The organism is Pseudomonas sp. PONIH3 (genome assembly GCF_002934345.1).
Taxonomy (GTDB): domain Bacteria; phylum Pseudomonadota; class Gammaproteobacteria; order Pseudomonadales; family Pseudomonadaceae; genus Aquipseudomonas; species Aquipseudomonas soli.
On record NZ_CP026386.1, the window covers coordinates 569,326 to 800,011 of the forward strand.

The 230,686-nt window shown below is 65.1% G+C and carries 176 protein-coding genes and 5 pseudogenes (2 of these 181 running past the window's edge); 98 read left to right on the forward strand and 83 right to left on the reverse strand.

Annotated features, from left to right (window positions below; translation table 11 throughout):
- Nucleotides 1-180 carry the 5' portion of a ribbon-helix-helix domain-containing protein gene (locus C3F42_RS02605; RefSeq protein ID WP_003089107.1) on the reverse strand. Its footprint begins 60 nt before the window's first position, so 180 of the gene's 240 nt are visible here — the first part of the coding sequence; its start codon is at nucleotides 178-180; the stop codon falls past the left edge of the window.
- 97 nt (nucleotides 181-277) lie between these two features.
- On the opposite strand from C3F42_RS02605, the gene C3F42_RS02610 reads away from it, so the two are divergent.
- The gene (locus C3F42_RS02610) at nucleotides 278-892 is read left to right on the forward strand and encodes a recombinase family protein (protein ID WP_000904941.1); all 615 of its coding nucleotides are present in this window, start codon (nucleotides 278-280) and stop codon (nucleotides 890-892) included.
- Nucleotides 893-944: 52 nt separating this feature from the next.
- Here the strand turns inward: C3F42_RS02610 and merE are convergent, their stop codons facing one another.
- The 6 genes from merE to merT are packed head-to-tail and all read right to left on the reverse strand — an operon-like array spanning nucleotide 945 to nucleotide 4,092.
- A complete protein-coding gene (gene merE, locus C3F42_RS02615) occupies nucleotides 945-1,181 on the reverse strand; it encodes a broad-spectrum mercury transporter MerE (RefSeq protein WP_001087809.1) in 237 nt (78 codons plus the stop codon).
- A complete protein-coding gene (gene merD, locus C3F42_RS02620) occupies nucleotides 1,178-1,543 on the reverse strand; it encodes a mercury resistance co-regulator MerD (protein WP_003465059.1) in 366 nt (121 codons plus the stop codon). Before merD ends, merE begins: the two co-directional genes overlap by 4 nt.
- A 16-nt stretch (nucleotides 1,544-1,559) precedes the next feature.
- Nucleotides 1,560-3,206 (reverse strand): mercury(II) reductase, encoded by a 1,647-nt coding sequence (gene merA, locus C3F42_RS02625; RefSeq protein WP_000136268.1) that lies wholly within the window; start codon nucleotides 3,204-3,206, stop codon nucleotides 1,560-1,562.
- Nucleotides 3,203-3,448, reverse strand: a complete 246-nt coding sequence (gene merF / locus C3F42_RS02630) for a mercury resistance system transport protein MerF (RefSeq protein ID WP_000654684.1) — start codon at nucleotides 3,446-3,448, stop codon at nucleotides 3,203-3,205. Before merF ends, merA begins: the two co-directional genes overlap by 4 nt.
- 2 nt (nucleotides 3,449-3,450) lie before the next feature.
- Entirely contained in the window at nucleotides 3,451-3,726 is a 276-nt protein-coding gene (merP, locus tag C3F42_RS02635; RefSeq protein WP_000735441.1) for a mercury resistance system periplasmic binding protein MerP, read from the reverse strand.
- 15 nt (nucleotides 3,727-3,741) lie between these two features.
- Complete coding sequence (merT, locus tag C3F42_RS02640) at nucleotides 3,742-4,092, reverse strand: mercuric ion transporter MerT (RefSeq protein ID WP_001294667.1); 351 nt, start codon at nucleotides 4,090-4,092, stop codon at nucleotides 3,742-3,744.
- Nucleotides 4,093-4,163: 71 nt separating this feature from the next.
- On the opposite strand from merT, the gene merR reads away from it, so the two are divergent.
- Together merR and C3F42_RS02650 are read left to right on the forward strand one after the other, a co-directional pair.
- The gene (gene merR / locus C3F42_RS02645) at nucleotides 4,164-4,598 is read left to right on the forward strand and encodes an Hg(II)-responsive transcriptional regulator (RefSeq protein WP_000429838.1); all 435 of its coding nucleotides are present in this window, start codon (nucleotides 4,164-4,166) and stop codon (nucleotides 4,596-4,598) included.
- Between the two features lie 274 nt (nucleotides 4,599-4,872).
- Nucleotides 4,873-5,391 carry a YkgB family protein gene (locus tag C3F42_RS02650; protein WP_003464991.1) on the forward strand — a complete coding sequence of 173 codons (519 nt, stop codon included), beginning with the start codon at nucleotides 4,873-4,875 and terminating at the stop codon, nucleotides 5,389-5,391.
- 29 nt (nucleotides 5,392-5,420) lie between these two features.
- Here C3F42_RS02650 and C3F42_RS02655 read toward each other — a convergent pair whose 3' ends face one another.
- From C3F42_RS02655 to C3F42_RS02665, 3 genes are all read right to left on the reverse strand, one after another.
- Entirely contained in the window at nucleotides 5,421-6,266 is an 846-nt protein-coding gene (locus C3F42_RS02655) for an AraC family transcriptional regulator (protein WP_003464995.1), read from the reverse strand.
- A 236-nt stretch (nucleotides 6,267-6,502) separates the two neighbouring features.
- On the reverse strand, nucleotides 6,503-9,532 hold the full coding sequence (locus C3F42_RS02660; protein WP_024015041.1) for a Tn3 family transposase: 3,030 nt from the start codon (nucleotides 9,530-9,532) through the stop codon (nucleotides 6,503-6,505).
- Nucleotides 9,516-10,118, reverse strand: coding sequence for a recombinase family protein (locus tag C3F42_RS02665; RefSeq protein ID WP_010465829.1), 603 nt, complete (start codon nucleotides 10,116-10,118; stop codon nucleotides 9,516-9,518). The genes C3F42_RS02660 and C3F42_RS02665 overlap by 17 nt, the downstream gene beginning before the upstream one ends.
- A gap of 191 nt (nucleotides 10,119-10,309) precedes the next feature.
- Between C3F42_RS02665 and C3F42_RS02670 the strand changes: the two genes are divergently transcribed.
- From C3F42_RS02670 to C3F42_RS02700, 7 genes and pseudogenes are all read left to right on the forward strand, one after another.
- The gene (locus C3F42_RS02670; RefSeq protein WP_003151133.1) at nucleotides 10,310-10,687 is read left to right on the forward strand and encodes a type II toxin-antitoxin system RelE/ParE family toxin; all 378 of its coding nucleotides are present in this window, start codon (nucleotides 10,310-10,312) and stop codon (nucleotides 10,685-10,687) included.
- Nucleotides 10,668-11,003 (forward strand): helix-turn-helix domain-containing protein, encoded by a 336-nt coding sequence (locus C3F42_RS02675; RefSeq protein WP_001172026.1) that lies wholly within the window; start codon nucleotides 10,668-10,670, stop codon nucleotides 11,001-11,003. The genes C3F42_RS02670 and C3F42_RS02675 overlap by 20 nt, the downstream gene beginning before the upstream one ends.
- A 14-nt stretch (nucleotides 11,004-11,017) precedes the next feature.
- Nucleotides 11,018-11,352, forward strand: a pseudogene (locus C3F42_RS02680) (transposase).
- 23 nt (nucleotides 11,353-11,375) lie between these two features.
- Nucleotides 11,376-11,702 (forward strand): hypothetical protein, encoded by a 327-nt coding sequence (locus tag C3F42_RS02685; RefSeq protein WP_000091614.1) that lies wholly within the window; start codon nucleotides 11,376-11,378, stop codon nucleotides 11,700-11,702.
- Complete coding sequence (locus tag C3F42_RS02690) at nucleotides 11,699-12,079, forward strand: hypothetical protein (protein ID WP_001054412.1); 381 nt, start codon at nucleotides 11,699-11,701, stop codon at nucleotides 12,077-12,079. Before C3F42_RS02685 ends, C3F42_RS02690 begins: the two co-directional genes overlap by 4 nt.
- Before the next feature lie 156 nt (nucleotides 12,080-12,235).
- Nucleotides 12,236-12,529: a DUF3391 domain-containing protein gene (locus C3F42_RS29760; protein WP_256586325.1), complete on the forward strand. Its 294-nt coding sequence runs from the start codon at nucleotides 12,236-12,238 to the stop codon at nucleotides 12,527-12,529.
- Nucleotides 12,530-12,612: 83 nt separating this feature from the next.
- On the forward strand, nucleotides 12,613-13,482 hold the full coding sequence (locus C3F42_RS02700; RefSeq protein ID WP_223198360.1) for an HD-GYP domain-containing protein: 870 nt from the start codon (nucleotides 12,613-12,615) through the stop codon (nucleotides 13,480-13,482).
- A 169-nt stretch (nucleotides 13,483-13,651) separates the two neighbouring features.
- Here C3F42_RS02700 and C3F42_RS02705 read toward each other — a convergent pair.
- Nucleotides 13,652-15,022 (reverse strand): annotated as a pseudogene (locus C3F42_RS02705) (MHYT domain-containing protein); the annotation flags it as partial.
- 309 nt (nucleotides 15,023-15,331) lie between these two features.
- On the opposite strand from C3F42_RS02705, the gene C3F42_RS02710 reads away from it, so the two are divergent.
- Nucleotides 15,332-15,613 carry a hypothetical protein gene (locus tag C3F42_RS02710; protein ID WP_094012136.1) on the forward strand — a complete coding sequence of 94 codons (282 nt, stop codon included), beginning with the start codon at nucleotides 15,332-15,334 and terminating at the stop codon, nucleotides 15,611-15,613.
- 30 nt (nucleotides 15,614-15,643) lie between these two features.
- Here C3F42_RS02710 and C3F42_RS02715 read toward each other — a convergent pair whose 3' ends face one another.
- The 8 genes from C3F42_RS02715 to C3F42_RS02750 form a co-directional block, all read right to left on the reverse strand.
- Nucleotides 15,644-16,453, reverse strand: coding sequence for an ABC transporter substrate-binding protein (locus C3F42_RS02715; protein WP_094012135.1), 810 nt, complete (start codon nucleotides 16,451-16,453; stop codon nucleotides 15,644-15,646).
- A gap of 136 nt (nucleotides 16,454-16,589) precedes the next feature.
- Complete coding sequence (locus C3F42_RS02720) at nucleotides 16,590-18,074, reverse strand: efflux transporter outer membrane subunit (protein WP_094012134.1); 1,485 nt, start codon at nucleotides 18,072-18,074, stop codon at nucleotides 16,590-16,592.
- Complete coding sequence (locus C3F42_RS02725; protein ID WP_094012133.1) at nucleotides 18,071-21,181, reverse strand: efflux RND transporter permease subunit; 3,111 nt, start codon at nucleotides 21,179-21,181, stop codon at nucleotides 18,071-18,073. The genes C3F42_RS02720 and C3F42_RS02725 overlap by 4 nt, the downstream gene beginning before the upstream one ends.
- Nucleotides 21,178-24,276 (reverse strand): MdtB/MuxB family multidrug efflux RND transporter permease subunit, encoded by a 3,099-nt coding sequence (locus C3F42_RS02730; RefSeq protein WP_094012132.1) that lies wholly within the window; start codon nucleotides 24,274-24,276, stop codon nucleotides 21,178-21,180. The genes C3F42_RS02725 and C3F42_RS02730 overlap by 4 nt, the downstream gene beginning before the upstream one ends.
- Nucleotides 24,273-25,553 carry an MdtA/MuxA family multidrug efflux RND transporter periplasmic adaptor subunit gene (locus C3F42_RS02735; protein WP_094012131.1) on the reverse strand — a complete coding sequence of 427 codons (1,281 nt, stop codon included), beginning with the start codon at nucleotides 25,551-25,553 and terminating at the stop codon, nucleotides 24,273-24,275. Before C3F42_RS02735 ends, C3F42_RS02730 begins: the two co-directional genes overlap by 4 nt.
- Nucleotides 25,554-25,844: 291 nt before the next feature.
- Nucleotides 25,845-26,345: a thiol peroxidase gene (gene tpx, locus C3F42_RS02740; protein WP_094012130.1), complete on the reverse strand. Its 501-nt coding sequence runs from the start codon at nucleotides 26,343-26,345 to the stop codon at nucleotides 25,845-25,847.
- 165 nt (nucleotides 26,346-26,510) lie between these two features.
- A complete protein-coding gene (locus tag C3F42_RS02745; protein WP_094012129.1) occupies nucleotides 26,511-27,791 on the reverse strand; it encodes a serine/threonine transporter in 1,281 nt (426 codons plus the stop codon).
- A gap of 256 nt (nucleotides 27,792-28,047) precedes the next feature.
- Nucleotides 28,048-29,247 carry an amino acid aminotransferase gene (locus C3F42_RS02750; RefSeq protein WP_094012128.1) on the reverse strand — a complete coding sequence of 400 codons (1,200 nt, stop codon included), beginning with the start codon at nucleotides 29,245-29,247 and terminating at the stop codon, nucleotides 28,048-28,050.
- 248 nt (nucleotides 29,248-29,495) lie between these two features.
- Between C3F42_RS02750 and C3F42_RS02755 the strand changes: the two genes are divergently transcribed.
- A complete protein-coding gene (locus tag C3F42_RS02755; RefSeq protein WP_094012127.1) occupies nucleotides 29,496-30,551 on the forward strand; it encodes a HEAT repeat domain-containing protein in 1,056 nt (351 codons plus the stop codon).
- Nucleotides 30,552-30,560: 9 nt separating this feature from the next.
- On the opposite strand, the gene C3F42_RS02760 is transcribed toward C3F42_RS02755, so the two are convergent.
- Together C3F42_RS02760 and C3F42_RS02765 are read right to left on the reverse strand one after the other, a co-directional pair.
- Complete coding sequence (locus tag C3F42_RS02760) at nucleotides 30,561-32,624, reverse strand: ATP-binding protein (RefSeq protein WP_177182938.1); 2,064 nt, start codon at nucleotides 32,622-32,624, stop codon at nucleotides 30,561-30,563.
- The gene (locus tag C3F42_RS02765) at nucleotides 32,614-33,063 is read right to left on the reverse strand and encodes a nucleoside deaminase (RefSeq protein WP_094012126.1); all 450 of its coding nucleotides are present in this window, start codon (nucleotides 33,061-33,063) and stop codon (nucleotides 32,614-32,616) included. Before C3F42_RS02765 ends, C3F42_RS02760 begins: the two co-directional genes overlap by 11 nt.
- A gap of 145 nt (nucleotides 33,064-33,208) precedes the next feature.
- On the opposite strand from C3F42_RS02765, the gene C3F42_RS02770 reads away from it, so the two are divergent.
- Nucleotides 33,209-33,898 (forward strand): type 1 glutamine amidotransferase domain-containing protein, encoded by a 690-nt coding sequence (locus C3F42_RS02770; protein ID WP_094012125.1) that lies wholly within the window; start codon nucleotides 33,209-33,211, stop codon nucleotides 33,896-33,898.
- A gap of 90 nt (nucleotides 33,899-33,988) precedes the next feature.
- Here C3F42_RS02770 and hppD read toward each other — a convergent pair whose 3' ends face one another.
- Nucleotides 33,989-35,065 carry a 4-hydroxyphenylpyruvate dioxygenase gene (hppD, locus tag C3F42_RS02775; protein ID WP_094012124.1) on the reverse strand — a complete coding sequence of 359 codons (1,077 nt, stop codon included), beginning with the start codon at nucleotides 35,063-35,065 and terminating at the stop codon, nucleotides 33,989-33,991.
- A gap of 314 nt (nucleotides 35,066-35,379) precedes the next feature.
- Between hppD and C3F42_RS02780 the strand changes: the two are divergent.
- Nucleotides 35,380-36,961 (forward strand): annotated as a pseudogene (locus C3F42_RS02780) (EAL domain-containing protein).
- 34 nt (nucleotides 36,962-36,995) lie between these two features.
- Nucleotides 36,996-37,883: an EamA family transporter RarD gene (gene rarD / locus C3F42_RS02785; protein ID WP_104443926.1), complete on the forward strand. Its 888-nt coding sequence runs from the start codon at nucleotides 36,996-36,998 to the stop codon at nucleotides 37,881-37,883.
- Here the strand turns inward: rarD and C3F42_RS02790 are convergent.
- Nucleotides 37,846-39,417: a TerC family protein gene (locus C3F42_RS02790; RefSeq protein WP_038706062.1), complete on the reverse strand. Its 1,572-nt coding sequence runs from the start codon at nucleotides 39,415-39,417 to the stop codon at nucleotides 37,846-37,848. The two genes, rarD and C3F42_RS02790, sit on opposite strands and share 38 nt — an antisense overlap.
- Before the next feature lie 184 nt (nucleotides 39,418-39,601).
- Complete coding sequence (locus C3F42_RS02795; protein WP_094012121.1) at nucleotides 39,602-40,510, reverse strand: hypothetical protein; 909 nt, start codon at nucleotides 40,508-40,510, stop codon at nucleotides 39,602-39,604.
- 235 nt (nucleotides 40,511-40,745) lie between these two features.
- Here C3F42_RS02795 and C3F42_RS02800 point away from each other — a divergent pair, with 235 nt between their 5' ends.
- Nucleotides 40,746-41,582 carry a bifunctional allantoicase/(S)-ureidoglycine aminohydrolase gene (locus tag C3F42_RS02800; protein ID WP_023630973.1) on the forward strand — a complete coding sequence of 279 codons (837 nt, stop codon included), beginning with the start codon at nucleotides 40,746-40,748 and terminating at the stop codon, nucleotides 41,580-41,582.
- A gap of 80 nt (nucleotides 41,583-41,662) precedes the next feature.
- The gene (locus tag C3F42_RS02805) at nucleotides 41,663-42,268 is read left to right on the forward strand and encodes an START domain-containing protein (RefSeq protein WP_094012120.1); all 606 of its coding nucleotides are present in this window, start codon (nucleotides 41,663-41,665) and stop codon (nucleotides 42,266-42,268) included.
- Between the two features lie 3 nt (nucleotides 42,269-42,271).
- On the opposite strand, the gene C3F42_RS02810 is transcribed toward C3F42_RS02805, so the two are convergent.
- From C3F42_RS02810 to C3F42_RS02825, 4 genes are all read right to left on the reverse strand, one after another.
- Entirely contained in the window at nucleotides 42,272-43,780 is a 1,509-nt protein-coding gene (locus C3F42_RS02810) for an MDR family MFS transporter (protein ID WP_094012119.1), read from the reverse strand.
- Nucleotides 43,770-44,906, reverse strand: a complete 1,137-nt coding sequence (locus C3F42_RS02815) for an HlyD family secretion protein (protein ID WP_094012118.1) — start codon at nucleotides 44,904-44,906, stop codon at nucleotides 43,770-43,772. The genes C3F42_RS02810 and C3F42_RS02815 overlap by 11 nt, the downstream gene beginning before the upstream one ends.
- Nucleotides 44,907-45,027: 121 nt before the next feature.
- On the reverse strand, nucleotides 45,028-45,900 hold the full coding sequence (locus C3F42_RS02820; RefSeq protein ID WP_104443927.1) for an alpha/beta fold hydrolase: 873 nt from the start codon (nucleotides 45,898-45,900) through the stop codon (nucleotides 45,028-45,030).
- Between the two features lie 18 nt (nucleotides 45,901-45,918).
- Nucleotides 45,919-46,539, reverse strand: coding sequence for a LysE family translocator (locus C3F42_RS02825; RefSeq protein WP_104443928.1), 621 nt, complete (start codon nucleotides 46,537-46,539; stop codon nucleotides 45,919-45,921).
- 243 nt (nucleotides 46,540-46,782) lie between these two features.
- Between C3F42_RS02825 and C3F42_RS02830 the strand changes: the two genes are divergently transcribed.
- Nucleotides 46,783-47,262 carry a GNAT family N-acetyltransferase gene (locus C3F42_RS02830; protein ID WP_023631011.1) on the forward strand — a complete coding sequence of 160 codons (480 nt, stop codon included), beginning with the start codon at nucleotides 46,783-46,785 and terminating at the stop codon, nucleotides 47,260-47,262.
- Here the strand turns inward: C3F42_RS02830 and C3F42_RS02835 are convergent.
- The gene (locus tag C3F42_RS02835; protein WP_052062196.1) at nucleotides 47,244-47,684 is read right to left on the reverse strand and encodes a general secretion pathway protein GspC; all 441 of its coding nucleotides are present in this window, start codon (nucleotides 47,682-47,684) and stop codon (nucleotides 47,244-47,246) included. The genes C3F42_RS02830 and C3F42_RS02835 overlap by 19 nt on opposite strands.
- Nucleotides 47,685-47,800: 116 nt before the next feature.
- On the opposite strand from C3F42_RS02835, the gene C3F42_RS02840 reads away from it, so the two are divergent.
- Nucleotides 47,801-48,235 carry a GspH/FimT family pseudopilin gene (locus C3F42_RS02840; RefSeq protein WP_094012116.1) on the forward strand — a complete coding sequence of 145 codons (435 nt, stop codon included), beginning with the start codon at nucleotides 47,801-47,803 and terminating at the stop codon, nucleotides 48,233-48,235.
- A complete protein-coding gene (locus C3F42_RS02845) occupies nucleotides 48,232-48,825 on the forward strand; it encodes a type II secretion system protein GspJ (RefSeq protein WP_104443929.1) in 594 nt (197 codons plus the stop codon). Before C3F42_RS02840 ends, C3F42_RS02845 begins: the two co-directional genes overlap by 4 nt.
- Here C3F42_RS02845 and C3F42_RS02850 read toward each other — a convergent pair.
- Genes C3F42_RS02850 through C3F42_RS02860 form a run of 3 tightly spaced genes read right to left on the reverse strand, consistent with a single transcriptional unit; the run spans nucleotide 48,818 to nucleotide 50,939 of the window.
- Nucleotides 48,818-49,726, reverse strand: a complete 909-nt coding sequence (locus tag C3F42_RS02850; protein WP_094012114.1) for a DUF4880 domain-containing protein — start codon at nucleotides 49,724-49,726, stop codon at nucleotides 48,818-48,820. The genes C3F42_RS02845 and C3F42_RS02850 overlap by 8 nt on opposite strands.
- Before the next feature lie 29 nt (nucleotides 49,727-49,755).
- Nucleotides 49,756-50,298 carry an RNA polymerase sigma factor gene (locus C3F42_RS02855; protein WP_094012113.1) on the reverse strand — a complete coding sequence of 181 codons (543 nt, stop codon included), beginning with the start codon at nucleotides 50,296-50,298 and terminating at the stop codon, nucleotides 49,756-49,758.
- A 17-nt stretch (nucleotides 50,299-50,315) separates the two neighbouring features.
- Nucleotides 50,316-50,939, reverse strand: coding sequence for a secretin and TonB N-terminal domain-containing protein (locus C3F42_RS02860; RefSeq protein ID WP_232888228.1), 624 nt, complete (start codon nucleotides 50,937-50,939; stop codon nucleotides 50,316-50,318).
- A gap of 160 nt (nucleotides 50,940-51,099) precedes the next feature.
- Between C3F42_RS02860 and C3F42_RS02865 the strand changes: the two genes are divergently transcribed.
- Nucleotides 51,100-51,405, forward strand: a complete 306-nt coding sequence (locus C3F42_RS02865; RefSeq protein WP_094012112.1) for a hypothetical protein — start codon at nucleotides 51,100-51,102, stop codon at nucleotides 51,403-51,405.
- Between the two features lie 36 nt (nucleotides 51,406-51,441).
- On the opposite strand, the gene cobF is transcribed toward C3F42_RS02865, so the two are convergent.
- Together cobF and C3F42_RS02875 are read right to left on the reverse strand one after the other, a co-directional pair.
- The gene (cobF, locus tag C3F42_RS02870; RefSeq protein ID WP_031314949.1) at nucleotides 51,442-52,191 is read right to left on the reverse strand and encodes a precorrin-6A synthase (deacetylating); all 750 of its coding nucleotides are present in this window, start codon (nucleotides 52,189-52,191) and stop codon (nucleotides 51,442-51,444) included.
- Nucleotides 52,192-52,255: 64 nt separating this feature from the next.
- A complete protein-coding gene (locus C3F42_RS02875) occupies nucleotides 52,256-53,545 on the reverse strand; it encodes an OprD family porin (RefSeq protein ID WP_094012111.1) in 1,290 nt (429 codons plus the stop codon).
- Nucleotides 53,546-53,889: 344 nt separating this feature from the next.
- On the opposite strand from C3F42_RS02875, the gene C3F42_RS02880 reads away from it, so the two are divergent.
- The 3 genes from C3F42_RS02880 (at nucleotide 53,890) to C3F42_RS02890 (ending at nucleotide 55,321) form a co-directional block, all read left to right on the forward strand.
- Nucleotides 53,890-54,246 carry a histone-like nucleoid-structuring protein, MvaT/MvaU family gene (locus C3F42_RS02880; protein WP_031314950.1) on the forward strand — a complete coding sequence of 119 codons (357 nt, stop codon included), beginning with the start codon at nucleotides 53,890-53,892 and terminating at the stop codon, nucleotides 54,244-54,246.
- A 206-nt stretch (nucleotides 54,247-54,452) separates the two neighbouring features.
- Nucleotides 54,453-54,980, forward strand: a complete 528-nt coding sequence (gene gloA, locus C3F42_RS02885; RefSeq protein WP_023630254.1) for a lactoylglutathione lyase — start codon at nucleotides 54,453-54,455, stop codon at nucleotides 54,978-54,980.
- A 95-nt stretch (nucleotides 54,981-55,075) separates the two neighbouring features.
- On the forward strand, nucleotides 55,076-55,321 hold the full coding sequence (locus tag C3F42_RS02890; RefSeq protein ID WP_023630255.1) for a hypothetical protein: 246 nt from the start codon (nucleotides 55,076-55,078) through the stop codon (nucleotides 55,319-55,321).
- 115 nt (nucleotides 55,322-55,436) lie between these two features.
- On the opposite strand, the gene C3F42_RS02895 is transcribed toward C3F42_RS02890, so the two are convergent.
- Nucleotides 55,437-56,258, reverse strand: coding sequence for a shikimate 5-dehydrogenase (locus C3F42_RS02895; protein ID WP_104443930.1), 822 nt, complete (start codon nucleotides 56,256-56,258; stop codon nucleotides 55,437-55,439).
- Between the two features lie 161 nt (nucleotides 56,259-56,419).
- Here C3F42_RS02895 and C3F42_RS02900 point away from each other — a divergent pair, with 161 nt between their 5' ends.
- Complete coding sequence (locus C3F42_RS02900; RefSeq protein WP_094012109.1) at nucleotides 56,420-56,731, forward strand: hypothetical protein; 312 nt, start codon at nucleotides 56,420-56,422, stop codon at nucleotides 56,729-56,731.
- 101 nt (nucleotides 56,732-56,832) lie between these two features.
- Nucleotides 56,833-57,015: a hypothetical protein gene (locus C3F42_RS02905; RefSeq protein ID WP_104443931.1), complete on the forward strand. Its 183-nt coding sequence runs from the start codon at nucleotides 56,833-56,835 to the stop codon at nucleotides 57,013-57,015.
- Between the two features lie 80 nt (nucleotides 57,016-57,095).
- Here C3F42_RS02905 and C3F42_RS02910 read toward each other — a convergent pair whose 3' ends face one another.
- Both C3F42_RS02910 and hisN read right to left on the reverse strand, forming a co-directional pair.
- The gene (locus C3F42_RS02910; protein ID WP_104443932.1) at nucleotides 57,096-58,142 is read right to left on the reverse strand and encodes a metal-dependent hydrolase; all 1,047 of its coding nucleotides are present in this window, start codon (nucleotides 58,140-58,142) and stop codon (nucleotides 57,096-57,098) included.
- 24 nt (nucleotides 58,143-58,166) lie between these two features.
- Nucleotides 58,167-58,958, reverse strand: a complete 792-nt coding sequence (hisN, locus tag C3F42_RS02915; RefSeq protein ID WP_104443933.1) for a histidinol-phosphatase — start codon at nucleotides 58,956-58,958, stop codon at nucleotides 58,167-58,169.
- A 223-nt stretch (nucleotides 58,959-59,181) separates the two neighbouring features.
- Here hisN and C3F42_RS02920 point away from each other — a divergent pair, with 223 nt between their 5' ends.
- Nucleotides 59,182-59,829 (forward strand): helix-turn-helix transcriptional regulator, encoded by a 648-nt coding sequence (locus tag C3F42_RS02920; RefSeq protein ID WP_023632066.1) that lies wholly within the window; start codon nucleotides 59,182-59,184, stop codon nucleotides 59,827-59,829.
- Nucleotides 59,830-59,884: 55 nt separating this feature from the next.
- Here the strand turns inward: C3F42_RS02920 and C3F42_RS02925 are convergent, their stop codons facing one another.
- The 5 genes from C3F42_RS02925 to C3F42_RS02945 form a co-directional block, all read right to left on the reverse strand.
- Nucleotides 59,885-61,888, reverse strand: coding sequence for a MacB family efflux pump subunit (locus C3F42_RS02925; protein ID WP_052062195.1), 2,004 nt, complete (start codon nucleotides 61,886-61,888; stop codon nucleotides 59,885-59,887).
- A 2-nt stretch (nucleotides 61,889-61,890) separates the two neighbouring features.
- Nucleotides 61,891-63,045 (reverse strand): macrolide transporter subunit MacA, encoded by a 1,155-nt coding sequence (gene macA / locus C3F42_RS02930; RefSeq protein WP_094012107.1) that lies wholly within the window; start codon nucleotides 63,043-63,045, stop codon nucleotides 61,891-61,893.
- A gap of 109 nt (nucleotides 63,046-63,154) precedes the next feature.
- The gene (locus C3F42_RS02935; protein WP_104443934.1) at nucleotides 63,155-77,689 is read right to left on the reverse strand and encodes a non-ribosomal peptide synthetase; all 14,535 of its coding nucleotides are present in this window, start codon (nucleotides 77,687-77,689) and stop codon (nucleotides 63,155-63,157) included.
- Nucleotides 77,686-103,131, reverse strand: a complete 25,446-nt coding sequence (locus C3F42_RS02940) for a non-ribosomal peptide synthetase (RefSeq protein WP_104443935.1) — start codon at nucleotides 103,129-103,131, stop codon at nucleotides 77,686-77,688. Before C3F42_RS02940 ends, C3F42_RS02935 begins: the two co-directional genes overlap by 4 nt.
- Nucleotides 103,132-103,344: 213 nt before the next feature.
- Nucleotides 103,345-104,370 carry an Ldh family oxidoreductase gene (locus C3F42_RS02945; protein ID WP_104443936.1) on the reverse strand — a complete coding sequence of 342 codons (1,026 nt, stop codon included), beginning with the start codon at nucleotides 104,368-104,370 and terminating at the stop codon, nucleotides 103,345-103,347.
- A gap of 143 nt (nucleotides 104,371-104,513) precedes the next feature.
- Here C3F42_RS02945 and C3F42_RS02950 point away from each other — a divergent pair, with 143 nt between their 5' ends.
- The 6 genes from C3F42_RS02950 (at nucleotide 104,514) to C3F42_RS02975 (ending at nucleotide 109,763) form a co-directional block, all read left to right on the forward strand.
- Nucleotides 104,514-105,386, forward strand: a complete 873-nt coding sequence (locus C3F42_RS02950) for a MurR/RpiR family transcriptional regulator (protein WP_104443937.1) — start codon at nucleotides 104,514-104,516, stop codon at nucleotides 105,384-105,386.
- A 26-nt stretch (nucleotides 105,387-105,412) separates the two neighbouring features.
- Nucleotides 105,413-106,165, forward strand: a complete 753-nt coding sequence (locus C3F42_RS02955; RefSeq protein ID WP_023632571.1) for a transporter substrate-binding domain-containing protein — start codon at nucleotides 105,413-105,415, stop codon at nucleotides 106,163-106,165.
- A gap of 104 nt (nucleotides 106,166-106,269) precedes the next feature.
- Nucleotides 106,270-106,989, forward strand: a complete 720-nt coding sequence (locus C3F42_RS02960) for an ABC transporter permease (RefSeq protein ID WP_023632572.1) — start codon at nucleotides 106,270-106,272, stop codon at nucleotides 106,987-106,989.
- Nucleotides 106,986-107,696, forward strand: a complete 711-nt coding sequence (locus C3F42_RS02965; RefSeq protein ID WP_104443938.1) for an ABC transporter permease — start codon at nucleotides 106,986-106,988, stop codon at nucleotides 107,694-107,696. The genes C3F42_RS02960 and C3F42_RS02965 overlap by 4 nt, the downstream gene beginning before the upstream one ends.
- A 16-nt stretch (nucleotides 107,697-107,712) precedes the next feature.
- The gene (locus C3F42_RS02970; RefSeq protein WP_038706047.1) at nucleotides 107,713-108,957 is read left to right on the forward strand and encodes an FAD-binding oxidoreductase; all 1,245 of its coding nucleotides are present in this window, start codon (nucleotides 107,713-107,715) and stop codon (nucleotides 108,955-108,957) included.
- A 23-nt stretch (nucleotides 108,958-108,980) separates the two neighbouring features.
- Nucleotides 108,981-109,763, forward strand: coding sequence for an amino acid ABC transporter ATP-binding protein (locus tag C3F42_RS02975; RefSeq protein ID WP_023632410.1), 783 nt, complete (start codon nucleotides 108,981-108,983; stop codon nucleotides 109,761-109,763).
- Nucleotides 109,764-110,142: 379 nt separating this feature from the next.
- Here C3F42_RS02975 and C3F42_RS02985 read toward each other — a convergent pair whose 3' ends face one another.
- A complete protein-coding gene (locus C3F42_RS02985; protein ID WP_104443889.1) occupies nucleotides 110,143-111,321 on the reverse strand; it encodes an integrase core domain-containing protein in 1,179 nt (392 codons plus the stop codon).
- A 686-nt stretch (nucleotides 111,322-112,007) separates the two neighbouring features.
- Nucleotides 112,008-112,760 (reverse strand): methyltransferase domain-containing protein, encoded by a 753-nt coding sequence (locus C3F42_RS02990; RefSeq protein ID WP_104443939.1) that lies wholly within the window; start codon nucleotides 112,758-112,760, stop codon nucleotides 112,008-112,010.
- A 96-nt stretch (nucleotides 112,761-112,856) separates the two neighbouring features.
- Between C3F42_RS02990 and C3F42_RS02995 the strand changes: the two genes are divergently transcribed.
- The 3 genes from C3F42_RS02995 to C3F42_RS03005 all read left to right on the forward strand — a co-directional run bounded on the left by C3F42_RS02995 (nucleotide 112,857) and on the right by C3F42_RS03005 (nucleotide 115,525).
- On the forward strand, nucleotides 112,857-113,522 hold the full coding sequence (locus C3F42_RS02995; protein WP_104443940.1) for a bifunctional 2-polyprenyl-6-hydroxyphenol methylase/3-demethylubiquinol 3-O-methyltransferase UbiG: 666 nt from the start codon (nucleotides 112,857-112,859) through the stop codon (nucleotides 113,520-113,522).
- A 297-nt stretch (nucleotides 113,523-113,819) separates the two neighbouring features.
- Entirely contained in the window at nucleotides 113,820-115,124 is a 1,305-nt protein-coding gene (locus tag C3F42_RS03000) for an MFS transporter (RefSeq protein WP_094011241.1), read from the forward strand.
- Nucleotides 115,125-115,216: 92 nt separating this feature from the next.
- Entirely contained in the window at nucleotides 115,217-115,525 is a 309-nt protein-coding gene (locus tag C3F42_RS03005; protein WP_023631738.1) for a hypothetical protein, read from the forward strand.
- 19 nt (nucleotides 115,526-115,544) lie between these two features.
- Here C3F42_RS03005 and C3F42_RS03010 read toward each other — a convergent pair whose 3' ends face one another.
- Complete coding sequence (locus C3F42_RS03010) at nucleotides 115,545-116,477, reverse strand: LysR family transcriptional regulator (protein ID WP_104443941.1); 933 nt, start codon at nucleotides 116,475-116,477, stop codon at nucleotides 115,545-115,547.
- 115 nt (nucleotides 116,478-116,592) lie between these two features.
- Between C3F42_RS03010 and C3F42_RS03015 the strand changes: the two genes are divergently transcribed.
- Both C3F42_RS03015 and C3F42_RS03020 read left to right on the forward strand, forming a co-directional pair.
- Nucleotides 116,593-116,838 (forward strand): DUF2790 domain-containing protein, encoded by a 246-nt coding sequence (locus tag C3F42_RS03015; protein WP_104443942.1) that lies wholly within the window; start codon nucleotides 116,593-116,595, stop codon nucleotides 116,836-116,838.
- Between the two features lie 100 nt (nucleotides 116,839-116,938).
- On the forward strand, nucleotides 116,939-118,243 hold the full coding sequence (locus C3F42_RS03020) for an MFS transporter (protein WP_104443943.1): 1,305 nt from the start codon (nucleotides 116,939-116,941) through the stop codon (nucleotides 118,241-118,243).
- 6 nt (nucleotides 118,244-118,249) lie between these two features.
- On the opposite strand, the gene C3F42_RS03025 is transcribed toward C3F42_RS03020, so the two are convergent.
- Complete coding sequence (locus C3F42_RS03025) at nucleotides 118,250-118,945, reverse strand: tRNA (adenine(22)-N(1))-methyltransferase TrmK (RefSeq protein WP_289678355.1); 696 nt, start codon at nucleotides 118,943-118,945, stop codon at nucleotides 118,250-118,252.
- A 168-nt stretch (nucleotides 118,946-119,113) separates the two neighbouring features.
- On the opposite strand from C3F42_RS03025, the gene C3F42_RS03030 reads away from it, so the two are divergent.
- Complete coding sequence (locus C3F42_RS03030) at nucleotides 119,114-119,494, forward strand: RidA family protein (protein WP_046855763.1); 381 nt, start codon at nucleotides 119,114-119,116, stop codon at nucleotides 119,492-119,494.
- Nucleotides 119,495-119,598: 104 nt separating this feature from the next.
- On the opposite strand, the gene C3F42_RS03035 is transcribed toward C3F42_RS03030, so the two are convergent.
- On the reverse strand, nucleotides 119,599-120,441 hold the full coding sequence (locus tag C3F42_RS03035) for an RHS repeat-associated core domain-containing protein (protein ID WP_104443945.1): 843 nt from the start codon (nucleotides 120,439-120,441) through the stop codon (nucleotides 119,599-119,601).
- 199 nt (nucleotides 120,442-120,640) lie between these two features.
- Here C3F42_RS03035 and C3F42_RS03040 point away from each other — a divergent pair, with 199 nt between their 5' ends.
- Nucleotides 120,641-122,641, forward strand: coding sequence for a U32 family peptidase (locus tag C3F42_RS03040; protein WP_104443946.1), 2,001 nt, complete (start codon nucleotides 120,641-120,643; stop codon nucleotides 122,639-122,641).
- 83 nt (nucleotides 122,642-122,724) lie between these two features.
- Entirely contained in the window at nucleotides 122,725-123,615 is an 891-nt protein-coding gene (locus C3F42_RS03045) for a universal stress protein (protein WP_094011236.1), read from the forward strand.
- 73 nt (nucleotides 123,616-123,688) lie between these two features.
- On the opposite strand, the gene C3F42_RS03050 is transcribed toward C3F42_RS03045, so the two are convergent.
- The 3 genes from C3F42_RS03050 to C3F42_RS03060 form a co-directional block, all read right to left on the reverse strand.
- Nucleotides 123,689-124,210, reverse strand: a complete 522-nt coding sequence (locus C3F42_RS03050) for an acyloxyacyl hydrolase (protein ID WP_031314880.1) — start codon at nucleotides 124,208-124,210, stop codon at nucleotides 123,689-123,691.
- 291 nt (nucleotides 124,211-124,501) lie between these two features.
- Nucleotides 124,502-124,945 carry a hypothetical protein gene (locus tag C3F42_RS03055; RefSeq protein ID WP_104443947.1) on the reverse strand — a complete coding sequence of 148 codons (444 nt, stop codon included), beginning with the start codon at nucleotides 124,943-124,945 and terminating at the stop codon, nucleotides 124,502-124,504.
- A gap of 101 nt (nucleotides 124,946-125,046) precedes the next feature.
- Complete coding sequence (locus C3F42_RS03060; RefSeq protein WP_094011262.1) at nucleotides 125,047-125,922, reverse strand: LysR family transcriptional regulator; 876 nt, start codon at nucleotides 125,920-125,922, stop codon at nucleotides 125,047-125,049.
- A 105-nt stretch (nucleotides 125,923-126,027) separates the two neighbouring features.
- Here C3F42_RS03060 and C3F42_RS03065 point away from each other — a divergent pair, with 105 nt between their 5' ends.
- A complete protein-coding gene (locus tag C3F42_RS03065) occupies nucleotides 126,028-127,413 on the forward strand; it encodes an aldehyde dehydrogenase family protein (protein ID WP_104443948.1) in 1,386 nt (461 codons plus the stop codon).
- 87 nt (nucleotides 127,414-127,500) lie between these two features.
- Here the strand turns inward: C3F42_RS03065 and C3F42_RS03070 are convergent, their stop codons facing one another.
- Nucleotides 127,501-128,397, reverse strand: coding sequence for a helix-turn-helix domain-containing protein (locus C3F42_RS03070; RefSeq protein WP_023631636.1), 897 nt, complete (start codon nucleotides 128,395-128,397; stop codon nucleotides 127,501-127,503).
- Between the two features lie 163 nt (nucleotides 128,398-128,560).
- Here C3F42_RS03070 and C3F42_RS03075 point away from each other — a divergent pair, with 163 nt between their 5' ends.
- The 7 genes from C3F42_RS03075 (at nucleotide 128,561) to C3F42_RS03100 (ending at nucleotide 134,526) form a co-directional block, all read left to right on the forward strand.
- Nucleotides 128,561-129,919, forward strand: a complete 1,359-nt coding sequence (locus tag C3F42_RS03075; RefSeq protein WP_104443949.1) for a glutamine synthetase family protein — start codon at nucleotides 128,561-128,563, stop codon at nucleotides 129,917-129,919.
- Nucleotides 129,920-129,988: 69 nt separating this feature from the next.
- Nucleotides 129,989-131,077, forward strand: a complete 1,089-nt coding sequence (locus tag C3F42_RS03080; protein WP_023631637.1) for a polyamine ABC transporter substrate-binding protein — start codon at nucleotides 129,989-129,991, stop codon at nucleotides 131,075-131,077.
- A gap of 13 nt (nucleotides 131,078-131,090) precedes the next feature.
- Nucleotides 131,091-132,386, forward strand: coding sequence for an FAD-binding oxidoreductase (locus tag C3F42_RS03085; protein ID WP_104443950.1), 1,296 nt, complete (start codon nucleotides 131,091-131,093; stop codon nucleotides 132,384-132,386).
- 130 nt (nucleotides 132,387-132,516) lie between these two features.
- Nucleotides 132,517-133,194, forward strand: coding sequence for a DUF3313 domain-containing protein (locus C3F42_RS03090; protein WP_094011261.1), 678 nt, complete (start codon nucleotides 132,517-132,519; stop codon nucleotides 133,192-133,194).
- A gap of 262 nt (nucleotides 133,195-133,456) precedes the next feature.
- The gene (locus C3F42_RS29770; protein WP_256586259.1) at nucleotides 133,457-133,657 is read left to right on the forward strand and encodes a DUF1842 domain-containing protein; all 201 of its coding nucleotides are present in this window, start codon (nucleotides 133,457-133,459) and stop codon (nucleotides 133,655-133,657) included.
- A complete protein-coding gene (locus tag C3F42_RS03095) occupies nucleotides 133,638-134,051 on the forward strand; it encodes a DUF1842 domain-containing protein (protein WP_256586260.1) in 414 nt (137 codons plus the stop codon). Before C3F42_RS29770 ends, C3F42_RS03095 begins: the two co-directional genes overlap by 20 nt.
- Nucleotides 134,052-134,070: 19 nt before the next feature.
- Complete coding sequence (locus tag C3F42_RS03100; protein WP_023631249.1) at nucleotides 134,071-134,526, forward strand: DUF1842 domain-containing protein; 456 nt, start codon at nucleotides 134,071-134,073, stop codon at nucleotides 134,524-134,526.
- Nucleotides 134,527-134,598: 72 nt separating this feature from the next.
- Here the strand turns inward: C3F42_RS03100 and C3F42_RS03105 are convergent, their stop codons facing one another.
- Nucleotides 134,599-135,906, reverse strand: coding sequence for a serine/threonine transporter (locus C3F42_RS03105; protein WP_104443951.1), 1,308 nt, complete (start codon nucleotides 135,904-135,906; stop codon nucleotides 134,599-134,601).
- A 114-nt stretch (nucleotides 135,907-136,020) separates the two neighbouring features.
- Nucleotides 136,021-137,397, reverse strand: coding sequence for an L-serine ammonia-lyase (locus tag C3F42_RS03110; protein ID WP_094011231.1), 1,377 nt, complete (start codon nucleotides 137,395-137,397; stop codon nucleotides 136,021-136,023).
- A 146-nt stretch (nucleotides 137,398-137,543) separates the two neighbouring features.
- Here C3F42_RS03110 and C3F42_RS03115 point away from each other — a divergent pair, with 146 nt between their 5' ends.
- Complete coding sequence (locus C3F42_RS03115; protein ID WP_046855778.1) at nucleotides 137,544-138,491, forward strand: LysR substrate-binding domain-containing protein; 948 nt, start codon at nucleotides 137,544-137,546, stop codon at nucleotides 138,489-138,491.
- Nucleotides 138,492-138,598: 107 nt separating this feature from the next.
- On the forward strand, nucleotides 138,599-140,833 hold the full coding sequence (locus C3F42_RS03120) for a TonB-dependent siderophore receptor (RefSeq protein WP_256586261.1): 2,235 nt from the start codon (nucleotides 138,599-138,601) through the stop codon (nucleotides 140,831-140,833).
- A gap of 2 nt (nucleotides 140,834-140,835) precedes the next feature.
- On the opposite strand, the gene C3F42_RS03125 is transcribed toward C3F42_RS03120, so the two are convergent.
- Nucleotides 140,836-142,545 (reverse strand): sulfatase-like hydrolase/transferase, encoded by a 1,710-nt coding sequence (locus tag C3F42_RS03125; RefSeq protein ID WP_038706032.1) that lies wholly within the window; start codon nucleotides 142,543-142,545, stop codon nucleotides 140,836-140,838.
- Between the two features lie 384 nt (nucleotides 142,546-142,929).
- On the opposite strand from C3F42_RS03125, the gene C3F42_RS03130 reads away from it, so the two are divergent.
- The 16 genes from C3F42_RS03130 to C3F42_RS03205 are packed head-to-tail and all read left to right on the forward strand — an operon-like array spanning nucleotide 142,930 to nucleotide 160,804.
- On the forward strand, nucleotides 142,930-144,279 hold the full coding sequence (locus C3F42_RS03130; protein ID WP_023630082.1) for a UDP-glucose/GDP-mannose dehydrogenase family protein: 1,350 nt from the start codon (nucleotides 142,930-142,932) through the stop codon (nucleotides 144,277-144,279).
- Nucleotides 144,276-145,340 (forward strand): NAD-dependent epimerase, encoded by a 1,065-nt coding sequence (locus C3F42_RS03135; RefSeq protein ID WP_038706031.1) that lies wholly within the window; start codon nucleotides 144,276-144,278, stop codon nucleotides 145,338-145,340. Before C3F42_RS03130 ends, C3F42_RS03135 begins: the two co-directional genes overlap by 4 nt.
- Nucleotides 145,337-146,083: a sugar transferase gene (locus C3F42_RS03140; RefSeq protein ID WP_023630802.1), complete on the forward strand. Its 747-nt coding sequence runs from the start codon at nucleotides 145,337-145,339 to the stop codon at nucleotides 146,081-146,083. The genes C3F42_RS03135 and C3F42_RS03140 overlap by 4 nt, the downstream gene beginning before the upstream one ends.
- A 1-nt stretch (nucleotide 146,084) precedes the next feature.
- Nucleotides 146,085-146,732 (forward strand): CpsD/CapB family tyrosine-protein kinase, encoded by a 648-nt coding sequence (locus tag C3F42_RS03145; RefSeq protein WP_023630803.1) that lies wholly within the window; start codon nucleotides 146,085-146,087, stop codon nucleotides 146,730-146,732.
- Nucleotides 146,733-146,754: 22 nt separating this feature from the next.
- Nucleotides 146,755-147,774 (forward strand): polysaccharide biosynthesis/export family protein, encoded by a 1,020-nt coding sequence (locus C3F42_RS03150; RefSeq protein WP_038706030.1) that lies wholly within the window; start codon nucleotides 146,755-146,757, stop codon nucleotides 147,772-147,774.
- A 14-nt stretch (nucleotides 147,775-147,788) separates the two neighbouring features.
- Nucleotides 147,789-149,363 (forward strand): Wzz/FepE/Etk N-terminal domain-containing protein, encoded by a 1,575-nt coding sequence (locus C3F42_RS03155; RefSeq protein ID WP_023630804.1) that lies wholly within the window; start codon nucleotides 147,789-147,791, stop codon nucleotides 149,361-149,363.
- Nucleotides 149,360-150,466 (forward strand): glycosyltransferase family 4 protein, encoded by a 1,107-nt coding sequence (locus C3F42_RS03160; RefSeq protein ID WP_244891317.1) that lies wholly within the window; start codon nucleotides 149,360-149,362, stop codon nucleotides 150,464-150,466. Before C3F42_RS03155 ends, C3F42_RS03160 begins: the two co-directional genes overlap by 4 nt.
- Complete coding sequence (locus C3F42_RS03165) at nucleotides 150,463-151,833, forward strand: O-antigen ligase (RefSeq protein WP_104443952.1); 1,371 nt, start codon at nucleotides 150,463-150,465, stop codon at nucleotides 151,831-151,833. Before C3F42_RS03160 ends, C3F42_RS03165 begins: the two co-directional genes overlap by 4 nt.
- Nucleotides 151,830-152,795 carry a glycosyltransferase family 2 protein gene (locus tag C3F42_RS03170; protein ID WP_104443953.1) on the forward strand — a complete coding sequence of 322 codons (966 nt, stop codon included), beginning with the start codon at nucleotides 151,830-151,832 and terminating at the stop codon, nucleotides 152,793-152,795. The genes C3F42_RS03165 and C3F42_RS03170 overlap by 4 nt, the downstream gene beginning before the upstream one ends.
- Nucleotides 152,788-153,924, forward strand: a complete 1,137-nt coding sequence (locus tag C3F42_RS03175) for a glycosyltransferase family 2 protein (protein WP_038706027.1) — start codon at nucleotides 152,788-152,790, stop codon at nucleotides 153,922-153,924. The genes C3F42_RS03170 and C3F42_RS03175 overlap by 8 nt, the downstream gene beginning before the upstream one ends.
- A 9-nt stretch (nucleotides 153,925-153,933) precedes the next feature.
- Entirely contained in the window at nucleotides 153,934-154,944 is a 1,011-nt protein-coding gene (locus C3F42_RS03180; RefSeq protein ID WP_094011227.1) for a polysaccharide deacetylase family protein, read from the forward strand.
- A complete protein-coding gene (locus C3F42_RS03185) occupies nucleotides 154,941-156,245 on the forward strand; it encodes an oligosaccharide flippase family protein (RefSeq protein ID WP_094011226.1) in 1,305 nt (434 codons plus the stop codon). Before C3F42_RS03180 ends, C3F42_RS03185 begins: the two co-directional genes overlap by 4 nt.
- Nucleotides 156,242-158,152, forward strand: coding sequence for a hypothetical protein (locus tag C3F42_RS03190; protein ID WP_038706024.1), 1,911 nt, complete (start codon nucleotides 156,242-156,244; stop codon nucleotides 158,150-158,152). Before C3F42_RS03185 ends, C3F42_RS03190 begins: the two co-directional genes overlap by 4 nt.
- A 34-nt stretch (nucleotides 158,153-158,186) precedes the next feature.
- Entirely contained in the window at nucleotides 158,187-158,876 is a 690-nt protein-coding gene (locus tag C3F42_RS03195; RefSeq protein WP_023632340.1) for a GNAT family N-acetyltransferase, read from the forward strand.
- A 4-nt stretch (nucleotides 158,877-158,880) separates the two neighbouring features.
- The gene (locus C3F42_RS03200) at nucleotides 158,881-160,053 is read left to right on the forward strand and encodes a GNAT family N-acetyltransferase (protein WP_094011224.1); all 1,173 of its coding nucleotides are present in this window, start codon (nucleotides 158,881-158,883) and stop codon (nucleotides 160,051-160,053) included.
- The gene (locus tag C3F42_RS03205) at nucleotides 160,025-160,804 is read left to right on the forward strand and encodes a ChbG/HpnK family deacetylase (protein WP_038706022.1); all 780 of its coding nucleotides are present in this window, start codon (nucleotides 160,025-160,027) and stop codon (nucleotides 160,802-160,804) included. The genes C3F42_RS03200 and C3F42_RS03205 overlap by 29 nt, the downstream gene beginning before the upstream one ends.
- A 79-nt stretch (nucleotides 160,805-160,883) precedes the next feature.
- Here C3F42_RS03205 and C3F42_RS03210 read toward each other — a convergent pair whose 3' ends face one another.
- Nucleotides 160,884-163,127, reverse strand: a complete 2,244-nt coding sequence (locus tag C3F42_RS03210) for a putative bifunctional diguanylate cyclase/phosphodiesterase (RefSeq protein ID WP_371041459.1) — start codon at nucleotides 163,125-163,127, stop codon at nucleotides 160,884-160,886.
- 148 nt (nucleotides 163,128-163,275) lie between these two features.
- Between C3F42_RS03210 and C3F42_RS03215 the strand changes: the two genes are divergently transcribed.
- From C3F42_RS03215 to C3F42_RS03230, 4 genes are all read left to right on the forward strand, one after another.
- Nucleotides 163,276-166,824, forward strand: coding sequence for a dermonecrotic toxin domain-containing protein (locus C3F42_RS03215; protein ID WP_094011223.1), 3,549 nt, complete (start codon nucleotides 163,276-163,278; stop codon nucleotides 166,822-166,824).
- 97 nt (nucleotides 166,825-166,921) lie between these two features.
- On the forward strand, nucleotides 166,922-168,541 hold the full coding sequence (locus tag C3F42_RS03220; RefSeq protein WP_104443954.1) for an NADP-dependent glyceraldehyde-3-phosphate dehydrogenase: 1,620 nt from the start codon (nucleotides 166,922-166,924) through the stop codon (nucleotides 168,539-168,541).
- A gap of 143 nt (nucleotides 168,542-168,684) precedes the next feature.
- Nucleotides 168,685-169,152: a VOC family protein gene (locus tag C3F42_RS03225; protein WP_038706019.1), complete on the forward strand. Its 468-nt coding sequence runs from the start codon at nucleotides 168,685-168,687 to the stop codon at nucleotides 169,150-169,152.
- An 87-nt stretch (nucleotides 169,153-169,239) separates the two neighbouring features.
- Nucleotides 169,240-170,433 carry a hypothetical protein gene (locus C3F42_RS03230; RefSeq protein WP_094011221.1) on the forward strand — a complete coding sequence of 398 codons (1,194 nt, stop codon included), beginning with the start codon at nucleotides 169,240-169,242 and terminating at the stop codon, nucleotides 170,431-170,433.
- Nucleotides 170,434-170,660: 227 nt separating this feature from the next.
- Here the strand turns inward: C3F42_RS03230 and yiaY are convergent, their stop codons facing one another.
- A complete protein-coding gene (yiaY, locus tag C3F42_RS03235; RefSeq protein WP_104443955.1) occupies nucleotides 170,661-171,809 on the reverse strand; it encodes an L-threonine dehydrogenase in 1,149 nt (382 codons plus the stop codon).
- A gap of 82 nt (nucleotides 171,810-171,891) precedes the next feature.
- The gene (ilvA, locus tag C3F42_RS03240) at nucleotides 171,892-173,454 is read right to left on the reverse strand and encodes a threonine ammonia-lyase, biosynthetic (RefSeq protein ID WP_094011219.1); all 1,563 of its coding nucleotides are present in this window, start codon (nucleotides 173,452-173,454) and stop codon (nucleotides 171,892-171,894) included.
- Between the two features lie 353 nt (nucleotides 173,455-173,807).
- Between ilvA and C3F42_RS03245 the strand changes: the two genes are divergently transcribed.
- Nucleotides 173,808-174,809 carry a FecR family protein gene (locus C3F42_RS03245; RefSeq protein ID WP_094011218.1) on the forward strand — a complete coding sequence of 334 codons (1,002 nt, stop codon included), beginning with the start codon at nucleotides 173,808-173,810 and terminating at the stop codon, nucleotides 174,807-174,809.
- A gap of 108 nt (nucleotides 174,810-174,917) precedes the next feature.
- Here the strand turns inward: C3F42_RS03245 and C3F42_RS03250 are convergent, their stop codons facing one another.
- Nucleotides 174,918-176,237: a Na+/H+ antiporter family protein gene (locus C3F42_RS03250; RefSeq protein WP_104443956.1), complete on the reverse strand. Its 1,320-nt coding sequence runs from the start codon at nucleotides 176,235-176,237 to the stop codon at nucleotides 174,918-174,920.
- A gap of 586 nt (nucleotides 176,238-176,823) precedes the next feature.
- Between C3F42_RS03250 and C3F42_RS30145 the strand changes: the two are divergent.
- From C3F42_RS30145 to C3F42_RS03280, 7 genes and pseudogenes are all read left to right on the forward strand, one after another.
- Nucleotides 176,824-177,741, forward strand: a pseudogene (locus C3F42_RS30145) (chemotaxis protein); the annotation flags it as partial.
- A 393-nt stretch (nucleotides 177,742-178,134) separates the two neighbouring features.
- Nucleotides 178,135-178,647, forward strand: a pseudogene (locus tag C3F42_RS30150) (methyl-accepting chemotaxis protein); the annotation flags it as partial.
- A gap of 167 nt (nucleotides 178,648-178,814) precedes the next feature.
- Nucleotides 178,815-179,825, forward strand: coding sequence for an ABC transporter substrate-binding protein (locus tag C3F42_RS03260; RefSeq protein ID WP_094011216.1), 1,011 nt, complete (start codon nucleotides 178,815-178,817; stop codon nucleotides 179,823-179,825).
- Nucleotides 179,822-180,670 (forward strand): proline/glycine betaine ABC transporter permease, encoded by an 849-nt coding sequence (locus C3F42_RS03265; protein ID WP_046855806.1) that lies wholly within the window; start codon nucleotides 179,822-179,824, stop codon nucleotides 180,668-180,670. The genes C3F42_RS03260 and C3F42_RS03265 overlap by 4 nt, the downstream gene beginning before the upstream one ends.
- 68 nt (nucleotides 180,671-180,738) lie before the next feature.
- Nucleotides 180,739-181,596, forward strand: coding sequence for a LysR family transcriptional regulator (locus tag C3F42_RS03270; RefSeq protein WP_104443958.1), 858 nt, complete (start codon nucleotides 180,739-180,741; stop codon nucleotides 181,594-181,596).
- Between the two features lie 138 nt (nucleotides 181,597-181,734).
- Nucleotides 181,735-182,652 carry an AEC family transporter gene (locus C3F42_RS03275; protein ID WP_104443959.1) on the forward strand — a complete coding sequence of 306 codons (918 nt, stop codon included), beginning with the start codon at nucleotides 181,735-181,737 and terminating at the stop codon, nucleotides 182,650-182,652.
- Between the two features lie 46 nt (nucleotides 182,653-182,698).
- Nucleotides 182,699-183,310, forward strand: a complete 612-nt coding sequence (locus tag C3F42_RS03280) for a cell wall hydrolase (protein WP_023632291.1) — start codon at nucleotides 182,699-182,701, stop codon at nucleotides 183,308-183,310.
- 3 nt (nucleotides 183,311-183,313) lie between these two features.
- Here C3F42_RS03280 and C3F42_RS03285 read toward each other — a convergent pair whose 3' ends face one another.
- From C3F42_RS03285 to C3F42_RS03340, 12 genes are all read right to left on the reverse strand, one after another.
- Nucleotides 183,314-185,698: a TonB-dependent receptor gene (locus tag C3F42_RS03285; protein ID WP_104443960.1), complete on the reverse strand. Its 2,385-nt coding sequence runs from the start codon at nucleotides 185,696-185,698 to the stop codon at nucleotides 183,314-183,316.
- Nucleotides 185,699-185,763: 65 nt separating this feature from the next.
- Nucleotides 185,764-186,711, reverse strand: a complete 948-nt coding sequence (locus C3F42_RS03290) for a FecR domain-containing protein (RefSeq protein ID WP_104443961.1) — start codon at nucleotides 186,709-186,711, stop codon at nucleotides 185,764-185,766.
- Nucleotides 186,708-187,223 carry a sigma-70 family RNA polymerase sigma factor gene (locus C3F42_RS03295; RefSeq protein ID WP_104443962.1) on the reverse strand — a complete coding sequence of 172 codons (516 nt, stop codon included), beginning with the start codon at nucleotides 187,221-187,223 and terminating at the stop codon, nucleotides 186,708-186,710. The genes C3F42_RS03290 and C3F42_RS03295 overlap by 4 nt, the downstream gene beginning before the upstream one ends.
- 141 nt (nucleotides 187,224-187,364) lie before the next feature.
- Entirely contained in the window at nucleotides 187,365-187,601 is a 237-nt protein-coding gene (locus tag C3F42_RS03300; protein WP_023632539.1) for a hypothetical protein, read from the reverse strand.
- A 232-nt stretch (nucleotides 187,602-187,833) separates the two neighbouring features.
- On the reverse strand, nucleotides 187,834-188,457 hold the full coding sequence (ureG, locus tag C3F42_RS03305) for an urease accessory protein UreG (RefSeq protein WP_023632538.1): 624 nt from the start codon (nucleotides 188,455-188,457) through the stop codon (nucleotides 187,834-187,836).
- Nucleotides 188,458-188,468: 11 nt separating this feature from the next.
- A complete protein-coding gene (locus C3F42_RS03310; protein WP_094011209.1) occupies nucleotides 188,469-189,143 on the reverse strand; it encodes an urease accessory protein UreF in 675 nt (224 codons plus the stop codon).
- Nucleotides 189,143-189,688 carry a HupE/UreJ family protein gene (locus C3F42_RS03315; RefSeq protein ID WP_104443963.1) on the reverse strand — a complete coding sequence of 182 codons (546 nt, stop codon included), beginning with the start codon at nucleotides 189,686-189,688 and terminating at the stop codon, nucleotides 189,143-189,145. The genes C3F42_RS03310 and C3F42_RS03315 overlap by 1 nt, the downstream gene beginning before the upstream one ends.
- A 19-nt stretch (nucleotides 189,689-189,707) precedes the next feature.
- Nucleotides 189,708-190,193, reverse strand: coding sequence for an urease accessory protein UreE (gene ureE / locus C3F42_RS03320; RefSeq protein WP_038706007.1), 486 nt, complete (start codon nucleotides 190,191-190,193; stop codon nucleotides 189,708-189,710).
- Nucleotides 190,194-190,203: 10 nt separating this feature from the next.
- Nucleotides 190,204-191,907: an urease subunit alpha gene (gene ureC / locus C3F42_RS03325; protein WP_038706006.1), complete on the reverse strand. Its 1,704-nt coding sequence runs from the start codon at nucleotides 191,905-191,907 to the stop codon at nucleotides 190,204-190,206.
- Nucleotides 191,904-192,221, reverse strand: coding sequence for an urease subunit beta (locus C3F42_RS03330; protein WP_023632872.1), 318 nt, complete (start codon nucleotides 192,219-192,221; stop codon nucleotides 191,904-191,906). The genes ureC and C3F42_RS03330 overlap by 4 nt, the downstream gene beginning before the upstream one ends.
- 10 nt (nucleotides 192,222-192,231) lie before the next feature.
- The gene (locus C3F42_RS03335) at nucleotides 192,232-192,534 is read right to left on the reverse strand and encodes an urease subunit gamma (RefSeq protein WP_038706005.1); all 303 of its coding nucleotides are present in this window, start codon (nucleotides 192,532-192,534) and stop codon (nucleotides 192,232-192,234) included.
- Between the two features lie 10 nt (nucleotides 192,535-192,544).
- A complete protein-coding gene (locus C3F42_RS03340) occupies nucleotides 192,545-193,378 on the reverse strand; it encodes an urease accessory protein UreD (protein ID WP_104443964.1) in 834 nt (277 codons plus the stop codon).
- Nucleotides 193,379-193,661: 283 nt separating this feature from the next.
- Here C3F42_RS03340 and C3F42_RS03345 point away from each other — a divergent pair, with 283 nt between their 5' ends.
- From C3F42_RS03345 to C3F42_RS03365, 5 genes are all read left to right on the forward strand, one after another.
- Nucleotides 193,662-194,030: a glyoxalase superfamily protein gene (locus tag C3F42_RS03345; protein ID WP_038706003.1), complete on the forward strand. Its 369-nt coding sequence runs from the start codon at nucleotides 193,662-193,664 to the stop codon at nucleotides 194,028-194,030.
- Nucleotides 194,027-194,380, forward strand: a complete 354-nt coding sequence (locus C3F42_RS03350; RefSeq protein ID WP_038707520.1) for a hypothetical protein — start codon at nucleotides 194,027-194,029, stop codon at nucleotides 194,378-194,380. The genes C3F42_RS03345 and C3F42_RS03350 overlap by 4 nt, the downstream gene beginning before the upstream one ends.
- Before the next feature lie 120 nt (nucleotides 194,381-194,500).
- Entirely contained in the window at nucleotides 194,501-195,520 is a 1,020-nt protein-coding gene (locus C3F42_RS03355; RefSeq protein ID WP_038706002.1) for a branched-chain amino acid aminotransferase, read from the forward strand.
- Between the two features lie 171 nt (nucleotides 195,521-195,691).
- Nucleotides 195,692-196,372: a response regulator transcription factor gene (locus C3F42_RS03360; RefSeq protein WP_038706001.1), complete on the forward strand. Its 681-nt coding sequence runs from the start codon at nucleotides 195,692-195,694 to the stop codon at nucleotides 196,370-196,372.
- Entirely contained in the window at nucleotides 196,350-197,741 is a 1,392-nt protein-coding gene (locus tag C3F42_RS03365) for a HAMP domain-containing sensor histidine kinase (RefSeq protein ID WP_038706000.1), read from the forward strand. Before C3F42_RS03360 ends, C3F42_RS03365 begins: the two co-directional genes overlap by 23 nt.
- Before the next feature lie 118 nt (nucleotides 197,742-197,859).
- Here C3F42_RS03365 and cysS read toward each other — a convergent pair whose 3' ends face one another.
- Both cysS and C3F42_RS03375 read right to left on the reverse strand, forming a co-directional pair.
- Nucleotides 197,860-199,242 carry a cysteine--tRNA ligase gene (cysS, locus tag C3F42_RS03370; RefSeq protein WP_038705999.1) on the reverse strand — a complete coding sequence of 461 codons (1,383 nt, stop codon included), beginning with the start codon at nucleotides 199,240-199,242 and terminating at the stop codon, nucleotides 197,860-197,862.
- 9 nt (nucleotides 199,243-199,251) lie between these two features.
- Entirely contained in the window at nucleotides 199,252-200,955 is a 1,704-nt protein-coding gene (locus tag C3F42_RS03375) for a glutamine--tRNA ligase/YqeY domain fusion protein (protein WP_104443965.1), read from the reverse strand.
- 247 nt (nucleotides 200,956-201,202) lie between these two features.
- Between C3F42_RS03375 and C3F42_RS03380 the strand changes: the two genes are divergently transcribed.
- Together C3F42_RS03380 and C3F42_RS03385 are read left to right on the forward strand one after the other, a co-directional pair.
- Nucleotides 201,203-201,703 carry a peptidylprolyl isomerase gene (locus tag C3F42_RS03380; protein WP_023630093.1) on the forward strand — a complete coding sequence of 167 codons (501 nt, stop codon included), beginning with the start codon at nucleotides 201,203-201,205 and terminating at the stop codon, nucleotides 201,701-201,703.
- Complete coding sequence (locus C3F42_RS03385; protein WP_094011206.1) at nucleotides 201,700-202,422, forward strand: UDP-2,3-diacylglucosamine diphosphatase; 723 nt, start codon at nucleotides 201,700-201,702, stop codon at nucleotides 202,420-202,422. The genes C3F42_RS03380 and C3F42_RS03385 overlap by 4 nt, the downstream gene beginning before the upstream one ends.
- A gap of 71 nt (nucleotides 202,423-202,493) precedes the next feature.
- Here the strand turns inward: C3F42_RS03385 and C3F42_RS03390 are convergent, their stop codons facing one another.
- Nucleotides 202,494-204,800 (reverse strand): acylase, encoded by a 2,307-nt coding sequence (locus tag C3F42_RS03390; protein ID WP_371920582.1) that lies wholly within the window; start codon nucleotides 204,798-204,800, stop codon nucleotides 202,494-202,496.
- 200 nt (nucleotides 204,801-205,000) lie between these two features.
- On the opposite strand from C3F42_RS03390, the gene C3F42_RS03395 reads away from it, so the two are divergent.
- Entirely contained in the window at nucleotides 205,001-205,363 is a 363-nt protein-coding gene (locus tag C3F42_RS03395; RefSeq protein WP_038705997.1) for a fe2+ zn2+ uptake regulation protein, read from the forward strand.
- A 36-nt stretch (nucleotides 205,364-205,399) separates the two neighbouring features.
- Here C3F42_RS03395 and C3F42_RS03400 read toward each other — a convergent pair whose 3' ends face one another.
- Nucleotides 205,400-205,588 carry a hypothetical protein gene (locus tag C3F42_RS03400; protein WP_023632313.1) on the reverse strand — a complete coding sequence of 63 codons (189 nt, stop codon included), beginning with the start codon at nucleotides 205,586-205,588 and terminating at the stop codon, nucleotides 205,400-205,402.
- 443 nt (nucleotides 205,589-206,031) lie between these two features.
- On the opposite strand from C3F42_RS03400, the gene C3F42_RS03405 reads away from it, so the two are divergent.
- Entirely contained in the window at nucleotides 206,032-206,400 is a 369-nt protein-coding gene (locus tag C3F42_RS03405; protein WP_038705996.1) for a Mor transcription activator family protein, read from the forward strand.
- A 138-nt stretch (nucleotides 206,401-206,538) separates the two neighbouring features.
- On the opposite strand, the gene C3F42_RS03410 is transcribed toward C3F42_RS03405, so the two are convergent.
- The gene (locus C3F42_RS03410) at nucleotides 206,539-207,792 is read right to left on the reverse strand and encodes a CdaR family transcriptional regulator (RefSeq protein ID WP_094011204.1); all 1,254 of its coding nucleotides are present in this window, start codon (nucleotides 207,790-207,792) and stop codon (nucleotides 206,539-206,541) included.
- 198 nt (nucleotides 207,793-207,990) lie between these two features.
- Here C3F42_RS03410 and C3F42_RS03415 point away from each other — a divergent pair, with 198 nt between their 5' ends.
- Nucleotides 207,991-208,860 carry a phytanoyl-CoA dioxygenase family protein gene (locus C3F42_RS03415; protein WP_031314477.1) on the forward strand — a complete coding sequence of 290 codons (870 nt, stop codon included), beginning with the start codon at nucleotides 207,991-207,993 and terminating at the stop codon, nucleotides 208,858-208,860.
- A 172-nt stretch (nucleotides 208,861-209,032) separates the two neighbouring features.
- Here C3F42_RS03415 and C3F42_RS03420 read toward each other — a convergent pair whose 3' ends face one another.
- The 7 genes from C3F42_RS03420 to C3F42_RS03450 all read right to left on the reverse strand — a co-directional run bounded on the left by C3F42_RS03420 (nucleotide 209,033) and on the right by C3F42_RS03450 (nucleotide 217,936).
- Complete coding sequence (locus C3F42_RS03420) at nucleotides 209,033-209,995, reverse strand: YCF48-related protein (protein ID WP_094011203.1); 963 nt, start codon at nucleotides 209,993-209,995, stop codon at nucleotides 209,033-209,035.
- A gap of 10 nt (nucleotides 209,996-210,005) precedes the next feature.
- The gene (locus C3F42_RS03425; RefSeq protein WP_094011202.1) at nucleotides 210,006-212,420 is read right to left on the reverse strand and encodes an RND family transporter; all 2,415 of its coding nucleotides are present in this window, start codon (nucleotides 212,418-212,420) and stop codon (nucleotides 210,006-210,008) included.
- Nucleotides 212,421-212,428: 8 nt separating this feature from the next.
- The gene (locus C3F42_RS03430; protein WP_094011201.1) at nucleotides 212,429-214,015 is read right to left on the reverse strand and encodes a DUF1302 domain-containing protein; all 1,587 of its coding nucleotides are present in this window, start codon (nucleotides 214,013-214,015) and stop codon (nucleotides 212,429-212,431) included.
- Nucleotides 214,016-214,101: 86 nt separating this feature from the next.
- Nucleotides 214,102-215,523, reverse strand: coding sequence for a DUF1329 domain-containing protein (locus C3F42_RS03435; protein ID WP_104443966.1), 1,422 nt, complete (start codon nucleotides 215,521-215,523; stop codon nucleotides 214,102-214,104).
- Between the two features lie 422 nt (nucleotides 215,524-215,945).
- Complete coding sequence (locus tag C3F42_RS03440; RefSeq protein WP_094011255.1) at nucleotides 215,946-216,596, reverse strand: hypothetical protein; 651 nt, start codon at nucleotides 216,594-216,596, stop codon at nucleotides 215,946-215,948.
- A gap of 165 nt (nucleotides 216,597-216,761) precedes the next feature.
- Entirely contained in the window at nucleotides 216,762-216,977 is a 216-nt protein-coding gene (locus tag C3F42_RS03445; RefSeq protein ID WP_023628923.1) for a hypothetical protein, read from the reverse strand.
- Between the two features lie 71 nt (nucleotides 216,978-217,048).
- Nucleotides 217,049-217,936: a phytanoyl-CoA dioxygenase family protein gene (locus C3F42_RS03450; protein WP_023628924.1), complete on the reverse strand. Its 888-nt coding sequence runs from the start codon at nucleotides 217,934-217,936 to the stop codon at nucleotides 217,049-217,051.
- Nucleotides 217,937-218,327: 391 nt separating this feature from the next.
- Between C3F42_RS03450 and C3F42_RS03455 the strand changes: the two genes are divergently transcribed.
- The 9 genes from C3F42_RS03455 (at nucleotide 218,328) to C3F42_RS03495 (ending at nucleotide 229,574) form a co-directional block, all read left to right on the forward strand.
- On the forward strand, nucleotides 218,328-218,906 hold the full coding sequence (locus tag C3F42_RS03455; RefSeq protein WP_023628925.1) for a TetR/AcrR family transcriptional regulator: 579 nt from the start codon (nucleotides 218,328-218,330) through the stop codon (nucleotides 218,904-218,906).
- A 288-nt stretch (nucleotides 218,907-219,194) separates the two neighbouring features.
- On the forward strand, nucleotides 219,195-220,721 hold the full coding sequence (locus C3F42_RS03460; RefSeq protein WP_023628926.1) for an NAD(P)/FAD-dependent oxidoreductase: 1,527 nt from the start codon (nucleotides 219,195-219,197) through the stop codon (nucleotides 220,719-220,721).
- Complete coding sequence (locus C3F42_RS03465; RefSeq protein ID WP_023628927.1) at nucleotides 220,718-221,593, forward strand: alpha/beta fold hydrolase; 876 nt, start codon at nucleotides 220,718-220,720, stop codon at nucleotides 221,591-221,593. Before C3F42_RS03460 ends, C3F42_RS03465 begins: the two co-directional genes overlap by 4 nt.
- 218 nt (nucleotides 221,594-221,811) lie before the next feature.
- Nucleotides 221,812-222,969 (forward strand): iron-containing alcohol dehydrogenase, encoded by a 1,158-nt coding sequence (locus C3F42_RS03470; RefSeq protein WP_094011199.1) that lies wholly within the window; start codon nucleotides 221,812-221,814, stop codon nucleotides 222,967-222,969.
- A gap of 12 nt (nucleotides 222,970-222,981) precedes the next feature.
- Nucleotides 222,982-224,313, forward strand: coding sequence for an APC family permease (locus C3F42_RS03475; protein WP_023631752.1), 1,332 nt, complete (start codon nucleotides 222,982-222,984; stop codon nucleotides 224,311-224,313).
- Between the two features lie 79 nt (nucleotides 224,314-224,392).
- Nucleotides 224,393-225,817 carry a gamma-aminobutyraldehyde dehydrogenase gene (locus tag C3F42_RS03480; RefSeq protein WP_104443967.1) on the forward strand — a complete coding sequence of 475 codons (1,425 nt, stop codon included), beginning with the start codon at nucleotides 224,393-224,395 and terminating at the stop codon, nucleotides 225,815-225,817.
- A gap of 43 nt (nucleotides 225,818-225,860) precedes the next feature.
- Nucleotides 225,861-227,114, forward strand: coding sequence for an aspartate aminotransferase family protein (locus tag C3F42_RS03485; protein ID WP_104443968.1), 1,254 nt, complete (start codon nucleotides 225,861-225,863; stop codon nucleotides 227,112-227,114).
- A 96-nt stretch (nucleotides 227,115-227,210) separates the two neighbouring features.
- Nucleotides 227,211-228,590, forward strand: coding sequence for an aspartate aminotransferase family protein (locus C3F42_RS03490; protein WP_104443969.1), 1,380 nt, complete (start codon nucleotides 227,211-227,213; stop codon nucleotides 228,588-228,590).
- Between the two features lie 117 nt (nucleotides 228,591-228,707).
- Nucleotides 228,708-229,574 (forward strand): NAD(P)-binding domain-containing protein, encoded by an 867-nt coding sequence (locus C3F42_RS03495; protein WP_201755011.1) that lies wholly within the window; start codon nucleotides 228,708-228,710, stop codon nucleotides 229,572-229,574.
- Nucleotides 229,575-229,829: 255 nt separating this feature from the next.
- On the opposite strand, the gene C3F42_RS03505 is transcribed toward C3F42_RS03495, so the two are convergent.
- A protein-coding gene (locus C3F42_RS03505; RefSeq protein ID WP_104445274.1) for an AraC family transcriptional regulator crosses the window boundary here: on the reverse strand, nucleotides 229,830-230,686 show its 3' portion. The gene runs 193 nt beyond the window's last position; only the last 857 of its 1,050 coding nucleotides appear in the window; its start codon lies beyond the right edge, outside the window — the gene reads right to left on this strand; it ends in the stop codon at nucleotides 229,830-229,832.

The following is a 230,686-nucleotide window of genomic DNA, read 5'->3' on the forward strand; positions in this document are numbered from 1 at the left end:
CAGATGGGCGTTAGCGGCCTTGGCCTGCTCAGCGCTCAGCTCCAGGATGTGTGCCCGTACCGCTTCTTCGATGAAGCGCGACAGGTCGCCCTTACGGCCGCCGCCCTGGCTGGCCAGAAACATCCGAAGCGACTGGTCGGTGTCGGCCGAGACGGCGACATTCCAGCGAATGGTATTCATAGCGTTCTCCGCTAATAGGTGTTTGTGTGTTTATACGCCAATCACAAAGGGCGATGCAATGGTTCGACAAAACGAACGTATATGTGACAGGTACGACATGCTGATAGGCTACATGCGGGTATCGAAGGCGGACGGCTCCCAGGCTACCGATTTGCAGCGCGACGCGCTGATTGCCGCCGGGGTCGATCCAGTACATCTTTACGAGGACCAGGCATCCGGCATGCGCGAGGATCGGCCCGGCTTGACGAGCTGCCTGAAGGCGTTGCGAACTGGCGACACACTGGTCGTGTGGAAACTGGATCGGCTCGGACGCGACCTGCGACATCTCATCAACACCGTGCACGACCTGACTGGGCGCGGCATCGGCTTGAAGGTATTAACCGGGCACGGCGCGGCCATCGACACCACGACCGCCGCCGGCAAGCTGGTCTTTGGCATCTTCGCCGCCCTGGCCGAGTTCGAGCGCGAGTTGATCGCGGAGCGCACGATTGCCGGCCTAGCCTCGGCCCGCGCGCGCGGGCGGAAAGGCGGCCGGCCGTTCAAGATGACCGCCGCCAAGCTGCGGCTGGCGATGGCGGCAATGGGTCAGCCAGAGACCAAGGTCGGCGACCTGTGCCAGGAACTTGGCGTCACGCGGCAGACCCTGTATCGGCATGTTTCACCCAAGGGTGAGCTACGTCCAGATGGCGAGAAGCTACTCAGCCGAATTTGATGCCGGCATGAGGCAACGTAGCGACAGCGTGGTTTGTCTCAATGGGAAGCGCTCATGATCGATCTTTGAAGGCCCGCAGCAGTCGTGTCACAGACAGGACGAACAAACCGGTCAGCGTGAGGGCTGCGATACCCCAGTACTCTCCGATGAACGCGCCGGCCGTCGTGCCGGCCAGCACAATGGCGAGAATCGGCAAATGGCAGGGACAGGTGAGCACGGCCAGCGCGCCCCACAGGTAGCCGGTGATCGGTTTGTGCGTCTCGGACGGCAAGCGCTCGGGGCTGTTCATGGCAGACTCTCCGCGTGCTGTGCCGGCTCGGTCGGCATGGTGGCCAACTGCACCTCCAGATCGGCCAACGCTTCGCGCCGACGCTCGACGAACTGGCGCAGAACGGCAAGCTGCGCGGCCGCTTCATCGCCGTCCGCAGCATCCAGCGCCCGGCACAGCCGCGCCAGCGCGTCCAGGCCGATGCCCGCCTCGAAGGCCGCCCGCACGAAGCACAGCCGTTGCAAGGCGGCATCATCGAACAGGCCATAGCCGCCCGGGGTGCACGCCACCGGACGCAGCAATCCGCGCAGCAGGTAGTCGCGCACGATATGCACGCTCACCCCGGCATCAAGGGCCAGCCGGGACACGGTGTAGGCGCTCATTGAAAACCTCCTTTTTTTATCCAGCGCAGCAGGAAAGCTGCTTCACGTCCTTGTTGAAGGTCTGCGCCGCAAGCTTCAACCCCTCGACCATTGTCAGGTAGGGGAACAACTGGTCGGCCAGTTCCTGCACCGTCATGCGGTTGCGGATGGCGAGCACCGCCGTCTGGATCAGTTCGCCCGCTTCCGGGGCCACCGCCTGCACGCCGATGAGCCGTCCGCTACCTTCCTCGATGACCAGCTTGATGAAGCCGCGTGTGTCGAAGTTGGCAAGCGCTCGCGGAACGTTGTCGAGTGTCAGCGTGCGACTGTCGGTCTCGATGCCATCGTGGTGCGCTTCCGCCTCGCTGTAGCCCACGGTGGCGACTTGCGGGTCGGTGAACACCACTGCCGGCATCGCGGTCAGATTGAGGGCTGCGTCGCCGCCGGTCATGTTGATCGCGGCACGGGTGCCGGCGGCCGCTGCCACGTAGACGAACTGCGGCTGGTCGGTGCAGTCGCCGGCCGCGTAGATGTTCGGGTTGCTCGTGCGCATGCCTTGGTCGATAACGATGGCCCCTTGCGCATTGACAGTGACCCCCGCCGCGTCCAGCGCGAGGCTGCGCGTATTCGGTGCCCGACCGGTGGCAACCAGCAACTTGTCAGCGCGCAATTCACCGTGTCCGGTGGTCAGCACGAATTCGCCGTTCACATGGGCGACCTGGCTGGCTTGCGTGTGCTCCAGCACCTCGATGCCCTCGGCGCGGAAAGCGGCTGTCACGGCCTCGCCGATGGCCGGGTCTTCCCGGAAGAACAAGGTGCTGCGTGCCAGGATCGTGACCTGGCTGCCGAGCCGGGCAAAGGCTTGCGCCAGTTCCAACGCCACCACCGACGAACCGATCACGGCCAGGCGTGCGGGAATGGTGTCGCTGACAAGCGCTTCGGTGGAAGTCCAGTAGGGTGACTCTTTCAGGCCCGGAATCGGCGGCACGGCCGGACTGGCACCGGTGGCGACCAGGCAGCGGTCGAACGTTACCTCGCGCTCGCCACCCTCGTTCAAACGGACGACCAGGCTCTGGTCGTCCTTGAAACGCGCTTCACCGTGCAAAACGGTGATGGCTGGATTGCCGTCCAGGATGCCTTCGTATTTGGCGTGCCGCAGTTCATCGACACGGGCCTGCTGCTGGGCCAGCAGTTTGCTGCGGTCAATCGCAGGCACAGTTGCCGCAATACCGCCGTCGAACGGACTTTCCCGGCGCAGATGGGCAATATGGGCAGCGCGGATCATGATCTTGGACGGCACACAGCCGATATTGACGCAGGTGCCGCCGATGGTGCCGCGTTCGATCAGCGTGACCGTCGCGCCTTGCTCGACGGCCTTCAGCGCCGCCGCCATCGCGGCCCCGCCGCTGCCAATGATGGCGATATGCAAACCGGCGCCCTCAAGTGCATCACGGATTTTTGGTTCATCTTTGAAATCACCAACCCGGATCGAGCCTTGATAACCCAATGCGGCGATGGCGGCCAGCAGTTGGTTGTGGCTCACGGCGGTGTCTGCCATGACTTGCGCGCGGCTTTCTGGATAGGACACCACAGCGGCATTCACGCCGGGAATCTTTTCCAAAGCATCTTTGACATGGGTGGCGCAGGATGTGCAGGTCATGCCATTCACGGTGATTTCGGTCATTTTTTTACTCCATTGAATTTCGGGGTGCAGCAGGCATCGGCTTGGCGTTTTCGTTGGATGGCGTAGATGGTCAAGCCGATGAAAATCGCCAGCGCAGGCAGCAGCACATAGTCCAGATAGCCGGTCAGCGCGGACAAGCCGACCACACCGAGCAAAATGACCAGAACAGGGGTGAAGCAACACAGCGCCACGAGGGTTGTGCCAATGATGCTGACCCGCAGCAGTGTCTTCGGGTCTTTCATGATCAGTTCTTGACTGATGATGGGTAGCCCGCATCCTCGGTAGCCTTGGTCAGTTTCTGCACGCTGGTCTTGGCATCATCGAAGGTGACCACCGCTTCGCGCGTCTCGAAGGTCACGTCAACTTTACTGACGCCATCGACCTTGGAAATCGCCTTCTTGACAGTGATCGGACAGGCCGAGCAGGTCATGCCCGGTACGGACAGCGTAACGGTCTGGGTGGCGGCCCACACGGGGGCAACAACGGCAGCGAGGGCAAGGGCGGAAAGCAGCTTTTTCATGGTGAACTCCTGTGATCAATAGAAAAATGGCACGACGTAGGGAAATCCGAGCGCGACCAAAACCAGCACGGCCACGCCCCAGAAAATGAGCTTGTAAGTAGCTCGCACTTGGGGAATCGCGCAAACCTCACCCGGTTTGCAGGCGGCTGACGGCCGGTAGATGCGCCGCCAGGCGAAGAACAACGCCACCAGCGCCACGCCGATAAAGATGGGGCGATAGGGTTCCAACACCGTCAAGTTGCCGATCCAAGCGCCGCTGAACCCCAAGGCGATCAGAACCAGCGGCCCGAGGCAGCAAGCCGAGGCGAGGATGGCGGCCAGCCCGCCAGTGAAGAGCGCGCCGCGCCCGTTTTGAGGTTCAGACATACGTTTGTCCTTTCGAATCTGAATTGGATAGCTTAAGCTTACTTCCGTAGTTATGTACGGAGTCAAGCGATATGGAAAACAATTTGGAGAACCTGACCATTGGCGTTTTCGCCAGGACGGCCGGGGTCAATGTGGAGACCATCCGGTTCTATCAGCGCAAGGGCTTGCTCCCGGAACCGGACAAGCCTTACGGCAGCATTCGCCGCTATGGCGAGACGGATGTAACGCGGGTGCGCTTCGTGAAATCAGCCCAGCGGTTGGGCTTCAGCCTGGATGAGATCGCCGAGCTGCTGCGGCTGGAGGATGGCACCCATTGCGAGGAAGCCAGCAGCCTGGCCGAGCACAAGCTCAAGGACGTGCGCGAGAGGATGGCTGACCTGGCGCGCATGGAGGCCGTGCTGTCTGATTTGGTGTGCGCCTGCCATGCGCGGAAGGGGAACGTTTCCTGCCCGCTGATTGCGTCACTGCAAGGGAAGAAAGAACCGCGCAGTGCGGACGCGGTGTAGCCCGAGGGAACTACGCCTTAGCGTGCTTTATTTTCCGTTTTCTGAGGCGACTCCTTCATCGACCTATGTAAAACGACTCCTTTATCGAAATAGTGCACTCATCGCTCTCCACGGCGATCCCTTCATCGCGAATTGCACCGCCCAAGACGATCTGCACTGAAATCAATACTTTCTGATGCCTCTTGATTAGAGATGCCAGCCATAATCATCTCATCGCCAACGCATACGGCGTTCGGCAGCCAACACACTCTCACTCACTACTGGAAGCTCAGACATGAAAACCATAGGCATTGAAAACTCGAAGTCCAGCGTACAGGCCCACTTAACGCTTGGAACCAAAACTATGGGGCTAGGTATCTATGGCGCGTACTTGGCTCTCGCTATTATTTACTTCTGGTTCGGCGGCATGAAATTTACCCACTACGAGGCCGAGGGCCTGGTTCCACTGGTGAGCAACAGCCCGCTTTTGGGATGGGTGTATAGCATTTTTTCGGTCGACATGTTCTCCAGCCTGCTCGGCATACTAGAGATTTCGATCGGCACTCTGATCGCAGGCCGCATGCTGTCGCCCAAACTATCCGTGGTAGGAGGCGCTCTGTCTGCAGGCCTGTTCTTCACAACCCTTAGCTTTATGTTTTCCACTCCGGGCGTCATTGAGCCTAGTTTAGGGTTTCCGGCGATTTCCGTTGCGCCAGGTCAGTTTCTGCTTAAAGACTTAGGGTTGCTTGCTGTTTCGATATTTGTGGCAGGCCATTCGCTGGTTGAACTGGAAAAACGTAAAATTAATGCATAATTTTTTCAATGGCTTAAGGCAGTAATGCCTTAGGCCTTTTTGCCATCATTTTCCCCCGCCAGATCTTTCAACCAGTCACGAGGGCTCAACCCCGTCTTGCGTCTAAATGCGCGAGACAGCGCCGAAGGACTTTCGTAGCCGACTTGAGCTGCAATCAGCGTAATCGAGCGCCCTTCTCGCATCAGCTTCTGAGCCAGGCTAACTCGCCAACTCAACAAATAATCAGCAGGCGTCTGTCCGATGACACTCTTGAAATGCACGGCATACGCAGCGCGTGACATATTTGACTCACTGGCCAGCTCTGCTATTGACCAGGCATGTTCCGGGGAGTTGTGCATCTGTAAAAGCGATCGGGCAAGCCGCATGTCGGCCAGTCCAGCCATCATTCCGGTGCGCAACTGGTGATGATCGAGCAGGTAACGGAGCAACAGAATGATTAGGAGCTCAAATAAGCGCTCAAGCGCGGCTTCCCTTCCACAATGCACATTTGCCGCCTCGGCAAACATCCACTCCAACGTGTCTGCCAGCATGGGCAGATCATCGAGTGCGAGCACCAAACAGTCCGGTAATGAAGCCGACAAAGGATTATCAATTCCGCCCTCAAACTCCATGGAAGCACACAACAACTTTGCGCCATCGGACTCACCCGCAAACAATTGATGCTTGGCGGGGCGTGGCATAAAAATCAAGCTAGGGCGAGTGAGCTGCAAATCCTTGCGATCGGGACCAAGCAACGTCACGCTGCCGGCCTGAAGCAGATGGATATAACCTCGCCGCTCGGCGCCATCGTAAGATGCAGAGCCGCATAGGTCGCCGTCATAGAACAGATTGGCCCGCACGCCGAACCGCGAGAGCAAATTAGACAAACGATCCATTGGCCGATCCTTGACGAGTCAGAACGCACAGACCATACCATCTGCGTTGTCGTTCAGTGCCTGTAGCGAACATGCCGGCGTAAATCAGCCAACGGATAAAGTGATCACTGAGCAGCTCAGCCTCCCTTTCCAGTTCGGCTGTTAAAAAAACAACACCGTTGTTTGAAAGCACCAGCAAATCAAGTGCTCACTCTTCTATTTTACGGGGTTGTACGCCGGAATCCCAGAAATTTCCGTCAGCCCAGCTCCAGTCCCGCCACGAGCGCATCCAGGTCGATGAACTTGCCGTCAGTCTGGAAGGTGTAATGCCCGTTCAGCAGGATGTGCCGCCAGGCCGCTGGCGACATCTGCGTGATCAACGCCAGCGCCTTGGCATTGCCAGCTGCCTCGTACTTCGTCAGCAGCAGGGACAGGATCGCCGAGTTGTAGAAGATGATCGCGTTGCCGATCAGCCTGGCGCACTGGTTGCTGATCTCGATTTCGATGTCGGTGCGGCCGGTCAATTCCTTCTTCCCACCGACTTGGGCGATGGTCGAGCGTAGCTGGTGATAGGACTCAATGCGGTTCTGCGAGCGGTGAACATTACGCTCCAGTTGCGGGTCGCGCAGGTAGCGCAGTGTGTAGATACTGCGGATGAGCTTGTCGAACTCGAAGATTGCGCGCCGCGTCGGGTTCGGCGCCGTATAGGTGCACAGCTTGCGGATCAGCGTGCCCTGCGTCATTTCCTTCAGGCCCAGTGTGGCGACGATTCGGTCGATGTTCGCCTTCTCACCGACGATGAGTTGCCGGTCGATCTGGCCAGCCGGCCGGATCAGGCATTTCTCGTACAATGCCAGATCATCGGCGCAATACAGCTCCTGCAACTGGTCGTCGAGGTCGGTGAAGCGCGGCTCGAAACGAAGTCCGAACCAGTGCAGGATGGCGAAGTTGGCCTTGTTGATGCTGTGCATGTCGCCGGTGATCGCGCTCGGCACGATGTCCGACGTGTTGCGGTACCAGATGTCGAACACGTGGTGAGCCTCGTACTCGTGTGCGCCTATCAGGTAGCCGTTCAACGGCACGTGATTGCACAGCAGCGTGTAGGCGACGACGCCCTTGCCGCGGCCGAAATATTTGCGCGAGTAGCGCGCCTTCACAGTTGGTCGCTCGACGCCGAATTTCTGCCCATCAACGGCACCGTACAACGAATCGAGGTCGAACGAGTAATGCGGGAAGATCGGCAGTGCGGCGATGGCGTTGCTGATGCAATCGTTGGCCACATGTAGCGTCGCCTGGCGCAGGTACTGCTGGTAGGTACTCTCCAGGACGTGGTACGGGATGTCGCTGGTACGTGCCATAACCTGGTTGCCGTGGTTCATGGCTTGGGCAATGATCACCGCCATCAGACTGTCGGCGTCGGCTACCTTCTTCGCATAGCGTGGCTGCAATGGTGTCAGCGCCGACAGGAACTGGCACTGGCCGTTGACGAAGCGAAACACGTCGGCGACATCGCAGTATGGCAGTTGCTCGTAGAGAGCTTGCTCGCGCGCCTTCTGGTTCTCCCCCTTGGGCTTGCGCCAGGTCAGTCTCTGCGTGTCCTTGTCGTATTCCAGGTGCGTCAGCTTGCCCTGTTTCAGCTCGCGATTGAACGCCACCCATTGCGCACGCAACTCGGTCGCCAGTGCATCGAGCTGGGCACTGACCGGCTGCCGCAGGAAGGGGATGTCCATCTGCGCGAGCACGGCGGCTTTCTCGTCCATCGAAACCAACTCGTCGGACAAATGCCGGTGCTGCAAGCTATCGTCAATGTAGAGCTCGCCCGCCTGGAAGCGTTTCCTGACCTGACGGTAAAGCCAGAATTCGTAACGATCGGCATGCAGGCCTGTCGGCGTGCCTTCGGCATCGAACATCAGCAGGTACGGACGCAAGCGTTTCGGCAGCGTTGCCGCCGGACATTCGTCGAGTGGCCGTTGTGATAGGCGCTGCTGCTTGGCGAACACGCTCTTGGCCCAAGTCAGCGCCGCGAGCCATGGGTTATCGGGGGCCGTGCCGGCGAAGTCGAGCGCGACGTACAGCGGCCGTAGATGGCGTCGAATGCGTTCGGCCAGGCCGTCCACCGCCTGCCAGTGCAGCGCCAGTTTGTTCAGTGGCTTGACGCTCATGCGCTGCGCCGTGTTTTGCAGCAATTCCCTGGACATGATTTTGTAGGCGCGTTGGCGCACCTCGCCGAACGGCGTCGGATCGGCCACGCTGTCGTCCACGTACAGCGACAGCAGGCGGCCAACCTGCGGCGTTTCCTGATGGCGTCGCAGCTGTTCGGCGACAAAGGACTGTTTCGCACCCGTGCGGCTCTCGTCCTCAAGTTTTTTCATGTGGAAGGCCATCGCGTCGACCAGGTTGTCGGTGAGCTGCCGGTAACGTACCCAGGCATAGCACAGCAGGTAGAGCCGGGTCTGCTCCGCCTTCAGGTGGCGCAGGTCATGGACGGTATAGAAGTTCGCCAGGCTCGCGTAGTACAGCAGGTTCTGCTGCGAGATGCCGAGCTTGGGCAGCAGCGCCTTGGCGATCCCGTGCAAGGACTTCAGCGTGGCGCGCTTCTCGCGCTCCCCTGCCATCTGACGCCAGCCGAAATCTTTAGCGTCCTGCTTGAGCGCTGCCAGTTGAGACAGGGTGTCGTCACGCACCAGGAGCTGGCCCAGCGCAGCTTTGGCCGATTCGTCCAACACTTCTGCCAGCAAGCCGCCCAAGCGCCTGCGTTCGGTGGACAGGGCTTCACTGACCAGCTCTTGTAAGGTGGTGTGGCCGGGCCGGATGATTTTGTGCTCGCTGAGCCAAACGATCAGTTCGGCGGCCACGAATCCTGGCATTACGTCGCGCCGCACGATCTGTTCAGCCTGCTGTGCCAGTTGCGGCAGGAAGCTAGCCGCCCACGACCGGTAGCCGAACAGTTCGGCGATCTGACCCCTCTGGCTGTAGTGCTCATGCTTGGTGATCGCCTTGCGTTCGAACGCTTCGCCGTGGAAATAGCGACTCAGCACGAAGGCGCAATCGTCCTCGACCTCATGCCAATCGAAGCGGAAGAAAGCATGCTTGGCCTTGAAGTAGCCGATCTGCAAGACGCAATAGACTTGGGCCTGCAGGCTAGGCCGGCTGCTGGCGAACGCCAGTTCAGATTCGGCCAACGCCAGGTATTCCAGCCGCTGAGCATCGTCGAAGTCCGGTAGGCCGTACAAGGCTTCCTGCTCTGCGTCAGAAAAGACGGTGAGTAGCTTATTCTTGTTGCTCATCGACCGTCCTTCCCGCACCACGCCAACCTGCTCGCGTCAATGTTTCGATCAACGTAGTGCGCTTGACATTGAAGTTGCGGCACACCGCCGCCTTAGACATGCCGCCATCGAGCGCGGCGACGATGGCGTCCAGCTTCTCACCAGTGATCGCCTGCGGCCGGCCGCCGATCCGGCCGCGTTTGCGTGCGGCGGCCAAGCCCGCGACGACGCGCTCCTGAATCAAGGCGCGCTCGTACTGCGCGAGCGCACCGAACACCTGGAACAGGAATTCGCCCGAGGGCGTCGTAGTGTCCAGGTTCTCTGTCAGCGAGCGGAACGCCACCCGCTTGTCCTTGAGCGAAGTCACAATGGCGAGCAGGTGCGACAGCGAGCGACCGAGCCGGTCGAGTTTCCACACCACCAGCACATCGCCGGCTCGAACGAACTCAAGCGCCCGCGCCAAGCCGGCACGGTCATCCTTCGCGCCAGAGGCACGATCCTCAAACAGGTGACGCGGATCGACGCCGGCGGCGAGCAGCGCGTCGCGCTGCAAGTCCGTGCTCTGGCGGTCGGAGTCCGACGACACGCGCATGTAGCCAACCAACATAGGCGGATAACCATCAAAAACAGGTTTCCGCATAATAGTGAATAGCGATAGAGTTTTCCGTACATTTTTGAGGGGGTGTTGCACAGGTAGCACAGCGGCGGCTGACAGCCTGTCGCAAAACAAATGTTTTACGACACCTCCTTGAGGTTGCCGCGTTTACATCATTACCTGAACAGGTATAAAATTCCGTCATGACAAACAAAGAAAAACCGCTCGAATGGATCGCGAGCAGCCACAAGGATTTGATGGCGTTGCCGTCCGACGTGCGTCGCCGTTTCGGTTACGCGCTCTCGTTGGCGCAGATAGGCGATCAGGATGACGCAGCAAAGGTGCTCAAGGGGTTCGGTGGTGCCGGCGTGCTGGAGGTCGTCGAAGACGATGCCGGCGGCACCTATCGAGCGGTATACACGGTCAAGTTTGCGGAAGCGGTGTTCGTCCTGCACTGCTTCCAGAAGAAGAGCAAGAGCGGAATCGCCACGCCAAAGGCCGACATGGACATCATCCGCGCTCGGCTGAAGGTGGCCGAGGTATTGGCACAGGAGCTACGAAATGCAAAAACGAATCATTGAAGGCGTCGAGGTTCAGCGCAGCTCGGGCAACGTCTTTGCCGACCTTGGACTGCCTGACGCTGAAAAGCTCAAGATCAAGACCGGCCTGGTGGTCGAGATCAGGAGGGCCATGCGCGCCCTTGGGCTGACTCAACAAGCGGCGGCCAAACGCATGGGCATCCCGCAACCGAAGGTGTCGGGCATGATGCGCGGCGACTTCACCAATCTATCCGAACGCAAGCTGATGGATTGTCTGAATCGCCTCGGCTACGACATCGAAATCAAGGTACGGCCAGCAGCCGAGCCGATCGGGCATCTAACGCTCGCAACCGCTTAATCGGAGCTCTCCTGATGGCAGCCCGCATCACCGACGACGAATGGGACGAACTGACTCCCGAGAATTTCGATACCACGGCACTGCTGCGTGCAGTCGATGCCGTGGACGTGCTGCGCGGCGATTTGAATGACAGCGCAGACGGCGCACCTCCGCAACTGCGCACCGACCTGTTGAAGCTGCATCAACTGGCAATGGCCGCGTTCAACGAGGGATCACGCAGCCGAGTGGCTGAGCTATTTGATCTCGCCGTGGATCTTCAGGATCAGGTTGATCATCTGATGACCTCGCTGGAACAAGTGCAAGAAACCCTGTCCCGGTGACGGCGCTCTACCCAGAAAGCCTGTCCTGAATGTTCTTGGAGACAACCACATCATGAGCCGCAGCCGCCGCAAAACGCCCATCGTTGGGCACACGACCTGCCGTAGCGAGCGCGAGGACAAGAAACTCTGGCATCAGCGCTGGCGAACCCACGAGCGCACCGCGCTGGCCAGCGCGTCGCCGGAAGCTCTATGCGCCCATCTGCCTCTACTGGAAAACCAGGTCAGCAACGTCTGGTCGATGGGTAAGGATGGCCGCTCCTACTGGCCCATCAAGCGCCAGGCCGCCACGGCGGATCGCATTGCCAACCACAAGGGACGCAATCCGCAAGAGCGCGCCTCCCTGAAAAAGCGTCTGCTGCGCAAGTGGATGAGCAAATGAACCTGTCCACCATCGAGGCGCTGGCTATCGCTTGGGCGCGAATCGCTGAAGAAGCAGAACTCCCAGCCGGCTACGAGGGCACGGCGACGCCAGAGGCGCATCGGGCCTGCGAGGTGATCCAGGAGCGGATTCGAGAGCACGTCGTCGCCACCAATGACATGCGGCTGTTCGGCCTGCTGCACCTGCTTGGGCAGGCGTCGCTGCGCATGGAGCAAGCGCTGTGGCCGGAAGAATATGCGCGGATGACCCGCGAGGTCGAGGAAGCTCTCCGAGAGGCCGACGACCCCAACGCCAAGTCGTACACCCACGAAGAAGTCATGCAGGCGATGCAGGAACGCATCGACCGAGCGCGAGACAAAGCCATGTTGATCGGCTGACGGAAATTTCGGCGGTTCCGGCTGATCCAAGAATCTTGGCGTGACCTTACCTCCGCTCTACCGCTGGGTGCCAGCCTCGGCGCACGCCTAACCACCCAACTCAGAAAGGAAAATAAGTTGGTAAAACGCATTCCCGTATCCGAGCTTCGTCTCGGCATGTACATCCACAAGCTCGCCTGCTCTTGGGTTCGACACCCATTCTGGCGCGGCAGCTTCCTGCTGACCGAGCCTCAGGATCTCTCTGCCATTCGAGAATGTGGCGTCGGGGAGGTCTGGGTCGACTTGGCCAAAAGCCAAGTCGACCCAGAGAGCCCAGAGAGCCCAGAGCCCAGAGCCCAGAGCCCAGAGCCCAGAGCCCAGAGCCCAGAGCCCAGAGCCCAGAGCCCAGAGCCCAGAGCCCAGAGCCCAGAGAATTGTCGGAGGAGCAATCTCTGCCGTCTAGTCCACTAAGCAAGAAAAGTGACGGCGCAACCTCAATGGAGAGCGAAATGTGTTATGCACGGAAACTCTGTCTTGCGGCCAAGTCCCAAGTCATGGACATGTTCCAGGAAGCCCGGCTTGGCAAGGCCGTCGACCCAAGCACGACGTTGCCGCTGGTCGGAGAAATCGCTGCCTCGGTGCTGCGCCAACCTCATGCCCTCATCAGCGTCGCACGCATCAAAACGCACGACGATTACACCTACCTGCACTCGGTTGCCGTCTGCGCCCTGATGCTATCGCTGGCCCGGCATCTCGATCTAGACGAGGAGCAAACGCGCCTGGCTGGCATCGGCGGACTGATGCACGACCTAGGCAAGGCCGCGATGCCGCTGGAAGTGCTTAACAAACCAGGCAAGCTCACCGATGCCGAGTTCGCCATCATGAAGCGCCACCCTGTGGAGGGCGCAAAGATGCTGCGCGCAGGCGGGGCCGAGCCCGGGGTGGTGGACATTGCCCTGCACCATCACGAGAAGATCGACGGAACCGGCTACCCGGATCGCTTGGCCGGTGACGCCATTTCACTCCTGGCCCGCATGGGCGCAATCTGCGACGTCTATGATGCCGTGACGTCGGAGCGAGCCTACAAAAAGCCGTGGGACCCGTCCGCGGCGATGCGGCAGATGGCCAAGTGGGAGGGCCATTTCGACAAACGCATCTTCCACGCCTTCGTCAAGGCCGTGGGCATCTACCCCGTCGGCTCCTTGGTTCGCCTGTCCTCTCAGCGTCTGGCCGTTGTCGTTGAGCCGGGAATGGAATCACTGCTGACTCCCAAGGTTCGCGTGTTCTTCTCGCTACGCTCGAGAGAGCCGATCCCGATGCAGACCATCGACCTGGCGGCCACGAGTTGCAAGGACAGTATCACTGGCCCCGAAGACCCGACGCTCTGGAACTTCAAGAACCTCGACGACTTGTGGATGGAATAGCCCCCACAAAACGACGGCCCCGTGAGGGAGCCGTTGAACATCGTCGAGCGATGCCCGTCCAGGGAGGGATGGCCGAGCTCGATTCTCCAGAAGGTAGCTGGTGACACGAGTGTTGAGCCCACCCAACTAGGGTGACGGAAATTTCTGGGGTTCCGGCTTACATCCCCAACTTGGGCTGATAGTGCAGGCGGAACTGGCCATGGTCCAGGGCCGTGCGCAGATCCTGCAGCAGCTGCAGTTGCTGGCGCGCATTGCTGTTCATCGAACCATCGAAAAAGCTGTAACCGTTCTTGCCGGCGCTCTTGGCGTGGTACATGGCGGCGTCGGCGTTGCGCAGCAGTTCGTGCTGGTCCAGGCCGTTGCCGGGATACATCACGATGCCCAGGCTCGCCGACAACTGCAGGTCATGCTCGGCCACACGGAACGGCTTGGACATCAGGTTGACTTGCTTGGCCGCGACATTCATGGCGTCATCGGGCTCGTCCAACTCCACCAGCAGCACGAATTCGTCACCGCCGATGCGCGCCAGGGTGTCCTGGCTATGCAGGTGGCCGCGCAACCGCGCCGCCACCGCCTTGAGCAGCAAGTCGCCGACATGGTGGCCGAAGGCGTCGTTGACCGGTTTGAAGCCGTCCAGGTCGATGAACATCAGCGCGAAACAGCCCCCCTGCTCTGCAACGCGGCCGATGGCCTGGTCGATCCGGTCGGCCAGCAGCGTGCGGTTGGGCAGCCCGGTCAGGGTGTCGTGCAAGGCCAACTGGGTCAGTTCCTGGTTGGCCAGGGTCAGCGAGCGTGCCAGTTCTGCCGTACGCGCTTCCAGCCGGGCATCGAGCACCGAAGTCAGCAAGGCCACCGCCAGCACTGCCAAGGTAGTGATCAGCACCAGGTAATCCAGGCCGTCCCCCGCCAATCCCGTGGTCAATGCCCCGCAGAAACTGCCCGCAGGGAAGTTGGCCGCCGCCATGCCGGTGTAGTGCATGCCGACGATGGCGATCCCCATCACCACCGCCGCCACGCCACGGATCTGCCGTACATAGGGCGTGTGCTGGCGCAGGCGGAAGGCTATCCAAAGCGCCGCCGCCGAAGCCCCCACCGCGATGGCCAGGGAGGCGCCGAACAACGTCGGATCGTAGTCGATGCCCGGTTGCATGCGCAGAGCGGCCATGCCCATGTAGTGCATGCAGGCGATGCCGGTGCCCATGATCAAGGCACCGAAGGCCAGTTGTAGCCAAGGTAGCTTTGGCTGGCTCACCAGCCACAGGGCGAAACCCGACGAAGCCACCGCGATCAGCAGCGACAGGCCGGTCAGCGCAGTGTCGTAACCCAGCTCGATGGGCAGGCTGAACGCCAGCATGCCGATGAAGTGCATCGACCAGATGCCGATGCCCATGGCCAATGCCCCGCCGCCCATCCACAGGTACACCGCCCGGCCCTTGGCCGTGGCGATGCGCCCGGTCAGGTCCAGGGCCGTGTAGGAGGCAAGGATGGCCACGCACAGCGAGATCAACACCAGCGAGGAGGAGTAGCTACCGATCAGCATTCGCACTTCCAGGAACGAACCCGGCAGGCCGGGGAAAAGCCGATGATTGTACTCAAGCTTTGCTGAAACGCACGGGCTTTTCGCGCTTCTCGATGGATCCAAAATCCGCTCGCAAGCCCTGCAGTGAAGGGGTTAGAGCCTTTGCGCGAGTAACTGGAGGCATAATGCCACTTGTCGTTTGCTTCTGCTCATGGCATCGACCGCGGGCAAACCCATCGATCTGGCATCCCTGACCACGAGAAACACCAAGCCAAGCGAAGCGACTCCGGCTAAGCTCAACACACCACCACGCCGTTCCCGGAGCCTGCAATGGCCACCCTGCCCCGGCATGCAGTGCGCCTCGCCCTGCTCGCCATCACCTTGTTCGTCTCGACCGGTTGTTCGAACAAGCACGCCAGCACCCGCTACGCCGCCCAAGGCTCCAACTGCTATGCCAAGGCGCTGCCCAGCAGCGGCGAAGGCGGCCTGGCATTCGGTCCGACACTGGCCATGGCGAGCAGGAAGTCGCTGGACAGTTGCATGCGCTACGCCGGCAGGTCCGGGGGCACGCCGCGGACCTGCCAGGTCGTCGTGGCCAAGTGCAAGAGCTGAGCTAGCGTGACAGCGCCGCGTCAGCCCGATTCACTTTCCGGCCTGTTGACGCTGCCAGCGCTCCAGGTTTTCGGCCACCAGTTGTTCGGGCAAGGGCCCTGCCACCAGCTCCCGCATCTTGCGCGCCAGCTGTTCGCGCAGTGCCGGCTGGTTGCAACCCGACTTGTGCGATAGCGCCAGGTACAGCCCTTCGCTGGACACCGGCGGCTCAAGTACCTCCAGCTCCTTTTCCTTGCCCAACGTGCGCGCCAGGGCCATGCCGGGATACTGCTCGAAGATCACGTAGTCGCTGCGCCTGAACAGCAACTTCTGGAAGGCCTGGGTGGCGCTGGGCACTGCTTCGAGGTGGAGCTGCGCCCGGGCGTAGTCGTCGAACGCCTGGCCATGGCTATTGTTGACCAGCGTTCCGCCGCGTCGCCCCTTGAGGTCGGACCAGTCGCTGTAGGCGAAGCCCTCGCCCTTGCGCACCCAGACCACGCTGGAATTGAACAGAAATGGCGGGCTGATGAAGTCGGTCAACAGTTCGCGCGCCTGGGTACGAAAGTAGCCGGCGAGCATGTCGATGCGCCCGCTGCTCACTTCCTCCTGCGCCCTGGACCACGGCCCGACATACACCACATCCACCACCAGGCCGAGGTCCTTGGCCACCTCCTTCAGCAGGTCGGCATTGGCCCCGATAAGTTGCTCGGGGTTATGCGGGTCGCGCCAGAGATAAGGTGGGTACTCCGGGTTGCCGGTGGCGGTGAGGTGCTTGCAGCTGTCTGTGGCCAGGCCGTGCAGTGGAATAACTGCCAGCAGGCACGACAACCACACAGACAAGCCCAGACAACGTCCGCTCATGGCGTTCCTCGTGCAATGGATTGTGCCACCGACGAGGTGGCTTTACCCAGTTTGCACGAGAAATGGCCAAACGCCACGCGCCATCTGGCTATCTGAGATGCGGTACAGCGTCACGGGCCAAGTCGCCAACAGCAGGTCACTGCTCGGCCAACTGCGTGCGAGCATCCCAGCCACCGCCAAGCGCCGCGATCAACTGCACGCTCGCCACCAGCCGCCCCTGCAACAGGGTCAACACGCTGCGTTCGCTGCTCAGCGCCGTGGTCTGCACGTTCACCACGTCCAGGTAACCGATCAACCCGGCCTTGTACTGGTTCTCGGTCAAGCGCAACGACTCCCGCGCCGCCTCGAGCGCTTCCTGCCGGACAACGGCTTCGTCCCCATACACCTTGAGCTGCACCAGGTAGTTCTCGACCTCCTTGAACCCATCCAGCACGGCCTGCCGGTACTGCGCCACGGTCTGGTCGTACACCGCCACGCTGCGGTCCACCTCGGCGCTACGCTTGCCGGCATCGAACAACGTCAACGCCAACTGCGGGCCGACGGACCAGTAACGGTTGGGAAGCTCGATCCAGTTGTTGAAACTGCTGCTGGAGTACCCGCCATTCATGCTCAGGGACAGGTCGGGGAAGTACGCCGCCCGGGAGACGCCGATGTTGGCGTTGGCCGCCATGACCTTGCGTTCGGCTGAAGCGATGTCGGGCCTGCGCTCGAGCAACTGCGAAGGGAGCGACACCGGCACCTGCGGCAATGCCGGAATGTCGCCGCTCGCGGCCAGGGCGAAGTCGGCCGGGGCCTTGCCCATCAGCACGGCAATGGCGTTTTCGTACTGCGCGCGTTGCCAGGCCAGGTCGATCAGGTCGGCCTGGGTGCTCTTGAGCTGGGTACGTGCCTGGGCTACGGCATCCGGCCCGGCAACCCCGGCGCGATACTGGTTCTCGTTCATCTTCAACGACCGTTCATAGGCCGCTACCGTGGCCTCGAGCAAGCGTTTCTGCGCGTCGATGACCCGCAGTTGCAGGTAGTTCTGCACCAGCTCCGACTGCTGGCTCAGGCGAATGGCCGCCATATCGGCGAAGCTGGCCTCGGCACTGGCCTCGTTGGCGTTCATGGCTTCACGCAGCTTGCCCCACAGGTCGATTTCCCAGCTCACGCCGAGTTGCGCGTTGTAGGTATCGCGGATGCCACTGCTGTTGTTCGACAGGCTCGAGCTGGAGCTCCCGGTGCCCTGGGCCGAACGGTTCTTCCCAACGGTGAGGTTCAATGAGGGGAACAGCGCGGCGCGGCTGCTGCGCACCAGCGCCTGGGCCTGACGATACTGCGCTTCGTACTGCGCCACCGTCTGGTTGCTGCGGTTGAGCTCTTCCACCAGGGCGTCGAGCTGCTTGTCGCCATACAGCTCCCACCATGCCCCGCGGGCGACGGCATCGGACGGGTTGGCCTGGGTCCAGCCCTCGGCCTGCTTGAACTGCGCCGGGGTGCTGATCTCCGGGCGGTGATAGTCCGGACTCAAGGTACAGGCGCTGAGCATGGCCACGCACAACCCGGCGCTGACCAGGCGCGAGCCGCGCCCTTGGGTCAGCAGCCTGAGGGCACGATGGATTCGGGTGTGGGCAAAGTTCATAGCGGGGTATCCAGGGCAGCGTCGGTGCGCACGCCGCGCCAGCGGTTGAACCGGTGGCGCAGGCGGTCGAGGTACAGGTAGACCACAGGCGTGGTGTAGAGGGTGAGGATCTGGCTGAACACCAGGCCGCCGATGATGGTCAGGCCCAACGGCTGGCGCATCTCGGCGCCCTCGGCGCGGCTGAGCAGCAGCGGCAGCGCGCCGAGGATCGCGGCCAGGGTTGTCATCAGGATCGGCCGCAGGCGCAGCAGGCAGGCACGGCGGATCGACGCCTCCGGTGACAAGCCTTCATGGCGCTCGAGTTGCAGGGCCAAGTCGATCATCAGAATGGCGTTCTTCTTCACCACGCCGATCAGCAGGAACAGACCGAGCAACGAGATCAGGCTGAATTCGCCACCGGTCAGGTACAGCGCCAGCAAGGCGCCGACCCCGGCCGAGGGCAGTGTGGAGAGGATCGTCAGCGGGTGGATGTAGCTCTCGTAGAGAATGCCCAGCACCAGATACACCAGCACCAGGGCGCCGAGGATCATGAACGGCTGGCCTTGGGCGGTCTTGGTGAACGCGTCCGCGTCGCCACCGAGCTTGGCGATCACCGATTCGGGCAGGCCAAGCCTGGCCACCGCCCGCTCCAGCGCGGCCAGGGCCTGGTCGGGGCTGTAGCCTTCGGCAACATCGAACGAGATGTCCTCGGAGGCAAACTGCCCTTCGTGGCTGACGCGGTCGTTGGCCAGGCTGTTCTCGTAGCGGGCAAAGGCGGACAGCGGCACCCGGGCGCCGTCGGCGGTGATCACCTGCACCTGCTCCAGGGTACTCGGGTCCCAGGCGTATTTCGGGTTGATCTCAAGCACCACCTGGTACTGGTTGAGGCTGTCGTAGATGGTCGAGATCTGTCGCTGGCTGTAGGCGTTGTTGAGCACCGCGGTGACCATGTCCATGTCGATGCCCAGGCGCTTGGCCTGGTCACGGTCGACCACCAGGGTCACCTGCTGGGTGCCAGCACCGTCACGGGCGTCGATGGCGGTCAGCTCGGGCAGTTTGCGCAGCTCGGCGGCGACCTTGGGGAACCATTCGCGCAAAGCGGCCAGATCGCCGCTCTGCAAGGTGTACAGGTACTGGGAGGTGGTCTGGTCGCGCCCGCCGCCACCGAGTTGCAGGTCCTGGTCGGCCATCAGGTACAGACGCCCGCCGGGTATCTTCGGCAGGTCCTTGCGCAAGCGGTCGATGACTTTCTGCGCATTCTCCTTGCGCTCGGCGATCGGTTTCAGTCGTACTAGCACGAACGCATTATTGGTACCACTGTTGCCGCCAATGAAGCCGGCGACACTCTCCACGGCCGGGTCCGCGAGCAGGGCGCGGCGGTAGATTTCCATCTTTGGTTGCATGACCGTGAACGACAGCCCGTCATCGCCGCGGATGAAACCTTGCAATTGGCCGGTGTCCTGCTGCGGCATCAGGGTCTTGGGCACCACCACGTACAGCGCGATGTTGAGTACGATGGTGGCCAGCAGGCTGAGCAGGGTCAGGCGCCTGTGGCGCAGCGCCCAGCCCAGGCTCTTGTCGTAGCCGGCGACCATGCGCTGGTGAATACGGTCGCTCCAGCGTTGCAGGCGGGTCTGCTGCTGCGGGCCATGGATCTTGAGCCAGCGCGAGCAGAGCATCGGCGTGAGGGTCAGCGACACCACCAGCGAGACGATGATTGCCGCCGCCAGGGTGATCGAGAATTCCTTGAACAGCCCGCGAACGATCCCCCCCATGAACAGGATGGAGACGAACACCGCCACCAGCGAGACGTTCATCGACAGCAGGGTGAAACCGACCTCCTGCGCGCCTTTGTAGGCCGCGCGCATCGGGCTCTCGCCCTTCTCGATGTGTCGGGAGATGTTCTCCAGCACCACGATGGCATCGTCCACCACCAGGCCGGTGGCAAGGATCAGCGCCATCAGCGACAGATTGTTCAGCGAGAACCCACACAGGTACATCACGGCGAAGGTACCCACCAGCGACACCGGTACCGCCAGGCTCGGGATCAGCGAGGCGCGGAAGTTGCCGAGGAACAGGTACACCACCAGGATCACCAGCACCACCGCGATCAGCAAGGTGTGCTCGGCCTCCTTCAAGGTGGCCTTGATCACCGGCGAGCGGTCCATGGCTACGTTGAGCTTGACGCTGGCCGGCAACAGCGACTGCAGTGCCGGCAGCTCGGCCTTGATCTGGTCGACGGTCTGGATGATGTTGGCGTTGGCCTGGCGGTTGACCACCAGCAGCACAGCGCTCTCGTCGTTGAAGAAGCCACTGTTGTAACGGTTTTCCACGCCATCACTGACCTTGGCCACATCCGACAGCCGCAGGATCGAACCATTCTGCTGGCGGATGATGATAGGCTTGTAGTCTTCGGCCTGCTCCAACTGGTCGTTGGCGCGCACTTGCCAGTTGCGCTCGCTGTCCTCGACAAAGCCCATGGGCCGGCGCTGGTTCGCGTTGGCCACCGCGGCGCGCACATCGTCCAGGGACAGGCCGTACTGGTTGAGCAGTTGCGGCTCGAGCTCGATGCGCACCGCCGGCAGCGAACTGCCGCCGATCTGTACTTCCCCTACCCCGCTGACCTGTGACAGGCTCTGGGACAGGATGGTGTCGGCCAGGTCGTAGAGCTTGCCCTTGGACAGCACCTGCGAGGTCAGCGACAGCACCATGATCGGCGCCTGGGAAGGGTTGATCTTCTTGTAGGTGGGCATGCTGCGCATGCCGCTGGGCAGCAGGTTGCGGGTAGCGTTGATCGCGGCCTGCACCTCGCGTGCCGCACCATCAATGTCGCGGCCCAGTTCAAAGCCGATGATCACCCGGGTCGAGCCCTGGTTGGAACTGCTGGTCAGGGTGGTGACGCCGGCAATGGCGCCAAGCTTGCGCTCCAGCGGCGTGGCGACGGTGGACGCCATGACCTCGGGGCTGGCTCCAGGCAGGCTGGCCTGTACCACGATCACCGGGAAATCCATCTGCGGCAACGGCGACACCGGCAGCAGGCCGAAACTCACCCCGCCCAGCAACATGATCGCCAGGCTGAGCAGCATGGTGGCCACAGGCCGGCGGATGAAAGGTGCGGAGAGGTTCATGCTTCGGCCTGCCGCGGATCGTCAAGCGGGCGCCAGCGACGAGCCAGGCGATCGAAGTACAGGTAGATGACCGGTGTGGTGAACAGGGTCAGCACCTGACTCACCAGCAGGCCGCCAACCATCACCAGGCCCAGCGGCTGACGCAGCTCGGCGCCGGAACCGGTGGCGAGCATCAGCGGCACGGCACCGAACAGCGCGGCCAGGGTGGTCATCAGGATCGGCCGGAAGCGCAGCAACGCAGCCTGATAGATCGCATCACTCGGGCTCATGCCCTGATGGCGCTCGGCTTCCAGGGCGAAGTCGATCATCATGATCGCGTTCTTCTTGACGATGCCGATCAGCAGGATGATGCCGATAATGGCGATCATGCCCAGGTCGTTGCCGCTCAGCAACAGCGCCAGCAAGGCCCCCACCGCCGCCGAAGGCAACGTCGAGAGGATGGTCACCGGGTGGATGTAGCTCTCGTAGAGCACGCCGAGCACGATGTACATGGTCACCACGGCGGCGAGGATCAGTAGCAAGGTACTCGACAGCGAGGCCTGGAACGCCTCGGCAGCGCCCTGGAAGCGGGTCTGCACGCCGATCGGCATGCCGATGTCCTGCTGCACCTGCTCGATCACCTTGACCGCCTCGCCCAGGGACGCGCCATGGGCCAGGTTGAACGACATCATCACCGCCGGGAACTGGCCGATGTGCGAGATGGCCAACTGGGCCTGGCGCTGCTCGATGCGCGCCAGGGCCGACAGGCGCACCTGGCCGCCGTCGGCGGCCTTGACGTGGACCGCCTCAAGCGCCTGCGGACCGAGGCTGGCCGCAGTCTGCGACTGCAGCACAACGCGGTACTGGCTGGCCTGGGTGTAGATGGTCGAGATCTGCCGCTGACCGAAGGCGTCGTACAGGGCGTTGGTGATCTGCGCCACGGTGATGCCGAGACGGCTGGCCATGTCGCGGTCGATCACCAGGTACACCTGCAGGCCCTTGTCCTGCAGATCGCTGGCCACGTCCTGGAGTTCCGGGCGGTCCTTCAGTGCCTGCACCAGCTTGCCGCTCCACTCGGCAAGCATGTCGGCATCCGGCGAGCTGAGGCTGAACTGGTACTGGGTGCGGCTGACCCGGTCCTCGATGCTCAGGTCCTGCACCGGCTGCATGAACAGGCGGATGCCGACCAGCTTGTCGAGCTGCGGCTGCAAGCGGCTGATCACCTCGGCTGCCGTCACGTCGCGCTCGCCATGGGGCTTGAGGTTGATCAGCAGGCGGCCGCTGTTTAGGGTGGCGTTGTCGCCATCCACGCCGATGTACGACGACAGGCTCTGCACCGCCGGGTCCTGCAGGATCACCTCGGTCAGGGCCTGCTGGCGTTGACTCATGGCGGCGAACGAAGTCGACTGCGGTGCCTCGGAAATACCCTGGATCACCCCGGTGTCCTGGGCCGGGAAGAAGCCCTTGGGCACCATCAGGTAAAGCACCACGGTCAACGCCAAGGTGGCCACGGCCACCAGCAACGTCAACGGCTGGCGCTTGAGCACCCAGGTCAGGGCACTGGCGTAGTGCTTGATCAGCCAGTCGATCCAGGCACCGCTGGCCCGGTAGAAGCGGCCTTGCTCCTCTTCCTTTGGTTCACGCTTGAGCAGGCGGGCGCACATCATCGGCGTCAGCGTCAGTGACACCACCAGGGAAATCAGGATGGCCACCGCCAGGGTGATGGCGAACTCGCGGAATAGCCGCCCGACCACGTCGGCCATGAACAGCAGCGGGATCAATACCGCGATCAGCGAGAAGGTCAGCGAGATCAGGGTGAAACCGATCTGTTTAGCGCCCTTGAGCGCGGCCTGCAGCGGTGTCTCGCCCTCTTCTATATGCCGGGAGATGTTCTCCAGCATGACGATGGCATCGTCCACCACGAAACCGGTGGCGATGGTCAGGGCCATCAGCGTGAGGTTGTTGACCGAGAAACCGGCCAGGTACATCACCCCGAAGGTGCCGATCAGCGACAGCGGCACGGCGATCGACGGGATGATCGTGGCCGACGCCCGGCGCAGGAACAGGAAGGTCACCATCACCACCAGGGCAATGGCGAACAGCAACTCGTGCTGCACGTCGCGCACGGCGGCACGGATGGTCTGGGTACGGTCGGTGAGCACGCTCACGTCCAGACCCGCCGGCAGGTTATCGGTGATCGACGGCAGCAGTTCCTTGATCCGGTCGACCACCTCGATGACGTTGGCGCCGGGTTGGCGCTGGATGTTCAGCAGGACCGCCTCGTTCTGGTTGGCCCAGGCGGCAAGGCGCTCGTTCTCGGCGCCGTCGACGATCTCGGCGACGTCCTTCAGGCGCAGCGGTGCGCCATTGTTGTACTTGAGGATGAGATTGGCGTACTCGGCCGGCGAGCGCAACTGGTCATTGGCGTCGAGCATCGACACCCGGGTCGGGCCATCGAAGTTGCCCTTGGGCTGGTTGACGTTGGAGGCACCGATCAGGGTGCGCACGTCGTCCAGGTTCAGGCCGTTGGCCGCCAGGGCGTCGACGTTGACCTTGATCCGCACCGCCTGGCGCTGGCCGCCGGCGATGCTGACCATGCCGACGCCACTGATCTGGGCGATTTTCTGCGCTACGCGGGTGTCGACCAGGTCGTTGAGCTTGGGCAGCGGCATGGTCTTGGACGAGATGGCCAAGGTCAGCACCGGCGTGTCGGCCGGGTTGACCTTGTTGTACACCGGCGGTGCCGGCAGGTCGCTGGGCAGCAGGTTGCTGGCGGCGTTGATCGCGGCCTGTACCTGCTGCTCGGCGACATCCATGTTCATGTCGAGGTTGAAACGCAGGGTCAGCACCGAAGCGCCGCCGGAGCTGGTCGAGGCCATCTGCTCGAGGCCCGGCATCTGGCCGAACTGACGCTCCAGTGGCGCGGTGACGGCGCTGGTCATCACCTGGGGGCTGGCGCCGGGGTACAGGGTCATGACGCGGATGGTCGGGTAGTCGACCTGGGGCAAGGCCGCCACCGGTAGCAGCTTGTAGGCGATCAGGCCGGCCAGGACGATGGCCAGCATGCTCAGCGTGGTGGCGACCGGCCGCAGGATGAACAGGCGCGAGAGGTTCATGCGCCCGCCTTGGAGCCTGGTTCACCAGTCTGCGCCGAGCCCTTGGCGCCCTGCCCCTGCAGATGCTGGCCCGGGGTGGTCGGCACTTGCGAGCTGTCTTCGACCACCTCGACCTTGGAGCCTTCGCGCAGGCGGTCGGTGCCTTCCAGCACCAGGCGGTCACCGGCGGCCAGGCCCTCGACGATCACACTGTTCTCACCATCGCTCGCACCGACCTTGAGGGGGCGGATGTTGATGGTGTTCTCGGCGTTGACCACGTAGGCGAAGGTGCCGTCATTGCCGAACTGGATGGCCGCGGTCGGCGCCAGTACCACCTGTTTCAGGGTGTCGGCCAACAGGCGCACATTGACGAATTGGTTGGGAAACAGGGCGTGGTCGGTGTTCTGGAAGGTGCCCTTGAACTTCAGGGTGCCGGTGGCGGTGTCGATCTGGTTGTCGAGGCTGCCCAACACGCCGGTGGACTGCAGCTTCTGATCGCCACGGTCCCATGCTTCGACCGGCAGGCTGGCACCGCTGCGGTAGCGGGCGAGCACGGTGTCGAGCTGGGTTTCCGGCAAGGTGAAGGCGACGCTGATCGGTTCGGTCTGGGTAATGACCACCAGCGCCGTGGTGTCGTTGGCGGCGACCAGGTTGCCCAGGTCCAGCTGGCGCAGGCCAAGGCGACCGCTGATCGGCGCACGGATCTGGGTGAACGCCAGGTTCAGGCGGGCATCGTTGACCTGCGCCTGGTTGGTCTTGACCAGCCCCTGGAATTGCCCGACCTGTGCCTCGGCGGTGTCCAGGGTCTGCTTGGCGATGCTGTCTTCGGCATACAGGCCTTTATAACGGGCCAGGTCGACCTGGGCATTCTTCAGTTGCGCCTGGTTTTGCGCCAGGGTGCCTTCGGCCTGCTGCAGGGCGATGCGGTAGCTGCGCGGGTCGATCTCGGCGAGCAGGTCACCGGCCTTGACCTGCTGGCCTTCCTTGAAGTGGATCTTGACCAGCTCGCCGGCCACCCGGCTGCGCACGTTGACCGTGTTGGTCGCGGTCACGGTGCCAAGGGCCTTGTAGTACAGCGGGAAGTCACCCACCCGCGCAGGCTCGACGCGCACCGGCACCGCTTCGGTGGAGGCGCCAAAACCCGGCCGGCCGCCCATGCCTTTGCCTGGGCGATGCCCGCCACCCTCTTTATGGGCGGTCGTTGCGGGCCACAGCCACCAGGCCAACAGGGCCACCAGCAGCAGGATCAGCAGGCCGAACAGCCAGCGACGAGGGGAACGGGAATTGGAGGCTTGCATGGGTTGAACGAACCTTGTTCAGAGAATGACGGTGTGGCGAGCGTGAACGATAAGCACTGGCATCGTTTTAGCAAAGGGGCTTTACCAGTGCTTTACCTTCGGCTGACGTTGGCAAAGGGGTGAACTTTAAATGAAAACGGCCTGGAACAGGGTCCAGGCCGTAACAGGGTGTAACCCGCCAGTGAGAGCGGGCTAGCATCGCAATGGCGTCGTATCAGGCTATGACGTCTGCCTTCAACGTGCAATCGCGGGTCAAGCCCGCTCCCACGCCGCCCAAACGGGCGCGTGGCGTTACTTCAAGACAGCCAGTGCCGCATCGTAGTTCGGCTCGTCGGCGATTTCGCCCACCAGCTCGCTGTGCAGCACCTTGTCGTTTTCGTCCAGCACCACCACGGCGCGAGCGGCCAGGCCGGCCAGCGGGCCATCGACGATGGCCACGCCGTAGTTTTCCAGGAACTCGCGGCCACGCAGGGTCGACAGGTTCTTCACGTTCTCCAGGCCTTCAGCGCCGCAGAAGCGCGCCTGGGCGAACGGCAGGTCGGCGGAGATGCACAGCACCACGGTGTTGGCCACGTCGTTGGCCTGAGCGTTGAACTTGCGCACCGAGGTGGCGCAGGTCGGGGTATCGACGCTTGGGAAGATGTTCAGCACCTTGCGCTTGCCGGCAAAGTCTTTCAGCGACGTATCGGCCAGGTTGCCAGCCACCAGGGAGAAGGCAGGTGCCTGGGCGCCAGCTTTCGGCAGCTCGCCTTTGACTTGAACCGGGTTGCCTTTGAGAGTCACTTGAGCCATGACGGAAATCCTTTGCGGGTTTGGAAAAAGACCTCGAGTTAAGCATGAAGACGCGCAAGTGCCTATAACCAAACATGAAATTGTTGCATTGCCAGACAATTCTTGTGGACAAAAAAATGCCCGGATCGCGACAAGCCACCCGGGCACACCGCATTCAGAAATGCATCAGGCCAGCAGGCCGTAAACCACCGAGGTCAAGGCCACCAGGCCGACCACCACCACGAACACGTTGGACAGCGCACCGCTGTACTTGCGCATCGACGGCACGCGGCGGATGGCATACATCGGCATCAGGAACAGCAGCACGGCGATGATCGGACCGCCGAGCGATTCAATCATGCCCAGGATGCTCGGGTTGAGGGTGGCGACGATCCAGCACACCACCAGCATCAGTGCGGCGACGATGCGGTCCAGGGCCTTGGCGCCCGGGCGCATGCCGGTCTTGACGATCATGCCCTTGAGGCCTTCGCTGGCACCGATGTAGTGGCCCAGGAACGACTTGGCGATGGCGATGAAGGCGATCAGTGGCGCGGCGAAAGCGATGGCCGGCTGCTCGAAGTGGTTGGCCAGGTAGGACAGGATCGACAGGTTCTGCGCCTTGGCTTCAGCCAGCTGGGCGCTGCTCAGGGTCAGCACGCAGCTGAACACGAAGAACAGCACCATCAGCACCATCAGCAGGTGGGCGCGGCGCAGGATCTGGCCGCTGCGCTCGTCGGCGTGCTCGGCGTAGCGGCGCTTCTGATCAACGGCAAAGGCCGAGATGATCGGCGAGTGGTTGAACGAGAACACCATCACCGGAATGGCCAGCCACACGGTGTGCAGGAAGGCCGAGCCGGACGGCACCTGGGTAGCGGTGTCAAGGATGCCGCCGGTCCAGTGCGGCACCAGGTAGAGGGCCAGCAAAGCCAGGGCGACGATGAACGGATACACCAGCAGGCTCATGACCTTGACCGTGGCCTGTTCGCCGCAGCGCACGATGGCCAGCAGGCCGAGGATCAGCACGAACGACAGGATTGCCCGCGGCGGCGGCGCGATATGCAGCTGGTGCTCCATGAAGCTGCTGACGGTGTTGGTCAGCGCCACGCTGTAGATCAGCAGGATCGGGAAGATGGCGAAGAAGTACAAGACGGTGATCAGCGCACCGGCGGTGATGCCGAAATGTTCCTCGACCACGTCGGTGATATCACCGCCCTTGCTGCCCGACAGCACGAAACGGGTCAGCCCGCGATGAGCGAAGTAGGTCATGGGGAAAGCCAGCAAAGCCAGGACCAGCAGCGGCCAGAAACCGCCAAGGCCGGCGTTGATGGGCAGGAACAGGGTTCCGGCGCCGATGGCCGTGCCGAACAGGCCCAGCATCCAGGTGGTGTCTTGACGCGACCAGCTGCCGAGGGTGGCGGGGGTCGATTCTGCAAAGCGTTGTTCAACGCTTGGGGCCTGCTCATTCATTCCGGGTGAAGCTCCACTCGCAAGACTGCAACAGGCTGAGAATGGCGAAATAGACGATTCGCCCAACTCAACCGGGGAAGAGGGGCGCGATTGTGCATGCAAAGGTTGCACTTGGGGAAGCCCCGCCCGAGGGACGGTTGCACTTGTATGTACAAGAAAGCAGGATTTCGGGTTGCAAAAACTACCGCGGGGCAAGTCGCTTCGGTGCGCCGATGCGACTTGCCCCGCGGTAAAGCCAGTTCGGCCAGCGCCGATGTCAGCCCTTGTGCACGGCGGCAAATGCCTCGGCCACTTGACGCAGGTTGGCCGGGCGCAGCCCGGACATGCATACCCGGCCGCTGTCGATCAGGTACACGCCAAACTCTTCACGCAGCCGACGCACTTGTTCCACGCTGAAACCGGTATAGCTGAACATGCCCCGCTGGCGCAGGAAGAACTGGAAGTCCTGGCCTGGCAGCAGCTCGCCGAGCAGGTCGACCAGGCCCTGGCGCATGTCGAGGATGCGCTTGCGCATTACCTCCACCTCTGCGGCCCATTGCGCGTTGAGCGCAGCGTCACCTAGCACGCCGGCCACCAGCTGGGCGCCGAAAGCGGGCGGGCTGGAGTAGTTGCGGCGCACAGTGGCCTTGAGCTGGCCAAGCACGCTGGAAGCGGTGGCGGCATCATCACAGACCACCGACAGGCCCCCTACCCGCTCGCCGTACAGCGAGAAGATCTTCGAGAACGAGTTGCTGACCAGGCAAGGCACGCCGGCACGGGCCATTTCGCGGATCGCATAGGCGTCTTCGACCAGGCCTTCGCCGAAGCCCTGGTAGGCGATATCGAGGAACGGGATCAACTGGCGCGCCTTGACCACCTCTACCACCTGTTGCCACTGCTGCTGGTCCAGGTCGACGCCGGTGGGGTTGTGGCAGCACGGATGCAGCAGGACCACGCTGTTCTGCGGCAAGGCCTGCAGGCTGGCCAGCATGCCGGCGAAGTCGAGGCCGCGGGTGTCCGGGTCGAAGTACGGGTAGGTGTGCACCTTGAAGCCCGCGCCTTCGAAGATTGCCCGGTGGTTGTCCCAGGTCGGGTTGCTCACCCACACCTCGGAGCCTGGGAAGTAACGCTTGAGGAAGTCGGCACCGACTTTCAGCGCGCCCGAGCCGCCGACGGTCTGCACGGTGGCCACGCGGCCAGCGGCGACGGCCGGGTGCTCGGCGCCGAACAGCAGCGCCTGGATCGCCTGGCGGTAGGCGGCCAGGCCTTCCATCGGCAGGTACAGCGAGGCTTCATGGGGCTGGCCGGCCAGGCGTTTCTCCACCTCGGCCACCGCCGCCAGCTGCGGCACCACGCCGGCTTCGTCGTAGTACAGGCCGATACTCAGGTTGACCTTGGCGGCCCGCGGGTCGGCCTTGAAGGTTTCCATCAACGAGAGGATCGGGTCGCCGGCATAGGCATCGACATGTTTGAACACAGCGTGCAGCTCCTTGGAAATCAGGACAGTTCAGGAAAGGCTCAGGCGAGGATACCCGCAGAGCGCCACGAGGAACATCACCGAAATGCAAGCAGTCCCTGCACGCTTGCAAAGCACGCCGACAGCACACAGCTTGTCCACGTGCTGCTGAACCTGCAACTCGGCGCTGCCCCGGGATCGTACCCTGATCATTGCATTTGCTACCTGTCTGCCCCAAGCTCTGCGATACCGCCACCACGGACCGCGAGATGCCCAGACACCGCCTCCTCCTGATCGCCCTGTTACTTCTGCTTGTACTGCCCGTTGCGATCGGCTATCTGTGGCGTGACCGGCAACCCGCACCGCCCAGCCTGCCACCCCACAGTTACGCCAAGGCCCTGCGCCAGGCACATGATGGCCTGCCGGGCGCCGCGCGGGTGTTGTACCAGCAGTTGCAACGCGACGACCTGCCCCCCATCCGCCGCGCCGCGTTGTATGCCGAATTGCCCAACTACCCTTCGCCACAGGCCTTGAAACTGGCCAGCATGGGCCTCGAGCACGCCGATCCGTTGGTACGTCGGGCTGCCATCGGCAGCATCCGTCGCCTGTTGCCGGCCGCCCAGCGCAGCCTGGTTCTGGGGCCGTTATTGGAGGATGACGAGCAGAGTGTGCGCTTCGCCGCGGTGGATGCGCTGCTGGGCCTGGACCCGGACGCCATCGGCCTGTACTTCGGGCCCTTGCAGACGGCTCTGGAACAGTACGAACAGGCCCTGGAACAACAGCCTGACGACGCCGCCGCACAGCTGCACCTAGCCCGGCTCTACATGCACGAACAAGCCTATGACGCCGCCACACAGGCCCTGCGGCGCAGCCTGGCTGTGGCCCCAGAAGGCCTGGACGCCCTGGCCACGCAAGTCCGCTTGCTGGAGCAGCAGGGCCAGCATGACGCCTCCCGCGAGGTACTCGCCAAGGCGCTGGCGCTACGCCCTGACTCCGCCTTCTTGCAGTATGAACTGGGGCTGTGGCTGACCCGCCACGAACAACAGGAATATGCCCTGCTGGCACTTTCCCGGGCGGTCGAACTGGAACCGGAAAACACCGAGTACCGTTATACGCTGGCCATCACTCTGCATCAGTTGGACCAGCTCGATGCCGCGCAGAAACAGCTGGAGACCGTGCTCAACCGTCAACCCGCCAACCGCCAGGCCCGGGTACTACTGATCGAGTACTGGAAGGAAACCGGACAGTTGCAGAATGTCCAGGTGCTGCTGGCCGAACTTGAGCGGCAGAACCCGGACGACCCCTACTTGCAGCAGGGGCTGTGATCGCCGGCTTCAGGCCTGCAACATCCTCTGAATCTGCTCTACCAGCATCTGCAACGAAAACGGCTTGAACATCAATGCCGTGCCCGGTTCGTCAAGCAGGGACTGTTCCACCGGCTCGGCGGTATACCCGGTGATGAACAGGATCTTCTGTTCTGGCTTCATCATGCGCAGTGCCCTGGCTACCTGACGACCGCTGAACCCACCCGGCAGGCCGATATCGGTTATCACCAGGTCGAACGGGCCGCCATGCCTGAATTGCCCTAACGCGCTGTTGGCATCAGGCACGTCGCACACCTCGAAACCGTAATCAACCAGCGCCTCCTTCATCAGGCCACGCAGGTTGCTTTCATCATCGACCAGCAACAACCGTTCACTCTGCATCTGTCGCGGCGTCGCATCATGAGCGATGCTGTCCGGCAACGTCCCCTGATAGCGGGGGAACATCATGACGACCCTGGTACCCTGGTCGATCGCCGACTCAATCCACATCTGGCCGCCGGACTGCTGTACGAAACCATGCACCATAGGTAGCCCCAGGCCGGCTCCCTGCCCCAAGGGCTTGGTGGTGTAGAACGGCTCAAACACCCTTGCCAGGTCCTGACGACTCATGCCATGCCCATCGTCCTCGACCTGCAGCGTGACGTAGTCCCCCGGCGGCAAGGCTTCCGGCCCTTCGCTGGGCATCTCCAGCCGCTCGTTGGCGGTATGGATCGTCAGGTTGCCTTCACCCAGGCAGGCATCGCGTGCATTACTGCACAAGTGCAGAAGCGCGTTACGCAAGGTATCCGGATCGACCTGCAAGGGCCAAGGCGCCACATCCAGTTGCATATTCAAGGTCATCTCGGCGCCCAAGGTCTGGCGTAGTATGGGCTCCGCTTCCTCCAACAGCCGGTTGATGCTCAGCGGATTCGGCGCCAATGGCTGGCTCCGGGCAAACGCCAGCAAGTTCTGGGTCAGGCCAATAGCGCGCTGGGCACACTCCCGTGCCATTCGCACATATTCATCCACCCGTTCCATTCGTCCCTGGGCGAGGCGTCGTTCGAGCAGCTCCAGGCTACTGCCGACTCCCGACAGTACGTTATTCATTTCGTGTGCCAGCCCACCCGCCACCTTCACAACCCCTTCCATGCGCTGGCTATCACGCACCGCCGCCTCAGCCAGACGCTGGACCTCATGGCGGTCAGCGGTGATGTTCCTCCCCACCAGCGTCGGCAACAGCTGGTGGGCACTGCCAGTCCAACGGAACCAGCAGTAATGACCGTCGCTATGGCGAACCCGACCCTCGAAGGGCGGCGCGGCGTGTCCCTGCACAAGCGCCATCAGCGTCAACTGCGCTTCGGTACGGTCCGCGGGATGGAACAGGTCGGGGAGCGCCATTTGCATCGGCGCAGCCTCATCCCAACCCAGCAGCCGATGCCAAGCAGGGTTGGCCGTGCGCACGCGCAGGTCGGCGTCGAGCATCAGCATCACATCAGGCGACAGCTGCCAGGTATGTTCAGGATCGGCCAGGTACTGCGCCAGGCGCGCATCGAAGGATTGCGCCAGCTCGCGCCATTCGTGGCAGGCCCCGACACTGGCAGTGGTCTCGAACAGCGCGTGGAGAAACCCGGCAACCGCACCACCGTCGTCACGAATAGGCGAGAAGCAGCCAGAGACCCAGGCCTTGCCAGTGATACCCTCTCGATACACTGCCAACGGGGCATCCTCGATCAGGCTGCCCTGGCCCTGCAACACCTTGAATACGCTTGCCCCCATACTCTCCCATGACTGCTCCCAGAGCGCGTCGAAGGCACGCCCCTGGTGGTCGGCTGCGCCGCCCAGCAAGACCCGATAGGCGTCATTGTGGATGACCGTCAGGGCAGAGCCCCATGCCAGCGCACAGGGAAAGGGAGACATCAGTACCATGTCTACAGCGATGCGCAGGGTAGGCGGCCAGGAGGTCAACGCCCCCAACGGCGTCGCGCTCCAGTCGAAGCCGGCGATGGGCCTGCCCACCTCGGCCAGAGAAGACGACGGTGGTGCCAGGTGGATTACCTGGATATCTGCGCCTTGGGTGTGCAGGTCAGCGGCCAATATCTTCGTTCCACAGCTCTGGGTTGGCTTCGATGAACCGGCGCATCAGCGCCTTGCAGGTTTCATCGTCATGCACCTCGAGGCGCACGCCACGGTCGCCGAGCAACTGCTCTTCGCCCATGAAGGTGACGTTCTCGCCGATGATCACATGCTTGATGCCGTACAGCAGGATTGCGCCGCTGCACATGGCACAGGGCGACAAGGTGGTATAGAGGGTGGCCTGCTGGTAAACCCGGGCTGGCTGCCGACCGGCATTCTCCAGGGCATCCATCTCGCCATGCAGGATGGCACTGCCCTGCTGTACGCGGCGATTGTGGCCACGGCCGATGATCCTGCCCTCGTGCACCAGTACCGAGCCGATCGGAATGCCGCCCTCCTCGAGTCCCTTGCGGGCCTCGTCGATGGCGGCCTGCATAAATATGGAAGTGTCCTGATCCATGGCATCTCCCGGTAGTACGTCGACTTTTGCAGCAGCCTAGCACAGCGCCCGTGCCCATGGCGCATTGCGTGGCGAGGGCTATGCTCAAATGGCTTTTGATCTTGCTGGCCAAACGTTTTCCCATGGATTCGACGGGCATGCGCACATGAACAAGAAACTCCTGATCGTGCTGACCAATACCGCCAAGTATCCCGATATCAAGCGCGCCACAGGATTGTGGCTGGGAGAGGCCGTGCACTTTGTCGACGCAGTGCAAAAAGCGGGTTTTACCGTCGACTATGTCAGCCCGGCGGGCGGCTATGTACCGATCGACCCCCACAGCCTGCAGATGGCGCCGGACCTGGACTGGCAATGGTACAACGACAAGGCGTTCATGAACCGCCTTGGCGCCACCTTGAGCCCCGGCCAGGTCAAGGCCGACCAGTACAGCGCGATCTACTACACCGGTGGCCACGGCGTGATGTGGGACTTCCCCGACAACCAGCCATTGCAGGAGCTGACACGGCGGATCCATGAGCGCGGCGGCGCGGTCGCCGCGGTGTGCCATGGAGTAGTGGGACTGCTCAATATCAAGCTCGGCGACAACAGCTTGCTGCTCAAAGGGCGCAGGGTCACCGGCTTTTCCAATACCGAAGAAAAACTGGTTGAGCTGGACAAGGTGGTGCCGTTTCTCACCGAGAACGAACTGGGTGCTCGCGGTGGCGAGTACAGCAAGGCGGATGACCCGTGGGCGCCCTATGTGGTGGAGGACGGTAGCTTGATCACCGGGCAGAATCCGGCATCAAGCACCAAGGTAGCCGAAGCGGTGATCCGCTACCTGAACAGGCAACAATGAACGTTCGCCACAACTTAGCGCGGGGCAAGCCCGCTCCCGCCACCTTCCGGTGTGGAAGCGGGCTTGCCCCGCGATGGTGTGCTCGGCCGATTACTCGGTGCTCAACACGCCGCGACGCACCTGGTCACGCTCGATCGACTCGAACAGCGCCTTGAAGTTGCCTTCACCGAAGCCGTCGTCACCCTTGCGCTGGATGAACTCAAAGAACACCGGGCCCAGCAGCGTCTCGGAGAAGATCTGCAGCAACAGCCGCTTGTCGCCAGCCTCGGAAGCACCGTCCAGCAGGATGCCACGGGCCTGCAACTGATCGACCGGCTCGCCATGCCCTGGCAGGCGCTCCTCGAGCATCTCGTAGTAGGTCTGCGGCGGCGCCGTCATGAAGCGCATGCCGAAACCTTTTAGCGCGTCCCAGGTCTTGAGCAGGTCGTCGGTGAGGAAGGCAACGTGCTGGATACCCTCACCGTTGAATTGCATCAGGAACTCTTCGATCTGCCCCGCCCCTTTGGACGATTCCTCGTTGAGCGGGATGCGGATCATGCCGTCTGGGGCGGTCATCGCCTTGGAGGTCAGGCCGGTGTACTCGCCCTTGATATCGAAGTAACGGATCTCGCGGAAGTTGAACAGCTTCTCGTAGAAGCCAGCCCAGTAAGCCATGCGCCCGCGATAGACGTTATGGGTGAGGTGATCGATGATCTTCAGGCCCGCGCCGACCGGATTGCGGTCTACACCTTCGATGAACTTGAAGTCGATGTCATAAATCGAACTGCCCTCTTCATAACGGTCGATCAGGTACAGCGGCGCGCCACCGATACCTTTGATCGCCGGCAGGCGCAGCTCCATCGGGCCGGTCTCGATTTCCACTGGTTGGGCACCCAGCTCCAGCGCGCGAGCATAGGCTTCATGGGCGTTGCGAACGCGGAAGGCCATGCCGCACACCGAGGGACCATGCTCGGCGGCGAAATACGAGGCTACGCTCTTCGGTTCGTTGTTCAGTATCAGGTTGATACCGCCCTGACGATACAGGTGCACATCCTTTGAACGGTGGGTAGCCACCTTGGTGAAACCGAGGATCTGGAATACTGGCTCCAGCACGCCGGGGGTCGGCGAGGCGAGCTCAATGAATTCAAAGCCTTCCAGGCCCATCGGGTTTTCGAAGATATCTGCCATTTTGGTGTCCTCATCTGCAGCGAAAAACGGTTGATTACAGGCTTGCGATGTGGAGATGGCGTGGTGGTGAGCATGGGATCCCGCGCACGCTGCGGGCCAGGAAGTCACCAATGATCAGCTTGAACCCATGGTATGTCATATGGACCCATTCTCGGCGGGCTTGATTCCCCGGGAGGCGGAGAACCTTATTGTTGTATTCGTAACTCAATTCTACAGTGCGTAAATTTGTTTGTCGCGCTTTAGTTCGCAGGTTGTTCCGACAAACGGCTATCCTTTGCCTCACCATACCGTTGCATAGAAGGTCCCCACGCGCCATGCCCTTGACCGCCAAACGCCCTGCCCGCTGGAGCTGGCGCGCCCTGCTGCCCTGGGGGGTGGGTGTGGTGCCGCTCCTCTGTGGGCTGGCCGTGATGCGCTGGCAGACCGACCAGGAACTGCAGGCCGATAGCCTGGCCACGGCCAAGGAAGTAGCCAGCCATATTGAAGAGATCCTGGACAGCCTGGCCACAACCGCACATCGGTTGCTCCCCAAGGCCGGACAACCTTGCGACGAGGTGCAACTGGAACTGCGCATCGAGCTTACCCGCAATGCTTTCGTGCGTTCGACCAACCTGTTCGATCACAACCGGTTGTATTGCACCTCGCTATACGGTGATTTCGACGAACCAGTGAATGCCAGGGACTACACCAACGGGCAGCTATGGCTGATGAATGGCAACTCGGTCACCCCGGGGCATGCACTGCTGGTCTATCGGGCCAGCCAGCAGGAACACGGCGATCGGGGAGCGATTACCACAGTCGATGGCCGGCACCTGCTGACCGCGCTACACCTGATCGGCGCGGACAACCAGGTCAAGGTGCATGTTGGCAATCACTGGATTGGCAGTGATGGCCAGGTTCACAACGGCAAGCCGCCGGTCGCGGCCATCGCCGCTACCCAGTATGCGTCCACTCGCTATCCATTCGACGTGCACGCTGGATATGACGTGGGCAAGCGAGCCGCATTGATGCGCTCGCGCTACCCCGCTCTGCTGAGCCTGTTGCTGATACTGGGCGTGGCGGCAGGCGCGTCCTGTCGTTGGCAGATCCGCCGCGCCAGCTCATCGCGCAGCGAACTGGACCGGGCCTTGGACGCCGAAGAGTTCCTGCCCTACTTCCAGCCGGTGGTGCGCAAGGGTGATTACCGATGGGCCGGTGTCGAGGTCCTGATGCGCTGGCAACACCCACGCGAGGGCCTGGTGCGCCCCGACCTGTTCATACCCTACGCCGAGCACAGCGGCCAGATCGTCGCCATGACCCGCAGCTTGATGCTGCGCACGGCCCAGACCCTGGCTCCGCATGCGGCGTTGCTCGAGGACGGGTTTCACATCGGCATCAACATCACCGCCGACCACTGCCGTGACCTGGGCCTGCTCGATGACTGTCAGACCTTCCTCCAGCACTTCCCGCCTGGCCGCGTGGTGCTGACCCTGGAACTGACCGAGCGCAAGCTGATCGAGCCCACCCCGGTCACCCTCGACCTGTTCGAAAAACTGCACGCAATGGGGGTGATGATCGCCCTGGACGATTTCGGTACTGGTCAGTCAAGCCTCAACTACTTGCGCCAGTTCAATGTCGACTACCTGAAGATCGACCAGAGCTTCGTCGCCATGATCGGAGGTGACGCCCTGTCGCAGCACATTCTCGACACCATCATCGAGCTGTCCGCCAAGCTGGCCCTGGGCATCGTCGCCGAAGGTGTCGAAACCGAGGTGCAGCGCGACTATCTGGCGCGCCATGGCGTGGACTTCCAGCAAGGTTACCTGTTCGCCCGGCCCATGCCCGCCAGCGAGCTGCTGCTGGCCCTGGCCGCTCCTGTTGCCGCAACGCGGTCCCCCTGAGATCATGCGCGGCTGATCTACCCGCTCACTTACCCGTTTTCGAGGCATTCGTGTCAAAAGGCATTGTTTCGTCGGTCATGGCGTCCTGTCTGTTCGCCGTGATGTACTTCTATACCTCCTTCCTGAAGCCCCTGGATGGCGAGGAAATCTTCGGCTGGCGGACCCTACTGACTCTGCCCTGCCTGACGCAGTTCATGCTGGCATCCAGGGACTGGCAGCGGGTCGGTGAGCTGTTCGGGCGGGTGCGCCGCACACCATTGCTGTTGCTCGGCATGGTCGGCACATCGTGGTTGATGGGCGTGCAGTTGTGGCTGTTCCTCTGGGCCCCGCTGCACGGGCGCAGCCTGGAGGTATCGATGGGCTACTTCCTGCTGCCGCTGGCCATGGTGCTGACCGGGCGGGTGGTCTATGGCGAACGCCTGTCGCGCCTGCAGAAGGTCGCAGTGAGCTTTGCCGCGCTGGGAGTTGGCCACGAACTTTACCAGCACGGCAGCTTCGCCTGGGAAACCCTGCTGGTGATGATCGGCTACCCGATCTATTTCGTCCTGCGGCGGCGTTGCCGCACCGACCACCTGGGCGGCCTGTGGTGCGACATGTGCCTTCTACTTCCCTGGGCCTTGTATTTCGTCGTCCAGGGCCCGCTATCGACAACCGATCTGGCCGAACATCCAGGGCTGTACGGCCTGATCCCGTTGCTCGGGGCGATCAGCGCCTGCGCCCTGATCGCCTACGTACTGGCTAGCCGCCTGCTGCCGTTCAGCCTGTTCGGCCTGCTCAGCTACGTCGAGCCGGTGTTGCTGGTCGGCGTGGCCTTGTTACTGGGCGAGACCATCGGCCCCGACCAGTGGCTGACCTACCTGCCGATCTGGGCCGCCGTGCTGGTGCTGGTGCTCGAAGGCTTCAAGCACCTGCTGCGCCAGCGTCGCCGTTCGGTGTAAGGCGAACCTGCCGGACCCGGCGCTCCTCCACCGCCACCACGGTCATGGTCCAGCCATTCCAGGCCAGGTGATCACCCACCACCGGCAAGCGGTCCAGCAGGCTCATGACCAGGCCCGCCAGGGTCTGGTAATCCTCGGTGGCACGGGCGGCAAAACCGGTGCGCGCCTGGACCTGGGCCAGGTTCAAGGCGCCGCTGACAACAAAGCTGCCTGCCTCCTCGATCACCCCCGGTCCTTCCACCTCGCTCGCGTCCGGCAGCTCGCCGGCAATCGACTCGAGAATGTCGGTCATGGTCAACACCCCGGTGAAGTCACCGAACTCGTTGACCACGAAGGCAATGTGCGTCGACTGCCCGCGCATCTGCTCCAGGGCGTTGAGAATGCTGAAGCTTTCCAACAGGTTCAGTGGCGCGCGAGCCAAGGCTTGCAGGTCGGGCTGGCTACCGGACAGCAGTTCCTTGAGGAGCTCTTTCTTGTGCACGAAGCCCAGCGGTTCCTCGATATGGCCGTCACGGATCAGTGGCAGGCGCGAGTATGGCGAATTGACCAATGCCTGGGTAATCGCCTCGGCCGGCTGTGACAGGTCGATGGCATCGACCTTGGCGCGTGCCGTCATCACCGTGCGGATCGGCCGCTCGGCCAGGTTCAGCACACCGCTGATCATCACCCGCTCACGACGGTCGAACACCACCTGTTCTTCGCCACCCTCGACCAGGTCGGCGATTTCCTCGCCCACCTCGTCAGCCTCGACCCGGCGCCCGCCCATCAGGCGCAGCACGGCATGGGCGGTACGCTCACGCAGCGGCCGGTGCTGCTGCACGCTGCGCTTGCGGCGGGCACGGGCCAGCTGATTGAACAGCTCGATCAGCAACGAGAAGCCGATGGCCGCGTACAGGTAGCCTTTGGGGATATGGAAGCCCAGGCCTTCGGCGGTGAGGCTGAAGCCGATCATCATCAGGAAGCCCAGGCACAGCATGATCACTGTCGGGTGGGCGTTGACGAAACGGGTCAACGGCTTGCTGGCAACGATCATGATGCCGATGGAGAAGATCACCGCGATCATCATCACCGACAGATGCTCGACCATGCCCACGGCCGTGATCACCGCATCCAGAGAGAACACCGCATCCAGCACGACGATCTGCGCCACGATCGGCCAGAACGCGGCATGGCGGGTCACGCCGCCGCTCTGGGCAACATGGCCCTCGAGGCGTTCGTGCAGCTCCATGGTGGCCTTGAACAACAGGAACACACCACCGAACAGCATGATCAGGTCGCGGCCGGAGAAGGTCTTGCCAAACACCTCGATCAGCGGCGCGGTAAGGGTCACCATCCACGAGATGCTGGCCAGCAGGCCAAGGCGCATGATCAGCGCCAGCGACAGGCCGATCACCCGCGCACGGTCGCGCTGGTGTGGCGGCAGCTTGTCGGCAAGGATGGCGATGAACACCAGGTTGTCGATACCCAGCACCAGCTCGAGGACGATAAGCGTCAACAGGCCCAGCCAGGCCGTGGGGTCGGCTAGCCATTCCATTAGCAGGTACTCACTGGGGATGCGTCACGAGGACGGGGGAAGGATGGCCGGGACGGCCAAGGACTGGGGGGCTCCGCGAAGGTGCTCATAGGGACCTTGATAACAATTAGGGACGACGATCCTACAATCGAAGCAGAATTTTCCGATAGCGCAAAACTATTACAAAAGCTGTAAGGGGTATGACTCAGGCTTCAGGCACCCGCGGCGAGGCTTCGGCCTGCGCAGTCTTGGCCTTGGCCGGTGGCGTCAGGCGCAGCACCCGGTCGCGGCCGCCCTCGGCGAGCAGGTATCCGCCCTTGCCATCCGGGACGATGGCCTGCGGCGCCTTCAAGTAGCTGAGAACCGTGCGGCGCGTACCGTCACCATCGATACGCAACAGCCGCGCACGATGGCTCGAATCCTCGCTGATCCACAGCCCGCGCTGGTCGCAGAGCAGGAAGGTCGGGTTGCGCAGACCTTCGATCACCACCGGGTCATTTCCGCCTTCGCTCAGCGCACGAATCTTGCCGGTGGCCTTTTCGGTATACAGCAGGCGCCCGTCGGCGCAACGGGTCAGGCCCTCGGTTTCGGTAAGCCCCGAACGCAACACATCAAGCTCGCCGCTCTGCCAGTCATAACGCATCAATCGGCCATCCCCCTTGCGGTCCTCAATGGCGTAGAGGTGCAGGCCATCGTTATACAACCCCTGCACATTGTTACCGTCGAACAGCTGACTGACCTGGCCATCGCGCGACATGCTGACCGGTGCCCCGCCGACCTCCTGGCTGAACGCCCAGCCACCGTCGACGGCGACCATGCCGTCCGGCTTGGACAAGCCTTCGAGCACTACCATCCGGTCCCCCTCGGCAGTAATGCGCAGGATGCTGCCCTTGCCGCCGTTGAGCTCGCGGCTGACCAGCAGGCTGCCGTCGGCCTGAGGCAGCAGCGAAGCGGCCCGGGTCACCGAGTTGTGCAGTACCTGCACGTTCCAGCCCTCGGCGGCCTGCACCGGGTAGAAGGTCTGCCAGGCGAAAAAGCCCAAGGCACAGGCCACCAGGCCCGTGGAGGACGCCAGGGCGAGGCGAACACCGCGTTTGCGTAGCACATGCATCATCAAGTCGGCTCCTGGAAAGTGCGGGCGATGCTAGCAAGGTGATGTGAAAAAAATGTCGACGCCACGATTTCCAGGCGATTCTCTACACATGTCATTCAAGAAATGGATACCGTGTATTTCAACATTTAATTTGTGGATGACAGCGCTCGCCCCCTATGCTGTCCCGGCATCCCCTGCACGCACCGGCCGGTGTGGTCCAAGGCATGGGGAGAGAACAACAAAGTCGAGACCGTTCATGTCGAAACCTTCCTACTTCGCCCCCCACGGTGGGCACCCGGCTCAGACCGAGCTGCTGACTGACCGTGCCATGTTCACTGAAGCCTATGCCGTGATCCCCAAGGGCGTGATGCGTGACATCGTCACCAGCCACTTGCCGTTCTGGGACAAGATGCGCATGTGGGTAATCGCCCGCCCACTGACCGGTTTCGCCGAGACCTTCTCTCAGTACATCGTCGAAGTCGCCCCCGAAGGCGGCAGCGAGCGTCCTGAACTGGACCCGAACGCCGAAGCGGTGCTGTTCGTGGTCGAAGGCGAGATCGACGTAACCGTCGAAGGCAAGCACCACACCCTCGTGCCGGGCGGCTATGCCTTCCTCGCACCCGGCGCCGACTGGAGCCTGCGCAACAACAGCAAGGCCAACGTCACCTTCCACTGGCTGCGCAAGCACTACCAGAAAGTCGAGGGCCTGCCGGTACCCGAGTCTTTCGTCACCCACCGCGACAATGCCACCGTCATCGAGATGCCGGGCACCGAAGGCGCGTGGAAGACCACCCGTTTCGTCGACATGGCCGACATGCGCCACGACATGCACGTGAACATCGTGACCTTCCAGCCCGGCGGCGTGATCCCGTTCGCCGAGACCCACGTCATGGAACACGGCCTGTACGTTCTGGAAGGCAAGGCGGTGTACCGCCTGAACCAGGACTGGGTCGAGGTCGAGGCCGGTGACTTCATGTGGCTGCGCGCCTTCTGCCCGCAAGCTTGCTACTCCGGCGGCCCGGGCCCGTTCAGCTACCTGCTGTACAAGGACGTCAACCGTCACGTGCACCTGACGCTCAACCCGCAGCGTTGATGACCTTGCAGGAGCGGCAGCCCGCCGCTCCTGCAGTCTTGAGCCATACTGAGCGGACCGCCCCTTCCCGGCCTCCCGCCATGACCTTCCATCGCCCTCTACTTGCCCTGCTGCTCCTGTTGCCGGGCGCGTTGCCGTGGGCAGACGACTGGCAACTCGCGCATCAGGAAAACGGCATCGATGTCTACCTGGCAAGCGTCAACGGTTCGGCCTACCAGCAATTTCGCGGCGTCGCCCGGATCAAGGCTAGCGTCCGTACCTTGAGCGACCTGCAGGAAAACCTGCGCGTGGCCTGCAAATGGCTGTACGCCTGCGCCGACATGCGTCTGCTGGAAGTGGACGGCGATACCACCTGGGTCTACCTGACCACCGCCCTGCCCTGGCCGGCCAAGCCCAGGGACATGGTGCTCAAGGTGCGTACCGAGCGCCTGGACGACGACTCCCTGGTGCGCCACCTGAGCGCCGAGCCCGGGCGGGTGCCGACCGAACCCGGGCTGATCCGTGTGCGCCGGCTCAGCGGCGAATGGATCATGCGCCCCTTGGGCGAGCGCGATACCGAGGTCACCTACCAGCTGCGTGCCGACCCGGCCGGTGATGTGCCGGGTTGGCTGGCCAACCGCTTCGTGGTGGATGCGCCGATGGTCACCCTGCGCACCCTGCGCGCCGTGGCCGAACGCCAGCCGTAAAGCTCACCGGCTGCGCAGCAGCAGCGACGCTGCGGCGCAGGCCAGCAGCGCCACACACGACAGGTAGAACGCATCCGAATAGGCCATCAGGTACGCCTGCTCGCGCACGCTCTGGTCTATCAACGCCAGGGTCTGCATGACCTGCGGCGACTGCGGGTCGACCATGCCACCCGGCAGGCGCTGTTGCAGCGCGCCGTCGAACAGCGTCAGCCCTTCGCCGACCCGCACCGAATGAAAACGCTCGCGCTGCGACACCAGTTGCGTCAGCAACGCCGTGCCCAGCGCGCCGCCGAGGTTGCGCAGCATCGAGATCAGCGCCGAGGCCGAGCCGGCCTGGGCCTTGTCCAGGCCCTTCACCGCGAGCACCGACAGCGCCACCATGATCAACGGCTGGCCGATGCCACGCACCACGGTCGAGGGGATGATCACATTACTGCCCGAGTCCACTGTCAGCGTCGATCCCAGCCAACAGCCCAGGGCCATGATGGCGAAGCCGCTGGCCACCAGCAGCTTGGCGTTGAGCCAGCGCATCAGGCGCGGCAGCAGCGGCGCCAGCAGTAGCTGGACCATGCCGTAGGCGATCAGGCTCTTGCCGATCTCGCTGGCGCTGTAGCCCTGCACCAGCGACAGGTAGTTGGGCACCAGGAACACCAGGCCGAAGGTGGCCGCGCCGAACACCGCCATGGCCAGGCTCGCCACGCCGAAGTTGTAGCTGCCCAACAAACGCAGGTTGATGAACGGCCGTCCCCCCCACAGCTGACGCTGAATGAACAGGCCCAGGGCGATGACAGCAACGATGCTGAAAGCGACGATGAAGCGCGATTCGAACCAATCCTTGCGCCCACCCTCCTCCAGCACCACCTGTAATGCCCCCAGCCCCAGCGCCATGGCTGCGATACCCAGCCAGTCGGCCTGGCGCAGGGCGCTACGGTCACCGGCCTGGCCCTTGATCGACCAGGCCACCGCCGCCAGCAGCGCCACCCCTGGAGGCAACTGCAGCAGGAAGATCCAGCGCCAGGAATACATGTCGGTGAGCCAGCCTCCGATCGACGGGCCGGCGGCCTGGGCCACGCTGTTGGACAGGCTGAACAGCGCCATCCCCAAGGCCAAGCGGCTGGCCGGCAGCTCGGTAATGATCAGTTGCATCGACAACGGGATCAGCACCGCGCCCGAGGCGCCCTGGATCACCCGCAAGGCGATCATCGCCTCCAGGCTGCCGGCCATGGCGCAGCTCACCGAGCTGACCAGGAACACCGCTGAGCCCACCAGCATCACCCGGCGCAGCGAGAACACCTGCACCAGCCAGGCGGTCAGCGGGATCATGCTGATCTCGGCCACCAGGTAGGCGGTGGAGATCCAGGACCCTTCCTCGAAGCTGGCTCCCAGCGCACCCTCGATCTCGGGCAAGGCAGCGCTGGTGACATGCACGTTCATGCCAGCCATGAAGCAGCCGAACAAGCCGCCGATCACCGCCACCCAGGCCCGCAGGGAGACTTTGTCCTCAGCGCTCATGGCGGGCCTGCCGGGTGTCGACGGTAGCGATCACCGACATGCCGGGCAGCAACCGTGGGCTGTCATCGCCCTCTGGGTCGAGTTGGATACGCACCGGGAAGCGCTGGACGATCTTGGTGAAGTTGCCGGTGGCGTTGTCCGGCGGCAGCAAGGCGAACACGGCGCCGGAGCCTGGCGAGACGCTGTCCACGGTGCCGCGCCAGTGTTGGCCGAAGGTATCGACCTCCAGCGTCACCGCCTGGCCGGGACGCATGTGCGCCAGCTGGGTTTCCTTGAAGTTGGCGACCACGTACGCCTGCGCTACCGGCACCACGGCCAGCAACGGCAGGCCGGGGGTGACGTACTGCTGCTGGCGCACCTTGCGCTGGCCTACCACACCATCGAAGGGCGCGCGAATCTCGGTGTCGGCCAGGGCGCTGCGGGCCAGGTCGGCCTCGGCGGCAGCCTGGTCGAGGTCGGCCTGGCGCTGCAGCAACTCGGCCTCCAGCTGCTTGCCCTGCTGCTCCAGCATCGCCTTGCGTGCGTGCTGGCGGGCCAGTTCGGCATCGGCGGCGCGCTGCAGCGCCTGAGACTGGATGCGGGTGGCGCGGGCCTGCTCCATCCGCTGCACACTGACCGCTTGCCATTGCGCCAGGTGCTGGTAACGCTGCCAGTCGGCCTCGGCCCGCTGCGCCTCGCCTCGGCTACCACCGCGTTCGGCATCGGCGCGGGCGATGGCGTGGGTCTGCTCTTCTTGCTCGGCGACGAAAGCGCGCAGGCGCATACGCTGCACCTGCAACGCCGCCTCACTCACCGCCAGGTGCGCCTCGGCCTTGCGCAGGCGGTCGCGAAAATCGCGCGCGTCCAGGCGTACCAGCAGGTCGCCGGCCTTGACCGTGGCGTTGTCCGCCACTGCCACCTCGGCCACGTAGCCACTGACCCGGGCACTGATCGGCGCCCAGTCAGCGCGCACGTAGGCATCGTCGGTCTGCTCCAGGAAACGCCCGTCGAGCCACCAGTAGGCGCCATAGGCCGCCACCAGCAAACCCAGGCCCCCGGCCAGGCCGAAGCGCAGCAGGCGCTGGCGGCGCCGGGCGCGAATTTGCTCGAGGGTGTGCTGGGGATCTGGGCTGACCGCCTGGTTCATGCTGGGCTCCATCCGGTGGGGGGAGCGCCAGATTACGGAATCTGAGATTGTCGTTCGCTCGCGAACAGACCTTCAATCGTCGCAAAATGGACAGCAGATCAGCCCTGCGAGCGGACCACTTTCAATGCTGCAGGAAAGCGACCACCTGTTCTGTGGCCGTTACCGGATCTTCCTGCATGAAACAGTGTCCCCCCGCTACCTGCTGCGCGCTCACCTGGCCATTGAGCGCCACCAGGCGCTGCACCGAGTGCGGCACGAACGGATAGGTGTGCTCGCCGTACAGGATCCGCGTCGGCGTCTGGATACGGCTCAATTGCTGCCACATGCGCTCAGGGAACGAGCTGAAGATCTCCACCTCGCGGCTGGGCCGGCACTTGAGCACCACTCCCTCCCCGCAATCGCCGATGGCATGTTCCACATAAGCCTGCAAGGCCGCATCGGTCCAGCCCTTGAAGATACCGCGCCCCTGCAGCGAGGCCTGGGCCGCCTCACGGTCGGGCCAATGACTGCGGCGGGTGGCCGCCTTGCGCGCCAGGGCATGACGGCGATGCAAGCCGACCATGGCGGCGGCCCCCATCACCCCGATCATGCGCCGGCTGAACAGGACCGGATCCAGCAACACCGCACGCTGGAAGAGCTGCGGCTCGGCGGCCAGGATCAAGCCGGTGAGCACGCCGCCGAAACTATGGCCCAAGGCGAAGCGCGGCACGTCGCCGTATTCGCCACGCCCGGCCTCGAAGGCTTCCACCGCCAGTGCTGCGGTGCGGTTCCAGCCAAGGAACACGCCACCATGGTCGCTGTCGCCATGGCCTTGGACATCGCTCAGCCACAGGTCGAAATGTTCACCCAGGCGCATCAGCATGGGCTGGTAGGCCAGGCTGCAGAAGCCGTTGCCATGCAGAAAATGCAACAGCGGCCTGCCGCTGGCGGGGGTTCGCCATCCGCGCAGGGTGAAGCCTTCGGCGCATTCATGGGACCAGGGAATCAACTCCATCGACTGCACTCATCGGCTCTAGGAAAACGCCGATTCTACAAACAGCAGCGGATACAGTGAAATCACCAGCAGCACGGCCATCAGGACATTGAACAGCACCACCGCGCGCGGATTGCGCAGCAGGTTGCGCAAGGCACTGCCGAACATCACCCAGATGCCGACGCTGGGCAGGTTCACCAGGGCGAACACCGTGGCGATGACGATCACGTTGAATACGTAGCCCTGGGCCGGGGTGTAGGTGGTAATCGCCCCGATCGCCATCACCCAGGCCTTCGGGTTGACCCACTGGAACGCCGCGGCACCCCAGAACCCGAGCGGTTTGCGGCTGCCATCGGTGTCGCCGGACATCGGCCCGGAGGTGGCGATCTTCCAGGCCAGGTATAACAGGTAGGCCGCGCCCGCGTAGCGCAGGATGCTGTACAACGGTGGCCAGGCCTTGAACACCTCGCCAAGCCCGAGACCAACCGCCAGCACCATCACCATGAAGCCGACGCTGATGCCCAGCGCGTGGGGAATCGTCCGACGCACGCCGAAGTTGACTCCCGAGGCCAGCAGCATGGTGTTGTTCGGACCGGGGGTGATGGAAGAGACAAAGGCGAACAGGACGAACGCGCTGAGCAGATCGAGCGAGGCAAGCATGGCGGCGGTTTCCGGCTTTTCTGATTATCGAAATGCCACGGTAGCGGAGGCTTGTAGGAAATGACCGGTACAGTTAAGCGAAATTGAATGAATACACATTTCTGTTTCACTCAATTGCGTGCCTCCACGCCATCGTCACAGCAAAGCGCGGCAAATCTTCCGCCAGACACCTGGCGGCCTCCCCTCGTCCTACCTGACACTACTGAAGCCTGCCCAACCTATCCCGCACAAGGAAGCCCCATCATGCCCGTGACCATCCGCCCCGCAGTCCTTGCCGACGCTGCCCAGATCCTGGCCTTCATCACCGAGCTGGCCGACTACGAACGCGCCCGTCACGAAGTGGTGGCGACCCTCGCCGACATCAAGCACAGCCTGTTCGACGCAGGCAGCACGGTGCGTAGCCTGATTTGCGAGCGCGACGGCCAGGCCATCGGGTTCGCCGTTTATTTCTACAGCTACTCCACCTGGCTGGGGCGCAACGGTATCTACCTCGAGGATCTCTACGTCACCCCGCAGCAACGCGGTGACGGCGCGGGGCGCAAGCTGCTGCGGCATATCGCCCGCGAAGCTGTCGAAAACGGCTGTGGGCGAATGGAGTGGAGCGTGCTGGACTGGAACGAGCCGGCCATCGGTTTTTACCAGTCTCTGGGCGCCGAGCCGCAGGACGAGTGGATCCGCTATCGTCTCGACGGCGAACGCTTGCGTCAGTTCGCCGAAGGCTGAGGCGCCTCGCCCGGAAACGCCGTCTGGGCCAGTACCGGCACCTCGACGCGGCTGCGCTGGCCGCCGCGCTCGATCACCAGGCCGCGCCTCTCGATAGCCACCAGGCGCACCCCGCGAGCCAGCTCCTCGCCACTGCGCACGGCGCGTGCCGGGCCGCCGTCAAGGCTGACGATGGCCACGGCGCCTTGGCTGCCGGCCATCACCCCGCTGACCTGGATCTGCACCTGCAGGGGAATATCGGCAAACCATCGCCCGGCCGCTGTTTCGGCCACTACCGGGGCGTCGGCAGCCCGGGCCGTGGCCTGTCCCGCCGCTGGCGGCCACAACAGTTGCCCCCAGGTCGCCAGCCCGGCCATGGCGACCAGCAACCCCAGCGCCTGCAACAACAGCCCGAGTGACAAGTTGGGACGAACGATACGCATGGTCACGCGCTCCTTGTGTGCCTGCGCCCAAGCATACCGGGTGATTCTCACGGTTTTGTTTCACACGCCGATCATCTTGCTCGGGCAAGCTGCCTTGCCAGGACAAGGAGCGCGCCGTGAACGGACAACGTGGTTTCACCTTGATAGAACTGATGGTGGTGTTGGTGATCGTCGGTATCGCCAGTGCCGCCATCAGCCTGAACATCCGCCCCGATCCGGGCAAGCAGTTGCGCGCAGACGGCGAGCGCCTGGCGCGCTTGCTGGAGTTGGCGCAAAGCGAAGCCCAGGCCGACGGTCAGCCGCTGCGCTGGCAGAGCGACCGCGACGGCTACCGCTTCGTACGCGCCGATGGCCAGGTGCTGGCGGAGGGACCACTCAAGCCGCGCCGCTGGCAGGCCGAGACAGTGAAGGTGCAGGCCGAGCCCCGTGGCGCGGTATGGCTCGATGGCGAGTGGATCGGCGCCCCCCTGACACTGCGCCTGCACAGCGGCACGCTGCGTCTGGAACTGGCGCGCAACGCCGCCGGGCAGGTGCGGGTGAGCCAGCCATGACCCGCCAACGCGGTTTTACCTTGATCGAAGTGATGATCGCCATCCTGCTGATGGCGGTGGTCAGCCTGATCGCCTGGCGTGGCCTGGACAGCGTCAGCCGCGCCGACCGGCATCTGCGCCAGGCCAGCGATGAGCATCAGGCGGTGATGCGTGTGCTGCAGCAGTTGGAGCGCGACCTGGCCTTGCGTGCCACGGTGGAACTGGTCGAGCCGGTGTTGCCCGGCCACGAGCCGCCGGGCAAGCCCTTGCTGCCCGCCATGCGTGCCCGCGCCGAGCGCCTGGAGCTGGTGCGCGCCGGTGCCGTGGCTGGCAGCGGCCTGCAGCGGGTGCGTTGGTATGTGCGCGGCAGCACCTTGTACCGCGCCGCCGCGCCACTGCGCGAAGGCTTCCCATTGCCCGCGCCGAAAGCCGCGGTGGCGGTGCTGGACAACGTCAGCGCATTCAGCCTGCGCACCTGGCAGGCCAAGGGCGGCTGGCGCTCCCCGGCCAGCGAGGCCGACGACAACCCCGTCGGGCTCGAGGTGCGCCTGAACCGGCGCGGTCCCCAGGGCGAGGAACACTACCGCCAGGTGCTGGGGCCATTCAACTGACCAGCACCACCCCGCCGGGCAGTTCCAGGCAGCGCGCGCCATAGGCGACGCGGATCAGTTCGGCGGCCTGGCGCAACTGATCGAAACTGAACCGCGCCTGCACCCGGCGGCGCCCCAGTGACGGGTTGAGCAGTACCAGGCGCCCGGGGCGGTAGCGGTTGATCTCGTCGATTACCTGGGTCAATGGTGCATCACGGAACACCAGCATGCGCTCGCGCCAGGCCGTCACCTGGCCAATGTCGAAGGCCTCGGGCACGCCGACGCCTTGCGCGCCATAACGTAACTGGCGGCCGGCCGGCAGCGCCTCGAGCCGGCCCTGGGCAAAGATGCGCAGCTCGCCACTCAGGCAGGTGACGCAGACGCCATCGTCGTCCTCGCGCACATTGAATCGAGCCTGTTCGGTACTGATCACCCCCTCCTGCGCCCGCACCTGCATGGGCTGGTGGGCCTGCACTTCGATCTCGCCCGCCAGCAGGGCGATACCCTGTGCCTCGCGGCTGACGCGCGTGCGCACGTTCAGTTCCAGCTTGATCCCTGGCGCCAGCTCCACCCGTTGCTGCTCATCCACCTGGGTGGCGAACGCCGCAGGCGGCGCCATGGCCTCGTCCAGCCAGCCGCCACGCCAGGCAACCACCGCCAGCGACGCGGCCAGCGCCCCGCCCAGCAGTGCCCGACGCCCGAGCTGCGGCGCCGATGGCGCCTGGCTGACCTGTTGCGCCGCAGGCCCGAGCAAACACCAGAGCTGACGCGCCTGGGCGAACGCCTCGGCGTGCGCGGGGCTGCGCGCGCACCACTGGTGCAGGGCCCGGGCATCGGCCTGGGTGGCCTGGCCGGAGGTCAGCCGCAACAGCCAGCCCTGGGCCTGGCGCTGCAAGTCGGGATCGGGCGGAATCTGGGGCATGGTGCTCACATGAAGAGGTCGACTATCGTTCAAGACGGTTTTCCCGCGCCAGGACCGAAGCGCTGAAACACTTTTCTGTCCAGACGCATCGCGCAATGCCCCAGTGCCGCCTTGAGTTCCTTTTCCACGGTGCGTGTGGAGATGCCGAAACGCTGGGAGATTTCCTGGTGCGAGGCCTCCTCCAGCCGCGCGGCGATGAAGATCCGCCGGCGCCGGGCTGGCAACTCGTAGAGCGCGCCCAGCAGGTTCTGGATCTCGCGCTGGCCACCGACGATGCGAGCCGGGTCCTGGTCCTCGGCCACCTGCAGCAGCGTTTCGATCTCGGCGCCAGTGAGCAGCCGGGCATCGGCCTCGCGGCGGTCGGCGGCGACGTTCAAGGCCATGCGGTACAGGTAGGCACCGGGTTTGTGCAGGTCGTGCGCGGCGTCCATGCGATCCACCCGCAGGTAGGTTTCCTGCAGCACGTCGTTGGCCAGGTCATCCGAGCCAAGCCGGCGCCTCAGGCGGACCCTGAAGGTGTCGTAGGAGGTCAGAAACAGCTTGACCAGCGCACTGTCCCGAGGTTTTTTCATGCCGCCACAGCTCCTTGCTAAAGAGGGCAATCCATAGGTTCCGGGCGCAGCAACAGGGTCAGCGGCTGTGCCAGTGAAGTCGGCGGCGCCTGCTCCAGGCGTACCGCCTGCAAGCGCTCGACCAGCGCGGCATCGCGGGCGAAGTCGCCGGTGGAGGCCAACAGCCGGCTCTGCACCAGTTGCCCGCTGGCATCGATCCAGACCTGCATGGCCGCCCGGTAGCTGCCCGGGCGGGTCGACGGCCAAGCGCACAGGGCGCGCTCCACCGCGTGTTGCAATGCCACCGCATAACTGCCCGACGCCGGGCCTTCACTGCGTCCACGCCCGGGCGTTGTGCGCAGGCGCAACGGTTGCAGGGTGAATCCACCGCTGCCGTGACGCGCCTGCAGGCCGGTTCCTTGCAACAAGCGCTGCAAACCCTCGCGCGCCGTGTAGCGGCCGCGCAGCAGGCTGGAGCGCTGGCCGGCGAGCAACGCCTGGTCGACCAGCACCGCCAGGCCACTCTGCCGGCCGAAGGTGTCCAGCGCCCGGTCCAGCGCCTGCGCCGGTATGTCGAAGGTCAGTAACGGCTGGCCACGCGCCCCTGGCGCCGCCACCAGCCAAGCCAGTATCAGCGCGCCGACTACAAGCAATGCACGCACGGGAGATCAGGCCTCCTTGCTGGCCGCCGTCGCCGGGGAAACGTCATCCTGAGGCCTGTGTATGACGCTGTGGTGACAGGCCGCGGCAATCAAAGCTTCACCCCGTCCCATGCCGGCAGCGGATAGACTGGCGCAAGGAATAACTGCACGGAGAAGCATCATGGCCCGACTGTCGCTGATCACTTTGCCCCTGCTGCTGGCCTGCGCCCTGCCGGCGCTGGCCGAACCGCCCAAGGGCTGCATCGACGTGCAGGTCGGGCAGGCGCGGGCACTGGCCTACGACTGTCTGACCCGACAGTTGCAAGGGGCCGATCCGCGCGCCGCCAAGGGCCTGCGCGATCAGCTCGACCCGGTCAAGCAGATGCAGCGCAGGGCACCAAACCAGATGGGCTTGGCGACACCGGCGGCGACCTCGACGCGCATGGGCAGCAGCTTTGGCAGTTCGGTGGTGCCACAGCGGCCTTGAAGTGCCTGACAGGCGTTTCGAATCACCTGCCCCGGGTTACTCTTCACGACGCAGCAGATAGGTATCCATGATCCACCCCTTGCGCCGCCGCGCCTCATCGCGCAACTCGAGGATGCGCGCCTTCACCGCCTGCAACGGCCCGCTCACCAGCAGCTCGTCCGGCGTGCCCAGGTAGGCGCCCCAGTAGATCACCAGTTGCGGATCATCCAGGGCGGCGAACGCGCACTGGCCGTCGAGCATCACCAGCACATTGTCGATCCGCGACTGTTCGCCCAGGCGTCGGCCCGGCAGCACGGTCAGAGGCTCGCCGATACGGTTGAGCGGGATCTGGTGACGGGCGGCCAGCACCTGGATGCTGCTGATGCCGGGAATCACCTGCAAGGCCAGCGCCAGGCCGCGTTCGCGGACCAGGTCGAGAATTCGCAGGGTGCTGTCATACAGCGCCGGCTCGCCCCATAGCAGGAACGCGCCGATATCATCGCTGCCCAGCTCATCCTCGATCAGCCGGGCGTACAACGCGGCGCGCTGGGCATGCCAGTCCTGCACGGCGCCAACATAGTCCGGCGCCTGGCCGTCTCGGCGCGGGTCCTCGACTTGCACCAGACGATAACCGCCCTCGGGCAGGTAGCGCTCCAGGATGGCCCGGCGCAGGTGCACCAGTTCGTCCTTGTCGCTGCCCTTGTCGAGGACGAAAAACACCGTGGCGCGCCGCAGCGCCTCCACCGCCTCGTAGGTGACCTGGCGAGGATCACCCGGTCCGATGCCGATCAGTAGAAGCTGTTTCATCGCCTGCCCTGCCTGGTTGCCGGTGGTCATTGTCGACCGACCACCGGCCGTTTGGCAAAGCGGGTCAGAAGATCGAGAAGTTGTAGCTGACAATGACCCGGGTTTCGTCCATGTCACGCGCCCACTTCTCGTAGTTGCTGCGGTAGGTGGAGTTGCGCAGGCGCACGCTGACGTCCTTGAAGGTGCCGCTCTGCACCTGGTACTTCAGCTCGCTGTCGCGTTCCCATTCCTTGCCTTCGGCGTTGCTGCCAGGGACCTTCACATTGGCGCCATTGATGTAGCGGGTGAAGAAGGTCAGGCCGGGCACGCCCAGGGCCTTGAAATCGTAGTCGTAGCGCACCTGCCAGGAGCGCTCCTGGGCGGCGGCGAAGTCGTTGACCTGGGCATAGTTGACCAGGTAGGGGTTTGTGCCGTCTAAGTACGGCATGGCGCTGTCGCCGTACATGCGCTGCCAGCCGGCGCTTAGCTTGTGCCCACCCAGGCTGTAGCCAAGCATGCCGCTGAAGGCGCGGTGGTCGATGCGCCCGGCACGGGCATTACCGATGTCGTCGCTCTTGATCACCCGCAGGTCCGCCGACAGCGTTCCGACTTCCAGTGGCTGGCTGGCGACCAGCCCGAGGAAGTGCTGGCGGTAGATGTTTTCAAGCTTGGACACCTGGTACTGCGCGCTGACACGGTCGTTGAAGCGGTAGTCGACGCCGGCCAGGTCGAAGTGGTCGGCCTCGATATCGCAGGCATAGCGCTTGTTCTTGCAGTGCACGCGGATGTCCTGGCGGTCGGTGGAGTCCCGTGCGGTGTACTGGTTCAAACGCGCCAGGGTGAACTTCAGGTCGCGAACTTCCTCGGAGGTCAGCCAGGCACCATGGAACATGGTCGGCAGCAGGCGTCCGTCGTTGTACTTCAACAGGGGCACATCTGGCATCATCGAGCCGTACTTGAGCACGGTATTGGAGACCTTCACCTTGCCGGCGACGCCCATCTTGGCGTACTGGTCGGCGGAGTGGCGTGGATCATGCCCGGACGACGGCAATAGCCCGCTATTGCTGTCGGCGGGACTGGAGTCGAGCTTGAAACCGAGCATGCCCAGCGCATCCACGCCGAATCCGACCGGGCCTTGGGTATAGCCGGACTGGACATTGAGAATAAAACCCTGCGCCCACTCTTCGCGCTTCGACGCGCCTTGCTTGGAAGTGGTGTGGCCGTCACGGAAATCTCGGTTGAAATAGACATTGCGTGCTTCGACCTTGGCACTGCTGTCTTCAAGAAAACCGGCGGCCTGGGCGTTGACACCGGCACACAGGAAGAACAAGCCGGCAACTCGGCGCCCGGGGGCGAGGGGGAAAGGGGCAAACATGCGAGGGAACATCCAGAAGAAAGACGAAAAACCATCCGGGCAGTCATCTGCACCGGCACTACGCGAAAGCCGAATACATCTCGACCATCATCGGTAATTTTCCACCAAAGGCTCTAGTCCAGGCCATGGGACGATGGTCTAAGGCCTTGTGCCGGGCCCCGTCGAACACCGCGCGAGAAACCTGCAAAGTTCCCGGCTAATGCATTAAAAGTTTGCTGTTTACCCTCGTGCAGTCGACTACTACACTCACAATCAACGAACAGCTATACCCATCCACGTGGCCGGCGTTTAGTCCAGGTTTATGTTCGTCACGCCAAGCCACGGCACTTACAGGAGTGATGACAGTGTCCAGACTTGCAGAGTTTCGTGCTGCCGAAAAAGCGCTCAAGGAACAAATGGCACAACTGGAAGCGCTAAAAAAGGATGCCGGCCTTAAACGCGAAATCGAATTCGAGCAGAAACTAGTCGGCCTGATGAAGAGCTATGACAAGAGCCTGCGCGATATCATCGCCATTCTCGATCCGAAAGCCGTGACCCGTGCACCGACCGCCGTCAAGCAGCAACGCCGCCCACGGGTCGTGAAGGTGTACGAGAACCCCCACACTGGCGAGTTGATCGAGACCAAAGGCGGCAACCACCGCGGGCTGAAGGCTTGGAAGGAACAGTACGGGGCACAGACGGTGGAAAGTTGGGTGCGCTGATGAAACCTCTACACCCGCTTCACACTTTTTTCACACCCGCAGGCCCAGTATCGAACCAGCTAAAGGACTAGCGACCCCATCACGCGCCCGCACATGCGGGCCTCTAATTCTGGCGCCCCGCACTCGTGCGGGGCGCTTTCATTTGCGCTGCCGGTTGACTTCCGTATCATGGCAAACCTGTTCAAGGCCCTGATTCCGGAGTTCCCATGAGCCTGCACGATCTGCAAACCCTGCCCGGCGTTACCGCCCAACCCGATACCGCCACCGCCCAATTCGTGTTCAACCACACCATGTTGCGGGTGAAGGACATCGAGAAGTCCCTGGATTTCTACACGCGCGTGCTGGGCTTTCGCCTGGTAGACAAGCGCGACTTCCCGGAAGCGGCTTTCAGCCTGTATTTCCTGGCCCTGGTCGACCCGGCGCAGATTCCTGCCGATGACGCCGAGCGTCATCAGTGGATGAAATCGATCCCCGGCGTACTCGAGCTGACTCACAACCACGGCACCGAGAACGACCCCGAGTTCGCCTACCACAATGGCAACACCGACCCACGCGGTTTCGGCCACATCTGCATTTCGGTACCGGACGTACGTGTTGCCTGCGCCCGCTTCGAGGCGCTGGACGTCCCGTTCCAGAAGCGCCTGCAGGATGGCCGCATGAACCACCTGGCCTTCGTCAAGGACCCGGACGGCTACTGGGTCGAAGTCATCCAGCCGACCGAACTCAAGGGCTGATACCCACAGGTGCGCTCGTCGGGCCGGGAACTCCCGGCCCCTCGCTGTGGTATATGGAAGTAACTCCTGTTCCAAGCCACAGCGAGGTAAGGACGATGCAAACCCTTCACTGTGAATACCGCGACCACACCATCACCGCCAGCGTGATGCCCCACCCCGACTCGCCCCTGCCCTATGCTGCAGGCTGCGTGATCACCGACCCTGCCGGCCACAGCAGCAGGCGACTATCGATGCCGATGAAGTTCTTTGCCGACCTGGAGAATGCCCAGCACGTGTCCCTGGCCCATGGCCGGGCGCTGGTTGACCAGCAGCTGGATGACAAGGATCAGCGGGTGTTCTGATAACCCTACGCCAGCAGCCAGCAGCCAGCACCCACAGAGATTGCGCTTCGCTCACAGGCGAAGCGAACAGTGTGGGAGCCGGCTTGCCGGCGATACGGCACCCTTCTATACCCAATCAACCTTCACGGGCATACGCCACGGCAGCCGCCACCTGTTCGGCTGTCGGCCGAACCCCGGTGTACAACACGAACTGCTCCAGCGCCTGTAGCGCGATGACGTCGAGACCGGTGATCACCGGTTTGCCCAGCGCCTCGGCGGCGCGGATCAGCGGTGTGCGTGCCGGCAGGGCAACCACATCGAATACCCGCTCGGCCGCCGCGATGGCGGTTTCGCTGAAGGCCAGCTGGTCGGCCTCAGGGCCCCCGGCCATGCCGATCGGCGTGACATTGATCAGCATCGGCGGGCAACGGTCCTGCAGTTCAGGCAGCCAGCGATAGCCGCAGACATCCGCCAATTGCCGCCCGGCCTGCTCGTTACGGGCGACAATGATGCCGTCGCCAAAGCCCGCGTCGCGCAGCGCGCTGGCCACCGCCTTGGCCATGCCACCGCTGCCGCGCAGGGCGAAGCCGGTCGCCGGGTCGATCCGCCGCTCGGCCAGCAGTTGCCGTACCGCCAGGTAGTCGGTGTTGTAGGCCTTCAGATGGCCTGCGCTATTGACCAGGGTGTTCACCGAGTCGATGGCCGCCGCCGAGGGGTCGACCTCGTCCACCAGGGCCAGGCAGGCTTCCTTGTAGGGCATCGATACGCCACAACCGCGAATACCCAGGGCGCGGATGCCGGCCACGGCGGCCGGCAGATCCTGGGTGGTCATGGCCTTGTAGTAATAGTCCAGGCCCAACTGCTGATACAGATGGTTGTGAAAGCGCACGCCGAACGTACCGGGGCGCCCGGCCAGGGAAATGCACAACACGGTGTCCCTGCTCGGTGAATGGCTCATCGCGGTTCCTCTGTCATGGCTGAATCGATTGCGCCAGCGTACCAGACCCTGCCGCCGGTCGCCCCTTACACAACCTTTACCCTTTGCCAGGGCGCAGTTGACCGAGGCTGCGGTCATAGTAGACAGACCCCGAACGTGGGGTTGTCTTGCGAGGTGTCACCATGAAGCGTTTCATTCCCGGAATCGCCCTGCTGGTCGGCGCGCTGGCCATCAGCGGGCAAGCCTCGGCCCATGGTGGCGGCTGGTACGGCCCGGGGCCGGTAATCGGCGCGGCCGTGGTGGGCGCGGTGGTCGGGGCGGCCGTATCGGGCGGCCACGACCGCACCGTCTACGTCGAACGCCAGCCGGCCTACTATCCACCGCCACCGGTCTATGTACAGGCGCCGCCACCGCCGGTGTATTACCAGCCCTACGTGGTCGAGCGCTATGTGCCCGCCCCGCCGCCGGTGTACTACGGCCCGCCGCGCTGGTAAGCGGCATAGTTGATAAAAGCAATGACCACTATCGAGGACATTGATTTCAAACCCCGAAGGCGCCTGGGTAAGGTAGGGCCATGTTCGAGAGGAGATCCACCATGGCCCCGATCCAGATCATGTCCGTTGTCGGCAGCGCAGTCCCCAGCAGCCTGCGCCAACAAGGTCTTTTGGCCTGCTGGTACCTGCTGCGCGACGGTGAAGCCATCAGTGGCCCGTTGACCAGCCGCCGCTGCGCCGAGACCCTGGCCGGCCGCTTGCTAGACCAGACCTTCGTCGCCTGACCCCGAATTTGTTGTGTGTTGCTCCCTAAGCCCTTGTAGCCCGCCACCCGGCGGGCTTTTTTTGCTCGCCAACCAGCCGCCTACAGATGCCCCGCCCACATGGCAAGTGGCAGTGGCGGTTGCTGGTCGAGGATACGGCGCCAGATCAAGCCCAACCGCTCGCCATCGAACAGGGAGGCGGCACCGCCACCAACCCAGCCCCTGGGCTGGATCACCGCCCATCGCCCCGCGGCGTCACGTCGGGCCATCTCGAAACGGAAACTGTAGTTGCCCGGCATGCCCATGCGCAGGTCGGTGACCACCAGCGAGTCACCAATGACGTCGTAGCGCAGCCAGTCGTCGGTGAACCAGCGCAGACGCTCGTACAGCGGTGCGCCCGCAAGCACCTTGGCTACCTGCAGATTGCGCGACTGCTTCAGCATCTCCGGAGGTTCGCGATCGAACCCGCTGCTCACGCCCTCGTAGTAATCGCCGTCTTGGGTTTTCGCCAGCACCCGCCAGATCAGGCTGTTGAAAGCGATGGGCACCGCCCGGACCTCACTGGCCTCGATCCCCTGCGCCTGCAAGGCCAGGTGGAAACGTTGCTCGGCGGCCATGCGCCCGGCCAGGCCAAAACCCAGGTACAGCGTGCTGAATCCCAGTGCCAGGCACAACATCGCGGTCGCCCTGCCCTTCAGGCCCCTGATCGCCGCATAGCCCACCGCCAGCAGCAACGGCACGGTATACACCGGGTCGATGATGAACACCGCCGCCCAGCTCTCCGGCGTCAGGTGCAGGGGCCAGAACAACTGGGTGCCGTAGACGGTAAAGGCATCGAGCACCGGGTGGGTGACCAGCGCCAGCCAGAAGGCCAGGAACAGCCTGCCAGGGGTATAGCCTCGGCCTGGCCAACGCCAGGTGACCAGCCAGGCCAGCAACAGGGCCAGGCCGGTCAGGACGAAGATCGAATGGGAAAAGCCACGGTGGAAGGTCATCTGCGACACCGGATCGGCATAGCGGATCACTACATCCAGGTCGGGCAATGTCCCCAGGGCGGCGCCGTAGATCAGCGAACGGCGGCCCTGGATACGGCCCAGGACGGCGCCTTGTAGGGCGGCGCCGAGCACGGCTTGGGTGATTGAGTCCACGGCAAACGTCTCGTGCAGGGGCTATCAGATGGCGTGACGCAACATCGCCAGTACCTGCGCATGCAACGCCGGATCGCCACACGCCACCACGCAGCCGCCGTCCTGGGCCGAGCCGCCATCCCAGGAGGTGATGACCCCGCCCGCGCCTTCGATGATCGGCATCAACGCCTGCACGTCGTAGGGCTGCAGGCTGGCCTCGACGATCACATCGACGAATCCGCACGCGAGCATGCAGTAGGCATAGCAATCACCGCCATAACGCATCAGCCGGGCCTTGCTGGCGACCGCCTCGAACGCCGCCTTGCGCGCCGGGGTGTCGAACATGTCGGGGGTAGTGCACATCAGCGTGGCCGACGCCAGGTCGGCGCAGGCGCGGGTCTTCAGCGGCGTATCATTGCGCCAGGCGCCGTGCGGGGTGCCGATGAAGCGTTCGCCGGTGAACGGCTGGTTCATCACCCCGAGCACCGGGCGGGTGCCGTCGTTGAGGGCGATCAGCGTGCCCCAAAGCGGCAGGCCGGTAATGAAGGCGCGGGTGCCATCGATCGGGTCGAGCACCCAGGTCAAAGGGCTGCTGCCCAATGCCGCGCCCTGCTCTTCACCCAGTATGCCGTGGGTGGGATAGCGGGCCTGGATCAGCGCGCGCATCGCCTCTTCGGCGGCCTTGTCGGCGATGGTCACCGGGTCGTACAGGCGCCCCCCCTTGTCCTCGACATCCAGGCTGGCGCGAAAGTACGGCTGGATCGCCGCCGCGGCGGCATCGGCCAGTTGCTCGGAGAAAGAGCGGAATTCGCCGATCTGTTCAGCGCTCAGGGACATGGGGCGGTCTCGTTGTTGGATGGGATGCGCATCATACCCGAGTCGTGCCTTGACACACCTCTGGCGTCACCCATGATATTGTTATGCCATTATCGCCGCTTCATTTAACCGTCACTGATTCCTTGTACTAGGATAGCTAGCAGCCCAATGGCCCGGCCGACAGTCAAGGATGCTGGTTGCTGGCGCAAGGGCCTCCGTTCCACCGCCTATCATGGATGACACGATGAATTCGCACCTGCTCTTTCCGCAGATCGGCAAAGTCATAGCCAGTACCGGCAGCCGCCATTTCCCCCGGCACCTGCACGACCTGATCCAGACCCACCTGACCATCGATGCCACGCATATCCGCCAACTGCGCATCGACCCGGCTTGCGCCAGCCAGCCAGACGCGACCTTGATCAGCGAGACGGTGTTCAGCGCCGGCGATACGGGTGACGGCTTCGACGATCCGGCGCGCCTGCACCTGGCCCGGCGCAAGGATGGTTTCCGCTACGAAATCACCGTATTGCGGGCCGACACCCGCGCTGGCTTCTCAGCAACCGATCGCAGCCGGCTGGAGGACATTTCGCCCTTGCTGCTGCCCATGCTGGAAAAACACATCAATGCCCTGCAGCCTGCCGCGCCGCTACCCGCAGACCCCGACAGCCTCGAACAGCGCTTTCTCGAGCGCCTGCGTCAGACCGGCATCCGCCTGTCCGAGCGCGAAATGCAGGTGTGCGAGGGTTTGCTGGCCGGGCGCACGGCGCCGCAGCAGGCCGAGCATCTGCGGCTCAAGGTCAATACGGTGGAAAGTTACCTGCGCCGGGCGGCGATCAAGCTGGGCATCAGCGGACGCCACTCGCTGATGCGCTGGATGTATGCCGAAATCTAGTCTCCCGCAGGACACTTGGGAGCGAGCGCCATGCATATAGCGCTCGCCTTCAGGCCTAATCCCGCGCCAATGCCTCGATAGGGTCCAGCCGCGCCGCGTTGCGCGCCGGCACGAAGCCGAACACGATGCCGATCAAGGTCGAGCAGACGAACGCCGTGACCACCGACCCCAGTGAAAACACCATCTCCCACTGCTTGACGAAAAGCGCGAACAGATAGCCGATCCCGTACGACAACCCGATCCCGATTACGCCGCCGATCAGGCAGACCATCACCGCCTCCACCAGGAACTGCTGGCGAATATCCGACTGCCGTGCCCCCACCGCCATGCGGATGCCGATCTCGCGGGTGCGCTCGGTGACCGACACCAGCATGATGTTCATCACCCCGATCCCCCCCACCACCAACGAAATCACTGCGATCAGCGACAGCAGCAAGGTCAGCGAGCGGCTGGTCTTCTGCACGGTCTGCATGATGCTGTCGAGGTTGTTGGTGAAGAAATCCTTGGTGCCGTGGCGCTGCAGCATCAGTTTGTTGACCTCCTCCTCCACCCGCTTGCTCGGCATGCCGTCCTTGATCCGCACGCTGATGCTGTCCAGGTGGCGCTGGCCAAGCACACGCCCGGCGGCAGTCTCGTAGGGCATCCACACGTTCAGGGTGTTGCCGGCGACGAAAAGGTTCTTGTTCTCGGCGGTCACGCCGATTACCGTGCACGGCAAGTTGCCGACCAGGATCACCTGCCCGAGCGGGTTGACGCCGTCGCCGAACAGGCGCTTGCGCGTGTTGTGGTCGATCACCACTACCTGGGCCTGGCGCCGGGCATCGTCCGCGCTGAACACGATCCCCGCGGCCAGGGGGATGTTGCGCACCTGGAAGTACTGCTCGCTGACGCCGTTGAGCTGCACGTCGGCGTCGATGTTGCGGTAGCGCACCAGCGAACTCTGGCCGATCACCGGGGTGGCGCTGTCGACATAATAGAGTTCGTTGAGCGCGATCACGTCGGCCGGCACCAGGGTCTCGATGGCCTTGGCCCGACTGTCGCCGAAACTGGTGCCGGAGTAGATGTCGATGGTGTTGCTGCCGATCGCCTGGATATCCTTGAGCACGTAGCCCTTGGCGCCCTCGCCGATGGCCGAGATCGACACCACGGAAGTAATGCCGATGATGATCCCGAGCATGGTCAGCAAGGTGCGCATGCGGTGCGAGACCAGGGCGATCCAGGCCATCTTGAAGGCCTCGCGAAACAACCCGAGGCTGGCCACCAGCCGCCGTGGCGCCTGCTCGCGGGCCGGCGCCGCCTCGGCGATCGGCGCGGGCGGCTCGGCGCCGGTGCGCCGGTCACTGACGATCTGCCCATCGCTGACCTCGATGATCCGCTCGGCATGGGCGGCGACCTTGGGGTCGTGGGTCACCAGGATCACCGTGTGCCCGGCGCCGTGCAGTTCCAGCAGGATGTTCATCACTTCCTTGCCGCTGGCGGTATCGAGGGCTCCGGTCGGCTCGTCGGCGAGGATCACCTCGCCGCCGTTCATCAGCGCCCGACAGATACTGACTCGCTGCTGCTGGCCCCCCGACAGCTGGCTGGGCCGGTGCGCCAGGTGTCCGCCCAGGCCCAGGCGGCCCAGCAGCTCCCGCGCCCGGGCATGACGCCCGGCCTGCGCCACGCCGGCGTACACCGCCGGGATCTCGACATTGCGCAGGGCATCCAGGTGCGGCAACAGGTGGTAGCGCTGGAAGATGAAACCGAAGTGGTCACGGCGCAGCGCAGCCAGGGCGTCGTCGTCGAGATCGCGGGTTTCCTTGCCGCTGACCTGGTAGCTGCCGGCGCTGGCGTGGTCCAGGCAACCGAGGATGTTCATCAGCGTCGACTTGCCCGAACCCGAAGCGCCGATGATTGCCACCAGCTCGCCGGCATGGATCTCCAGGTCGATGCCCTTGAGAGCCAGGAACTCGCGGTCGCCCGCCATGAAGCTGCGGCTGACCCCGTCCAGGCGCAGCAGCGGCTGGTCCTCGAGCGCCGACACCGCCCGTGCCGGCGACAGTTCCACGTTCATGTTCATGCTCACGCCCCCGCCTCGCCCGACACCGGCTCGCCGATCACCACGCGGTCACCTTCGGCCAGGCCGTCCTTGACCTGCACCTTGACGTTGTTGTTGATCCCCGCCTGGACCTTGCGCACCTGGGCGAAGCCCTTGCCGTCGAGCACCCGCACCGGGAAGCTGCCGTCGGCATCGCGCGGCCCCAGCGCCGCCACCGGCACGGTGAGCACGCCCAGGGCGGTGTCGAGGACGATACGCACCTGGGCGGTCATCGAGATGCGCAGGCGGTGCTCGGGGTTGGGCACCTCGAACAGCGCGTTGTAGAACACCGCGCTGGCCTGCTTGGCGGCGCCGCCGCTCTTGTCGCTGCTTTCCAGGTAGTTCTGCGGCGCGGGCTCGGTGCCGCGCAGCTTGGCGTAGTAACGTTTGTCGTCACCGAGGATGGTGAAGTACACCTGCTGGCCGGGGCTGATATGAATCACATCGGCTTCGGACACCTGGGCCTTGATGGTCATGGTGTCGAGGTCGGCGAGCTTGAGGATTACCGGCGCCAGCTGGTTGGAGATCACCGTCTGCCCTTCCTGGGTGACGATACCCACCACATGGCCATCGATCGGCGCGACGATGCGGGTGTAGCCGAGGTTGACCCGCGCCGTATCGATCTGCACCTGGGCGCTCTTGATCTGCGCGTCCAGCGAGCGCAGGTTGGCCTGCTGCACCTCGAATTCGGACTCGGCGTTCTCGAAGTCCTGGCGCGAGATCGACTCGTCGGCCTGGAGCACGTCGTAGCGTTCGTAGACCCGCTTGGCCTGCTTGAGCTTGGCCTGCACCGAGCGCCGCTCGGCCTGCAGCTTCTCGGCGTCGACCTCGGCCTGGCGCAGCGAGTTGCGCGGCACCAGCGGGTCGATTTCGGCCAACCACTGGCCTTCGGTGACCTTGTCGCCAAGCTTGACCTTGAGCGACTTGAGCTGCCCCGAAACCTGGGCACCGACGTCGACCTGGCGGATACCTTCCAGGGTGCCGGTAGCCAGCACCGCGTTTTCGATATCGCCACGCTCGACCGTGGCGGTGATGTACTGCGGCGGCTTGGCTGGGGCCTGTACCGCGTAGAGCACGATGCCGGCGACCAGGGCCACGGCGACACCGAGGGTGATCTTGCGAAACTTCGTCTTTTCCATGAAACCGTTCTTCCTGAAGCTGATGAGGTCCCGTGGGAGCGGGCTTGCCCCGCGATAACGCCACTCCAAGGTGACGCCATCGCTTTGCAAGCCCGCTCTCACGACGGTGTTACTGCTTCACCCTGCTGTGATACAGGGCCTGCCCGTCATGCCACCACGCCGCCAGGCTGAACACATCCGGCACCTTGAGGATGCTGAAGTGGTTGCCCGGCCCCTGCCACACCTCCAACTGCGGCAGCCATTCACGCCAACCGTCTTCCATCGCCTGCTGCTCGCATTGGTTGCCGGCGGCGTCCAAGCTCGGATCGGCCACCAGCACCAGCCGCGCCAAGCCATTGAAGCCACCCTCGGGGCGATACACCGTGCGCAGCGCCGTGGCGAAGGTGCGCACCACGCCTTCAAGTGCCTGCGGCGAAGAGCGCGACGGCATCAGGCCGACCCGTACCATCGCCGCGTGCAACTGGCGCAGCTGCTCCTGATCGTCGGCTTCGGCGAAGGCTACAGGCTCGATGCCCAACGTCTTGCCGGTGGACAGTTGCAACGACTCGATAAGCCGCTGCAGGGCCTGGGTATAGGTGTACGGCTTGCCGCAACTGCCCCCCGCGCCCGGCGCCTCGCTGTCGATCAGGGTCAGGGAGCGCACCTCGCGCCCCTTGGCCTGCAGGCGTATCGCCATGGCATGGGCCACCCAGCCTCCGAACGAGTGCCCGACCAGGTTCAACGGCCCTTCGGGGTACAGCGCCTCGATGGCCTGGACATGGCACGCCGCAGCCACCTCGACCGAGCAATGGGGCACTTCACCCGCAGCCAGGCCGCGCGCCTGCAGGCCATGCACCGGCCAGTCCGGCCCCAGCGCCTCGGCCAGGCCGACGAAGCTGGTCACGCTGTCGCCGGCGCCCGGCACGCAGAACACCGGCACATGGCCCGGCACGCCGCTCTGGATTGCCAGTAGCGGCTGGTGCGCCGCCGGCGCGAGCGCCGACGCGGCCTGCATCGCCTGGGCGATGGCCTGGCCGAGCACGGCGGCTTGCGGGTCCTGCACCATGCTCTGGTGATCGCCCGGCACGCTCTGGCACTTCAGCTCCTGCCCAGGCAAGGCCTCGGCCCAGCCCAGGCTCGGGCTGTCGGTGACGATACCGGCGCTGCGCTGTTCGGCGACGAACAGGTGCAGCGGCACCGGCAACGGCGCCAGGCGATAGTGAGCCAGGGCATGGCCATGGGCCAGGTGACGTTCGAAGAAGTGGCGCAACTGTCCATCGCTGGCCTGGGCCAGGCCCGGCACCAGCAACTGTCGCTCACGGCAGAGGGCAAGCAGTGCCTCGAAGGGCAATGCGCCCGGCTGCAACGCCTCGATCTCGGCCAGTTGCATAGCCCCCGCCTCGCCCTGCGCCTGCCAGTGCACGCGGCAATGCAGCAGCAACTGCGCTTGCACCAGGTGCGGCCCTTGCCAGCGCGCCTTGCCCTGGTCGCTCAGGCGCGGCACGTAGGTGTCGATCAGGCCGACGAAGGCCACCGGCTCGTCCGCGCCCAGCAATTGCGCCGCCACCTCGTAGGCCAGCACACCACCGAACGACCAGCCGGCCAGGCGATACGGCCCGTGTGGCTGCACGGCGCGAATCTGCCGCACCAGGCGCGCCGCCAGGCACTCCATGGTGTTCAGTTGCGCCTGCCCAACGGCGACGCCGGCCAGCCCATAGACAGGGAAATCACCTTCGATATGCCGCCCCAGGACCGGGAAATACAGGTCCAGGCCACTGAACTCATGGATCAGGAACAGTGCAGGCTGGCTGCCGGCGGCACGCACCGTGACCAGGCCTTGCGCCTCGTCCTCGGCCGCCACCTCGTCGAGCAGCGGCGCCAGGGCGGCGATGGTCGGGTGCTGGAACAGCTGGGCGAGGGTCGTGTGCAGGCCGGCCTGGCGCATCTCGCCCACCAGGCGGATCGCCGACAGCGAATGCCCGCCCAGTTCGAAGAAGTTGTCATGCCGCCCAACCCGCTCGACCTCGAGCACCTGCGCCCACAGCGCGGCCAACGCCAGCTCCACCGGCGTAACCGCCGCCTCGAACACCGCCACGGCCAGGTCTTGCGCGCCCGGCAGCGGCAGCGCCCGCCGGTCGACCTTGCCATTGTTGGTCAACGGCAACGCCTCGAGCACAACGAATGCCGCCGGCAGCATGTACTCCGGCAGCCGTTCGCGCAGGAAGCCGCGCAGCGCCACACCGTCGAGTGCCGCGTCGGTGCGGGTGTACCAGGCCACCAAACGCAGCGGGCCCTGTTCCAGGCGCAAGGCCATGACCACGACTTCATCCACGCCCGGGCACTGGGCCAGCTGCTGCTCGATCTCGCCCAGCTCGATGCGGAAACCACGGATCTTCACCTGGTCGTCACTGCGCCCCAGGCACTCCAGCTGGCCATCCTCGCGCCAACGGGCCAGGTCACCGGTGCGGTACAGCCTGGCGCCGGGCCCGGTGCCGAACGGATCGTCGAGAAAGCGTTCGGCTGTCAACTGCGGACGATTCAGGTAGCCGAGGGCGACGCCGTCGCCACCGATGTACAGCTCGCCGGTGACGCCCTCGGGCAGCAAGCGCCCGTGGCAATCGAGGACATAGGCCGTGGTGTTGCCGATCGGGCCGCCGATCGGCACATGCTCGGTGCCGTCGACTACCGCCCGCACAGTGCTGGCGGTGGCGAAGGTGGTGGTCTCGGTAGGCCCGTAGCAGTGCACCAGGCGCAACTGCGGCGCCCGGGCCAACAAGGCGCGGAAGCTGGCGGGCTCGCCGCGCTCGCCGCCGCACAGCAGGATGCGCAGCCCGGCCAGGGCTTCGGGGATCAGCTGCACATACTGGTTGAACAGCGCCGTGGTGACGAACATCACGCTGGCGCCGCCCTGGCGCAGGGCGGCGGCGAACTGCGCCGGCTCGACCAGGGTCTGGTGGTCGATCACCAGCACCTGGCCGCCGTTGAGCAGGCCGCCCCAGACATCCATGGTCGCGGCGTCGAACGCCGGGTTGGCGACGAAGGCGAAACGGTCCGTGGCGTTGAAGTCGGCATAGCCGTTGTTCAGCACCAGCCGGGCGATGCCGCGATGAGTCACCCTCACGCCTTTCGGCGTGCCGGTGGAACCGGAGGTGTACATCACGTAGGCCACCGCGTCGGCCTCCAGGGCCAGGCCCGGGTTGTGCGCGGGCTGCTCGTCCAGCGCCAGGCAGTCCAGGTCGATGCGCCGCGTCTCGCAATCCGCCGCCAGGCTGCCGAGGGTCAGCAGCATCACCGCCTGGCAGTCCTGGACCATGAACGCCTGGCGCTCGGCCGGGGCGTTGATGTCCAGCGGCACGTAGATCGCCGAACACTTGAGCACGGCCAACTGCGCGACCAGCAAAGGCAGCGAGCGTGGCAGCAGGATCGCCACATGAGCGCCGGCCGCCACCCCCTCGCCGATCAGCCAGTGCGCCAGGCGGTTGGCCTGCTCATTGAGCTCGGCGTAACTCAGCTGGCGCTCATCATGCAGCGCCGCCAGCGCCAACGGATGGCGCGCCACCTGTTGCTCGAACAGGCGGTGCACGGGCACCGACCTGGGGTAGTCGCGCTGCGTGGCGTTGTAGCCGAGCAATCGGCGGCGCTCCTCGGCCGGCAAGATGTCCAGCCGCTCCAGGCCTTGCTCGGGATCATGCGCCAGGGCCTCGATCAGGTGTGCGAGAGCCTGCTCGAGGTAACCGCACAGCCGCCGGGCGTCCAGGCCCGCCGCGCACTGCGCGGTCAGACTGAAGCGCTCCCCGAGGTCGTCGATGCTCAGGGCCAGCGGGTAGTTGCTGCGTTCCTGCGCATGCAGCAGCTCGATGCCCTGCCAGGCACGCCCACTGGCAGTGTCATGGGCCAGCGCGGCGGCACTGTGGCGGTAGTTGAGCAAGGCGCTGAACAGCGCCGCGCCGGGCGGCAACGCACTGCAGCGCTGGGCCAGGGCCAGTTGCGCATGCTCATGCACCAACAGCCCGGTCAGCCGGCGATGGGTGTCCAGCAGCGCCTCGCGCACCGGCAGGCGGCCCACGTCCAGGCGCAACGGCAAGGTGTTGATGAACACACCCAAGGCCCGCTCCATGCCTTCACCGCCCTGCAGGCGACCGAGCAGCACGGTGCCGAACACCACGCTGTCGCGCCCCGACAACTGCCCCAGCACCAAGCCCCAGGCCAGGTGCATCAGGCTGGCCGCGCCGACACCCAGCAGCCGCGCCTGTTCGCGGGCCCGCCGCGCCAGCCCGTCGTCGAGCCAGTGCTGGGCTTCGGCCACGGCGTCGGCGTGGGCCAGTGGATGCGGACCGTAGGCCAGGGTTGGCTCGTCGATATCGCCCAACTGCTCGCGGAAGTACGCCTCATGCTCGGCCTCGCCGGCACCCTGCAGCACCTGGGCGATGTAGTTGCGGTACGGCACCGGCGGCGGCAAGCGCAGCTGCTCGCCGAGCAGGCAGCCCTGCAATTCGGCGCGCAACACGTCCTGGGCCACGTGGTCCATGACCAGGTGGTGGAACAGCAAGGTGGCGGTGATCCGCCCGCTGCACGGGTCCTCGCGGTGTACCAGGCGCAGCAGCGGCGCGCGGGTCAGGTCCAGGCGCAAGCTGATCGGCTCATCCGCGGCCAGTTCCTGCACGGGCAACGCCGCCTGGCGCCATACCACCTGCACCGGCTGCGCCAGACCTTCCCAGTACAACGAAGAGCGCAGGATGTCGTGCCGGGCGATCACCTGGTCCAGCGCCTGGCGCAATGCCTCCAACCGAGCCTGGTCGGCCACCGCGAAACGCGCCTGCAGCAGGTAGGGGTCGTCACCCTCGCTGGCCAAGTGGTGATAGAGGATCCCCGCCTGCAACGGTCCCAGCGGGTAGATGTCCTGTAGATTGGCGGCACCGCCAGGCACCTGGTCGACGATCCGCTCGATGTGCGACTGCTCCAGCGCCACCAACGGCAGCAAGTCCGGCGTGATGCGCCGGCAATCGGCGCCGATGCGGTTGGCCGGCACCCGGCTTGCGCCATGCTGGCCCAGGGTCGCGGCCACGGCGGCCAGGGTCGGTTCGGCGAACAGCACGCGGATGTCCGCGTCCAGGCCCTCGGCGCGCAAGCGGGCGATCAGGGTCACGGCCAGCAGCGAGTGGCCACCGAGCTCGAAGAAATGATCCTGGCGCCCTACCCTCGGCACGTTGAGCAACTCGGCCCATAGCGCCGCCAGATGGCGCTCGGCCTCGCCTTGCGGCGCCTCGTAGGCACGGCTGAGCACCGCGTCGGCACCGGGGTCGGGCAACCGCTGGCGGTCGAGCTTGCCATTGGCCGTCAACGGCATGGCCGGCAGTGCCACGTAGGCCGACGGCACCATATAGTCCGGCAACCGTGCCTGGGCATGCTTGCGCAATGCCGCCACGCCCGGCGCGCCATCGTCGGCCGTGAACCAGGCGACCAGGCGCTCGTCGCGCAGCAGCACCGCCACTTCGCGCACGTGCGGATGGCTGGCCAGGCAGGCCTCGATCTCGCCCAGCTCGATACGCAGACCATGCAGTTTCACCTGGAAATCGTTGCGGCCAAGGAACTCCAGCTCGCCATCGGCGCGACGACGCACCAGGTCGCCGCTGCGATACAGGCGCTCATCGACCACGAACGGGCTGGCACCGAAACGTTCGTCCTCCAGCGCCGGCAGGCCCAGGTAGCCACGCGCCACGCCGACGCCGCCGATGTACAGCTCGCCCACCACGCCCCGCGGTACCGGCAGGCCATGGCTGTCGAGCACATACAGCCGGGTGTTGGCGATCGGCCGACCGATCGGTGGCGCCCCTTCGGGCACGGGTTGCCGGGGCTCGAGGGTCCAGACGCTGCAGTCGACGGTGGCCTCGGTGGGACCGTAGACGTTGTGCAGCCGCACCAGCGGCAGGCGCTCACGCAGTTGGCGCAGCAACGCCGAAGTCAGCTCGCCACCGCCACAGACCACATCGGTGAGGCTGTCGCAGGCCGCGCTGGCCTCCAGGGCGAGGAACTGCTGCAGCAGCGCGGGCACGAACTGCACCACGCTGACCCGCTGGCGCTGGATCAACGCCGCCAGGTAGTCCGGGTCGCGCTGGCCATCCGGGCGCGCCAGCACCAGGCGCAGGCCGGCACACAACGGCCAGAACAGCTCCCAAACCGACGCATCGAAGCTCACCGGGGTCTTGTGCAGCAGCGCGCCTGCGGCGCTCGGGGCGATCAGTCGCGAGCTCCAGTGCACCAGGTTGCACAGGCTGCGGTGCTCGACCATCACCCCTTTCGGCGTGCCGGTCGAGCCGGAGGTGTAGATCACGTAGGCCAGGTGGCGGGCGCCAAGGCCCGGCACCTGTGGATTGTCCGGCGACTGCTCGGTCCAGTCCGGCTGGTCGAGGTCCAGCCGCGCCACCGGGCTGTCGCTGAAGCGCCGGTTGCTGGCGGCATCCACCAGTAACGCCAGCGGCGCGCTGTCTTCGAGCATGTACGCCAGGCGCTCATCCGGGTAGCCCGGATCCAGCGGCACGTAGGCGCCACCGGCCTTGAGCACCGCCAGCAGCCCGACCAGCAACCCTGGCCCTCGCGCCAGGCACACGGCGACGCGGCTGTCGGCGATCACGCCCTGTTCGATCAGGCGGTGGGCCAAGCGGTTGGCCGCCGCATTCAGTTCGGCATAGGTCAGTTGCCCGTCCTCGGCCTGCACCGCGACGGCCTGCGGCGTACGCGCCACCTGCGCCTCGAACAGCGCATGCAGTGGTTGCTGCAGGCCGCCGATCCGCTCGCTGGCGTTGCAGGCCACCAGTTCCTGGCGACGTTCGGCGGCGCCGAGCAACTCGACTTTCGCCGGCACGGCCTGGTCGCTGCCCGCCATCGCCCACAGCAGTTGCTCCAGGTAACCCAGGTGCCGCTCGATGGTCGCCCGGTCGAACAGCGCGGTGGCGAACTCCAGGGCGCCGCCGTAGCCATCGGCGGTCTCGCCCAGGCTCAGGGTCAGGTCGAACTTAGCGAAGGTCTGCGCGCCGCCCAGCGCCTCCAGTTGCAGCTCACCCAGGCGCAGGGCCTCGCCCGGCACGCCGTTCCACGCCAGCGATACCTGGTACAGCGGTGTGTGGGCCAGGCTGCGCGGCGGGTGCAAGCGTTCCACTACCTGTTCGAACGGCAGGTCCTGATGGTCCTGGGCCTGGCTCACGCAGGCCTTGACCCGGGCCAGCAGCGCGCCGACATCGGGGCTGCCGGCGGTATCGATGCGCAGCGCCAGGGAGTTGACGAACAAGCCGATCAGCCCCTCGACCTCGGCTTGCCGGCGGTTGGCCACGGGGGTGCCGATCACCACCTCGGCCTGGCCGGACAGGCGCGCCAGCAGCACCGCCCAGGCGCCGGCGAAAAGCATGAACGGAGTGACTCCATGACGCAGGCACAGCGCTCGTAGATCTTCGCTCAGGCGCCGGTCCAGGCGCACTTCGACGCGGTCGCCCAGGTAGTCCTGACGGGCCGGTCGTGGCCGGTCGGTGGGCAGGGTCAGCAGCACCGGCGCGCCGGCCAGGGCTTGGTTCCAGTAGTCGCCCTGGCGCTGCAAGGCGTCACCGCTCAGCCAGCGACGCTGCCACAGGGCGTAGTCGCCGTACTGGATCGCCAGTGCCGGCAACGGGTCGTCGCGGCCTTCGCTGAAGGCCTGGTACAACGCCGCCAGCTCCTGGGTGAACACCCCCATCGACCAGCCGTCGGCAACGATGTGGTGCAAGGTCAGCAGCAGCACATGGTGCTCCGCCGCCAGGCACAGCAGGCGGCCGCGCACCGGCAGCTGGTGCGCCAGGTCGAATGGCAGCAACGCCTCGGCCTGCATCAGCTCGGGCAACTGCTGCGCCGCGCTGCGCAGGTCATGCCAGGCCAGGGCGAAGCCGCCCCGTCCGGGCGCCACCCGCACCCGTGCCTCGGCGCCTGCTTGGGTGAAGTGGCTGCGCAGGCTCTCGTGGCGTTCGACGATGCGCTCCAGCGCCCGCTCCAGGGCGGCACGGTCCAGCGGGCCGCGCAAGGCCAGGCCCAGGGGGATATGGTAGGCGGCGCTGGCATCGTCCATCTGTGCCAGGAACCACAGCCGTTGCTGGGCGAACGACAGTGGCAGGGACTGGCCGCGCGGCGCCGGCTCGATGGCCGGCAGTACGTCATGGCGATCCTCGGCCACGGTCGCCGCCACCGCCAGCAGGCGGTCGTCGGCGAACAGCTCGCCCAGCGACAACTCCAGGCCCAGCCGCGTGCGCACCTGGCCAACCATGCGCATGGCCAGCAGCGAATGGCCGCCCAATTCGAAGAAGCGGTCCTGACGGCCTATCCGTTCCAACTGCAGCAACTCGCACCACAGCTCGGCCAAGGCAACCTCCAAGGCCCCAGCCGGGGCCTCGTAGGCCTGGCTGTGCGCCTCGCGCTCGGGTAACGGCAGGGCCTTGCGGTCGACCTTGCCATTGGCGGTCAACGGCCAGGCATCCAGCCGTACCCAGGCTGCCGGCACCATGTAGGCGGGCAGGCGCTGTTGCAGCGCGGCGCGTAGGGTACCCACCGGCTGCGCCTCGGCGCCGGCAATGTAGTAGGCCACCAGCCGCGGCTGCCCGGGCTGGTCCTCGCGGGCCAGCACCAGCGCTTCGGCGACACTCTCCAGGGCGAGCAACTGCGCCTCGATTTCGCCCAGTTCGATGCGCAGGCCGCGCACCTTCACCTGGTCGTCGTTGCGGCCCAGGTAGTCCAGGGTACCGTCGGCATTCCAGCGCGCCAGGTCGCCGGTGCGGTACATGCGTGCGCCGGGCACCTCGCTGAACGGATCGTCGAGGAAGCGCTCGGCGCTCAGCTCTGCGCGGTTCAGGTAGCCCCGCGCCACGCCGGCGCCACCCACGTAGAGTTCGCCGGCCACACCGCACGGCACCAGCTGCCGCGCATCATCCAGCAGGTACACGCGGGTATTGGCGATCGGCCGGCCGATGTCCAGCACGCCGCCCGGCAGCACCAGGCCCGAGGTGGCGACCACGGTCGCCTCGGTAGGGCCGTAGTTGTTGACCACGACAAAGCCGGGATCGCTGTTGAACTGGCGCAGACGGTCGCCACCGATCAGCAAGGTGCGCAGGGTCGGGTGGCGCAGCCCCTGGGCGAAGGCGTACTCGGCGACCGGGGTCGGCAGGAACGCCACCTTCAGGGGTTGCTCCAGCCACCAGGCCAGCAGACCGTCGAGCTGCTCGTTGCCCAACTGCGCCGGTGGCAGGTGCAGCACCGCCCCGGCGCACAGGGCCGGCCATACTTCCCAGGCCATGGCGTCGAAACCGAAGCCGGCGACACTGGCGGTATGATCCCCGGCGCCGAGTTCGAAGGCCTTGCAGTGCCAGTGCACCAGGTTGGCCAGGGTACGGTGCTCGACCATCACGCCCTTGGGCTGGCCGGTGGAGCCAGAGGTGTAGATCACGTAGGCCAGGTGGCCGGCCTGCAGGCCGGGGACCTCGGGGTTTTCCGCACGCTCCGGCCAGTGCGGCCTGTCCAGTGCCTGCGCCGCCACGCCCAGTCCTGCAAGACGCGGCAACAATGCCTGCTGTGCCAGCACCACCACCGGAGCGCTGTCCTCGAGCAGATAGCGCAGCCGCTCGTCCGGGTGCGCCGGGTCCACCGGCACATAGGCGCCGCCGGCCTTGAGCACCGCCAGCAACGCCACCAGGGTGTCGAGGCCCCGGCGGGCCACCACCCCCACCCGCTCGTCGGGGCCGACACCCTGCCCGAGCAGGTACTGGGCCAGGGCGTTGGCGCGCTGGTTCAACTCGCCATAGGACAGGGACATTTCGCCTTGGCTGGCGGCCAGTGCCTGCGGTGTACGGGCCGCCTGGGCCTCGACCAGGCCATGCACGGTCTGCCCGTTCGGGAACGCCAGGGCACTGCGATTGAAGGTATCCAGCAGGCGCTTGCGCTCGGCCTCGCCCACCAGTTCGACCTCGGCCAGCGGCGCCTGGTCATTGGCCAGCATGGCGCGCAGCATACTGTCGAAATACCCGGCGAAGCGGCGCACGGTGCTTTCATCGAACAGCGCTGTGGCGTACTCGAGGCTCCCGACCAGTGCCTCGCCCTGCTCGCCCATGCTCAGCGACAGGTCGAACTTGGCTACCTGGCCGACCTGTTCCACGCCTTCCAGCCGCAGCCCCGCCAGGGTCGGCGCGGCGCCCTCGGTGGCCAGCCAGTTGAGGGTGGTCTGGAACAACGGGGTATGGCCGAGGCTGCGCGCCGGCCGGACGATCTCCACCACCTGTTCGAAAGGCAGGTCCTGGTGCGCCTGGGCGTCGAGCAGGCGCGCCTTGACCTGCGCCAGCAGGCGCTCGGTGCTTGGCGCGCCGGCGGTATCGATACGCAGGGCCAGGGTATTGACGAACAGGCCGACCAACGGCTCCAGTTCGGCGCGCCCGCGCCCGGCCACCGGGCAGCCCACCACCACCTCGGCCTGCCCGCAAAGCCGCGCCAGGGTAGCGGCCCAGGCGCCGAGCAGGACCATGTACAGGGTCACCTGGTGCCGCTGCGCCAGGGCCCGCAGGCCGGCCCCCAGGCGCGCATCCAGCTGCAGCGCCAGGCTGGCGCCGCTGAAATCCTGGCGCGTCGGTCGTGGACGGTCGCTGGGCAGGCTCAGCAAGGTCGGCGCGCCGTCCAAGGCCTGGCGCCAATAGTCGGCCTGGCGTTGCAGTTGCTCACCGGCCAGCCAGCGCCGCTGCCACACGGCGTAGTCGGCGTACTGGATGGCCAGCGCCGGCAACGGGTCGTCCTTGCCCTCGCGCAGCGCCGGATACAGCGCGCTCAGTTCGCGGGTCAGCACGCCGAGGGACCAGCCATCGGCGACGATATGGTGCACGGTGAGCAGCAGCACATGGTGCGCCTCACCCAGGCGCAGCAGGCTGGCCCGCAGCAATGGCCCCGTTGTCAGGTCGAAGGGCGCGGCGGCCTCGTCGCGCAGGTGCCCGGCCAATGCCTGCGGCGCCAGCGTCCGGCGCTGCAGCCAGCCGGATTGCGGGGTCGCGGCGATGATCACCTCGGCACTGTCGCCGCAGGGTACGAAGCGACTGCGCAGGCTCTCATGGCGCGCGACGATGCGCAGCAAGGCGGCCTCCAGCGCATCGGCATCCAGTGCTCCGCGCAGGCCCAGCGCCAGCGGCACATTGTAGGCCTGGCTGCCGCCTTCCAGCTGAGCGAGGAACCACAGGCGCTGCTGGGCAAACGACAGCGGCAAGGGTTGCTCACGGGACACCGCGACCAGCGCTGGCAGCTCGCTGCGCCCGGCGCCGGCCAGCACCTGGGCCACCGCCGCCAGCTCGGGGTTGGCGAACAGGTCGGCCAGGGCCAGTTCCACGCCGAGGCGCAAGCGCACCTGGGAAACCATACGCATGGCCAGCAGCGAATGCCCGCCCAGCGAGAAGAAGTGGTCATGCCGACCAACCCGCTCCACGTGCAGCAGCTCGCCCCACACCTGCGCCAGGGCCTCTTCCAGCTCACCCTCGGGGGCCACGTAGGTACGCTCGAACAGGGCCGAGCGTTCCGGCGCTGGCAGCGCACGGCGGTCGAGCTTGCCGTTGGCGGTCAGGGGCAGTGTGTCCAGCGACACATATGCCACCGGCACCATGTACTCCGGCAGATGGGCCAGCAACTGCGCGCGCAGCTGCTCAGGCTGGGCCGGCTCCAGGCCCGCCTGGGCGGTGAAGTAGGCCACCAGCCGCGGTTGGCCGGGCTGGTCCTCGCGGGCCACCACCACCGCCTCACCGATGCCCGGCAGGCCGTTCAGGCGGCTTTCGATCTCGCCCAGCTCGATGCGCACGCCGCGAATCTTCACCTGGTCGTCGTTGCGGCCCAGGTAATCGAGGGTGCCGTCGGCCAGCCACCGCACCAGGTCGCCGGTACGGTACATGCGTGCACCGGGTGTCGCGCTGAACGGGTCGTCGAGGAAGCGTTCGCGGGTCAGTTGCGCGCGGTCCAGGTAGCCACGGGCGACCCCGGCGCCGCCGATGTAGAGCTCGCCGGGCACCCCCAGGGGCACGGGCTGCAGGTACGCATCGAGCACGTACAAGCGGGCGTTGTCCACTGCGCCGCCGATGTGCAGGGTGCCGCCCGCCTCCACCACGCCAGAGCTGGCCACCACGGTGGTCTCGGTGGGGCCGTAGTTGTTGACCACGGCGAAGGTCTGGGTGCGGTTGAACTGGCGCAGGCGATCGCCGCCGATCAGCAAGGTGCGCAGGGTCGGGTGTTCGAGCTGGTGGCTGAAGGCATACTCGGCCACCGGCGTGGGCAGGAAACTGACATCCAGCGGCTGGGTACGCCACCAGGCCAGCAGCGCGTCGAGGTCTTCATGGCCTTCGCTGGACGGGGCCAGGTGCAGGGTCGCCCCCGCGCACAGCGCCGGCCAGACTTCCCAGGCCATGGCGTCAAAACCGAAGCCGGCCAGGCTCGAGGTGTGGCGCCCCTGGCACAGGTCGAACGCGCGGCAGTGCCAGTCCACCAGGTTGTTCAGGTTGCGGTGTTCGACCATCACCCCTTTGGGCTGGCCGGTGGAGCCTGAGGTATAGATCACATAGGCCAGGTGCGCCGGGCCCAGGCCGCTCACCTGGGGATCGTCGTGGCGCGCTGGCCAGTCCGGCTGGTCGAGTGCCAGCACCGGCGTCGCGCGCGTGCCCAGGCGACCGCGCAGCGCCTGCTGGGTCAGCACGGCCACTGGCGCGCTGTCATCCAGCAGGTAGCGCACGCGCTCGTCGGGGTGTGCCGGGTCCACCGGCACGTAGGCGGCGCCGGCCTTGAGCACCGCGAGCAGGCCGACCAAGGTGTCCAGGCCGCGCCGGGCGAACACCGCCACCCGGTCGTCGGGGCGCACGCCCAGGCCGATCAGTTGATGGGCCAGGGCGTTGGCGAGCTGATTCAACTGCTGGTAGCTCAGCGACTGGTCGTCGCAGGTGGCGGCCAGGGCCTGCGGATGGGCCTGGGCCACGGCTTCGATACGCTGGTGCAACGGCCCATGAGCATCCGTGGCGCCAGGGGTCTGGTTGAAGGTTTGCAGTATGTGCTCGCGCTCTTCGTCCGGCAGCATCGGCAACGCGCGGACTGCAACCCCGGGTGCCTGGTTCAAGGCTGCAAGCAGGCTGCGCAGGGTCTGCTGCAGATAGGCGCAGACGCGTTGCGCCGGCACCTCGGGGCTGGCCAGCAAGGTCAGGCGGAAGGCTTCGCCGAAGTCGTCGACACTCAAGGTCAGCGGGTAGTTGGTGGCCTCGGCGGCATGCACGATCTCGATACCTGCCCAGCCTGCCCGGCGCACCGCCTCGGAGCCTGAGGGCGCGCTGTGGCGGTAGTTGAGCAAGGCGTTGAACAGCGGGGTCGGCGCCGCCACGCCGCTGCAGCGCTGGGCCAGGGCCAAGGGCGCATGCTCGTGGCGCATCAGCGTGCTCAGACGCTGGTGGGTGGCCTTGATCGCCGTGGCCAGGTTTGCGGCATCCAGGTCGACCCGCAGCGGCAAGGTATTGATGAAGATGCCCAGCGCCCGGTCGGTGGCCTCGGCGCCTTGCAGGCGCCCCATCAGCACGGTGCCGAACACCACCTGCTCGCGCCCGGTCAGGCCACCCAGCACCCGCGCCCAGGCCAGGTGGAACAGGCTGGCGACGCTCACCCCCTGGCTGCGCGCCTGGCTGCGCAGGTCGCGGCACAACGCCAGGTCGAGATCCAGGGCGTGCTCGTTCAGCGCCGCGCCGTCACCCTGCACATCGCCCAGGCCATAGGCCAGGGTCGGCCCGTCGACAGCACCGAGCATGTCGCGGAAGAACGCCTCGTGCTCGGCCTCGCTCACGCCCAGCAGGGCCTGGGCCACGTGGTTGCGAAACGGCACCGGCCGGCCCAGATGGGCACTCTCGCCGAGCAGGAAGGCGAGCATCTCGTGGCGCACCACTTCCAGGGCGCTGTGGTCCATGGCCACGTGGTGGAACTGCAGGGTGGCGTGGACCTGCCCGCCGGGCTCCGGCGCCTGGCACTGCAGGCGGATCAGCGGGGCCTGGGTCAGGTCGAAGCCGGTGTCGGGCAACGCGCCGGGAGCCAGTTGCACGACACGCAGCCGGGCCTGGCGCCAGACCACCTGCAGCGGCGTTTCCAGGGTCTTCCAGTGCACCGAGGTGCGCAAGATGTCGTGGCGTTCGATCACTCCTTGCAGCGCCTGGGCGAAGGCCTCGACCCGGCTGCTGTCGGAAAACACGAAGCGCGCCTGCATCACATAGGGATCATGCTCGCCGGCACTGGCGTGGTGGAACAGCATGCCCTGTTGCAGCGGCACCAGCGGGTAGATGTCCTGCACGTTGGCCGCCCCGCCGGGGATGGCCGCGACCACCTGGTCGAGGCTGTCCTGGTCGAGTTCGGCCAGGCTGAGCATGGCGCAGGTGATGCGCTCGCAATCGGCGGGGATGCGGTTTTCCGGCACTTCGACGCTACCCTGGCGCGCCGCCACGTATTCGCCGCGCTCCAGCAGGGCGACCAGCGCCGGCTTGTGCTCGCGCAAGCGTGCCACCAGGGCTGCGTCGGTCAAGGCCTGGCGATTGCCCTGGACCACCAGCTGGCCATCCTTGAGGGCCAGCTGGACATTGTTGGCGGTCAGTGTCGCCAGTAGTTCGTTGATGCTCACAGGACGATCTCCATTCTGTCTGTGATGGCGGCATAGCCTGCCAGCGTCGGGTGTTCGAACAGGCTGCGCACGTCGGCCTCCAGGCCCGCTTCGCGCAGGCGCGAGGTGAGGGTCACCGCCAGCAGCGAATGGCCGCCCAGTTCGAAGAAGTTGTCATGGCGCCCTACCCGCTCCACGCCCAGCAGCTCGCTCCAGATCCGCGCCAGCAGCTGTTCGGTGTCGCCGGCCGGCGCCTCGTAGTCGCGGGTCGGCAGGTCCGCTGCCGGCAGGGCCTTGCGGTCGAGCTTGCCGTTGGCGGTCAGCGGCAGGGCCGGCAGCGGAATGAACAGTGCGGGCACCATGTATTCCGGCAGTTGCCCGAGCAACGCTTCGCGCAATGCCTCGGCCAGCGGCACGTCGCCGGTGACATAAGCCACCAGGCGCGGGCCGGCCGGCTGGGCGTCGTGCACCAGCACCACGGCTTCGCGCACCCCGGCCACACGGGTGAGGCAGGCTTCGATCTCGCCCGGCTCGATACGCAGGCCGCGCAGCTTGATCTGGTGGTCGGTGCGGCCGAGGAACTCCAGTACGCCGTCGTGGCGCTGGCGTACCAGGTCGCCACTGCGGTACAGACGCTCACCGTCAACGAACGGGCTGGCGATGAAACGCTCGGCCTGTTGCTCCGGCAAGCCCAGGTAGCCCCGCGTCACTCCGGCTCCGCCGATGTGCAACTGACCGGCAACGCCGAACGGCACGGGCTGGTCGTGGGCGTCGAGGACGTACAGGCGGGTGTTGTCGATCGGCCGGCCGATCGGCAGCGCGCCGGACGGCAGCGGATCTTGTGGTTCCAAGGTCCAGACGCTGCAATCCACCGTGGTCTCGGTGGGGCCATAGACGTTGTGCAGGCGCACCTGTGGCAAGCGCTCGCGTACCTGGCGGGCCAGCGCTTCGGTGAGCTCGCCACCACCGCAGACGATGTCGGTGAGGCTGGCGCAGGCGGCACTGGCGTTCTCGTCGAGGAACTGCTGCAGCAAGGCCGGCACGAACTGCACCACGTTCACCTGCTGCCGTTCGATCAGTTCCACCAGGTACTGCGGGTCGCGCTGGCCATCCGGGCGCGCCAGCACCAGGCGCAACCCGCTGCACAGCGGCCAGAACAGCTCCCACACCGAGGCGTCGAAGCTCACCGGGGTCTTGTGCAGCACCGCACCTTCGTTCGGGAACAGCCCGGCGCTCCAGTGCACCAGGTTGACCACGTTGCGGTGCTCGACCATCACGCCCTTGGGCAGGCCAGTAGAACCTGAGGTGTAGATCACATAGGCCAGGTGCTCCGAGGTCAGGCCAGGCACCTGCGGATTGCTGTCCGGCAGCTCGCCCCAAGTCGGCTGATCGAGGTCGACCAATGTCGCCGACGAACCCACCAGGGCGCGGGTGGCCTGTTGCACCAGCAACGCCCGCGGCTGGCTGTCGGCGAGCATGTGGCCGAGGCGCTCGGCCGGATAGTCCGGGTCGAGCGGCACGTAGGCGCCACCGGCCTTGAGGATCGCCAGCAGGCCGACCAGCAGCGGCAGGCCGCGCTCGACGCAGATCGCCACCCGGTCGTCGGGCTGCACGCCCAGCGCGATCAGGTGATGGGCCAGGCGGTTGGCCTCGGCATTGAGCTGGGCATAACTCAGCTCACCCTGCTCCGCGCAGATGGCCACGGCCTCGGGCGTACGCAGGGCCTGGGCCTCGAACAGCGCCTGGAGGGTCTGGGTCAGGTCGTGAGGCCGCGCCGTGCGGTTGCAGTCGTGCAGCAGCTGACGGCGCTCATCGAGCGACAGCACCGGCAGTTGCAGCAACGCCTGGCGTGGCTCGCGTGCCAGCGCTTCGACCATGGCCTGCAGCACCTGCCGCAGCTGCTCACAGACCCGCGCGGCGCCGACCGCCGCCGGGGCCAGGGCTACCAGACGGAAGCTGGCGCCGATGTCGTCCACGCTCAGGCTCAGCGGATAGTTGCTGCGCTCGTTGCTCTGCAGGGTCTCGATACCCTGCAGCGCCAGGCGCTGGGCCTCGTCCGCCTGGCTGCCGTGACGGTAGTTGAGCATCGCGCTGAACAGCGGCGCCGGTGCCGGCACGCCGCTGCAGCGCTGGGCCAGGGCCAGCGAAGCATGCTCGTGGGCGAGCAAGGCACTGAGGCGCTGCTGGGTCTGATGCACCGCCTCCTGCAGGGTCGCGGCCTGCAGGTCCAGGCGCAACGGCAGGGTGTTGATGAACATGCCCAAGGCCTGTTCGGCGCCCTCGCCAGCTTCCAGCCGGCCCAGCAGCACGGTGCCGAACACCACGCTGTCGCGGCCGCTGGTCGCTGCCAGCAGACGGCCGTAGGCCAGGTGGAACAGGCTGGCGACGCTGACGCCCAACTGCCGGGCCTGTTGCCGCAGGTCTGCGCACAGGGCCGCGTCCAGCCACAGCTGGGCCTCCTCGATACCCTGGCCATCGACCTGCACGTCCCCCAGGCCGTAAGGCAAGGTCGGCTCGTCGATATCGCCCAGTTGCTCGCGGAAGAACGCCTCGTGCTCGGCCTGGCTGACGCCCAGGCGCGCCTGGGCCACGTAGTTGCGGTATGGCGCGCCCTGCCCGGCGGGCACCGCTGCACCCTGCAGGTAACCGACCAGCTCGCGGCCCAGTACATCCAGGGCGGTATGGTCGAGGACGATATGGTGGAACTGCAACGCGGCCAGCAACCCTGAACCTTGCGGGTCCGGCCAGTGGTACAGACGCACCAACGGGGCCTGTTCCAGGGCCAGGGCGTGCGGCACCGCGGCTTCATCCGCCACCTCGAACACCGCCAGAGCGGCCTGGCGCCAGACCACCTGCACCGCCTGCGGCAGGCCGTCCCACAGCACCGAGGTGCGCAGCACGTCGTGGCGGGCGATCACCTTGCCCAGGGCATCGACAAAGGCGTGCAGGCGTTCGTGGCTGGCGAACGCCATGCGCGAGGCCAGCACGTAGGGGTCGTGCTCCGGCGAGCTGAGGTGGTGATAAAGGATGCCTTCCTGCAACGGCGCCAGCGGGTAGATGTCCTGCACGTTGGCCGCGCCCCCCGGCACCGTGGCGACGATACGTTCGATGGCGGCCGGCTCCAGCTCCACCAGCGGCAGCATGTCCGGGGTGATCCGGGTGCAGCCGGCCGGGATCCGGTTGGCCGGGACCTCGACCTGACGGCCCTGGCCCAGGGTCGCCGCCAGCGCCGCCACCGTCGGCTGGCCGAACAAGGTGCGTACGTCGGCCTGCAGTCCGGCCTGTCGCAGGCGCGCGGTCAGGCTCACCGCCAGCAACGAGTGGCCGCCGAGTTCGAAGAAGTTGTCGTGGCGACCAACCTGCTCGATACCCAGCACCTCGGCCCAGATCGCGGCTATTGCCACCTCGGAAGCACCGCTCGGCGCGACATAGACTTGGCGAACCAGGGCCGAGGGGTCGGGATCCGGCAGCGCCTTGCGATCCAGCTTGCCGTGGCTAGTCAGTGGCAGTGCGTCCAGGCGGACCAAGGCTTGCGGCAGCAGATGCGCCGGCAGGCTGGCCTGCAAGCCCTCGCGCAGGCGCTCGATATCGACCGCTGCCGCTTCGGTCAACCACGCCAGCAGGCGCTCGTCACGCACCAGCACCACGGCATCGGCGATGCCCGGCTGGGCCTTGAGCGCGGCCTCGATCTCGCCCAGCTCGACCCGCACACCGCGGATCTTCACCTGGTCGTCGTTGCGCCCCTGGTAGTCCAGGGTGCCGTCGGCGTTCCAGCGCACTAGGTCGCCGGTGCGATACATCCGGCCAGCAGCGAACGGGTCGTCAAGGAAACGCTCGGCGGTAAGGTCGGGGCGGTTGAAGTAACCGCGTGCCACCTGCGCGCCACCGATGTACAGCTCGCCGGTCACGCCGACCGGCACCGGTTGGAGCTGCGCATCCAGCACATAGACACGGGTGTTGGCGGTCGGCTTGCCGATATGCAGCGCGCCGCCCGGCTGAAGTTGACCGGACGTTGCGACCACCGTGGTCTCGGTCGGGCCGTAGTTGTTGACCAGCACGAAGCCCGGATCGCGGTCGAACTGGCGCAGGCGGTCGCCGCCCACCAGCAAGGTGCGCAGGGTCGGGTGCTGGCGTTCGCGGCGCAGCGCCTGCTCGGCCACCGGGGTCGGCAGGAAGCTCACTTGCAGCGGCTGTTCCAGCCACCAGTCGAGCAATTCATCGACATGCTCGCCGCCAATCTGCACCGGCGGCAGGTGCAGCACCGCCCCGGCGCACAGCGCCGGCCAGGCCTCCCAGGCCATGGCGTCGAAGCCGAAGCCGGCGACGCTGGAGGTGTGGCTGCCGGCGCCCAGGTCGAAGGCCTGGCAATGCCTGTGGACCAGGTTGGCCAGGGTACGGTGCTCGACCATCACCCCCTTGGGCTGGCCGGTGGAGCCGGAGGTGTAGATCACATAGGCCAGCTGATCCGCATCCAGACCGGCGACGACGGGGTTGCTGTCGGCTTCATGAGCCCAGTCATCGCCATCCAGCGCAACCTTGGCCACCTCGCCCACCAGCGACTCAGTGCCCGATTCGACCAGCACCAGCGTCGGCGCACTGTCACTGAGCAGATAGGCAATGCGCTCCGCCGGATAGCCCGGATCGACCGGCACATAGGCCGCGCCGGCCTTGAGCACGGCCAGCATCGCCACCAGCCGCTGCGGACCGCGCGGCAGGCACAGCGCGACACGGTCGCCCAGCGCCACGCCACGCTTGATCAGGTAATGGGCCAGGCGATTGGCGCGCTGGTTCAGCTCGCCATGGCTCAGGCTCACCTCGCCCTGCACCACGGCCAGCGCCTCGGGTGCCTGGGCCTCGACCAGCGCGTGCACGGTGTGCCCCTGCGGGTAGCTCGCAGCCGTGGCATTGAAGCCTTCGAGCACTTGGCCCAGCGCTGTGTGATCGAGGATGGGCAATGTGTTGACCTGCACCGCGCCACCTTGCTCCAACGCCTGGATCAGCCCGGCCACAGCCGAGCTCATCCAGCCCGCGACCCGCTCGGCGCCGATCCCCAACAGGGCCAGCACGCTCAGGGTGAAGCCTTCGCCGTGGTCGTCCACGCTCAGGGTAAGTGGGTAGTTGCTGCGTTCCTCGCCGCCTAACTGGTGCATGCCCTGGAAGCTGTCGCCAGCTGCTGCGGCGACATCAACCGGGCTGTGACGGTAGTTGAGCAAGGCGCTGAACAGTGGCGACGAGGCCGCCACCCCACTGCAACGCTGAGCCAGCGCCAGCGATGCATGTTCGTGGCCAAGCAGCGCCGACAGCCGCTGGTGGGTAAGCCGTACTGCGTCACTGGCCCCCTTGGCCGTGTCGATGCGCAACGGCAAGGTATTGATGAACACGCCCAACGCACGGTCGGCGCCCTCGCCGCCCTGCAGGCGGCCCATCAGCACGGTGCCGAACACCACGTCGTGACGTCCCGCCAGCACTCCGACCACGCGGGCCCAGGCCAGGTGCATCAGGCTCGCGGCGCTGACACCCTGCGCCCGCGCCTGTTCGCGCACCCGGCGCGACAAGGCCAGGTCCAGCGGCAGGCGGGCTTCCTCGATATCACGCCCATCGCCCTGCACATCGGCCAGGCCCATGGGCAGGGTCGGCTCGTCGACATCGCCGAGCATGTCGCGGAAGAACGCCTCGTGCCCCGCCTCGGCGGCGCCCAGGCGCACCTGGGCCACGTAGGTGCGGTACGGCACGGCTGCGCTCAGCAGGTGCTGGCTCCCAGACAACAACGCCTGCATTTCATGGACAATGACCTCCATCGCCGTGTGGTCCAGGGCCAGGTGATGGAAGTGCAGCACCGCGACCACGCGCTGCCCGGCCGGGTCCATGGCGTAGGTCAGGCGCAGCAGTGGCGCCTGGGTCAGGTCCAGGCGCTGCGAGCGTGCGTCGAAATGATCGTGCAGGCGCTCGATCACCGCCTCCTCGCCCAGCCCAGTAACTTCGTGCACGTCCAGGCGGGCTTGGCGCCAGACCACCTGCACCGGCTCCGCCAAACCTTCCCAGACCACCGAAGTGCGCAGGATATCGTGGCGGTCGATGACCTGCTGCAAGGCACCGGCACAGGCTTGCAGCCGTTCCAGGCTGTCGAAGGCCAGGCGGGTCTGCAGCAGATAGGGATCACCCTGCTCCGCACTCAGGTGGTGATAGAGGATGCCTTCCTGCAACGGCGCCAGCGGGTAGATCTCCTGCACATTGGCGGCGCCGCCCGGCACGCTGGCGACGATGCGGTCGATGCTGGCCTGGTCGAGATCAATCAGGCTGAGCATCTCTGGCGTGATCCGGGTCGCATCGTGGGGGACACGGTTCTCGGGTACGGCTACCTCTCGTCCAGAACCCACCGCCGCCGCCAGCGCGGCCAGGGTCGGCTGGGCGAACAGCACGCGCACGTCGGCAGCCAGGCCGGCCTGGCGCATGCGCTCGACCAGGCTCACCGCCAGCAGCGAGTGGCCGCCCAGCTCGAAGAAGTGGTCGTGGCGACCGACCTGCTCGACCTTGAGCACTTCGGCCCAGATCGCGGCCAGTGCCGTCTCCACCTCGCCCTGCGGCGCCTCGAAGGCGCGGCTGACCACGGCCTCGCTGCCCGGCTGCGGCAACGCACGGCGGTCGAGCTTGCCGTTGGCGGTCAATGGCAAGGCTTCAAGTCGCACATAAGCCGATGGCAGCATGTAGTCCGGCAGTACGCCTTGCAGGCGCTCGTGCAGTTCGCCGATGGCCGCCACGTCACCGGTGAAGTACGCCACCAGGCGTTTGTCGCCCGGCGCGTCCTCACGCACGATCACCGCCGCGTCGCGCACGCCCGGGCATTCGCCCAGGCGCGCCTCGATTTCGCCCAGTTCGATGCGGAAACCGCGCAGCTTGATCTGCTGGTCGGCACGGCCCAGGTAACGCAGGGTGCCGTCGGCCTGCCAACTGACCAGGTCACCGCTGCGGTACATGGTGCCGCCATTGAACGGATCCGGCAGGAAGCGCTCGGCCGTCAGCTCCGGCTGGCCCAGGTAACCCAGGGCCACGCCGTCGCCGGCGATGTACAACTCGCCTACCGCCCCTACCGGCAGCAGTTGCTGGCGGACGTCGAGCACGTAACAGCGGCTGTTGCCGATCGGTTTGCCGATCGGGATGCTGCCCTCGCCCACCGCGGTGATTTCGTGGGTGGTGCTGAAGGTGGTGGCCTCGGTCGGGCCGTAGCCATTGAGCAGGTGTTGCGGCGCGCCGTCACGCAGTACCCGGGCAATCACCGCCGGGTCCAGCACATCGCCGCCGACCATCAGGTAACGCAGGCCACGCAACGCCGGCAGCAGGTCGTCAGCGAACTGGTGGAACAGGCCGGCGGTCAGCCATAGCACGGTGACGCCCTGATCCAGCAGCACTTCGCGCAGGCCCTGGCGCGACAGCACCTGGTCCTGGTCGATCACCACGACCGCGCCACCGTTGAGCAGCGGCGCCCAGACTTCCAGGGTGCTGGCGTCGAACGCCGGGTTGGAGGCGAAGGCCACGCGGTCCTGGTGGTTGAAGTCGGCAAAACCGTTGTTGATCACCAGGCGCACGATGGCCCGGTGCGGCACCTGCACGCCCTTCGGCGTGCCGGTGGAGCCGGAGGTGTACATGATGTACGCCGCGCCGCCGGCGTCCACCGCCAGGCCCAGCGGCGCAGCCGCATAGGTGCTCAGGTCGAGCCGGTCGAGTTCGACCCGGCGCGGGCCCGCCACTTCGGGCTGGTCGCTATGGGTCAGCAGCAACGCCGCCCCGCTGTCACCGACCATGAACGCCTGGCGCTCGGCCGGGGCATTGCCGTCCAGCGGCACGTACACTGCCGCGCACTTGCTCACCGCCAGTTGGGCCGCCAACAGGTCGAAGGTGCGTGGCAGCAACAAGGCCACTCGATCACCGGCGCGCACGCCCAGTTCCAGCAGATACCCGGCCAGCCGATTGGCCTGCCGGTCGAGGGCCTGGTAACTCCAGCGCCTTGTGCCATGGGCCACCGCCAGCGCATCCGGGCTGGCCTTGGCCTGCGCCTCGAACAACACATGCACGGGCAGATCACGCGGGTAGTCGCGCCCGGTGGCGTTGAATTGGCGCAACATTCGCTCGCGCTCGGCTGCCGGCAAGCCATGCAGCCGGCTCAGTGGCGTTGCCGGCGTATGCGCCAATGCTTCGACCAAGCGGGCCACGGCCTCCTGCAACAGCTGGCAGACCAAGCCGCCGTCCACGGCCGCCACCGCTTGCACTGTCAGGGCGAAGCCATCCCCCAGGTCGTCGACGCTGACCACCAGCGGGTAGTTGCTGCGCTCATGGGCGGCCAGCAGTTCGATCCCCTGCCAGGCCTGGGCCTGCTCCGTGCCGCCAGCCGCGCTGTGGCGGTAGTTCAGCAGGCTGGTGAACAGTGCCTGTGAGGCCGGCACGCCGCTGCAGCGCTGGGCCAGGGCCAGGGAGGCCTGTTCATGGGCCAGCAGGCGCGCCAGGCGCTGATGGGTCAGGCGCACGCCCTCGACCACGTCCATGTCGCCCACGCTGACCCGCAACGGCAAGGTGTTGATGAACATGCCCAGCGCCCGTTCGGCACCCTCGCCGCCCTGCAGGCGGCCGAGCAGCACGGTGCCGAACACCACCTCCTCACGGCCGGACAACTGCGCCAGCACCTGCCCCCAGGCCTGGTGCACCAGGCTGGCGACACTGATCCCCAGCGCCCGCGCCTGACCGCGCAAGCGTTGCGCCAGGCTGTCGTCCAGGTACTGGCGATGGTCGAGCACATGACTGCCATCGCCCAGCGCGTCACGCAGACCGAACACCTCGGTCGGCGCATCGATATCGCCCAGCAGCTGGCGGAACATCGCCTCCTGCGCCTGACTGTCGTCGCGCAATCGCGCATGGGCCACATAGTTGCGGTACGGCACGCTGTCGCCCTGAGGCTCGCGGCCCAGCAGCACATCGCCGACCTCCGCCACCAGCAGCTCCATGGCGGCATGGTCGAGGAGGATATGGTGCAGCAGCAGGGTCGCCTGCAGGCGGCCATGCTCCACACTGCTGCTCAGGTGCATCAGGGGGGCGCGCCCCAGGTCCAGGCGCACGCTGTCCAGCGCCGGCCGGATGTCCAGGCGCGCTTCGCGCCAGACCACCTGCACGGCCTCATCGAGCCCCTGCCAGTGCACGCTGGTGCGCAGGATGTCGTGACGGGCGATGATCTGGTTCAGCGCGGCGACGAAGGCGTCCAGCTCGGCTTGGCCGGCGAAGGCGAAGCCCAGTTGCAGCACATAGGGGTCGATCTCGGCGCTGGCCAGGTGGTGGTAGAGAATGCCCTGCTGCAACGGCGCCAAGGCATAGAGGTCCTGGACATTCGCCGCGCCGCCGGGGATCTGCCGCACGACCTGGTCGAGCGCCGCCTGGTCCAGTTTCGCCAGTGGCAGCATATCGACGGTGATGCGCTGGCAGTCGGCCGGGATGCGATTGGCCGGCACCTCCACCATCACTTCGCCGCCCACCGCCGCCGCCAGCGCCGCCAGGGTCGGCTGGCCGAACAGCACCCGCACATCCGCCGCGAGGCCCGCCTGGCGCATGCGCGCGGTCAGGGTCACGGCCAGCAGCGAATGGCCGCCGAGCTCGAAGAAGTTGTCGTGGCGACCGACCTGTTCGACACCCAGCAACTCACGCCAGAGTTGCGCCAACAGCGTCTCGACCTCGCCTTGCGGCGCCTCGTAGACCTGCTGCGTCGCCTCTGGCTGCGGCAGCGCCTTGCGGTCCAGCTTGCCGTTGGGGCTCAGCGGCAGCGCCTCGAGGTAGGTGAACGAGGCTGGCACCATGAACTCCGGCAATTGGCCGAGCAGTGCCGCGCGCAAAGCCTCCGGCGCCTGCCGGGCACCGGTGTAGTAGGCCAGCAGGCGCTGCTCGCGGGCCAGTACCACCGCCTCCTTGACCCCTTCGACGCGGGTCAGGCAGGCCTGGATCTCGCCCAGTTCGATGCGCAGGCCGCGCAGCTTCACCTGGTCGTCGTTGCGCCCCAGGTACTCCAGGTTGCCGTCGGGCAGATGCCGGGCCAGGTCGCCCGTGCGGTACAGGCGACCACCGGCCTGGCTGGCGAACGGATCGTCAAGGAAGCGTTCGGTCGTCAGTTGCTCGCGGTTGAGGTAGCCACGCGCCACCTGCACGCCGCCGATATACAGCTCGCCGGCCACGCCGCGCGGCACGGGCTGGCCGTGGGCATCGAGCACGTACAGCGTGGTATTGGCGATCGGCTTGCCGATCGGCGTGTTGTCCGGCGCCGTCACACAGTGCCAGGCGCTGACGTCCACCGCCGCTTCGGTCGGGCCGTACAGGTTGTGCAGCTCGACCGTCGGCAGCTGTGCCTGGAAGCGCCGCACCAGCGCGCCGGGCAAGGCTTCGCCGCTGCACAGCACGCGCTTGAGGCGGTGCGGCAGGACATCGCCATAGGCGAGAAACACATCGAGCATGGACGGCACGAAGTGCAAGGTGCTGACCTGCTCGGCGCGGATCACCTCGCGCAGGTACTCGGGGTCGCGGTGCCCGCCAGGGCGCGCCATCACCAGCCGTGCCCCGGTCTGCAGCGGCCAGAGGAACTCCCACACCGACACGTCGAAACTGAACGGGGTCTTCTGCAGTACCACGTCGTCAACGCCCAGCTGATAGGCGTCCTGCATCCACAGCAGGCGGTTGACCACCGCGGCGTGCTCGTTCATCACCCCCTTGGGCAGGCCGGTGGAACCGGAGGTGTAGATCACGTAGGCCAGGTGGCGCGGGGTCAACCCTGCCACCTGCGGCGCCTGTGCCGGTTGCTCCAGCCAAGTCGGCAGGTCGAGGTCGATCACCGGCACCGCGCTGGCCTGCGGCACATGGCGTGTGGCGGCGTGCACCAGCACCGCCAGCGGGGCGCTGTCGCCAAGCATGTGGCGGATGCGCTCGGCCGGGTACTCCGGGTCCACCGGCACATAGGCGCCGCCCGCCTTGAGGATGGCCAGCAGGCCGACCACCATCGCCAGGCCCCGCTCGACGCAGATCGCCACCCGGTCGTCGGGCTTCACGCCCAGGTCGATCAGGTGATGGGCCAGGCGGTTGGCCTGGTCATCCAGCTGGCGATAGCTCAGCTCGCCCTCCTCTGCCTTTACCGCCACGGCATCAGGGGTGCGCCACACCTGGGCCTCGATCATTCCGTGCAGGGTCTGGTCAAGGTCGTAGGCCTGGATCGTGTCGTTGAAATCGCCCAGCACCTGACGCCGTTCATCAGTGCTCAGTACGGGCAGGCGCTCCAGTTGCTCCTCGGGGTGCTGTTCAAGCGCCAGCAGCAGACCGTCGAGCACCTGCAGCATCTGCGCGCAGACTCTTTGCGCGCCGACTTGGGCAGACACCTGCACGCCCAGGCGCAGGCCGTCGCCGAAATCATCCACGTTAAGGCTCAGCGGATAGTTGGTGCGCCCCTCGCTGCCCAGCGCCTCGATACCTTCCCAGGCTTGCGCCTGCGGCGCAGCCCGGCTGCTCTGGCGGTAGTTGAGCAAGGCGCTGAACAGCGGCAGCGGCGCCGCCACCTGGCTGCAGCGCTGGGCCAGGGCCAGCGAGGCGTGCTCGTGGAGCAACAGCGCCGAAAGCTCGCGGTGCGTTGCCAGCACGCCTTCGCGAACGCCGAGCCCACCCAGGTCGACCCGCAGCGGCAAGGTGTTGATGAACATGCCCAGCGCCCGTTCGCTGCCCTCGCCGCCCTGCAGACGGCCCAACAGCACGGTGCCGAACACCACCTGGTCCTTGGCGCAGGCACTGCCCAGCAGGCGCGCCCAGGCCAGGTGCACCAGGCTCGCAGTGCTCACCCCCAGCTGGCGGGCCTGGTCACGCAGGCGGCCATAGCGGGCCCCCTCGAAATCGACCTCGGCCTCATCGAGGGCCAGCCCCTCGCCTTGCACCTCGCGCAGGCCGAACGGCAGGCTCGGCTCGTCGATATCGCCCAGGCGGGCGCGGAAGAAGGCCTCATGCTCGGCCTCGCTGACGCCCTGGCGCGCCTGCACCACGTAGTTGCGGTACGGCACCGACGGTGGCGGCGGCTCGTCGTGGCCCGACAGGTAGCCGCGCAGCTCGGCCTGCACCGCCTGCATGGCGATATGGTCGAGCACGATATGGTGGAACTGCAGCACCGCCTCGATCCGCTGACTGCCCGGCACGGCGCGGTGCAGCAGCCTGATCAGCGGCGCCTGGCCCAGATCCAGGCGTGCCAGGTGCTGCGCGTCGAGCGGCGCCAGTTGCAGCGGCGCCTGGCGCCAGACCACCTGCACCGGTTGCGCCAGGCCCTCCCAGAGCACCGCGGTGCGCAGGATGTCATGCCGGGCGATGACCTGCTCCAGGGCCTGGGCGAACGCCTGCAGGCGCGCCGGGCTGTCGAAGCGCAATTGCGCGCGCAAGGCATACGGATCGGCGTCCGTGCTGCTCAGGTGCAGGTAGAGAATGCCTTCCTGCAACGGTGCCAGTGGGTAGATGTCCTGCACGTTGGCCGCGCCGCCCGGCACCGTGGCAACGATGCGTTCGATGTCGGCCTGCTCCAGCGCCACCAACGGCAGCATGTCCGGGGTGATGCGGGTGCAATCGGCCGGGATCAGGTTGGCCGCAACCGGCACCTGGCGGCTGTGCCCCAGGGTGGTTGCCAGCGCCGCCACCGTCGGCTGGCCGAACAGCGTGCGCACGTCGGCTTGCAGGCCAGCCTGGCGCAGCCGCGCGGTCAGGCTTACGGCCAGCAGCGAATGGCCGCCCAGTTCGAAGAAGTTGTCGTGACGCCCTACGCGCTCGACACCCAGCAACTGCGCCCAGATTTCGGCCAGCAGGGTTTCCGTGTCGCCCTGTGGTGCTTCGTAGCCGCCCGCCTGCAGATCCGGCAGCGGCAGTGCCTTGCGCTCCAGCTTGCCGTTCGGGGTCAGTGGCCAGCTGTCGAGATGGATGAACAGCGCCGGCACCATGTACTCCGGCAGCTGTGCCAGCAAGGCCCGGCGCAGCGCGTCGGCCTGTTGCGGTTCACCCCGGTGATAGGCGACCAGGCGCGCCCCGCTGTGCGGATGCTCGTGCACCAGCACCAGCGCCTCACGCACACCCGCGATCCGGTTCAGGCAGGTCTCGATCTCGCCCGGCTCGATACGCAGGCCGCGCAGCTTGATCTGGTGGTCGGTGCGGCCGAGGAACTCCAGTACGCCGTCGTGGCGCTGGCGCACCAGGTCGCCACTGCGGTACAGACGCTCACCGTCAACGAACGGGCTGGCGATGAAACGCTCGGCCTGTTGTTCCGGCAAGCCCAGGTAGCCCCGCGTCACCCCGGCCCCGCCGATGTGCAACTGACCGGCAACGCCGAACGGCACGAGCTGGTCGTGAGTGTCGAGGACGTACAGGCGGGTGTTGTCGATCGGCCGGCCGATCGGCAATGCGCCCGCCGGCAGCGGATCCCGCGCTTCCAAGGTCCAGACGCTGCAATCCACCGTGGTCTCGGTGGGGCCATAGACGTTGTGCAGGCGCACCTGTGGCAAGCGCTCGCGCACCTGGCGGGCCAGGGCTTCGGTCAGCTCGCCACCGCCGCAGACGATGTCGGTGAGGCTGGCGCAGGCGGCACTGGCGTTCTCGTCGAGGAACTGCTGCAGCAACGCCGGCACGAACTGCACGACGCCGACTTGCTGCCGCTCAATCAGCTCAGCCAGATACTGCGGGTCGCGCTGGCCATCCGGACGCGCCAGCACCAGGCGCAGTCCGCTGCACAGCGGCCAGAACAGCTCCCACACCGAGGCGTCGAAGCTCACCGGGGTCTTGTGCAGCACCGCGCCTTCGCTCGGGAACAGCCCGGCGCTCCAGTGCACCAGGTTGACCACGTTGCGGTGCTCGACCATCACGCCCTTGGGCAGGCCAGTAGAGCCGGAGGTATAGATCACATAGGCCAGGTGCTCCGAGGTCAGGCCAGGCACCTGCGGATTGCTGTCCGGCAGGTCGCCCCAGGTCGGCTGATCGAGGTCGACCAATGTCGCCGACGAACCCACCAGGGCGCGGGTCGCCTGTTGCACCAGCAACGCCCGCGGCTGGCTGTCGGCGAGCATGTGGCCGAGGCGCTCGGCCGGATAGTCCGGGTCGAGCGGCACGTAGGCGCCACCGGCCTTGAGGATCGCCAACAGGCCGACCAGCAGCGGCAGGCCGCGCTCGACGCAGATCGCCACCCGGTCGTCGGGTTTCACACCCAGTTCGATCAGGTAATGGGCCAGGCAATTAGCCTGGGCGTTGAGCTCGCGGTAGCTCAGTTGCCCCGCTTCGGCGTACACCGCAATCGCTTCCGGGGCGCGTGCTGCCTGCCGCTCGAACAGCGCCTGGATCGGCTGCTCGGAATCATTGGCCCGCGCTGTCGCGTTGCAGTGCTGCAACAGGTAGGCGCGTTCCTCGTCCTGCAGCACAGGCAGTTGCAGCACCGTCTGCCCGGATTGTGCCTCCAGGCCTTCGACCAACGCCAGCAGCACCTGTCGCAGCTGCCCGCAGACCCGCTGGGCACCAACCGTCGCCGGGGTCATGGCCACCAGGCGGAACCCTTGGCCCATGTCGTCCACGCTGAGGCTCAGCGGGTAGTTGCTGCGCTCCTGGCCGCTGAGGAACTCGATGCCCTGCCAGTCCAGGCGCCGGGCTTCGCTGACCTCCTGGCCGTGGCGGTAGTTGAGCATGGCGCTGAACAGCGGCGCCGGCGCCGGTACGCCGCTGCAACGCTGGGCCAAGGCCAGCGACGCATGCTCGTGGACCAGCAAGGCGCTCAGACGCTGCTGGGTCTGACGCACCGCCTCGGGCAGGGCCGCGCCCTGCAGGTCCAGGCGCAGCGGCAAGGTATTGATGAACATGCCCAGCGCCCGCTCGGCCCCCTCGCCGGCCTCCAGCCGGCCCAGCAGCACGGTGCCGAACACCACGCTGTCGCGGCCACTGGTGGCGGCCAGCAGGCGGGCGAAGGCCAGGTGGAACAGGCTGGCGGGGCTGGTGCCCAGTTGCCGGGCCTGCTGGCGCAGGCGCGCGGCCAGGGTTTCGTCCAGCCACAGCTGGGCTTCCTCGATAGCCTGGCCATCGCCCTGCACGTCGCTCAGGCCGTAGGGCAGCGTCGGCTCGTCGATATCACCCAGCAGCTCGCGGAAGAACGCCTCGTGCTCGGCCTGGCGGACGCCCAGGCGCGCCTGGGCCACGTAGTTGCGGTAAGGCACCGGGGCCTGCAGCGGTGCCGTGGTGCCTTGCAGGTAGCCCAGCAGTTCCGCGCCGATGATCTCCAGGGCGGTGTGGTCGAGGACGATATGGTGGAACTGCAGTAGTGCTTCGACCCGCTGGCTGCCGGTATCGGCGCTGTACAGCAGGCGAATCAGCGGTGCCTGGCTCAGCTCCAGGCGTTGCAGGTCCTGCCCTTCCAGCGGTGCGACCAGCAGCGGCGCCTCGCGCCAGACCACCTGCAGCGGTTGCGCCAGGCCCTCCCAGAGCACGGCGGTACGCAGCACATCGTGGCGTGCGATGGCCTGGCGCAACGCAGCGGCGAAGGCCTCGAGCCGCGCCAGGCTGTCGAAGGCCATGGGCGACTGCAGCACATAGGGGTCGTGCTCCAGCGAGCTGAGGTGGTGATAAAGGATGCCTTCCTGCAACGGCGCCAGCGGGTAGATGTCCTGCACGTTGGTCGCGCCCCCCGGCACCGTGACTACGATGCGTTCGATGGCGGCAGGTTCAAGATCCACCAGTGGCAGCATGTCCGGGGTGATCCGGGTACAGCCGGCCGGGATCCGGTTGGCCGGGACCTCGACCTGACGGCCCTGGCCCAGGGTCGCCGCCAGCGCCGCCACCGTCGGCTGGCCGAACAAGGTGCGTACGTCGGCCTGCAGGCCGGCCTGGCGCAGACGCGCGGTGAGGTTGACCGCCAGCAGCGAGTGGCCGCCTAGCTCGAAGAAGTTGTCGTGGCGACCAACCCGCTCGATACCCAGCACTTCGGCCCAGAGCGCAGCAATGGCAGTTTCCACAGGACCTTGCGGCATGACGTAGTCCTGGGCGGCGAGCATGGCCGGTTGCGGCAGCGCCTTGCGGTCCAGCTTGCCGTGGCTAGTCAGTGGCAGTGCGTCCAGGCGGACCAAGGCTTGCGGCAGCAGATGCGCCGGCAGGCTGGCCTGCAAGCCCTCGCGCAGGCGCTCGATATCGACCGCTGCCGCTTCGGTAAACCACGCCAGCAGGCGCTCGTCACGCACCAGCACCACGGCATCGGCGATGCCCGGCTGGGCCTTGAGCGCCCCCTCGATCTCGCCCAGCTCGACCCGCACACCGCGGATCTTCACCTGGTCGTCGTTGCGCCCCTGGTAGTCCAGGGTGCCGTCGGCGTTCCAGCGCACCAGGTCGCCAGTGCGATACATCCGGCCACCAGCGAACGGGTCGTCAAGGAAACGCTCGGCGCTAAGGTCGGGGCGGTTGAAGTAACCGCGTGCCACCTGCGCGCCACCGATGTACAGCTCGCCGGTCACGCCGACCGGCACCGGTTGGAGCTGCGCATCCAGCACATAGACACGGGTGTTGGCGGTCGGCTTGCCGATATGCAGCGCGCCGCCCGGCTGAAGTTGACCGGACGTTGCGACCACCGTGGTCTCGGTCGGGCCGTAGTTGTTGACCAGCACGAAGCCCGGATCGCGGTCGAACTGGCGCAGGCGGTCGCCGCCCACCAGCAAGGTGCGCAGGGTCGGGTGCTGGCGTTCGCGGCGCAGCGCCTGCTCGGCCACCGGGGTCGGCAGGAAGCTGACCTGCAGCGGCTGCTGCAGCCACCAGTCGAGCAGTTCGTCCACGTGCTCGCCGCCAATCTGCGCCGGCGGCAGGTGCAGCACCGCTCCAGCACACAGCGCCGGCCAGGCTTCCCAGGCCATGGCGTCGAAGCCGAAGCCGGCGACACTGGAGGTGTGGCTGCCACCGCCCAGGTCGAAGGCCTGGCAATGCCAGTGGACCAGGTTGGCCAGGGTGCGATGCTCGACCATTACCCCCTTGGGCTGGCCGGTGGAACCGGAGGTGTAGATCACATAGGCCAGCTGATTCGCATCCAGACCGGTAACGACGGGGTCGCTGTCGGCTTCATAAGCCCAGTCATAGCCATCCAGCGCAACCTTGGCCACCTCGCCCACCAGCGACTCAGTGCCCGACTCGACCAGCACCAGCGTCGGCGCACTGTCACTGAGCAGATAGGCAATGCGCTCCGCCGGATAACCCGGATCGACCGGCACATAGGCCGCGCCGGCCTTGAGCACGGCCAGCATCGCCACCAGCCGCTGCGGACCGCGCGGCAGGCACAGCGCGACACGGTCGCCCAGCACCACGCCACGCTTGATCAGGTAATGGGCCAGGCGATTGGCGCGCTGGTTCAGCTCGCCATGGCTCAGGCTCACCTCGCCCTGCACCACGGCCAGCGCCTCGGGCGCCTGGGCCTCGACCAGCGCATGCACGGTGTGCCCTTGCGGATAATTGACGGTTGTGGCGTTGAAGCCCTCCACCACCTGGCGCAAAGCCTCGTCATCCAGCATCGGCAGATGATCGAGTCCCTGGCCCGGCGCCCGCTCCAGCGCCTGCAACAGTTGGCCTATCGTATTGACCATCCACGCGCCGACCTGCGCCGCAGGCAACCCCTCGGCGGCCAGCACGCTCAGCGAGAAACCCTCGCCCAGGTCATCGACGCTCAGGGTCAACGGGTAGTTGCTGCGCTCCTCGCCGCCCAGCAGGCGCACACCCTGCCAGATACCTTCACCGTCCCGGGCCGCCTCGGCGCTATGCCGGTAGTTGAGCAAGGCACTGAACAACGGCGCCGAAGCCGCCACGCCGCTGCAACGCTGGGCCAGTGCCAAGGGCGCATGCTCGTGACCGAGCAGGGCCGACAAGCGCTGATGAGTGACGCGCACGGCCTGCTCCACCGGCAGCGCGGTGTCCACCCGCAGTGGCAAGGTGTTGATGAACATGCCCAGGGCGCGGTCGGCGCCTTCGCCGGCTTGCAGGCGGCCCATCAATACGGTGCCGAACACCACATCGCGACGCCCTGCCAGCACGCCCACCACCCGCGCCCAGGCCAGGTGCACCAGGCTCGCGACGCTGACGCCACGCTGCCGGGCCTGCTCGCGCAGGCCTTGGGCCAGGGCGTCAGGCAGCCTCAGGGCAGCATGCTCGACCCGCCCGCCATCGCCCTGCACATCGGCCAGGCCAAAGGGCAGGGTCGGTTCTTCGACATCCCCCAACTGGGCGCGGAAGAACGCCTCATGGCTGGCCTGATCGTCGCCCAGGCAGACCTGGGCGAGATAATTGCGATACGGCACCGCGGCAGGCAGCGTGGCGCCACGCCCGTCCAGCAGCACCTGCATCTCCTCGCCGACCACGGCCATGGCGGCGTGGTCGAGGGTCAGGTGGTGGAACTGCAGCAGCGCCACCCACTCGCCCTGGCGCGGATCCTCGGCATAGACCAGCCGCAGCAAGGGCGCCCGAGTCAGGTCCAGACGCTGCTGGCGGGCATCGAAACGCGCCAGCAACTGCTCGATCACGGACGCCTCACCCAGGCCGGTGACTTCGCTGAGCGCCAGGTCGGCCTGGCGCCAGACCACCTGCACCGGCTCCGCCAGGCCTTCCCAGACCACCGAAGTGCGCAGGATATCGTGGCGGTCGATGACCTGTTGCAAGGCCGCTGCCCAGTTAAGCAGGCGCTCGAGGCTGTCAAAGGCAAGGCGCGACTGCAACAGGTACGGATCGCCCTGCTCCGCGCTCAGGTGGTGATAGAGGATGCCCGCCTGCAACGGCGCCAGCGGGTAGATCTCCTGCACATTGGCGGCGCCGCCCGGCACGCTGGCGACGATGCGGTCGATGCTGGCCTGGTCGAGATCAATCAGGCTGAGCATCTCTGGCGTGATCCGGGTCGCATCGTGGAGGACACGGTTCTCGGGTACGGCTACCTCTCGTCCAGAACCCACCGCCGCCGCCAGCGCGGCCAGGGTCGGCTGGGCGAACAGCACGCGCACGTCGGCAGCCAGGCCGGCCTTGCGCATGCGCTCGACCAGGCTCACCGCCAGCAGCGAGTGGCCGCCCAGCTCGAAGAAGTGGTCGTGGCGACCGATCTGCTCGACCTTGAGCACCTCGGCCCAGATTGCGGCCAGTGCCGTCTCCACCTCGCCCTGCGGCGCCTCGAAGGCGCGGCTGACCACGGCCTCGCTGCCCGGCTGCGGCAACGCACGGCGGTCGAGCTTGCCGTTGGCGGTCAATGGCAAGGCTTCAAGTCGCACATAAGCCGACGGCAGCATGTAGTCCGGCAGTACACCTTGCAGACGCTCGTGCAGTTCGCCGATGGCCGGGGTCTCGCCGGTGAAGTACGCCACCAGGCGTTTGTCGCCCGGCGCGTCCTCACGCACGATCACCGCCGCGTCGCGCACGCCCGGGCATTCGCCCAGGCGCGCCTCGATTTCGCCCAGTTCGATGCGGAAGCCGCGCAGCTTGATTTGCTGGTCGGCACGGCCCAGGTAGCGCAGGGTGCCGTCGGCCTGCCAACTGACCAGGTCACCACTGCGATACATCGTGCCGCCGTTGAACGGATCGGGCAGGAAGCGCTCGGCCGTCAGCTCTGGCTGGCCCAGGTAACCCAGGGCCACGCCGTCGCCGGCGATGTACAACTCGCCCACCGCCCCCACCGGCAGCAGTTGCTGGCGGGCATCGAGCACGTAGCAGCGGCTGTTGCCGATCGGTGTGCCGATCGGGATGCTGCCCTCGCCCACCGCGGTGATTTCGTGGGTGGTGCTGAAGGTGGTGGCCTCGGTCGGGCCGTAGCCATTGAGCAGGTGTTGCGGCGCGCCGTCACGCAGTACCCGGGCAATCACCGCCGGGTCCAGCACATCGCCGCCGACCATCAGGTAACGCAGGCCACGCAACGCCGGCAGCAGGTCGTCAGCGAACTGGTGGAACAGGCCGGCGGTCAGCCATAGCACGGTGACGCCCTGATCCAGCAGCACTTCGCGCAGGCCCTGGCGCGACAGCACCTGGTCCTGGTCGATCACCACGACCGCGCCACCGTTGAGCAGCGGCGCCCAGACTTCCAGGGTGCTGGCGTCGAACGCCGGGTTGGAGGCGAAGGCCACGCGGTCCTGGTGGTTGAAGTCGGCAAAACCGTTGTTGATCACCAGGCGCACGATGGCCCGGTGCGGCACCTGCACGCCCTTCGGCGTGCCGGTGGAGCCGGAGGTGTACATGATGTACGCCGCGCTGCCGGCGTCCACCGCCAGGCCCAGCGGCGCAGCCGTATAGGTGCTCAGGTCGAGCCGGTCGAGTTCGACCCGGCGCGGGCCCGCCACTTCGGGCTGGTCGCTATGGGTCAGCAGCAACGCCGCCCCGCTGTCACCGACCATGAACGCCTGGCGCTCGACCGGGGCATTGCCGTCAAGCGGTACGAACACTGCCGCGCACTTGCTTACCGCCAGCTGGGCCGCCAACAGGTCGAAAGAGCGTGGCAGCAACAAGGCCACGCGATCACCGGCGCGCACGCCCTGCTCGAGCAAGTAGACGGCCAGGCGGTTGGCCTGGTCATCGAGCTGGGCATAGCTCCACTGGCGTTCACCGTGGATCACCGCGAGTGCCTCGGGCGTACTCGCGGCGTGGGCTTCGAACAGGCGGTGGGCGGCCAGGTCGCGCGGGTAGTCGCGTGCCGTGGCATTGAAGCGACCCAGCACGCAGTCGCGCTCGACCATGGGCAACCCATGCAGGCTGTGCAGCGCGACCTGCGGCGCCTGCTCCAGCGCCGTGACCAACTGCGTCAAGGCCCACTGCAGCAAGCGGCAGACGCGCTCGCCATCGACCGACGCCACGGCCTGCACCGTCAACCGGAAATCATCCCCATAGTCGTCGACGCTGACCACCAGCGGGTAGTTGCTGCGCTCCTGCGCGGTCAACAGTTCAATCCCCTGCCAGACGGGCCCCTGCGCAGGCTGGCCAGCACTGTGGCGATAGTTCAGCAGGCTGCTGAACAGCGCCTGCGAGGCCGGCACGCCGCTGCAGCGCTGGGCCAGGGCCAGGGAGGCCTGTTCATGGGCCAGCAGGCGCGCCAGGCGCTGGTGGGTCAGGCGCACGCCCTCGGCCACGCCCGCAGCCCCCACGCTGACCCGCAGTGGCAAGGTATTGATGAACATGCCCAGCGCCCGGTCGGCGCCCTCGCCGCCCTGCAGGCGACCGAGCAGCACGGTGCCGAACACCACCTCTTCGCGTCCGGACATCTGCGCCAGCACCTGCCCCCAGGCCTGGTGCACCAGGCTGGCGACACTGACCCCCAGCGCCCTGGCCTGCCCGCGCAGGCGTGCGACCAGCGCCGGCTCCAATGGCCAGCGGCTTTCACCCACCGAATGGGCTTCGGCCATCGCCTCGCGCAGGCCGAACGCTTCGGTCGGTTCGTCGATATCGCCCAGCAGCTCGCGGAACAGTGCCTCGTCGGCCTGAGGGTCCGCGCCAAGGCGTGCCTGGGCCACGTAGTTGCGATACGGGATGCTGGCCGGCAGCTCTGCGGGGCCTTGCAACAGTGCCCCCACTTCGAGCATCAGCTGCTCCACGGCGGTGTGGTCGACAAGAATATGATGCAGCAGCAGGGTCGCCTCCAGGCGTCCGTCCTGCCGCTGGCTGCTCAGGCGCAACAAGGGCGCCTGGCCGAGGTCGAGCCGTGGCGTTTCGAGCGCCGGGCTCAGCAGCAGCGGCGCCTCGCGCCAGACCACCTGCACTGCCTCGTCCAGGCCCTGCCAATGCAGGCTGGTGCGCAGGATGTCGTGACGCGCAATGACCTGGTTCAGCGCGGCGACGAAGGCGTCCAGCTCGGCCTGCCCGGCAAAGGCGAAACGCGCCTGCACCACATAGGGGTCGGCGCCTTCGCTGGCCAGGTGATGGTAGAGGATGCCCTGCTGCAACGGCGCCAGGCCGTAGATATCCTGGATATTGGCCACGCCACCGGGGATCTGCCGCAGCAGTGTGTCGATGGCGTCCTGATTGAGATCGGCCAGGGGCAGCATGTCCGGGGTGATCAGCGTGCAACCTGCCGGAATGCGGTTGGCCGGCACCTCGACAGCGGCCCGGCCACCCACCGACGCCGCCAGCGCGGCCAGCGTGGGCTGGCTGAACAGCACCCGCACATCGGCCGCCAGCGCCTGCTGGCGCATGCGTTCCACCAGGCGCACCGCCAGCAGCGAGTGGCCGCCCAGCTCGAAGAAGTTGTCGTCACGCCCCACTGGCCCGACACCCAGCAGGTCCGCCCAGATCGCCGCCAGGGCGGTCTCGATCGGGCCCTGGGGCGCCTGGTACTGGCGCACCGGTGCTTCGGGCGCCGGCAGGGCCTTGCGGTCGACCTTGCCGTTGGGCGTCAGCGGCATGCCATCGAGGTGGATGAACAGTGCCGGCACCATGTACTCGGGCAACTGCTCCAGCAGACGCTCGCGCAGGTACTGCGCGGCGTGATCCTGGCCAGTGTGGTAGGCGACCAGGCGCTGGCCGCTGTGCGGGTGTTCGTGGACCAGCACCAGCGCCTCGCGCACGCCGTCCACGCGGCTCAGGCAGGCTTCGATCTCGCCCGGTTCGATACGCAGGCCGCGCAGCTTGACCTGGTGATCGTTGCGACCGAGGAACTGCAACGAACCGTCAGCGCGCTGGCGCACCAGGTCACCGCTGCGGTACAGGCGCTCGCCGCGCACGAACGGGCTGTCGATGAAGCGTTCGGCCTGTTGCCCGGCCAGGCCCAGGTAGCCACGCGCTACCCCCACGCCGCCGATATGCAGGTGCCCGGCCACGCCCCACGGCAGCGGCTGGTCCGCGCCGTCCAGGACGTAAAGGCGGGTGTTGTCGATCGGCCGGCCGATCGGCAGCGCGCCGTCCGGCACGGGCTGATCGGGCTCCAGGGTGCAGACGCTGCAATCGACCGTGGTTTCGGTGGGGCCGTAGACGTTGTGCAGGCGCACTTGCGGCAAGCGCTCGCGCACCTGGCGCACCAGGGCTTCGGTCAGCTCGCCACCGCCGCAGACGATGTCGGTGAGGCTGCCGCACTGTGCGCTGCGCGCCTGTTCGAGGAACTGCTGCAACAGCGCCGGCACGAACTGCACCACGTTGACCCTGGACTCGATGATCCGCCGCGCCACATAGTCCGCGTCACGCTGGCCGTCCGGCCGCGCCAGCACCAGGCGCAGGCCGCTGCCCAGCGGCCAGAACAGCTCCCACACCGAGGCGTCGAAACTGATCGGGGTCTTGTGCAGCACGGCGGCGCCCGCCTTCGCGGGGCACAGCCCGGCGCTCCAGTGCACCAGGTTGACCACGCTGCGGTGCTCGACCATCACGCCCTTGGGCAGCCCGGTGGAGCCGGAGGTGTAGATCACATAGGCGAGGTGGCGCGAGGTCAACCCGACCACCCGTGGGTCGGTCGCCGGCAGGCTTTCCCAGCCCGCCTGGTCGAGGTCGACACGCGGCACCGCCAGTTGGCCCGGCACCTCGCGGGTGGCCGCGTGCACCAGCACCGCCAACGGCGCGCTGTCGACGAGCATGTGGCGGATGCGCTCGGCCGGGTAGCTCGGGTCCACTGGCACATAGGCGCCACCGGCCTTGAGGATAGCCAGCAGGCCGACCACCATCGACGGGCCACGCTCGACGCAGATCGCCACCCGGTCGTCGGGGCGCACGCCCAGGGCGATCAGGTGGTGGGCCAGGCGGTTGGCCTGTTCGTTGAGCTGCCGATAGGTCAGCTGTCCACCTTCCGCCTCGATGGCCACCGCCTGTGGATGCAGCAGCGCCTGGCGCTCGAACAACGCGTGCAGCGGCTGGTCGAGATCGTGTTCGGCGGCCGTGGTGTTGCAGCCGGTCAGCAGTTGATGGCGCTCCTCGGGCGTCAGCACCGGCAGCGCCAGCACGGGCAGGTCGGGGGCGCGCTCGAGCGCCTCCACCAGCCCCTCGAACACCTGTCGCAGTTGTCCGCACAGCCGCTCGGCCCCCCATTCGGCAAGGGCCTGTACCGTCAGGCGCAGGTCGTCACCCAGATCGTCGACCGCCAGGTTCAAGGGGTAGTTGGTACGCTCTTCGGTGCCGACCACATCGATGCCCGGCGCCACCGCGATCACCGCGGCGGCGTCATCTGCCGCGCTATGGCGATAGTTGAGCATGCTGTTGAACAACGGCATCGGCGCCACCACACCGCTGCAACGCTGGGCCAGGGCCAGTGGTGCCTGTTCGTGGCCGAGCAGTGCGGTCAATTGGCGGTGGGTCAGCAACAGTGCATCCCGCACACCCTGCCGCTGCAGGTCGACCCGCAGCGGCAAGGTATTGATGAACATCCCGAGGGCGTGTTCGCCGCCCTCGCCCGCCGCCATGCGCCCCAGCAGCACGCTGCCGAACACCACCGACTCGCGCCCGGACCACGCGCCCAGCAGGCGCGCGAGCCCCAGGTGCATGATGCTGGCCGGGCTGACCCCGAGCGACCGGGCCTGGGCGCGCAGGCGTTGGCTGAGGCCGGGCGCCAGGGTGATCCGGGCCTCCTCCATGGCTTGGCCGGCCACCTCCTGGACGCCGAAGGCCAGGGTCGGTGCGTCGATATCGGCCAGCATGGCGCCGAAGAATGCTTCATGGGCCTGGTCGTCCTGGGCCCGGCGGCTCCTGGCCAGCAGGTCACGGAACGGCACCGGGGGTGGCAGACGCTCGCTGTCACCCGCGAGATACGCGTGGATCTCGCGGCGCACGATGTCCAGGCCGGTGTGGTCCATGACCGTGTGATGGAAAAGCAGCAGGCCCAGCACCCGGCCATCGCGATCCTGGCCATGTACCAGGCGCAGCAAGGGGGCCTGGGCCAGGTCCATGCGGTAATGACGCGAGTCGAAACGGGCGCGCAGTTGCTCCAGCGGCTCGTCACCGTCCAGGTTCCCGACTGCCTCGCACGCCAGCGGCGCCTTGCGCCACACCACCTGCAGCGGCTGGTCCAGGTATTCCCAGGCCAGTGCCGTGCGCAGGATGTCATGGCGCTGGATCACCCAGTCGAGCGCCTCGGCGAACGCCTGCAGGTGCGCCGGGCTGGCGAAACGCAGCTGGGCCTGCAGCACATAGGGGTCGCCCTCGGCGGCCGTGAGGTGGTGGTAGAGCATGCCCTCCTGCAGCGGCGCCAGCGGGTAGATGTCCTGCAGATTCGCCGCGCCCCCAGGCAGCGTGGCGACGATGCGGTCGATGGCGGCCTGGTCGAGCCCGGCCAGGGGCAGCATGTCGGGGGTTATGCGCAGCGCCGGGCTCAGCCAGCCATCCTCCAGGCCCGCGAGCATCTCCAGCAGCGCTGGCTTGTGCGTCGCCAATGCGTCCCACAACACCTCATCGAGCGTGTCGTCATCGCCCTCGACGATCAGGTCGGCCTCCTCGCGCTGGAGTCGGATCGCACGGGTGGAAAGCGCTGCCATGAGTTCGCTGAAGAGCATTGGTAAGCATCCTGCTTTTGCCAGTCGGAAATGCTCGGAACGCTAATGGATCGCGGGGGGGCGGGCTGACATGGGAAGGGGGGACAACGGCAGGAGCAGCGGGGCTCAACACCAGGGAGGCGCAGCGCTCACGGTGTGAGCAGAGTGCGGTGGAAGGCCGGACACCGGTGCGAAGCAGGTCCGCACCGGTACCCTGAACAATGGAACTTGGGTTCAGCCAGCGAGTGTTTGCAACTCGGCCAGCTCCCGTTCGGACAATCCCACGCCTTCGCGCAGTGCCACTTCACGCTCACGGTAGCGCCGTTCTCCCGGCATGCGCGTCAGCCCCGCTTCCTGCATCTGCTCCACCAGTTCACGGCTGCGCTGGGCAAAACGCTGGCCTTGCGCCTTGGCCGGGTCGATCACGATCAGCAATTGCCCGGTCCATGGGGTCTTTGCTCCCGGATGCCCGGACCAGTCGAACTCCCAGGAAAAATGGCCCCCCGTCAGCGCCGCCGCCAGCAGTTCGACCATCATCGACAGCGCCGAGCCTTTGTGGCCGCCGAACGGCAGCAAGGCGCCGCCTTCGAGAATCGCCTTGGGGTCAGTAGTCGGCTGGCCGGCGGCATCCACGCCCATGCCCGACGGCAGCTGTTCGCCGGCCCGGGCGGCGATCTGCACGTCGCCATGGGCCATGGCACTGGTGGCCATGTCGAAGACGATCGGGTCGTGCCCCGCACAAGGCGCGGCGAAGGCGATGGGGTTGGTGCCGAACAGCGGTTTGCGCGCACCGTGGGGCACCACGCAGGTCATGCTGTTGACCACGCTCAGGGCCACCAGGCCTTCATCGGCGAATGGCTCGACATCCGGCCACAGCGCGGCGAAATGGTGCGAATTGTGGATCGCCAGCACCGCGATGCCGGCCGTGCGCGCCTTCGCCACCAACAGCGCGCGGGCCGCGGCCAGGGCCGGCTGGGCAAAACCGCCCTTGGCATCGACCTGCACATAAGCCGGTGCCAGGTCGGTTACCTGTGGCTCGGCGCGGCCATCGACCCAACCGCTGGCCAGGGTCGAGACATAACCGGGAATACGGAACACCCCGTGGCTGTGGGCACCGTCACGCTGGGCGCTGGCGCAGTTGTCGGCGAGTACGGCGGCCACTGCCGCGCTGCAGCCATGCCGCGCGAAGATTGCCTGGAGCAATGCCTGCAGTTCGTTAAAAGGCACGCGCACGACAGGGCCGGTGGAAGGTGAAGACATCTGGAGCTCCTTTCTTGGAATTGGAATCGCTACAGCGCAACTGCACAGACTTTCCCGCCAATGACAGCTATCTGTCAAATATTGACTTGATGACAGAAAACAGCCATTTTGGCTTCCACGCCAGAAATCAACCGGAACCGACCATGAGCCAATCGATCAAGCAACGCCTGGAAAGCAGCCTGCACAGCGCTGCCGCCTCGGGCCGCCAGATCGCCAGCTACATGCTCGCCAACCTCCACGAACTGCCCTTCCAGACCTCGGCCAGCATCGCCGCCAAGCTGGGCGTGAGCGAATCGAGCGTCGGCCGCTTCTGCCGCGCCCTGGGCTATGCCCACCTCAAGGCTCTCAAGCAGGACCTGCAGAACGACCTGGGCGACGGCCCGTGGCTGGCCGGCGACCGCCTGCAGGCGTTTCGCCAGCAACCCGAGGACGACCAGCGCTCAGGCAGCCTGGAGCTGGAAATGGCCGCGCTGGTGCGCGTGCACGAGTACAGCCGCGGCGAGACCTGGCAACAGGTCGCCCGCCGCCTGGCCGATAAACCCCGGATATTCGTCGCCGGCTTTCAGACCGAGCGTGGCGTGGCCATGTGCATGAGCCACCTGTTGCAGTACCTGCGCGACGGCGTGCAACTGGTCGATGGCAGCGCCGGGCATTTCGGCGAGGTATTGCTGGGGCGCCCGCAGGACTGCGCGCTGGTGGTGTTCGAAGCACGCCGTTATTCACGCCACGCCCTGCAGCTGTGCCACAAGGCCCGTGCGCTGGGCATCCCGGTGACCCTGGTCACCGACACTTTCTGTGACTGGGCCGATGCCGAAGCCGACGAGGTGTTCCGCATCCCCACCGAATTCAACCTGTTCTGGGAATCCACCGCGACCATGCTGTCGTGGGTGCACCTGATGGTCAACGAGGTCTGCAAGCAGCTCGGACCGGATGTTGAAAAACGCTTGGAAGCAACTGCCGCTCTACATAACGAGTTCGTCGGCTACACCTCGTGGCCGGCGGGCAAACAACAATAGCAAGAGTGCGATGACCGAGGTGCGAGATGAAAGGAACCATGGCTGTGGTGGGTGCGTGCGCCCTGCTGCTGGCGGGCCACGCCAGTGCCGAGACCCTGCGCTTTGCCACTGAAGGCGCATATCCCCCCTTCAACTACGTCGACGCCGACAACAAGCTGCACGGCTTCGACATCGACATCACCCATGCCCTGTGCGAACAGATGAAGGTCGAGTGCACCCTGGTGGCCCAGGACTGGGAAGGCATCATTCCGGCACTGATGGCGCGCAAGTACGACGCGGTGGTGGCCTCGATGATCGACACCGAGGAACGGCGCCGGAAGATCGCCTTCACCGACCACTACTACCGCACCCCACTGACCGTGGCCGTCGCCAAGGACAGCCCGATCAGCGACGCGCAGACCGACTTCAAGGGCTACACGGTCGGCGCGCAATCCGCCTCGACCCAGGCGATCTACGCCGAGGATGTATACGGCAAGGCCGGCGCGGACGTGAAGCTGTACCCGACCCTTGACGAAGCCAACGCAGACCTTGCCGCCGGGCGCCTGGACGGGGTGATCGCCGACAAGTTCCCGCTGCACGAATGGCTGAACAAGAATGGCAAGGACTGCTGCAAGATCCTCGGCGACGTCGACGGCACCAAGGCCGACGCGGCGATTGCCGTACGCAAGGACGACCAGGCCCTGCGCACCCGGCTGAACGAGGCGCTGGCGGCGATCGTGGCCAATGGCACCTACCAGAAGATCGCGAGCAAGTACTTCGCCTTCGACATCTACCAGTAATCTCGTGGAGGCCGGCCTGCCGCGCGATGGCGCCTGATCAGTGAACCACGCCATCGCGGGGCAAGCCCGCTCCCACCAGGGCAACTGTTTCCTGGGGGTTAGCCATGCTCGATCAACTCTCCCTGCTTTCCTTCGCCAGCGGCGGCTGGGGCCAGGCGTTGCTGGCCGGCGCGCTGGTGACCGTGTCGCTGGCCCTGGCCTGCCTGCCCATCGGCCTGCCACTGGGCTTGCTGGTGGCGCTCGCCGCGCGTTCTCGCAAACGCCTGCCGCGGGCCTGGGCCACCCTCTTCTCCACGGTGTTTCGCGGCCTGCCAGAACTGCTCACCCTGCTGATCATCTACTACGGCTGCCAGATCGCCGCGCAGAAGCTCCTCGCCGCGCTGGGCTATGAAGGCGAGGTGCTGATCAACACCTTCCTCGCCGCCATGGCCGCCTTCAGCCTGGTGTTCGCCGCATTCTCCAGCGAGATCTGGCTGATGGCCTTCAAGACCCTGCCCAAGGGCCAGCTGGAGGCCTGCTCGGCCCTGGGCCTGGGCAAGCGCACCGGGTTCTTCAAGGTGGTGCTGCCGCAACTAACGCGCATCGCCCTGCCGGGCCTGTCGAACAACTGGCTGAGCCTGCTCAAGGACACCTCGCTGGTTTCGACCATCTCGCTGATCGACCTGATGCGCCAGACCAACCTCGCGGTCAGCGTGACCAAGGAGCCGATGCTGTTCTACAGCGTCGCCTGCCTGGTCTACCTGCTGTTCTCGGCGCTGTCGGGCAGGGTCTTCGCCCTGCTCGAGCGGCGCAGCAACCGCCATTTGCAAGGAGCCCGCCCATGAGCCTGGAGCAACTGCTGGCCTACGTGCTCGACCCGGACTTGCTGGACCGTTACGGCGCGCGTTTCGTCGATGGCCTGCTGGTCACCGCCAAGCTGGTGGCGATTTCGTTCACCCTCGGCGCGCTGCTGGGCATGCTCCTGGCGCTGGTGCGCATGTCACCCAGCTGCGTGCCGCGGCGCCTGGCGGCTGGCTACGTGTATTTCTTCCGCGGTTCACCGCTGCTGGCCCAGCTGTTCCTGCTGTACTACGGGCTGGGTTCGCTCAAGGGTTTCTGGCAGGAGATGGGCCTCTGGTGGTTCTTCCGCGAGGCCTGGTATTGCGCCCTGCTCGCCTTCACCCTCAACACGGCGGCCTATCAGGCCGAGATCTTCCGCGCCAGTCTGATGGCGGTCGCGCCGGGTCAGTACGAGGCGGCCAAGGCACTCAACCTCAAGCGCTCGACCACCTTCTTCAAGGTGGTCCTGCCGCAGTCGCTGCTGGTGGCCATCGGCCCGCTGGGCAACGAGCTGATCATGATGATCAAGGCCAGCGCGATTGCCTCGCTGGTGACGATCTACGACTTGATGGGGGTGACCAAGCTGGCCTTCTCGCGCAGCTTCGACTTCCAGATCTACCTGTGGGCGGCAGTGCTCTACCTGCTGATCGTCGAGGCGGTCCGGCGCACCTTGAAACACCTGGAAGCCCGCCTGGGCCGCCACCTGAACTGACTGAAGGAAACCTTCCATGCATTGCCAGACCATCGTCCTGGGCGCCGGCATCGTCGGCGTCAGCACCGCCCTGCACCTGCAGGCCCGCGGACGCCAGGTGATCCTCATCGACCGCGACGAGCCAGGCAGCGGCACCAGCCATGGCAACGCCGGGCTGATCGAGCGCTCCAGCGTGATCCCCTATGCCTTCCCGCGCCAGTACAGCGCCCTGCTGCGCTATGGCCTGAACCGCCAGCCCGACGTGCGCTACAGCCTCGCCCACCTGCCCAAGGCCGCGCCGTGGCTGCTCAGCTACTGGCGCCAGTCCGCCCCCGGACGCCTGGCCAAGGCCGCCGCCGACATGCTGCCGCTGGTGCAGCGCAGCGTCGAGGAACACGATGCGCTGATCGAAGCCGCCGGCCTGCAAGGGCTGGTGCAGGCCAAGGGTTGGATCGAGGTGTACCGCGACGCCACGCTGTTCGCCCAGGCCAAGCACGACCTTCAAGGCCTGGCCCGCTATGGCCTGCGCTACGAGATCCTCGAGCGCGAGCAACTGCAGGCCCGCGAGCAGCAACTGGACGGTGGGGTGATCGGTGGCATCCACTGGCTTGACCCGAAGACCGTGAGCAACCCCGGCGGCTTGACCCGTGGCTATGCCGCGCTGTTCGTCCAGCGTGGCGGGCAGTTCCTCCACGGCGATGCGCGTAGCCTGCGCCAGGTCGAGAGTGGCTGGCAGGTTGACAGCCGCCGCGGCACGGTCACCGCCGACGAGGTGGTGGCCTGCCTCGGCCCGCAGTCGGCCGACCTCTATGAACGGCTGGGCTACCGCTTTCCGCTGGGGATCAAGCGCGGCTACCACATGCACTACGCGACCCGCGACGGCGCCGAACTGGGCCACTCGATCTGCGACACCCAGGGCGGCTATGTCCTGGCGCCGATGGCGCGGGGCGTGCGCCTGACTACCGGCATCGAATTCGCCGCCAGCGATGCCCCGGCCAATGAGATCCAGCTGCGCCGCTGCGAGGCCCTGGCGCGCAAGCTGTTCCCGGCCCTGGGCGAGCGCCTGGACGACAAGCCCTGGCTGGGCCGCCGCCCGTGCCTGCCGGACATGCGCCCGGTGATCGGCCCGGCGCCGCTGCACAAGCAGCTGTGGTTCAACTTCGGCCATGCCCATCATGGCCTGACGCTGGGCCCGGTCAGCGGCCGCCTGCTGGCGGAGCTGATGACCGGCGAGCGCCCCTTCACCGACCCTGCGCCCTACAGCGCCGCACGCTTCGCCTGAACCTTGAGCGGGAGAACAACAAGATGACCGCACCCTTGAGCCTTGCCAGCCGGCACCCTGCCCCCGACCCGCGCCCGGAGCTGATCCGTATCGAGGGCCTGAACAAGCATTACGGCGCGTTCCATGTGCTGCACGATATCGACCTGTCGGTACGCGAGGGCGAACGGATCGTGCTCTGCGGCCCCTCGGGCTCGGGCAAGTCGACGTTGATCCGCTGCATCAACCGCCTGGAGATCGCCCAGCAGGGCAGCATTCGCGTGGCCGGCACCGACCTTGCCAGCACTGGCCGCGAGGCCGCCAAGGTGCGCAGCGAGATCGGCATGGTGTTCCAGCACTTCAACCTGTTCCCGCACATGAGCGTGCTCGACAATTGCCTGCTGGCACCGATGAGCGTGCGCGGCCTGTCGCGGCGGGACGCCGAGGAACGGGCGCGCTCGTACCTGAGCAAGGTCGGTATCGAAAGCCAGGCGAACAAGTACCCCAGCCAGCTCTCTGGCGGCCAGCAGCAGCGGGTGGCGATCGCCCGGGCGTTGTGCATGAAGCCGAGGATCATGCTGTTCGACGAGCCGACCTCGGCGCTCGACCCGGAGATGGTGGCCGAAGTTTTGGACGTTCTTGTGCAATTGGCCGGTACCGGCATGACCATGCTCTGCGTGACCCACGAGATGGGCTTTGCACGACAGGTGGCAGAGCGGGTGTTGTTTCTCGAAGGTGGGCAAATCATCGAGGACTCTTCACCGGAAGTGTTCTTCGGGCAGCCCAGGACGGCGCGGGCACAGGCGTTTTTGAAGCAGATTCTGCATTAATGGTTCGTGGTCCTGTGCAGATACACGCAACCCTGGCCGCCCCCTGCAAAACAGCGATGCAATATATGAAGATTTGATCTTGATCTTGATCTTGATCTTGATCTTGATCTTGATCTCAAGATTAGTTTCAAACTCACTAGCGACAGCTGCGGCAGTGTAGGCGCCGCCCGTAACTTCGCGACTTCAGGAGGCCGAACGCAGGCCTTGCGGAGGGAGGTGACGGGCATGGATGCCCGTCAAGCGCTGCGCCCCAGGATGGGGCGTTCAGCGCGGTCCTCCCGGGAGCAAGGCTGGAGTGAGGGGACCCGGAGCGAAGCGGAGGGCCGGATGAATGGAGCGCAGTGTACGGATCACCCACATGGGTTACACAAAAGTTCACTCACATAGGTGACGACACCTTGAGTGTTACATAACCATCAGTGGCATCCCGCACATCGACTCTGCCAAGGATGATGGGACCGAAAATAACATCCCAGACGCCATCCCCAACCTGCTCCAGTCCAATGGTCTGGTGCTTGAGCACATAACCTACGTAGATCCTCAAGCCCCGGCGATTGATGATGCCGGAGCTATCAGCCGGCAAGCTCTCGATATGACTGGGATAGGTCATTTCGGGGAGCTTTTCAGGGAATGGGCGTGGAGATGGCTGGTAGCAAGACGCCGGTGTTTTCTGCTTCAGCGCTTCATGCAAGCGCTCGTGATTGTAGTGCTGCCGAAAGCGATCAAAGTGCCGTTGTTGAGCCTCCCAGGCCACTGCCGGCGGCGATGGGAGCGTGCTTTTGAGCGTTCGATGCATGCGCTCGTGGCGGCCATTTTGTTCAGGCCGACCAGGCGCAATGCGCTCGGGAATGATGCCTAGACGCAGCCACCAGATCGACAGCTGAGAAAGTCCCGCACGCCCCTTACTGGCAAACGGCACACCGTTATCGGTACGAATCCGCTCAGGCAAACCATTCTCTCGGAACACTTGGGTGAAAACGGCCTGGGTTTCCAGCAGGTTGGTATTGGGCATGCTGTGGCAGGCGAGCAGGAAACGACTGGCGTGATCCATGATCGTCAGCGGATAGCACCAGACGCCTGCACCTGTCAGAAATTGACCTTTGTAGTCCGCACTGAACAGCTGGTTAGGCGACTCGGCCTTCTCCAGGGGCTTGGGATAGACCGCTACACGCTGACGTAAGCGGCGTGGTTTGACCAATTGGGCTTTCTTGAGGATGTTGTAGATCGCTGTCTTCGAGGGCGGCGCCTGATCAGGGAAACGCTCCTGCAGCGCAGCCTGGATCTTTTTCGGCCCCGGTTCCGTTTCGCCTCGGCTGCGCAATTCGATGATGGCTTCGCGAACTGCGGCGGGTACGACCCAATCCTGGTTCAACCGGCGGCGGCTGCGTTCTTCCAGCCCCGAAGGCCCCTCTTTCTCATATCGCTCGACCCATTTGTAGCCGGTCTTTCGGCTGATCTCGTAGGCCTGGCACAGGGCGCTGAAGCTGGGCGGCCCCTGCAGGTAATCCGCAATGAAAAGCATTTTAAGGTCCATAGGTTTCAGCTCTCGCCAAGGCATGGTCAGATCCTCGAAAACCGACCCTGCCAGTTAAAGACTGTTACCTATGTGCGTGAACTGATTTGTAACCCATGTGGGTGAGTCATACCCGCAGCGTTTTTTGGTTACTTTTTGTCGCGTTTGACAAAAAGTGACTCGCCGTAAGGGCGAAAAGGTGACGATGCGTCGTTATAGCAAATGAATGCGCTTACAACTGTGGAAACCCACGCCGATCGCATTTGACTTTGACTTTGACTTTGACTTACACAGCGTGCGTCTCGAAAGTTATATGCGCATTCATTTACGATGGTGACGCACAATCACCTTTCCGCCCTTACGGCGGGTCCCTTTTTGAAGGATCAAAAAGGAACCAAAAAATCCTCGCTCCATTCATCCGGCCCCTACGCTTCGCTCCGGGGTCCCCTCACTCCGGCCTTGCTCCCGGGAGGACCGCGCTGAACGCCCCATCCTGGGGCGCAGCGCTTGACGGGCATCCATGCCCGTCACCTCCCTCCGCAAGACCTGCGTTCGGCCTCCTGAAGTCGCAATTTGTGTCGCCTGAACTATCGCGCATATAGAAGCAAAAGCAGAGCAAGAGCAAGAGCAAGAAGTACAGATTTTTTGCTTGGAAATTTAGTATTAAAAAATACTTCAGCCACCACATTAACTCAACACCACATACACCTCGCGCAAGTTAACTACATGACTCACCGCTTGCGCGCACAAATACCGAAGGCGACATCGCCGATATAGATATCCTGCGACCGCCGCCGCTCGACATCCAACCGCGCCTGCAATGTGTCGATCCCAACCTGCCGCGCCGTGGCCACGCCATTGGCGATGATCCGCGGCAGGCAAGCGCGGATGATCTCACCCAGCGGGTAGGCGTTGTCGGGCGTCTGCACCAGGCATTCGGCACGCAGGTCCTCGACCGTCAGCCCCGCCTCGCTGAACACACGGTGCAGGTTGAAGCCGATCTGCAGGTCCGCCCCCTCATGGGCAAGCATGCGCCTCAACCATTGCTGGGCCCTGTGGTGCAACGGGAATGACGCCTGGCTCGGCGCGGCCATGCTGCCATCATGCTCCTGGAAGATCATCAGCCCGCCAGGCAGCAGGTGCCGAGCCAACGCGCGCAATGCCTTGACCGGATCCGCCTGGTACATCAGCACCCGCCGTCCGACGATGGCGTCGAACAACCCCAGGGTCGCGGGCAACGCGCACAGTTCGGCAGCCACGAACTCAGGTACCGCCGCCCCTTTGCGGCTTTCACGCTGGCGCGCGATCTCCAGGGCGCCAGCCGCCCGGTCGATACCCACCACCGCGCCGTCGTCACCTACCAGGCCGGCCAGCAGCCAGCTAACATCGCCACTGCCACACCCGACATCGAGCACGCGCATGCCGGGGCCGATACCCGCGTCAACCAGCAGGCGCGTGGTGAAATCCGCTTTCGCAAGTGCCATGCCATGCTCCTTCCCAGAAGCGCCAGTGTGCAGAGCAAAGGGGCACGCGCACAAGACTGGTTTATGCTACAGCCACCCTAGACCCCGAGCATTACCATGGTTACCGACCCACTGCTGGACAGCTGGCAGCACAACGCCCAGGCCTGGATCGAAGCCGTTCGCTCCGGCGCCATCGAGTCCCGCCGCCAGGTCACCGATCAGGCGATACTCCTGGCCGTGCTCGGCCGCCAGCCCTGTCGGGTGCTGGATATGGGCTGCGGCGAGGGTTGGCTGCTCCGTGCATTGGCCGCAAGGGGCATCGAAGCGGTCGGAGTGGATGGCGATGCGACCCTGGTCGCCGCCGCACGGGAAGCGGGTTCGGCGCAGGTCCACCTGGCCAGCTACGAACAAGTGATCGCAGGCGTGCCGGGCATCGGCCACGATCATGAGCTGATCTGCGCCAACTTCTCCCTGCTGCAGCAAGACATCATTCCCCTGCTCATCACCATGCGGGATCTGCTGCGGCCCGACGGCACACTGCTGATCCAGACACTGCACCCCTGGACGGCAGCCGCCGGCATTTACCAGGATGGCTGGCGCGAGGAGTCATTCGTCGGGTTCGCCGGCGACTGGCGCCCGATGCCATGGTACTTCCGCACCCTCGGCAGCTGGCTGAAGGCACTGGAGCTGGCGGGTTTCAACCTGGTCGAACTGCAGGAGCCGCAACATCCGCAGAGCCAGGTGCCGCAATCCCTGCTGCTGGTCGCGCGCAACACAGCCTGACCCCTGCGGCCTCTCGTCGCAGCCTTTTCCCTCTTGGCAAATCCTGTACAGGCCTTAAAATCCCGCCTCCTTTTCGCCCGTCGCCCCAACCGGTGGCAAGCCCCCGCAAAGACCGCGTCCGTGCCTCACACATCGCGCATGTGCCACAGGCTCAACCGCCCCGCCAGGCCTTCACCCAACAGGCCCCGCGGTTGACTCTTGCCAAGCTCGCATCCCGCCCAGGCCGCACTGTACGTCGCTGTCCGCCACGTGCAGCCGAAAAGGTGCTTCTGAGCTCTTTTCAACCTTGAGGTAACTATGTCTGTGCGTTTGCTGGCGATGGCGCTGGCACCCCTGCTCGGCCTGTTCATCATTGCCCTGGGCAATGGCGTGCTGTCTTCCCTGACCACCCTGCGCCTGGGCGCCGCCGGCGAATCGGCGACCATGATCGGCGTGGTGTCGTCGGCCTACTTCATCGGCCTGACCCTGGGCGCGATCTTCAACGACCGGCTGATCTTGCGCATCGGCCACATCCGCGCCTACAGCAGTTTCGCCGCCTTGATCGGCGCGACCATCCTGCTGCAAGGCCTGTTCTACGACACCACCTGGTGGTTCGTACTGCGGCTGATCAACGGCTGGGCGGCGGTCGGCGTGTTCCTGGTGATCGAGAGTTGGCTGCTGCTGGCCGGTGACGCGAAGATCCGTGGGCGCCTGCTGGCGCTGTACATGATCGCCTTCTATGGCGCGGGGGTAATCGCCCAGGCCGCCTTGGGCGAGGTCACTGGCTGGGGCGAGACCGCGCCGTTCATGGTCGCCGGCATGCTCGCCACGCTGTCGGTGCTGCCGATCGTGATCCTGCCCCGGGTATCGCCACTGCTGGATCAGGTCGAGCCGCTCAAACCGCGGCAACTGTTGGGCGTGGCGCCGACCGGGCTGGTCGGCTGCTTCGGCTCGGGGGTCGCCATCGCCGGCATCTATGCCTTGCTGCCGCTGTACCTGCAACGCATCGGCCTGGACGTCGGCGAGACCGGCGACATGATGGCCTGGGTGATCCTCGGAGCCATGCTGCTGCAATATCCGGTCGGGCGCTGGTCCGACCGCAAGGATCGCCAGGACGTGCTGATCGCCCTGGCCGCCCTGTGTACCGTGCTGTCGGTATTGATTGTGCTGCTGCCAGCCGATACCGTGCTGCTGCCGGCGCTGCTGTTCCTGCTCGGCGGCGGCGTGTTCGCGCTGTACCCGGTGGCTGTCAGCAGCGCCGCCGACCGTGCTCCGGCCGACGCGCTGGTGCCGATGATCCAGGGGCTGCTGCTGATCAACTCGCTGGGCTCGGCCATGGCCCCGCTGGCCATTTCGCCGATGATGACCGCCTACGGCGAAGTCGGGCTGTTCTGGGCCTTCGCCGTGATCAACCTGGTCATGGTCGGGTTCTTCCTGTGGCGTCGCGGCAAGCGCCCGGCACCGGAGCACCCGGCGCCGTTCGCGCCGACCGCCACCTTCTCGCCGACCGGCGCGGAGCTGCGGGTGACCGAAGACCTGATGCACGCGGCGCAGGAGCACCCGACGCTGGAAGCGATGGATGTCATGCCGGGCCAACAGGCGCCTCGTCCTGACGCCCACTGACGCCTGACGCCAAGGACCGTCCGTCGCTTGACGGGCACCTTGGCGCCGCCGTGATAGCCCAACCATGACAGTCATCCGACAGGAGATTCACCATGGTCAATCCACGTCCCCTCGCCTTGCTGCTGGCCCTGATGCTGGGCAGCACCGCCCCCCTCGCCCTCGCGGCCACCGACATGAACGGCAGCGGCACGCACAAAGAGCACACTACCGAGCAAGGCAAGACCGCCGGTGAAGGCAGCAGCGTAAACACCCCCGGTGGCAAGGATAACGACAGCAGTGACACCGGTACCGACTCTGACGCCGCCGACGGTGCCGCTGGCGGCTCCAACAGTACCGGCGAAGCCACCGGCAGCGGCGCCGGGGCTTCAGGTGGCAGCGCCGAAGATCAGGACAGCCGGTGACCCGCGAAGCGAACGGCCTTCACCGCCAGTATCGAGGCTCGTCCACCACGCGCTGGTGCTCGGCAAACAACAACGGCAGCTGCTCCTTGAGAAAGTCCAGCCAGGTACGCACCTTGGCGTCCAGGTAATGCCGTGACGGATAGATCGCATAGATCTCGCGCTGGCGCAGCCGATGCGGCGCCAGCAAGCGGCACAGGCGCCCCTCCTGCATGGCTTGACTCGCCGAGTAGTAGGGCAGCAGGCCGACCCCCATGCCCAACTCGGTGGCCTTGAGCATGGCGTCCGCGACGTTGGTGAGGAAAGTGTCCTGGGGCACGATCACGCAATTGTCGGGTTGGCCTTCGAACGACCAGTCCTCCTCGAACAGCGGGTCCACGGTGCGCAAGCAGACGTGTCTGTGCAAATCCTCGGGGCGCTCGGGTATACCGTGGCGGGCAAGGTAATCCGGGGAGGCGCACAGGATGCTGTGGATGCTACCCAGCGGGATGGCGATCAGTTGCGAGTCCGGCAGGCCCTGGCCGATGGTGATCACTACGTCATGCCCCTCGGCCAGCGGGTCTGGGTTGCGCTGTGACAGAGTCAGTTCCATCACCACTTCCGGGCATGTGGCGTTGTAGCGCGCCACCAGCGGCATCATCAACAGCCCCAGGCCATGGCTACAGTGGAAGCGCAGGCGGCCACGGGGCGTGAGGTGGGCGCCGCGCGCCTCGTCCACCGCCTCTTCGGTGAGCAGCATGATCTGCCGGGTGCGCTCGAGAAAGCGCTCGCCCGCCTCGCTCATGCGCAGGCGCCGGGTGGTGCGGTGCAACAGGCGGGTCTGCAGCTGATTCTCGAGCTCGGCGACGATTCGCGACACCTGCGCGGCGGAAATATCCAGGGCCTGGGCCGCGCCGGCGAAACTGCCGCACTCCACTACCCGGGCGAAGGTACGCATCGCATGCAGCATGTCCATGGGCAGGCACTCTCATTCATACATGAAAGGCAGGAATCTATCACGGGATAGCCCATTTATTGTGAAACACAAATGAATGGATCATTAGCTATCCGCAATGAATGAGGTACCTGTCATGAAAAGTTCGATTGCCCTGCTCGCCCTCAGCGCCACTCTCGCCTCGTTCGGCGCCTTCGCTGACAACAGCCCCAGCACCTACGAATACGGCATGCCGCTGGACATCGCCAAGGTCGTTTCGATTACTCCGGCCAGCAACGACGCCGATTGCCAAGTTGGCACCGCGCACATGGTCTACGTCGACCATCAGGGCCAGACCCGCGAAGTCGACTACCGCCAGATGGGCAACTGCTCGCAGCTATAACCCCGTGGCAAAAATACCAGCCATCTTGCTGAAAGTGCATTTGCCCGTCTCATACGGCGCCGCATGATCTGCCGGGACAACAACAAGAACGTCCCGGACCATGAATACGATCGATACCTCCACGGCGCCGTCCGTGCGCGCCTGCGACGCAACCCACGCCCGCATCACCTGGCGTCTGATGCCGCTGTTGCTGGTGTGCTACCTGTTCGCCCACCTGGACCGCATCAACATCGGCTTCGCCAAGATGCAGATGAGCGCCGACCTCGGCTTTTCCGACACTGTCTACGGCCTGGGCGCCGGCCTGTTCTTCATCGCCTATGCGCTGTTCGGCGTGCCCAGCAACCTGGCCCTGGAGCGGGTCGGCCCGCGGCGCTGGATCGCCACCTTGATGGTGGTCTGGGGATTGTTGTCCACCGCCATGATGTGGGTACAGGACGCTGCCGGGTTCTACACGCTGCGCTTTCTGTTGGGGGTGGCCGAAGCTGGTTTCTTCCCTGGCATCCTCGTAGTGCTCAACCGCTGGTACCCGGCCCGGCGCCGTGCCCAGATCACCGCGTTGTTCGCCATCGCAGTGCCCTTGGCCGGGGTGGTCGGCGGGCCGTTGTCCGGCGGCATCCTGCAGGCGTTTCACGATCAGGGCGGCATGAGGGGCTGGCAGTGGATGTTCCTGATCGAGGGGCTACCGGTGGTGTTGCTAGGGCTGGTGGTGCTCAAGGCCCTGCCGGACAACTTCGAGCAGGTGGCTTGGCTCACCGCCGATCAGAAGCGTGCAATGCGCGAGGAAATGGCCCGCGAGGAACGGCACAAGCCGATCGACTCGATGCGCGGGCTGCTGAGCGACGCCCATGCCTGGTTGCTGGTGACGATCTATTTCGCGGTGATGCTGGCAGTCAACACCCTGGCCTTCTGGATGCCCAGCCTGATTCACGGCGCCGGCATCGGCAGCGATGGCCAGGTCGGCCTGCTCAGCGCCATCCCTTATCTGGCCGGATGCCTGTTCATGCTCGGCTGCGGCCGCTCGTCCGACCGTCACCGCGAACGCCGCTGGCATCTGTGCGGGCCGTTGCTGATGGCCGCCGCCGGCATCGCCCTGGCCGGATGGGCGCCGGACGACGCCTGGCTGGTGATGAGCGGGCTGGTGGTCGCCGGCATGGGCGCCAGCGCCGCGCTGCCGATGTTCTGGCAACTGCCGCCGGCGTTCCTCGCGGGCGGCGCCCAGGCCGCCGGTATCGCCATGATCAGCTCGTTCGGCAGTATCGCCTCGTTCGCCGCGCCTTACCTGATCGGCTGGATGCGCGACAGCACCGCCAACCCGGGCCTGGCCTTGCAGGTACTGGCCGTGGCCATCGTAATGGGCGCCGTGCTGGTGCTGAAGGTGCCAGCCAGCGTAGTCAATCCAAGGTGAGGCGCTTCACGCCAGCAACTCGGTAATCCACTGCGCCTGACGGGTGATATCGCGCACCTTTTCCTCGGGCACTGGCTGGCGCGCCCGGGCGAAGTTGGCCAGGGTCTGGTGTTTCTGACGCAGCATGCGTTGCCACTTGAACAGGAACGCCGGGCTGCGTGCCTGCATCAGCAGTGGGCCGAAGTACAGCTGCTCGGCGCTGTAGCTGACCGACTCGGCACGTTCGGCGACGATGATTTCGTAGTCGAAACGGTTTTCCCGCAGCACTTCCTCGCAGATGATCCTATAGTCGTTGTCCATCAGCCAATGGCGCAGTGCCTGTTCACCGCCGTTGGGTTGCAGGACCAAGCGCTCATGACCGCCCAGGAGTTGCTTGCCGGCCTCGAGGATGTCGCGAATGGTCTCGCCGCCCATGCCGCAGATACTGACTGCGGTGATGCCATCATTTGGCACGATGGCTGCCAGGCCACTGGCATGGCGCACGGTGATGCGGTCTTCCAGGCCGTTGTCGCGCACGGTGCGCTGCGCGGCCTGGTACGGCGTCAGCGCCACTTCGCCGGCCACGGCCGCGATAATCGCGCCCCGACGCGCCAGCGCCACCGGCAGGTAGCCATGGTCCGAGCCGATATCGGCCAGGCGCGCGCCCGCCGGCACATGGGCTGCCACGCGCTCCAGGCGCATGGACAATGTGTGTTCGTTCAACAAAAGCCTCTTTTCACGACCAGGGCCCGGCGCCTGTGGCCGGGTGGAGCGCGATTCTGCCGGTCCCGGCCAGGTATTTCAAATGCCCGCGACCGACCGTCCTGCCTCGACCTGCCCTGCCCGCTCGCGTAGGCTTGGCGGTTTCCTTCCGTTGCAAGGCGAAACCTCATGGCACACAGCGACATCATCTACACCCCCGACCCGGACGCCGACTCGATCTCCTCGGACGTTGCCGAGTACAACGGCATCCTGGTCAGCACCCAGATCCCCGTGCAGGCCGACGGCAGCCTCGAGCTGGGCGACATCACCACCCAGTGCGAATGTACCCTGCAGGCTTTGAAAGTTGCCCTGGAGCGCGCCGGCAGCTCGATGGACCGGGTGTTGCACCTGACCATCTACCTGACTGACATGGCCGACCGGGCGGCGTTCAACGAGGTGTACCAGCGGTTCTTCAAAAAACCATGGCCGGTGCGGGCTGCAGTGGGTGTGGCTTCCCTGGCGTTTGAGGGAATGCGGGTCGAGGTAACGGCGATGGCGGCCAAGGGCTGAGGTGCGCCAGTTCCCGCAGCGTAGCCTGCTCGGCTTCGACTGCGGGGATGACCATAATCAAGGATCCATCTGGAACGGTTACTTACTGACAAACTCAGGTTTCATCACCCCCCGCTACCATGATTAACCAAGAGTTGATCCGGCCCGCCCAACCGCCTGATTTCTATGTTTTTCGCTCGAGTAAGATACCCGTCATACTTCTTCCCTATCCCCTTGACAGATTTATCAGAATAATACGAAATCGCTGCAGCAAGTACACCACCTATGAGTATCTCGGACTTTTGCTCATCCGAAATGTTTTTATTCTGGCCTCCAGCGCGCGCGTCATTATACGAAGCCGCCAAACTAATATAAGCCGCAAAGTAAGCCCCCGCACTTGTCGCTGCCGCCACGCCAAGCTTTAACACATCCCACTTCGAAACGTCCGGCAAACTACTAGCGTCCTCCGGAGAATTTTTAATCAGTCGTTTTTTGACCACAGCGTATTCAACTATACTCATTGTCGATTCTATATGCTTTGGCAGTCTAGTAGCCGTCGACGCTTCCATGATGGGCAAGGCAAATTGCAAATTCTTCACTTCAAACAACCACGACCAACTCGAAGTAGCAGTCGAATCCAGAGCAGGTGTCACGCTTGAAACAGTGGGGGCTCTCCCATCACGATCATGATAATTAACCGGATCTCCCTGACAGTAGGCATAGGTATTTATCCCGCCTTTGCCGAACGGACTCAACCGGTCAGATGAGCAGAAACGCATCAACCGCGGATTGAAAACCCGATGCCCGTTTCCCAGGTGATAAGTACCTGTCCCCGGTTCGCGCATCTGCCCGCAATAAGCCAATCGATGTCCGATTACCAGGGTCAACGCCCCATAGGGCGGATAGGCCCTGGTATCGCCAAGCACTGACAGCTGTCTGTCGGCCCTGCTCAGATGTGTGTGAACCATGGCGCCCTCGCGGCCGGTCGGTATCGTTTGACGTTAACAGCGATGCGCCGTGGGCAACACTGACAGAATTACCAGGTGTACTGCGCTATCGAACCCGGTAGTCGCACCTGGCCAGGCGGATTCATCAGTTAAAGATGCTGCCACTCCATTTCACCGCTACAATGCCCGCCTTACCGTGACAGCCCGAACCTATAACGACATGTCCCTTCCAAAGCACCACCTGGAACTGCTCAGCCCTGCCCGTGACGTGAGCATCGCCCGCGAGGCGATCCTGCACGGCGCCGACGCCATCTATATCGGCGGCCCGAGCTTCGGCGCGCGCCACAACGCCTGCAACGAGGTCAGCGATATCGCCGAGCTGGTCGAGTTCGCCCGGCGCTACCATGCCCGCGTGTTCACCACCATCAATACCATCCTCCACGACAACGAGCTGGAGTCAGCACGCAAGCTGATCCACCAGCTATACGATGCCGGTGTCGATGCACTGATCGTGCAGGACCTGGGGGTGATGGAGCTGGATATCCCGCCGATCGAGCTGCATGCCAGCACCCAAACCGATATCCGCACCCTGGAGCGGGCCAAGTTCCTCGACCAGGCCGGCTTTTCCCAGCTGGTGCTGGCCCGCGAGCTGAACCTGCAGCAGATCCGCAGCATCGCCGCCGAGACCGACGCCGCCATCGAGTTCTTCATCCATGGCGCGCTGTGCGTGGCCTTCTCCGGCCAATGCAACATCTCCCACGCCCAGACCGGGCGTAGTGCGAATCGCGGCGATTGCTCCCAGGCCTGCCGCCTGCCGTATACCCTCAAGGACGACCAGGGACGCGTGGTCGCTTTCGAGAAGCACCTGCTGTCGATGAAGGACAACAACCAGACCGCCAACCTGCGCGACCTGGTCGATGCCGGTGTGCGCTCGTTCAAGATCGAAGGTCGTTACAAGGACATGGGCTATGTGAAGAACATCACCGCCCACTACCGCAAGGAGCTCGACGCCATCCTCGAGGACCGCCCCGAGCTGGCTCGCGCCTCCAGTGGCCGCACCGAACACTTCTTCGTGCCAGACCCGGACAAAACCTTCCACCGTGGCAGCACCGACTACTTCGTCAGCGACCGCAAGATCGACATCGGCGCCTTCGACTCTCCAACCTTCACTGGCCTGCCAGTGGGCGTGGTCGAGAAAGTCGGCAAGCGCGACCTGCTGGTGACCACCGATGTCCCGCTGACCAACGGCGACGGCCTCAACGTGCTGGTCAAACGCGAGGTGGTGGGCTTCCGCGCCAACATCGCCGAGCTGAGAAGCGAATCCGAGGAGGACGGCCAGAAGCGCTACCGCTACCGAGTCGAGCCCAACGAGATGCCCGAGGGCTTGTACAAGCTACGCCCAAACCATCCGCTTTCGCGCAACCTCGACCACAACTGGCAACAGGCGTTGCAGCGTACGTCGTCCGAGCGCCGGGTGGCTGTCGAATGGCATGCCGTGCTGCGTGAGCAGCGTTTGCTGCTGACCCTCGGCAGCGAGGAAGGGGTCAGCGTGCAGGTCGCGCTGGACGGTCCGTTCGGTACCGCCAACAAGCCGGAACAGGCGCTCGAGCAACTGCACGACCTGCTCGGCCAGTTGGGCACCACGATGTACCACGCCGACGCCATCGAAATCGATGCGCCCCAGGCGTTCTTCATTCCCAACTCGCAGCTCAAGGCGCTGCGTCGCGAGGCCATCGAGGCACTGACAGAAGCGCGGATCAAGGCCCATCCCCGTGGCGGGCGTAAGGCCGAGACCACGCCACCGCCGGTGTACCCAGAGTCGCACCTGTCGTTCCTGGCCAACGTCTACAACCAGAAGGCCCGCGACTTCTACCATCGCCATGGTGTGCAACTCATCGATGCGGCGTACGAGGCCCATGAGGAGCACGGCGAAGTGCCGGTGATGATCACCAAGCACTGCCTGCGCTTCTCCTTCAACCTGTGCCCCAAGCAGGCCAAGGGTGTGACCGGCGTGCGCACCAAGGTGGCGCCGATGCAACTGATCCAGGGCGATGAAGTGCTCACCCTGAAGTTCGACTGCAAACCCTGCGAGATGCATGTGATCGGCAAGATGAAGAGCCATATCATCGACCTGCCGACCCCAGGTAGCGCGGTGGCCCAGGTGGTCGGACACATCAGCCCGGAAGACCTGCTCAAGACCATCCCGCGCGCGCCGCACTGAGGCATGACCCGTCGTCGCTCCAGCGGACGTCACCGGCGGCGGGTCTAGACTGAACAGGGGGCAGCCACACGTGGAGGTGTGAGATGAGCCAGTTCAAGCGATTGTTGGTCATGCTCGGCCCGCAGATGCGCCATACGCCTGCCCTGCAGCGCGCCGCGGCGCTGGCCGAGTCCAGTGGGGCCCTGCTGGACCTCAACGTTTTCGTCGACGATATCGACACCTTCGGCCTGATGAGCGACAGCCGTGAGCGCGAGCGCCTGCTCGAGGACAACCGCCAATGGCTGGCCGACGAGGCCGAGCAACTGCGTAATGCCGGCCTGGATGTCTCTACCGAACTGCTGCTGAGCCGTGATCCACTGGGCAGCGTGCTTGAACAGGTCGAGCGGCTGGGCTGCGACCTGCTGGTCAAGGACGTGCAGCACGAACCCATCCTCAAGCGCCTGCTGGTCACTCCGCTGGACTGGCAACTGCTCAAGGACAGCCCGGTGGCGGTGCACCTGGTCAGCGATATCCGCCTGCCCCTGCCCCGACAGATCGCCGCGGCGGTCGACCTCAACAGCCATGGCGCCGGCGAGCACCTGGACGATGCGGTATTCCGCAGCGCTCATGCCCTGGCCCTGCAGTGCAACGCTGAGCTGCATCTGTTGCATGTGTGCGATGCGACCAGGAGCCATATCGCCGACTTCGGCGCCGGCACCGTGACCATGCCCGGCTTCGACACCAGCCTGCGCACGGCCCAGCGCGCGGCATTCAACCGCCTGGGCGATCACTACCAGATCGACCTGGAACGCCGCCACTTCCTCGAAGGGCCGGCGGTCAAGGCGATCACCCACTACATCGCCACCCATCGGGTCGATGTGATCGTCATGGGTAACCACCGTCACGATGCGTTGCAGGCGTTTCTCGGTGGCACCACAGCGCATGTGTTGGAGCATCCGCTGTGTAATGTGCTGGCGATAAAGGCTGTGCGCTGAATGCCATCGTGGGGCAAACCTGCTCCCACAGTGCGGGAGCAGGCTCGCCCTACAATCAGTAGCCTGCGGGAACTCAGAACGCCTTGCTGTAGAACAGCGAGTACGACTCGATCCCGTCGTTTGGCTGTTTAAGCCCGGCATTGGAATAATGAATGGCGCGAATGCCGACCTTCTGCTCCGCCGGCAACTTGAGGCCAAAACCGATCCGGTCCTCGAAGTTCACCGACGAGCCCAGGCGCTGGTCGCCCACGTCGGTCTTGGAGAACGCCGCCAGGCCGATACCCGCCTCGATGAACGGGGTGTAGGTGAAGCCACTGAATTCATAGACGAACACCGGGCTGATCGACAGCGAATGGGCCCCACTGGCCTCACCGCCTTCCCAGTAGGTGTAGGCTGCATCCCAGTATCCGGTCAGATGGCCGGTGCCGCTCTCAAGCCATTTCTTGTCCCAGTCGAAGGACAGGCCGATGCGGTAGGTCATATCGCCTTGGCCGGTAGCACCCACGGCAGCGGACACCTGTGCGGCCTGGGCCAGGTTGGCGCCGGCGAACGCCAGCACGGCCGCGGCCAACGTTGTGGCGAGACGGGTTTTCATCAATGACTTTCTCCTGATGGTCTTCACGGGCAGGGCCGCGAAATGCGCGTCCCTGCGTCAATGGAGGCTAAGCCTCTCGTTCTTCCTGCGTTGGCAACCCCAGACTATACAAGGGTTACAAGCGGTAATACTTCTTTGATTATTGCCAGAATGTACTGAGAGTGGGAAGTGATTTGCCACTATTGGCTAAGGGACATTAGGCGCTTGCCATTGGTGCAGCCATATTCCGCCTCCTCGTGCTTTACCAGCTATCAACCTTGCCTGGGCGTCACTCGCCCTGGGACAGGAACCTTACCGCCAGTTGAGATCAACCCGCACCGGTGCCTTGCCGTCCACCAGCACCTGCTGCTGCACCGTCTGGCCCTCGGCATTGCCGACCACACGGTATTGCCCAGTGGGCAATTGCACGAAGATCAACGGGCCGACATCCTGCAACATCAGTACTGACTGCCCTTGGACCGACTGTATATCCACCGTGGCACCACTCTGAAACTTGCCTTCGGCACCGGTCGAGAGGGTGATGTGCAGATCGTAGCCGGGGGTGCGGCGCAGGGCATCGGCTTCATCCTGGCCGATACCGCCCTGCAGATAACGTATGCCGTTCTGTTGCTGGGGCTGCAATTGCACGCCCTGCGGATCGATGGGGGTATTCAGGCCGGTGGCCGCTGCGAGGCTCCAAGGCATGGCCAGTGTCAGCAACAGCGCGGCGCAAAGGCCGTAATGATGAGTGCGCATGGTGCATTCCTCCCTCCATGGGATGGTCTACACAGTTTGGAGGGCTTTCCGCGGCTCGGGTTCGCCTGTCGACGCACCGTTAATCCGGGTGACGCTGCCCTTCAAGCCGAGGGCAGCTCACGACGTTCTTCGAGCAACTTGATGAACATGCTCAAGCTGCGCGACACCGTGCCCCGCCGCCACACCAGCCAAGTCTTGAGATAGCGGAAGTCCTCGGCCATCGGCCAGGCACTGACCGTGCTGCACCCCGGCATGTTGTCGAGCATGCTGCGCGGCAGCATCGCCAGGCCTGCGCCTGCACTGACGCAGGCGAGCATGCCGTGGTAAGACTCCATCTCGTGGATCTTGCCCGGCACCGCCTGGTCATGGACGAACCAGCTTTCGAAGTGGTGGCGGTACGAGCAGTTGGCGCGAAAAGCGTAGATGCTCGAGCCATTGACGTCACGGGCACGGGTCACGGGCGGGTGGTTGAGCGGCGCGATGACCATCATCTCCTCCTCGAACACCGGCATGCCTTCCAGCGTCGGGTGCAGCACCGGTCCATCGACGAAAGCCGCCACCAGGCGCCCGGACAACACCCCTTCGAGCATGGTCCCCGACGGCCCGGTGGACAGGTCCAGGTCGACCTTCGGATAACGCTGGTTGTAGGCCGCCAGCAAGGCCGGGATACGTACTGCGGCAGTGCTTTCCAGCGAACCAAGGGCAAAAGTGCCCTGCGGGTCCTCCCCCGCCACGGTCAGGCGCGCCTCGTGTACCAGGTCGAGGATACGCCGGGTGTACTCGAGGAAGTTCCAGCCGGCCGGCGACAGGCGCAGGCGGCTCTTCTCACGGATGAACAGCTCGACGCCCAGGTCCTCCTCCAATTGCTTGATACGGGTGGTCAGGTTCGACGGCACCCGATGGATCTGCTGGGCGGCGGCGCTGATGCTGCCGTGCTCGGCCACGGCCTTGAACATCTCGAGTTGCACCAGGTCCACAGTCATTCTCCAAACGTGAATGTTTCGCTCATTATTATTCAGTTTTCATTAAAGCGCGCCACCACTAGTCTGCGCTCACCCCATCAGAACAATGAGAGTCCTGCCATGAGCGAGATCAGCAGCCTGACCCACGCCATCTCCGTCGACCCCTACAGCGGCGAACGGATCGGCCATTACGCCTTCGACACCGACGCCGCACTGGACGCGGCGCTGCAACGCGCCAAGGCAGGCTACAGCCAGTGGCGCCAAGTGTCGCTGGGTCAGCGCAGCGAGTACCTGGTCGCGCTCGGGCAGGCCCTGCAAGCCAACGCCGAGGCCTTCGCGCAGATGATCGCCCGCGAGATCGGCAAGCCGATCAGCCAGGCCCGCGGTGAAGTCAGCAAGTGTGTCGGCCTGTGCCAGTGGTACGCCGAACATGGCCCGGCCATGCTGGCGCCGGAGCCGACCCAGATCGACAAGGCCCGTATCGAATACCGACCGCTGGGCCCGATCCTCGCCGTGATGCCGTGGAACTTCCCGGTCTGGCAAGTGCTGCGCGGCGCGGTGCCGGCGCTGCTGGCGGGCAACACCTACGTGCTCAAGCACGCGCCCAACGTGATGGGCAGCGCCTACCTGCTGGCCGACCTGTTCAAACGCGCCGGTCTGCCTGAAGGCGTGTTCGAGGTGCTCAATGTCACTCCGGACGGCGTCACCCGCGCCATCAACGACCCGCGCATCGCCGCCATCACCCTGACCGGCAGCGTGCGCGCCGGCATGGCCATCGGTGCGCAAGCGGGCGCGGCGCTGAAGAAGTGCGTGCTGGAGCTGGGCGGCTCCGATCCGTTCATCGTACTGGCCGATGCCGACCTCGATGCCGCGGTGAAGGCCGCCGTGATCGGTCGCTACCAGAACACCGGCCAAGTCTGCGCCGCCGCCAAGCGCCTGATTGTCGAAGAAAGCATTGTCGAGGCGTTCACCCACAAGTTCGTCGAGGCCACCCGTGCGTTGACCTTGGGCAATCCGCTGGACGACGCCACCTACATCGGCCCGATGGCCCGCTACGACCTGCGCGATGAACTCGACGGGCAGGTCCAGGCGACCCTCGCCGAAGGCGCCACCCTGCTGCTGGGGGGTAAGAAGGTCGAAGGCGCGGCCAACTTCTACGAACCAACAGTATTCGCTAACGTCACCCCGGACATGACCGCGTTCAAGCAGGAGCTGTTCGGCCCGGTGGCGGCGATCATCAGCGCCCGCGACGCCGACCACGCCGTGGCGCTGGCCAACGACAGCGAATTCGGCCTGGCCGCGACCATCTACACCGCCGACTATGCCTTGGCCGAGCGCATGACCGCCGTGCTGGACACCGGCGGCGTGTTCATCAACGGCTACTGCGCATCCGACCCCCGTGTGGCGTTCGGTGGCGTGAAGAAAAGTGGCTTTGGCCGCGAGCTGTCGCACTTCGGCGTGCGCGAGTTCACCAATGCCCAGACGGTATGGCTGGATCGCAACTGATCTGCCAGCTTGCCCCTGCAACCAGGCAGGGGCAAGCAAGCTGAGGCAACGGGCGCAGATTTTCACCCACGAAGGGCTCGACTTCCATCAGCTCTTGCAGCGCCGAAGCGTCTCGCTCGGCAGTTCGCGAAACAGCTGCCGGTAGCTTTCGGAAAACCGCCCCAGGTGCCAGAACGACCAGCGCATCGCCACCTCGGCCACGGTTGCGTCACCCACCAGCAGGTCACGCCGCGCGCCGTTCAGGCGACGCAGGCGCAACCAATGCGCCGGTGGCAGGTTGGTGAAACCCTTGAAGGCTTGCTGCAACTGACGCACGGAAACCCCGGCGACCTTGGCCAGCTGCAGCAGGTTGAGGGTTTCGTCAGGGCAGTCGGCGGCCCACTCGCTGACCCGACGCATGATCGCCCGCTCCTCGTCGCGCCGCCCCAGCGCATCCCCCTGCAGATGCTGCCCGGCGTTGTCGAGGATGAACAGGCAGTCCTCCAGCAACTGCTCGCGCAACGCCCCGCCCTCCAGCGGGCAATCGGCCTGGCCCAGCTGGGTGAGCGTGGCACTCAGCCAGTTGCCGAACAAGGCGTTCTGCTGGCAGGTCAACGGCACCATGAACAAGCCGCGCAGGCGTTCCAGGTCGAGGCCGTGGCTGGCCAAAAACGGCTGCTCGAACACCACCGCCACCTCCTGGTAGTTCTCCGGGGTGATCCAGATATTGCGGCTGTCTTCATTGAGCAGGTAGAGGCTGTTTTCGCTGCGGTCGAAGCAGAACGCCAGGGCGCCGCTGGGGGCGCGAAAGAACTGCTCGACCCGGGTGTTCAGGCGCTCTTCGTACACCTCCACGCCATCAAGGCCCAGCCAGCGCAACTGACCGTTGAAATGCCCGGGGGACATCTGTCGGTATTGCTGCTGCCAGCCGGGGGTGGCGCGGGTCTGTTCGGTCACATCGGTGGTGCGGTAATGCTGGACCTGCAAGGCGGTTGGCGTTGTCACGCGCTGTCCTAGTTGCACTCTTTTGGTGCATTCGTTGCCGAAGAAAGTGGATAGATCGCCCTGGGGCGCAGCGACCAAGATAGTCCTCAGCGTCACCTGTGGGAAGTGCCCTCGGCACTCAACGCCTTGCGTCCCACCACAACTACCCAACCAAGAGGTTTGTATGAACGCCCCCTTCGATCAGCTGTCCACCTGGCTGAAAGAACACCGGATCACCGAAGTCGAATGCGTGATCAGCGACCTGACCGGCATCGCTCGCGGCAAGATCGCCCCGACCGCCAAGTTCCTCCACGAGCGCGGCATGCGCCTGCCCGAAAGCGTGCTGCTGCAGACTGTCACTGGCGACTATGTCGATGACGACATCTACTACAGCCTGCTCGACGCCGCCGACATCGACATGGTCTGCCGCCCCGACCCCACGGCGGTGTACCAGATCCCCTGGGCCATCGAACCGACCGCGATCGTCATCCACGACACCTTCGACAAGCAGGGCAACCCGATCGAGCTGTCGCCGCGCAACGTGCTGAAGAAAGTCCTCAAGCTGTATGCCGACAAGGGCTGGCAGCCGATCGTCGCGCCGGAGATGGAGTTCTACCTGACCCAGCGCTGCGAGGACCCTGACCTGCCGCTGCAAGTGCCGCTGGGCCGTTCGGGCCGCGCCGAAAGTGGCCGTCAGTCGTTTTCCATCGATGCCGCCAACGAATTCGACCCGTTGTTCGAGGACGTCTACGACTGGTGCGAAATCCAGGGCCTGGACCTCGACACGCTGATCCATGAAGACGGCCCGGCGCAGATGGAGATCAACTTCCGCCACGGCGACGCTCTGGACCTGGCCGACCAGATCACCGTATTCAAGCGCACGATGCGCGAGGCGGCGCTCAAGCACAACGTCACCGCCACCTTCATGGCCAAGCCGATCACCGACGAGCCGGGCAGCGCCATGCACCTGCACCAGAGCGTGGTCGACATCGCCACCGGCAAGCCGATCTTCGCCAATGACAACGGCAGCATGAGCGAGCTGTTCCTGCACCATATCGGCGGCCTGCAGAAGTACATCCCCAAGCTGCTGCCGATGTTCGCGCCGAACGTCAACTCGTTCCGCCGCTTCCTGCCCGACACCTCGGCGCCGGTGAACGTCGAATGGGGTGAGGAAAACCGTACCGCCGGCCTGCGCGTGCCAACCTCGAGCCCCGAAGCGATGCGCGTGGAAAACCGTTTGCCCGGCGCCGACGCCAACCCCTACCTGGCCATCGCCGCGAGCCTGTTGTGCGGTTACATCGGCATGGTCGAGAAACTCGAGCCCAGCGCCCCGGTACAGGGCCGCGCCTATGAGCGGCGCAACCTGCGCCTGCCGATCACCATCGAGGACGCGTTGCAGCACATGGAAGACTGCGAAAAGGTGCAGCAGTACCTCGGGCAGCAGTTCGTCCAGGGCTACGTCGCGGTCAAGCGCGCCGAACACGAGAACTTCAAGCGCGTGATCAGCTCGTGGGAGCGCGAATTCCTGCTGCTCAGCGTGTGATCCGCTTTGGGGCTGCACAGCAGCCCCTACACCACCGAACTCCAAGAACAAGACCAACGAGGTGTCGACATGCGTCATCCGCAAGCTTTGATCCCCGCAACCTTCGCCCTGCTGTTCGGCGCAGCCGTCCAGGCCCAGCCGACGGTGAGCGTGTACAACTGGACCGACTATATCGGTGACACCACCCTGGCCGACTTCCAGGCCAGCAGCGGGATCAAGGTGGTCTATGACGTGTTCGACTCCAACGAAACCCTGGAGGGCAAGCTGCTTGCCGGGCGCACCGGCTACGACGTGGTCGTGCCCTCCAACCATTTCCTCGCGCGCCAGGCCCAGGCCGGCGCGTTCCTGCCGCTGGACCGCAGCAAGCTGCCGAACTGGCGGCACCTGGACCCGAAACTGCTCAAGCAATTGGAGCAGAACGACCCGGGCAACCAGTACGCCGTACCGTACCTCTGGGGGACCAACGGCATCGGCTACAACGTCGACAAGGTCAAGGCGGTGCTGGGCATCGACAGGATCGACTCCTGGGCCGTGCTGTTCGAAGCCGAGAACCTGAAGAAGCTCAAGCAGTGCGGCGTGGCGTTCATGGACTCGCCCGACGAGCTCTACCCCGCCATGCTCAACTACCTGGGAATGAACCCGCGCAGCGAGAAGGCCGATGACTACAAAAAAGCCGAGGCCCGCCTGCTGGAGCTGCGCCCGTACATCACCTACTTCCATTCCTCCAAGTACGTATCGGACCTGGCCAATGGCGATGTCTGCATCGCCTTCGGCTACTCCGGCGACGTACTGCAGGCCGCGCACCGCGCCGAAGAGGCCGGCAACGGCGTCAAGGTCGCCTACAGCATTCCCAAGGAAGGCAGCAACCTGTGGTTCGACCTGCTGGCCATCCCCAAGGACGCCAAGAACCCCGAGCAGGCCCTGGCCTTCATCAACTACCTGCTCGACCCCAAGGTGATCGCCAAGGTCAGTGCCACGGTCGGCTATGCCAACGCCAACCCTGACGCCAAGGCCGACATGGACCCGGCGCTGGTCGACAACCCCGAGATCTACCCGCCCCAGGAGGTGCTGGACAAACTGTATGTCTCGAGCATGCAGAGCCCGCCGATCCTGCGGCAGATGACCCGCTCCTGGAGCAAGATCAAGTCCAATCGCTGAGCCGAGCACACCCATGACTCACATGACTGAACACACTGCCTCCTACTACGCCGCCTCGGCGCGCCAGGCGGCGACCTACCCCGCGCTCGACCAGGACCTGCAGGCCGATGTCTGCGTGGTCGGCGGTGGCCTGACCGGGGTCAACGCAGCCCTGGAGCTGGCCGAACGCGGCCTCTCGGTGATCCTGCTGGAGGCTCGCCGCATCGGTTGGGGCGCCAGCGGGCGCAATGGCGGGCAACTGATCCGCGGCATCGGCCATGACGTCTCGGGCTTTGCCCGGCACGTCGGCCAGGACGGCGTGCGTTACCTCAAGCAGGCCGGGATCGACTCGGTGGCGCTGGTCGCCCGCCGTATCGCGCAATATGGCATCGACTGCGACCTGCGCTGGGGGTTCTGCGAGCTGGCCAACACCCCTGCCCAGTTCTCCGCATTCGAGGACGAGCAACGCGACCTCGCCGAACTGGGCTACCCGCACGAGACCCGCCTGGTCGGCCCTGAGCGCATGCACGAGATCGTCGCCAGCGACCTGTACGCCGGCGGCCTGGTCGACATGGGCTCGGGCCATCTGCACCCGCTCGACCTGGTCCAGGGCGAAGCCCGCGCCGCCCATGGCCTGGGAGTGCGCATCTTCGAGCAGAGCCCGGTACTGCGCATAGAACATGGTAGTACGGTCACCCTGCACACCGCCCGCGGCCAGGTGCGCGCGCAGAGCCTGGTACTCGGCTGCAACGCCCACCTTGACGAACTAGAGCCACGCTTGACTGGCAAGGTGCTGCCGGCGGGCAGCTACGTGGTGGCGACCGAGCCGCTGCCCGAAGACCTGGCGCGTACACTGATCCCGCAGAACATGGCGCTGTGCGACCAGAAAGTGGGCCTGGACTACTACCGCCTGACCGCCGACAACCGCCTGCTGTTCGGTGGCGCCTGCCACTATTCCGGCCGTGACCCCAAGGACATCGGTGCCTACATGCGGCCCAAGGTGCTCAAGGTGTTCCCGCAACTGGCCGAGGTGCGCCTGGACTACCAGTGGGGCGGCATGATCGGCATCACCGCCAACCGCTTCCCCCAGGTCGGCCGGCTCAGCCAGCACCCCAACGTGTTCTATGCCCAGGGCTACTCCGGGCATGGCCTGAACGTCACCCACTGGACCGCGAAACTGCTCGCCGAAGCCATCGCCACCGAGCAAAGCCACGGCTTCGATGTGTTCCGCGCGGTGCCGCACCTGACCTTCCCCGGCGGCAAGGCACTGCGCTCGCCGCTGCTGGCGCTGGGGATGCTGTGGTATCGCTTGCGCGAGGCGCTGGGATGACGGCCCTGTAATGCCTGTGATTCAGCGTCACTTGGGGTTACTACACAGCCCATCAAAGACCCGGAAACTGGCCTTCGGCCCACCACCTGCTAGCGTTGTTCTGGCCCCTTCCCTCATGGACCTCGTCATCATGAAGCACCTGCCTCGCACTACCCTGCTGTGCGCTGCTCTGCTGGCCCTGGTTGCCTGCTCCAGCAACCGGGTCGATCCCAAGGACTACTCCGGGTTTCTCAAGGACTACAGCCGCCTGAAGCCGGCCGAAAGCATCTCCGGGGCGCCGGTCATGCGCTGGATCGACCCGGACGTGAAGGCCAGCCAGTACACCAAGGTGTTCATAGAACCGAGCCAGTTCTACCCAAAGCCGCAGCCGACCAACGTGATCTCGGCGCAGACCCTGCAAGAGATCACCCGCTACTTCAACGAAGCGATGCGTCGCGAACTGGGCAGCGTGCTTACCCTGGTCAAGGAGCCCGGCCCGAATACCATCGTGGTGCGCCCGGCGATCACTGCGGTCTCTACCAGCACCGAAGGCCTCAAGCCCTATGAAGTGATCCCCATCGCCCTGGTCGCCGCAGCGGTCAATACCGCCGCCGGAGGCCGCGACCAGGCCGTGGACATCGCCGTGGAAGCGGCCTTCCTCGATGGCGCCAGCCAGAATGTGCTGGCCCAGGTGGTGCGCAAGGGCAGTGGCAAGGACCTGGAGAACGACACCACGCAGCTGACCCTGAACGACGTCAAACCGGTGCTCGATGGCTGGGCCAGCGACATGCGCCGCAGCTTCGTGGCCCTGCAGCAGAAAGCCAAGTAAGTGACCAAATGGTCAATGCGCGACCGCCCGTCGGCCATGCTGTAAAAATGCCATCACTGCCTGGCCGGCCTGCTTAACTCAAGCGGGCTGCCAGGCAGGCGGCACCGCGTACCAGGGATGGCTGCACAAGCCGGCTGCCAACAGCTGCTCGCACCGGGCAAGCCTGTTCTCCCCGCCCGGTCTCCCACCTCCTCCGCCGCTTCGCCCGCCTGCGCCGCAATGGCTATTGGTTTTTCATTCATCGAATGCAACGGAGGCAATCATGTCTGAATCGCTGCTCGCACCGTCGGAAGGTCTTTTCCCGGTGTCCTACCTCATTGGTACCAACGCGCCAGGTGCCCCGCGCCTGCAGCTCGACCTGCTGGTCTACACGCCAGACCGCAGCGTCAACGGCCACGCGCTGATCACCCAGACCACCAATCCACCGCTGGATCTGGCGCTGGATGTCTGGGGCACCTATTAGCTACCTCACCGTGCAGCCGCCAAGCGAAGGCAAGATCCTGCTGACGGTGAGTGGCAACCATGGCGGCCCACACGCCAACTCGCCGGAACAGTTCGAACTGCGCGCGCTGCTCGACCAGGACTGGCAGAAAGGCACGGCCAGCTACCGCTACTACAACGGCCAGCGCTGGATCGAGGTGGACAACGTACCCGTCGTGCTGGAGCTCAAGCGCATCCAGCCCCTGGCGAACGTCGACCTGACGGCCGAACTGCACAACGCCACCGTGGAGGCAGTGATCGCCACCGGTGATGTCGCGCAAATCAAGCATCTGACCAGCGGTGCCGTGGGCAAAGCCCTGGACCAGGCCCTCGCCTCGACCAAAAGCCCGGCCGCCAAGGCCGCCAAGAAAGCCTGAGCAGACAAGGAGAATCAGCATGTCCTTCGGACTTTTTCATACCCGCCTGAACGTCAGCAACGGGCTGCTCGGCGCACCGATCCTGACCCTCGACCTGCTGGTGAATACCGTGCAGAAGAAGGTTACAGGCAGGGCTTCCATCATCCGGGCCACGCATCCGGTTCAGGTGTTCCAGGCCAAGGTGTGGGGTGGCTACAGCGAACTGCCGTTCGCGCCCGCGGGTAGCCCGTCGATTGTCCTGCACCTGGATGGCAGCCCAAGCGGCCCACTCAGCCAGATTGCCCAGACCTTCCACCTGCAGGGTTTGCTCGACCAGGGCTGGAATGCCGGCACCGCCAGCTACCGCTACTTCATCAACGGCCATTGGGTCGACCAGCATGGCCGCGTGCGCAAGGCGCCGGACATCACCCACCAGGATCAACCGCAACCAGCGGAGCGCCTGAAGGCCGCGATCAGGCACCTGGAAAGCGTCTGATCTGAACGGTCCGCGGGGCAAGTCCTCCCCCCCACGCGTTCACGTGGGAGCGGGCTTGCCCCGCGTCTTAGGTCAGGCCATGAAGCTGTAGGCGATCGCCGACAGCGTGATCAAGCCGATCAGCACCACGAACACATTGGACAGCTTGCCCGAGTACTGGCGCAACGCCGGTACCTTCTGTACCGCGTACATCGGCATCAGGAACAGCAGGCAGGCGATCACCGGCCCACCGAGGCTCTCGATCAGCCCGAGGATGCTCGGGTTCATGGTCGCCACCGCCCAGCAGGTCACCAGCATGAACAACGCGGTGGCGCGCTCCAGGCGCTTGGCCGGCCAGGTCTTGCCGCGCCCGCGCAGGCTCTTGACGATCATGCCCTGGAAGCCTTCGCTGGCACCGATGTAGTGGCCGAGGAAAGACTTGGTGATTGCCACCAGCGCGATCAGTGGCGCGACGAAGGCGATCACCGGGGTCTGGAAGTGGTTGGCCAGGTACGACAGGATCGAGATGTTCTGCGCCTTGGCCGCAGCCAGGTCCGCCGGGCTCAGGGCCAGCACGCAGCTGAAGCAGAAGAACATCACTGTCAGCACCATCATCACATGGGCCGTGGCCAAGGTCCGGCCACTCTTGCGGTCGGCATCATGGCCATAGCGGTGCTTCTGGTCGACGGCGAAGGCCGAGATGATCGGCGAATGGTTGAACGAGAACACCATCACCGGAATCGCCAGCCACAAGGTCAGCAACAGCTTCGAGGCGCTGATGCCCTCGTTGGCCTGGGCGAAGAAAGCGCCGTTCCAGTTGGGGATCAGGCTCAGCGCCAGCAGCAGCAAGGAGGCGACGAAGGGATACACCAGCACGCTCATGGCCTTGACGATGATCTGCTGGCCGCAGCGCACCACGATCATCAACCCGCAGATCAGCAGTAATGCCAACAGCGCTCGGGGCGGCGCGCCGATGTGCAGCTGGTGCTCGAAGAAGCTGGTCAGGGTATTGGTCAATGCCACGCTGTAGACCAGCAGGATCGGGAAGATGGCGAAGAAGTACAGCAAGGTGATGAGCTTGCCGGCACCCACGCCGAAATGCTCCTCCACCACCTCGGTGATGTCCTCGTTGCCACCTTTGCGCCCGGACAGCACGAAGCGCGTCAGGGCGCGGTGGGCGAAGAAGGTCATGGGGAAGGCCAGCAGTGCCAGGATCAGCAACGGCCAGAAGCCTCCGACCCCGGCATTGATCGGCAGGAACAGGGTGCCGGCGCCGATCGCCGTGCCGTACAGGCCCAGGGCCCAGGTAGTGTCGTGGCGGTTCCAGGTGGTCGAGCCACTGGCCGAAGCCGGGGCAGCCGAATGCGCACGAACGCTCGTGGTGCTTTGTACATCAGTCATGGGTATCGCCTTGTAGTTGTTTTTGTCGCAGGTACAGCGGGTGTTGCAGGTTCAATCAGGTTTTGCGGCACGTTGTGGGAGCACGCCCGCCTCCACGCAGTCAGCGCTTGTTTTTCAGCACTCGACGAACGCGACGGCCAGGCCGCCGCGGGAGGTTTCCTTGTAGTTGGCGTGCATGTCCGCGCCGGTATCGCGCATGGTGCGGATCACCCGGTCGAGGGAGATGAAGTGCTCGCCGTCGCCACGCAAGGCCATCTGCACGGCGTTGATGGCCTTCACCGCGGCAATCGCATTGCGCTCGATGCACGGGATCTGCACCAACCCCCCCACCGGGTCGCAGGTCAGCCCGAGGTTGTGCTCCAAAGCGATCTCAGCGGCGTTTTCCAGTTGCGGCGGGGTCGCGCCAAGCACCTCGGCGAGCCCTGCGGCAGCCATCGAGCAGGCCGAGCCCACTTCACCCTGGCAACCGACTTCGGCGCCGGAAATCGAAGCGTTCTTCTTGCACAGGATGCCCACTGCGGCAGCGGCCAGGAGAAACGCCACCACATCGTCGTCACAGGCGCCGGGGTTGAATTTCATGTAGTAGTGCAGCACCGCCGGGATGATGCCGGCTGCGCCGTTGGTGGGCGCGGTGACCATGCGCCCGCCGGCGGCGTTCTCTTCGTTGACCGCCAGGGCGAACAGGTTGACCCACTCCATGGCGCTGAGGGTCGAGCCGATCACGTTCGGCTTGCCCACCTCCTGCAGGCTGCGGTGCAGGCGCGCCGCCCGGCGCTTGACCTTGAGCCCGCCCGGCAGGATGCCTTCGTTGCGCAGGCCGTTGTCGACGCACTCGCCCATCGCCGCCCAGATCTTCAACAGGCCTTCGCGGACTTCATTTTCCGGGCGCCAGGCGCACTCGTTGGCCAGCATCAACTGACTGACGCTGAGGTTGTGGGCCTTGCACAGGGCCAGTAGTTCGGCACCGCTGGAAAACTCGTAAGGCAGTTCGACCAGGCCTTCGTCGCTCGAAGGCGCATCGATCTCAGCTTGTTCGACGATGAAGCCGCCGCCCACTGAAAAATAGGTCTGGCTGAACTGGCTGCCCTGCTCGTCGAAGCTTTCCAGGGTCATCGCATTGGGATGGTAGGCCAGGCTTTCGTCCAGCAGGCGCATGTCGCGGCTGAACTGGAAGTCGACCGGATGACTGCCGTCGAGCATCAGGCATTGCTCCTGCATCAGCTGGTCGATGCGTGGCTCGATGCTGTGCGGGTCGATCCGGTCCGGCCACTGGCCCATCAGCCCCAACAGGCAGGCACGGTCGGTGGCATGCCCGACCCCGGTGGCCGACAGCGAGCCATAAAGACGTACTTCGACCCGCCGAACCTGGGCCAGCAAGCTGCGCTCGCGCAGGGCCTGGGCAAAGGTCGCCGCGGCGCGCATGGGGCCGACGGTGTGGGAGCTGGACGGGCCGATGCCAATCTTGAAAAGGTCGAAAACACTGATAGCCATGCTAATGCCTGACCGTGGCGGCGATCTGCGACACGCCACGGCTCTCCAAAAAATTTGAGCGGTATTGCCAAGTTGCGCGATACTGCCGCGCTCAGGCCAGCTTGACCAACGAAACTTCCTACACAAGCCTTTAGCAGGACTAAACAATGAAAGGGCCATTGAATGGCCAGGTGTTCGTCTGGCTGCACGTGTTCTCCTGTGCGGCGCGACACCTGTCGTTCACCCGCTGCGCCGAAGAGCTGCACATCACCCCCGGAGCGGTCAGCCAGCAGATGCGGCAGCTCGAGGAGCGCCTGGGCTTTCGTCTGTTCCTGCGCCGTGCTCGCGGCGTCGAGTTGTCCGCCGAAGGCCAACGCCTGGCGCAGACCGTGGCCGAAGCCTACGGCAGCATCGAGGCCGAGCTGTTGCGCCTGGATGCCGGCGAGATCCGCGGCACCTTGCGCCTGCGTTCGATTCCCTCGTTCCTGGCCAAGTGGCTGACCCCGCGCCTGCCGCGCTTCCAGCAACGCTATCCGGACATCGAACTGCGCCTGGTGGCCGAGGACAGCAACCAGGCGCTGCACCCGGAAGACTTCGACCTGGCCATCGACCTCAACGATGGCAGCTATCCGGGGATGCTCTCCACGCCTCTGCTCGACGAGCAGATCTTCCCGGTGTGCTCACCTGCCCTGCTGCGTGGTCGCCCGCCCCTGCACGGGCCGGCCGGCCTGGCCCACTACCCGCTGCTGCATGACATCACCGCCTGGCGCGGCAGCTCGGAATACGCCGAATGGGAGTTCTACCTCGACGGCATCGGCGCCAGTGGGCTGGACGTGCGCCGTGGGCACACGTTCAACCGCAACCACTTGACCATCGAGGCCGCCATCGCCGGTGTCGGCGTGGCCATCGCCCGGCGCACCCTGCTCAACGACGAACTGGAGCGCGGCGCGCTGATCGTGCCGTTCGGGGTGCCGATCGCCAACCACAAGCGTTATGTGCTGCTGTATCCCCCGGGCGGGTTGAGCCAGCCTGGGGCGCGGGCGGTGCATGACTGGTTGGTGGAAGAGGCGCAGAGCTTTCGCGCCATGCACCCACTGGCACTGCCGGCGACTTAAGACCAACACCTCCTGGAATGATAACGATTAGCATTGAGGTTTTACCTTTCTGATTCGGAATCCCTAGTGAATGCCTTCACTTACTTGCGAATCGAAAGGAATCCAGCATGTCGCAACAACGTGTCAGCCCGGCGCAGCAGCCGGCTGTGCCCCACTTCGACCTCAATCGCACTTTCACCGCCGTGCACATGGCCTTGCTGCTTGGCCTGGGCGGCGTGTCCATGGACGTGACTGCGGCGCAGACCGAGGAAGTGGAAAAATCCCGACAGGGCCAGACCAACGGCAGCTTGGAGCTGACTGAGACGCGAATCGAGGGCAGCCTGGACGCCCCCAGTGCATTGCCGCCGGTCTACGCCGGTGGCCAGGTGGCCTCGGGCGGCCGGGTCGGGCTGCTGGGCAACAAGGACTTCATGGAGACGCCGTTCAGCACCATCAGCTACACCGAGAAGTACATCGAGGACACCCAGGCCCAGACCATCACCGATGTGATCGCCGCCACCGATCCGTCGGTGTTCAGCAACGGCCTCAAGGGCACCTACAGCGAGAACTACTCGATCCGCGGCTTCAACTCCAACATCAGTGACGTGAGCATCGGTGGCCTGTACGGCATGGCGCCCTACTACCGGATCTCGCCCGAGATGTTCGAGCGCGTCGAGGTGCTCAAGGGCCCGTCCGCCCTGCTCAACGGCATGCCGCCAGGCGGTTCGGTGGCCGGCAGCATCAATCTGGTGCCCAAACGCGCGGGCGCCGAACCGCTGACGCGGATCACCGGCACCTACATGTCGGACGCGCAGTTCGGCGGGCATCTGGACGTCGGCCGTCGCTTCGGGGAGGAACAACAGTTCGGCGTGCGCTTCAACAGCGTCTACCGCGACGGCGACACCGCCACCGCCCACCAGCGCATGAAGGCCGAGCTCAATGCCCTGGGCCTGGACTGGCGTGGCGAGCGCGCGCGGCTGTCCGCCGACCTGTACGAAAGCGAGGACCGGGTCAGGGGCCAGAACCGCGGCATCGGCCTGGCCGCAGGCGTGCCCGTGCCCAGGCCGCCAAAGTCCGACACCTTGCTCAACCCGGACTGGGGGTTCGTCCAGACCCGCGACAAGGGCGTGATCGTGCGCGGTGAATATGACCTCAACGACAACCTCATGGCCTATGCCGCGGCCGGCACCAGCAAGACCGACTACAAGTACAGCGGCACCATGCTCGCAGAAGTGCTCAACACCGCCGGCGACTTCGAGACGCGCATGGGCCAGTTGAAGATCGACCTGGAGAAGACCTCGGGCGAAGCCGGCCTGCGCGGCCATTTCGACACTTTCGGCGTCGGCCACCAGTGGTCGCTCAATGCCACGCACTACTCGGACAAGCAGCGCGACTATGGCCGGCGCAACGTTCCGGGGGCCGAGTGGATCACCAACATCTACCACCCGGTCTGGGGCCCGGAGGCCGCCAGGAGCTACCCCGCCATCGCCCACACCGAATCACGCCTGCGCAGCTACGGCCTGGCCGACACCCTGTCGTTCTTCGACGAGCGCCTGCAACTCACCCTGGGCGTGCGCCGCCAGCAGGTGCTGACCGACAGCTTCAATGTCGACACCGGCGCGCAAACCAGTCGCTACAACGAAAGCGCCACCACCCCGGCGGCGGCGGTGCTGGTCAAGGTCACCAACGAGGTGTCACTGTACGCCAACTACATCGAAGGCCTGAGCAAAGGCGCCGTCGCCCCGCTTACCGCGCCCAACGCCGGCCAGGTGTTCGCCCCGTACAAGTCCAAGCAGAAGGAAGTCGGCATCAAGCTCGACCTCGGTGACTTCGCCCACACCTTGAGCCTGTACCAGATCGAACGCCCCAGCAGCTTCACCAACCCGGTAACCAAAGTGTTCTCCTTCGGCGGCGAGCAACGTAACCGCGGGCTCGAGTGGAGCTTCTTCGGCACACCGGTGGCCGATGTGCGCCTGATGGGCGGCGTGGCCCGTCTCGATCCCAAGGTGACCAAGGCCGAGAACCCCGCCGAGCAAGGCAAGACCGCCACCGGCCAGCCAAAACTGCAGGGCAAGCTGGGCGTGGAATGGGATACCCCGGTACTCGAAGGCCTGACCCTGACCGCCAACGCCACGGCCGTGTCCAAGCAGTACATCAGCGACGACAACAGCCAGTCGACTCCCGGCTACACCATCTACGACGTCGGTGCCCGCTACCGGCTGCAGGTGGCCGACCACCCGGTGACTTTGCGTGGCACGGTGGAGAACGTGACCAACAAGGCCTACTGGGGCATGCCGCTGCTCACCAGCCTGGGCCTGGGCGCGCCGCGCACCGTGCAGCTGTCCGCAAGCATCGACTTCTGACGTCAGTCCGCCTTGCCTACCGGCATCGGTTGCCCCGCCAGGACACTGGCGGGGGTGACCACCTGGCCCAGGTCGATGTGACGGAAATCCGGCTTAGCCCCCAGGCGCGCATTGAAGCGCACGTTGAAGGTGAACGGATCGTCGGTCGGCATGTCCAGCGACTGCCCGTAGAGCGCGCTGACCGCCTTGTCGTCGTAGCCCATCAGCTTCAGCATTGTGGGGAACAGGTTGTAATGGCTGGAGGCATTACGGTTCACCGCCAGGTTGCCTTCCCAATCCAGTGTCCTGAGGCCCTGCCCCTGGATCACCACCAGCGGTACCAGGCCCTCCTCCGGCACCGGGTCACTGTCGCAATGAGTGTTCAGCCCTGGGTTGCCGCGCTCATGCAGGTCCTGGCCATGGTCGGAGGTGTACAACACCACGGCCTGACTGAGGTCGGCCTCGGCGAACAGGCGGCGGAAGAATTCGCCGACACTCCACAGCACGGTGTTCTGGTAGGCATTGCGGTACAGCACCCAGTCCTGCGGGCGGCCATCGAAACCGTCGCGGGTGCCGGTGTCAGCGATATCGACGTAGTGGCCCCGGGGCAACGCGGGCTGGTATTTGAGGAAGTCGTCCGGATATTTGTCGTGCACCGGGAAGTGGGCGCCGACCTTGTTCACCACGATCAGGTGCGGCTTGGCATCCTTGAGCAGCACAACCAGCCGATCGAGCGCCGCCATGTCGCGCTGCACAACGGGGGTGTCGTCGAACTGGATGAACTGGTCGATATCGCGCTTCTCGGTTTCGGTCATCAGGTTCTGCAAATTGCCACCCGTGCGCTGCCCGTCGATGTACACCGTCTCCAGGCCCGCGCGCTTGGCGTACTGCCAGATCGATGGCAGTGTCGAGTTGATGCGCAGGTAGTCGGCGCGGGTGCCGCCATAGCGCAGGGTGACATTGGTGTCGGCGCTGCAGTTGGCAATGGAGGCGGCGTAGCCGAAATTGACGATCTGCACGCCGGGCTGGGCCTGGGCCAGATGGCTGGGGACCCCGGCCGGGGTGTTCAGGTCCAGGTAGTTGCCCGAGATGCTCTCGTCGATCAGCAGCACGATGTCCCGCGCCATCGGCCGGCCTGACTGGGCAAGGGTCACGGGCTGGCGTGGCCCGACATGGTCCTGCAGGGTCTCGTAGGTGAACAGGCTCAGGTAGGCCAGCGGCGTGTACATCACCGGCAGCCCGCGGGCCCCCTCACCGGCCCGCACGAACAGGATGGCGACCAGCGCCAGCAAGGCCAGTGCCGGCGCCAGTGGTGGCAGCAGGCGCGGCAGCTTCGGCGTCGGCCCGGGGCGCAGGCCAATGCCCAGCAGCAACAGCAGCGCCCGTGCCGCTGCAAGGGTTATGGCGTAATGATATTGCTGCAGCGCCTCTTGCACGAAACCACCCGCATAGACCATGGAGACGAAGGCGCTATAGGTCAGGTACGAATCGGTGATGCGGTCATAAGCATCAAGGAAGATCGCGCTGATCGTGAACGCCAAGGCCAAGCCCCAGCGCAGCCACCCTGGGCGAGTGAACGCCGCCAGCAGCAACGCCACGGCCAGTACCGCGAACACGCCCAAGTACAACACTAGCGGCACGCCAATACCCAACGCTTCTATGCGCTCACGGTAATAGGCATGAAAGCTGGCCAGATAGACCAACAGCAGTAAAAACTTGATCCATCCGCGCATGTTTCGGCCACTCCGGTCATGGAATTCTTCTCAAACCGTAGCAGCTGTGAAACAAACCACAACGCAGAAAAGTCAAAATTCCGACGACATACCGACACCGGAATCTGGCACCTCTCGCAACCTGTTGTTGATTATCTCTATCGTCCACAACCCGCTTATTACGCTGGATTGGACCGTTCATCGGTTCGCCGAACGGCCAATTGCCACTAGCTATGTTCGCTAACACACGGATTGGAAACGGGTTGATGGCAGATGGCCCGTTTGCTTGGCGTCTGTAAATGCGACGAAACATGCCATTGCTTTGACGCAATTCCACCGAGCTGAGCTATACCCAATTCACACCACTGTTTCATCTCCCTTACTCATCCATTCGAGGCACCGCGCATGGACGTGAGCGTTTTTGGCACCGGTTATGTCGGACTGGTACAGGCAGCAGCCCTGGCGGACGTAGGTCACCGGGTACTGTGCGTGGATGTCGATACCCACAAGATCAACCAGTTACGTCAGGGCGTGCCGCCGATCAGCGAGCCAGGCCTGTCGGACCTGCTCGAGGACAACATCAAGGAAGGTCGCCTGCTGTTCAGCACCCAGGCCAGTGACGCCGTCAGCCATGCCGAGCTGATCTTCATCGCCGTCGGCACGCCACCCGACGAGGACGGTTCGGCCGACCTGACCCATGTGCTCAATGTCACCCGGCAGATCGCCGCGCTGATGGAAACCGACCACACCCTGATCATCAAGTCCACCGTGCCGGTGGGCACCGCCGACCAGGTCATGGCGCTGGCCCGCGACGAGTTACAGCGCCTGGGCAAGGGGCAACTGCAAGTGCGCGTGGTATCCAACCCTGAGTTTCTCAAGGAAGGCAGTGCGCTGGCCGACTGCATGCGCCCGGACCGCATCATCGTCGGCACCCTCGACGAAGTTGCCCATGACCAGCTGGCCGAACTGTACGCGCCGTTCTGCCGCAACCACGAAAAACTGATGTTCATGGACAACCGCAGCGCCGAACTGACCAAGTACGCCGCCAACGCCATGCTCGCCACCCGCATCAGCTTCATGAACGAGCTGGCCAACCTCAGCGAACACTTGGGTGCCGACATCGAGGCGGTACGCCGCGGCATCGGCTCCGACCCGCGCATCGGCTACCACTTCATCTACCCCGGTTGCGGCTTCGGCGGTTCGTGTTTCCCCAAGGACATCAAGGCCCTGCTTCACACCGCGGCCCACAGCGGCATGCCGCTACGCCTGCTGCAGAGTGTCAGCGAGGTCAACGACCAGCAACGGCGCATCCTTTTCGCCAAGCTCAAGCAACGCCTCGGCGGCCTGGCGGGCAAATCCATCGCCCTGTGGGGCCTGGCTTTCAAGCCCAACACCGACGATATGCGCGAAGCGCCCAGCCGCTACCTGATGGAAGCACTGTGGGCCGAAGACGCCACGGTGCGCGCCTATGACCCCGAAGCCATGGATGAATGCCGGCGCCTGTACGGCTACCGCGACGACTTGCAATTGTGCGCCACCCGCGATGACACGCTGCAGGACGCCGACGCCCTGGTGATCTGCACCGAGTGGAAGAACTTCCGCGTAGTGGACTTCTCGATGCTGGCCAGCAAGCTGCGCGCGCGGGTGATCATCGATGGTCGCAACTTGTACAACCCCGAGCAGGTGGCCGCCCACGGCCTCCACTACAGCGGCATCGGCCTGCGTCAGGTTCGTCCGCAGGCGGATGCGCCATGAAAGTGCTGGTCACCGGCGCGGCCGGTTTCATCGGTGCCCACACCTGCCGCCAGCTGTTGCTTGAAGGGCACCAAGTGGTGGGGCTGGACAACTTCAACGACTACTACGAGCCGTCGCTCAAGCATGCCCGCGTGCACTGGGTACGCCAGACGGCGGGCGATTTCCCGCTGCACTGCCTGGAACTGGGCGACCGCGACGGCATGGCCCGGCTGTTCGCCAGCGAACGCCCGGACGTCGTGGTGCATCTGGCGGCCCAGGCCGGGGTGCGCTACTCGCTGCAGAACCCGCAGGCCTACCTGGACAGCAATCTGGCCGGTTTCCTCAACGTGCTCGAAGGCTGCCGCCGGCACCCGGTCCAGCACCTGCTGTACGCCTCGTCCAGTTCGGTGTACGGCGCAAACCAGCAAACGCCGTATCGGGTCGAAGACGCCGTGGACCACCCGCTGTCGTTGTATGCCGCCACAAAGAAGGCCAACGAGGCCATGGCCCACAGCTACAGCCACCTGTACGCAATTCCCTGCAGCGGCCTGCGCTTCTTTACCGTGTACGGCCCCTGGGGCCGCCCGGACATGTCGCCGATGCAGTTCGCCAGGGCGATCAGCGAAGGGCGGCCGATCCAGCTGTTCAACCATGGCCGCCACCAGCGCGACTTCACCTATATCGACGACATCGTCGAGAGCCTGGTACGGCTGATCCCCCTGCCCCCGGCCGCCGACCCGCAGTGGGATGCGTTCGCTGCGGACCCGGCCAGCAGCCACGCACCGTGGCGGCTGTACAACATCGGCGGGCAGCGTCCGGTGGAGCTGCTCGACTACCTGGCGCTGCTGGAGAAGCACCTGCAGCGCAACGCGGTGATCGAACTGCTGCCGCTGCAACCAGGAGATGTCCTGGCCACCTGCGCCGATGCCAGCGCCCTGGCCAGGGTAACCGGATTCACCCCACAGATAGGCCTCGATGAGGGGCTCAGGCGCTTCGTCGCCTGGTTCAAGAGCTACTACTCGCCCGCCGCCAGCGAAGCGGCGCCCACGGGCGAGCAGCCAGATCAACGGAGGGCGGTATGACAGGACAACCCAAGAGCGCGCAACTGCAGGCGCTATACCAGGACAAACGCATGGACCCGGCGCACCGGCAGCGCATCGATGCCGCCATCCACATGCAGGGCCGCGGCTGGATCACCGGCCGCGTCGGTGGCCGCCCCTGGACCCTGTCACGCACCAACCGCGTGCTGTCGTGCCTGGCCGCGTTGACCCTGCTGCTGCTGCTGTCGCCGCTGTTCCTGGTGCTGGCGCTGCTGATCAAGCAGTCCAGCCCGGGCCCGGTGTTCTTCGTGCAGAAACGTACCGGCTACCGCGGCCGCGCCTTCGGCATGTTCAAGTTCCGCACCATGGTGGCCAACGCCGAAGCGTTGAAGGATTCGGTACGCCACCTCAACAAGCATGGCGCCGATGCCATCGACTTCAAGATCGACAAGGACCCGCGCATCACCTCGGTCGGCGGCTGGTTGCGCAGAAGCAGCCTGGACGAACTGCCGAACCTGATCAACGTGGTCACCGGCGACATGCGTCTGGTGGGCCCGCGCCCCACTTCCTTCAACGCCTACCGCTACCACGACAACCACCTGGCGCGGCTGTCGATCTACCCGGGCATGACTGGCCTGTGGCAGATCTCCGGGCGCAGCGATATCGATTTCGACCAACGTGTGGAGCTGGACCTGAGTTACATCAACGAACAGAGCCTGATGCTGGACCTGAAGATCCTGCTCAAGACCCCGTTCAAAGTTTTCACTGGCCACGGAGCAAGCTGAGATGGACGGTTCATCCTCGAGAAGCCTGACTATCGCTACCCCAAGCGAGACCAACCTGACCGCCACCGTGCTCGACCTCGACCAGCGCACCTTGCTGCTGACCGCGGCCAACACCGGCAGTGGCACCAGCACCAGCGCCCTGGCCTTCGCCAGCCAACTGGCCCTCATGAGCGCGGGCAACGTGCTGTTGATCGATGCCAGCCTGGCGCCTGGCGGCCTCAGCCAGCAGCTGGGGCTGGCCAAACTGCGCGGCTACAGTGACCTGCTGTTCAATCAGGACACCCCACCGCTAGCCCAGGACTGCATCGTGCGCCTGTCCGATCAGCCGTTCGACGTGCTGCCGGTGGGCACGTGGAAACGCGGCCGCGACCGTCTCGACCCAGAGCAGTTGCGCGTGCTGCTGCACCAATTAAGCAACCAGTACCGCTTCGTCGTGATCGACGGCGAGGCCATCTACGCCAGCGCCGACAGCCTGGTGATCGGCACCCTGGTCGACGGCGTGATCCTGGTGGTGTGCGCCGAGGAGACCCGCTGGGAGGTGGCCCAGGCCGCCAGCCAGCGCCTGACCCAGGCCGGCGCGCGGCTGATCGGCAGCGTGTTCAACAAGCGCAAGTACTACATGCCCAAGTGGCTGTACGAAAATCTCTGAGAGGCCGCACAGGATGAACGCCATGAGATATCCCTCGATTGCCCTGTGCGTACTGGCCCTGGCCGGCTGCGCCAGCCAGGAAAACCGCGAGATGCCGGTGCAGATCCTCACCGCGCCTCCCGCCGAAAGCCAGGCCACCGAAGTCGCCCGCCGCGAGCAGGTACTGCGCCCGCAGGACGTGCTGGAAGTGATCTTCCACGTCAGCAACCGTTCGGCCGGGGTCTACCGGATCCAGTCCGGTGACACCCTGGACCTGAACTTCATGGCCGCCAGCGGCCTGAACGGCAACCAACTGGTGCAGCCTGATGGCACCATCACCCTGCCCAGCACCAACGCCGCGGTGCGCGTCGAGGGCATGACCCCGGGCGAAGCCGAGAGCGCCATCCGCCAGGCCTACCAGGACAAGCGGGTGTTCAAGCCCAACCGTGACCAGGTCACCGTGCGCGTGATCAGCCCGATGACCGACGAGGTCAACCTGAAGAACGCCCTCAGTCACCCCGGCACCGGCATGAGCCGCGACATCACCGTGGGCAACGACGGCCGCGCCACCTTCCCGGAAATCGGCTCGGTGCCGCTGCAGGGCATGACCGTCAACCAGCTGCGCGACTACCTCAACGAGCGCTACGCCACGTTGCCAGGGCGCATGAGCGTGGACGTGCTGCTCAAGTCCACCGCCGCCAACGAGATCTACGTGCTCGGCGAAGTCGGCCAGCCCGGCGCCTTCCAGATCCGCCGCCCCATCTCTGTGCTCGAGGCACTGACCCTGGCCCGCGGCCCGACCCTCAAGGCCAAGCTCGGCTCGGTGGTGATCATGCGTCGCGAGGGCAATACCGTGCATGCGGTCAACTACGACGTCGACCAGGCGCTCTCCGGCGGCAGCCAGAAGCTCGCCTACCTGCAGCCCGAGGACATGCTCTACGTACCCAAGACCAAGCTGGCCAGCGCCGCCGAGCTGTCCCGGCAACTGGCCGACGTGGTGCTGTTCCAGGGCTTCGGCTTCAGCTTCAGCTACCGCGTCGACAATAAAGAAAGCAACAACTGACCGGGGGACGGACCATGACCACGCAACCGAAAGAAAACTATGTGCATGAGTTCTTCCGCATCTTCTTCGCCAACCGCCAGTTGGTGAAACGGGTGTTCCTGGTGTTCGCGGTGATCGCCGTGCTGTTGCCGCTGGTGCTCAAGCAGAGCTACGACATCACCGCCGAAGTCATCGTGCAGTCCAAGAAACTCTCGCAGAGTGACACCACCTCGGCGCTCAGCCAGCAGGCCGACCAGTTCATCCCGCCGTCGCTGGCCGACATGGAGACCGAGAGCAACATCCTCCGCTCGCCAACCCTGATCCGCCAGACCATCGGCGAGCTGCGCAAGGAAGGCCACTATCCGGACGAGCCCGGCCTGTTGCGGCGCACCGTGCTCGACCCGCTGCGTCACGCAGTGATCGAGCCCCTGCACCAGCTGTTCGGCAACACCGTGGCAGACGATCGCGACACCCAGCTCGACACCCTCACCGACCAGGCGGTCAAGGACCTCAAGGTCGAGACCCTGCCCGGCTCCAACGTGATCTCCATCACCTACAGCGCCAATGACGCGAAGCTTGGCACGCTGTTCGTCAGCCGCCTGCTGGAGAACTTCCTGGCCAACCGCCAGGACCTGCAGTCCAATGAACTGCCCGAGGCCTTCTACGAGCAGAAGAAGCTGCACTACCAGGCCCGCCTGGGCGACCTGGAAAGCCAGCGCCTGGGGCTGCTCACTGCCATCGGCTCTTCGGATCCCAAAGAGGAGATCACCTTCCGCCTCAACGCCATCAACACCGAAGAGCAGGCGCTCAACCTGCAACGTGACCGCCAGCTGCAGAATCAGAAGTGGCTGGATTACCTGCAAAGCAGCCTGGCCGCGGCCAACAAGGCGAAGATGGCCGACTACGCCTTCCCCTACACCTTCACCACCACGGTCGACAACGTCGCCTTCGAAGACCGCGAGATCAAGCAACTCGGTGAGCAACTGACCACCCAGCTGGCGCGCTACAACGGAGACGCCACGGTGTTCCAGCCAGGCTCCGACCAGATGGTGATGGCCCGCCAACAGATTGCCCAGTTGCGCGCGCAGTTCCTCAAGATCGTCGAGAACCGCATTCGTGAACGCCAGCAGGACCTGGCCGTGACTCAACAGGTGATCGAGCAGAAGACCCAGCGCATCGCCGACTACAGCAAGCGCATCCTCCAGTTGCGCGAGACCCAGAGCAAGACGCGTCAGCTGGATACCGAGATCGACGCCCTGCACAAGGCCTTCTCCACCTACGCCCAGCGCTACGAGGAAAGCCGCGGCCAAGGCCTGCTCGATGGCAGCCAGTCCAACGCGCGCATCCTCAGCGCCCCCTACGAGCCCACCGCGGCGAGCTTCCCGAAACCCGGCCTGATCATCCCGTTCGGCCTGGTCACCGGCCTGCTGCTGGCCATTGCCGTGGTCTACGTCAGGGAGTTCTTCGACCACCGCTTCAAGCATCCGGCACAAATCAACCACGAGCTGGGCCTGCCAGTGTTGCTGGTGATCAACGATCAGGTTCCGGCGCTGCCCAACCCGCATAAAAGCTGGTCGCTGCCACGCCTGTGGCACTGGGTGCGCAATTGAACGCCGCGCTGCACGCCGGCCGGCCGATCCTGCACCTGCTGAGCAGCGGCGGATTCTACGGCGCCGAGCGCATGCTCCTGGACCACTGCCAGGCGACCCCGGGGCGGCATCGGGTGCTGTTTCTCGATGCCCCGGCCGAACTGGTAGCGCGCTTTCGCGAGGCGGGTGTCGAGTGCGACACCTGCCAGGGCCTGGGGGCGGTGCTCAAGGCGCTTGGCGCGCAGCGCGGCGAACGTCCGCTGGTCAACAGTCATAACTTCAAGGGGCAGCTGTTCGGCTGGATCGGCGCCAGCCTGTTGCGCCTGCCGATGGTCAGCACCCAGCATGGATTTACCCCGCGCAGCCGCAAGCAGCGCTTCTACACCTGGCTGAGCCTGCAACTGTGCCGCACGCCGAGGGTGGAGACGGTGGTGTGCGTGGCCGAGAGCATCGCCCGCATCCATCGCGATGCCGGGGTGCCAGCGGCCAAGCTGCAGGTGATACCCAACGGGCTGCCCGAGATCTATGAAGCGCAGGCAAAGGATGGCGTGGGCGCGGCACAGCCAGGCGGCGCTCCCTGGCTCGCTGCCTACGTCGGCCGGCTCTCCAGCGAAAAAGGCCCCGACCTGTTCCTCGACACGCTGATCCCGGTGTGCCAGCGCCACCCACAGGTCCACGCCGTGATGCTTGGCGAAGGCCCTGAGCGCGAAGCCCTGCAGCAGCGTATCAACGCTGCCGGTCTGGGCGAACGCATCACCCTGCCGGGCTTCCAGCGCGACATGCGCGGCTGGATGAAACGCCTGGATGCGCTGGTCATCAGCTCGCGCACCGAAGGCACGCCGATGATCCTGCTCGAAGCCATGCAAGATGGCGTGCCGGTGGTGGCCTTCGGCGTTGGCGGTGTCCCCGACGTGATCGAGCACGGCCACAACGGCCTGCTTGCCCGTCCCTTGGCCACGACCGAACTGGGCGAGCATCTAGAAGCGCTACTGCAAGACCCCGAGCAGGCCGCCGAACTGGTTGCCCGAGCCCGCCAGACTCAACGCCAACACTACCACCTGCCGACCCTGGCACAACGCTGGGCCCGAGTGTATCGGGGCACGGCCGAGGAGGTTGTCGCATGATCATTCCCCTGTCGCTGGTGGCCGTAGTGGCCTTGCTCAGCCTGGGTCTGCTGGCCAGCCCTTATCCGTTCCTGGCCCCCGGCGGCGTGATCGGCCTGGCCGGCGTGCTGGCGCTGTACCGCAAGCCGGCCTGGGGCCTGCTGGCGATCGCTACCCTGGTGCCGCTGGAGGGCCTGCTCAAGGACGGCCTGGTGTCCGGCGCCAAGCTGGTGGGCATCGGCCTGGTGCTGATCCTCAGCCTGCAACTGGCGGTGCGCCAACTCCCCGGCGAGCGCCTGCGCAGTAATCAATGGCGTCTGTTGCTGCCGTTCATGGCCTTGTACCTGATGAGCCTATGGACCAGCGACGACATGGGCCTGTCGGGCGGGCACCTGCGTGAACTGCTGGTGGGCCTGGTGGTGTTCGTCATCACCCTGCTGGTCGGCCGTGACCTCAACCTGCCAATGCTGGCACGGCTGATCACCGTCAGCGTGTGCGTGACCTGTCTGTTCGCGATCTTCTCCACCAAGTACCAGGAGCAGGGCCGCGCTTCGGCCATGCTCGACCCCAACGCATTCGCCCTGCTGATCACCATCGCCATGCCCCTGGGCCTGTGGCTGGCGATCAAGGCGCGGCAGATCCCGGTCAAGCTGTTCTGGGCCGGTTGCTGCCTGTTGCTGCTGGTGGGCATGACCAAGACCGAGTCGCGCTCGGGGCTGGTAGTACTGCTGATCAGCCTGGGCATCGTTCTGCACAACTACCGCGAGCAGCTGACGCGCATCCGCCCACGCCACCTGGGCTTCGCCATGCTCGGCCTGGCCATTGTCCTGCCCTTGGGCGTGGCCCTGATGCCCGCTGGCTACGCCGACCGCATCCAGTCACTGATGCTGCTCAAGTCCGGGGTCAACGCGCACCAGGACGAATCGCTGGGGCGGCGCGCCTCCTACCTCGTCGTAGGCAAGGAAATGATCAGCCATAGCCCGCTGCTGGGCACCGGCCCGGGTACCTTCCCACTGCACTATGCCGACACCGGTTTCTCCAAGGCCTTCGCCCCGGTAAACAGCAAGACCACCGACCTCTACCGCCGCGCCCACAACACCTACCTGGAGCTGTTCAGCGAGGTCGGGCTGCCGGCGGGCCTGCTGTTCGTCGGCATGATCGTGCTGGCCCTGCGCAATTTCTGGCAGGCGCGCGCGGCCTTCCGCGAGGCCGGCGACCCGGATCGCGCCGACCTGATGACCCACCTGACCATGAGCATGCTGGCGATCGGCCTGTTCCTGATGTTCCTCAGCGCCCCGAGCCACAAGTACCTGTGGCTGATGCTGGCGCTGTCCAGCGTGCTGCTCGGCCAGTCACGTGAGCAGCAGCCCGTGGAGGTGGCCCGATGAGCCGGGTGAGTATCGTCATCCCGATGTTCAACGAAGCCCGCCATATCGGCCGCACCCTCGACGCCGCAAGGCGCTCGGCCAGCGCGGCGGGGCTGGCCTGCGAGCTGATCGTGGTCGACAACGGCTCCAACGACGACGGCCCGGCGATCGCCCGCGCCCATGGCGCCCAGGTGCTGAGCGTGCCGGGCGTGGCCATCGGCGCCCTGCGCAATGCCGGCGTGAACGCCAGCCAAGGCGACTGGCTGGCCTTCCTCGATGCCGACATCGAGGTCCCGGAACACTGGCTGGACCTGCTGCTGGACCTGCAACGCCGTGGCGAGGGCGATGTCTTCGCCCTCGACTGCGACACCCCGCGCCACGCGCCGTGGTTCGCCCAGGCCTGGCAACGGCGCACCCTGCGCACCGGCCAGACGGTGCAGGACTGCACATGGCTGCCCACCCCCAACCTGTTGATGCGGCGCAGTTGGTTCGAGCAGGTCGGCGGCTTCGACGAGCGCCTGCGTACCGGCGAAGACAAGGACTTCACCTTGCGCCTGCACGAGTCCGGGGCGCGCCTGCGGGTACTGCGCCAGCCTGCGGTGCTGCACTGGGGCTACGAGGCCAACTGGCGCGAATGGCTGGGCAAGGAGATGTGGCGCCAGGGCAGCCACCTGCAATTGCTGCGCAGCCATGGCGTGAGCCTGCGCCTGCTGCGTTTCCCGATACTTTCGATAGGCGCCTGGGTGCTGGACGCCGTGGCCCTGTCGGCGCTGCTCGACGGCTTCCCCCATGTCGCCCTGTTCTTCCTGCTGGTCAGCGCCATGCCCGCGCTGCTCCTCAGCCTGCGCCAGAGCCGCAGGCAGCGCGACCCGCTGCTCACGCTGCAGCTCTGGGGCCTGCACTGGCTGCGCCTGCACCTCGCCGGCGCGGCCTTCATCCTCAGCCTGTTCAACCGCACCGCAAGGAGGCCCGCCCGTGGCTGAGTTCATTTTCTGGCTATGCCTGCTGCTGCCGTTATATGCCTGGGTCGGATACCCCCTGCTGCTGACCCTGGCCGCACCGTTCTTTGCCCGCCGCACCCATTCACCATTGCCGCCGCAGCGAGTGAGCGTGGTGATCGCCGCGCACAACGAAGAGCGGCATGTCGAAGCCAAGCTCGCCAGCGTGCTGGCCCAGGATTATCCGGCCGCCGCACTGCAGGTGGTCGTGGCCAGCGACGGCTCGAGCGACCGCACCGTGGCGCTAGCCCTAGCCCTGGGCGACCCCCGCGTGCAGGTGCTGGACCTGCCGCGCCTGGGCAAGGCCGAGGCGCTGAACCGAGCCGTGCAGGTGTGCACCGGCGACCTGCTGGTTTTCACTGACGCCGACAACCAGTGGTCGACCGACACCCTCGGCCTGCTGCTGGCCCCTTTCGCCGACGCCGCAGTCGGCGGCACCGCAGGCCATATGATCATCCCCGACCCGGGCAAAGGCCTGAGCATCGGCGACAGCCTGTACCGCCACTACGAAGCTTGGGTGCGCAAGGTTGAGAACCGTACCGGCTGCATGGTCTCGGCCGACGGCGCCCTGCTCGCACTGCGTCGGGGGCTGTACCAGCCGATTCCGAAACAGGTCAACGACGATTTCTTCATCAGCACCTGCGCGCCCGCTGCCGGCTTGCGCATTGTCTACGTGCCGGAGGCGGTGGTCCTCGACCAGGGCGTGGACGAAGCCGACAAGCAGTTCCGTCGCCGTCAGCGCGTCACCGTCGGTGGCCTGCTGAGCCTGGCCGCCCGCCGCGAACTGCTCAATCCGGCGCGCCACGGCCTGTACGCCATTGCCCTGATCAGCCACAAGCTGCTCCGGCGTCTGGCCCCGGTACTGCTGCTGCCGTTGCTGCTGGCCAACCTGTGGCTGGCCGCCGAGCCCGGTTTCTACCGCCTGACCCTGGCCCTGCAACTGCTCGGCTACGCCGCTGCCATCGCCGGCCTGCTCGACGCCCGTCGGCGCCTGCCCCGCCCGTTCCGCCTTGCCGCCTTCGTGCTGGTCACCCTCGCCGGCATGAGCGTGGGCCTGTGGCAATTCCTGCGCGGGCACAGCTACAGCCAATGGAACCCCGACCAGAATCGATGAGCGACGGACATGCCGATCAAGACCCCTATCAAGCAGGCCAGCGGCTGGTTCTATTTCAATTCGCCACGCGGACGCGCCGAACTGCGCGGCGCCGGGGTGATCCTCATGCTGCACCGGGTGCTGGCCGATGACGCCAGCGCCGCGTTGCCCCACCGCAACGAGCTGTGCGTCGGCCCGCGGGCCTTCGAGGGCTTGTTGCGCTGGCTGCCCCGGCATTTCGATTGCGTCAGCCTCATGGACCTGCTGCAGAGCCACAAGGCCCCCCGCGGCGACTGCCGCCCCAAGGTGGCCCTGACCTTCGACGATGGCTGGCGCGACAACGCCGTCAACGCCTTCCCCCTGCTGCAGCGCCACCAGGTGCCGGCAAGTATCTTTTTGTCCACCGACTACATCGGCAGCCGCCAGCGTTTCTGGTGGGAAAGCGTCGGCGAGACCCTGTGGGGCAGCCATGGCGAAGAGGCCCGGCGGCAACTGATCGAACGCCTGCGCAAGCTCGGCCGCCCGCTACCGGCGGCCTACTTCATGCACGACCACAGCAAGGCCCGCAGCCTGGTGCTGGCACGCTACCTGCAAACCCTCAAGAGCCTCAGCCCCCAGGCCTTGCACGTCCTGACCGACGCCTGCCCCACGGAATCGCTGCCCCAGGCCATGGACTGGCAGCAAGTGCGCGCCCTGGAGGACTCCGGCCTGGTGCGCTTCGGCCCGCATGGCGCCAGCCATGCCCTGTTGCCCTACCTGGACGACCATCGCCTCAACGAAGAACTGACCCGCAGCCATGCGGCACTCAACGAAGGCTGCCGCGCGCCGCTGCCGGTGTACTGCTATCCCAACGGCGACCACGACGAACGCGTGCGCGCCCAGGTCGCCGCGCATCGTTACCCCTACGCCCTGAGCACCCGCCCGGGCATCTGCCAGGGCCACGACGACCCCCTGGCGCTGCCGCGCATCGGCGTCAGCCAGCGCAATGCCAGCCGGCCCTCGCTGCTGGCCTGGCGCATCAGTCGCGGAGAACGAGGATGAACCGCAACAGCTACCTGCGCCATCTGGCGCTGAGCATGGGAACAAAACTTGCGATGATCGCCCTGCGCCTGCTGCGCAACGTGCTGCTGGCGCGCATCCTCGGGCCCAGCGAGCGTGGCCTGTTCGCCCTGCTCAGTACCCTGCCCGACCTGATCAGCGCCGCCACCAGCGGTGGGCTCAACAGCGCGGTCGGCTACCAGGCCGCCAAGCAGCGCGACATGGGCCTGCTGCTGACCCAAGTACTGGTCTACGGTTGCCTGCTGGCCGGCGTGCTGACCCTGGCCTGCGTGTTCCTGGTGCGCGAGTTCGGCGCCGACCTTGAGGTTACTGTGCAACTGGGCCTGCTGGCCTGGCTGTTGCTGCTGGCGGTACCTATGACCGTGCTCAAGAGCGGCCTGCTGACCCTGCACAACGCCAGCGGCGGCGTCGGCGCCTTCAACGCCCTGCGCCTGACCGAATCGCTGGCACCGCTGCTGCTGTTCCTCGGGTTGTTCTGGATGTGGCGCGACGAAGCGCTGGAGGCGGCGCTGATCAGTTGGTTGTGCGGCATCGCCCTGGTCCTGGCGCTCGGTTTGTGGTGGCTGCGCCGTCAGCACCCGCTGGCGCTGCGCTGGGACCGTGGCGGCCAACGCGAGCTGCTCAGCTACAGCGCCAAGAGCCATCCCGACCTGTTGTTCCAGCAGTTGATCCTGCGCTCGGACTACCTGTTCATCGGCGCGCTGCTCGGCAGCACCGCCCTGGGCCACTACGCCATGGCCAGCGCCGCCGCCGAACTGCTGCTGATCGTTCCCGAGGCGGTGACCACGCCGCTGATGAAGCGCCTGCTGCAGCAGGATGCCGGCATGGAGCGCATCACCCCCCTGGCCCTGCGCCTGACCGCCACGGTGATGCTCGGTGCTTGCCTGGGTATGGCGCTGATCGGCCACTGGTTGATCGTCACCTTGTTCGGCGCCGACTACGCCCCGGCCTACCCGGCCTTGCTGGCGTTGCTGCCGGGCCTGCTGGGCCTGTGTTATGCCAGCATCCTGCGCCTGGACCTGCTGGGCAAGAACCGCCCCGGCACGGTATCGCTGATGATGGGCGCCGGTGCTGCGCTGAATCTGGTGCTCAACATCCTGCTCATCCCGGCCTGGGGCATCGTCGGCGCGGCCGCGGCCTCCTCCATTGCTTACCTGGCGGTCACCGTGGCCATGCTGGTGCTGTACTGCCGCCTGAGCGGCGTGCCGCTGGGCCAGACCCTGGTCATCCTGCCCGCCGACCTGGCACCGCTGCGGCAGATGCTGCAACGGAGGGCGGCATGAAAGCGGCATTGCTGTGCGGCGCGCTGCTGGCCCAAGGTGCGTTCGCCGCACCTGTGCAGTGGGGGGATCTGCGCGACGGCAGCTTGTACCTGCTGCCAGCACGCGCCGATGAACTGCGCATCCAGTGGCGTCCGGCCTGGCAGGCCGACGCCAACGCTGAACGCCTGTATCTGCTGGACGGCCACGGCCGCCTGGCCGGCGAACGGCGCATCGAAGCCGGCCAGGTACGCGGCGAACAACGCTGGCCATTGCCCGCGAACGGCGGCACCTATCGGTTGGAGGTGCCCGGCTATAGTTTCCGCGACTACCGCATCCAGCACGATGCCAGCACCCGCGCGCTGTTCACTCCGGCGAAGGTGCACTTCTGCGCCGAAGTCGGGCCAGGTGTCGAGCTGTATTTCCGGGTCAAGGCCGGCGAGCAGGCGGTGTTGGCCGGCAAGCACCATGGCGGGGTTCATGGCCTGTTCGCCGAACGCCTCAGCGACGGCCGTCGCATCCAGCTGCCGCTCAAGCCCTACCGCGCCTACTGGCGCTTCGATCAACAGGCGTTGCCCACCAGCGGCCGCGACGAGACCTGGCGTCTGGGCCTGCAGGGCAGTGGCAAGGCAGCGTTCTGGCTCGACGGCAGCGCCAACCTGTTCGCCCAACGCCCCGCAGACCTGGGCGAGCTGCCGCAACTTCCCGGTCAGGTCACCCTTGCCCTGGGTGACAAGGTGCTCGGCCCCACCCCACGCTTAGGGGTTGCCCTGCCCTACGTGCTGCCACCAGCCTCGAGCTTCGCCGCGCTGGACGCCCTGCGCCCCCAGGCCGCCGGCTTCTACAGTTTCGTCGACGTACTGCAACGCCAGCCAGACTTCGAGAACGCCTGGCGCAAGCTCTATCAGGAGCGCTTCGGCATCCTCCAGGACATCACCCTGCTGGCCGGCAGCGCCCGAGTCGCCGACCTCAGGAGCGACCGCACCAGCACCGATGGGTTGAGTGCCTGGCTCGAGGCGACCAAGGCACTCGGCGGCAAAGGCACCCACTACCTGGCCTTCGCCGACGAGCCGAACCTCAACTATCGCGACTACGCCAGCTACCGCGATTTCTTCCAGGCCATGGCCAAGCGCGTGCGCGACTACCCCGGCGCCCGCGACGCTGGCGTACGCATCGCCATGCCGGCCTCCTCGCGCCTGCTCGGCGGGCCCTTCAGCGACGACGGCAAACAGCGCCGCGGCATCGACTGGGCACGACGCCTGCTGGCCGAGCAAGGCGCGCAGATCGATGCCCTGGCCTGGCACGAATGGATGGTCCGCGACCTGCTCGCCACCCGCAGCTACCGCGACAGCGTGCGCCAAGCTGCCGACCTGGTGGGCCTGGACGGCCAGGGCCGGCCACGCAAGGCGCTGCTGCTGGACCAGACCAACCTGTCCAGCGGTTCGAGCCTCAGCCCTTACGAACAGGACACCCATTACGCCGGCCTGTGGTGGACCTCGGTGGTGATCAATGCCGCCAGTGACGGCCTGCTTGACATGCTCAACTGGTTCCACGTCGCCGATGAGCCCGAATGGCCCAAGGGCATGTTGCGCGATGCCGGCGGCCAACGCTACGAACTGAAGCCGGTGGGCCTGGCCCAGCAGTTCATCCAGCGCCACTGGCTGGACCAGGTTCTGGCCCTGGACAACGACGCCTTCGAGGTCGATGCCCTGGCCATGGCCCGCCAGCATCAGCGCAGCGTGCTGGGGGTGAACAAGGCCGAGCGCCTGCAGCAGGTGGCGCTGAGCCTCGACGGTTGCCCCGACGGCCAGCTTGAACTGTTCGGTCCCGACAACCAGAGCCGCCGCGCCAGCTTCAGCTGCAGGGAGGGCCAGGTTCGTTTTCAACTGCCAGGGCAGACCGTATTCGCCCTGACCTGGAGCGCGTCATGAGACGCACTACGTTCAGCCATGCCCAGGAGGCACCATGACTGCATTCACCAAGATCCAGGACCGTATCAAGCGCAAGGGACTGCGTGACACCTTCCGTAGCGCCTTCCGGCATTACGTCTTCTATCATTGGGAACTGTTGTGGATGGAACGCGACCTGGACAGCCCGGTGCCGCCGCACCGGCTAAAACCCTATGGCGAGCTGCGGGTCGAGCACATCACCGTGCACAACGTGCGTGCCTTCGCCCGCCACTTCGGCGATCGGGTCGAGACCATGCGCGAGCTGGCCGCCGAAGGCCATACCGGGCTGATGTTCCTCAACGATGACAACGACGCCGTGGCCTTCATCTGGGGCAGTAGCCGCCATTACCACGACCGCCACTACTATGGTTGCTGGTTCCCGGTCGGCCCGGGGGAGTTCTTCGAGTTCGGCGGCGAGCTGATCCGCAAGTATTGGGGTACCGAGCTGTCGGTGGACCTGCAGCTGGAGCTGTGGAAGGCCATGGCCGCCCAAGGTTGCACCAAGGTGGTGGACGTGTGCGAACAGCACAACATCCCGGCGCTCAAGTTGCACCTGCGCATGGGCTATCAGGAGCAAGGACGGATCATGAACGTTTACTGCCTGTTTGGTCGCTGGAAATTCTTCCGCGAAAGCCACTACATCACCTCGCGTCTGGAGCCGTTGCGCAAGCCGGAGGCTCCGGCTTCTTCGGCCACGGCAGGGTGAGCCCATGGGCCTGCAACTGAAATGGTGCGCCTCGCTTGGCGCCGGCGACTTTCCCGCCGCCGACTACGAGGCGCTGCGCAGGCGCCTGCCCGGCAGTACGCCTTTCAACCATCTCGGCTGGCTGCGCGCCGCCGAGGCCGCCTTGCTGCCAGGCCAATGCCTGCAGGTGCTGCTCGGCTATCAGGACGAGCGTCTGTGCCTGTGCCTGCCGCTGATACGCGCGCGCGAACCCTTCGGCCCGCTGTTCGCCCCAGTGGTGCGCCACCTGGGGTACCCACTGAGCGACCGCATTGCCCTGCTCATCGACCTGCCGGCGCTATATGCCGAGCAGGTCCTGCAGGCCATACGCAAGCGGCTACCGCATGCCTTGCTGCAATTGAGCGAGGTACCGGACAACACCGAGCACGATGGCTGGCTGCGCCAGTGGGCCGGCGCCAGCTCGACCTGGCAGCAGCGCCTGACCTGCCGGGTGCCGGTGCACCGCATCAACGAGCAGGACCGCCAGGAAGTCAGCGGCGACCCGCGCTACAAGCTGCGCCGCGCGCGCAAACGCATCAAGGCCTGCGGTGCCAGCGTGCGCCGGGTCGTCGCCACTCCCGAGAACATGGGTGAACTGCTCGACGCCATCAGCGCCGTCGAAGCGACCAGCTGGAAAGGCGACGACGAGGTCGGCATCTTCTCCGGCCCCCTGCGTCGCCCATGGATGTACAAGGCCTTCACCGCCCTGGCCGGAGAGGGCCTGGTGTGCCTGGTACTGCTGGAACTGGAGGGGCGCTGCATCAGTTACCGCCTGGGCCTGTTGGAGCGCGGCCGAATCTACGACTACAACCTAGCCTTCGTCCCCGAACACCGTGACCTGGGCAGCGGCCGCGTGCTGCTCGAGGAATGGATCCACTGGGGCCTGGACGAAGACTGGAAGTGGGTCGACGCCTCGCGGGTCAGCCTGGACAACTCCAGCCACCAGTTGCACGAGCGCATGACCGGTCAGGTCGAACAGTGGCGTCTGAGCAGCTACAGCTGGCGCCCCGACGGCGTGCTACTGGGCCTGGCGCTTCGCTGCTGGCACTGGCTCAAACCCCGCTTGCGCAGACAGCCGCCACACCCCGCAGCCGACATTGTCGCCCCCACCCCGCCACAGGAGCGCCCGGATGCCATCCCAGGTCATAGTCAACGCTGACGATTTCGGCCTCAGCGCCCACACCAACGCAGTCATCCTTCATGCCTTCCAGGCCGGGCTGATCAGCTCTGCCACCGCCATGGCCAACATGCCGGCCTTCGCTAGCGCCTGCTCGCTGGCCCAGCAACCAACGCTCAAAGGACGCGTGGGATTGCACTTCAACCTCACCTATGGCCGCCCGCTGAGCAAGGCGATCCTCGCCGAGCCGCGCCTGTGCACGCCCCATGGCGAATTCGACCTGCGCCTTAAACAACGCACCCTGCGCTTGTCGCGACGCGAGCGGGCCGCCGTGCAAGCAGAGCTGCAGGCCCAGTGGCAACACTGCCTTGACCATGGCCTGATGCCCAGCCACCTGGATTCCCACCAACACGTGCACAACATCTGGCCGGTGGGCGTCATTGTCGCCCGTTTCGCCCGCGCCCAAGGGGTTCCGATCCGGCTGGCGCGCAATGTGGGGCACAACATCGGGCCGGCCAAGCGCCTGTTCAAGAGCCTGCTCAACCGCCGCCTGCGCCAGCTCGCCGGGAGCACCGCCGATTTCGTCTGCACCCCGGCCGACCTCAAGGCCGGATTGGCCCCCTCGCACGGCGTGCTGGAGGTCGTAGCCCATCCCAGCGCGCTGGGCGGGCACGACTTCGGTGATGCCTACCTGGCCAGCGGCGAATCGCTGCTGGCGTTGGTCGAGCAGCGCCTGGGGCAAGTGCCGCGGGTGGGCTATGCGAGCCTGGGCATGCAGGAGGAGATGAGTTGATGGCCGCCGGGTGTCCGACGTCAGAAGTGCTGCGCCTGTGAAACCGAGCGGCAAACCTGTGTCGACGGAAACCCTATCGCTACCGCCCCGGCGGCCGATGCCGGCGCTCGTGGTTCTCGGCCAGCCAACCGCGCAACGCCTCGGCCGGCATCGGCCGCCCGAGCAGGAAACCCTGCCCCTGGTCGCAACCGGCGTGGCGCAGGAAGTCGTACTGCTCTTGGGTCTCGATGCCTTCGGCGGTGATGCGAAACCCCAGGGCATGCCCGAGATCGATGATCGCCCGGGCGATGGCCACCGCGTCGTCGTCCCCGGGCAGGTCCTTGATGAAGGCGCGGTCGATCTTCAGGTGGTCGATTGGCAGCGCGCGCAGGTAGGCCAGTGACGAATAGCCGGTACCGAAGTCGTCCACCGCCGTTGCCACGCCCATGGCCTGCAGCTGCGCCAGCACCGCGCAAGCCTGTTGCTGGCTCTCCATCAACAGGCTCTCGGTGATTTCCACTTCCAGCAGGTTGGCTGGCAGACCATGGCGCTCCAGCGCCGAGGCGAGGCTGGTCACATAGTCGCTGCGCTCGATCTGCAGGGCCGCAACGTTGATCGCCAGCGGCCCGGGCAAGCCGTCATCGGCACGCCATTCGGCCAACTGGGCGCAGGCAAGCTCCAGCACGCGCTCTCCGAGAGGGATGATCAGGCCGGTGCGCTCAGCCAGGGGAATGAACGCCCCGGGCGAGACCAGGCCATGCTCCGGGTCGCGCCAACGCAACAGGGCCTCGACGCCTTCTAGCTGCCCGCTGAACAGATCGACCTTGGGCTGATACCACAGCTCGAACTCGTTGTGCTCCAGCGCCCGGCGCAGATTGCGCTCCAGCTCCAGACGCTGCTGCAGGCGCTCGGTCATGTCCGGGTGATAAGGCCGCCAGGCATCGCGGCCGGCTTCCTTGGCGGCGTACATGGCCGTGTCGGCATGGCGCAACAAGCTATCGGCGTCCTCGCCATGTTGCGGGCACCAGGCCAGACCGATGCTGCCGGTGACCAAGGCGGCGTTGCCATTGAGGTCGAATGGCCGCTGCAGGCACCGCAGCAAGGCGCGAACCTGCTGGTTCACCTGCCCCTGGGCACCTTGCAGCATGAACACGAACTCGTCGCCGCCCAGGCGGCAGAGCCGGTCCTGGCTGTCCAGTTCCTGGAGGAAGCGCGCGGTCGCCTGCTGCAACAGCAGGTCGCCCATCGGGTGCCCCAGGCTATCGTTGACCTGCTTGAATCCGTCGATGTCGAGCATCAGCACCGCCAGGCCATGGCCCTGCAGGATGGCTGTACTGAGTTGCTGCTGGAACAGGATGCGATTGGGCAGCCCGGTGATGGTGTCGTAGTGGGCCAGGCGTTCAAGCTGGGCCTGGTAGCGGTGCAGCTCGCGGTTACGTTGTTCGAGCAGCCGCTGCTTGCGGTTGAGCTGCGCGACGAACAGGCTGAACACACCTGTGCAGCCCAAGGCAAACAAGAACAGCGGCGAGCCGAACAAGTCCAGGCCCGACCAGCCACCGCGTGGCGCGGCGACCAGTTGCCAGAGCCCACCCGGCACCTCCACCGTCGTTTTCACCTGCGGGTCGTCGAACAGCCGTGAATCGCCCCAGATCAGCGTACCTTCGGCGCCCTTGCCGTCGCCTCCGCGCACGGCCAGCTCGAACTCGGTATCCGGGCGCAATCCGGCGGTAAGCAGCAAACGGTCGATATCGGCAACGATCGACACATTGCCCCAATAGAACCGCACACCCCGTTTGCCGGTGACGAACACCGGCCGTCGGTAGATCAGCGCCCGCCCGCCCTGATACAGCTGCAGCGGCCCGGCCAGCACCGGATGGGCTTGGTCGCGGGCCGCGCGCAGCAGGGGAAACTGGTCCGGCAGCTGACGGTAGTCCAGCCCAATCAGCCGCTCGTTGCCGGCCAACGGGTAGACGTCGCTGATCACATCTCCCGGCGCCAGCGCGATATGGCGCATGTAGCGCACCGACTGCAAGGCATCGCGGGCCATTCCATGAAAGTGCGCGGGGCTGATGCCGCCGTCGGCACTGATCAGTTGGGCGATACCTTCAGCCTCGCCGAACGCCGCGCCCAACTGTGCCTCCAACGCACCGCGCATCCCCGCCAGGTGGGCCGCAAGGTTGCCCAGTTGCTCACTGCGTTCGCGCTGCGCGTCAAGGTGGCCCAGGGCGACCGACAGGCCAATGCCCACCAGCGCCAGGCCGACCGGCAGCAGGCGGTTTAGCGTACGACGCAAGGTTCCGGATGGAAGGTGCGTCGGTTCAGAAGGGTTCTGGGGAATGGTCATAGGCAGGCGATGGCAGTCGATTTAGGGGTTATCGGCGTTGCGCGGCCATTATTGAGCCCCGTTTTGCCAGGCCGCGGTCCGGGATGCATATGCACCACCGACGCTGGCACCGCGACAGCTTTGATGTGCGTTTTGCGAGGAGCCGAACATGACAGTGGATACCCCCAACCCGCACCAGCACATCCTTGAGCGCCGCCTGCCGGCCTGGACACGGAAGGCCACGCCGGAACACTGGCAGCGGCTGCACGAAAGCATCCTGCCTTCCCAGGGCCTGCCCGACAGCGAGGCGGCCTGGTTCGCCAACGCCGCGCCGCATCTGCGCGAAGCAGTCGAGGTCAGCCAGGCTAGCCTGATGCGCAGCCAACGCACATTAGCCAGGCATCTGCGGGGTTTGCAGAACATCACCGAATTCGCCGAACCTCTGCTCACCGAACGCCTGCGCATGCAGCACGGCTTGATCACGCCGCTGCGCAGTACATCACTGATCGTGGTCAAGCGACTCTATACCTTCCAGGTCTATACCACGCGCCACGAACACCGTGGCCTGCTGCAGGCCGCCCTGCAGAACTTCGCTGAAACCTTCACCTTTGATCGCCACAGCGCGCTGGCCCTGGAAGGCGATTGGCAAGTGCGCGAGGGCCTCGTCACCGGTAAGACCACGCTGGGCGACAGCGACACCGAAGTCGATATCGAGTTGCCCAGCGAACAGGTCCGGATCAAGCCGCTTGCCCTGTCACCAGCGGCCTTTGCCACCACCTGCCGTGAACTGGATATCGGCCAGCGTTACCAGGCCCATCTCGATGCCTTGTTCACGCCCCCGCCCGTTCACCAGGCGGCGGGCGCCGTTCATAAGGCCCGCCTGCGCCTGGCGGCAGACTTGGCGCGCCTACGCAATCAGCTGGACGGTAAAGGTTGGGACGCGGTACAGGCGTTGCTCGACGATGGGAAGGCGCTGGCCTGCAGTCAACTGAGCCTGCTCGGCATCACCCTGCACGAGGCAATCCTGATCGATGCCGGTACAGCGGGCATGCTGCTCTTTCTACCGGGTCACGTCGACAGCCTGCGCGGCTTCGACAACCTCGATGCCTTGCACCGGCAACTGCACAGCGAACTGCAGCAGCCGTCGTTTCGCCAAGGCTTCATGGACTATGTGCCCCGCGAGGCGCAAGGCCCCTTTGCCAGCCGGCTGCGACAGAATGCCGGGGGCGACCTGCACATGCGCCGCGTACCGATCAATGCCAACCTGTATGAGTTTCTTCACGATGATCACGTGTCACGCTTGAAGCACGAAGCCCTGCAAGTGGCAGTGCCCACCGCACTGGCCGACGAGCAGGCCCGCAAAGCGCGCGAGGCACTCTGGGACAGCGCCGGCCTCGACATGCTGATGATCGCCGGCCTGTTCGTCCCCATGCTGGGTACGATCATGACCGCAGTGGTGGCCTATCAACTGCTGGATGAAGCCTACGAAGGCTATGAGGCATGGCAGGTCGGTGACCGGGAACAAGCCTTCGGCCATCTCAAGTCGGTAGCCCTCAACCTGGCGGTGATCGGCGGGCTGCACATGACGGGCAAAGCGCTGAGCCGCCTGGCAACCAGCCCGTTGCTGGAGAGCCTTGACCCGGTCATGCTCGAAGACGGCAGCCAACGCCTGTGGCGACCCGACCTGACCCACTACCGCAGTGCGGTGGTGCTGCCGGCGGAACTCGAAGCCAATGCACAGGGGCAGTTCCTGCACCAGGGCCGGCACTTCATGCGCATGGATGGACACCTCTACGAGCAGCGCCTGGATATTCGCCAGGCACAATGGCGCATCGTGCACCCCGAAGACGGCGCCGCCTTCCAGCCGCCCCTCAAGCACAATGGCGCCGGCGCCTGGCGCGGCAGCCATGAGCAACCCCGCGACTGGGCGCTGGCGACCTTGGTCCGGCGCCTGGACAGCCGCCTGCAACACTTACCGGACGCGGCGCTCGAAGGCGCTGCCAGGGCCAATGGCCTGAACACCGCAGCTCTACGCCAGTTGCACCTGGCAAACAACCCACCCCCCACCGCACTGCGCGCGACACTCGAACGCCTGCCCCATGCCAAGGCCAGTGAAGGCGTCGAGCAAGCCGCACTGGAAGGCCTGCACATTCCCGAGCTGGCCAACGTGCACAGTGAGCGTTTGATCGTGATGGCCATGGCCGATCTACCGGGCTGGCCCACCGAACTGCGCCTCGAGCTACGCGCAGCGTCCCCCGCAGGGCCTGTGCTGCTTAGCGCCGGAGCCGAAAATGCCAGCCGTACCTGCATTGTGCTCAAGACAGGTGACGGTTACGAAGCCTACCTGGGCGAGCGCCCTGTCGCGCTCAGGCAAGACACCGATTTGTGTCGAGCGATCTTGCAAGCGTTGTCTTCGGTTGACCGCCAGGCCCTGGGCATGGCCGCCAGCGGAGTCGATGAACTGCGCCGACGGATTCACCGCCTGGTCCTGGCCGAGCCCGCCGCGGCCAGACGCCTGCTGGGCAGTCATTTGCCTGGATGGGGCAAGCGCGGCCGGTTACCTGGCGGCATGGAGGAGCCAGCGCTTGAGCCCCCCCGCATCGAAGTCGGCGCGCTCTTTCGCCGCTACCGACAGCTGTACCCTGAGGCCGCGGACTACCAGGTCAACGAACAGTTGAGCCAGTGGCTCGAGGCCGGCCTGAGTCCGGAACGGCAACTTGGAGATTTAGAACAACAGTTGCGGGAGTTCCGTGACCAGATGCGCGATTGGGCCGGCAATGACCCATTGCGCCATGCCGCCGGGCGAAGGTTGGTCAGCAACTGGCAGCGCATGACGGAGTTTTCCCAAGAGGAACGGCTTGCCATTCACCAGATCAGCCTGGTCGACCTGGCACTGACCAACGAGGACCTGGCGGCCCTGGCATTGCCAGACCGTTTTACCCATATCGAGCGAGTCGACCTGGGCGCGAACCCCGGCTTGAGCCAATTGCCTGCCGAGTTTCTGGAACGGTTCCCAAGGTTGCAACGTATGCATCTGGTCGGTTGCGGTTTCGAGCAGTTGCCAGCAATTGCCGTGCCGCAGACATTGGAGTGGCTCGACATGCAGGGTAACAACCTGGTCTGGAACGACGCGAACCAAGCCGCTCTGGATCGTCTTGGCGCGCTTCGAATGCTGGACTTGTCGCACAACCCGCTGGCCCGCAGCCCCGACCTCAACCGCCTGCGCGAACTGGATGTGCTCAACCTCAACAGTTGCGAACTCGTCGATTGGCCCAACGGTATTCGTAGCGATGAAGATTGGCGACCCGTCGTCTTCGACCTGCGAGACAACCGCTTCGCCAGCTTGCCGCAGGATCTTCAGCTATCGAGGGTGGCGGCCCAGAACCTGTGGCTGGAAAGCCCCGACCTCAGCGAGCGGGTCAGCCAGCAGATCCAGGCCTATTACGTACAGCATGGTATCGACTTGCTGGTAGCCGACGCCGACTACGAGGAAATGCTGGAGCATACCGATGCCGGCGACTGGACCATCTGGAACGCACTGCCGCTGCAATACCGGCGCGAGCTACGTGGACTGCAGGATCAGCCGGACTATGATCAAGCCCGATTGTGGCAGCGGCTGCGCACTTTTGCAGATCCGCGAGTCATGGATTATGGCCTGGCGATCGGTGCCATGAGGCTGCTGGAGGCCGAGACGTTCCCGCCGCCGTTCGAGGAATGATCGGCAACGACGGCTCCAGGCTGGTAATTTGATGATGGTCGGCGCATGCTCGCAAGCTGAAGCGTTTCATCATCCGGATTTGAGAGGTGCATTACCCATGGACCGTCTGCTCGACTCGCTGTTCCCCACCCTCGAGGATATCCCCGAAGCCTGGCGCCTTGGCTCGCCCCTGGAGCAACGTGACTATCTGGTCAACGGTGAGCTGCGGCACTGGGACGGCCCCTTGGCCACCGTGCGCAGCCCGGTCTGGCTCAAGGAAGGCGGCAGTGAGCGCCAGGTCATCCTCGGCAGCGCCCCCCTGCTCGACGCCGAAACGGCGCTCACCGCCCTCGACGCGGCCGTGGCCGCCTACGACAAGGGCCGCGGTGCCTGGCCGAACATGCGCGTGGCCGAGCGTATCGGGCATGTCGAAACCTTCCTGGCGCGCATGCGCGAGCAGCGCACGGCGGTGGTCAAACTGCTTATGTGGGAGATCGGCAAGAACCTCAAGGATTCGGAGAAGGAGTTCGACCGCACCTGCGACTACATCGTCGACACCATCGAGGCGCTCAAGGACCTCGACCGTCGCTCCAGCCGCTTCGAGCTCGAACAGGGCACCCTTGGCCAGATCCGCCGCGCCCCGCTGGGCGTGGCGCTGTGCATGGGCCCGTACAACTACCCGCTCAACGAAACCTTCACCACGCTGATCCCGGCGCTGATCATGGGCAACACCGTGGTGTTCAAGCCGGCCAAGTTCGGCGTGCTGCTGATCCGCCCATTGCTCGAAGCCTTCCGTGACAGCTTCCCGCCCGGGGTGATCAACGTCATCTACGGGCGCGGCCGCGAGACCGTCAGTGCGCTGATGGCCAGCGGCAAGGTCGACGTGTTCGCTTTCATCGGCACCCACAAGGCCGCCAGCGACTTGAAGAAGCTCCACCCACGCCCGCACCGCCTGCGCGCGGCGCTGGGCCTGGACGCCAAGAACCCCGGCATCGTCCTGCCCCAGGTCGACCTCGACAACGCCGTCGAAGAGGCCGTCACCGGCGCCCTGTCGTTCAACGGCCAGCGTTGCACCGCGTTGAAGATCCTGTTCGTCCACGAGGACGTGGTCGAGGCATTCCTCGACAAGTTTCAGCGCAAGCTCGCCGCCCTCAAGCCCGGCATGCCCTGGGAGCCCGACGTGGCGCTGACGCCGCTGCCGGAACCCGGCAAGCTCGACTACCTCGACAGCCTGGTGGCCGATGCCACCGCCAAGGGTGCCAGGGTGCTCAATGAAGGGGGTGGGCAAAGCCGAGGCTCGTTCTTCTACCCCGCCCTGCTCTACCCTGTCAGCCAGGACATGCGCGTCTACCACGAGGAGCAGTTCGGCCCGCTGGTACCAGTGGTGCCCTACCGTGACCTGCAGACTGTGATCGACTACGTGCTCGACTCCGACTACGGCCAGCAGCTAAGCCTGTTCGGCAACGACCCGCAGACCATCGGCGCGCTGGTCGATACCTTCGCCAATCAGGTCGGCCGGATCAACCTCAACGCCCAGTGCCAGCGTGGGCCGGATACCTATCCGTTCAACGGCCGCAAGAACAGCGCCGAAGGGACCTTGTCGGTGCATGACGCATTGCGCGTGTTCTCCATTCGCACCTTGGTCGCTACCAAGTTCCAGGAAGCGAACAAGGAGTTGATCAGCGAGATTATCCGCAACCGGCAGTCGAGCTTCCTGACCACCGACTACATCTTCTGAACAATTCGCCTGATCGGGGCTGCTGCGCAGCCCATTGTTTTTATAGAGAATCGATATAAAGCAAGTGTCGATTTTCCAGGCTCATGAGCGACTCTAATCACCACGGCGTTGCAACCCACCCCACGTGAAAGGAGATTACGCAAATGGCAGCCAAGCCCATCCCCGAAGGCCAGCACAGCCTGACCCCGTATCTCGGCATCAAGGACGCCGCCAAGGCCATCGAGTTCTACAAGAAGGCCTTTGGCGCCGTCGAGATGTTCCGCCTCGAAGGCCCTGACGGCAGCATAGGCCATGCCGAGTTGAAAATCGGCGACTCCTCGCTGATGCTCGGCTCGCCCTGCGACATGGAGGGCGGCCTCAAGCCCAGCGAGACCATCGAGACTCCCGCAGTCGGTCTGCACCTGTATGTCGAGGACTGCGACAAAGTCTATGCCCAGGCCTTGAGCGCTGGCGCGATAGCAATACGTGAAGTCCAGGACCAGTTCTACGGCGACCGCAGCGGCACCCTGAAGGATCCGTTCAACAACATGTGGTTCGTCTCCACCCACAAGGAAGACCTCAGCCCCGAGGAAATCCGTGCCCGTGCCGCCAAACTGTTCGGCGGCCAGTGAGCGGCGGGCTCCAGGCCGCAAGCTTCAAGTTGAAAGCCGCCGCGCTTTGCTTGAAGCTTGAGGCTTGTAGCTTGGAGCTGCCCCTCAATGCGAATCATCGAAAAATCCGGCGCCCTGGTGCGCAGCCTGACCCCGGCAGAGGACGAACTGCTGGTGGACTTTGCCCGTGGCACCCTCACCGGCCCGCGCCTGTTGCAGGCTAACCAATGGCTGATGAAGATACGCAGCGCCAACCAATGGCTGGCCTGCGACTGCCGCAAGGATGCCCTGCCGGTGCTCAACGTCTCGTTGAACGGCAGCACCGGCACCCTGTTCCTGCGCAACAACCCCGAAACTCCCGAGCACACCCCAGGCTGCCCGTTCAGCAAGGATGAACGTGAGGCCGGCGAACGCGCCGATGAAAACGCCGCCCCGGCCGCCTGGCTGGCGCCGGATGCGCCACTGCGCCTGCTCGGCGACTATCGCCGCGCCAGTGACGGCGAGGCACCCGCAACGCCGCGCGAGCCCGGCGAGCGCCGCGAACAGCAGCGCCTGCTGTCGCTGCTGCTGACCTGGATCGAGGCCAGCGGCCTGAACGTCTACGCCACCCACCTGAAAAAGGACCTCACCGCGCAGTTCGCCGACCTGCGCACTGTCGCCAGCCGCTACCCGCTGCTGGAGCGGGTGCCCGCCAGCAACTACCTGGAAACCCGCCTGGACATGAAGCACATGATGATGCTCAAGGCGCGCCTGCGCGAGGCCACGGTGTTCGGCAACCACCGTCGGCACGGCCTGCTGCTCGACTGCGTGGACCAAGTCAAGGGGCGCAAGTTGTTCAACAACCGCAGCGAGGATGGCTTCGACTTCCAGGGCCACCACCAGTACTGGGGCGGTAACCGCGCCAGCGGGCCACTGCTGGCCCTTGCGCTGTACTCTCCGGCCACCGCCGGCAGCCATTTCTACGAATTGATCCACGTCGCCAGCGTGCCGGTGCTATCGCGCGGGCATCTGTTCCCGGTGTACCGCGATGAAGAACGCGAGCCGCTCAAGGCGCTGGTGTCGCTGATCGACTGGATGGCCGGCAAGGGCGTCAAGGTGCTGATGCGCCGCCCGGTGATCGGCGGCCAGGTGATGGATGAACTGGTGCTGACGTCGGACCAGGACCGGGTACTGTCGGTGTCGCTGCTGGAGCAGCCGATCGGGCCCGAGCCGGATGCCGAGAATTTCAAGCGCTATGCCGACTTCAAGAGCCTGGACACCTTCCGCAAGTATGTGGCCGGGTTCTTCATGCGCGAACGCTGAAGGGAAGTCCCACAAGAGCCAGCCCTCGCGGCCCTTGTGGGAGCGGGCCTGCCCCGCGATGACTCGACCAGGCCAGGCTCTGTGCGAAATGCATCTGCACTCGCCCATACTGCATTGAAACGGGGCTCGGAATGCTCATGTACTCCAGTACAGTCGGGCGCGACCCCGGCCGTTCCTCCCCCGTTTCGCCTTGTCTGGCCTTCGCGCAGACACATTTCGTACAGCCCCTAGAACGCCGCCTTGAAGATCGTTTCGATCTCCACCTGGCTGGCCACCCGTGGATTGGTCAGCCCGCAGGCATCCTTCAACGCATTGGCCGCCAGCACCGGTACATCCTCGACCTTGGCCCCCAGTTCCGCCAGCCCGGCCGGGATGCCGATGGCCGCCGCCAGGTGCTCGATGGCCGAAATCGCAGCGCCGGCCCCCTGCTCGGCGTCCAGCGCGCAGACCTTCACCCCCATGGCCTTGGCCACATCACGCAGGCGCGCGGCGCTGACCTTGGCATTGAAGCGCTGCACATGGGGTAGCAGCACCGCGTTGCACACGCCATGGGGCAAGTCGTAGAAGCCACCCAGCTGGTGGGCCATGGCATGTACATAGCCCAGCGAGGCATTGTTGAACGCCATGCCCGCGAGGAACTGGGCGTAGGCCATGTTCTCCCGCGCCACCAGGTCACCGCCGTCGGCAACCGCCTGGCGCAGGTTGGCACTGACCAGACTGATGGCCTTCAGCGCGCAGGCATCGGTGATCGGCGTGGCGGCGGTGGACACATAGGCCTCGATGGCGTGGGTCAAGGCATCCATGCCCGTGGCCGCGGTGAGCCCCTTGGGCATGCCGACCATCAGCGCCGGATCGTTCACCGACAGGATCGGCGTGACGTTGCGGTCGACGATGGCCATTTTCACGTGGCGCGCCTCGTCGGTGATGATGCAGAAGCGGGTCATCTCGCTGGCGGTGCCCGCCGTGGTGTTGATCGCGATCAGCGGCAGCTGCGGCTTGCTCGAGCGGTCAACGCCCTCATAGTCGCTGATATGCCCGCCGTTGGTGGCGCACAGCGCGATGCCCTTGGCGCAGTCGTGGGGCGAGCCACCGCCCAGGGAGATCACGCAGTCGCAGCCCTCGCGACGCAGCATCGCCAGGCCCGTCTCGACGTTGGCGATGCTCGGGTTGGGCTTGGCGCCGTCGAAGACCCGCGAATCGATGTCGCGCATGGCCAGCATGCCGGCTATGCGCTCGGCCACACCGGCCTTGGCCAGCCCGACGTCGGTGACGATCAGCGCCTTGCGCAGGCCGTAGCCGGCAATCGCCGCCATCGCCTCTTCCAGGCAGTCGATGCCCATGATGTTTACGGCGGGGATGAAGAACGTGCTGCTCATGGCCGGGGTCCTCTCAGGCTGACGGTAGGTTGTCAGCATCCGCCGGAATGGACAGGTGGGCATTGATCCAGCGCAAGCCGGCCTACCCCATGAACAACCGATACGCCGGGTTCTCCGTCTCGTCCCAGTACTGGTACCCCATCTCGTCCAGTGCCCGTGGCAGCCCGGCCAGCTCGTCCTCGGGCACTTCCAGCCCGGCGAACACCCGCGCTTGTGCCGCGCCGTGGTTGCGGTAGTGGAACAGGCTGATGTTCCAGCGCTTGCCCAAGCGTTCGAGGAACCCCAGCAATGCGCCCGGGCGCTCGGGGAACTCGAAGCGCAGCACGCGCTCGCCGGCGCCGGGTGCCGCGTGGCCGCCGACGGTGTGGCGCACATGCAGCTTGGCCAGTTCGTTGTCGGTCAGGTCGAGCACCTGGTAGCCCTGTTCGCCCAGGCTGGCCAGCAACTGTTGCCGCGGATCCTGCTGCGGGTGGGTCTGCACGCCGACGAACAGGCGCGCCTCCTTGCCAGGGTAGTAGCGATAGTTGAACTCGGTGATCTGGCGCTTGCCCAGGGCCAGGCAGAACGCGCGGAAACTGCCGGGACGCTCGGGGATGGTCACGGCGATGATCGCCTCGCGCTGCTCGCCCAGTTCGGCGCGCTCGGCCACGTGGCGCAGGCGGTCGAAGTTGACGTTGGCGCCCGAGTCGATGGCCACCAGGGTCTGCCCTTGCAGCCCTTCGCGGGCCACGTAGCGTTTGATGCCGGCCACTGCCAGGGCCCCGGAAGGCTCGGTGATCGAGCGGGTGTCGTCGTAGATGTCCTTGATCGCGGCACACAGTTCATCGCTGCCGACCGTCACCACCTCGTCGACGAAGTGGCGACACAGCTCGAAGCAGTGCGCCCCCACCTGCGCCACCGCCACCCCGTCGGCAAAGGTGCCGACCTGCGGCAGGACCACCCGCTCGCCTGCGGCCATTGCGGCCTGCAGGCAGTTGGAGTCTTGCGGTTCGACGCCGATCACCTTGACCTCCGGGCGCAGGTACTTGACGTAGGCGGCGATCCCGGCGACCAGGCCACCGCCGCCGACGGGGACGAAGATCGCATGCAACGGGCCCGGGTGCTGGCGCAGGATCTCCATGGCCACGGTACCCTGGCCGGCGATGACGTCGGGATCGTCGAACGGCGGTACGAAGGTGGCGCCGTCGCGATCGGCCAGTTGCAGGGCATGGGCCAATGCGTGCGGGAAGCTCTCGCCGTGCAGCACCACATGGCCACCCCGTGAGCGCACGCCTTCGACCTTGAGCGAAGGGGTGGTGGTCGGCATGACGATGGTGGCCTTGATGCCCAGGTGCGACGCGGCCAGGGCCACACCCTGGGCATGGTTGCCGGCCGAAGCGGTGATCACGCCGCGGGCGCGCTGTTCGGGAGTCAGGCGTGACAGACGGGTGTAGGCGCCGCGGATCTTGAAGGAGAACGTCGGTTGCAGGTCTTCGCGCTTGAGCAGGACCTGGTTGCCCAGGCTGGCCGACAGGGCCGGCGCCGCTTGCAAGGGGGTTTCGATGGCCAGGTCGTAGACCGGCGCCGAGAGAATCCGGCGCACTTGCTCGGACAGCAGTTGCCGGGGGGTTGCCGGGGTGCGAGGGGTGGCGCTGAAACTGGTCATCGATGACTCCTGGTTTTTTTGTCGTGCCCAGGAGTCAGAGAGAAGAAACCCGCCTCCAGGGCGGGTTCAGTGCATGTGTGCGCTAGCCCGCCAATCTGATAATGGCGGTAATAATGCTGAGGGCGCTGTACTGCGGGAATAGGTTCATGGGCTTGGAAACTAGCGTGTGGCGCGAGAAAAAGTCAAGGCTTGGCGCTACCGCCCTTGTCGACGCTCACGAAGTGCCTGCCCAGTCGCAGATGAAATCCAACCGCAGATACGACGAAAAACTGCACAATTGATAGTCATTCGCCATTAACTCGTTCTCGGAACCCCCCGCCCGGAGGTAGAATGCCGCAAAACCGGGAGCCGCGATGAACCACGACCGCCACATTCCAAGCGAAGACGATGCAATCACCGATGCCGCCGCGCATTGGTGCATGCGCCTGCACGCCGACGATTGCACGGCGGTCGAGCGCGAGGCGTTCGGCCAGTGGTTGGCGGCCGACCCGCGGCATGCCGAGGAATACCAGGCGATGCTGGAGATCTGGGACACCGCCGACCTGCTGCCGCGCAGCGCCCAGGTGGTCCCGCTGCCCGTGCGGCGCCCGGTGGCGACGCGCCAGTGGCGCCCGTTCGCCTCCGCCGCAGCTGTCGCCCTGCTCGCCCTGCCGCTGGCCGGCTGGGTCGGCTGGGAACAGGGTTGGCTGCCCAACAGCTACCAGCATTTCGAAGCCAGCGACCACCTGCGGCAGGTGCGCCTGAGCGACGGCAGCAGCGTCGAGCTGAATCTCCACAGCGAGCTGCGCTTCCTGAACTTCAAGGATGAGCGCCAAGTCACCCTGATCAAGGGCGAGGCGTTCTTCAAGGTCACCCACGACAGCAGCCACCCGTTCATCGTCCACGCCGCAAACGGCCAGACCCGGGTCACCGGGACCCAGTTCAACGTGTGGAAATACGAAGACCAGGTCAAGGTGACGCTGGTGGAAGGTTCGGTGCTGGTCAGCAGCGGTGGCAACGCCGGCGGCTATCGCCTTGGCCCAGGCATGCAGGCCAGCTACCACAAGGGCGATTTCGAGCCCGAGCTGAACCAGAGCGACGACTACGCCAACAGCCTGGCCTGGCGCAGTGGCAGGCTGGTACTGGACAACCTCAGCCTCGGCCAGGCGTTGCCAGTGATCAATCGCTACCTGGACAAGCCGCTGATGCTGGCCGACGACAGCACCGCGAGCATTCGCATCAGTGGCGTCTACAGCACCCGCGAGGTCGAACGCCTGGTCGACACGCTGCCCAAGGTGCTGCCGGTGTACCTGACCCGCAGCAAGGACGGCAGTACCGTCCTCAACCGCATCGTGCCAGCGCCGACCCGCGGCTGATCAGAGGCCGCCTGTGCTCCCCTGGTGCGCGTGGGAGCGATGCGTCATATGGCACCGGCTTCGCCGGTGATCGCGGGGCTAGCCCGCTCCCACGCTGGCCCCTCGGAATCAGAGCGTCATCGCCGCAAACCAACCAAACGCCAGCAGCGGCAGGTTGTAGTGCAGGAACGTCGGCACCACGGTGTCCCAGATATGGTGGTGCTGGCCATCCACGTTCAGCCCGGAGGTCGGCCCCAGGGTCGAGTCCGAAGCCGGAGAACCGGCATCGCCCAGGGCACCGGCAGTACCGACGATGCACACGGTGGCCAGCGGATCGAAGCCCAGCTGCACGCACAGCGGCACGAAGATCGCCGACAGGATCGGCACGGTGGAGAACGACGAGCCGATACCCATCGTCACCAGCAGCCCCACCAGCAGCATCAACAAGGCACCAATGCCCTTGCTGTGGTCGATCCACTGCGCCGAGGTCTCCACCAGGCTTTTCACCTCGCCGGTGGCCTTCATCACTTCGGCGAAACCGGAAGCGGCGATCATGATGAAGCCGATCATCGCCATCATCTTCATGCCTTCGGTGAACAGGTCGTCGGTGTCCTTCCAGCGCACGATGCCCGACAGCGAGAAGATCAGGAAGCCGACCATCGCGCCGATGATCATCGAGTCCAGCCACAGCTGGATGATGAATGCAGCGGCGATCGCCACCCCGGCCACCAGCAGGGTCACCGGGTTGTACTGCACGCTGACTTGCTCGACCTGCTCGATCCGCGCCAGGTCGTAGTCACGTTTCTTTCGGTAGCTGAAGAACACCGCCAGCAACAGGCCGGCGAGCATGCCTGCGGCGGGAATGGCCATGGCGTGGGTGACATTGACCCCGCTCACGTCGACACCGGCGCGGGCGACGTTGGCCAGCAGGATCTCGTTGAGGAAGATGTTGCCGAAACCGACCGGCAGGAACATGTACGGGGTGATCAGGCCGAAGGTGATCACGCAGGCGATCAGCCGGCGGTCGATGCGCAGACGGGTCAGCACGTACAGCAGCGGCGGCACCAGCAACGGGATGAAGGCGATGTGGATCGGCAGGATGTTCTGCGACGACACCGCCACCACCAGCATCAGGCCGATCAGCAGCCACTTGACCTTGCCACCGTCGGCATGGCCCTGGCGATCGATCATCGCCAGCGCCCGATCGGCCAGGGCATGGGCCAGGCCCGACTTGGCGATGGCCACCGCGAAGGCGCCGAGCAACGCATACGACAAAGCCACCGTGGCACCGCCACCCAGGCCACCATTGAAGGCCTTGAGCGTGCCCTCGATACCCAGCCCACCGACCAGGCCTCCGGCCAGGGCGCCGATGATCAGGGCGATGACCACATGCACGCGGGACAGGCTCAGGATCAGCATGAGCCCGACCGCGGCAATCACTGCATTCATGGTGTGCAAACCTCGTTACGACAGACAAAAAGCGGGTATTCCGGCGACAGACTGCGCGCAGGCAGTGGCCGGACCAGGGGATGTTGTTATGAAGGGCGCACACTCTGAAGCACAGACCGGCAGAAGTCAAAAGCGTCTGCGCCGCGGCCCTATGTAGGAAATAGACGAAAGTCGCAGGGTTTAATTGAACGTTTGAATAAAGAAAAATCCGAGCACGCCGACACAGTCGGCAGCATCAAACCTATTACAAGGGATTTTCCCCATGCCTTTGCTGCGACAACTCTCCATCCAATGGAAGATCACCCTGCTGGCGGGCCTGTGCCTGGCGGCCATCGTCACCCTCCTCGTCGGCCTTTCGCTGTACCGCATGGACCACAGTTCGGACCTGGTCAAAGCCAGCAGCATGCGCATGCTCTCCGACTCGGCGCAGTCGCGCATCGAGTCCCAGGGCGAGGTCCAGGCCCTGAACATCCGCCGTCAGTTCATGGACGCCTACCAGTACGGCACCGGTTTCGCCCGTCAGGTGCTGTTCCTGCGTGAACAGGCCGAGAAACGCTTCCTCGACGCCTACGACCTGCGCCAGGACATGACCGCCCAGGTGCGTGCCGCGCTGCAGGCCAACCCCGACCTGCTCGGCCTGTCGCTGGTGTTCGAACCGGGCGCGCTGGATGGCAAGGACAAGCTGTTCGCCGGCCAGGGCGAACTGGGCAGCAACGAGACCGGGCGCTTCGCCCTGTACTGGTCGCAGCCGCGGGTCGGCCAGCTGACCTCGATGGCGCTGCCCGAGCACGACATGGCCAACACCGAGATCGGCCCCAGTGGCCAGCCGGCCAACACCTGGTGGGTGTGCCCGCGCAGTACCGGCACCGTGTGCGTGGTCGAGCCGTACTTCTATGACATCGACGGCCAGCGCGTGCTGATGACCAGCATCGTCTTCCCGCTCAAGGCCGGCGACAAGGTCATCGCCACCCTGTCCATCGACATCAACCTCAATAGCCTGCAGGCGTTGAGCCAGACCGCCAGCCGCAGCCTCTACGAGGGCCAGACCACGGTCGGCATCCTCAGCCCCGTGGGCCTGCTGGCCGGCTACAGCGCCGATGCCGGCAAGCTGGCCCAGCGCTTCGATCAGGTCGACCGGACCCAGGGCGCGGAACTGGTGCGCAAGCTCGCCGAAGGCAAACTGCAGATCCTCCACGATCAGCAGCGCCTGAAAGTGCTGGCTGCGTTCGAGCCGATCCCTGGCGGCAAGCCCTGGGGCGTGCTGCTGGACGTGCCGGAAAGTGCCCTGACCGGGCCGGCCGAGGCGCTCAAGGTTGAACTCGACGCCCTCAACACCAGCGGCACCCTGCTCGAACTGGGCCTGGGCCTGGCCGCCGCCATCACCGGCCTGCTGCTGGTGTGGCTGATGGCCCGCGGCGTGACCCGGCCGATTCTTGGCGTGGCAGCCATGCTCAAGGACATCGCCAGCGGCGAGGGCGACCTGACCCGCCGCCTGCAATACGACAAGCAGGACGAGCTTGGCGAGCTGGCCGGCTGGTTCAACCGCTTCCTCGACAAGCTGCAGCCGACCATCGCCGAGGTCAAGCGCTCGGTCCAGGCCGCGCGCGGCACCGCCGACCAGTCCGCGGCCATCGCCGCCGAAACCAGCGCCGGCATGGAGCAGCAATACCGCCAGGTCGACCAGGTGGCCACCGCCTCCCACGAGATGAGCGCCACCGCCCAGGATGTCGCCCGCAGCGCCGCCCAGGCCGCCCAGGCCGCGCGTGAAGCCGACCAGGCCACCCGCGAAGGCCTGGCGGTGATCGACCGCACCACCACCAGCATCGACACCCTGGCCGCCGACATGAGCGGCGCCATGGCCCAGGTCGAGGGCCTGGCACGCAACAGCGAGAAGATCGGTTCGGTGCTCGAGGTAATCCGCTCGATCGCCGAGCAGACCAACCTGTTGGCGCTCAACGCCGCGATCGAAGCGGCCCGCGCCGGCGAGGCTGGCCGCGGTTTCGCCGTGGTCGCCGACGAAGTGCGCAACCTGGCGCGCCGCACCCAGGAGTCGGTAGAGGAAACCCGCCAGGTGATCGAGGCCCTGCAGGCCGGCACCCAGGAAGTGGTGGGCGCCATGGACAGCAGCCATCGCCAGGCCCAGGGCGGTGTTGAACAGGTCGGCCAGGCCGTTACCGCGCTGCAGCGCATCGGCCAGGCGGTGACCGTGATCACCGACATGAACCTGCAGATCGCCAGCGCCGCCGAGGAACAGAGCGCGGTGGCCGAGGAGATCAACAGCAACGTCGCCACCATCCGTGACGTGACCGAGTCGCTGAGCGGCCAGGCCAACGAATCGGCGCGGGTCAGCCAATCGCTCAACAGCCTGGCCAACCAGCAGCAGGGGTTGATGGATCAGTTCCGCGTTTAAGCCTTTAGAGTTGCAGTGCCTGTCAGACCGAACGCCGCGCGGGCGGCGCTCGATTTGACAGGCACTACAAAGCTATCGCCACACCCCGCAGCCCATCGCCCATAGCTGAAAAACCTCGTCGTCTACACTCTTGCCGGAACCCACGGACCGGCACCGACGAGGCCCCGATGAAGAAAGTTCCTACCCTGCTGGCCAGCCTGCTCCTTGCCTTCGGCCTGGCCAGCACCGACTCCGCCGCTGCGGCCGAGCAACCCATCCACTTCGGCGCCATCGGCTGGGAAAGCGGTGCACTGACCACCGAGATCCTGCGCCTGATCGTCGAACGTGGCTACGGCTACCCCACCGACACCCTGCCCGGCAGCACCGTGAGCATGGAAGTGGCCCTGGCGCGCAACGACCTGCAAGTGATCGCCGAGGAATGGGCCGGGCGCAGCCCCGCCTGGGTCAAGGCCGAGCAGGCCGGCCAGGTGTTCGCCCTGGGCGACACGGTAAAGAACGCGCAGGAAGGCTGGTGGGTACCGGCCTACGTCATCAAGGGCGACCCGGCACGCAACCTCGAACCGCTAGCGCCGGACCTGCGCAGCGTCGACGACCTCAAGCGCTACCCCCAGGTATTCAAAGACCCCGAGGCGCCCGACAAGGGCCGCTTCCTCAACAGCCCCAGCGGCTGGACTTCCGAGACCGTCAACAGCCAGAAACTCAAGGCCTATGGCCTGGACAGGCTGTACAACAACTTCCGCAGCGGCACCGGCGCGGCGCTCGACGCCGAGATCGCCGCCAAGATCAAGCTCGGCAAGCCCGTGCTGTTCTACTACTGGAGCCCTACTCCGCTGATGGGCCGCTACGACCTGGTACGCCTCGAAGAACCTCCGTTCGATGCAGCCGCCTGGGCCACCCTCACAGATCCCGCCAATCCTGCTCCCAAAGGCAGCCAATCGCTGCCGGCCAAGCTCTCCATCGGTGTGTCCAAGGCGTTTCGTGACGCCCACCCGGAACTGGTCGCCGTGTTCGAGAAGGTCGACCTGCCCATCGACACCCTGAACAAGGCACTCGCCCGCATGAGCGAAACCCGGCAGAAACCCCGCGACGCGGCGATCGCCTTCCTGCGTGACAACCCTGCGGTGTGGAAGGCCTGGCTGCCCGCCGAACACGCCGCCAAGGTCGAGGCCGGCCTGTGAGCGGTGGTTTTCCCGAAGCCCTGCAATTCTCTTTCGCCGCCTGGGTCAACCGCCTGGTCGACTGGTTGGTACTGCACTATGGCGATCATCTGCGCACCGTCTCCGACCAGTTGCTGCAACTGCTGCTAGGCCTGGAAAACCTGCTGCGGCTGCTGCCCTGGTGGCTGCTGCTGGTGCTGGTCGGCCTGCTGGCCTGGCATGCCAGCCGCAGCCTGGCCCGGGCGTTGATGCTGCCACTGCTGCTGGCGCTGATCGGCATGCTCGGGCTGTGGGACAAGCTACTGCAGACCCTCGCCCTGGTGCTGGTCAGCACCGGCCTGTGCGTACTGATCGGGGTGCCGCTGGGCATCCTGCTGGCCACCCGCCCGCTGGCCCGGCGCCTGATCCTGCCGGTGCTCGACGTGATGCAGACCCTGCCGGCCTTCGTCTACCTGATTCCTGTGCTGATGCTGTTCGGCCTGGGCAAGGTGCCGGCGGTGTTCGCCACGCTGATCTACGCCCTGCCGCCGCTGGTGCGCCTGACCGAACTGGGCCTGGCGCAGATCGACCCGTCGCTGCTGCAGGCCGCCCATGGCCTGGGCGCCAGCCGCTGGCAACGGCTGCGGCGCATCGCCCTGCCGCTGGCCCTGCCGAGCATCATGGCCGGGCTCAACCAGTCGGTGATGATGGCCCTGTCGATGGTGGTGGTAGCTTCGATGATCGGCGCCCGCGGGCTGGGCGAGGACGTGCTGGCCGGTATCCAGACCCTGAACGTTGGCCAGGGCGTCGAGGCGGGCCTGGCGATCGTCGCGCTGGCCATGGTGATCGACCGCATCAGCCAGGCATACGGACGCCCCGGGCGTTGAGGCGCGCATTCGCGTATCGTAGCGCCCTCGACAAGGTGAGCCTGCCACGTCAAGAACCGGAGCCCCGCGTGTCCCTCAAAGCCCTGCGCACCCTGGTCACCATCGCCCGCCATGGCACCTTCGCCCGCGCCGCCGACCTGCTGAGCCTGACGCCCTCGGCGGTGAGCCTGCACATCAAGACCCTGGAAGACGAATTGCAGGTCGCCCTGTTCGACCGCAGCCGCCGCCAGGTGATGCTGACCGAGGCGGGTCAGCTGGCGGTGGCCCGCGCCGAAGGCATCCTGGCTGCCTACGACGAACTGGCCGACACCCTGGCCAGCGGCCCGAGCCTGCGCGGTCGCCTGCGTATCGGGGCGATCCACACCGTGCTCGCCCGGCGCCTGCCCAGGGCTCTGGTGTGGATCAAGGCTCACCACCCCGAGCTGCATGTCAGCGTGGTGTCGGGCATGTCTGCGGACCTCGCCCGGCGGGTCGAAGATGGCGAGCTGGACGCGGCAATCACCACCGAACCGGTCAGCCCCTACCCGCAAAGCCTGCAGTACACGCCGCTGTTCGAGGACCGTTTCTGGGCCATCGCCAGCCCGGATCTGGCGGGCCAGAGCCTGTCGGCGCTGCTCGCCAGCCAGCCGTTCCTGCGCTTCGACAAACGCGCCTGGGCCGGCCGCCAGATCGAACAGGAACTGCGCCGTCAGCGCCTGCAGGTCAACGAGCAGATGGAGCTGGACAGCCAGGAGGCCCTGGCGCGTATGGCGGCCATGGGGCTCGGGGTGGCGGTGATCCCCATGAGCGACGACGACCTCGAACGGCTGCCAGCCGCCACCGTGCTGCCCTTCGGTGAACCGCAACTGACCCGGCGCATGGTGCTGCTGGAACATGAAAAGAGCCAGCGGCGGCACCTGAGTGCGGTATTGAAGACCGCACTCTAGACATGAACGCTGGCGAAAGTGCTGCGCAGCTGTCATGGACAATGCATTTTTTCTCAACGGTCACTCAAGAAAACACCGTTTTTTCTGCTCACTCAACTCCGCTAGTCTGTGCCCGTACCCGGCCACGGACCACCCGCCATGCTCCACCTGCTGCTCACTACGCTCGTCCCGATCATCCTGCTCATCGCCCTGGGCACCTGGCTGCGGGTCCGTGGCTTTCTCGCCGAAACCTTCTGGCCCGGCGCCGAACGCCTGAGCTATTACGTACTGCTGCCGTCGTTGTTCCTGCACGGCCTGGCCACCGCCAACCTCGACGGCGTGCCGGTACTGGGCATGGTCGGCGTGCTGATGCTCTCGACCCTTCTCGGCGCCCTGCTGCTGGTGCTCTACCAGGCCGTCGCCAGCCATGACGGCGGCGACTTCACCTCGGTGTTCCAAGGTGGCGTGCGCTTCAACAACTACATCGGTGCAACCCTGGCCGCCGGCCTCTACGGCGCTGCCGGCATCGCCCTCGCGGCGGTGGCCAACGCGGCCATCGTGCCGCTGGTCAACCTGCTCTGCGTACTGGTGTTCGCCCGCTTCAGCGCACGCCACAGCTCACCGACCACGGTGCTCAAGGCGATCTTCGCCAACCCGTTGATCATCGGTTGCGCGGCTGGCCTGTTGCTGCGGGTAACCGGCCTCGGCCTGCCGGCCGGCCTGGAGCCCACGGTCAAGGCCCTGGGCCAGGCAGCGTTGCCGCTGGGCCTGCTGTGCGTGGGCGCGGCGCTCGGCGGGGCGCGGCTGGGGCAGCAGCTCAGGCCGGTGCTGGCCGCGTCGCTGTTCAAGTTCCTGATCATGCCGGTGGCCACCTGGGGCCTGTGCCGGTTGCTCGGGCTGAGTGGCCAGGCCGCGGTGGTGGCGGTGCTGTTCCAGGCGCTGCCCACCGCGTCGTCGTCCTATGTGATGGCCCGGCAGATGGGCGGCAACGCCCCGTTGATGGCCACCATCATCGCCCTGCAGACCATCGCCGCCGCCGCGACCCTGCCCCTGGTGCTGAGCCTGACACTGAATTGAAGCCGAACGGCTAAACTGTGGACAGCCCTCTCGCGGAGTCTCGATCATGCGCCTTGCGTGGATGCTGTTCGGTCTGTCCCTGACCCTGTTTGCAGGCCCCCTCCTCGCCGCCGACAGCCAACAGGCCGCGGTTGCCGAAGACAAGGCGCAGGTGCTCGAGGAGAAGGTGGTCGAGGATGCCCCACCTCCCAAAAAACAGGAAACCCTGACCCCCGGTGAAGTCCAGGCCGTCGACCCGGCAGGCCAGGCGCCGATGGACGACAGCATCACCTGCCTGGCCCGCACCATCTACTGGGAAGCCAAGGGCGCCGACGCCGAGGACATGAGCGCGGTGGCCAGCGTGGTGCTCAATCGCCTCGGCCACGAAGGCTTTCCCGACAGCATCTGCGCGGTGGTCAAGCAGGGGGTGGAGAGCAAGAGCTGCCAGTTTTCCTGGTGGTGCGACGGGCGCCCCGACCAGGTCGAAGAAGCGGAGCGCTACGCGGTGGCCAAGGAAATCGCCCGCAAGGCACTCAACCAGCAGCTCAAGGACCCCACCGGCGGCGCCCTGTATTTCCATGACCGCAGCGTCCGCCCCGACTGGGCCAAGGCCTATCGCAAGACGGCCCAGACCACGCATTTCCTGTTCTACAAACCGAACCAGGCCCTGGCCCGCTAGACATTAGAACCCGACCGTCGCCGATACCAGCCAGGTGCGTGGCGTCGACAAGGTCAGGCCAGTGGCGGTGCCTTCCGGCACGTTCGCCGAAGCCCAGTACGTCTTGTCGAGCACATTTTCCACGCTGGCGCGCAAGGTGACCGCCTTGCCGCCCAGTTTCAGCGCATAGCGCGCGCCCAGGTCATAGCGCTGCCAGGCATCGATCTTCTGCTGGTTGGCCGCATCCAGGTATTGGTTGCCGGTGTGGATCACCCGGGCGCCGAGCGTCAACCCGGCCACCGCCGGCAGGTCCCACTCCACGCCCAGGTTGGCGTTGACGATCGGCGCGCCGATGGCCCGGTTGCCATCGTTGCGCCCGTCGGCGGTGCGGGTCTGTTCGGCGTCCAGCAGCATCGCCCCGCCGAGCAGGCGCACGCCGGCCAGGGGTTCGCCGAACAAGTTCAGTTCCAGCCCTTGGTTGCGTTGCTCGCCATCGGCCCGCAGGTTGTTCTGCGCATCGGTGTAGTAGGCCGGCTTGTCGATACGGAACAGGCTCAGGGTGGTGCTGAAGCTGCCGGCGTCGTACTTGGCGCCCACCTCCACCTGCTTGCTGCGATAGGGCGCGAACACCTTGCCGGCGTTGTTCGCCGTCTCCGGCGCCACCTGGCCCTGGGTCAGCCCCTCCATGTAGTTCAGATACAGCGACAACCGCTCGCTGCTGCGCCACACCAGCCCCAGGGCCGGCGAGGTGGCATGTTCGTCGTAACGCTGGTCGGGCTCGCCAGGCTCGGAACTGTCGACCTCGACCCGCTGCAGCCGGGCGCCGAGGGTGAGCAGCACGCGGTCTTCGGCCAGGCTCAGGGTGTCGGCCAGAGCCAGGCTGGAGAGCAGCGTCTTGGTGTGGGTCGGGTTGTCCAGCGCCGTCGTAGTGCCGGGCGCAGCCAGGGCCACCGGGTCGAACAGATTGCTCACACCTGCGGCATAGCGCGCGCCGCTATTGTCGAAGGTCATGTCGAAGCGATTGAGGCTGATGTTCAGGGTATGGCCGACCGCGCCGGTATCGAACCAGCCCCGCACCCCGACAGTACCGGTGATCACTTTTTCCTCGCGCTGGAATGCCCGAGGGCTGACGCTGAAGCGCCCGGCATCATTGGTGACCTGCACCGCGTGGCGCAGGAAGTCGTAGTCACCTTTGCGCGCCCCCAGCGCGCCATGGACCATCCAGTTATCGCTGACATCGTATTCGCCGCGCACCGCGCCGAAAGTGTCCTCGGCCCGCGAGTAGCTCCAAGGTTGGGCGAAGTTGTGGTGGATGGCCTTGGCGTGCGGCACATTGACCCCAGGATTCAGGCCAACCCGCTCCATAGGCGCGTCGACATCGCGCTGCTGATGCCCGACATCCAGCGACAGGCGCAGGCGCTCGCCGCGCACATCGAAGCCCAGCACCGAGGCCTCGCGCTCCAGGCGCTGGTGCTCCCATTCTGTATCGCCGGCCTGACGCACCGCATTCAGACGCAGGCCCACACGCTGCCCTTCGCCGAAACGCCGGCCGATGTCCACATGCCCTCCCCCCTGACCGGCCGAGGCATACAGCGCGGTGAACTCGGTCAGCGGCGTCTCGCCCGCGCGCTTGGGTTCTATGTTGACTCCTCCGCCAACGCTGCCATTGGGTGCCAGCCCGCCCAGCAAGGCACCGGGCCCTTTGAGGATATCGACGCGGTCGACCATTTCCATGTCGATGGAGTAGGTGGGCAGCACCCCATACAGGCCACCGTAGGCGACATCACTGTTGTACAGGCTGAAGCCGCGCACCGAGAACTGCTCGAAGCGCCCGGCGGACGGGTTGGTGGTGCGTACGGACGGGTCGTTGGCCACCGCGTCGGCCAGGGTCCGCGCCTGCTGGTTCTGTAACAGCTCGCTGGTGTAGGAGGTGATGTTGAAAGGCGTGTCCATGTAGTCTCGCTCGCCCAGCAGGCCCTGGCTGCCGCGCCGCGACACCTGGCCGCCCGCGTAGGAATCACTGGCCGAGCCGATGCCCTGGCCATTGATAGTGGTACTGGGCAGCTCATGGGCGCCGTCACCCGGCGCTATCTGGCGCATCAGGGTGTAGCCGCCCTGCCCGGCGGGCACCAGGTGCAGGCCCGAGCCCCGCAGCAATGCCGTGAAGCCCTCTTCGACAGCGTACTCGCCGGCAAGCCCATTGCTGCCGTGCCCGGCCACCAGCGCCGGGTCTACCGAGAGGTTGACCCCGGCCTGGCCGGCAAATCGAGTCAGCGCAGCGGCCAGGCTGCCTGCCGGGATCTGGTAGCTGCGCCGTGGCGCGTCATCGGCCCAGGACATCTCCGGCAAACCCAGGGCAAGCAACAGCACAGGCGTGGACAAGGGGCGAATCAGAGGGTTCAGGGACATCCGCAATGCTCTTGTTGGAGGGTGATGCCCTGAATGACCGGTGAGCAGGAAAAAAGGGACAGCCGTCAGGCAGTATTTTCGCGCGGTGTCAGCGACACCCAGTAACGAGTGCGGTAATGCACCACCAACGGCAGGCTCGCGGCCAGCAATGCAAGGATGCGGTCGGTGTCGTCCAACTGGAAGGTGCCGGTCACCGCAAGGCGCTCCAACGCCGGGTCCCAACGCAGCAAACCAGGGCGATAGCGGCGAAGCTCACGCAACAACTCGCCCAGCCGCTGGTTGTTGGCCAGCAGCAATCCCTGCTGCCAGCCTGGCAACTGCGCATCGAATGGCTGTAAGGCACCGATGCCGCTGGCCCCGAGCAGCGCACGCTGTCCGGCATCCACCCGCGCGCCTGGGCCGGACAACGGATGCAGATCGACCTGGCCACGGCTGACCGAAACGGCGCAACCCCGCCCGCCCAGGCGCACGCAGAAGCTCGCCCCCCCTGCGCGCAACAAGCCCTGCCGGGTCTGTACCTGCAGCGAGCCGGCGCTGTCCACGGCGATCTCGCCGGCGACCAGTTGCACCTGCTGCCGACCGAGGCTGAAATCGAGGTTCACCGCGCTGGCCGTATTCAACTGCAAGCGGCTGCCATCAGGCAACGTCAGGCCGCGACGCTCGCCGGTGGCGGTGCGCAGGTCGGCACGCCAGCTATCGACCGGCAATTGCCGATAACCCAACCACCCCAGTGGCACCAGGGTGCCCACGGCAAGGGCCTGCCCCAACAAGCGACGGCGGTCTGGATCGGGGCGGTCCAGGCAGGTCGCCGCCAACGGTGCCGGCACCTGGCTGAAGCGCTCGCGCAGCGCCTCGGCCTTCTGCCACAGCGCCTCATGGGCAGCACTGCGCTCACGCCAGCGACTCAGGCTGTCGCGCTGCTCGGCACTCAAGCCACCGGCATCCTGCAAGGCCAGCCATTGCGCCGCCTCGCGAGCCAGGCGCCGCGCCGCGTCATCGGTGCGCGCGTTCACAGCGCCACCAGCAAGCAATGCTCGTAGGCCCTGACCATGTAGCGCTTGACCGTGCGCTCACTGACCCGCAGGCGGGTGGCGATACTGGCGTAGTCCAGGCCCTCCAGCTGTGACCAGATAAACGCCTGGCGCACCGGGCGGGGCAAGCCATCCAGCAGTTCATCGAGGGCCTGCAGGGTCTCTAAGAGCACCCAGCGCTGCTCAGGTGATGGCGCCAGCGCCTCGGGCAACTGGCGCAGCGCCTCGAGATAGGCATGCTCAAGCGAACGTCGTCGAAAGTGGTTGACCAATAGCCGACGGCCTACGGTGAGCAGATACGCCCTGGGCTCGCGCAGGCTGGCCAGGGTCTGGGACTGCTGAGCGGCCAGCACGCGCAGGAAGGTGTCCTGGGTCAGGTCGGCAGCCGTCCAGGTGTCGCCCAGGCGTCGCAGGAGCCAGCCGTGCAGCCAACCGCGATGTGCCCGATAAAGAGCGCTTAGCGAGGGTTCAGGGGCCGCGGTGGACTCAGTCATCAATGGCACGCTGCTGCAGGTGTAAATGATATTTATTCTAATTGACCTCAATGCATTGGCCAATAGCATCGCGCTGGCCGGGCATAGGGCTGGATTCACCGCAGGTCGGGTATTTCACAAGGCGGTCCGCGCCACGCTTTATCAATCGAATTCAGCAGGCGGCTGGCAGTCGCCTGTAGAAGTGCGGGCGGTCCTGCCCGGGCATGCGCTTGATCCCATGTCACCAATAAACGGGGCGTCAACCGGCAGGCTTTTTGCCGCCATGCTGCTTTGGATGAGCGCTGGGGTGCCCTTTGGAGAGCCCGCCGGTTGGCTGCCATAAGCCATCTGGGTCAAGCTTGCGGCTGCCAGCGACGCGACCAGTACGATCTTTTTCATACAGTGTCCTTTCAGTGATTTCCCGGTTTGATTTGCACAGGCGAAGCGCTCCTCCTGCAGCCCGGTTGACTCTATCTTCTGTTCCTGCCAGGCAGCGTTAGGAAGAAGTCACTTCGCCACGTGAAAGCGCTTCATTAACTCGTAGGAAATCGTCCTTGAGGACGTACTGGCACCCAGGTGAAGCGCCGCAACCGTTAACGCAGCGCGGTGTGGGCTGCGCTCGGTCTCATGGCTAGCGCGCAACCCCCAGCATCCCGCGCTCGACAATGAAATCGATCACTGCCTGCAGCCCCTCGCCTTTCTTCAGGTTGCTGAACGTCCACGGCCGCTCCGGGCGCATGCGCCGGGTGTCACGTTCCATCACCTCCAGCGACGCCCCCACATAGGGCGCGAGGTCGGTCTTGTTGATCACCAGGAAGTCCGACTTGGTGATGCCCGGTCCGCCCTTGCGCGGGATCTTCTCGCCCTCGGCGACATCGATCACATAGATGGTCAGGTCGGCCAGCTCCGGGCTGAAGGTGGCGCTCAGATTGTCACCGCCACTCTCGACGAAGATCACCTCGAGGTTGCCAAACTGGCGCGCCAACGCCTCGACGGCCGCCAGGTTCATCGAGGCGTCCTCGCGGATCGCCGTGTGCGGGCAACCGCCGGTCTCGACGCCGACGATGCGCTCAGGCTCCAGGGCCCCGGCTTCGGTAAGGATGCGCTGGTCTTCCTTGGTGTAGATGTCATTGGTCACCACGGCGATCTGGTAGTGATCCCGCATGGCCTTGCACAGGGCTTCAAGCAGCGCGGTCTTGCCGGAACCGACCGGGCCGCCGACGCCGACACGCAGGGGTTGCTGATAGTTTTGCATCGTGGCTGTCCTCAGGAACGGAACAAACGGGTGTATTGGGTTTCATGGCGCGATGAAGCGATGGCCAGCAGCGGCAGGCCGCCGCCGAGCTGGTCGTCGTCAAGGCCCAGAGCATGATCAAGCACGGCAGGCAGTTCCTCGCCCAAGTCGCGTAGCAGGGTTTGCGCGGCCTGCTGGCCGAAGGGCACCAGCTTCACCCCCGCCATCACCGCACCCTCGAGCCAGGCGAAGCCATGGCCCAGGGCGAGCTGACGCAACGGGATCGACCAGTGCGCCCCGAGCCAGGCCATGCCGCCCAGCTGGCTGAGCTCGAGGCTGGCGCGCCAGGCTGGCTCCTGCCCCAATTGCCAGCCATCGAGCAGACGCGCCAGGGCGCTGCCGCGCTGCCGTTCTTCCAGGCGCAGTTCGGCGGTCTCGCGGTTGGCCAAAAGAAACTGGCTCCAGTGCGCGAAGGCGTCGGCATCTTCGGCCTGGCAGGCCTTGTACAGGCGCGCCAGCAATGGCCAGTCGAGGTGGCCGAGGGTGTCGTGCAACTGCTCGCGCTGCCAGGCGGCGAAGCCTTTGGCATCCTTCACCCAACCGGCTTCCACGGCCCACTCCAGGCCTTGCGAGTAGGTGAAGCCGCCCACCGGCAAACCCGGGCTGGCCAACTGCAGCAAGCGCAGCAGCGCCAGATCAGTGTGCATCAGCCGGCCAGCACCAGCGCGGCGCCCACCAGCAGGCCGCCGCCGAAAGCCTTCTGCAGGGCGGCATGGCGCCGCAGCAGGCAGCCTACGCCAAAGCCCGCCGCCAGTAGCAGGCCGCTGACCGTTACAAAACCGGCACTGAATTGCCAGAACGCGCTAGGGGTGGCTTCCACGCCATGGGCCCAACCGTGGAACAGGGCGAACACCGGCATGATCAGCGACAGCAGCAACTGACGACTCGGCACCAACATGGCCGCGGCCGCCACCAGCAGCGAGCCGAGGATCATCTGCTCCATGCCGACCACATCGCCGAACAGATGGCCGCAGACCGCGCCGCCGAACATCGCCGCCAGGGTCGCCAATGGCAAGGTCAGGCTGCGCCCCGTCAGGGCGGCCAGCACACCCGTGCCGAGCAGCATCAGCAAGTGATCGAGGCCGGTCAGCGGGTGCAGCAGGCCATCCTGCAACGGATTGCTGTCGTGTCCAGGATGGGCGAAGGCCGGCAAGGCCACCATCAGCAAAACCAGGGCGAAAGTCTTTTTCATTGTGGGCTCCGGGATGAAGTCAGGAATGGGCAGGAAGACGCACGAACGGGTGATCGTGGCCATGGGAATGGCTGTGGGGGGCGCTCTGGTAGGCACCGGCCTCGGGCTCGAATGGCGCCTGTTCGGCGATCACTTCCAGCCCCAGGCCACGCAGCATGTCGTCGAGCACATGGTCGTGCTGGAAGCGCAACAGACCCGGCTCGATCTGCAACGGCACATGGCGATTGCCCAGGTGATAGGCGGCGCGGGCCAGCAGGTGAGGATCGGCGCAGCGCACAGTCGAGACCGCCTCGGGGGCGGCAAGCACGCGAATGACCTGTTGGCCATCGGCATCGGCCAGCAATTCGCCGCCGCGCAGCAGGTGGCCGCGTTCGAGCATCAGCCCGGCCTCGCGGCCGTCGTCGAGGGTGACGCGCAGGCGGCTCTTGATGCGGCTGTCGACATTCAGGGTGACGCTGCCGGTGATGGCTTGGGCTGCAGTGATCCGGCGTGTGAGGACAATCATGTTCGCTCCTTCAGAACAGGAAATAACGCTGTGCCAGCGGCAACTCGTGCGCCGGCTCGCACACCAACAGCTCGCCGTCGGCACGCACCTGGTAGGTCTGGGCGTCGACCTCGATCAGCGGTTGCAGGGTGTTGTGGACCATGTCGGCCTTGCGCACCTGCCGGCAACCGTGGGCCAGGCCGATCAGGCTCTGCAGTTTCAGCTCTGCGGGCAGGCCTCGGTCCAGGGCGGCCTGGGGCAGGAAGGTCATGCGCGTGGCATGCCGCGCCGCCCCCAGGGCGCCGAACATCGGCCGGTAATGCACCGGCTGCGGGGTTGGAATGGAGCCATTGATATCTCCCATCGGCGCCGTGGCGATCATGCCGCCCTTTACCACCAGCGCCGGCTTGACCGCGAAGAACGCCGGTGCCCACAGCACCAGGTCGGCCAGTTTACCCACCTCCACCGAGCCGACCTCGTGGGCGATGCCGTGGGTCAGCGCCGGGTTGATCGTGTACTTGGCGATGTAGCGCTTGACCCGAAAGTTGTCGCTGTAGGCGCTGTCCGGGGCCAGCGGGCCGCGGCGCAGCTTCATCTGGTGCGCAACCTGCCAGGTGCGCAGCACCACCTCGCCGACCCGGCCCATGGCCTGGGAGTCGGACGAGGTCATGGCGAAGGCGCCCATGTCGTGGAGGATGTCCTCGGCGGCGATGGTCTCGCGACGGATGCGCGACTCGGCGAAGGCGACGTCCTCGGCGATGCTCGGGTCCAGGTGGTGGCAGACCATGAGCATGTCGAGGTGCTCGTCTACCGTATTCACGGTGTAGGGCAGCGTCGGGTTGGTCGAGGATGGCAGCACATTGGCCTGGCCGGCCGCGCGGATGATGTCCGGCGCATGGCCACCGCCCGCCCCTTCGGTGTGGAAGGTATGGATGGTGCGCTCGCCGATGGCCGCCAGGGTGTCCTCGATGCAGCCCGACTCGTTGAGGGTATCGGTGTGGATCGCCACCTGGATGTCCATGTCCTCGGCCACCCCCAGGCAACAGTCGATGGCCGCTGGTGTCGAGCCCCAGTCCTCGTGCAACTTGAGGCCCACGGCGCCGGCGGCAATCTGCTCGCGCAGGGCTTCGGGCCGCGAGGCATTGCCCTTGCCCAGCAGGCCGATGTTGATCGGCAGGCAGTCGGCGGCCTGGAGCATGCGCGCCAGGTACCAGGGCCCTGGGGTGCAGGTGGTGGCGTTGGTGCCGGTGGCCGGGCCGGTGCCGCCGCCGATGAAGGTGGTTACCCCGCTGGTCAGCGCCTCCTCCACCTGCTGCGGGCAGATGAAGTGGATATGCGAGTCGATGCCGCCAGCGGTGACGATCTTGCCTTCGGCGGCGATGACCTCGGTGCCCGGCCCCACCGGTACCGTGACGCCGGGCTGCACATCAGGATTGCCGGCCTTGCCGATGGCGGCGATACGGCCATGCTTGACACCGATATCGGCCTTGACGATGCCCCAGTGATCGATGATCAGCGCGTTGGTCAGCACCAGATCCATGGCCTCGGCGGCGAGCATCTGGCCTTGGCCCATGCCGTCGCGGATCACTTTACCGCCGCCGAACTTGACCTCCTCGCCATAGATCGTGAAGTCCTTCTCGACCTCCACCCACAGCGCGGTATCGGCCAGGCGCACGCGGTCACCAACGGTAGGCCCGAACATATCAGCGTAGGCCTGGCGGGAAATGCGGCTCATGCCCTTTCCTCCAGCACGCCCATCACCTTGCCCTGAAAGCCGTGCACCTCGCGCTTGCCGGCATAAGCCACCAACTGCACGGTGCGTGATTGCCCGGGCTCGAAGCGCACCGCGGTGCCGGCCGGGATGTCCAGGCGAAAGCCTCGGGTCGGCCCGCGCTCGAACACCAGGGCATCGTTGACTTCGTAGAAGTGGTAGTGCGAGCCCACCTGTACCGGGCGATCGCCATGGTTGGCCACGCTGACGCTGACGCTCAGGCGACCGACATTTAGCTCGATGTCGCCTGCGGCGACCTGGACTTCTCCTGGAATCATGCCGGCCTCCTCAAACGATGGGTTCATGCACGGTCACCAGCTTGGTGCCGTCGGGGAAGGTCGCCTCGACCTGAACGTCGTGCAGCATTTCCGGCACGCCGGCCATCACCTGCTCGCGCACCAGCACCTCGCGACCGAGGCTCATCAGCTCGGCCACTGTGCGGCCATCGCGGGCGCCTTCGAGCACTGCGGCGCTGATCAGCGCCACCGCCTCCGGGTAGTTCAGTTTCAGGCCACGGGCCAGTCGTCGCTCGGCCAGCAAGGCGGCGGTGAACAGCAGCAATTTGTCTTTCTCTCGCGGGGTCAGCTCCATGGCGGCTCTCTCAGGTGGCCCAAATGCGCGGCGGGCACGGTGCCAGGCCGAGCACGGCCGGGCGCAGCAAGTGCCAGAGGCGCTGCAGGTTGCGTTGCAGGTGTTGGTTGTCGTGGTCGAGCAGGCGGATCACCAGCAGCGGGCCGAGCAGCGTCGCGCCGGCTGGGGTTTCGAGTTCGTCGAGGATCTGCCGCGCCCGCTCCAGCACCGTCTGGTCGGCGGGTACTGCGCAGAAGGTGGCGAGCAACGGATGCCCGGCGACCTTGTCCAGCAGCCCACCCTCGATGCGCAGGCGCTCGTGCAGGCCCGGCTCGCCGGGCAGTTCGATGCGCAGGCGGCTGTCCAGCGCGCCCTCTTCGAAGCGCTCGTTCATCGCCGGACGGCCCAGGCACAGCGTCTCCCAGGCCAGCAGGCGCGCGCCGGGTTCAAGGCTGAAACGGCTGTCGAGGCCAGCGCGGGCGCCGTTGAAAAAGATACTGTCCTGCGGCAGCCATTCCAGGGTGCTGCCGGCGGCGAGGTGAAAGCGCTGGCCCAGCCGCGCTGGTGGGCCGATGCTGCGGTAGAACTTGCTTGCGCCAGGCATGGTGAGCAAGGCATGGCTGCCGGGCTCAAGGTGGACGTCAAGCTCGAGACGGTCGCCGGCGACGATGCCCCCTGGAGGGTGCAGCACATAGACATGGCATGGTGCTCCCTCCGGATAGAAAGGCCGCTGCACCAAAAGAGGTCCGACATGATGGCGCGCACCAAGCCGGGTCACGCCGTCACGCTGGACGAAGCGCAACCGCAGGTGGGCGCGCCAGCCTGTCTCTGCCTGTAGCGGGTCGATCTGTTGCGCCGACGACATCCTCAAACCCCTGAAATCCATGGCCTGACGGCCGGATGAGGGCCCTACGCGGGGCGCTTGCAGGCGCGCCGGGCTGACCACTCGATCAATATTCGCTGGAGGGATATAGCAGGGAGCGGGCCAACTGCGCAGATGAACGATGATGAAACTTTCGGACCGTCAGCCATGCCGCAAGGCTGCGGGCCAGAGCGGCTACGCCCGGACGCGCGATTCAAGTGCCTGCCGGCGTGGCGAAGTAGGCTAAAGTGACCACCCTGCCCCTTTTCGAGCCAAGGACGCCCCCATGCAATTCGCACCCGCCATTCCGATCCTGCGGATCTTCTCGGTCGACAAGGCCCGGGAGTTCTACCTCGATTTCCTGGGCTTCCAGCTCGACTGGGAACACCGCTTCGCCCCGGACCTGCCGCTGTACATGCAGATCCACCGCGACGGCTTGATCCTGCACCTGTCCGAACACCACGGCGACGCCACGCCGGGCTCGGCGGTGTTTGCCCGGGTCGAGGACCTCAAGGCGCTGGAGTGCGAACTGCTGGCCAAGCGCTACGGCTACGCCCGCCCGCAGGCCGAGGCGGTCGACTGGGGCCTGGAAATGCAGGTGGCCGACCCGTTCGGCAACCGCCTGCGCTTCTGCCAGCAGATCGACAACGTCTGATGGCCAGCGGCAAGCGCGCCCTGGCGCGCCTGGAGCGGGAGATGGTCGCCTGCTTGACCGAAGCCTGCGCCACTGCCCAGGGCGAGATCGTCGGTTTCGCCTGGCTCACCCACCAGGTGGACCTCGACGACTTCCCCGCCAGCCTGCGCATCACCTGGGTGTTCACCGATGACACCGACAAGGCCCGCGCGCTGGCCGGCGCGGACAAGGCGCGGATGATCGCGCTGACGGCCCAGGCGCTGCGTGACGCAGGCATCGAACTGGACCATGTCGCCTGGCATGTGCGCTTCGACAGCGAGGAGGCATGTTGGCGCGATCATGGCGGGGACTGGAACCGGCGCTTGCGTTGAACCATGTGCCCCGCTCCTACAGATGTCCTACAGTTCCCGATCCGCGCCGGATGTATTAAGGTGGCGGGGTGCGCATATAAAAGCAGCCCGCCGTGTTCGGGCAAGAGCAATGAGGGTGTCATGAGTAACGAAAGCATTAACTGGGACAAGCTGGGTTTCGACTACATCAAGACCGACAAGCGTTACCTGTCCGTATGGCGTAACGGCGAGTGGGACAAGGGCACCCTGACCGAAGACAACGTGCTGCACATCAGTGAAGGCTCCACCGCCCTGCACTATGGCCAGCAGTGCTTCGAAGGCCTGAAGGCCTACCGCTGCAAGGATGGCTCGATCAACCTGTTCCGCCCGGACCAGAATGCCGCGCGCATGCAGCGCAGCTGCGACCGTCTGCTGATGCCACGGGTGTCGACCGAACAGTTCATCGAAGCCTGCAAACAGGTGGTCAAGGCCAACGAGAAGTTTGTCCCACCGCACGGCAAAGGCGCCCTGTACCTGCGCCCATTCGTGATCGGCACCGGCGACAACATCGGCGTGCGCACCGCCCCTGAATTCATCTTCTCGGTCTTCGCCATCCCGGTCGGCTCGTACTTCAAGGGCGGCATGACCCCGCACAAATTCCTCATCTCCGACTTCGACCGTGCCGCCCCGCAGGGCACCGGCGCGGCCAAGGTCGGCGGCAACTACGCGGCCAGCCTGCAGCCGGGCTATGAAGCCAAGAAAGCCGGCTTCGCCGACTGCATCTACCTTGACCCGCTGACCCACAAGAAAATCGAGGAAGTCGGGTCGGCCAACTTCTTCGGCATCACCGCCAACAACGAATTCGTCACGCCGAAGTCGGTCTCGGTGCTGCCGGGCATCACCCGCTTGTCGCTGATGGAACTGGCCGAATCGCGCCTGGGCCTGAAGGTCATCGAAGGCGACGTGGAAATCGACAAGCTCGACCGTTTCGTCGAAGCCGGTGCCTGCGGTACCGCTGCGGTGATCACGCCAATCGGCGGCATCCAGTACAACGGCAAGCTGCACGTATTCCACAGCGAAACCGAAGTCGGCCCCGTGACGCAGAAGCTGTATGCCGAGCTGACCGGCATCCAGAGCGGTGATGTCGAGGCGCCAGCGGGCTGGATCGTCAAGGTCGTTTAAGCCCGTGCCGTCATGAGAAGGGGCGTGCCAGCAATGGCACGCCCCTTTCTTTTTACTGCTGCGCCATCTGAGCGTCAGCCGCGGCAGTATTGCCTAGATGAATTTTTCTTAAATCGCCGGTTGTCTATTCTTTGGCACAATCAGGTCTCCACTCGCCGCCCAGGAACCAGCATGCCTCGCGTACTGACTATCGAAGACGACGCTGTCACCGCCCAGGAAATCGTCGCCGAACTGTCCAGCCACGGTCTGGAAGTCGACTGGGCAGACAATGGCCGTGAAGGCCTGGCCAAGGCCATCGCCGGCGGCTACGACCTGATCACCCTGGACCGCATGCTGCCCGAGGTCGACGGCCTGACCATCGTCACCACCCTGCGCAACCTGAAGATCGCCACGCCGATCCTGATGATCAGCGCGCTGTCGGACGTCGACGAGCGCGTGCGCGGCCTGCGCGCCGGCGGTGACGACTACCTGACCAAACCGTTCGCCTCCGACGAAATGGCCGCCCGGGTCGAGGTGCTGCTGCGCCGCAACAGCGTGCCGATGACCCAGACCCGCCTGCAGGTCGCCGACCTCGAGCTTGACCTGATCAGCCACGAAGCCCGCCGCGGCGAACAGGCGCTGAACCTGCTGCCCACCGAATACAAGCTGCTCGAGTACCTGATGCGCCACTCCGGCCAGGTGATCACCCGGATGATGATCTTCGAGGAGGTGTGGGGCTACCACTTCGACCCCGGCACCAACCTGATCGACGTGCACATCGGCCGCCTGCGCAAGAAGATCGACTCGCCCGGCCAGAACCCGCTGATTCGCACCGTGCGGGGCTCCGGCTATGCCATTGCCGAACCCGTCTAAGGGCTGGAGCTCCTCCACCAGCCGTCTGCTGGCGCTATACAGTTTCCTGTTCGTGGCCTGGAGCAGCATCCTCATGGGGGTGCTGTACTTCGAGGTCACCAGCTACCTGAACAAGCTCACCCGCCACTCGATGCTGCAACGCCAGCACCTGTTCGCCCACATGAGCGGCAAGCAGCTGGACGACGCGTTGGTCGCCAGCCAGGCCTTCGAGGAGCGCAGCTTCGACGCCTACGGCCTGTTCGATACCCAGCTCAACCCGATCGGCGGGCGCATCCGTGCAATTCCCTCGGAGCTGGGCCTGGACGGCAAGGTCCATGAGCTCAAGCGTTGCCTGGACGCCGACGATCCCCATCTGCCCCGCGACAGCTGCGATGCCGTGGCGATCAAGGTGCAGGACGGTCGCTGGCTGGTGCTGGTGCGCGACAACGGCTCGCTGTTCGTGGTGACGAGGATCATCCTCGACGCTCTGCTCTGGGGTATCTCGCTGACCTTGATCCCGGGCTTCGCCGGCTGGTACCTGCTACGGCGCAGGCCGCTCAAGCGCATCCGCGCGATCCAGGCCCAAGCCGAGCTGATCGTCGCCGGCGACCTCACCCACCGCCTGCCCCTGTCGGCCCGGCGCGATGAACTGGACATGCTCGCCGCCATCGTCAACGCCATGCTTGACCGCATCGAGCGGCTGATGCACGAGGTCAAGGGCGTCTGTGACAATATCGCCCACGACCTGCGCACCCCGCTGACGCGCCTGCGTGCCCAGCTCTACCGCATCCGCCAGCAAAGCGGCAGCGACTCCGCCGAAGGCGCGGCGCTGGACCAGGCGATCGGCGAGACCGACACGCTGATGGCCCGCTTTCGCGGGCTGCTACGCATCAGCGAACTGGAAGACCGCCAGCGCCGCGCCGGATTCGTCCGGCTCGACCCGCAAGGGTTGCTGGCGGAGCTTCATGACTTCTACCTGCCGCTGGCCGAGGATGGCGGCATCCGTCTGCACCTGGAGCAGCCTGCGCAGCTGGCGGCGCTACATGGCGACCGGGAACTGCTCTTCGAAGCACTGGCCAACCTGGTGGGCAACGCGATCAAGTTCACCCCCGAGGGCGGACAGGTGCGTATCGTCGCCAGCGAGGACGAGGCCGGCGTGCATATTGCTGTCGAGGACAGTGGGCCGGGGATTCCGGCGGATGAGCGCGAGGCCGTGTTGAAGCGCTTCTACCGCAGTGAGGAAGGCCATCGCCACGCAGGGTTCGGGCTGGGGCTGTCGATCGTCGCGGCGATCGTCGACCTGCACGGCTTCGGGCTGGAGGTGGCCAGCAGTGCGCTGGGTGGGGCAAGGCTGGTGCTGCATTGCCCGCTGGCGGGGCCGGTAAAGTAGCAGCCTGAAAAGCATCGCGGGGCAAGCCCGCTCCCACGTTGGCACCCGATTGCAGATGCGTCGACGTGGGAGCGGGCTTGCCCCGCGATTGGGCCGCACAACGGCCCCGGTTGCAGTATCAGTCAGCCAGGCGCCAGGTAGTGGTGCCCTTGCTGTCTTCCAGCACCACGCCCATGGCGGCCAGCTGGTCGCGGATGCGGTCGGATTCAGCCCAGTTCTTGTCGCTGCGCGCCTGCAGACGCGCCTGGATCAGCGCCTCCACTTCAGCGGCATCGACCTTGCCCTCGGCGCCGGCGCGCAGGAAGTCATCGGCTTCCAGCTGCAGCACACCCAACACATCCCCCAACTCGCGCAGACGACCTGCCAGGCCGGCGGCGGCCTCGGGGTCGCTGTCACGCAGGCGGTTGATCTCGCGCACCAGGTCGAACAGCACGGCGCAGGCCTCAGGCGTGCCGAAGTCGTCGTTCATCGCCACGGTGAAACGCTCGACGAATGCCTCGCCACCCTGAGCAGCCACGCGCGGCAGGCCACGCAGCGCATGGTAGAAGCGCTCGAGCGCGCCCTTGGCGTCGCGCAGGCTGTCCTCGGAGTAGTTGATCGCGCTGCGGTAGTGGCTGGCCACCAGCAGGTAACGCACCACTTCCGGGTGATACTTGTCGAGCACATCGCGGATGGTGAAGAAGTTGTTCAATGACTTGGACATCTTCTCGCCGTTGATACGGATCATGCCGCAATGCATCCAGGCGTTGGCGTACTGCTTGCCGGTGGCCGCCTCGCTCTGGGCGATCTCGTTCTCGTGGTGCGGGAACTCCAGGTCGCTGCCGCCACCGTGGATGTCGAAGCTCTCGCCCAGGCAGCAGGTGGACATTACCGAGCACTCGATGTGCCAGCCCGGACGGCCCGGGCCCCACGGTGAATCCCAGTAGGGTTCGCCGGGCTTGACGCCCTTCCACAGCACGAAGTCGAGCGGGTCCTGCTTGGCCTCGTCCACTTCGATGCGCGCGCCGATGCGCAGGTCTTCGATCTTCTTGCGCGACAGCTTGCCGTAGCCGACGAACTTGCCGACCCGGTAGTACACGTCGCCATTGCCCGGCGCGTAGGCGTAGCCCTTGTCGATCAGGGTCTGGATCATCGCGTGCATGCCGGGGATATGGTCGGTGGCACGCGGCTCCAGGTCCGGCTTGAGGATGCTCAGGCGGCGCTCGTCCTCGTGCATCGCGTCGATCATGCGGGCGGTCAGCGCGTCGAACGACTCGCCGTTCTCGTTGGCCCGGTTGATGATCTTGTCGTCGATGTCGGTGATGTTGCGCACATAGGTCAGCTCATAGCCGCTCTTGCGCAGCCAGCGGGTGACCAGGTCGAAGGCCACCATGCTGCGACCGTGGCCCAGGTGGCAGTAGTCGTACACGGTCATGCCGCACACGTACATGCGCACCTTGTTGCCGTCCAGCGGCTTGAAAACTTCCTTGGTCTTGCTCAGCGTGTTGTAGATGGTAAGCACGAAGGTTCCTCAGCTGCCCCACGAATCGCGCAGGGTCACGGTGCGGTTGAACACCGGGCGACCCGGCTGGGAGTCTTTCAGGTCGGCGCAGAAGTAACCTTCGCGCTCGAACTGGAAGCGGTCTTCCGGTTGGGCCTGGCCCAGGGAAGGTTCCGCACGACAACCACTGAGCACCTGCAGCGAATCGGGATTGATGTTGTCGAGGAACGTGCCGCCGTCTTCGGTCTTCTCCGGGTTGGCCGAGCGGAACAGGCGGTCGTACAGGCGCACTTCGCACTCGATGCTGCCCTCGGCCGGCACCCAGTGGATCACGCCCTTGACCTTGCGGCCCTCGGGGTTCTTGCCCAGGGTGTCCGGGTCGTACGAGCAGCGCAGCTCGACGATGTTGCCGTCTGCGTCCTTGATCGCCTCGTCAGCACGGATCACGTAGCTGCCGCGCAGGCGCACTTCACCGGCCGGCTCCAGGCGCTTGTAGCCCTTGGGCGGCTCTTCCATGAAGTCGTCGCGGTCGATGTACAGCTCGCGGGCGAACGGCAGCACGCGCACGCCCATGTCTTCCTTCGGGTGGCGCGGCAGTTCGAGCTGCTCGACCTGACCCTCGGGATAGTTGGTGATGACCACCTTGAGCGGGCGCAGCACGCACATGGCGCGTGGCGCGGTGCGGTCCAGGTCGTCACGGATGCTGAACTCGAGCATCGCCATGTCGACCACGCCGTCGGAACGGTTGGTGCCGATCATCTCGCAGAAGTTGCGGATCGAGGCCGGGGTGTAACCGCGGCGGCGGTAGCCCGACAGGGTCGACATGCGCGGATCGTCCCAGGCCTCGACGTGGCCTTCGTCCACCAACTGCTTGAGCTTGCGCTTGGAGGTGATGGTGTAGTTCAGGTTCAGACGGCTGAACTCGTACTGGCGCGGGTGCGCCGGCACCGGCAGCTTGTCGAGGAACCAGTCGTACAGCGGGCGGTGGCTCTCGAACTCCAGGGTGCAGATCGAGTGGGTGATGCCTTCGATAGCGTCCGACTGACCGTGGGTGAAGTCATAGTTAGGGTAGATGCACCACTTGTCACCGGTCTGATGGTGATGGGCATGGCGGATGCGGTACAGGATCGGGTCGCGCAGGTTCATGTTCGGCGAGGCCATGTCGATCTTGGCGCGCAGCACGCGCTCGCCGTCCTTGAACTCGCCGGCTTTCATGCGGGCGAACAGGTCCAGGTTGTCCTCGACGCTGCGCTCGCGGAACGGGCTGTTCTTGCCTGGCTCGGTCAGGCTGCCGCGGTATTCCTTGGCCTGCTCGGGGGTCAGGTCGCAGACGTAGGCGTTGCCCGACTTGATCAGCTCCACGGCCCAGGCGTGCAACTGGTCGAAGTAGTCCGAGGCGTAGCGCACCGGGCCTGCCCATTCGAAGCCCAGCCACTTGACGTCACGCTGGATGGAGTCGATGTACTCCTGGTCTTCCTTGGCCGGGTTGGTGTCGTCGAAACGCAGGTGGCAGACGCCGCCGAATTCCTTGGCCAGGCCGAAGTTGACGCAGATCGACTTGGCGTGGCCGATGTGCAGATAGCCGTTGGGCTCCGGCGGGAAACGGGTGACGATGCTCTGGTGCTTGCCCGCGTCCAGGTCGGCCTGGACGATCGGCCGCAGGAAGTTCACAGGGACGGCGGGGGCGCCTTTGGCAGCGGCGTTTGGCGCGTTGTCGGCAGTGGGCTTGCTCATAGTGTCCTTGAATGCAGGTAGCCGGCCGGGTAGGCCGATTGAATCAAAGGGCCTATCATAGCCGAAGCAGTCAAGCTGCTGACAGCCGGAGCACCGACAAAGTGGCGCGTTTTGTCGCCGCAGCGGTCTACAATCCGGCACAATGGCGCCCCAGTGGCCTGTGCCGCGGCTGCCTGATCCTGCGTCAGGTTGTCCGAGCGCAGCGCGCACCCTATTTCCCGAATGCCTTGAAAGAGCGAATTTCAGCATGTCCAAAGTCAAACTGAGCACCAACCATGGCGATATCGTCCTGCAACTGAACGCCGAGAAAGCCCCGCTGACCACCGAGAACTTCGTTCAGTACGTCAAGGAAGGCCACTACGACGGCACCGTGTTCCACCGCGTGATCAAGGGCTTCATGATCCAGGGTGGTGGTTTCGAGGCTGGCATGAGCCAGAAGAAAACCCGCGCCAGCATCCAGAACGAAGCCGACAACGGCCTGAAGAACACCAAGTACAGCATTGCCATGGCCCGTACCATGGAGCCGCACTCGGCCTCCGCGCAGTTCTTCATCAACGCCTCCGACAACGACTTCCTCAACCACAGCGGCAAGAACGTCCAGGGCTGGGGCTACGCGGTGTTCGGTGAAGTGATCGAAGGCCAGGAAATCGTCGACGCCATCGAAAAAGTCGCCACCGGCTCCAAAGCCGGCCACCAGGACGTGCCGAAAGACGACGTGATCATCGAGAAAGCCGAGATCATTGAGTGATACTGCTGATCTCCGATCTGCACCTGCAAGAAGAACGCCCGGACATTACCCGGGCGTTTCTTGATCTGCTCGACGGCCGCGCCCGCCACGCCAAGGCGCTGTACATCCTCGGCGATTTCTTCGAGGCCTGGATCGGCGACGATGCCATGACGCCCTTCCAGCAGTCGATCTGCCAGGCTCTGCGCCGGTTGAGCGACAGCGGCACGGCCGTGTACCTGATGCACGGCAACCGTGACTTTCTCATTGGCCAGGCGTTCTGCGACGCCGCCGGCTGCACCCTGCTGGCCGACCCCAGCGTGGTCGAGCTCGGTGGCGAGGCGGTGCTGCTGATGCATGGCGACACCCTGTGTACCCGTGACGTGGCCTACATGAAGCTGCGCCGCTACCTGCGCAACCCGCTTAGCCTGTGGATCCTGCGGCACCTGCCGCTGGGCACGCGGCACAAGCTGGCACGCAAGCTGCGTAGCGAAAGCCGCTCGCAGACACGCATGAAGAGCACCGAAATCGTCGATGTCACCCCCGAGGAAGTGCCCAAGGTGATGGCCGCCCACGGCGTACGTACCCTGGTCCACGGCCACACCCATCGACCGGCGCTGCACAAGCTGGTGGTCGACGGCCAGCCGGCACGGCGCATCGTGCTGGGCGACTGGGATCGGCGTGGCTGGGCCTTGCAGGTGGATGAACAGGGTTTCCAACTGGCCCCGTTCGACTTCTCCTGAAACTGCGCGGGGCAAGCCCGCTCCCACGATTCACGTAGGAGCGGGCTTGCCCCGCGCTGCCACCGACGGTGCTATTTGGCGCTGACCACCTGACCCTTGTCCCGCTCGCTGATCACATACTGCTGATACTGCGGATCAGCCTTGATCTGCGCCTCGGTGAACGGAATCGGCGCCAGTTGCTTGGCCGCGAAGGCCCGCGTCTGGTCGGCGGCATGCGCTGACGCCCGCTCGCTCGACAGCGAGAACGCCAACAGCCCTTGGGCTTGCGGGCCCTGCTCGGTGAAGCTGACCACCTGCAGATAGCTCGAACCACTGACCACCAGGCGCTTGCCCGGCCCTACCGGCACACTGACCATCGCGTTGTAGACGCCCAAGGCCTGCGGCCCGCCGGGCACCGGCGTGCCATCGGCGGCCTGCTGGATCTGCCCCCACCGCTGGTCGGCGGCGATACCGGCCTCGGTCACCTGCGCAAGCGAGCCCAGCGCCGCCTCGTGCAGCAGCTTGCGCACGGCGGCCTGCTCCACCGCCAGGCCACGAGGTGTGTGCAACGGGTCGGCCGGATCGAACGGCACGCGCCAGCTTTGCGGACGCTCGGCCAGCGTGGCGGCGATGTTCATGAAATGAACCAGGCCGATACCGCTGTCCTGATCGGCTTTGCCGTTCCATGCCTGCAGGCTGGCACATACCGACTGAATGTCCGCCTCCACGCCCTTGCACCATTGCAGCAGGTCCGGCATCAGCAGGCTGGCCTGGTACACCTCGTCATCGAAGACCATGTGCTGGAGCTCGGCGCTGCCCAGCTTGCCCTTGCCCTGCAGGCGCTGCAGGGCAAAGCGGCTGCGCAGGCCCAGGGGCTGGTCGGCACGGCTGACCAGGGGCGAGAAGCCGGTCAACGGCTGGGCCGGGTTGACCATCCACGCCGAGTCGTTGGCGTGCTGTACATAATCGCGCCGCTCCAGGCTCGGCAGCAGGTTGGCCGGGAAGATCCCTGACTGGGCCGCCTGCGCATCCACCTTCCATTGACAGGCACTGCGCGAGCCGTCGAGCACCACCAGCGGGCCAGACGCGCCGGGGGTGCTGCACTGCTCCAGCATCCCCTGGTCGACATAGGGCACCACCGACTGATTGAGGTACAAGGCCTGGCCAGCAGCGTCCACTGCCAAGGTATTGACCCAGGGGATGCCCTGCAGCTCACCCACCGACGCCTTCAGCGCTTGCAGGCTGTCGGCACGGTTGATCCGGTACCACTGCTGCAATACCCGGGTATTGTCCAGGTTTGCATCGCGCAGACTGTAGGCGGCGTGCTTGTCCCAATCCAGACGGCCGGGCCATTGCACCACAGGGCCGAACTTCGACAGGTGAATCGTGCGTTCGACCTGGCTGAGCGTACCGTCCTCCCCCTTCACCGTGACCTTGAGCAGCTTGCGCTCCAGCGGCAGCGACTGGCCGTCATACAGATAGCGGGTGGCGTCCCTGGGATCCAGTTGCAGGCGATAGAGGGTGAAGTGCTTGGAGGTGTCGACCGTGTGGGTCCAGGCCAGTTGCCGGTTGAAACCGATATTTACCACTGGCAGGCCCGGCAACGCCGCTCCCATCACATCCAGTTGCCCGGGGATGGTCAACTGCATCTGGTAAAAACGCATCCCGCCAATCCACGGGAAATGCGGGTTGGCCAGCAGCAGCCCACGGCCATTGGCCGAACGCTCGGCGCCCACGGCCACGGCATTGCTGCCACGCTCGGCGGCGAACTGCGCCTGTCGCGCCAAGGCCACGCTGTAGTCGACCTCCGGGCGTTGCGCCGCCAGCTCGGGAGGCGTCGCGGCGACCACGGCCTCGACGAATTGCCCTACGCCGCCCTCGGCCAGCAAGCGCCGGGTCAGCTTGACCAGATCGCGGCTGGTGATCGGCCGTAGCCACTCCCCTGCCCCGCACTCGGCCGGTAGCCCCTCGATCCGTCGTTCACCCAGGGCACGGTTGTAGCCGTTGGCATACCCATCAAGCAGATCACGCACCGCCACCGGCTGCGCCGTGAGGAAACTGTCTACCGCCGCAGGTTCGTTGAGCCAGGTAAAGAACAGGTCACTGGAGAGGTTGTCACGCTGCTCGACCGTCTTGCCGTCGGCACCGAAATACCGGGAGCGCTCGCCATTGACCGTCAGCACCTCGCCGGCCAGCAGGCACAGGTTGTCCTGGGCGTAGGCGTAGCCGATGCCGTAGCCCAGGCCGCGCTCGTCCTTGGCCAGGATGTGTGGCACGCCGAAACTGGTGCGACGGATCTGCGCGGACGCCTCGCCATCGGCCTCGCGCGCCTGCAGGGTCAGGCTGGCAGCGACCAGGGCGGCGGCAAGGCCCAGGCGAAACAGGGGAAGAGGGATCACAGGCACTCCTCGTGCTTATCGGGGTCATCCCGAACAGACGAATGGCCAGATGAAAATTTTACGTTCAACGCGGTGCTGCAACGTTCTCAACAGAACATGTCAGATTTTTTTCACCGGGGGTTGCAGTTTTGTCGAGCTCAAACGTCTTTAGATGTGAGGCACCCATGATTTCGGGACAGTCCACGAAAAGGAGCATTCACATGTACAACCCGCAACAATCGCTAGCGGCGCAGCCTGCGCCCAGTCAGGCCGCCGCCCCCCAGGAAGAACGCGTGGGCAACGAGCAAATCCGCGAGCTGCTGCGCGCCTACGGCCTGCGCACCAGCCTGATCCGCCTTAAGGTCATCGACGCCCTGCACACCGCCGGCCGCAGTGGCCGCAGCATTGGTGTGCGTGGCGTGCATGCGCAACTGGAGCAACTGGACATCCCGCTGTCGTTCCTGAGCGTGCGAGAGGTGCTCAAGCGCTTGTGCAGCGAAGGCGTGATCAGCCTGGGCAGTGACAAATGCTACAGCCTCAACCCCCAGGCCCGAGCCGTGCTCGAGCAACCCGCCTCGCGCTGAGCGCATGGCCGGCAAGGATATGCCGGCCCGCCTGCTTCAGGGTTTCACCTTGCGCCGCAGGATCCCGTTGATCACCACCACGACCACCGCAATGGCGATGGCGACGTACTGGAATGTCTGCTCGCTGATAGTGCCCTGCTTCTGCAGGTAACTCAGACCGAGCATGATCCCCAGCACCACCAGGATGATCAGGATCGAATATTTCAGGCGCTGCACATGTGTCATCGGAGGTTCCTTGCGACATCGGGGACATGAGGCTCCAACGGAGCCGCCGCCATGATACCTCGGCTGCTTTCCCCTCGCTGCAGTTCCTGCCTGATCCTCACACGACAATCTCCCAGTTCGGTCACAGCCTGGCGAGCGCATCGAGATACGCCCGTGGTTGCATGTCTAGGTAAGCTACCCAATTCGCCATCATGGAACCCTTTCTCTAGATGGTTTAGGGCCTGTAGCGCAAGGGTGAAGGCATTTCCCACTTCAAGACACCCGATTGCCCGCAAATGACAGACAAGGACGACTACAAGCCCCGGTCCGCTTCGCGCCTAGCGACCCTTTCCGTCGCTGTTCGAAAATCCGCCTACGCCACGCGGGCCATCCCGTGGCAACCCTCGCCGCAGCCGGTCCGAGCCTCGGCGTCGGCCAAACCCAATGACGGAAGGAACCATTACGTGGAAATGCCAGACCTGAGCAACATCGACCTCACCCAACTGCCTCATTCGCTGCAGGCGCTGATCGAATGCATCGGTCTGGACAGCGCCTACCGGCTGACGCATGCCTTTGGCGGGCGCCCGAAGTACATCCCCAAACATCGCCGACGCACCAAATTGGCCGATGTGCTGCCGCCAGAAGCGCTGGACGCGCTGATCCAGCGCTTCGCCGGCCTTGCCCTGGAGATTCCCAAGTCCGACCACTTCCAGCGCCAGCTGCGCAACCAGCAGATCCAGCGGGAGAGCGCCAGCGGGCTGTCACGCAGCCTGCTCGCCGACAAGTATGGATTGAGCCTGCGACAGATTGGCAACATCCGTAGACAGGCGTAGCCAGCACCGCCCTGGACTTGGCCGAAGCGGGTGACGCCGGAACCTGCCAGTGGCGCTGAGGAGGCGCTGGACCAATTTGTCGCAATCGACCGTCTGAAGATCAGACACGGATCAAGTCGATGCAACAGCGACCTCGGTCTACTTTTCGCCTTCCTCGAGCGGTGTGCTCCACAGCACCAGCTCAAGCGCCGCGGCGATCTGGATACGGTGGTCGGCAAATGGAATGGGCAGCAGGTCCTGGGCGCGTTCCAGGCGCCGCAGCAAGGTATTGCGATGCGTACCCAATACTTCGGCGGTCTGGGTGATATTGCAGCCATGGGCCAGGAATGCCCGCAACGAATACTGCAGCACCACCGGCTCTGAAGCCAGGCGCCCCAAGGTACTCAAGACAAACTGCCTGGCCGCCCGGGCGTCCTGTGTCATCAGCGACACCATCCTCACCTGATCGATACTGGCCACAGGCGGCGCGCCCGCCAGGCGCCCCATCAGCCCCTGGGTGGTCAAGGCTTCCAGGTGGGAGCGACGGAAACCGTTGAGCCCCGCCGCAGGGGCGCCCAGTGCCGCACGAACGCCTGGGTACTGACGAACCACGCCTTGCAGCGCATTGAGGTCCAGAGGCCTTGTCGCAGCACTCCAGCCCCATAAGGTCGCAGGCCCGGCGAACACCACCAGCGGCGCCCCCGCCCCCGTGAGGCTTGCCAGCGCGCGCGCCATGTCCTCTAGCGGACGAATGTGTGCTTCGGGCGTCTCGCTCCACACCAGAAAGGCCTGGTGCTTCTGCGCAAGGCCGTAGCCCAGGCGCCTGGCGAACTGCTCGGCGTCGACATCGCGGCCGTCGAGCAGGCGACTGACCAGGCTGCGTTTGTCGATGTGCTCATCATGAGCCTGGGCGTGCTTTTCCTCGAGGATGATCCGGGTGATCACTCGCATGTTGCTGTCGATGAACTCCGAGATCGAGCGCGAGGAGACGTCCAGTAACTCCTCGAGCAGCGCCGGGTCCTGGGTCAGGCCGAACGCCATCTTCATCCATAGTTCCCAGGCGGTGTTCTGTGTCGACCTGGCGACATTCATCAGCAGTTCAGACAGCCCGCGATGGGCGAGCTCCCGTGCCGTATCCACCATGTCAGCCGATACATAGGGTTCCACCGGCTCGCCTGGGCGCTGCATGTTGGCGTTGGCCCAATGCAACAACTCTGCTCGATTGGCGCGCCGACACGCGGCCAGGATAACCGGGTCCTCCAGCAACCTTGCGTCTTCCGGAGACGCGAAAAGCGCCTGGTTGAGCCGCTCGACCCACTCCGGCGGCAGGGCCTGGGCACGTTCGGCGCCTTTGCGGATCAGTTCACGCACCGCTTCGGACGGGCGTGGCCAAGGGGAGGGAGGAAGGCTCATAGAGAGTGCAAAATGCTCAAAAAAATGAGGGAAAATGGTGCTTTTTGTACCTTGGCCACAGGTCGGTGGAAACATAGCATGAAGCCACTGCCTGAGCAAAAAGCACAAGGAAGGCATCTGCCACGCCATGTCCCTTGTTCGGGTTGGGCGCCCTGCCAACCGGCCAGCGCGACAATGCCTTTGAATCGGAGTGTCAACATGTCAGTCCCCGAAAAGAATCCTCCACTACTACCCAGCGTAACCCGCTCGACTTCGCCTGAAGAGATCGTGCAACTCAGCGATCAGGTCGGCGCGGTCATCATCCGCAACTTCATGACCCCCGAACAGGTAAAGCGGATCAACCAGGAGGTCGACGCCCCACTCAAGGCCTTGGACGCAGGTTCCAAGCACGAACACGAGCTGATCGTCGAGTTCCATGGCCGACAGACCAAACGGCTGACCAACCTGGTAACCCACAGCAAGACCTTCCGCGAGGAAATCCTCGATGACGACCTGTTCCACGAATTAGGGCGCGTGCTCTATCAGTCGGACGCTGGCGACTGGTGGCTGACCACCGCGCAACTGATTGAAATCGGCCCGGGCAACAAAGCACAGATGCTGCACCGTGACATGGCCCAGTACTACCCCTACGTTGCCATGAACAAGCATGCGCCGCGGGCCATCGCCAACCTGATGCTGGCACTGACCGACTTCACCGAAGAAAACGGCGCTACGCGTCTCATCCCCGGGAGCCAGGATTGGGATGATTTCGGAAACGTCGGCACCCCGGAAATGACCATCCCTGCGGTGTTGAACGCAGGCGATGCGGTACTGTTCGGCGGCAAGGTCGTCCATGGTGGTGGCGCCAACGTGACCGCCGGTGAGTTCCGCCGGGGCCTGACCATTCCACTGCAGGCTTCGATCCTCACCCCGGAAGAGGCTTATCCGTTGATCGTGCCGCTGGAGGTGGTCAGGACGCTTTCTGCGCGCGTGCAGAAGATCATCGGCTTCCGCTCACAGTATCCTGCGGGCAGCCCAGGCCTGTGGCAGCATAACTACGCTGACCTGGCGGACCATCTGCAGCTGTAACGCGATTGATCGATTCGGGGGACGGACCACCTGCCCCCGGATATGCCTGCTTGGTCAGTAATGCCCTGCCCACTGCTCGACCGCGTCCTACCCTCTCTCAAGTGGTTGATGATTGGCATTCGGCCTGGGTCGTTCTGCGACCCAAGCCATGATCAGTTCGTCGGTTAACGCCTCACTTCTGGTACGGCATCACGCCACGGCGCGAGAACAGCACAGGCGTACCCTGTGCATCGAGCAGCACCGCCGTCAGCGACAAGTCATCCGCCGACTGCTTTTCCTGGAAATGCCGCCCGCCATCCTCGCTCAGCATCATCAGCCCATCCAGCCCGACCACCAGCACTCGGGAACCCGCTACCGCCATTGCGGTGACGGAACCTTTACCGTGGGTAGGCAATCTGCGCCATCCCTTCCCTTCCTTTGTACCCTGCAGCAACGTGCCTCGCTGACCGCCGAGCAAGAGGCTGCCGTCATCCAGGACAGCCCCCGACCACAAGCTGCCTGCGTAGCCGGTATCCAGGTAACCCCAGCTTTTGCCTTGGTCCTCGGAGTGCAGTAGCTGCCCATGCTCGGCGGTGGCGTACAGCGTGCCGTGGCTGCCGGCAAACAGCCCCATCAGGTTGAGATCGGCCTTCCTGGCACCCGGGGGCGGCGGCAACGATTGCTCGGTCCAGGTCTTGCCACCATCTTCGGTGATCAGCAGCAACGACCACAGCCCCACGGCAACGCCCTGTTGGGCGTTGAAGAAATGCACGTCGAACAGCGGTCGATCTACGTCGCTGGACAAGCGCTGGATTTGCCACGACTCGCCACCGTCGGCGGTGGCCAGGATCGCCCCCCAATGGCCAACCGCCCAGCCACGCTGGGCGTCGACGAAAGACACACCTGTCAGTTGGGTCGACACCGGTACCGAACGTGCCTGGCGAAAGCGCTTGCCCTGATCGTCCGACAGCAAGACCACGCCGTGGTCGCCGACCGCGACCACGCGCTCCCCGGCCCACACGGCATCCAGCATGGTCGCTTGCGTGGCATTGCTCGCCTGCACGGCAGGCACTGTCTGCAAGGGCTCGGCCCGAGCAGACAGCAACGGCAATGTCGCGGCGAGCACCGCCGCGATCAATGAACCCCTGAATCGCATGTTTCTCTCCTCAGTGCAGCAGCGCGCCGATCATGCGCACGGGGCGCTTGCGCGGGAATACCCGCTCCAGCCAGACCGCGAATGCCGGCAGTACGGTCATGGCCATGACCATGTTGACGATGAACATGAAGGCCAGCAGCTTGCCCATGTCCGCCTGGAACTTCAGGTCGGAGAACGCCCAGGTGGCCACGCCCACCGCCAGGGTGATCGCGGTGAAGATGGTGGCCACGCCCACTTCGAGCAACGCGTGCTCGACCGCTTTGGTGATCGACTGGCCATGGGCCAGGTGCAACTGCAGGCGGTTGTAGATGTAGAAGGCGTAGTCGACGCCGATGCCCACGGCCAACACCATCACCGGCAAGGTGGCGATGGTCAGGCCGATCTGCAGCTCCTTCATGAACCAGTAGCCAATGAATGTACCGATGGTCAACGGCAGGCAGCACACCAGCACCGCGCGCAGGTCGCGGTAGACCGCGAATACCAGCAACGCGATCGCGGCATAGACATACAGCAGCATGGGCGTCTCGCTCTTCTCCACCTCCTCGTTGATGGCCGCCAGGACACCGGCGTTACCCGAGGCGAGGCGGATCGCCAGGCCCGGTTGCGAATACTCGCTACGAAACGCCTTGACCGCCTCCACCACCCGGTTGATCGTCGTGGCCTTGTGATCAGCCAGGTACAGGTGCACGGCGGACATGCTGCAATCGGTACGCACCAGTCCAGGGGTGCGCGCCACCTCGGTAGCCAGCGCCGCGTAGTTCATCGGGTCGATGGGCACCACGGCCATCTTCGGGTTGCCTTCGTTGTAGCCCTCGTTGAACTGGCGCAGGTTGCTGGAGAACGACGCTACCGACAGCACGCCAGGCACGCCCTGCATGGCCCAGACGAAACGGTCCTGGTACTGGCCCGCAGCGACATCCTCGCACGTCGCCGGCACGCCTTCGCCAGCCTCCCCCGGTTTGGCTTCGAACACCACGCTGAGCCAATCCAGCCCGATGTCATAGTTGTTGGCGATGGACACGGCGTCGCGGTTGAAGCGCGAATCCTCGCGCAACTCCGGGGCCCCGGCCTGCAACGAGCCGACGACACGGTCATGGCTTTGCCAGATCGCCACCAGAAAGATCACCAGCGCCACGCCCAGGACCCACTGCGCGTTGCGCCACTCGGCCAGCCGCGACAGGCCACGCAGCCAGCGGGTACGGCGCTGCCGGGAAATTTCCTGGGCCGCCGCGTACTCGTCGTCGACCCGCAGCATGGACGCCAGCAAAGGCAGCATCAGCAGGTTGGTGATGATCTTGTAGGCCACTCCGAGCGATGCGGTGATCGCCAGTTCCCGCACCATCGGGATCGGGATCAGCAGCAGCGTCACGAAAGACACCAGTGCAGTCACCAGTGCCAGCGTTCCCGGGATCAGCAAGCCGGTGAAGCTCGAGCGTGCCGCCGCTTCGGCGCTCTTGCCGGTGGCGATCTCGCGGACAATGAAGTTGATCTGCTGCACGCCATGGGACACCCCGATGGCAAACACCAGGAACGGCACCAGCACCGCCAGCGGGTCGAGGCCATAGCCCAGCAAGCGCAGACTGCCGAATTGCCAGACCAACGAGGCCAGAGAACACACCAGCGCCAGCAAGGTGAAGCGCAGTGAATGGCAATACCAGTACACCGCCGCCGCGGTCAGCAGCAGCGCCAGCAAGCAGAACTCCAGCACCGCCGAAGCGCCGTCGGCGATGTCGCCGATCTGCTTGGCGAAGCCGATGATCTGCACTTCGAAATCGCCATCTTCGAACTGCTGGCGTAGCTCTTTTTCCAGGCGGTGATTGAACGCGACATAGTCCAGATGCGTCCCATCGGCCTCGTACTCGTTGAGCTCCGCGGTGATCATCGCGCTGCTCTGGTCACGCGACACCAGGGTGCCGATGAAGCCCCCTTGCGCGGTGGAGTTGGCGATCGAGGCGATGACCTGGTCGTTCAGGTGCTCGGGCGAAACCGTGCCCGGCACCAGCGGATCGGCGCGAAAGCCTTCTTCGGTAATCTCGTTGACGAAGGCATTGGGCGTCCACAACGAGCGCACGCTGCTGCGCGAGATCCCCGGCAGGAAGCTGATCGCCTGGGTCACCTCATACAGTCGCTTCAGCCCAGGGGCGCTCCAGATATCACCTTTGCGAGCCTTGACCACGATGGTCAGGCGATTGGCGCCCATCAGGTCGTTGCGGTACGTCTCGAAGGTCTGGATGTATTCATGGCCGACCGGCAACTGTTTTTCGAAGCCGGCGTCCATACGCAACTGCACCGCGAACCAGGCCATGACCAGGGTGAACACGGCCAGGCCCGCCAGCACCAGCCGCCGATGTCCGAACAAGACCCGCTCGACGCGTGGCAACACGCCACGCGCCTGGATCCCTGTCAGTTTTACAGAACCGTTCACAGGAGGCCTCACAAGGTACGGGAGATCGCGATGCCGACATAATCGCGGTCACGATACAGCTGGTCGTAAGGGGTATCCCCGCCCATGAACTTGGCGTAGTTCAGGGACACCTGCCAGCTGGCCGGGTTGCGCACGAAATTCAGGTAGAAGTTCATGCTGCTAGCGTCCTTGGTAAAGGTGGCCGTGAGGTTCGGTGTACGCCCGCTCAGCGAGCGTGCGTAGAACACCCCCGGGGTGACCTGCCAGCCCGGCAGCAAGGTGCCGTCATAGGTCATGCTGAAGTCCAGGTTGATGCCCGACGAGGTCTTGTCGCCACGCGACTTCGGCGCGGTCGCAGGGTCCAGCTGCCAGGCATTGAGGCCGGCGGCGAGCGGCTCGCCGTTGACCTGGTCATGTAGCCCCGGGTACTTGATGACCACAAGTTCGGTGAGCAAGGTACCAGTGCTTGCGCCAGTGAAATCCAGCAGCGTCGGCGAGTTGGACGGCGTGAAGCTGTAAAGGCCGGTCAGGTGCCACTGGAACTTCTTCTCGTCCTTCCAGCATTTGCCGCCATTGCTCGAACACAGGTCGACGACCGGGTTGAGCATCACCGAATCCTTAGGCCGGTAGGACAGCTCGGTACCGACGGCCCAGTCGCCGATCGGCATGTTGGCGCTGACGCCATACATCATCCGGTCTTCCTGGTAGCGCCAGGAGGGTGCGGCGGCAAAGGTGTCCGGGTCGAGAATATCCACGCGCAACGACGGCGTCTTGTCGTGGTAGCGCATCACGTAGAAGCCATAGTTGACGTCGCTGTCCTCCGGTTGCCAGCGCAGCGAAAGGCCCCACTGGCCGCTGTCCCGGGCTTTGTTCTCGGAGAACCCGTACTCGCCCCTGCCCTCGCCGAGCGCGTTGGTGGTGGACCAGTAGCTGCCCACCGGCGGCAGCTCGCTCTTGTTCCAGCGGAATTGATAGTAGGCCTCGACGTTGACCCCCGAGCCCAGTCCGGAGGCGACACTGAGCATCGGCGCCGGCAGCACGGCCTCCTTGAGCTGCACCCCCGGACGGGCCAGGGCTTGATAGTCGTAGGCGTTGGTATTGTTGATACCCCCAGCCACGAACAGGCTCTCGCCCCAGTTGATCACCTGGTTACCCAGGCGCGCCCGGACACGCTGCTCGCCCACGTCAAAGCCTTTGCTCACCCACAGATCGAGCAGGCGAGCCTTGAAGGCGAGATCGTCGCGAGCATCTTTGCCAAGGCCGCTGCTGCCGATGCTTTCAGGGGTGTTGAACGAGCGCGTGCCAGTGGTATCGGTGGCCGCGAAGTCACGGATCCAGGTACCGCGCGCCATGAAGGTGACGTCCTCGGGCATCTTCAGCAACAGCTCGTGGGTACCCTTGAGATAGTTGGTGAACATGTCGCCGCGGTCGTAGTTCAGGTCGCCCTGATCCGCAACGCCCGAGCTCTGCGCCAGGCAGCCGGACGGCACATTGTGCCCGGTGGCCCCCTGGTTGATCAGGTTGCAGCCGCGCGACTCCGTACGTACGCCCATGCCGGCGGTGATGGTGGAGTCGAACGAACCATTGAGGGTTTCGGTTTCGAAGGTGAACCCCATTGCCAGTGGGGTGGTGCACACGATGACAAGGCCTGATGCTTTGCTAATTATTCTTTTCATTCTGGCTCTCGATCTGACGTCGTTCTTTAGCGTTCGCTGATGGCTCGCAGGTTATCGGAGGTGTAGAAATCGCGTTTCAGGCGTGGGCTGCTACCTTCATCGGTGAGCCAGCGGATATCGTTCTTGCCAGCTCCGACCGAGGTCATGTCGAACAGGTAGCGGCCATTGACCAGGTTGTACTGGACCTGGGCCTGCACATCGCAAGTGCCGGTTTCGTACACGGGGATCGAGAAGCCTTCACGCACTTTCCAGATCTGTCCTTGCTTGTCGTAATCGACAGCCAGCAGCGGGTTCCAGCTATCCTCGTCGATGTAGAACATGCGTTTTGGCGCCTGGTGGCGCATGCCCTGGCGCACATTGGCTTCGACCACCCAGACCCGATGCAACTCGTAGCGGCGCGCCTGCGGCGCGATTGAATCGTTGCCGGCGAACGCCTCCACCTTGGCGGCGGTGTCATAGGCACCGAAGGCGTTGTAAGGCACCAAAAGCTCCTGTTTACCGACCAGTTTCCAGTCAAAGCGGTCCATGGTGCCGAAGAAGACGTTCGCCTCATCGACGTTGTACTGGTTGTCCAACCCGATCTGCGGCGCGTCGTAGGAATACGACGGCATGCGCCGCACGCGACGCTGGCCAGGGAAGTAGTAGAACGTCGTGGCCTGCTCGCCGGCGACAGCCGTCTGCACCCCTGCCTGCCCAGCCAGCGCCGCTGGCTCCCGATAACTGGAGAACGTGGCATTTTCCAAACGGCCAGTTGCGGAAAAGAGTTCACTGCCTTTCTTTCCCCACGGCGTGAAGAAGAAGGTATCCGACGACTGGCGTAACCACTCCCCGCCCTTGCGCGGCGAGATGCCTGAAATGCTTTTTGGAATTTCTACACCAAGGCCGCGATAGCGCATCTTCATGTTCCACATCACCTCAGCACCAGTGCTGGGCAGAGGGAACGGGATGCCGGGTACGTGAGCCTCTACGAGGGCAACCCCTGAAGGGTCGAGCTTGGCGAAGCCAAGGTTCTGCCGTGTGTTATCCGCCACGAAGTCCGGCACGCCGCAGCTGCGTCGGGTCGGATAGACCTCCATGCGGTAGCCCGGAATCTTCTTGAACAGTTCAAGCTGACCCGGGGACAGCTTGCTCGCGTACTGCGCCACGTTGCTCGCATCGATGCTGTAAAGGGGCTTATCGCTCCTGAACTTCCAGTGCTCGGCGCGCATCTGGCCGTAACTCCAGCCCTCCCCTTGTGGCCCCGGCGTGGACCACGCCGGAATATCCCCGCTTGAATTGGCGGCCACCTCACCGCCCAGTGGCGTCAGTTCGGAACCCAGCTTCTGGGCGCCCTGAGACGCGGCCTGCACCGAGCAAATCGCGCCCGATACAGCAAGGGTAATCAGCAACTGCCTGAACATTCGGCGGGTAGAAACATCGCGTTCACGCACTGTGGATACTTTTTTCATAATAGGCTCCTCGGAAAAGGGCCTGCACCGGCAACCCAACCTTTGACAAGGAATTCGGCACCTATCGCAAGCTGATCAACTGACATGATCATATGACCATGTCGGTTGATCATGAAGCAAAGCATATGCCAGAACTCTTCACGCCATCATTAGTTGATATAAATCAGCCAGTTAGTCACAACACGCTTTAGATAAGCTACGAACACCTGCCCTTTAATGGGAAATAAAGGAACAAGTGTTACCAGTGCACGCCCATTCCTGGCGCATTTAAGGCACCGCTTGCAGCCACCAGCCCTATGTCCAAGCGCGCCCTAAACATAAATTTACGCCAAAAAAAACCGCCCCTAGAGGCGGTTGAAACGGCAGGCTCCTGGCCCGCCATGGAGTAACTTCATAGACTGAAACAGCCGAATAAACACGGTCTACTCAAAGCGCGCAAGATGCCGCCTTAGTTGGATTTTACTGGCGCGCTCAAGCGCACCATAGGCATAGAATGACTGCACGATCGAGTACGACCACGTCAGAAAAGCCAGCGTCATGAAAACCATCTTTGTGTCATCGCCCGCAATCGGGAAGAAATCATAGCGCAATGCTATCGTCAATCCCGCCACACCACTCAAAGTGGTGGCCAGCGCATGCAGAAGCTCACCGGCACGACACAGCCGCCAGACAAAATAGGCCAGGTAGGTCGTGTAGACCAACCACATCCCTACATAAAAATAAGGGAGGAAGGCCTTGAACGAGGCCGACATAAAGTAAATGGCCGCGACCACGAAGCCAGCCAGGAATAGCAAAATGTCACTCACCGGAGACGGCTTGTAGTCATGCGTAACCGACATCAAACCGAGCGTTGCAATCACAGGAATCCCAACACCTCGAGAAAAGGCATCAAGAAACATGGCGACGTTATAATTAGCCTGCCAACCGGTAACGATAAAGACCGCGAAATTTGTCGCCGATATTCCTACAATCAAAAACTCTCCACCGATTAGATAGTTTCCTCTCCCGAAAAATGCCACCCCATAGAACAGACCGCAGATAATTAGCAGTACACATGAGACCAGGATGCCCACTTCTATCAGTTGCACGAAAACAACCTCTTAATCTGGAGGGCGACACCATATTGTCATTCGACAGAGTTCCGTAGGTCAATGGACACCATGGGCCACCTGGAAAATGCTGGCTAAGTTACTGACCTGCTCCAGCAACTGCATTTATAGGGGCAGGTCAGCCAACCGTTAGTTGACCAGGGCCCTCAGGTCACTATCAATTTCCTTTAGCACTTCTGGCGAAATCAATCCGCCAGAGTATTTCGCCGCTGTCACCAAGGCAAAGCCGCGGGCCATGCCAATTTGCGGATGCTTACTGATACCGGGCACGTGCTTTTCAAGTACCTGGCTCGTATTGTTGTTATCCAGCAATTCGCCTACTTTCGAGTCGATTGAAAACGCCATGGTCTTATCTCCTTGGTTGCGCCCTGTCGGGCAGAAATTCAATACGCAGCCAGCCGTGCAAGCCCAAGCACTCAGAAGTCTTTCCCTGGTTCGGAAAAGGCAGGCATGCCCAGGAGCTCCTGCGGGTCACGCATCTGACCATCGATTTCCACCCAGCCCAGCAGCGTAGAGCTCACACTCCAACCCAGAAGGCGCTGCATTTCTGCAGGAAGTTGGCGAATCCGTTCAATGGGGATGGAAAGGAAGTGATTCTCTTCAAGGCGCAGGATGGCCAAGTCGTAGGCCATGGTCAGGCCAGTCCGAGGAGACGACGTGGTATTGGCGCCACCGCCGTGATAGACCGAGCCCAGCCACAGCAGCGCAGAGCCTGCCTTCATCTCAGCGGCGATGGTTTCTTCCTGGGTCGGCATGCGCTCGTCATCCCATTGATGACTACCCGGAATCACTCGCGTCGCCCCGTTTTCTTCGCTGAAATCCGAGATGGCCAGCATCATCTGCAGGCGGGCCTCGCGTCCGAACTGGGGATGTCGCCACAGCGAAGTGGCGTCGTCTCGATGCAAGGGCTGCAGGCCTTGGCCTGGCCCGATTTGAATGGCCTGGGTAATGCTGAGTTGAATGTCAGGCGCCATTTCGATGCGGTCGCTGCCCACCCATACATGGGTTGGTGTCTGAAGAATCTGCCTGGCCGCGCCGATGAACAATGGGTTTAGTGCAACCTCCACCGCGATGTCGCTTCGACCGATGATGCGACCGACACGGCGCGTCTGCGTACCGGCGAAATAGGGGTCTTCTCCGCAGGGCGTGACATTCAAGTAGGTGTCCAGCTCCTCGGCGAGGCACTTGAGCGTCTCTGGCGAGACGAAATCGGAAATGATGACCCCGCCGTCACGCCGGATGATTTCCACCACCTGTTCAACCGACGAGTCACCACTGACCGTCGAGAGTTTTCGTGTATCCATCTGCCTTCTACCTGTCCGGTTTTGTCATTGTTCTGTCCAGCGAGCCCGGGCAACGGCGTCGTCTCACCGGAGCCGCCAGCACAGTCACCTCTTGCGCCACTACCGAAGCCCTTGATCACCTGCTCGGCGTTGCCATGATTATTTAATATAGTCATTTGATCAAGTCATTTGATCTAGGTTTTTTGTAACCCTCCCGCGGCCGCCTCGACCTCAGTGAAATCCAGCGCTCGGCATTCGTTACTGGCAATGACCACATACCGGCCGCCAAGGTGCGGACACAAACGGCTCCATCCACCCATCTCATGGAACAGGCAATGACTTTGCGATAGCATTCGTCACCGCCGACGCCGGCACCGGCGGTTGGCGCAATGCCGACAAGGGAGAACGCTGAATGGCTCGGATAGGCGCAGAAGAACGCAGACAGGATTTCATTGAAGCGACCATCAAGGTGATCGCGGAACATGGCATAGCCAACGCCACGACGCGGCGCATCGCGGCAGCTGCGGATTCACCGCTGGCATCGCTGCATTATGTTTTTCACACCAAGGAGGAGTTGTTCTATTCGGTCTACGAGTCTTTGATCAACATGCCACAGCAATCGCTGCAGGCGCCGGCAGACGCCCTCCCCGCCGACTCGGTGGGAGATATGCTGCGCCAACTGGTCAAGTGGTTCATCGCGCACCCCGAACGGGCCATCACACAATTCGAGCTCTTCTTCTGGAACCTGCGTAACGATCCGCAGATGGCAGCCAAGATCTATATCGTTTCCCTCGAAGCGACTCAGCAGGCCATCCAGAAGGCAACCGGCGATGCGCTGGACCATGCCGCACGGACCACTGTCAGTCGGCTACTGATCAACCTCTTCGATGGCTTACTGCTCTCCTGGACCGCCCACGGCGACCCCGAACGCCTGGAAGCGGAGACAGAAACGGCCTGCAAGGCGGTCAGGCTGCTGGTGGAAAGCTACTGAGAGGCCATCCAGAGATGCCGTGCTCCGGTGCGACGCGGCAATCCTGGATACATAGGGCCCGATAGATAGAACCACAGGGGCTTCTTGCAGCATTAGCAGTCCCCTTCTCCCAGAACGACTCCCCCCACGCGTTGGCCGGCGCCCTCGCAGTCACTCAAAGTTCAAATCATCCCAAAAAAAAGACTTCGCGGTGCATTTTGCACCTTGTACCGGGCAATCGGCCACCTCATCATGGTCAAATGATCAAGTCAAAAGATCAGTCTCTACAACACTAGAATAGGAGGCGACATGTCCTCGCACACTGCTCTTCCGGTTGAGCCGCTCGACATTTTGATCATTGGAGCCGGTGTGTCTGGCATCGGCGCGGCGGCCTATCTGCGACGCCAGCAACCCGACAGGACGTTCGCAATTCTCGAGTCCCGCGAACGCATGGGCGGCACCTGGGACCTGTTCCGTTATCCCGGCATCCGCTCCGACTCGGACCTCTACACCTTCGGTTTCGACTTCAAGCCCTGGACCAAGGCGAAATCCCTGGCGGATGCCGCGGACATTCTCGAGTACCTGCGCGAAGCCATCGACGAGTACCAGCTGGAGCCGTTCATCCAGTACCAGCAGAAAGTCGTCTCGGCCAACTGGCAAAGCGACAGAGGCCTGTGGGCAGTGCGCATCGAGGAAGGCCAGACGGCTCAGGTGCGTACGGTCGAATGCCGCTGGCTATTCAGTGCCGGTGGCTACTATCGCTATGATCAGGGCTTCACCCCCCGCTTCGAGGGCACCGAGCAGTTCAAGGGCCAGATCGTTCACCCGCAACACTGGCCGGAGAACCTCGACTATGCGGGCAAGCGCGTGGTCGTCATCGGCAGTGGCGCGACCGCGGTAACGCTGATTCCGGCCATGGCAGACAAGGTCGCCAGCATCACCATGCTGCAGCGCACGCCTTCCTACATCATCAATCAGCCGGCCACCGACGGGGTTGCCGCGTTCCTGCGCAAGGTCCTGCCGGCGCAAACCGCCTATTCCCTGACGCGCTACAAGAACGCCAAGATCACCTTGGCGTTCTGGGGCTTCTGCCAGCGTTTCCCCAAGCTCTCGAAAAAACTGCTGCTGTGGCTGACCCGCAAGGAGTTGCCGAAGGACTACCCGGTCGACGTGCACTTCAACCCACCCTACAACCCGTGGGACCAGCGTCTGTGCTCGGTGCCCGAGGGCGACCTGTTCAAAGCCATCAGTACCGGCAAGGCCGACATCGTCACCGACCATATCGAGCGCTTCACCGAGTCCGGCGTATTGCTCAAATCGGGCAGGACGCTGGAGGCCGACATCATCGTCACGGCCACCGGGCTCAACGTACAAATGTTCGGTGGCATCACCCTGCACAAGGACGGCAAGCCGGTGGTGCTCAACGAGACCCTGGCCTACAAAGGCATGATGCTCTCCGGCGTGCCCAACTTCGCTTTCGCGGTGGGCTACACCAACTCGTCCTGGACCTTGAAGGTCTGCCTGCTGTGCGACCACTTCTGCCGCCTGCTCGGTTTCATGGCGCGCGAAGGCTACAACGTCTGCGAGCCAAAGGCGCCGGCCGGGATCGAAACCCGCCCTCTGCTGGACTTTGGTGCCGGCTATGTGCAGCGCGCGCTCGACAGCGTGCCGCGGCAGGGGCCGTGTGAGCCCTGGGTGATGTCGATGGACTACTTCCGCGATATCAAACTGCTGCGCCGCGGCACAGTGGCGGAAAAGTGCCTCAGCTTCAGCAGCGTACCGAACGTGCCGGTGCATGCCGGCGTCGAACTGCAACAGCCAGGTAGCCGCCGATGAGCCGTGATCGCTTCTGCGAGCTACCGGGCAAAGGCAAGCTCTGCTATCGCAGCTACGGTGTCGAGGGTGCCCCGGCGGTCCTGCTCATCGTCGGCCTCGGGCTGCAGCTTACCTACTGGCCGCAAGCGCTGATCGCCGGGCTGGTCGAGCAAGGGCTGCAGGTCATCACGCTGGACAACCGTGACTCGGGCAGGTCGTTCTTCACCGACGTGACGCCCCCCACGACCCTGCAGCAATTCCTGCGCAAGCGCACCGCCGGCTATGACCTGGCCGACATGGCCAACGACGTCATCGGCTTGATGGACGGCTTGCAGCTGCAAACAGCGCATGTCGTGGGAATGTCGATGGGCGGCATGATCGCGCAGACCCTCGCGGCACGTTATCCGCAGCGGGTCAGGACCCTCACATCGATCTTTTCCACCACGGGTTCCCTGCGCGTCGGCCAGCCGGCGCTCAAGGCCCTTCTGCAGTTGCTGCGCCGCCCGCCGCGCAGCGAGAAGGAAAGCGTTCGCGACTACGTGGACATCATGCGCGTGATCGGCTCCACCCTCGAGTGGAACGAGCCGGCCTTGCGTGAGTATGCCCAGCTGGCCTGGGAGCGAGGCGGTGGCGAGGCGAGCAACCTCGGTACCGCCAGGCAGATCGGCGCAATCATCAACTCCGCCGACCGTACCGAGGAGCTGCAGCGGATTCGTTGCCGCACCTTGGTCATCCATGGGGAAAAAGACCTCATGGTCGCCACCAGCGGTGGCTACGCCACGGCGGCGGCGATCCGTGGCTCCAGCCTGGTGTTGCTGCCCGGGATGGGGCATGACTTTCCGGCTTGCCTGTCCACCACGCTGCTGTCCCTGCTGACGGGGCACTTGCGTTAACAACAATTTTCTTTAGGGGCGTGCAGCTTGGCCGCCCCTCTTTTTATTCCGCTGGAGGCCTTTAGCGACACGTTGCAACACCACCCAAAACAACAACATACCGGCTTGCGCCAAAGCGCCAGGCCACACATCACACGCCTGAGCGGCCGACCGCGACCAGGCGCGGGTGCTCCTCCACTGCCCTTTCGACAATGACAACAATTGAGCAAGAGGTACGTATGGAATTCAAATTCTTACTCCCCAGCAAGATCGTGATGGAACCTGGCCTGCGCGAGCGCACCGGTGAACATCTCCAGGGCCTTGGCCTGGCGCGGGTGCTGATCGTGACTGATGCCGGGGTCAAGGCTGCGGGGCTGCTGGACAGCATCTATGCCAGCCTGGACAGGGCAGAAATTGCTTACGAAGAAGTCGCGGACATCAAGGCCAATCCACGCAGCGAAGACATCAACCGGACGGCGCAGCAATATCGGGGCAAAGGCATCGACGGCCTGCTGGCGGTGGGTGGCGGCAGCGCGATGGACGCGGCCAAGGCCATCAGCCTGCTGCTTACCCACGACGGGCGGATCGAGGACTACGAAGGGTCGTTCACCCTCAAGCACGCCATACCGCCGATCATCGCCATCCCGACCACCGCAGGTACCGGCAGCGAAGTGACGTGCTTCTCGGTGATCACCGACACTGCCCGCCATTTCAAGATGAGCGTCCATGATTACCGCGTCGGCCCCGTGTTGGCGCTGCTCGACTCCCGTATCCTCGACACCCTGCCCGCGTCGATTGCCGCCGCCACCGGCATGGATGCCCTGACCCATGCCATCGAGGCGTACACCTGCCGCGTTTCGAACCCGATCAGTGATGGCCTGGCATTGCATGCCATCCGCCTGATCAGCCAGCACCTCAAGGCGGTCGTACTGGAGCCAGACAATCAAGAGGCGCGCGAGCAGATGTTGGTGGCCAGCCTGATCGCCGGCATGGCATTCGGCAACGCTGACGTCGGCAGCGTGCACTGCATCTCCGAGTCAATTGGCGGCATGTACGACACCCCGCACGGCGTCGGCAACGCGATCTTCCTGCCCTTCGTCTTTGGCCACAACCGCGATGCCGACATCCTGCGCCACGCCCAGGTGGCCTACGCCCTGGGGATCGACCCGACGCTGGCGCCGGCCGCCGCCGCCGAGGCCGCCGTGGATCATCTGTTCCAGATGAGCAAGGACCTGGGCATCCCCTCCTTCGCCGAGGTCAAGGGCGTGCGCGAGGAGGACTTCCAGGCCATCGCCGAAAAATCCAAGCAGAACTTCTCGGACGCCAGCAATGCCAAGGCGATGTCCGTCGAGGCTTATCACGACATCATCACCACCGCTTACCACTTCGTCGCGTAGGAGGGCTGCGTCATGAGTCATTCAACCTCCAGCGCCTCGTTGAGGCGCACCTTGGGGCCGTTCTCGGTGCTGCTGTTCGGCCTGGCGTTCCTTGCCCCGCTGATCGTCTTCGGCACCTACGGCGTGATCACCCAGGCCAGCGGCAACACCACGGCGATGGCCTACCTGATCGCGGCGACCGGGGTGGTGTTCACCGCGTTGAGCTACGGGCGGCTGGTCAGGGTATTCCCGGTAGCCGGTTCGGCCTATACCTACACCCGCAAGATGCTCAATGCCAATCTCGGGTTCATGGTGGGCTGGGCCGCCCTGCTCGATTACTTCTTCATCCCGATGCTGATCTGGCTGCTCGGTGCCAGCTACCTCAACATGGCCTTTCCAGAGGTCCCGCAGTGGGTGTGGATCAGCGGCTTCATCGTTTCCACTTCACTGCTCAATGTCCTTGGCATCCAGGTCGCCAACCGCTTCAACGTGCTGTTGATGGCGGCGCAACTGGCGATCATCGTCGTGTTCCTGGGCCTGTGCATGCACTACATCGTGGCGGCGAACGGCCCTGGCGGGCTGCTGTCGGCCAAGCCGTTCTTCAATCAGGACGTGCCCTTCGCCACCAGCATGGCCGGCGCCGCCATTGCCGCCTACTCGTTCCTGGGCTTCGACGCGCTGTCCACGCTGAGCGAGGAGACCCGAGAGCCGGGCCGGACGCTGCCACGCGCCATCCTGCTGGTCGCGTTGATCGGCGGCTCGGTGTACGTGGGCTCCTCGTACTTCATGTACCTGGCCCATCCCTCCCCCAGCTTCGAGCAGGTGGACGGAGCCGCCTTCGAGATCGCCCGGATGATCGGCGGCGATGTGTTCTTCGCCGTGGTGCTGGCGGGGATCATCATCGCCCACTTTGCCGCGGGCATGTCGTTCCAGGCCAGCGTGGGACGGCTGCTCTATGCCCTCGGCCGGGACAACCAGCTGCCGCGCAAGGTGTTCGGTGTCCTGCATCCGCGCTTCAAGACCCCGGCCTTCAACATCCTGCTCTGCGGCGTTTTCGGCACGGCGGGTTTTGCCTTGACGATCGCCACCGCGACGTCGCTGGTCAACTTCGGCGCGTTTGTCGCTTTCACCGCCGTCAATCTGTGTGCATTGCGGCTCACCTTCGATGCCCGGGTCAAGGATGGCGCCGGCCTGCTGCGGGGCGTGCTGTTCCCGCTCATCGGCTTGGTCACGGCCGGGTGGATGCTGATCAGCCTGGATAAAGACGCGCTGATCATGGGCAGTTGCTGGCTTGGCCTGGGGTTGATCTACCTCGCCTGCCGCACCAGCTTCTTCCGCAGCCCGGTACCTGAGGCATTGGTGTAGCGACGCCGTTCCAATCGAGTGCTCTGACGACAATCACAAGGCCGGCCTTTGGCCGCGCCGTTAAATGGCGAGAATCGACATGCAAAGCAAACTTCTGATCAATGGTGCCCTGGTAGCCGGCGAAGGCGACGAGCTGGCCGTGTACAACCCCTCCCTGGGCAGCGTCCTGGTGCAAACCAACGAGGCCAGCCAAGCCCAGGTCGATGCCGCGGTGCACAGCGCCGATGCGGCCTTCGAAGCCTGGTCGCAAACCCCGCCCAAGGACCGCGCAGCCCTGCTGCTCAAGCTCGCCGACAGCATCGATGCCCAGGCACCGGAGTTCGCGCGCCTGGAAGTCGACAACTGCGGCAAGCCTTACACCGCCGTGCTGCAGGACGAGCTGCCGGCGGTGTCGGACGTGTTCCGCTTCTTCGCCGGCGCCGTGCGCTGCCTGCAAGGTTCGGCCGGGGGCGAGTACATCCCGGGGCACACCTCGATGATTCGTCGCGATGCGGTCGGCGTGGTCGCCTCCATCGCGCCGTGGAACTATCCCTTGCTGATGGCGGCCTGGAAACTCGGCCCGGCCTTGGCCGGCGGCAACACCGTGGTGCTGAAACCCTCGGAGCACACGCCGATGACCACTTTGAAACTCGGCGAACTGCTGGCCGAGATCTTCCCTGCCGGCGTGGTCAACATCGTCCATGGTCGGGGGGCCACGGTCGGTGAGCCGCTGACCAGCCATGCCAAGGTGCGCATGGTGTCGCTGACCGGCTCCGTACGTACCGGCAGCCGGATCATCGAGGGCACCGCCGACAGCGTCAAACGCATGCACATGGAATTGGGTGGCAAGGCCCCCGTGCTGATCTTCGACGATGCCGATATCGACGCGGCCGTCGAAGGCATTCGTGCCTTTGGCTTCTACAACGCAGGCCAGGACTGTACCGCCGCCTGCCGCCTGTATGTGCAGAAGTCGGTCTACCCCGAGTTCGTGCGCAAGCTCGGTGAGGCCGTGGCCAGCATCAAGTGCGGGCTGCAGGATGATCCCTCGACCGAGATGGGGCCATTGATCACCGAAGAGCACCTGGGTCGCGTCGAAGGCTTCGTCAAGCGTGCCCGGGAAGTGCCTCATATCGAGGTCGTCACTGGTGGCAAGCGCGCCGCAGGTAGCGGGTTCTTCTTCGAACCGACGGTCCTGGCCGGTGCCCGCCAGGATGACGAGGTGGTGTGCCGGGAGATCTTCGGCCCGGTGGTGACAGTCTCGTCGTTCGAGGACGAAGCCCAGGCGCTGGCCTGGGCCAATGACTCCGACTACGGCCTGGCCTCTTCGGTGTGGACCGCCGATGTCGGCCGCGCCCATCGCCTGGCCGCGCGCCTGCAATACGGCTGCACCTGGGTCAATACCCATTTCATGCTGGTGAGCGAGATGCCCCATGGCGGCGTGAAGCTGTCCGGCTACGGCAAGGACCTGTCCATGTATGGCCTGGAAGACTACACCGTGGTGCGCCACGTGATGTTCAAGCACTGATAGCGCCAAGCAAATGTTGCCCGATCACTTCAAGAGGTTATGCATGAACAACATCGAGACATTCGAACGGCTCGAGTCCAACGTGCGGATGTATTGCCGCGATCTGCCGCTGGTCTTCGATACTGCCCAGGGCAGCAAGATCCGCGGCGAGGATGGCCGCGAGTACCTGGACTTCTTTGCCGGCGCCGGTGCCCTGAACTACGGCCACAACGACCCGCGCATGCGCGATGCGCTGATCGCGTACCTGTCGGCCAACGGCGTGACCCATGCCCTGGACCTGCACACCACCACCAAGCGGCAGTTCCTCGAGTCGCTGGAACGCGACCTCTTCAAGCCGCGCGGCTGGGACTACAAGGTGCAGTTCACCGGCCCGACCGGCGCCGATGCCGTCGAGGCGGCATTGAAGCTGGCGCGCAAGGCGACCGGGCGGAGCAAGATCGTGTCGTTCTATGGTGCCTACCACGGCATGACGGCTGGTGCGCTGGCGGTCACTGGCAACCGCACCCGGCGCGGTCCGGGGCTGTCCACCGACGTGGTGTTCGTGCCCTACGAAGACAGCCCTTACGGCGCCTTCGACAGCATCGGCTTCCTCGAGCGCCTGGCCAACGACCAGGGCAGCGGCTCGGAGCTGCCAGCGGCGGTGATCGTCGAATCGGTGCAGATCCAGGCCGGCGTCTACCCCGCCTCCAATCAGTGGTTGCAAGCCTTGCGCCAATGGACCCGTGCACACGGGGTGTTGCTCATCTGCGACGAGATCCAGGCTGGCTGCGGCCGCACCGGTGACTTCTTCGGCTTCGAGCGCTCCGGGGTGGTCCCTGACCTGATCACCTGCGCCAAATCGATCGGTGGCTACGGCCTGCCCATGGCCATCGTGTTGATCGGCGCCGGGCTGGATGTCTGGGAGCCGGGCGATCATATCGGCACCTTCCGCGGCAACCAGTTGGCGTTCCTTACCGCCCAGATTGCCCTCGGCTATTGGCGCGACGAGCAGTTCCTGAAGTTGCTGGCCGCCAACTGCGCGGCCATGGAACGCGCGGTCGCCGGCTACGCCGAGATTCCAGGGGTCGCCTCGGCGCGCTGCCGCGGCATGATCGCCGGCATCGATTTCGGCCGCAGCAACGTAGCCTTGGCCAAGGATGCCCAGCAGCGCGTGCTGCAGGCGGGCGTGCTGGTCGACCGCTGCGGGCCGAACGGCGAGATCATCAAGCTGATGCCACCGGTGAACACCCCGACCGAGCAGCTCGAACAGGGTCTCAAGGCGTTCGGCGAAGCGGTCGCGGCAGCGCTTGGTCAGTAACCGCAGGATCCTGCCGTGCGTCCCGTGACGATCCACGGGGCGCAGGCAACCTGCTCACTTGCGGGCGATCGAAGCCTGCGACAGGAACATGGACCAATGAACACGCTCACTGCGACCGCGCGCAACGATCTGGCAGCACTCATTCACCCCAACACCAACCTGGCCCAGCATCAGGAAATCGGGCCGTTGGTCATCACCGCAGGCGACGGTGTGCAGGTCTTCGACGAACAGGGCAATGCCTATATCGAAGCCATGTCGGGCCTGTGGAGCGTTGCCCTGGGTTTCAGCGAACAGCGCCTGGTCGACGCCGCCGTCGAGCAGCTCAGGCAACTGCCCTACTACCACAGCTTCAGCCACAAGACCAACGCCCCGGCCGCGGCGCTCGCCGCCAAGCTGGCGGAGCTTGCGCCCGGCGATCTGAACCATGTGTTCTTCACCAACTCAGGGTCCGAGGCCAACGACTCGGTGGTGAAGATGGTCTGGTACGTGAACAACGCACTGGGCAAGCCCGCCAAGAAGAAGTTCATCTCCCGCCAGCAGGCCTATCACGGCGCCACCGTCGCCTGCGCCAGCTTGAGCGGCATCCCGTCGATGCACCGTGATTTCGATCTGCCGGCCATCCCGGTGCATCACCTGACCTGCCCGAACTTCTATCGATTCGGCCGGCCTGGCGAGACCGAGGAAGCCTTTTCGGCGCGCCTGGCGGACGAGCTGGAGCATTACATCCTCGACGAGGGCCCGGAAACCATCGCCGCGTTCATCGGCGAACCGGTGATGGCCGCAGGCGGCGTGATTCCGCCTCCCCAAGGCTACTGGGCAGCGATCCAGGCGGTGTGCAGACGCTACGACATCCTTGTGGTGATCGACGAGATCATCACCGGCTTCGGCAGGCTTGGCACGATGTTCGGCGCCGAGCTGTACGGGATCCAGCCCGATATCATGGTGCTGTCCAAGCAGCTCACCTCGTCCTATCAGCCCCTGGCCGCCGTGCTGGTGTCCGATGCCATTCATGACGTCCTGCTCAGCCAGAGCCAGCGTTTGGGAGCCTTCGCCCATGGCCTGACCTGCACGGGTCATCCCGTCGCCACTGCGGTGGCGCTGGAAAATATCCGCATCATCGAAGAGCGCGACCTGGTGGGCCAGGTCCAGCGCCTGGCCCCTGAATTCCAGCGCCGTCTGCGCGAATTCGCCGACCATCCGCTGGTGGGCGATGTGCGCGGTATCGGGCTGGTGGGCGCCATCGAACTGGTGGCGAACAAGGCCACCGGCCAACCCTTCGCCCAGCCCGGCACCTTGGGTGGCTATGTGTTCAGACAGGCGCACAAGCACGGGCTGATCATTCGCGCCATCTACGACACGATCGCCTTCTGTCCGCCGTTGATCTGCACCCAGGCCGATATCGAGGCGATCTTCAGCGCCTTCGAACGCACGCTGGTCGACGCGACTGACTGGGCCCGCGCACAGAACCTGTTGTAGGCGAAAGACTGCGCCCGCGTCCTGGATACCTAAAACAAAAATCATGAGGGTTGGAATGTGAGCACGCAAAATGAGCAGCGCCTCGACGTCGATGTATCGGTAGTCGGGCTCGGCGCCATGGGCACGATCATGGCCCATGCATTTCTCAAGCAAGGCAAACGCGTGGCGGTGTGGAACCGTTCGCCTGGCAAAGCGGCGGCGCTGGTCGCCGCTGGTGCTCAGCTGTGCGACTCGGCTCACGCCGCGCTCAGCGCAAGCCCGGTCACGGTCTTCGTGCTGCTGGACGACCAGGCGACCCATGGCGTGCTTGGCAGGCCGGGGGTGATGGCGGCACTCGCAGGTCGCACAGTGATCGATTACACCACCAACGGCCGCGACGAGGGCCTGGCGCTTCAGGCGCTGGTCAACGCCGCTGGTGGCCTGTACGTCAAAGGGATGATCGTGGCCTACCCGCGCAACGTCGGTCATCGCCAGAGCCACACCCTGCATACCGGCGATCATGAGGGTTTCGAGCAGCATCGGGCGCTGCTCGAAGCGCTGGCCGGTCAAACGATGTTCCTGCCTTGGGACGAAGCACTGGCCTTTGCCACCGTGCTCCACGCCCAGGCATTCGCCACGATGATGGCGTTCTTCGAGGCCGTGGGCGCGAGCGAGCGTTTCGGCCTGCCGGTGGCGGAGACGGCCAGGCTGCTGCTCGACACGTCACGGTTTTTCATCAGCGACGCGCTCGAAGAAGCGGTACGCCGGCTGGAAGCGCAGGATTTCGCAGGCGATCAGGCCAGGCTCGATGTGCATGCCGGCGCCTTCGCTCACATCGCCCAGGCGCTGCACGCGCAAGGGGCCTGGACGCCGGTCTTCGACGCCGTATGCGGGGTCGTGCAAAGGGCTGAATCCATGGGCCATGGCGATCAGGACATCGTGGCGGCCACCCAGGTATTCGCAGCGGCCAACCCTCCCGAAACAGCCGCACAAAGGCCCATTTAATGGCGCACTTTATCAAGCTTTAGCCAACGCCACGGGCCAGACTCGAAGATAACTACAAAAACAAAAGCTGGAGGTTCCCATGCGTATCTTTGCTTTTCTGGTGGCCAGCGTGACACTTGCCCTGTTCCTGACGGCGGTCTACGCCCCTCAGTCTTCCATAGCCAGTCGATCCGTGGCACAAACGGCGCACGCGGCGCACCCTATCGCGAGCATTGGCGATATATTCCGGGGTTACTAGCGAAGGGCCGACACCCTCTAGGGGCGCGTACGTCCGCGCCCCAGCAGACGCGGCTGGCGCTTGATGCCGTGGGCCTTCTGCCAGCTCAACGGGCTCATCTGAAACCAGCGATGAAAGGCTCGGCAAAATCCACCGGTGTCGGAATAGCCGAGCAGCGCGGCCAGCTCGCCGATGTTGGCCGAAGGCCTGGCAAGGTAGGCCTGGGCCATGGACTGACGTACCTCCTCGAGCAATTGCTGGAACGTCAGCCCTTCCTGCGTCATGGCCTGACGCAACTCGTTCGGCGTCAGCGCCATGATGCTGGCCACTTTCTGCGCCGTGGCCCGCCCACTGGGCAGCAGGTGATGCAGCAACTGCTTGATCTGGATGGCCAGCTCGTCGCCGGACAGCCGCTCCAGGCGCTGCATCCTCCTGACCACCAGTTGGTGCAACGCCTCATCACACAGGACACAGGGCTGCGCCAACAGCGATGATTCGAACACCAGGGCGACACAACGCGCATTGAAGGTGGGCGGCATGCCGAGCGCCTGGGCATACAAGGCGACATCGGTACTGGGCGAATGGTTGAGCCAGAGGGCGCTAGGTAGCCAGTGCGGGCCTGCCAGTGCGCGCATCAGTGCGATGCCCACGGCACCGGCCAGCTCCTCTGCCTGGCCCACGCCGGGCGCGTGGGAGGGGCGAACATGATAGCTGAGGATGGTCAGGCCGTTTTCGCTGTCCAGCCCGACTTCGGCCGCACCATTGTACAGGGCGTAATGGTTGCGCAATTCCACCAGCGCATCACCGACCGTGCGCGCATTGCGCAGCAGGTGGAGCAAGTCACCCAACACATCGGAGGCCTGGAACAGACCATATTCCAGGCCGAACAGCGCAT

What these genes read in the sequence shown, in the direction of transcription:
- C3F42_RS02610 (WP_000904941.1), top strand. Translation starts at nt 278, where the DNA reads ATGCTGATAGGCTACATGCGGGTATCGAAGGCGGACGGCTCCCAGGCT.
- merE (WP_001087809.1), bottom strand. Translation starts at nt 1,181, where the DNA reads ATGAACAGCCCCGAGCGCTTGCCGTCCGAGACGCACAAACCGATCACC.
- merD (WP_003465059.1), bottom strand. Translation starts at nt 1,543, where the DNA reads ATGAGCGCCTACACCGTGTCCCGGCTGGCCCTTGATGCCGGGGTGAGC.
- merA (WP_000136268.1), bottom strand. Translation starts at nt 3,206, where the DNA reads ATGACCGAAATCACCGTGAATGGCATGACCTGCACATCCTGCGCCACC.
- merF (WP_000654684.1), bottom strand. Translation starts at nt 3,448, where the DNA reads ATGAAAGACCCGAAGACACTGCTGCGGGTCAGCATCATTGGCACAACC.
- merP (WP_000735441.1), bottom strand. Translation starts at nt 3,726, where the DNA reads ATGAAAAAGCTGCTTTCCGCCCTTGCCCTCGCTGCCGTTGTTGCCCCC.
- merT (WP_001294667.1), bottom strand. Translation starts at nt 4,092, where the DNA reads ATGTCTGAACCTCAAAACGGGCGCGGCGCGCTCTTCACTGGCGGGCTG.
- merR (WP_000429838.1), top strand. Translation starts at nt 4,164, where the DNA reads ATGGAAAACAATTTGGAGAACCTGACCATTGGCGTTTTCGCCAGGACG.
- C3F42_RS02650 (WP_003464991.1), top strand. Translation starts at nt 4,873, where the DNA reads ATGAAAACCATAGGCATTGAAAACTCGAAGTCCAGCGTACAGGCCCAC.
- C3F42_RS02655 (WP_003464995.1), bottom strand. Translation starts at nt 6,266, where the DNA reads ATGGATCGTTTGTCTAATTTGCTCTCGCGGTTCGGCGTGCGGGCCAAT.
- C3F42_RS02660 (WP_024015041.1), bottom strand. Translation starts at nt 9,532, where the DNA reads ATGAGCAACAAGAATAAGCTACTCACCGTCTTTTCTGACGCAGAGCAG.
- C3F42_RS02665 (WP_010465829.1), bottom strand. Translation starts at nt 10,118, where the DNA reads ATGTTGGTTGGCTACATGCGCGTGTCGTCGGACTCCGACCGCCAGAGC.
- C3F42_RS02670 (WP_003151133.1), top strand. Translation starts at nt 10,310, where the DNA reads ATGACAAACAAAGAAAAACCGCTCGAATGGATCGCGAGCAGCCACAAG.
- C3F42_RS02675 (WP_001172026.1), top strand. Translation starts at nt 10,668, where the DNA reads ATGCAAAAACGAATCATTGAAGGCGTCGAGGTTCAGCGCAGCTCGGGC.
- C3F42_RS02685 (WP_000091614.1), top strand. Translation starts at nt 11,376, where the DNA reads ATGAGCCGCAGCCGCCGCAAAACGCCCATCGTTGGGCACACGACCTGC.
- C3F42_RS02690 (WP_001054412.1), top strand. Translation starts at nt 11,699, where the DNA reads ATGAACCTGTCCACCATCGAGGCGCTGGCTATCGCTTGGGCGCGAATC.
- C3F42_RS29760 (WP_256586325.1), top strand. Translation starts at nt 12,236, where the DNA reads ATGTACATCCACAAGCTCGCCTGCTCTTGGGTTCGACACCCATTCTGG.
- C3F42_RS02700 (WP_223198360.1), top strand. Translation starts at nt 12,613, where the DNA reads ATGGACATGTTCCAGGAAGCCCGGCTTGGCAAGGCCGTCGACCCAAGC.
- C3F42_RS02710 (WP_094012136.1), top strand. Translation starts at nt 15,332, where the DNA reads ATGGCCACCCTGCCCCGGCATGCAGTGCGCCTCGCCCTGCTCGCCATC.
- C3F42_RS02715 (WP_094012135.1), bottom strand. Translation starts at nt 16,453, where the DNA reads ATGAGCGGACGTTGTCTGGGCTTGTCTGTGTGGTTGTCGTGCCTGCTG.
- C3F42_RS02720 (WP_094012134.1), bottom strand. Translation starts at nt 18,074, where the DNA reads ATGAACTTTGCCCACACCCGAATCCATCGTGCCCTCAGGCTGCTGACC.
- C3F42_RS02725 (WP_094012133.1), bottom strand. Translation starts at nt 21,181, where the DNA reads ATGAACCTCTCCGCACCTTTCATCCGCCGGCCTGTGGCCACCATGCTG.
- C3F42_RS02730 (WP_094012132.1), bottom strand. Translation starts at nt 24,276, where the DNA reads ATGAACCTCTCGCGCCTGTTCATCCTGCGGCCGGTCGCCACCACGCTG.
- C3F42_RS02735 (WP_094012131.1), bottom strand. Translation starts at nt 25,553, where the DNA reads ATGCAAGCCTCCAATTCCCGTTCCCCTCGTCGCTGGCTGTTCGGCCTG.
- tpx (WP_094012130.1), bottom strand. Translation starts at nt 26,345, where the DNA reads ATGGCTCAAGTGACTCTCAAAGGCAACCCGGTTCAAGTCAAAGGCGAG.
- C3F42_RS02745 (WP_094012129.1), bottom strand. Translation starts at nt 27,791, where the DNA reads ATGAATGAGCAGGCCCCAAGCGTTGAACAACGCTTTGCAGAATCGACC.
- C3F42_RS02755 (WP_094012127.1), top strand. Translation starts at nt 29,496, where the DNA reads ATGCCCAGACACCGCCTCCTCCTGATCGCCCTGTTACTTCTGCTTGTA.
- C3F42_RS02765 (WP_094012126.1), bottom strand. Translation starts at nt 33,063, where the DNA reads ATGGATCAGGACACTTCCATATTTATGCAGGCCGCCATCGACGAGGCC.
- C3F42_RS02770 (WP_094012125.1), top strand. Translation starts at nt 33,209, where the DNA reads ATGAACAAGAAACTCCTGATCGTGCTGACCAATACCGCCAAGTATCCC.
- hppD (WP_094012124.1), bottom strand. Translation starts at nt 35,065, where the DNA reads ATGGCAGATATCTTCGAAAACCCGATGGGCCTGGAAGGCTTTGAATTC.
- C3F42_RS02790 (WP_038706062.1), bottom strand. Translation starts at nt 39,417, where the DNA reads ATGGAATGGCTAGCCGACCCCACGGCCTGGCTGGGCCTGTTGACGCTT.
- C3F42_RS02795 (WP_094012121.1), bottom strand. Translation starts at nt 40,510, where the DNA reads ATGATGCATGTGCTACGCAAACGCGGTGTTCGCCTCGCCCTGGCGTCC.
- C3F42_RS02800 (WP_023630973.1), top strand. Translation starts at nt 40,746, where the DNA reads ATGTCGAAACCTTCCTACTTCGCCCCCCACGGTGGGCACCCGGCTCAG.
- C3F42_RS02805 (WP_094012120.1), top strand. Translation starts at nt 41,663, where the DNA reads ATGACCTTCCATCGCCCTCTACTTGCCCTGCTGCTCCTGTTGCCGGGC.
- C3F42_RS02810 (WP_094012119.1), bottom strand. Translation starts at nt 43,780, where the DNA reads ATGAGCGCTGAGGACAAAGTCTCCCTGCGGGCCTGGGTGGCGGTGATC.
- C3F42_RS02815 (WP_094012118.1), bottom strand. Translation starts at nt 44,906, where the DNA reads ATGAACCAGGCGGTCAGCCCAGATCCCCAGCACACCCTCGAGCAAATT.
- C3F42_RS02820 (WP_104443927.1), bottom strand. Translation starts at nt 45,900, where the DNA reads ATGGAGTTGATTCCCTGGTCCCATGAATGCGCCGAAGGCTTCACCCTG.
- C3F42_RS02825 (WP_104443928.1), bottom strand. Translation starts at nt 46,539, where the DNA reads ATGCTTGCCTCGCTCGATCTGCTCAGCGCGTTCGTCCTGTTCGCCTTT.
- C3F42_RS02830 (WP_023631011.1), top strand. Translation starts at nt 46,783, where the DNA reads ATGCCCGTGACCATCCGCCCCGCAGTCCTTGCCGACGCTGCCCAGATC.
- C3F42_RS02835 (WP_052062196.1), bottom strand. Translation starts at nt 47,684, where the DNA reads ATGCGTATCGTTCGTCCCAACTTGTCACTCGGGCTGTTGTTGCAGGCG.
- C3F42_RS02845 (WP_104443929.1), top strand. Translation starts at nt 48,232, where the DNA reads ATGACCCGCCAACGCGGTTTTACCTTGATCGAAGTGATGATCGCCATC.
- C3F42_RS02850 (WP_094012114.1), bottom strand. Translation starts at nt 49,726, where the DNA reads ATGCCCCAGATTCCGCCCGATCCCGACTTGCAGCGCCAGGCCCAGGGC.
- C3F42_RS02855 (WP_094012113.1), bottom strand. Translation starts at nt 50,298, where the DNA reads ATGAAAAAACCTCGGGACAGTGCGCTGGTCAAGCTGTTTCTGACCTCC.
- C3F42_RS02865 (WP_094012112.1), top strand. Translation starts at nt 51,100, where the DNA reads ATGGCCCGACTGTCGCTGATCACTTTGCCCCTGCTGCTGGCCTGCGCC.
- cobF (WP_031314949.1), bottom strand. Translation starts at nt 52,191, where the DNA reads ATGAAACAGCTTCTACTGATCGGCATCGGACCGGGTGATCCTCGCCAG.
- C3F42_RS02875 (WP_094012111.1), bottom strand. Translation starts at nt 53,545, where the DNA reads ATGTTTGCCCCTTTCCCCCTCGCCCCCGGGCGCCGAGTTGCCGGCTTG.
- gloA (WP_023630254.1), top strand. Translation starts at nt 54,453, where the DNA reads ATGAGCCTGCACGATCTGCAAACCCTGCCCGGCGTTACCGCCCAACCC.
- C3F42_RS02890 (WP_023630255.1), top strand. Translation starts at nt 55,076, where the DNA reads ATGCAAACCCTTCACTGTGAATACCGCGACCACACCATCACCGCCAGC.
- C3F42_RS02895 (WP_104443930.1), bottom strand. Translation starts at nt 56,258, where the DNA reads ATGAGCCATTCACCGAGCAGGGACACCGTGTTGTGCATTTCCCTGGCC.
- C3F42_RS02900 (WP_094012109.1), top strand. Translation starts at nt 56,420, where the DNA reads ATGAAGCGTTTCATTCCCGGAATCGCCCTGCTGGTCGGCGCGCTGGCC.
- C3F42_RS02905 (WP_104443931.1), top strand. Translation starts at nt 56,833, where the DNA reads ATGGCCCCGATCCAGATCATGTCCGTTGTCGGCAGCGCAGTCCCCAGC.
- hisN (WP_104443933.1), bottom strand. Translation starts at nt 58,958, where the DNA reads ATGTCCCTGAGCGCTGAACAGATCGGCGAATTCCGCTCTTTCTCCGAG.
- C3F42_RS02920 (WP_023632066.1), top strand. Translation starts at nt 59,182, where the DNA reads ATGAATTCGCACCTGCTCTTTCCGCAGATCGGCAAAGTCATAGCCAGT.
- C3F42_RS02925 (WP_052062195.1), bottom strand. Translation starts at nt 61,888, where the DNA reads ATGAACATGAACGTGGAACTGTCGCCGGCACGGGCGGTGTCGGCGCTC.
- macA (WP_094012107.1), bottom strand. Translation starts at nt 63,045, where the DNA reads ATGGAAAAGACGAAGTTTCGCAAGATCACCCTCGGTGTCGCCGTGGCC.
- C3F42_RS02940 (WP_104443935.1), bottom strand. Translation starts at nt 103,131, where the DNA reads ATGCTCTTCAGCGAACTCATGGCAGCGCTTTCCACCCGTGCGATCCGA.
- C3F42_RS02945 (WP_104443936.1), bottom strand. Translation starts at nt 104,370, where the DNA reads ATGTCTTCACCTTCCACCGGCCCTGTCGTGCGCGTGCCTTTTAACGAA.
- C3F42_RS02950 (WP_104443937.1), top strand. Translation starts at nt 104,514, where the DNA reads ATGAGCCAATCGATCAAGCAACGCCTGGAAAGCAGCCTGCACAGCGCT.
- C3F42_RS02955 (WP_023632571.1), top strand. Translation starts at nt 105,413, where the DNA reads ATGAAAGGAACCATGGCTGTGGTGGGTGCGTGCGCCCTGCTGCTGGCG.
- C3F42_RS02960 (WP_023632572.1), top strand. Translation starts at nt 106,270, where the DNA reads ATGCTCGATCAACTCTCCCTGCTTTCCTTCGCCAGCGGCGGCTGGGGC.
- C3F42_RS02965 (WP_104443938.1), top strand. Translation starts at nt 106,986, where the DNA reads ATGAGCCTGGAGCAACTGCTGGCCTACGTGCTCGACCCGGACTTGCTG.
- C3F42_RS02970 (WP_038706047.1), top strand. Translation starts at nt 107,713, where the DNA reads ATGCATTGCCAGACCATCGTCCTGGGCGCCGGCATCGTCGGCGTCAGC.
- C3F42_RS02975 (WP_023632410.1), top strand. Translation starts at nt 108,981, where the DNA reads ATGACCGCACCCTTGAGCCTTGCCAGCCGGCACCCTGCCCCCGACCCG.
- C3F42_RS02985 (WP_104443889.1), bottom strand. Translation starts at nt 111,321, where the DNA reads ATGCCTTGGCGAGAGCTGAAACCTATGGACCTTAAAATGCTTTTCATT.
- C3F42_RS02990 (WP_104443939.1), bottom strand. Translation starts at nt 112,760, where the DNA reads ATGGCACTTGCGAAAGCGGATTTCACCACGCGCCTGCTGGTTGACGCG.
- C3F42_RS02995 (WP_104443940.1), top strand. Translation starts at nt 112,857, where the DNA reads ATGGTTACCGACCCACTGCTGGACAGCTGGCAGCACAACGCCCAGGCC.
- C3F42_RS03000 (WP_094011241.1), top strand. Translation starts at nt 113,820, where the DNA reads ATGTCTGTGCGTTTGCTGGCGATGGCGCTGGCACCCCTGCTCGGCCTG.
- C3F42_RS03005 (WP_023631738.1), top strand. Translation starts at nt 115,217, where the DNA reads ATGGTCAATCCACGTCCCCTCGCCTTGCTGCTGGCCCTGATGCTGGGC.
- C3F42_RS03010 (WP_104443941.1), bottom strand. Translation starts at nt 116,477, where the DNA reads ATGGACATGCTGCATGCGATGCGTACCTTCGCCCGGGTAGTGGAGTGC.
- C3F42_RS03015 (WP_104443942.1), top strand. Translation starts at nt 116,593, where the DNA reads ATGAAAAGTTCGATTGCCCTGCTCGCCCTCAGCGCCACTCTCGCCTCG.
- C3F42_RS03020 (WP_104443943.1), top strand. Translation starts at nt 116,939, where the DNA reads ATGAATACGATCGATACCTCCACGGCGCCGTCCGTGCGCGCCTGCGAC.
- C3F42_RS03030 (WP_046855763.1), top strand. Translation starts at nt 119,114, where the DNA reads ATGGCACACAGCGACATCATCTACACCCCCGACCCGGACGCCGACTCG.
- C3F42_RS03035 (WP_104443945.1), bottom strand. Translation starts at nt 120,441, where the DNA reads ATGGTTCACACACATCTGAGCAGGGCCGACAGACAGCTGTCAGTGCTT.
- C3F42_RS03040 (WP_104443946.1), top strand. Translation starts at nt 120,641, where the DNA reads ATGTCCCTTCCAAAGCACCACCTGGAACTGCTCAGCCCTGCCCGTGAC.
- C3F42_RS03045 (WP_094011236.1), top strand. Translation starts at nt 122,725, where the DNA reads ATGAGCCAGTTCAAGCGATTGTTGGTCATGCTCGGCCCGCAGATGCGC.
- C3F42_RS03050 (WP_031314880.1), bottom strand. Translation starts at nt 124,210, where the DNA reads ATGAAAACCCGTCTCGCCACAACGTTGGCCGCGGCCGTGCTGGCGTTC.
- C3F42_RS03055 (WP_104443947.1), bottom strand. Translation starts at nt 124,945, where the DNA reads ATGCGCACTCATCATTACGGCCTTTGCGCCGCGCTGTTGCTGACACTG.
- C3F42_RS03065 (WP_104443948.1), top strand. Translation starts at nt 126,028, where the DNA reads ATGAGCGAGATCAGCAGCCTGACCCACGCCATCTCCGTCGACCCCTAC.
- C3F42_RS03075 (WP_104443949.1), top strand. Translation starts at nt 128,561, where the DNA reads ATGAACGCCCCCTTCGATCAGCTGTCCACCTGGCTGAAAGAACACCGG.
- C3F42_RS03080 (WP_023631637.1), top strand. Translation starts at nt 129,989, where the DNA reads ATGCGTCATCCGCAAGCTTTGATCCCCGCAACCTTCGCCCTGCTGTTC.
- C3F42_RS03085 (WP_104443950.1), top strand. Translation starts at nt 131,091, where the DNA reads ATGACTCACATGACTGAACACACTGCCTCCTACTACGCCGCCTCGGCG.
- C3F42_RS03090 (WP_094011261.1), top strand. Translation starts at nt 132,517, where the DNA reads ATGAAGCACCTGCCTCGCACTACCCTGCTGTGCGCTGCTCTGCTGGCC.
- C3F42_RS29770 (WP_256586259.1), top strand. Translation starts at nt 133,457, where the DNA reads ATGTCTGAATCGCTGCTCGCACCGTCGGAAGGTCTTTTCCCGGTGTCC.
- C3F42_RS03095 (WP_256586260.1), top strand. Translation starts at nt 133,638, where the DNA reads ATGTCTGGGGCACCTATTAGCTACCTCACCGTGCAGCCGCCAAGCGAA.
- C3F42_RS03100 (WP_023631249.1), top strand. Translation starts at nt 134,071, where the DNA reads ATGTCCTTCGGACTTTTTCATACCCGCCTGAACGTCAGCAACGGGCTG.
- C3F42_RS03105 (WP_104443951.1), bottom strand. Translation starts at nt 135,906, where the DNA reads ATGACTGATGTACAAAGCACCACGAGCGTTCGTGCGCATTCGGCTGCC.
- C3F42_RS03110 (WP_094011231.1), bottom strand. Translation starts at nt 137,397, where the DNA reads ATGGCTATCAGTGTTTTCGACCTTTTCAAGATTGGCATCGGCCCGTCC.
- C3F42_RS03115 (WP_046855778.1), top strand. Translation starts at nt 137,544, where the DNA reads ATGAAAGGGCCATTGAATGGCCAGGTGTTCGTCTGGCTGCACGTGTTC.
- C3F42_RS03120 (WP_256586261.1), top strand. Translation starts at nt 138,599, where the DNA reads ATGTCGCAACAACGTGTCAGCCCGGCGCAGCAGCCGGCTGTGCCCCAC.
- C3F42_RS03125 (WP_038706032.1), bottom strand. Translation starts at nt 142,545, where the DNA reads ATGCGCGGATGGATCAAGTTTTTACTGCTGTTGGTCTATCTGGCCAGC.
- C3F42_RS03130 (WP_023630082.1), top strand. Translation starts at nt 142,930, where the DNA reads ATGGACGTGAGCGTTTTTGGCACCGGTTATGTCGGACTGGTACAGGCA.
- C3F42_RS03135 (WP_038706031.1), top strand. Translation starts at nt 144,276, where the DNA reads ATGAAAGTGCTGGTCACCGGCGCGGCCGGTTTCATCGGTGCCCACACC.
- C3F42_RS03140 (WP_023630802.1), top strand. Translation starts at nt 145,337, where the DNA reads ATGACAGGACAACCCAAGAGCGCGCAACTGCAGGCGCTATACCAGGAC.
- C3F42_RS03145 (WP_023630803.1), top strand. Translation starts at nt 146,085, where the DNA reads ATGGACGGTTCATCCTCGAGAAGCCTGACTATCGCTACCCCAAGCGAG.
- C3F42_RS03150 (WP_038706030.1), top strand. Translation starts at nt 146,755, where the DNA reads ATGAGATATCCCTCGATTGCCCTGTGCGTACTGGCCCTGGCCGGCTGC.
- C3F42_RS03155 (WP_023630804.1), top strand. Translation starts at nt 147,789, where the DNA reads ATGACCACGCAACCGAAAGAAAACTATGTGCATGAGTTCTTCCGCATC.
- C3F42_RS03165 (WP_104443952.1), top strand. Translation starts at nt 150,463, where the DNA reads ATGATCATTCCCCTGTCGCTGGTGGCCGTAGTGGCCTTGCTCAGCCTG.
- C3F42_RS03170 (WP_104443953.1), top strand. Translation starts at nt 151,830, where the DNA reads ATGAGCCGGGTGAGTATCGTCATCCCGATGTTCAACGAAGCCCGCCAT.
- C3F42_RS03180 (WP_094011227.1), top strand. Translation starts at nt 153,934, where the DNA reads ATGCCGATCAAGACCCCTATCAAGCAGGCCAGCGGCTGGTTCTATTTC.
- C3F42_RS03185 (WP_094011226.1), top strand. Translation starts at nt 154,941, where the DNA reads ATGAACCGCAACAGCTACCTGCGCCATCTGGCGCTGAGCATGGGAACA.
- C3F42_RS03190 (WP_038706024.1), top strand. Translation starts at nt 156,242, where the DNA reads ATGAAAGCGGCATTGCTGTGCGGCGCGCTGCTGGCCCAAGGTGCGTTC.
- C3F42_RS03195 (WP_023632340.1), top strand. Translation starts at nt 158,187, where the DNA reads ATGACTGCATTCACCAAGATCCAGGACCGTATCAAGCGCAAGGGACTG.
- C3F42_RS03200 (WP_094011224.1), top strand. Translation starts at nt 158,881, where the DNA reads ATGGGCCTGCAACTGAAATGGTGCGCCTCGCTTGGCGCCGGCGACTTT.
- C3F42_RS03205 (WP_038706022.1), top strand. Translation starts at nt 160,025, where the DNA reads ATGCCATCCCAGGTCATAGTCAACGCTGACGATTTCGGCCTCAGCGCC.
- C3F42_RS03210 (WP_371041459.1), bottom strand. Translation starts at nt 163,127, where the DNA reads ATGACCATTCCCCAGAACCCTTCTGAACCGACGCACCTTCCATCCGGA.
- C3F42_RS03215 (WP_094011223.1), top strand. Translation starts at nt 163,276, where the DNA reads ATGACAGTGGATACCCCCAACCCGCACCAGCACATCCTTGAGCGCCGC.
- C3F42_RS03220 (WP_104443954.1), top strand. Translation starts at nt 166,922, where the DNA reads ATGGACCGTCTGCTCGACTCGCTGTTCCCCACCCTCGAGGATATCCCC.
- C3F42_RS03225 (WP_038706019.1), top strand. Translation starts at nt 168,685, where the DNA reads ATGGCAGCCAAGCCCATCCCCGAAGGCCAGCACAGCCTGACCCCGTAT.
- C3F42_RS03230 (WP_094011221.1), top strand. Translation starts at nt 169,240, where the DNA reads ATGCGAATCATCGAAAAATCCGGCGCCCTGGTGCGCAGCCTGACCCCG.
- yiaY (WP_104443955.1), bottom strand. Translation starts at nt 171,809, where the DNA reads ATGAGCAGCACGTTCTTCATCCCCGCCGTAAACATCATGGGCATCGAC.
- ilvA (WP_094011219.1), bottom strand. Translation starts at nt 173,454, where the DNA reads ATGACCAGTTTCAGCGCCACCCCTCGCACCCCGGCAACCCCCCGGCAA.
- C3F42_RS03245 (WP_094011218.1), top strand. Translation starts at nt 173,808, where the DNA reads ATGAACCACGACCGCCACATTCCAAGCGAAGACGATGCAATCACCGAT.
- C3F42_RS03250 (WP_104443956.1), bottom strand. Translation starts at nt 176,237, where the DNA reads ATGAATGCAGTGATTGCCGCGGTCGGGCTCATGCTGATCCTGAGCCTG.
- C3F42_RS03260 (WP_094011216.1), top strand. Translation starts at nt 178,815, where the DNA reads ATGAAGAAAGTTCCTACCCTGCTGGCCAGCCTGCTCCTTGCCTTCGGC.
- C3F42_RS03275 (WP_104443959.1), top strand. Translation starts at nt 181,735, where the DNA reads ATGCTCCACCTGCTGCTCACTACGCTCGTCCCGATCATCCTGCTCATC.
- C3F42_RS03280 (WP_023632291.1), top strand. Translation starts at nt 182,699, where the DNA reads ATGCGCCTTGCGTGGATGCTGTTCGGTCTGTCCCTGACCCTGTTTGCA.
- C3F42_RS03285 (WP_104443960.1), bottom strand. Translation starts at nt 185,698, where the DNA reads ATGTCCCTGAACCCTCTGATTCGCCCCTTGTCCACGCCTGTGCTGTTG.
- C3F42_RS03295 (WP_104443962.1), bottom strand. Translation starts at nt 187,223, where the DNA reads ATGACTGAGTCCACCGCGGCCCCTGAACCCTCGCTAAGCGCTCTTTAT.
- C3F42_RS03300 (WP_023632539.1), bottom strand. Translation starts at nt 187,601, where the DNA reads ATGAAAAAGATCGTACTGGTCGCGTCGCTGGCAGCCGCAAGCTTGACC.
- ureG (WP_023632538.1), bottom strand. Translation starts at nt 188,457, where the DNA reads ATGCAAAACTATCAGCAACCCCTGCGTGTCGGCGTCGGCGGCCCGGTC.
- C3F42_RS03310 (WP_094011209.1), bottom strand. Translation starts at nt 189,143, where the DNA reads ATGCACACTGATCTGGCGCTGCTGCGCTTGCTGCAGTTGGCCAGCCCG.
- C3F42_RS03315 (WP_104443963.1), bottom strand. Translation starts at nt 189,688, where the DNA reads ATGAAAAAGACTTTCGCCCTGGTTTTGCTGATGGTGGCCTTGCCGGCC.
- ureE (WP_038706007.1), bottom strand. Translation starts at nt 190,193, where the DNA reads ATGATTGTCCTCACACGCCGGATCACTGCAGCCCAAGCCATCACCGGC.
- ureC (WP_038706006.1), bottom strand. Translation starts at nt 191,907, where the DNA reads ATGAGCCGCATTTCCCGCCAGGCCTACGCTGATATGTTCGGGCCTACC.
- C3F42_RS03330 (WP_023632872.1), bottom strand. Translation starts at nt 192,221, where the DNA reads ATGATTCCAGGAGAAGTCCAGGTCGCCGCAGGCGACATCGAGCTAAAT.
- C3F42_RS03335 (WP_038706005.1), bottom strand. Translation starts at nt 192,534, where the DNA reads ATGGAGCTGACCCCGCGAGAGAAAGACAAATTGCTGCTGTTCACCGCC.
- C3F42_RS03340 (WP_104443964.1), bottom strand. Translation starts at nt 193,378, where the DNA reads ATGTCGTCGGCGCAACAGATCGACCCGCTACAGGCAGAGACAGGCTGG.
- C3F42_RS03345 (WP_038706003.1), top strand. Translation starts at nt 193,662, where the DNA reads ATGCAATTCGCACCCGCCATTCCGATCCTGCGGATCTTCTCGGTCGAC.
- C3F42_RS03355 (WP_038706002.1), top strand. Translation starts at nt 194,501, where the DNA reads ATGAGTAACGAAAGCATTAACTGGGACAAGCTGGGTTTCGACTACATC.
- C3F42_RS03360 (WP_038706001.1), top strand. Translation starts at nt 195,692, where the DNA reads ATGCCTCGCGTACTGACTATCGAAGACGACGCTGTCACCGCCCAGGAA.
- C3F42_RS03365 (WP_038706000.1), top strand. Translation starts at nt 196,350, where the DNA reads ATGCCATTGCCGAACCCGTCTAAGGGCTGGAGCTCCTCCACCAGCCGT.
- C3F42_RS03375 (WP_104443965.1), bottom strand. Translation starts at nt 200,955, where the DNA reads ATGAGCAAGCCCACTGCCGACAACGCGCCAAACGCCGCTGCCAAAGGC.
- C3F42_RS03380 (WP_023630093.1), top strand. Translation starts at nt 201,203, where the DNA reads ATGTCCAAAGTCAAACTGAGCACCAACCATGGCGATATCGTCCTGCAA.
- C3F42_RS03395 (WP_038705997.1), top strand. Translation starts at nt 205,001, where the DNA reads ATGTACAACCCGCAACAATCGCTAGCGGCGCAGCCTGCGCCCAGTCAG.
- C3F42_RS03400 (WP_023632313.1), bottom strand. Translation starts at nt 205,588, where the DNA reads ATGACACATGTGCAGCGCCTGAAATATTCGATCCTGATCATCCTGGTG.
- C3F42_RS03410 (WP_094011204.1), bottom strand. Translation starts at nt 207,792, where the DNA reads ATGAGCCTTCCTCCCTCCCCTTGGCCACGCCCGTCCGAAGCGGTGCGT.
- C3F42_RS03415 (WP_031314477.1), top strand. Translation starts at nt 207,991, where the DNA reads ATGTCAGTCCCCGAAAAGAATCCTCCACTACTACCCAGCGTAACCCGC.
- C3F42_RS03420 (WP_094011203.1), bottom strand. Translation starts at nt 209,995, where the DNA reads ATGCGATTCAGGGGTTCATTGATCGCGGCGGTGCTCGCCGCGACATTG.
- C3F42_RS03430 (WP_094011201.1), bottom strand. Translation starts at nt 214,015, where the DNA reads ATGGGGTTCACCTTCGAAACCGAAACCCTCAATGGTTCGTTCGACTCC.
- C3F42_RS03435 (WP_104443966.1), bottom strand. Translation starts at nt 215,523, where the DNA reads ATGAAAAAAGTATCCACAGTGCGTGAACGCGATGTTTCTACCCGCCGA.
- C3F42_RS03445 (WP_023628923.1), bottom strand. Translation starts at nt 216,977, where the DNA reads ATGGCGTTTTCAATCGACTCGAAAGTAGGCGAATTGCTGGATAACAAC.
- C3F42_RS03450 (WP_023628924.1), bottom strand. Translation starts at nt 217,936, where the DNA reads ATGGATACACGAAAACTCTCGACGGTCAGTGGTGACTCGTCGGTTGAA.
- C3F42_RS03455 (WP_023628925.1), top strand. Translation starts at nt 218,328, where the DNA reads ATGGCTCGGATAGGCGCAGAAGAACGCAGACAGGATTTCATTGAAGCG.
- C3F42_RS03460 (WP_023628926.1), top strand. Translation starts at nt 219,195, where the DNA reads ATGTCCTCGCACACTGCTCTTCCGGTTGAGCCGCTCGACATTTTGATC.
- C3F42_RS03465 (WP_023628927.1), top strand. Translation starts at nt 220,718, where the DNA reads ATGAGCCGTGATCGCTTCTGCGAGCTACCGGGCAAAGGCAAGCTCTGC.
- C3F42_RS03470 (WP_094011199.1), top strand. Translation starts at nt 221,812, where the DNA reads ATGGAATTCAAATTCTTACTCCCCAGCAAGATCGTGATGGAACCTGGC.
- C3F42_RS03475 (WP_023631752.1), top strand. Translation starts at nt 222,982, where the DNA reads ATGAGTCATTCAACCTCCAGCGCCTCGTTGAGGCGCACCTTGGGGCCG.
- C3F42_RS03480 (WP_104443967.1), top strand. Translation starts at nt 224,393, where the DNA reads ATGCAAAGCAAACTTCTGATCAATGGTGCCCTGGTAGCCGGCGAAGGC.
- C3F42_RS03485 (WP_104443968.1), top strand. Translation starts at nt 225,861, where the DNA reads ATGAACAACATCGAGACATTCGAACGGCTCGAGTCCAACGTGCGGATG.
- C3F42_RS03490 (WP_104443969.1), top strand. Translation starts at nt 227,211, where the DNA reads ATGAACACGCTCACTGCGACCGCGCGCAACGATCTGGCAGCACTCATT.
- C3F42_RS03495 (WP_201755011.1), top strand. Translation starts at nt 228,708, where the DNA reads ATGGGCACGATCATGGCCCATGCATTTCTCAAGCAAGGCAAACGCGTG.